The organism is Agromyces aurantiacus (genome assembly GCF_016907355.1).
Taxonomy (GTDB): Bacteria; Actinomycetota; Actinomycetes; order Actinomycetales; family Microbacteriaceae; genus Agromyces; species Agromyces aurantiacus.
On the sequence record NZ_JAFBBW010000001.1, the window covers coordinates 3107221 to 3333744 of the forward strand.

The following is a 226524-nucleotide window of genomic DNA, read 5'->3' on the forward strand; positions in this document are numbered from 1 at the left end:
GGCACTGGGCCGACGAACCGGGCAACGCCGCGACGGGCGCGTGGGCCTGGGTGCCGCACTCGCTGCAGAGCCTCTGGCACTACCACCAGGCGGCCTACGGCTACCACCTCGGCGTGCACGCGACGCATCCGTGGCAGGCGAACCCGCTCACCTGGCCGCTCATGCTGCGGCCGACGAACATGTACTTCTCGTCGGCGACCGACGGCACCGCGGTGTGCGGCGCCGACGAGTGCTGGTCGTCGATCATGGGCATCGCGAATCCCCTGATCTGGTGGGGCGCGACGCTCGCGACGCTGTACGTGGCCTACCGGTTCGCGCGGTACCGCGACTGGCGGCACGGCGCCATCCTGATCGGCGTCGCCGCCGGTTACCTCCCGTGGCTGCTCTACCTCGGGCGCACGGTGTTCCAGTTCTACACGATCGCGTACGAGCCCTATGTCGTGCTCGCGCTCGGCGCCGTGATCGCCCTCGTGCTCGGCCGGCCCGACGACCCCGAGTGGCGGCGCGTGCGCGGGCTCGCCACGGTCGGCGTCTACCTCGCGTTCGCGGTGCTGGTCTCGGCGTTCTTCTGGCCGCTGTGGACGGCGATGCCGATCACGCCCGACTTCCGGCAGCTCCATTTCTGGCTGCCGGGGTGGGGATGACCGCGCCGCGCGACCGGTGGGGCGAGCGGATGCCGGGCCTCGGCGTCGCCGCGGCCGTCGCCGCCGGTGCCTGGCTGGTCCACCTGGCCGTGCCGGCCGTCCCGCTCCTCACGATCGCGGTGGCCGCGGGCATCACGGTCGCGCAGGTCCCGCGTGCCCGCGAGGCGCTCGACGGCGTGCTCCGGCCCGGGCTGGCGTTCGCCGCGCGCACGCTGCTCCGAGCCGGCATCGTGCTGCTCGGCCTGAAGCTGAGCCTCGTCGACATCGCCGGGCTCGGCTGGGCGGGCGTCGCCACGACGGTCGGCGTCGTCGTGTTCGCGTTCCTCGGCACGTGGGCGCTGGGCCGGGCGTTCGGCCTGCCCGGCCGCGAGCCGCTCCTCGTCGCGAGCGGCTTCGCGATCTGCGGGGCGTCCGCGATCGGCGCGATGGCGGCTGCCACGCGGGCGCGCGACGAGGAGCAGGCCCATCCGGTGGCCCTCGTCACGCTGTGCGGCACGCTCGCGATCGCGGTGCTGCCCGCGCTGTGGCATCCGCTCGGCCTCGACGCCGAGCAGTTCGGCCACTGGGTGGGCGCCGGGGTGCACGACGTCGGCCAGGTCGTCGCGACCGCGCAGGTGGCCGGCTCGGCCGCGCTCGCCGTGGCGGTCGTCGTGAAGCTCACGCGCGTGCTGATGCTGGCCCCGATGGTCGCGATCGCGGCCTCGATCGAGCGCCGGCGGGCGACGGATGCCGCCGGCCCGCGTCCGGCGATCGTGCCGCTCTTCGTCGCGGGGTTCCTCGCCATGGTGCTCGTGCGCACGTTCGTCGCCGTGCCCGACGCGGCGCTCGTCGCCGCGGATGGCGCGCAGACGACGCTGCTCGCGATGGCGCTCTTCGCGCTCGGCTCCGGGGTGCGCGTGGCCGCGCTGCTGCGCACCGGCTGGCGCGCCGCAGCGGTCGGCCTCACGTCGTGGGTGCTCGTCGCGGCGCTCGCCTACGGGGCCGTGCTCGTGGCCTGATCGGCGGGCGCGGCCTGCTCGTCCGCCACGGGCGGCGTGGCCGGACGCTCGAGCACCCGGAGGGCGAGCTTGCCGCGCACGGCGCCCGACTCGAGCAGCGCGAGCGCCTCGGCGGCGCGGTCGAGCGGCAGCACCCGGTCGACGACCGGCCGCAGCGTGCCCGCCTCGGCGAGGCGGCGGAGCTCCTCGAGGTCGTCGCCGTTGCGCCGGGCCGCGAGCGGCCGGAGCCGCTGACGCGTGAACAGGTTCTGCGCGGAGGCCGCGATGATGCGGCCGAGCGGGCCGAACACGCGCGAGCCGTTCCCGGCCGCGACGACGAGCGTGCCGCGCGGGGCGAGGATGCGCCGGAGCGCGCGGAGCGACCGGTCGCCCGCGAGGTCGAGGATCGCGTCGTACCGCGTCGGCTGCTCGGTGACGTCGGTCGTGCGGTAGTCCACGACGTGGGTCGCGCCGGCCGCGCGCACGTGGTCGGCCTTCGCGGCGCTCGCGACGCCCGTGACCTCGGCGCCGAGCCCGGCGGCGAGTTGCACCGCGTAGGTGCCCACGCCGCCCGACGCGCCGATCACGAGCACGCGGTCGCCCGGCTTCACGTCGGCGAGGCGCAGCCCCTGCAAGGCCGTCATCGCCGAGACGGGGATGACGGCGGCGTGCTCGTCGTCGAGGTTCGCGGGCGCGGGCCGCACGTACGACGCGCCGACCACGACGACTTCGGCGAACCCGCCCTGGTCGGCCTCGACGAAGACCCGGTCGCCGACCGCGACCCCCTCGGCCCCGGCCCCGGTCGCGATGACCGTGCCGACGACGTCGCGGCCGATCGGCTTGCGCGGGCCGGTGCGTCCGAACACGGCCCGGATCATGAGCGGGTCGCCGCGCATGATCCGCACGTCGCCGGCGTGGACCGCCGCGGCGTGCACCCGGATCGCGACATCGTTCGCGCCGGGGGCCGGCTCCGGCACCTCCGCGACGCGGATCACCTCCGGGCCGCCGTAGCCCTCCTGGACGATCGCCTTCATGGTCCGTGCTCCTTCCGCGGCGCCGCTCACGACGCCGCCTCCTCTCCGGGGTACTGGAACACCTCGTCGAGCGGCACCCCGAAGACCCGCGCGATCTGGAAGGCCATCTCGAGCGACGGCGAGTACCGCCCCTGCTCGATGGCGATGACGGTCTGGCGGGTGACCCCGAGCCGCTGTGCGAGCTCGGCCTGGGTCATCTCGCCGTGGCGGAAGCGCAGTGCGCGGATCTCGTTCGTGACGCTCGTCGGCTTCACCATGCGGGCACCCCCCGGTGGTACATCGCGAGCTTCGCGAGGCTCCCCAGGACGGCCGAGAGCACGAAGGCGAGGTAGAGCGTGTTCGCGATCCAGAACCAGTGCACCTCGAGCAGGGCGAGCACCAGCGCGCCCATCCCGCCGATCACCACCATGGAGTTGCCGACCTGCTCGCCCGCGCGGTTGATCTGCTTGTCGCGCACGTCGGCCTGCGTGCTCTCGCTCGGGCTCACGATCGCCACGAGGATCCGCGCCACGATGCCGCCGACGATCCCGCCGCCGATGGTCCACAGCATGGGGATGGCGTAGTCGACCCGATCGACGGGCGTGCCGCTCAGGAGCTGGGGCAGCACCAGCCAGAGGTAGACCGCGTACCCCACGATCGCCACCACCAGGAACGACCACGTCCCCTTCTCCTCGTACGACACGAGCGCCTCCTGCATGTGAAGAATGTTTGACATGGCCAGTGTCAAGCATTCGCGACACGATGTCAAGCATTCTTTACACACCGGATGTCCCGTCCCGCCACCTCGGCCGCGAGGGTATGCCGAACATCGGTGTCACGGCGGTGCGAGCGTCGTTCGGCATACCCTCGACGGGATCGAGGGCCGAGGGCGGGCGCGATCAGTGGCCCGCGCCGCCGTCGACGAGCTTCAGGCCGACGACGCAGCCCACGAGCCCCGCGATCAGCGCCAGCCGAGCCCACGAGACGTCGGTCTCGCCCGTCACCATCGCCCAGACGACGGTGAGCGCCGCGCCGATGCCGACCCAGACCGCGTACGCGGTGCCGACCGGGATGTCGCGCATGGCCCACGCGAGCCCGCCCATGGACACGACGAGGGCGACGCCGAACACGACCGACGGCCACAGCCGGGTGAAGCCCTCGGACTTCCCGAGGGCGGTGGCCCACACGGCCTCGAGCACTCCGGAGAGGATGAGGACGATCCACGACATGACGGCACTCCTTCGGCCAGTCTTGTCGCGTTCCGGGTACTGGGTTCCCTCGTCCGGGGCCGCCGTCGGCGACCTGCACCGAGGCTAGCAACCGGGCCTGATCAGGCCCTGTGCACCGGATGGCTCGGGGCCCCGCCTGCAGCCGGCGGCATCAGCGGCCGGCGAGCCCCGTGGGCGATCCGCCCGCCGACGTCGGCCGTCCGGCCGCGAACCGCGCGGGCGCCGTCCCGGTCCCGTCGGCGAGGTCGGCGAGGATCCGTCCGACCACCGGCGTGAACTTGAACCCGTGGCCCGAGAACCCGGCGCCCACCACGATCGGCCCGATCCGGTCGAGCACGAAGTGCTCGTCCGGCGTGGTCGTGTACGTGCAGCTGATCGGCGTCACGACGTCGGCGTCGACGCCCGGCAGCCAGTCGCGCGCGTAGCGCTGCAGGTCGGCGAGCTGGTCGGGAACGGGCAGGAAGTCGCGCTCGTCGGGGTCGACGACCGGTCCGACGCCGTGCCATCCGGCCTTCACGCCCTCACCCGGCGTCAGCATGCCGTACACGGGTGAGCGCCAGTAGCCGTAGCCGTCGGCCGCGGCGCCGGGGAAGTGGTTGTAGCTCGGCCAGGCGATCGACTCGTCGCGCACCGCGAAGTGCGCGGGCTGCTCCTGCGTCACGACGAGACGCGGCAGCGCGAGCCCGCCCACGAGCTTCGTGGTCCATGCGCCGAGCGTCACCACCGCGGTGCGGGCCTCGACCACCTCCTCGACACCGGCGTCGGTGACGGAGGCCACGCGCACGCGGTCCTCGGCGAGCGGCTCGATGCGCGTCGCGCGCGTGCGATGGCGCACGTCGGCCCCGGCCGCCGCGGCCGTCGCGTGCAGCGCCGCGACCGTGGCATCCGCGTTCACCCGGCCGGCCTCGGCGTTGAACAGCACGCGCGTGTCGAAGCGGATGCCGGGCCATCGCCGCCCCGCTTCGTCGACGTGGAGGAACTCGGCGGGGATGCCCGCCGCGCCGAGCGCGGCGTGCACGGCGTCGAACTGCGGCGCCGGACCGTGGTTCGCGACGCCGACGAGATCGAGCAGCGAGGTGGCCGACTCGGCCTCGAGCTCGCGCCAGAGCGGGAGCGCCTCGACGAGCATCCGCACATAGACCGGGTCGGCGTAGGCGACGTTGAAGTTGCGCGACGCGCCGTGCGACGCGCCGTTGCGATGGCCGGGCTCGTACCGCTCGAGCAGTGCGACCTCGCGCCCGCGGCGGGCGAGCTGCCACGCCGTCGCGGCGCCCATGGCACCCCCGCCCACGACGACGGTCTCGACCTGCACCGGGCTCATCGTGCGCCTCCGGCGATCACGACGACCTCGCGGAAGTGCTCGACCACGGGGAACGGCTCGTAGAACCCGTGCAGCAACTCGCGCCAGCGCGCGTACCCGGCCGAGCCGCGGAAGCCCGGGTCGTGATCCTCGAGCCGCTCCCAGTGCACGAGCAGCAGGTACTCGTTCGGGGCCTCGATCGAGCGCGAGAGCGTCAGGTCGACGAAGCCGGGCATCCCGGCGATGATGGGTCGCGCCTCGGCGAAGGCAGCCTCGAACGCGGCCTCGCGGCCGGGGAGGACGGGCAGGACGGCGTGCTCCAGGATCACCCGTTCCACGCTACCGGGGCCGGTTGGCAGCCCGCGGCCGAGGATTGGCAGCCCTCGCCCGGGCCACGCCGTGCCTCGCGCCGCACGATGGACGCATGGACTTCGACGACACCGCCGCCCTCATCGTGATCGACGTGCAGCGGGGCTTCGACGACCCGTACTGGGGGCAGCGCGACAACCCCGACGCCGAAGCCAACATCGGGCGGCTGGTGGGGGCCTGGGCGGATGCGGGACGACCGATCGTGCTCGTCCGCCACGACTCGCGCACGCCCGGCTCCCCGCTCGCGCCGGACTCCCCCGGCAACGCGCTGAAGCCGGTCGTGGCCGACGCGCCGCACGAGCTCCTCGTGACCAAGCATGTCAACTCGGCGTTCTACGGCGAGCCCGGCCTGCAGGCGTGGCTCGACGGCCGCGGCATCCGGCAGCTCGTGGTCTGCGGCATCCAGACCAACATGTGCGTCGAGACCACCGCCCGGATGGCCGGCAACCTGGGGTACGAGGTGACCGTCCCGATCGACGCGACGCACACCTTCGACCTCGCCGGGCCCGGCGGCATCCGGCTCGCCGCGGCCGAGCTCGCACGGGCCACGGCCGTGAACCTCGACGGCGGCGGGTTCGCTCGCGTGGTCTCGACGAGCGACGTGGTCGGCGGGTAGCCCGGCGCCCATGGACGTCCGGCCGGCACGGGTCTAGCATCGGCCTCGTCGACCGGCACCGTCCGGTGGCGGCGACGACCCCGGGGGGAGGGCGTCGATCATGGACGCTGACGAGCGCACTGCAGCGGAAGCCTACGTCGAGGAGTCGGAGGCCGCACGACTCGTCGTCGGGACGGATCCCGTGACGGCGAAGGCGAGAGCCGACGCCGACCGCGAGGATGCCGAGCTCGCCCGGCGGGAGCTGGCCGGCGGCCTCGATCCCGAGCGCCTCGACGCGCTCGCCGAGGAGCGTTCGAAGGCCAGGCGAGCCCTGGCCGACGCGGCGCATCGCCGGGCGGTCGACGCCTCGGAGGCGATCGGGCGGCGGCTCGTCGACCTGACCCCGGTGCTGCCGGTGCGGCCGGACGACCCGATGAACGTCATCATCGACCGCGTGACGTTCATCCGCACCTACGCCGACGCGGGCGTCGTGGTGGACTCGAACGTCGGCTCGCTCGACAGCTGGGCGCGCTACCGGTTCGACAGCACGGCCGATGCGATCACGGGCAGCGGCACGGGTCGGCTGAGCTTCTACACGCTCTGGCGCAACCCGCGCACCTCGCCGGTCGTCGTGACCGGCGGCGCGCGCCTCGTCGTCAACGCCCACCTCTCGACCGATGCCGACTGGAACGGCGTCGCGGCGTGGTTCATCGGCGGCTCGGAGGCCCGCGCGACGGTGCGCGCCCGCGTGACGTTCCACGCCCTGTGGGACTCGGCGATCAACGCGATCGTCCACGACCGCATCCTGGCGGACGCCGGCGCGACCGGGGGGTTCTTCGGCGGAGACGACAGTGCGTCGATCGCGTTCAACGAGTTCCTGACGGTCTCGGGGTTCGCCGTGCCGGCGCAGGCCTCGGTCCTCATCGAGGTCGAACTGCTCACCGAGTGGGTCGCGACGAGCGGGGCGGTCCGCCTCGACGCCGAGAGCGGCGCGTTCCGCGTGTCGGTTCCGCACCTGATCCTGACGCTGACGTGACCACGCGCGGTCGCCACGCGCGCGGCTCGCGCCATCCGTTGCCTCGCGTTACGGCATCGAGCGGATGCCGCGGACGCGGCGGGTAGCGTGAGCCCATGGCAGACCGCGAATACGGCTTCAAGACCCGCGCCATCCACGCGGGAAACATCCCCGACGCCGAGACGGGCGCCCGGGCGCTGCCGATCTACCAGTCGAGCGCGTTCGTCTTCGACGACACCGCCGACGCGGCGGCGCGCTTCGCGCTGCAGAAGTACGGCAACATCTACTCGCGCCTGGCCAACCCCACGGTCGCGGCATTCGAGGAGCGCGTCGCGAGCCTCGAGGGCGGCCTCGGCGCGGTCGCGACCGCGAGCGGCCTCGCGGCGCAGTACATCACCTTCGCGAGCCTCGTCGGCACGGGCGACCACATCGTCGCATCGGCGAACCTCTACGGCGGCTCGATCACCCAGCTGGATGTCACCCTCCGCCGCTTCGGCGTCGAGACGACGTTCGTGCGCTCGTCCGACCCGGCCGCCTACGCGCCCGCGATCACCGATCGCACCAAGGCGATCTTCGTCGAGACGATCGCGAACCCGTCGGGCGAGATCGCCGACCTCGAGGGCCTCGCCGACGTCGCGCACGCGCACGGCATCCCGCTCATCGTCGACTCGACGATCGCGACCCCGTACCTCAACCGCCCGATCGAGTGGGGCGCCGACATCGTCACGCACTCGGCGACGAAGTTCCTCGGCGGCCACGGCACCACCCTGGGCGGTGTCGTCGTCGAGTCGGGCCGGTTCCACTGGCACTCCGAGAAGTTCCCGCTCTTCGGCCAGCCCGTGCCGAGCTACGGCGGCCTCGAATGGTCGGGCAACTTCGGCGAGTACGCGTTCCTCACGCGCCTGCGCGCCGAGCAGCTGCGCGACATCGGGCCCGCGCTCGCGCCGCACTCCGCGTTCCTGCTCGCGCAGGGCGTCGAGACGCTGCCGTACCGCATCCAGGCGCACGTCGACAACGCGCGCGTCGTGGCCGAGTGGCTCGCCGACGACCCGCGCGTCGAGCGCGTGCTGTGGGCGGGCCTGCCCGACCACCCGCACTTCGAGCGCGCCGCGAAGTACCTGCCCAAGGGCCCCGGCTCGGTGTTCAGCTTCGAGGTGAAGGGCGGCCGCGAGGTCGGCCGGAAGCTCATCGAGTCGGTGAACCTGGCCAGCCACCTCGCCAACATCGGCGACGCCAAGACCCTCATCATCCACCCCGCGTCGACCACGCACGCGCAGCTCACCGACCAGCAGCTCGTCGACGCGGGCGTGCTGCCGGGGGTTGTGCGCCTCTCGGTCGGCATCGAGGACGTGGAGGACATCATCGCCGACCTCGACCAGGCGCTCGCCGGGGCGACGCAGGGTCTCGCACTGGCCGGCGCGACGATCGGAGGAGATCGATGAGCACCGCGATCGACACGACCGCGATCGAACCGACCGGCGAGTCCGGGGCGACGGATGTCGCGGCGGGCGACGTCGAGACCGTCCGCCTCGTCAATGGCCTCTCGTGCGAGCTGCCGGCCGACTCGCCGCTCGCGAAGCTGCTGAAGTCGCAGCGCACCTGGATCGGGCCCGACGCGAAGCAGCGGCTGCGCATCCTGAACGCCGCGAAGTCGGTCGCGATCGTGGGCGCGTCGCCGAAGCCGCAGCGTTCGAGCTTCTTCGTCGGCACGTACCTGCAGCAATCGAGCGACTACCGCGTGTACTTCGTGAACCCCAACGAGACCGAGATCCTCGGCCAGCCGGCGTACGCGAGCCTGGCCGACCTGCCCGAGGTGCCCGACATCGTCGTGGTGTTCCGCCGCGGCAGCGACATCCCGTCGGTCGTCGACGACGTCGTGGCCGCGGGCGCGACGACCATCTGGGTGCAGCTCGGCATCTGGAACGAGCAGGCTGCCTACTACGGCGAGGAGCAGGGCCTGACCGTGGTCATGGACCGCTGCATCAAGGTCGAGCACGCCCGCTTCCACGGCGGGCTGCACCTGCTCGGCTTCGACACCGGCCAGATCACGAGCCGTCGCGGCGGTCGCTGACCCACCCGCCCGCCTGACGCGAACGGCCCCCACGACGCACGTCGCGGGGGCCGTTCGGTCACGCGTCAGGAGACGAGCGCCTGCTGCCACTCGATGAGGTCGTCGATCTTGGCGACGAGCGCGTCGTCCTGCAGGCCGTGCGCCTTGCCCTTGGCCTGGACGAGCACGTCGACGGCCCCGGCGTGGTCGCCCGCGTCTGCCGCGCTCTCGGCCGCGTCGAGGTAGCCCGTGACGTCGTCGCCGAGCCTGGTGACCCGCTGCGAGCCGTCCTCGAGACCGCTGACGAGGTCGTCGACCTCGCTGAACGTCACGCAGTCGCCGCCGCCCGATACGACGCCCGCGGTCCACTGGATACCGCCGAGGATGTGCGCGAGGAACGTCGGGTCGGTCCACGAGGAGTCGACGTGGCCGGCGCCCTCGTACCACGATCGGCCGCCCTCGAAGTTGTGGCACCACGCGATCGGGTGGTCCTCACCCATCCGGCCGTTGCCCGGGTTGTACGTGCTCTCGTCGAGCGTGATGAGCACGTGCACGTCATCGCGGGGGTTGGCGGTGAAGTTGTACCACTCGTCGAAGCGCACCCACTCGGTGGGCAGCATCTCGGTCGAGGGGTGGCCGGGGCTCTCGACGCGCATGGTCGCGGTCTGCTGCGCCGGGTGGTTGCGGAAGCGCGCGCCGCCCCCCGTGAGCTCGCTGTACCACGGGACGGTGTGCATCGAGTCGGTCGCCGCGTGGAGGCCGACGTACCCGCCGCCGCCACGGATGTAGCCCTGGAAGGCGGCCAGCTCGGTGTCGTTCAGCAGGCGGGGCCGGTTCGGGTCGAGGTTGTTGGTCGCGTCGACCGGTGAGGCGAAGATGATCGTCGCGTACTTCGACAGGTCGTCCGCGCTCGTGAACGGGGTGCTCGGCAGGGTGAGCGCGGGCTGGCCGGGCGAGTTGCCCTGCGGCGGATCCCACACGTCGACGCTGAAGCCGTGCTCCTCGCCGAGCGCGATGATCGCGTTCGTGGTGTCGTCGATGTGCGAGTGCCGGAAGCCGAGCGTCTCGCCCACCACGAGCACCTCGTACTCGTCGGCGTCGGCATTCGCCGGCGTCGCGACGAGCCCCAGGCCGGCCATGGCACCGAACGCGCAGGCGGCGGTGATCGCGTGTCGGACATGTCGTCTCATCAGTCGTTCTCCTCTTCGAGCGTGGACCGTATCGCCGATCGGATCTCGGCGCGGATATGTTGCGCGAGCCGACATATCGACGTCGAGTACGACACTATTGCGACGGTTCATCGCATGTCAATGCATGCGCGGTGTTAGCTGCGCGTGGCACTGGCTACTTTTGCGCGGTACACGGCAGAAGTACCTGAGGTCTCCCGGGGATATCGGCGACGACGCCTAGGACCGCGCGCCCGCCGGACGCGCGGTCACCTCGCGCCCGTACGCCAGCATGAGGAAGCTCGTGCCGTCGGGCCGCTCGAAGACGTGCTCCCGATCGGGCAGGCGCGTGAAGCCGAGCCGGTCGTAGAGGCGCTGGGCCGCGAGCATCTCGGGTCCGGTGTTCAGGACGACGCGACGGATGCCACGCTCCGCGGCGAGCGCCATGACATGTCGGACGAGCGCCTCGCCGACGCCGCGCCCGCGCGCGTCGGCGGCCACGCCGAGGAAGCGGAAGTCGAGTTCGTCGCCCTCGCGCGCGACCGGCGAGAGCCGGGCGCCCGGCCGCGGCGTCGTGACCGTGCCGAGCAACGCACCGGTGGCGGCGTCGACCGCGACCCAGACCTCGTGCTCGCGGGCGCGCTCGTCGACCGCCTCGATCTGGGCGAGGTACTCGGCGCTGAGCTCGAAGTCGCCGGCGTACGCGCGCGTCACGAGTCGACGCACGGCGGCGACCTCGTGGTCGTGCATGAGGCGGACGACCAGGGATCCCGGATCGATGCTCGTCGTGGCGGCGGAGGGAGTGCAGGGCATCGGACCAGCCTAGGACGGCCCGGCTGGGCGGACGCCGGTCGCCGGCCCTGCGGATGTCGCGACTCCCCATCGCGTTCGCGCACGATTCTTCGACACAGCGGCGAATCCGTGCGCGTGCTGCGACGTACCCTTGGTGCGTGACAGCGTTCGTCTCAGCCCTCGATCTGTTCTCGATCGGGATCGGGCCCTCCAGCTCCCATACGGTGGGGCCGATGCGGGCGGCCCGTGCCTTCGTCGAGGCGCTCGCCGACGACGGACGGCTCGATGCGGTGCGGCGCGTGACGTGCTCGCTCTACGGCTCGCTCGGTGCGACCGGCCTCGGCCACGGCACGCCCGACGCCGTGATCGCGGGGCTCGCCGGGCTCACGCCGCACGACTGCGACCCCGACGACGTGCGCGGCGCGTGGACGCGGCTCGGCACCGGCGGCGCCGAGGTCCGCCTGGCCGGTCGCCACGCCGTCGCGATGACGCAGTCCGACGTGAGCCTCGAGCCGCGCACGCGCCTTCCCGGCCATCCGAACGCCATGACCCTGCAGGCGTGGGGCGACGACGACGCGCTCCCGATCGCCGAGGAGACGTACTACTCGGTGGGCGGCGGGTTCATCCGCCGCGAGGGCGACGCGCCCGAGCAGGCCGAGGCGCTGCGCCATCCGCTGCCCTACTCGAACGCCGCCGAGCTGCTCGACCTGTGCGACCGGCACGACGTGAACCTCTGCGACATCGCGTGGCGCAACGAGGTCGCGGTGCACGGCGAGGCGGGCATCGTCGCAGGACTCGACGCGATCTGGGCCGCGATGGCCGAGTGCGTCGAGCACGGCCTCGCGACCGAGGGCACGCTGCCCGGCATCCTCAAGGTCAAGCGTCGCGCGCCCGAGGTGCGGCGCCGGCTCGAGGAGTACGACCGCGACGAGCACGTGCGGGACACCTCGACCGAATGGCTGCACGCGTTCGCGCTCGCGGTCAACGAGGAGAACGCCTCGGGCGGGCGCGTGGTGACCGCCCCGACGAACGGCGCGGCGGGCATCATCCCGGCGGTCGGTCACTACTACCTGCGGTTCGTGCCCGGCGCCGACAAGGAGGGCATCCGCCGCTATCTGCTCACCGCGGCCGCGATCGCGAGCCTCGTGAAGAAGAACGCGTCGATCTCGGGCGCCGAGGGCGGCTGCCAGGCCGAGGTCGGCTCCGCGTGCGCGATGGCCGCGGGCGCCCTGTGCGCCGTGCTCGGCGGCACGCCCGCGCAGATCGAGAACGCCGCCGAGATCGCGATGGAGCATCACCTCGGCCTCACCTGCGACCCGGTCGCCGGGCTCGTGCAGGTGCCGTGCATCGAGCGCAACGCGATCGCGGCGTCGACCGCCGTGTCGGCCGCGCGGCTCGCGCTGCACGGCGACGGCACGCACGTGGTCTCGCTCGACACGGTCATCGAGACGATGCGCCAGACGGGCCTCGACATGATGACGAAGTACAAGGAGACGAGCGAGGGCGGGCTCGCCGTCAACGTCATCGAGTGCTGAGCGGGCCGCGCCGACGTCGGCGCGGGGCCGGCGTGTCCCCCGATCTGGTCGCTACTGCCGGATGGCGCGCCTCTGGCAAGGTAGCCGGGTGGACCCGAATATCGACCCCAACGTCCTGGCCGGCGCCGGCCCGGCGGTGCTCATCATCGGCTCGCTGATCTACCTCGCGGTCATCGCGCTGAGCCTGTGGATCGGCTACCTGATCATCAAGGCCGCGGTGCGCAACGGCCTGCGCGACCACACGCTGTGGCTCGAGTCGCGACGAAGTCCACTGCGCTGAACGGATGCCGCGGCGCGCCCATCGCGACGTGCGACGCGTGCGGCGTGTCCCCCGACCCGCGTCGTCAGCAGGCGCACTCGATCGGCGGCGCATCGGTCGCCACGTTGGTCAGCGTGTCGACCGGGTGCCGCTCGCGGCCGCCGTCGCGCTCGACCTCGAACCCCTCGCGCGCCCAGTACTCGAACCCGCCGAGCATCTCCTTGACCGGATACCCGAGCGTCGCGAACGCGAGGGCCGCGCGCGTGGCGCCGTTGCACCCGGGGCCCCAGCAGTAGACGACCACCGGAGTGCCCGCGGGGATGCGGTCGCTCGCCTCGTCCGAGATGCGCCGCCCGGGCAGGTGCACGGCCCCCGGGATGCGCCCGGCCGCCCACGCGGCCTCGCTGCGGGTGTCCACCAGCACGAAGCCGGGCTCGGGCTCGGCGAGGCCCGCGGCGACGTCGGACACGTCGGTCTCGAACCCGAGCCGCGCGCGGAAGTGCCGCACGGCCTCCTCGGCGGTCGCGGCGTGGTCGAACAGGGCGGGGCGGGCGCTCGTCGTAGTCATGCCCTGATGCTGCCATTGGCGGCGCGCGCCGGACGGCCGGGAATCCGACGATCGTGCGCGAGATCCTGCCGTTCCGCGCCCGGAGCGCGACGCGCCGTCGGACGCGTCGGTCCGACCAGCCGCCGTCAGGCGCCGGCGAAGAACGCGGTCACGGCCGAGCCGAGCGCGTGCAGGTCCTCGACGTGGGCGAGCTCGCGCGCCGAGTGCATCGAGAGCAGCGGCGGACCGACGTCGACGGTGCGGATGCCGAGGCGAGTCGCCGTGAGCGGGCCGATCGTCGAGCCGCACGGGATCGCGTTGTTCGAGACGAACGGCTGCGTCGCCACGCCCGCCGCGCGGCACGCCGCGGCCCAGAGCGCCGACCCCGCGGCATCCGTCGCGTAGCGCTGGTTCGCGTTGAGCTTCAGCAGGGGTCCGCCGCCGAGCACCGGCCGGTTCACGGGGTCGTGCCGCTCGGGGTAGTTCGGGTGCACCGCGTGCCCCGCGTCGCTCGAGACGTGCCAGGAGGCTGCGAACGCGCGCCGGCGCTCCTCGACGCCGGCGCCGAGGCCGGCCCCGACGCGCGTCAGCACGTCGTCGAGGAAGGGCCCGCTGGCGCCCGAGCGCGACTCCGAGCCGAGCTCCTCGTGGTCGAACGCGGCGAGCACGCTGATGTGGCCGGCCGCGGCCGGCGCGGCGAGCAGCGCCGTGAGCCCGGCGTGGACCGACGTGAGGTTGTCCATGCGTCCCGACGCGAGGAAGACGTCGCCCCGGCCGAACCGCGCGGGCGGGTTCGCGTCGGCGACGTGCACGTCGTAGCCGGCGACCTCGTCGGCGTCGACGCTCGCGAGGCCGGCGAGGTGGGCCACGACGTCGGCCGGCTCGGGACCGCCCTCGACGCCCCAGATCGGCTGCACGTGCCGCTGCTTGTCGAGCGTGAGCCCGTCGGCGTTCACGCCCCGGTCGAGGTGCACCGCGAGCTGCGGGATCCGCAGCATCGGCCCGGTCGCGACGAGGTGCGTCGCTCCGTCGCGCGTGACGAGCCGGCCGGCCAGCCGCAGCTCGCGGTCGAGCCACGAGTTCAGCAGCGGGCCGCCGTACACCTCGACGTTGGCCTGCGAGAGCCCGGCGGCGGCGCTCGACGGGTTGGGCTTGAGCTTGAACGACGGCGAGTCGGTGTGGGCTCCGAGGATCCGGAAGGGCGTCACCGGCCCGGCGCCCTCGGGCTGCACCCAGGCGATCACGGCGCCGTCGCGGACCACCACGCGGCGCCCCGGTCCGACGGGCCACGCGTCGGCCTCGTCGAGCCGGTCGAACCCCGCCTCCTCGAGGCGGCGCGCGACCTCCGCGGCGGCGTGGTACGACGACGGCGATGCCGTCACGAACGCGGTGAAGTCCTCGATGTACGCGTCGACGTCAGGGATGCCCATCCCCCCATCTTCGCGCACGCGCGCCGGGCGGCCCGCACCGTCACGCGAAGCGCACGGTCGCCTGCAGGCGCGCGCGCACCTCCATGACGTCGGCGCCGCCGAGCTGCGGCGAGCCCGGGATGCCCTCCCGGATCGCGCTCGCCAGCCTCGACCGCCGCACGAGCGCGACCATCGCGCCGCGCACCGTCCCGCCGGTCTCGAGCGGCACCGCCGCGTCGTCGTCGGGCACGACGACCACGAGCGCCGTGGGCTTCACGCGCGCGGCGCGGCCGATCGCCTTCGCGCGCGCGGCGAGCGCGCGGATCGGCCGTTCGCCGTCGAGCGCCTCGCCCACGAGCTCGCCGCGCTTCATCGCGACAGGGCCGCCCCAGTCCTCCGACTGGATGGCGATGAGTCCGGTCGGGCCGAGCACGAGGTGGTCGAGCTTGGGCGGCAGGCCGGGCCCCGCGGCATCCGTGGCCAGGTCGTGCCAGACGGTGTAGGCGATACCGAGCGTGGCGAGTGCTCGGGCGGTCGCCTCCTCGGCGAGCGCGTCGGCGAGCACGTGCCGGATGTCGCGCGGCGCCCCCCGGACGAGCGCCGGGTCGTACGGGTCCTCGAGCGTGACCCCGCGCCCCGCCCACTCGCGGATCATCGCGAGGTAGCGCTCACGGGTCCATCCGCCGGGATGGCCGTAGGCGCGCGCCTGCGGACGCGAGTCGCGACGCGGCCCCGGCGCGGCCGGCGCCCACGGCGCGTGCGGCGCATCCGAGGGCGCCACCGTGCGCACGCCGCGGTCGAACGCCGCTCTCGCCTCGGGCGTGCCGACGAGCTCCCACGCGGCCTGCACGGCGTGGAACCGGACGGCGTCGCCGCCGGTGTCGGGGTGGGCGTGGCGCAGCGCGCGTCGGTACGCGAGGCGCAGCGCCGCCGCATCCGCGTCGGGCGCGACGCCGAGCACCTCGTACGGCGACTCGGAGAGGGGGCTGTCGGGCATGGGCTCGCTTTCGGTGGCGACCACGAGGATACCGCCGCGGACCGCGAGGACGCCCCGAGCGACGCACGCGCGGGGTCGTGGCCGACCCGCCCCGACTCAGTCGAGCGGGCGCAGCATCCCGCCGGCCACGAGCTCGCGGACCGCCGCGGCGAGCTCGTCCCACAGCTCGGCCGGGTCGGCCTCGAGCAGCTGCGCGATCGCGTCGGAGAGCACGCCGAGTGGAAGCTCGCCGTCGGCGGCGCCCACGAGCGCCGTGAGGCCGGTGCCCGCGTCGACGACGCGGCCGAAGCCGCCGCCCTGCCGCAGCAGGATGACGGTGGGCTGCTCGGCGCCGGGCCAGTGGTGCCGCTCCTCGGTGACGTCGTCGGCGACCGCGACGCGCACGCGGCGGAGCCCGTCGTCGTCGAGGGCCGCGATGCGGTCGTCGGCCGCGAGGCATTCGGCGAGGTGGCCGCCGAGCCCGCCCGGCGCGTCGCCGAGCGGCCCGTGCAGCCGCTCCGCTCGTGCGAGGCGGGGCGCGGCGCCGTCGGCCGGCCGGCGCAGCAGCAGGTACCCGAACCCCACCGACTCCACGCCGCGCGCGGCGAAGTCGTCGAGCCACGCGTCGTGCAGCGCCTCGAACTCCGGCGTGCCGGGCCTCGTGCCGCCGTCGCGGATCCAGGTCTCGGCGTACTCGCTCGGGTCCTGCCGCTCGCGCTCGACGATCCAGTACTCGAGCCCGGATGCCGCGGCCCACCCCGCCACGCGCTCGAGGCCGTCCTCGAGGGCGTCCTCGGCGGCCTCGGCCCCGTCGCCGGCCGGCGTGCGGCGATACTCCCAGTTGCCGAGCAGCTGCGCCAGGCCCCCGGGCGCGAGGTGGGCTGCGGCGCCGCGCACGACCGCCTCGACCACGCCGTCGCCGACCATGCCGCCGTCCCGGTACTCGTACTCGGGCACGCCCTGGCGGCGCGGCGTGATCACGAACGGCGGATTCGACACGACCCGGTCGACGCGCTCGCCCGCGAGCGGCTCGTACAGGCTGCCGAGCCGGAACTCGATGCCGTCGAGCGCGTTGAGCCGGGCGTTCAGCCGCGCGTACCGCAGCGCCCGCTCGGAGATGTCGGTCGCGATGACGCGGTCGCTGAACCGCGACGCGTGCATGGCCTGGATCCCGCAGCCGGTGCCGAGGTCGAGGGTCGTGGCCGCGGGCTGCTGCAGCAGGAGTCCGCTCAGCGTCGTCGACGCACCGCCCACGCCGAGCACGTGGTCCCGCGGGAGCGCCCCGCCGGTCGCGAGCTCGCCGAGGTCGGAGGCGATCCACCACTCCCCCGTCCCCGCCGCGTCGGCGAACGCGTAGGGCCTGAGGTCGGCGATCGGCCGCACCTGGCCGCCCTCGCGGGCGACGAGTCCCAGCTCGACCGCGCCTGCGACGCCCAGCGTCGGCAGCGCGTTCGCCAGGTCGTCGGATGGCACGGGAGCGCCCAGCACGAAGCAGCGCACGAGCGTCGCGAGCGGCCGATCCGTCGCGTCCACGCGCGCGAGCGCCCGCAGGGCGGGCACGCGGTGACCGCGGCGGAGCGCGGCGCCGGGATGCGCATCATGCGACGCGTCGTCGCGTTCCCAGAGTTCCTCGATCGCCGCGACCGTGAATCGCGCCGACGCGAGGTCGGCCGCGAGGGCCTCGACGAGCTCGCGGTCGGCGTCATCCGGATGTTCGCTCACCGGACCATTCAACCAGCCGGCTCACGCGCCGCCCCGCCTTGGGATCGTCACCCGCACGACATCCGGCGTCCATCCTCGGACGCCCGGCGTAACCCGGCCGACACACGCGACGCGTAGCGTCGGTTAGCATCGGACGGAGCGAGGGGAGGTCGCACATGGCGGAGCCGTCCACCCTGGAACGCCTGCGGCAGGATGCGCGCGACGAGCTCGCCGCGCTCATCGAACTGCGCTGCCGGCTCGGCGAGGACCCGTGGGCGTTCCTGCCAGAGCTGCCCTCGGTCGACGAGCAGGTCGTGGCGACGCTCCGGGAGGAGCGGCTGCACTCCGATCGCTGGAGCCCGGCGCGGGCCCGCGCCTACCACCCGACCGCTCGCCGCGGCGATGCCGCGCGCTTCGAGTACGAGGTGCTCCGCGAGATCGCGCTCGACCATCCCGAGCTCAGCACCGCGGTGTGGAGCATGCTGGAGCGCGTGCCGTCGACTTGGTGACGCGCCTCAGTGGGCGACGGCACGTGCGCGACGGCGCGTGCGGAGCGCCGACCCGAGCGCGGCGAGCGCGCGCCATCCGATGAGGAACAGCGCGAGCGTGAGCGTCGCCACGATGACGAACGCGAGGGCGACGCCCTGACCCGTGAGCGCCCGAAGCGCCATGCCGACGACGAGTGCGCCCGCCCAGACGCCCACGCCGGTCGGCCAGGTCGCGAGGGGCCGACGCCACGCCCGCACCGCGAGCCACCCGATGGCCGCGCCGGCGAGGAACGGCCATGCCGTGCCGAGCACGCCGACGAGGTCGAGCGCCTCGGCGTGGCTGCCGCGCCCCGCGAGGGCGAAGAGCACGATGAGGATCGCGTCGAGCGCGGCCGCGATCACGGCCGTGGCGACGCCGGGGGTGCGAGGCGCGGTCATGCGTCCATCGTAGGAGCGCCGGGCCGGGAGTCGGCGCCGAGCGCGGCGAGCTCGGCGGCGCTGCCGACCGGGAGCGCGCACACGAATGCGCGGCAGCGGAAGGCCGCGGGCCGCCCCTCGCGCGAGGACCGTCCGGCGAAGAGCTCGAAGCCCGCATCGGCGAAGGCCCGCGCCTGCGCGTCGGTCACCGCGGTCGAGACGGATGCCGCGTGGCGGCCGGTCGCGCGCACCAGCTCGTCGACGCGGGCGCGGGCCGCCGCATCGGGGGCGTCGCCGTCGGGAACCACCGTGACGAGCTGCACGAGCGGCGACGCGAGCGCGGCCATGCACGCGAGTGCACCGCCGAACGCGATGGGGCGCTCGAGTGCGATGCCCGCGACCGCCCGCATCGCGCGCTCGGCGAGATCGCGGTACTGCACGCCGGCTCCGAGGGCGTACAGGCGCCAGGCGGCGTCGGCGCACGCGGTCGCGCCCGACGGGGTCGCTCCCTCGGCGGGATCGTCGGGCAGGGCCAGGCCATGCGCCGCGAGCACCGGGTCGGGACCGCCGGGTGCGCGGAACGCGGGTGCGGCGTCGGAGTCCCCGGATGCCGAACCGGCGGCCGCGGCCGCGTCGACGAGGTCGCGGGCGGCGACGGCGAACCCGACGTCGCCCGTGGCGGCGGCGAGCTGCACGAGGCCGCCCGCGAGCATGCCCGTGTCCTCGAGCGTCGCGCGGGCTGCGGACGCCACGCCGTCGAGGGACGCGCGCACGAGCGAGCCGTCGTCGCGGACGTGGTGGTCGAGCAGGAAGCGCGCTGCGCGGCGCGCGGCGTCGACCGCATCGGGCCGGTCGAACGCCTGGCCCGCGCGGGCGAGCGCCCCGATCGCGAGGCCGTTCCATCCGGTGAGCACCTTCGCGTCGAGCGCCGGCGGCTCGAGGGCGGCCCGACCGGCCGCATCGCGCCGGTAGTAGCCGCCCTCGCTGCGCACGCCGTCGATCGTGCTCTCCGAATCCTGCGCGCTCGCGAAGCCGCCGGGCGGGAGCTGCATGCGATCGGTGAGGAAGGCGATGAGCCCGTCCGCGACGGGCGTGACACTCGCGCGGGTCTCGTCACGACCGGCGAGGCCGGCGGCCACACCGAGCAGGAGCGCGTTGTCGGTCAGCATGCGCTCGTAGTGCGGTTCGCTCCAGTCGCTCCTGGTGGCGTACCGGAAGAACCCGCCCTCGACGGGGTCTCTGAGCGGCGAGGCCGACATGGCGCCGAAGGCCCGCGCCGCGAGCTCCCGCCCGGGCGCCCCGGACCGCACGAGGAAGCCGAGCACCGGCCCCACCGGGAACTTGGGGGCGCCGCCGAAGCCGCCGTGCACGCGGTCCTCCTCCGCGGCGAGCCGCACGACCGCGCCCTCGAGCGCCGCGGTGTCCGGCAGGTCGCCATGCGTACGGGCGACGGATGCGGCCGCGAGCGCCTCGCCGACGGCGTCGGCCGTGCGGTCCAGGTCGTCGCGTCGCTCCCGCCACGCCTCGTCGACCGCGGCCAGTACCTGGCCGAAGGCGGGCACGCCCTGGACGGGCCGCGGCGGGAAGTAGGTGCCGGCATAGAAGGCGCGCCCGTCGGGGCGGGTGAAGACCGTCAGCGGCCAGCCGAGCTCGCGCGTGAACGCGGAGGCGGCGGCCAGGTAGCTCGCGTCCACCTCGGGATGCTCCTCCCGATCGACCTTGATCGCGACGAACCCGTCGGCGAGGACCCGAGCGATGTCGGGATCGCTGAAGCTCTCGCGCGCCATGACGTGGCACCAGTGGCAGGTCGCGTACCCGATCGAGATGAGCACGGGGACGTCACGGCGGCGCGCCTCGGCGAACGCCTCCTCGCCCCACGGGTACCAGTCCACGGGGTTGTCGGCGTGGGCGCGCAGGTACGGGCTCAGTGCGTCGGCGAGGCGTCGGGCCATCGCCTCAGCTTAAATGCAGAAGAGCCGCCCAGCTCTGGGCGGCTCTTCTGGAACGAATGTCCGGCGGTGTCCTACTCTCCCACAGGGTCGCCCCTGCAGTACCATCGGCGCTGCGAGTCTTAGCTTCCGGGTTCGGAATGTGTCCGGGCGTTTCCCTCGCGCTATGGCCGCCGAAACTCTAGGACCAACCTGGTTCCCGTGTGGGGGGGGTTGGTGGTTTCGGGGCACCCCTGGCCCCCTCTGGTGTGGGGGGTGGGGTGCGGGTATCACTGTGTGATTGTGTTGGGTTTCCGTCTGAAGGGAACCACAGAGTGGACGCGAGTACATCAGGCCACACATCTCGCCTTTTGCAAACATGATGTGTGTGGTGATTGTCAAGTTGTCGGCGTATTAGTACCAGTCAGCTGCACACCTTGCGGTGCTTCCACATCTGGCCTATCAACCCAGTCGTCTGGCTGGGAGCCTCTCCCCCGAAGGGATGGAAATCTCATCTTGAGGCCGGCTTCCCGCTTAGATGCTTTCAGCGGTTATCCATCCCGAACGTAGCTAACCAGCGGTGCTCCTGGCGGAACAACTGGCACACCAGAGGTTCGTCCAACCCGGTCCTCTCGTACTAGGGTCAGATCCTCTCAAATTTCCTGCGCGCGCAGAGGATAGGGACCGAACTGTCTCACGACGTTCTAAACCCAGCTCGCGTACCGCTTTAATGGGCGAACAGCCCAACCCTTGGGACCTACTCCAGCCCCAGGATGCGACGAGCCGACATCGAGGTGCCAAACCATGCCGTCGATATGGACTCTTGGGCAAGATCAGCCTGTTATCCCCGAGGTACCTTTTATCCGTTGAGCGACAGCGCTTCCACAAGCCACTGCCGGATCACTAGTCCCGACTTTCGTCCCTGCTCGACCTGTCAGTCTCACAGTCAAGCTCCCTTGTGCACTTACACTCGCCACCTGATTGCCAACCAGGTTGAGGGAACCTTTGGGCGCCTCCGTTACTCTTTGGGAGGCAACCGCCCCAGTTAAACTACCCACCAGGCACTGTCCCTGAACCGGATCACGGTTCGAAGTTAGATATCCAGAGTGACCAGAGTGGTATTTCAACAATGACTCCACGAACACTGGCGTGCCCGCTTCACAGTCTCCCACCTATCCTACACAAGCCACACCGAACACCAATACCAAGCTGTAGTAAAGGTCACGGGGTCTTTCCGTCCTTCTGCGCGTAACGAGCATCTTTACTCGTAATGCAATTTCGCCGAGTTCGCGGTTGAGACAGCTGGGAAGTCGTTACGCCATTCGTGCAGGTCGGAACTTACCCGACAAGGAATTTCGCTACCTTAGGATGGTTATAGTTACCACCGCCGTTTACTGGGGCTTAAATTCTCAGCTTCGCCGTGAGGCTAACCGGTCCTCTTAACCTTCCAGCACCGGGCAGGCGTCAGTCCGTATACATCGTCTTGCGACTTGGCACGGACCTGTGTTTTTAGTAAACAGTCGCTTCCCACTGGTCTCTGCGGCCTTCAACGCTCCGGGAGCAAGTCCCTTCACGAATCCGGCCCCCCTTCTCCCGAAGTTACGGGGGCATTTTGCCGAGTTCCTTAACCACGATTCTCTCGATCTCCTCGGTATTCTCTACCTGACCACCTGAGTCGGTTTGGGGTACGGGCGGCTGGAACCTCGCGTCGATGCTTTTCTCGGCAGCATAGGATCACCCACTTTTCATCCGCGTCACGTCTCAGCCTGGATGAGCGACGGATTTGCCTATCGCTCGGCCTACACGCTTGCCCCGGGACAACCATCGCCCGGGCTGGGCTACCTTCCTGCGTCACACCTGTTAATACGCTCACTCCACCAGACGGGGTCGCATGCCGCCCCGCACGTCACCCCGAAGGGATCGGCACGGCTTGGGATGCTTAGCACTCCTGGTCTCGTGTGGGCGGTTCTTCGCCGGTACGGGAATATCAACCCGTTGTCCATCGACTACGCCTGTCGGCCTCGCCTTAGGTCCCGACTTACCCAGGGCAGATTAGCTTGACCCTGGAACCCTTGGTCTTCCGGAGGACGGGTTTCTCACCCGTCTTTCGCTACTCATGCCTGCATTCTCACTCGTGTGCCGTCCACGGCTGGTTTCCACCGCCGCTTCACCCGGCACACGACGCTCTCCTACCCATCACCACGACTGGACCACGAAGGCCTATCGATATGCGGTAATGCCACGACTTCGGTGGCGTGCTTGAGCCCCGTTACATTGTCGGCGCGGAATCACTTGACCAGTGAGCTATTACGCACTCTTTCAAGGGTGGCTGCTTCTAAGCCAACCTCCTGGTTGTCTGTGCAACTCCACATCCTTTCCCACTTAGCACGCGCTTAGGGACCTTAGTCGGTGGTCTGGGTTGTTTCCCTCTCGACGATGAAGCTTATCCCCCACCGTCTCACTGCTGCGCTCTCACTTACCGGCATTCGGAGTTTGGCTGACGTCAGTAACCTGTTGGGGCCCATCGGCCATCCAGTAGCTCTACCTCCGGCAAGAAACACGCAACGCTGCACCTAAATGCATTTCGGAGAGAACCAGCTATCACGAAGTTTGATTGGCCTTTCACCCCTATCCACAGCTCATCCCCTCAGTTTTCAACCTAAGTGGGTTCGGTCCTCCACGACGTCTTACCGTCGCTTCAACCTGGCCATGGATAGATCACTTCGCTTCGGGTCTAGGACCTGCGACTGAATCGCCCTATTCAGACTCGCTTTCGCTACGGCTGCCCCACACGGGTTAACCTCGCCACAGATCACTAACTCGCAGGCTCATTCTTCAAAAGGCACGCCGTCACCAGAACAAGCTGGCTCCGACGGTTTGTAAGCAAACGGTTTCAGGTACTATTTCACTCCCCTCCCGGGGTACTTTTCACCTTTCCCTCACGGTACTTGTCCGCTATCGGTCATCTGGGAGTATTTAGGCTTATCAGGTGGTCCTGACAGATTCACACGGGATTTCTCGGGCCCCGTGCTACTTGGGATCCCCTTCCGGCCGGCCGGGCATTTCGACTACGGGACTCACACCCACTCTGGTCCGGCTTTCAATCCGGTTCGTCTATACCCGACGCGTCACCGTCGCTGTCCGGCAGAACAGCACGAAAGGTCCCACAACCCCGACCATGCAACCCCTGCCGGGTATCACACATGACCGGTTTAGCCTCTTCCGCTTTCGCTCGCCACTACTCACGGAATCACGGTTGTTTTCTCTTCCTGTGGGTACTGAGATGTTTCACTTCCCCACGTTCCCTCTACCCGCCCTATATATTCAGGCGGGAGTCACCAGGTCACCACAAGGGGCCTGGCGGGGTTTCCCCATTCGGAAATCCTCGGATCACAGCTCGTTTATCAGCTCCCCGAGGCTTATCGCAGATTACGACGTCCTTCTTCGGCTCCAGATGCCAAGGCATCCACCGTTTGCTCTTAGAAACTTGAAATCACATGAGTTGAATCGATCGCGCACCCGAAAGTGCGAGATTGACCAATGATCAGTCCGACACGACCCCGAAGGACCGCATCGTGCATGATCTCGTGATCGACACCCCAACGCTCCGAAGAACACCAGGGCATCAATCTAAGATGCTCGCGTCCACTATGTAGTTCTCAACAGACGGCCAGAACCCCCACCCCACCAAGCAACCGCTCGGCTTCATGAAGGCCTGAAGAGTCCAAACCGCCCCCCAACGCCCCGCACACCAAGTGCGAACCGCAGGAAGACTGCGCCCGGTCCCTCAGGACCCAACAGCGTGCACGCACCAGCCCCGCCAACCCCCACCGTTCCAACCCACCGAGGCGGGCGTACTAGATCGAAGCTCTTGCGACCGATGCCTATGTCAATGTTCCACCCATGAGCAGCCGACCAAGGACATTCGCCTTGATGCCGGCATGCCTGGAAGATCCGAAGACCTCCAGATGCTCCTTAGAAAGGAGGTGATCCAGCCGCACCTTCCGGTACGGCTACCTTGTTACGACTTAGTCCTAATCACCGATCCCACCTTCGACGGCTCCCTCCACAAGGGTTAGGCCACCGGCTTCGGGTGTTACCGACTTTCATGACTTGACGGGCGGTGTGTACAAGGCCCGGGAACGTATTCACCGCAGCGTTGCTGATCTGCGATTACTAGCGACTCCGACTTCATGAGGTCGAGTTGCAGACCTCAATCCGAACTGAGACCGGCTTTTTGGGATTCGCTCCGCCTTACGACATCGCAGCCCTTTGTACCGGCCATTGTAGCATGCGTGAAGCCCAAGACATAAGGGGCATGATGATTTGACGTCATCCCCACCTTCCTCCGAGTTGACCCCGGCAGTCTCACATGAGTCCCCACCATAACGTGCTGGCAACATGCGACGAGGGTTGCGCTCGTTGCGGGACTTAACCCAACATCTCACGACACGAGCTGACGACAACCATGCACCACCTGTATACGAGTGTCCAAAGAGTTGACCATTTCTGGCCCGTTCTCGTATATGTCAAGCCTTGGTAAGGTTCTTCGCGTTGCATCGAATTAATCCGCATGCTCCGCCGCTTGTGCGGGCCCCCGTCAATTCCTTTGAGTTTTAGCCTTGCGGCCGTACTCCCCAGGCGGGGCGCTTAATGCGTTAGCTACGACACGGAAACCGTGGAAAGGTCCCCACATCTAGCGCCCAACGTTTACGGCGTGGACTACCAGGGTATCTAATCCTGTTCGCTCCCCACGCTTTCGCTCCTCAGCGTCAGTAAGTGCCCAGAGACCTGCCTTCGCCATCGGTGTTCCTCCTGATATCTGCGCATTCCACCGCTACACCAGGAATTCCAGTCTCCCCTACACCACTCAAGTCTGCCCGTACCCACCGCAGACCTCAGGTTGAGCCTGAGGATTTCACGGCAGACGCGACAAACCGCCTACGAGCTCTTTACGCCCAATAATTCCGGACAACGCTCGGACCCTACGTATTACCGCGGCTGCTGGCACGTAGTTAGCCGGTCCTTTTTCTGCAGGTACCGTCAAGCCGAAGCCCTTCTTCCCTACTAAAAGCGGTTTACAACCCGAAGGCCGTCATCCCGCACGCGGCGTTGCTGCATCAGGCTTGCGCCCATTGTGCAATATTCCCCACTGCTGCCTCCCGTAGGAGTCTGGGCCGTGTCTCAGTCCCAGTGTGGCCGGTCACCCTCTCAGGCCGGCTACCCGTCGACGCCTTGGTGAGCCGTTACCTCACCAACAAGCTGATAGGCCGCGAGTCCATCCCAAACCGAAAAACTTTCCACCAACCCCCATGCGGGAGAAGGTCCTATCCGGTATTAGCTCCGATTTCTCGGGGTTATCCCAGAGTCCAGGGCAGGTTACTCACGTGTTACTCACCCGTTCGCCACTAATCCACCCAGCAAGCTGGGCTTCATCGTTCGACTTGCATGTGTTAAGCACGCCGCCAGCGTTCGTCCTGAGCCAGGATCAAACTCTCCAAAAAAACTTGTTCAACCAACCCCCGAAGAGGCCAGTCAAGAGATGATCTCTGACAGAGAAACAACTGACTCGAAAATCAAATTGTCCATCAATCAAAGGAAACCCATCCCCCACCCCAAAAGGCAGGAAACACGGGGTTCAAAAAATTGGCATTGAACATAGTGCACGCTGTTGAGTTCTCAAGAAACGGACGCACCCGGGTCAGGGTCTCGCGACCGGCCCCCAGGGCAACCTCTCCACTGTAGCACTTCCATGCGCCTGCATCCGAACCGGAGAGGCGACTCCTGCGGGAACCGCGGGAGGAACCGGACCTCTGACGAGGAGCCGTTCACAAGGGAGTGCGAGTAGATATCTTAGACTTGAAGCAACCGAGTCGCAAATGCGCCTTCGAGGCTGTTTGGCTAAGACCTCCGCCCGGCCTGCCAGGGCTTCTCGCTCCCGGCCGCCGTGGCGACAAGAAAGAATCTACGGGGATCCGGGCCGGGCGACAAATCGGGCGTGCATCCCGGGCGTGTCGCGCCGCCGGCCGGGCGCGACCGAGGGCGAGCGGATGCCGCCGAACCCCCGGTCGCGCGACGAATCGTCAGCCGAACGCGTGGGGATCGGGCCCGACGCGACCGTCGAACGCCCCCTCGAGCGCGTCGATCGCCGCGACCTCGGCCTCGGTCAGCTCGAAGCCGAACACGTCGAAGTTCTCGGCCATGCGCTCGCGCCGGTTCGACTTCGGGAACACGATGAACCCGCGCTGAAGATGCCACCTGATGACCGCCTGCGCCGGGGTCACGCCGTGCGCGGCCGCCGCCCCGGCCACGGCGGGCGACTCGAGCAGCGGGTACTTGCCCTGTCCGAGCGGGCCCCACGACTCGATCGCGATGCCGTTGCGCGCGGCGAAGTCCACGACGGCCGGCTGCTGGTGCGCCGGGTGCAGCTCGATCTGGTCGACCGCGGGCGTCACGCCGGTCTCCGCGATCAGGCGCTCGAGGTGCGGCACCATGAAGTTCGAGACGCCGATCGAGCGCGCGCGTCCGGACTCGCGGATCCGCGCGAGCGCCTCCCACGACTCGACGTACCGGTCCTGCGCCGGCACGGGCCAGTGGATCAGGTAGAGGTCGACGTACTCGAGGCCGAGCCGCTCGAGGCTGGCGTCGAACGCGTCGATTGCCGACTGCGAACCCTGGTCGTCGTTCCAGAGCTTCGTCGTGAGGTACAGCTCCTCGCGCGGGATGCCCGACGCGGCGATGGCCCGGCCCACGCCCTCCTCGTTGCCGTACACGGCCGCGGTGTCGATGTGCCGGTAGCCGGCCTCGAGCGCGTCGGTGACGATGCGCTCCGTCTCGGGCGGGTCCACGAGGAACACGCCGAAGCCGAGCTGGGGGATGGAGCGGCCGTCGTTGAGCTGGATGCGCGGTACTGGTGTCTGCGTCATGAGGTCATGCAACACCGGACTGCTCCGAAAACCATCCGGCGTTCGCCCGGAGCGAATCGGGTGCCGCCGCGCGCGGTCGGCGCAGCGGCATCCCACGCGCCGGGCTCCGCGCACCCATACGATGGAAGGCTGATGTCCGAGCGCGCCCCCCTGCCGATCCCCGCGATCACCTATCCGGCCGAGCTGCCGGTCAGTGGCCGTCGCGACGACATCGCGCGCGCCATCCGGGATCACCAGGTCGTGATCGTCGCCGGCGCGACGGGGTCGGGCAAGACCACGCAGCTGCCGAAGATCTGCCTCGAGCTCGGCCGCGAGTCGATCGCGCACACGCAGCCACGCCGGATCGCGGCCCGCACCATCGCGGAGCGCGTCGCCGAGGAGCTCGGCGCCGAGCTCGGCGGGCTCGTCGGCTACCAGGTGCGCTTCACCGACCAGGCGAGCGAGTCGACGCGCATCAAGGTGATGACCGATGGGATCCTCCTCAACGAGATCCACCGCGACCGCGAGCTGCGCCGGTACGACACGATCATCATCGACGAGGCGCACGAGCGCAGCCTCAACATCGACTTCCTGCTCGGGTACCTCAAGCGCCTCCTCCCCCGCCGGCCCGACCTGCGTGTGATCATCACGAGCGCGACGATCGACCCGGAGAGCTTCGCGCGCCACTTCGCGGACGGCTCGGGAGAGCCCGCCCCGATCATCGAGGTGTCGGGGCGGACCTATCCCGTCGAGATCCGGTACCGCCCGCTCGTGGCCGACGGCTCGGGCGGCGAGGGCGAGGAGGCCGACGACGAGGGCGCCGCGGCCGAGGATCGCGACGTGCAGCGCGGGATCCTCGAGGCCCTCGACGAACTGGGGCGGGAGGCGCCCGGCGACGTCCTCGTGTTCCTCTCCGGCGAGAGCGAGATCCGCGACGCCGAGGCGGCGGTGCGCGCGCACGCCGCGCGGCGCGGCGCGGCCGACGTGACCGAGGTGCTCCCGCTCTACGGCCGGCTGTCGTCGGCCGACCAGCACCGCGTGTTCGAGCCGTCGAAGGTCGCCGGGCTCCGACGCCGCGTCGTGCTCGCGACGAACGTCGCCGAGACGAGCCTCACGGTGCCCGGAATCCGGTACGTGATCGACGCGGGCACCGCCCGGATCAGCCGCTACTCGGCGCGCTCGAAGGTGCAGCGGCTGCCCATCGAGCCGATCTCGCAGGCTTCGGCGAACCAGCGTTCGGGACGATCCGGCCGCACGAGCGACGGCATCGCCATCCGCCTGTACTCGGAGGACGACTACGGGAGGCGACCCGAGTTCACCGATCCCGAGATCCTGCGCACGAACCTCGCCGCGGTCATCCTGCAGATGGCGTCGCTCGGGCTCGGCGCCGTCGAGGCGTTCCCGTTCCTCACGCCCCCGGATGCCAGGGGCATCCGCGACGGCGTCGAACTGCTCCGGGAGCTCGGCGCGATCGACGACGTGGATGCCGCGACCGGGCCGCAGCTCACGCGCGTCGGGAGGCAGCTGGCCCGCCTGCCGATCGAGCCGCGGTTCGCGCGCATGGTGCTCGAATCGAAGGCGCAGGGCGTGAGCCGCGAGGTGCTCGCGATCGTCGCCGGCCTCACGATCCAGGACCCGCGCGAGCGCCCGCTCGAGCGGCGCGAGCAGGCCGACGCGATGCACGCGCGGTTCGTCGATCCGACGAGCGACTTCCTCACCCTCCTGAACCTCTGGAACCACCTCGAGGCGCAGCAGCGCGAGCTCTCGGGCAACGCGTTCCGCCGCATGTGCCGCACCGAGTTCCTCAACTACCTGCGCGTGCGGGAGTGGCAGGACCTCTACCGCCAGCTCGTGCGGCTCGCCAAGCCCCTCGGACTGCATGTCGCGAAGGAGGCCGGCCCGCCGAACCCGGATGGCATCCACCGGTCGCTGCTCGCCGGGCTGCTCTCGCAGATCGGCATCCGCGACGACAGCCGCACCTCGACCGGGCGCGGCGGCGCGGGAGGCCAGCGCGAGGCCGAGCGGCGCGGGCGCCGGCCGCAGGCCGAGTTCGCGGGCGCGCGGAGCGCGCGGTTCGTGGTGTTCCCCGGCTCGGCCCTCGCCAAGAAGCCGCCGGCCGCGATCATGGCCGCCGAGCTCGTCGAGACGAGCCGGCTCTTCGCCCGCACGGCCGCCGCGATCGACCCGGCGTGGGCCGAGCAGGTCGCGGGTCCGCTGGCCAAGCGCAGCTACTCCGCGCCCCGATGGGAACGGCGTCAGGGCTCGGCGGTCGCCGACGAGAAGGTGCTGCTCTTCGGCGTGCCGATCGTGCCGAAGCGGCGCATCCAGCTCGCCCGTGTCGACTCGGCGCTCGCGCGCGAGCTCTTCATCCGGCACGCGCTCGTCGAGGAGGACTGGGACTGGAACCGCCTGGACAAGCGCACGTACGCGTTCATCCGGAGGAACCGGGAGCTTCGGCGCGAGCTCGGCGAGCTCGAGGAGCGCACCCGCCGACGCGACGTGCTCGCCGGCGACGAGGCCGTCGTCGCGTTCTACGAGCAGCGCGTGCCGGCCGAGGCGACGGACGCGCGCGCCTTCGAGCGATGGTGGCGGGCCGAGCAGCGCAGGCGCCCGGACCTGCTCACGATGACCACCGCCGACCTCGTCGGCGAGGACGAGGTGTCGACCGACGGCGGGTTCCCCGACCGCTGGCGGCAGGGCGACCAGACGCTGCGGCTGCGCTACCGCTTCGAGCCCGGCGCCGACGACGACGGCGTGAGCGTGCTCGTGCCGCTCGTGCTGCTCCCCCGCCTCGAGCCGAACGGCTTCGACTGGCAGGTGCCGGGCCTGCGGGACGAGCTCATCACGGCGATGCTGCGCACGCTGCCGAAGGTGCTGCGCCGGCAGGTCGTTCCCGCCGCCGAGTGGGCGGCGAAGATCTCGGCCGAGCTGCCCGACGGGCCCGAGGGCGGCCAGGCTCGCCCGCCGTTCGCCGAGACCGTCGCCGGCGTCATCAAGCGCCTCACCTACGCGCCAGTCGGCGCCGATGACTTCGACCTCGACCGGCTGCCGCCGCACCTGCGCGTCACGTTCCGCGCGGTCGACGAGCGCGGCCGCACCGTCGGCGACGACAAGGACCTCGGCGCCCTCCAGGAACGGCTCGCCGAACGCGCCGGCCGCGCGGTCGCGTCGACGTTCGTGGGCGGCTCGACGGCCGACGGGTCGGCGAAGGGGACGTCGCGGACCCCGCGCGCCGCGGAGCACGACGGTCGCGAGACGCGCCGTGCCGCGACCGCGGCGCCGGCGGCGTTCGCCGAGCAGTCGGGCGTCACGACGTGGCAGTGGGACGCGCTGCCCGAACACGTCGACACGCGCCAGGGCGGCAACGTGGTGCGCGCCTATCCGGCGCTCGTCGACGAGGGCGCGTCCGTGGCCGTGCGCCTGGTCGCGACCGCCGAGGAGCGCGATCGCGCGTCGCGTCGCGGCATCCGCCGGCTGCTCGTGCTCGCGACGCCCTCGCCGGTGGCCTACGTGCAGGAGCACCTGTCCAACCAGGAGAAGCTCGCCCTCGCCTCGAGCGCCTACGCCGGGCCCCGCGCGCTGCTCGACGACTGCCTCGCGGCCGTCGTCGACGCGGAGCTCCGGGCGCGCCACGCCGACGCGCTCGTCCGCACGCGCGCCGAGTTCGAGGCGGTGCGCGACGCCGTGTCGGCGGTCGTCATGGATCGCATGTTCGAGACCGTCGCGCTCGTCGCGCGCATCCTCGTCGCGGCGCGCGACGCCGACCGCGCCATCTCGAAGGCCTCGAGCCTGCAGCTGATGGCGGCGCTCGCCGACGCGCGCAGCCAGCTCGAGGCGCTCGTGCCGTCCGGGTTCGTCTCGGCGACGGGCCTCGAGCGGCTGCGCCACCTGCCCCGCTATGTCGAGGCGATCACGGTGCGCGTGCGCCGCATGCAGGACAACCCCGGCCGCGACCGCCAGCTCGTGACGGAGTTCGACCAGGCGCGCGCCGCCTACGAGAAGGCGGGCGGCACCATCCCGATCGATCCGGAGGCCGACCCCGCGCTCGTGCGCGTGCGGTGGATGCTCGAGGAGCTGCGGGTCGGGCTGTTCGCACAGGAGCTGCGCACCGCCGAGACCGTCTCGGTCAAGCGCGTCGTCAAGGCGCTGGCCGAGTGAGCGCGGCGAAGCGCGCCGCGTAGCCGGGCTCGAGTTCCGTGAACCGCCGCCGGTACGCCGCGCGGTCGCGCTCGGCGGCGGGGTGGGCGAGGTGGCCGGCCAGCTGCTCGAGGTGGGCGTGCCATCCGGGCCCCGTCTCGAGCCGGGTCACGCGCTCGTGCCGGAGCCGCAGGCGCGTGCGCGACCCGTCGGGCTCGAGCTGCACCGTCACGAGCGTCGGCTGCTCGCCGGCCACCGTCCACGTCGTCGTGAAGCCCCGCGGTCGCTCGCACGAGGTGACCTCGCCCTCGCAGTACACGCCGCCGTCGGGCTGCATCGCCTGCCAGTGCCCGCCGAGCCGGAACTCGCCTCGGTAGTCCGCCATCCAGCGGGCGAGTCGCTCGGGAGTCGTGATCGCGTCCCAGAGGTCGTCGGGATCGGTGTCGTAGACCTCGTCGAACTCGAGCAGGAACCCGGGCTCGTCGGGGAGGATCTCGCCGGTGACGGTCATCATGCCTCCTCACGTCGTGCGCGCGTGCCGCGCGCGACCTCGGTGTGCAGCGCGTCGAGTCGCTGCCCCCAGACTCGCCGATACCGGTCGAGCTCGGCCGAGGCGGCTTCGACGCCGGCCCGGTCGAGCGCGTAGATGCGGCGGGCGCCGTCAGCACGGACCGTCGCGAACCCCTGTTCGCGGAGGATCCGCAACTGCCGTGAGACCGCGGGCTGGGTGATCCCGAACTCCCCCGCGACCACGTCGACCACCGCACCCGCCGGCCGCTCGCCGTCGGCGAGCAGGTCGAGGATGCGGCGGCGCACCGGGTCGCCGAGGACGTCGAACGCGTGCACGGCGACATCCTATCAGTTTGGGCTTATATATGGGAGCCCTGATGCGCCGACCCATCCGTGCAGGAACGGTGCCTCTCGCCGGCGGCGGAGGCACCGTTCCTGCACGAACGCACGCGCCGTCAGAGCACCTTCGACAGGAAGGCCTGCGTGCGCTCGTGCGTCGGGTTCGCGAGCACCTCGCGTGGGTCGCCCGATTCGACGACGACGCCGCCGTCCATGAACACGAGCGTGTCGGCGACCTCCCTCGCGAAGCCCATCTCGTGCGTCACGACGATCATGGTCATCCCGCTCTTGGCGAGCCCCTTCATGACGTCGAGCACCTCGCCGACCAGCTCGGGGTCGAGGGCCGAGGTCGGCTCGTCGAAGAGCATGAGCTTCGGGTCCATCGCGAGCGCCCGCGCGATGGCGACGCGCTGCTGCTGCCCGCCGGAGAGGTGCGCGGGATAGTAGTCGGCGCGATCGGCGAGGCCGACGCGAGCCAGCAGCTCGAGGGCGCGCGCCTTCGCCTGGGCCCTCGGCACGCCCTTGACGACGACCGGCGCCTCCATGACGTTCTCGAGCGCGGTCATGTGCGGGAACAGGTTGAATCGCTGGAACACCATGCCGATGTCGCGGCGCTGCTTCGCGGCTTCCTTCGGGTGCAGCTCGTAGAGCTTCCCGCCGGACTCGCGGTAGCCCACGAGCTGCCCGTCGACCGAGAGCCGGCCGGCCGAGACGTTCTCGAGGTGGTTGATGCACCGCAGGAAGGTCGACTTGCCGGAGCCGCTCGGCCCGACCAGGCAGAGCACCTCGCCCCGCCTGACCTGGAGGGTGATGTCCTTCAGCACCTCGTGCGAGCCGAAGCTCTTCGACACGCCCTCGGCGAGCACCATGGGCGTCGCGTCGGCGCCGCCGGCGGCCGCAGGCGCGGCGGTCTCGTTCACATCGCTCATCGCGCGTCACCTCCCTGGCGGTCGGCCGCGGGCCGCCCGTCGGTCGTCGTCTCGTCGCCGGCCGCGACCGCGGGCACGGCGCCCGTCGGGACCGTACCCGCGACGGCGTCGGGGCGCGCCCCGATGCCTCGCGCGAAGCGCTTCTCGAGGAAGTGCTGGCCGACCATGAGCACCGAGGTGAAGAACAGGTACCAGATCGACGCCACGATCAGCAGTGGGATGGGGTTGAAGGTCTCGGCCGAGATGTCGCGAGTGCGCGTGTACAGCTCGAGCGTGAAGGGCACCGCGGTCACCAGCGAGGTCGTCTTCAGCATCGAGATCACCTCGTTGCCCGTCGGCGGGATGATCACGCGCATCGCCTGCGGCAGGATGACGCGGCGCATCGTCTGCGACCAGCTCATGCCGAGCGCCGTCGCGGCCTCGTCCTGGCCCTTGTCGACCGAGAGCAGGCCGGCGCGCACGATCTCGGCCATGTAGGCGGCCTCGTTGAGCGCGAGCCCGATGACCGCGAGCCAGAACGGGCCGAGCACGTCCTTCGTCTCGAACGAGATCCAGGGCTCGGTGAACGGGATGCCGATGTCGATCGTCTGGTAGATGATCGCGATGAGGCCCCAGAACACGAGCTGCACGTACACGGGCGTGCCGCGGAAGATCCAGAGGTAGAACCAGGCGATCGACTTCACGACCGGGTTCGGCGAAAGCCGCATGACGGCGAGCGCGACGCCGAGGACGATGGCGATGATCATCGACAGCACCGTGAGCTCGAGGGTCACGAGCGCGGCCTGCGAGACGCGCCGATCGAAGAGGTACTGCCCGACGACGGGCCAGTCGTAGGCCGGGCGCTGGGCCGCGTCGATGACGAAGAGCGCGAAGAGCAGCACGAGCACCACGGCGAAGAGGTTGCGCCACGGGTGCCGGAGCTTGACCGCCTTGATCGACTCGCGCCCGCCGGCGCCGGCCGGCGCCGGGGTGCCCCCCGCCGCCGGCCGGTCCGAGCCGAGTGCGGACATGATCAGCCCTGCCCGGCCGCGTTGATGGTGATCTCGTCGATGCCGCCGTCGGCGACGCCCCACGCGTCGAGGATCTCCCCGTAGGTGCCGTCGTCGACGAGCGACTGCATGGCCGCTTGGATCGCCTCGGTGAGGCCGCGGTCCTTGCCCACCGCGATGCCGTACGGCGCCACGTCGAAGGACTCGCCGGCCGCCTGCAGCTTGTCCCCGGTCTGCTGGATCGCGTAGAGGGTCACGGGCGAGTCGGCGCTGAGCGCGTCGGCCTGGCCGAGCGCCACGGCGTTGGTCGCGGCGTCCTGCGTGTCGAAGGGCACCTTCTCGATCGGGTCCTTGCCGGCCGCGACGCACGCGTCGGACTTGGCCGGGACCTCGTCGGTGTCCTCGTAGGTCGTGGCCTGCACGGCGACCTTCAGGCCGCACGCATTGTCGGGGTCGACGTCGTTGCCCTTGGCGGAGGCCCACATGATGCCGGCCTCGTAGTAGTTGACGAAGTCGACCTGCTCCTCGCGCTCGACCGTGTCGGTGAACGACGAGACGCCGATGTCGGCCTTGCCGCCCTTCACGCTCGGGATGATGTTGTCGAACTTCGCGACCTGGAACTTGACGTCGAGACCGAGCTTGGCGGCGACGGCCTCGGCGAGCTCGGCGCCCCAGCCGATGGGGTTGCCGTCGGCGTCCTTGAACTCGTTCGGCGGGTACGTCGGGTCGATGCCGACGACCAGCGTGCCGGACTCCTTGACGTCGTCGGGCAGCAGGGCGACGGCCGCATCGTCGACCGCGATCGACGCCTGCGGCGAGGTGGTGGCTCCGGTGCCGGTCGACGAGTTGTCGACGCAGCCGGTCAGCAGCAGCGCCGCGGCCGCGAGTGCGGCGGGAACGGCGACGAGTCGGGTGCGCATGGTGATGCCTCCGGGTCGGGTGAGGGTGCGCGACGGCCGGGCGGTCGTCGTCGACACCGAGAGACACTAATACAGCTGCCCGGGCTCGGCGTTCGCCGCGGTGTCGATCCGGGCCCGCGGTTTCCCCCGGGCGGCACCCGGCACCGCGGCATCCGCGTCGATAGGATCGAGCCACCGTGGGAAGCTACACCGAACTGCTCAGGACCTCGGGCGTCGCTCGCATCATCGCCGCCCAGCTCATGGCACGGTTCCCCTCGGGCATGCTCTCGCTCGCGTTCCTGCTGCACGTCGAGCAGCAGACGGGCTCGTACGGCGCAGCGGGCCTGGTGCTCGCGGCCACCTCGATCGGCCAGGCCGTCGCCGGCCCGCTCACGAGTCGGCTCATGGGCCGGTTCGGCATGCGACCGGTGCTCATCACGACCCTCGTGGTGTGCACGGCATCGGTCGTCGCGATCGGCGTGCTGCCGCTCACGGTGCCGCTCTACATGGCGGTCGGCCTGGTCTGCGGCCTCGCGACCCCGCCGGTGCAGCCCGCGGTGCGCACGATCTACCCGAAGATGGTGAACTCGCGCCAACTCACGCCGCTGTTCTCGCTCGACGCGTCGGCGCAGGAGATCATCTGGGTCGTCGGCCCGGTCGTCACGACGTTCGTGTCGACGCAGATCGGGACCGTGTGGGGCATCCTGCTCGCAGCGACGCTCATGGTCGGCGGGGGCAGCTGGTTCATCTCGTCGCCTGAGCTCGGCCGCGTGCGCATCCCGCGCTCCAAGCGGCGGTTCGGCACGGTGCTCGCGCGCCCGCCGGTGCTGCTCGCGACGGTCGTCGGGTTCCTGCTCATCGGCGCGTGCGCCGCGATCGAGGCGGGCGTGGTGGCGGCGTTCGGCCACGACGGCGCCGAGGCGGGCATCGTGCTCGCGATCTTCTCGGTCGGCAGCCTCGTGGGCGGCCTCACGCTCGGACACGTGCCGATCGGCCCGTGGTCGACCGCTCGCCGCATGTTCATCGTCTTCGCCGGCACCGCGCTCGCGGCGTTCGCGATGGACTTCTGGTGGCTCGCCCTCACCCTCTTCATCGCCGGCATCGGCATCGCCCCGGCACTCGCGGTGCTGTTCGCGATCGTGTCGGCGAGCGTGAAGTTCTCCGACACGGCCGAGGCCTACGGATGGGTGGGCACCGGCCAGCTCATCGGCGCGGCGCTCGGCTCCGCGCTCGCGGGCTTCCTCATCGACGGCTACGACGCGGTCGGCGCGTTCTGGGCCGCCGGCGTGCTCGCGTTCCTCGGCTTCGTCGTGCCCGCGCTCGCCCGACGCTGGCATCCCGACCTCCGCGGCCGCGACGCGAGCCCCATCCCCGACACCGAGCCCGTGCCCGTCACGCCCAGCTGACGGCGTCGAGGGCCCTGAGAGAAAGGCGCACGGATGTCGCATCCGCCCCTCGCCCCCATGGTCCCGCTCGCCGACGGCCGCGCCATCCCGCAGGTCGGCTACGGCATGTACAAGGTGCCGGCGGCCGACGCGACCCGGCTCGCGCTGACCGCGCTCTCGCTCGGCTACCGCCACCTCGACACCGCGGCGCTCTACGGCAACGAGGCCGAGGCCGGCGCGGCCGTGCGCGAGTGCGGCCTGCCGCGCGAGGAGGTCTTCGTCACGAGCAAGGTGTGGAACGACGACCACGGCTACGACGAGACCCTGCGAGCGTTCGACACCGCGATGGACCGGTTCGGCCTGGACCGGCTCGACCTGTACCTCATCCACTGGCCGGTGCCCTCGCGCGACCGCTACGTCGACACCTGGCGCGCGCTCGTCCGGCTCCGGGACGAGGGCCGGGTCTCGTCGATCGGCGTCTCGAACTTCCACGTGCACCATCTCGAGCGGATCATCGACGCGACCGGCGTGACCCCCGTCGTCAACCAGGTGGAACTGCATCCGTGGCTGCCGCAGCGCGAGCTGCGCGCGGCGCACGAGCGGCTCGGCATCCGCACCGAGGCGTGGTCGCCGCTCGCGCGAGGCCGCCTGCTCGGCGACCCGGTGCTCGAGCCGATCGCCGCGAAGCACGGCAGGTCGGTCGCGCAGGTCGTGCTGGCCTGGCACGTGCGCCAGGGCACGATCGTGATCCCGAAGGCCTCGAGCCCCGAGCGGATCGCCGAGAACCTCGACGTGTTCTCGTTCGAGCTCGACGAGGCGGATGTCGCGGCCATCGCCACGCTCGAGACCGGGGAGCGCACGGGCCGCGACCCCGACACCGACTGACTCGGCGCGGGGCGGGTCCGTCAGGTCGCCACGTTATGCGGATATACGATCCGGCGCGCCGCGCTCGCACCGCGACCGGCGGCGCGCCGGATCGTATATCCGCGAAACGGGACGGAGGGGACGGGCCGCACGGCCGGCGTCCCGGCCGACCGCAACCGGATCGTGACCGGACTCGCGGCGGGCGCCCAGACATCCGCTCCCGCCGCCGCAGTACCGTGACCGCATGACCCGCCGACGCGCCCACCTCGCCGCGGCCGCCGCCGCGACCCTCGCCCTGCTCCTCTCCGGCTGCAGCATGGGCTCCGGCTCGTCCTCCGGGGGCGACAGCGTCGCCCCGCAACCCGACGTCGGCGTCGAGGCGCCCGACCAGGGGGTCGCGGGCGGCGAGGGCCTGGTGCCCGAGGAATCCGTCGACGAGGGCCGCAGCGTCATCACGACGGGCTGGCTGACGCTGACCGTCGACGACCCGATCGCCTCGGCCTCGGAGGCGGTCTCGATCGTGGACCGCGCGGGCGGCCGGATCGACAGCCGGAGCGAGACGCCCGGCACCGACACCCAGCAGGCGCGGGCCACGCTCGTGGTGCGCATCCCGTCCGAGGACTTCGACGCCGTGCTCGGCGACCTGCGCGAGCTGGGCGACGTCGACTCGGTACAGCTCGACGCGTCCGACGTGACGCAGCAGCGCGAGGACCTCGACGCGCGCATCGGCGCGCTGCAGGCCTCGGTCGACCGACTGCTCGCCCTGCTCCAGCAGGCGAGCACGACCGAGGACCTCATCGCGATCGAGTCGGCGCTCTCGTCGCGCCAGGCCGAGCTCGACAGCCTGACCGCGCAGCGCGACCTCCTCGTCGACCAGGTCGAGTACTCGACGCTCACGGTGGAGCTCCTCTCCGAGGGCATCGCGCCCGAGGCCGGTCCCGACGACTTCTGGAGCGGCGTGGCGGCCGGATGGGACGCACTCGTCGCCTTCGCCTCGGGCCTGCTCGTCGTGGTCGGCGTGCTGCTGCCCTGGCTCGCGGTGCTGCTCGTGATCGCCGCGATCGTCGCGGTCATCGTGATCCTCGCCACGCGCCGTCGGCACCACGTGGGCCCGGATCGGCCCGAGGACGATCCCGGCCGCCCCACCCACCCCGGCGGCCACGGCCCGGCGTAGGCTGGGCCGCGTGAGCACGCCCAGCACGGATACCCTGCTCGACGACGACCTCCTCGCGCGCGTGCGCGGCCGCGCGGCCGACTACGACGCCCGCAACGCCTTCTTCGCCGAGGACCTCGAGGAACTCGGCGAGCGCGGGTACCTGCGCGCACTGGTGCCCATCGAACTCGGCGGGCTCGGCTGGGACCTCGTCGACATGGTGCGCGCCCAGATGCGCCTCGCAAGCGCCGCTCCCGCGACCGCGCTCGGCGTGAACATGCACCTCGTCTGGACGGGCGTCGCGCGGCTCCTGCACGACCGCGGCGACGACTCCCTCGACTTCCTGCTGCGCGAGGCGGCCGCTGGCGAGGTCTTCGCGTTCGGGATCAGCGAGGCGGGCAACGACCTCATGCTGTTCGGCTCCGGCACGGTCGCCGACCCGCAGCCCGACGGCAGCGTGCGCTACACCGGGCGCAAGATCTTCACCTCGCTCTCACCGGCGTGGACGCGGCTCGGCGTGCACGGCCTCGACACGCGCTCCGCCGACGGGCCGAAGCTCGTGTACGGCTTCATCGACCGCGAGGACCCCGACGTGCGCACGCTCGACGACTGGGACACGATCGGCATGCGGGCTACGCAGAGCCGCACGACCGTCCTGGACGGCGCGGCCGCGTCGGCCGACCGCATCGTGCGGCGCCTCGAGCCCGGGCCGAACCCCGACCCGTTCGTGTTCGCGATCTTCGCGTGCTTCGAGCTGTTCCTGAGTTCGGTGTACGCCGGCCTCGCGCAGCGCGCGATCGAGCTCGCCGTCGATGCGGCGCGCTCGCGCACGTCGAAGAAGACCGGCCGGCCCCGTTCGGAGGATCCCGACGTGCGGCGGCGCATCGCCGAGGCCGCGCTCGCGCTCGACGGCGTCGCGCCGCAGCTCACCTCGCTCGCGCGCGACGTCGTCGAGGGCGTCGACCACGGCGCGTTCTGGTTCGCGAAGCTCTCGGGCGTGAAGGTGCGCACCGTCGAGACCGCGCGCGAGGTCGTCGACCGCGCGGTGCGCGTCGCCGGCGGTGCGAGCTACTTCGCGGGTCATGAACTGGGCCGCCTGCAGCGCGACGTGCTCGCGGGCGTGTTCCATCCGTCGAGCGAGGATGCCGCCCTGTCGACGATCGCGAACGCGTGGCTCGGACCGGTCGCCGACTGACGCCGGCCGATCGATAGACTGGCGCCGCGGCGCGTGCCGCACGTCCGAAGGAGTTCGCCGTGAGCCTGTTCCCGTTCCTGATCGCCATGGGCCTCTTCCTGTTCGGCCTCTGGCTGATGAGCGTCGCCGACGTGGTGGCCGGATTCGAGGCGCTCGTGTTCTTCGGCGGCATCCTGTGCGCCGCGCTGGCCCTCGCGATCCCGATCAACGTGCTCGGGCGGCGCGAGTCCGGTATCTGATGGCGCTGCCCGCCATCGACACCGTCGTCACCTTCCCGGTCGGCGAGCTCATCGCGAGCGCGACGGTCGTGCATGTCGCGCCGTTCGGCGAGGGCCTCGCGGTCATCGCCGACCGTACGAGCATCCACCCTGTGGACCGCGCGTGGCCCGACCAGCCGGCCGATCCGGGCGTGCTGCGCGTCGACGGCCGCGAGGTCGCGATCCGCGACGCGCTCGTCGCGGCGACCGACGGCACCGAGCTGCACATCGGCGACATCCCCGTCCGCCCGGGCACCGACGGGTGGACCTTCGTCGTCGCGCACGTCGTCGACGGCGATGCCGAGGTCGCCGAGGGCGACGAGATCGAGCTCGAGGCCGACGGCGAGGCGCGCCGCGCCCTCTCGATCGGCCACACGGCCTGCCACGCGGCCGCCCTCGCCCTGAACCGCGCCCTCGCCGGCCGCTGGTCGAAGGCCGCCCGCGAGGATGCGCTGGGTTCGCCCGACTTCGACGGCATCGCGATCGCGACCTCGCGCATCCACGCCATGGGCTCGGTCGACCGCTACCGGCTCAACAAGTCGCTCCGTCGCGCCGGCTTCGACGCGACCGGGCTCGGCGACGAGCTCGACGCGCTCGCGGCCTCCGTCGACGCGACGCTCGCCGAGTGGGTCGCCGCCGACGCGCGCGTCCGCGTCGAGCGCGTGGGCGAGCACCTGAGCGACCGGCGCACCTGGGTGTGCGAGCTGCCCGAGGGCTCGGCACGCATCCCGTGCGGCGGCACGCACGCCGGTTCGCTCGGCGAGCTCGGCGCCGTGCACGTGGCGTTCGAGCTCGGCGACGACGCCGGCACGCCGGTGCTCACGATGACCACCACCGCGCAGCCCGGCGCCGCCTGAGCGTTCCTCGGCGGCGAGGTCGGCGTGCGGGGTTAGCATGTCGGGCGTGGGTATTCGCATCGAGAAGGTCGATCTGCCCGGGATCGGCTTCCGCCACGACCTCGTGACCGAGGGCGGGCGGCGCATCAGCGTGGTGTCGCACCGGGACGGCGAGCGCGACCTCGGGGTCTTCGACGAGGACGACCCCGACGCGTGCCGCGACTCCATCCCCCTGAACGACGACGAGGCCGCGGCGCTCGCCGACGTGCTCGGCGCCTCCGTGATGATGTCGCGCCTCACGAGCCTCTCCGATGAGACCGCGGGCCTGTACACCGAGCAGATCGCCCTGCCGACCGATTCGCCCTACCTCAACCGCCCGCTCGGCGACACCAAGGCCCGCACCCGCACGCACGCGTCGGTCGTCGCCATCGTCCGCGACGGCCAGGTGATCCCGTCGCCCACGCCCGCCGACGTGCTGCGGGCCGGCGACGTGATCGTCGCGGTCGGCACGCGCGAGGGCCTCGACGGCGTCGCCAACCTGCTCGCGCACGGACCCGACTGAGTCCGGGCCCGGGATGCACGAGACGACGCTGCTCCTCATCGAGGTCGGCGCGCTGCTCTTCGCCATGAGCCTGCTCGGGCGCCTCGCGATCCGCTTCGGAATCTCCCCCATCCCGTTCTACCTGGTCCTCGGGCTCGCCTTCGGCGACGGCGGCCTGCTGCCCCTCCAGGCGAGCGAGGAGTTCCTCGCGACCGCATCCGAGATCGGGATCATCCTGCTGCTCGCGCTGCTCGGGCTCGAGTACACCGCGCCCGAGCTGTTCTCGAGCCTGCTCACCTCGCGACGGGCGGGCATCGTCGACGCCGTGCTCAACGCCATTCCCGGCGCCGCGCTGGCGCTCCTGCTCGGCTGGGGCCCGGTCGCCGCCGTGGCGCTCGCCGGCGTCACCTGGGTCTCCTCCTCGGGCGTCATCGCGAAGCTGCTGCGCGACCTCGGCCGGCTCTCGAACCGCGAGACGCCGTCGGTGCTCGCGGTGCTGGTGATCGAGGACCTCGCCATGGCGTTCTACCTGCCGGTGCTCTCGGCGATCGTCGTCGGCGTGAGCCTCCTGCAGGGCGCGCTCGCGGTCGCCGTCGCGGTGGGAGTCGTCGCGCTCATCCTGTTCGTCGCGCTCCGGCACGGGCACGTCATCTCACGGCTGTTCCCCGCCGAGCACGCCGAGCCGCTGCTGCTCGGGGTGCTCGGCCTCGTGATGCTCGTGGCGGGTCTCGCCCAGGAGGTCAGCGTCTCGGCCGCGGTCGGGGCGTTCCTCGTCGGCATCGCCCTGTCGGGCCGCGTCGCCGCGAACGCCAGCGCCGTGCTCACTCCGCTGCGCGACCTGTTCGCGGCGACCTTCTTCGTGTTCTTCGGCCTCACGACCGACTCGGCCGCCCTGCTCTCGATGCTGCTGCCGGCGTCGCTGCTCGCACTCGTCACGATCCTGACCAAGCTCGTCTCCGGCGGGTACGCGGCGCGCATGGCCGGCGTCGGCACCCTCGGGCAGTGGCGCGCCGGCCTCGTGCTGGCCCCGCGCGGCGAGTTCTCGATCGTCATCGCGGGGCTCGCGGTCGGCGCCGGCGTCGAGCCGGCGCTCGCACCGCTCGCCACGGCCTACGTGCTCATCACGATCCTCGCGGGCACGTTCCTCTCGCGCCTCCCGGATGCCGCGTGGTTCCGCTCGGCGGTGCGCCGCCGTCGCCCGGCGCCCGGCACGGCCGGGGGCGCCGGCCTCACCGGCGCGCGCCCGTGAGCCGGGTTCAGCCGGCGGATGCCGCGTCGGCGGGCTCGGATGCGGGCTCGGGCTCCGGCTCCGACTCGGCGAGCAGCTCGCGCACCCGCGGCACCACGCGCGTGGCGTAGAGCTCGATCGAGCGCATCATGGCCTCGTGCGGCAGCGTGCCGTTCGAGTACTTGAGGTCGAACCGGCCGGCGCCGAGCGCGCGGAGCGCGGCGGCGATCTTCTGCGCCACGGTCTCGGGCGATCCGGCGTAGAGCGCGCCGTGCGGGCTCGCCTCGCCCTCGAAGTGCTCGCGCGTGACCGCGCCCCAGCCGCGCTCGCGGCCGATGCGGTTCATGATGATCTCGTAGTGCGGCCACAGCGTGTCGAGGGCCTCGTCGTCGGTGTCGGCGATGATGCCGGGCGAGTGCACGGCGATGGGCTGCGGCTCGTGCCCGAACTGCGCGAGCGCCTTGCGGTAGAGCTCGGCCAGAGGTGCGAAGCGCGCGGGACTGCCCCCGATGATCGCCAGCACGAGCGGCAGGCCGTAGTGCGCGGCCCGGACGACCGACTCGGGGCTGCCGCCGACGCCGACCCAGGTCTTCAGCCGGCCGTGCTCGACGCGCGGGTAGACCAGCTGGTCGGTCAGGGGGGCACGGAGCTTCCCCTCCCACGTCACGGGCTCCTGCGGCAGCAGCGCCGCGAACAGGTTGAGCTTCTCCTCGAAGAGGTCCTGGTACTGGCTCAACTCGTAGCCGAACAGCGGGAACGACTCGATGAAGGATCCACGCCCGAGGATCACCTCGGCGCGTCCGCCCGAGAGCCCGTCGAGGGTCGCGAAGCGCTGGTAGACGCGCACGGGGTCGTCCGAGCTCAGCACGGTCACCGCCGACCCGAGGTGGATGCGCTCGGTGCGGCCCGCGATCGCCGCGAGCACGACCTCGGGAGCCGAGATGGCGAACTCGTGCCGGTGGTGCTCGCCGACGCCGAAGAAGTCCAGGCCGAGGCGGTCGGCGAGCTCGGCCTCGGCGACGACGTTCCGAAGCACCTGCGCCTGCGCGAGCGGCTCGCCGTCGGCTCCGAGCGTGACGTCGCCGAAGGTGTCGAGTCCGAATTCGTAGTGGCGCGCCATCCGCTGCCCCTTCCATGGTCGATGCACGTGCATGCACCTGACGGAACCCCGTCGACCCCGAGACTATTCCGGGTCGCACCCCGCCGGGAATGCCGTCGGGCCACGTGACGTTGGCACGGATGACGGCGTCGCAAGGCGACGACGACGGGTCGCGCCATCCGCCGGCCCGGGAAGGGGCACGACGTGACGGATCGACCGGTGATCGGCATCTTCGGGGCCGGCAAGGTGGGCACCGCGCTCGCACGCCTGCTCGTCGACGCCGGCTACGAGGTCGTGCTCACCGGATCGCCCCGCCAGACGGCACTCGAGCTGCTCGTGGGCGTCGTCGCGCCGGGCGCGCGCGTGGCCTCGCCCGACGAGCTGGTCGCCGCCGCCGACCTCATCATCGTCGCCGTGCCGTTCGGCAAGGTCGGCACCGTGCCCTGGGCGTCCTTCGAGGGCAAGGTCGTCGTCGACGCCACCAACTACTGGCCGCCCGTCGACGGCCACATCGCCGAGATCGACGCCGACGAGCGCTCGACGAGCGAGATCCACGCCGCCCTCAACACCGGCGCCCGCGTCGTGAAGTCGCTGAACCACCTCGGCTACCACGACATGGAGGACGACGCGATGCCGGCCGGTTCGCCCCTGCGCCGCGCGCTCGCCGTGGTCGGCGACGACCCCGAGGCGCGCCGTGCCGTGGCCCGGGTCATCGACGACCTCGGATTCGACGCCGTCGACGGCGGCGCGCTCGCGAACGGCCGGGCCCTCGAGCCGGGTCACCCCGCCTTCGGGCGCGAGCTCTCCGCCGCCGAGCTCTCGGCGCTGCTCGCCGCCGAGCGCGTGCTCGCGGCCTGAACCCGCTGGCGCAGGTCGACGAGGCCGATGAACAGCGCCACCAGGAGCAGCGCGCCGACCGCGGCCATGCCGACCGCGTAGGCCGTGTGGAACACGTCGATGCGCGCCTCCTCGCCCTGCACGCGGAAGATCGTGGAGTAGAAGAGCGAGAGCGCGATCGCCGTGCCGATCGCCGTGCCGATGCGCTGGCCGAGCTGGCCGACCGAGCCGGCGAGCCCGCCCTCGTCGACCGGCACCTCGGCGAGCGCGAGCACCTGGTTCGGCGCGATCACGAAGCCGCCTCCGGCGCCCGCGATGAGCATGACGCCCGCCATCAGCCACGGGGTGAGCCCGGGCGGGGTCGCGATCGCCACGAGCACGAGCAGGCCGAAGCCGAGCAGGAGCAGGATGAGCCCGCCAACGACGAGCACCCGGCCCATCCGCCCCACGAGCCGCCCGCCCAGCCACGACGTGACGGCGCTGGCCAGCGCGAACCCGATCGTCACCATGCCGGCGAACACGGGGGCCAGCCCCAGGCCCTGCTGCAGGAACAGGTTCGTGAGCAGGAACGTCGAGGGCATGGCCGCGAAGTAGGCGGTCGCGAGCATCGTGCCGTTGCGGTACGAGCGGCGGGAGAACAGGTCGAGCGGCACGAGCGGCGCGCGACCCGACGCCGCGTAGCGCCGCTCCCACAGCACGAACGCGCCGGCCGCCGCGGCGAACGCGACGAGCGTCCACCACCGAGCGGGATCGTCGTCGGGCGAGCCGGTCGTGAACAGGAACGGCCACATGAGGCACACCACCGCGATGCCGAAGAGCACGACGCCGACGGGGTCGAGGGAGATCCGGGCGCGCTCACCCGCCGGGCGTCCCGGGAGGAGCCAGGCCGCGAACACGATCGCGAGGAGGGCGAGCGGCACGTTCATCCAGAAGATGCCGCGCCATCCGTCCTCCGGCCCCCCGATCGCGATCGCGAGACCCCCGAGCGTCGGGCCGAACGCGGTCGCGATGCCGATCGTCGCGCCGAACAGGCCGAACGCGGCGCCCCGCTCGGCGCCCTGGAACAGCTGCTGCACGAGCCCCAGCACCTGCGGCATCTGGATGCCCGCGGCCACGCCCTGGAGCAGGCGGCCCACGAGCAGCACGCCGGAGGTCGGCGCGACCGCACAGAGCAGGCTCGTCGCCGTGAAGAGGCTGAGGCCCACGATGAACATGACCTTGCGCGAGCCCTGGTCGCCCAGCCGGCCGGCCGGCACGAGCGTGAGGCCGAACGTCAGCACGAACCCCGAGACGAGCAGCTGCAGCTCCGTTGAGCCGGCGCCGAGCGCCTCCTCGATGGAGGGCAGCGCGACGTTGACCTTCGTCAGGTCCATGATCGTGATCGCGGCCACGGCCACGCACACCCAGTACGCGCGCCAGCGCGTGTCCTTCACGACGGGGGCCTCGGTACTCGGCATCCGCTCCAGACTACGCCCGCGCCGCGGACGCCCCGAGGGTGGGCGGATCAGGGCTGCAGTCGTTCGAGCCGCCACCCGCCCGCGTCCGCACCGCGCTCGCGGGAGAACACGAGCCGGTCGTGCAGTCGCGACGTGCGGCCCTGCCAGAACTCCACGCGCCACGGCCGGAGGCGGAACCCGCCCCACCGCTCGGGCCGCCGGATCTCGCCGGCGCCCGCGACCTCCTCCTCGAGTGCCGCGACGCGCTCCTCGAGTTCGGCGCGCGAGGCGATGGGCTGCGACTGCCGGCTCGCGGTCGCCGAGATGCGCGACCCCAGCGGCCGGGTCGCCCAGTACGCGTCGGACTCCCCGTCGCCGACGCGACGGACCTCGCCCGTGACGATCACCTGCCGGTGCAGCGTGTACCACGGGAAGAGCACGGTGGCGACGGGGTTCGACTCGAGCGCCCGGCCCTTGCGCGACTCGCGGTCGGTGTAGAAGGCGAAGCCCCGGTCGTCGACGCCTCGCAGCAGCACGGTGCGGCTCGACGGCGTGCCGTCGGCGTCGATCGTGCCGAGCACCATCGCGTTGGGCTCGTAGACGCCGCGGGCGTCGGCCTCGGCGAGCCATCGGTCGAACTGCACGAAGGGGTCGGATGCCACGTGGGCCTCGTCGAGCTCCTCGGCGCCGTAGTCGGTGTGCCGGTGCAGGGCGTGCTCCAGGCGGGGCTCCGGGCGCTCGGGGTCGATCGCGTCGCTCATGGCTCCATTCTGCGGTCCGGGCGCCGCCGCACCCGGATGGCCGCGCTCAGCGGCCGCGATCCGGGGCCCCGGGCTCGGCGCGCAGGGCCGCGAGGAGCTCCGCGGCCGGGTCGGGCGCCCGTCGCTCGAGCAGGGCGTGGAGCAGGTGCGTCGGCTCGATGCGGCGCGCGTGGTCGGCCGAAGCGAGGGCGAGCGTGCGCCTGAGGACGGCCTTGGCACCGGGAGTGAACGGGAGCCGCGGCGCGCCGGCGGCCCGCCCGAGGGGCCCGAACGCGTCGGCCTCGACGCCGACGGCGGCGAGTGCATCCCGATCCAGCTGGGACGCCGCTCGCCGGGCATCGTCGGCGCCGGCGCCCACCTCGCGCGCGATCCCGGGATCGTGGAGGACGCCGATGAGCAGCAGGTCGGTGGAGACCCGGCGGTCGCCGCGGCGACCGGCCTCCTCGACCGCGCTGGTGACGGCGGCGCGCGCCGCTCGCGCGAAACGCTCAAACATGTCGGTCCTGCTTCCCGTGCTTCGCGTGGACGGATTGGCGCGTGACTCCGAGCGCCTCGCCGATCTGCTCCCATGACCAGCCGGCGCGGCGTGCCGCGGCGACGTGGGTCGCCTCGACGCGCTCGGCCAGCCGGTGCAGGGCGGCGACGGCGCGCAGGCCGGTCGCGGGATCGGTCTCGCGCACCTCGTCGGTCCGTCCGTCGATGTCCATGCCTGTCAGTCTGTGTTGACAGCGCGCTCGTGTCAAGTCAGACTGACGAGCATGTCAATCCAAACTGACACCCAGCCGTACGACGTCGTCATCGCGGGGGCCGGTCCCACGGGGCTCCTGCTCGCGGCCGAGCTCGCCGCCGCGGGGGCAGGCACCCTCGTGCTCGAGCGCGCGGCCCACCCCGACCCGACGCCGAAGGCCAACGGCGTCGTCGGTCGTGCCGCGATCGAGCTCCGACGGCGCGGCCATCTCCAAGGCACCGGCCTGCGCCCGGTCCGGCCGCCGAGATACGGCTACGGGCCATTCACACTCCGGCTCGGTGTCGTCGGCAACCCGCTGCACGTCCTCCCGGTCCCGCAGCGCCGGCTCGAGGAGATGCTCGAGCAGGGCGCCGTCCGGCACGGGGCGACCGTCCTCCGCGCCCACCGCCTCGACGGATTCGAGCAGGACGCCGAGGGAGTCACCGCCCACGTCACGACGGCCGACGGACGGACCGAGTTCCGCTCCGGCTACCTGGTCGGCTGCGACGGCGCGCACAGCACCGTGCGACGAGCGCTCGGGATCGAGTTCGAGGGCACCACGAGCCCGACCATCTCCCGGCTCGCGCGGATCACGATCCCCGACGAGCGCATCGTCCGGCACCGGCACGAGCTCGCCCTGCCCGACGGGGCCCGCCTTGCCCTGTTCCGACCGAACGTCACCGAGCACGGGACGATCACCATCGCCCCCGCCCGCGCGCTCGACCCGGCCGCGCCACCGGACCGCTACCTCGTCGCAACACAGGAACCGCGAGGCGAGACCACCCCGACCGAGGATCTCGACGTCTCCGAGCTCCGCGCGAGCCTGCGCCGGGTGCTCGGCACGGAGCTGCCGTTCACGGCGGCGCACGCGGCGCGCAGCGTGGTGCCGAACAGCCGTAGGGCCGAACGGTACCGGTCGGGACGCGTGTTCCTCGCCGGCGATGCCGCGCACGTGTTCAGCGCGGGCGGATCGGCTCTGAACGTCGGACTCCTGGACGCCATCGCGCTCGGCGAGACGCTCGCCGAGGCGCTCGATCGGGATGGCGACGAGGCTGTGCTCGACGGCTACGAGTCGCGGCGGCGTCCGGCCGTCGACCTCGCGCTCGCGTGCACACGCGTGCAGCACGCGTTGGAGACCGCCGGCGAGGAGGGCGATGGGCTCCGCCGCGTGGCCGGCGAGCTGCTGACCGCCCGGCGGTCCGCCCGCGGCATCGCCACCCTGCTCGAGGGGTGAGACGAGAAACGGCTGAACCCGCGTTTCCGCGGGTTCAGCCGTTCACGATGTCGTGAGACATCACAATGGTGGACCCAGGGGGATTCGAACCCCCGACCTTCTCATTGCGAACGAGACGCGCTACCAACTGCGCCATGGGCCCGAGCCGTGAACGACTCTACCATCCCCGGCGGGGTGGTCTTGACCACCCCGGCGGATGCCTCACACCGCGGTGCGACGACGGCGCAGCACCAGGTCGAGATCGCTCATGCCCGGCTCGGCGGCGTCGACGATGCCCATGCGCGCATACGGGCTCGCGGCCTCGGCGCTCGCACCGGCCCGCTGCGGTTCCTCGCTCGGCGACGTCGGCGCCGGCGATGCTGCCGGCGCGGACGCCGCGGGCGGCCGCAGCACGGGCACCTGCGGCTCCATGCGCTCGGCGCGCTCGGCCAGCTCGGCGCCCGCCGCGGCGCGCTTGAGCTGCTCGGCCTCGGTGATCGACGCCATCACGCTCGCCGCGATCGTGCCGCGCGAGAGGTGGAGCGGCTTCGGCAGGGGCTGCGGGGTCCAGCCGGCCGACGGCGCGGGCTCGGACTCGACCTCGATCGGCTCGAACGGCTCGGCCGCGGGAACGGCGACCGGCACGGGCGACGCCGTGGCGACCGGACGCCGGCGCGCGAGCACGACGAGGCCCGACAGCGCCACGACCACACCTGCCACGCCGCCGAGTGCGACGAACGGCGTCCCGCCGAGGGCGAGGACGACGAGCCCGGTCGCGCCCGTCAGCAGGGACGCCAGCAGAAGCAGCGAGCACAGCGCGCGACGGCGGCGCAGGCCGCGACGCGTGAGTCCGCGTGCGGTCGCCGGCGACGCGCCATCCGGCCCCGCCGACAGGACGGGCACAGGGGCGGTCGCGGCGGCGCGCGCCGCCCGCTCGGCCCGCTCGGCCCGCTCGGCCAGCTCGCGCGCGGCGGCCGCGGCGGCCTCCTCCGCGGCGATGCGCTCGGCGATCGCGAGGTTCTCGGCAGCCTGGGCCTCGAGGCGCGCGGCGAGCTCGTGCTCGTGCAGGATGCGTTCCTGCGCCGCGACCTCGCGGGTCGTCATCTCGACCCGCACCTCCTCGGGCGTCTCCGCGGTCTCGGCGAGGATGCGCAGCGTCTGCTGCAGCCGGACGGCGTTGCGCTCGGTTGCGAGGTACTGCCGCCGGCGAAGCCAGCTCGGCAGGAGGTAGGCGATCCAGAGCGTCGCGGCCACCGCCACGAGCACTCCACCACCGATCGCATCCATGCGACCACGCTAGGTCACGGCGGGTCGGCGCCGCCGATCAGGACGGGGCGTGTCAGCGATCCCCCACCCGAAGGGGGGTGAGCGCGGCCTCGCGATCGGCCGCCGGGATGGCCGCGGCATCCGCCGGCGCCCGGCCCTCGCGCCAGCGGCGCAGCACGCCCCCGGGCACCTCCTCGGCCACGAGCGCGAACGCGTAGTGGTCGCGCCAGTCGCCGTCGATGTGGATGAACCGCCGGCGCAGGCCCTCGTAGCGGAAGCCGAGCTTCTCGACCACGCGCAGCGACGGGCCGTTGTCGGGGCGGATGCAGATCTCCATGCGGTGCAGGCGCAGCGTGAGGAAGCAGTGGTCGGTCGCGAGCGCGACGGCCGTCGGCGTGATGCCGCGGCCCGCGGCGTGCTTGGCGACCCAGTACCCGATCGTCGCCGACGACAGCGAGCCGTGCGTGATCGACGACACGTTGAGCTGCCCGACGAGCTCGCCGTCCCACTCCATGATGAACGGCAGCGCGGTGCCGGCGCGCGCGTGCGCGGTGAGGTTGCGGATGCTGCCGCGTGTGTCGATGATCGACCCGCCGCCGGGATAGGTCGCCTCCCACCGGCGCAGCCAGCCGCGATTGTCGAGCAGCACCCGCTCCAGCGGCCGTGCGTCGCGCGCTCGGACGGGCCGGAGGGTCAGCGACCCGTCGACGAGGGTCGGAACGGATGCCGCGGGCACCTCAGCCTCGCTCGAGTCCGGCCGCGTAGTCCGCGAGCCAGGGCCGCAGCTCCGGGCCGAGGTCGTCACGCTCGGCGGCGAGCTGGACCACGGCCTTGATGTAGTCGAGCTTGTCGCCGGTGTCGTAGCGGCGACCGCGGAAGACGACGCCGAACACTCCCCCGGTCGCCTCGACGTCGCCGGCCATCTCCATGAGCGCGTCGGTCAGCTGGATCTCGCCGCCCTTGCCCGGCGCGGTGCGGTGGAGCACCTCGAACACCTGGGGCTTCAGCACGTACCGGCCGATCACGGCGTAGTTCGAGGGTGCGACCTCCTTGGCCGGCTTCTCGACGAGCCCCGTGATGCGGACGACGTCCTCGTCGTCGGTGGGCTCGACCTCGGCCGCGCCGTACAGGTGGATGCTGTCGGGGTCGACCTCGAGCAGGGCCACGATCGTGGCGTCGCGCTTGACCTGCTCATCGAGCATGCGCGTGAGGAGCACGTCGCGCGCATCGATGATGTCGTCGCCGAGGAGGACGGCGAACGGCTCGTCGTTGACGTGCATCTCGGCACGCAGCACCGCGTGACCGAGCCCCTTCGGGTCGCCCTGGCGGACGTAGTGGATCTGCCCCAGCTCGGTGGACTCGTTCACCTTCTCGAGCTTGTCGGTGTCGCCCTTCGCCTCGAGTGTGTACTCGAGCTCGGCGACCCGGTCGAAGTGGTTCTCGAGCGCGTTCTTGTTGCGCCCCGTGATCATCAGCACATCGGTCAGGCCCGCCTCGACCGCCTCCTCGACGACGTACTGGATGGCGGGCTTGTCGACGACCGGCAGCATCTCCTTGGGCATGGCCTTCGTCGCCGGGAGGAAGCGGGTCCCCAGTCCGGCAGCAGGGATGACGGCCTTCGTGATCCGATCTGTCATGGCCATCAGCGTAGCCGTACCCCGTGCCGGAACCGGCTGCGCCGCGGCCTAGGATGGCTGCCATGCCCGACGATCCCACGGTGGTCAAGCGCATCCTCCGCGCCGAGCTCCGCGAGCGCCGGCAGGTCATGCCGGCGCACGAGCGCGAGCTCGCGAGGGAGGGCTTCACGGCGCGCCTCCAGGAGCTCGTCGGCTCGACCGGTGCCCGCTCGCTCTCGTGCTACCTCTCGATGCCCACCGAGCCCGACACGCGCCCGTTCGTGCGCTGGGCCGAGGCGAACGGCATCCGCGTGCTGTTCCCCGTGACCCGCGAGGACGGCCTGCTCGACTGGACCGTCGGCGAGGAGGAGGACGAGGTCACGGGCCTGCACGGTATGCCCGAACCGGTCGGCGAACTGCTCGGCCCCATGGCCATCAACGACGTCGACCTCATCCTGGTGCCCGCCGCGGCGGTGGATGCCACGGGCATGCGCCTGGGCTGGGGCCGGGGCTACTTCGACAAGACCCTGGGTTCGATGGGAAAATGTCCTCCGGTGTATGCCATCGTCTTCGACGGCGAGTTCGTCGAGGAGGTGCCGCGCGAGGTGCACGACCAGCCGGTGAACGGCGTCGTGACGCCCACGCGCATCGTGGCGTTCTGAGCCCGGCGTACACCTCCAGTTCCACCGACGGATCGCCCGGAGTCCCCATGCCCACCTATTCCTACCGCTGCACCGAGTGCGGCGACGCCTTCGACATCCAGCAGGCCTTCACCGACGACAGCCTGACGGTCTGCCCCGCGTGCGGCGGCAGGCTCCGCAAGCTGTTCAGCGCGGTCGGCGTGACCTTCAACGGGTCGGGCTTCTACCGGACCGACTCGCGGGCGGGCTCGAAGCCGGGCTCGTCGGGCGGGGGTTCGGCGGATGCGTCGGGGTCGTCGTCGTCCGCGTCCGGCTCGTCGTCCTCCGGCTCCTCGTCCTCCGGCTCCTCGTCCTCCGGCTCGTCGTCCTCCGGCTCGGGCTCGTCGTCGTCCGGCGGCTCGTCGAGCGCCGCATAGCTGCAGCCGTCCCCGCCGCAGACCCCGACCACCCGAACGGAAAGGGAGCCAGCCGAGTGCTCAAGGGATTCCGGGAGTTCATCCTCCGAGGCAACGTCATCGACCTGGCCGTCGCCGTCGTCATCGGCGCCGCGTTCACGGCCGTCGTCAACTCGATCGTCGCCAATGTCTTCAATCCGCTCATCGGGGCGCTCTTCCGTGCCGACAGCCTCGACACGGCGCTCGTGCTGGAGATCCCCACGACGACCGGCGGCGTCGCCGAGGTCAGGTTCGGGGCGGTCCTCGGCGCGATCCTCACCTTCCTCATCGTGGCCGCCGTCGTCTACTTCGTGTTCGTCATGCCGATGAACCTCTTGAAGCAGCACGCCGAGGAGCGCCGGAAGGCGGGCGAGCCCAAGCCCGAGGATCCGGAGACCGAGCTCACGCTGCTCGCCGAGATCCGCGACCTCCTCGCGGCCGACCGCGCCGCAGGGCCCGGGACGCACCGCGCCGAGTGACCCGGCGCCCGCCGTTCACCAGTGCGGCGGGCGTTCGCGCGTGATGCGCTCGTCGTCGGCGCTGGCGGGCGCTCGCGCCACCTGCTCGTCGTCGTGCGCCCCCGGCACCGCCGACTCCGGCGCCGCATCCGTACCGGGCGCCGGCGTGAGCTTCGCCCGGCGTGCCCCACGGGTGCGCTCGACGCGCTGCCGCGGTTCCGCGTCGTCCCCGGTCATCCCGCCGCCGGCTCCTCCGACGGTTCCTCGGCGCCGCCGCCCTTGCCCAGCACCGCCGCGACGCGCTCGGCCACCGACTCGGGGTCGCCGAACAGCTCGAAGCTGTGCACGCGCAGGTAGTGCCATCCGAGCCGACGCAGGACATCGGGCCGCAGGCGCAGCGACTCGCGCAGGCTCTGGCCCGCGAGCGCCGGATCGGTTTCCACCACCACGGCCCGGCCGGCGGAGGCGGCCGCGAGCGACAGCGTGCCCCGGTGGCCCACACTGGTGCGGATGCCACGACGCTCGAGGCGGCGGGCGAGGTCGACCAGCATCGGGTCGCCGACGCCCGGCGCACGCGGCGCCGACTGCTGCTCCTCCGTCTGCGCGAGCACGTTCGCGAGCGCGATCACGCCGTGCCGCTGGCGGTCCGGCTCGATGTCGTCGGGTCGGAACGCCGACACGATGTCCATCGACCGGCGCGCCCGCGTCATCGCGACCGCGAGGAGCCGCTCGCCGCCGGGCTCGCCGAGCGAGCCGAAGTTGGAGAGCAGGCGGCCGTGCGGCGTGCGGCCGAAGCCGATCGAGAAGATCACCCGGTCGCGGCTCTGCGCGACGGCCTGCTCGAGCGTCAGCACCGTGAACGGCTCGGCGCGGTCGCGCAGGATGAAGTCCGACAGGTCGGTGCGCTTGGCGAACGCGGCGAGCACGGCCTGGTGCACGCGCGCCGCGTGCCGGGCGCTCGCGGTGATCACCATGAGCGACTCGCGCGGGCGCTTGACGGCGTGCTCCATGACGAGCTCGACGACCTTCGCGACCTCGGCGTCGAGGCTCTCGACCGTGCCGGTCACCGGGTCGGGCAGTCCGTTCCCGCGAACGTAGTGCAGGCCGAGGCTGCCGTGCCCGAGGAAGCTCCCCGCCCACGGCATCGAGACGATCCGCCCGCCGTAGAAGCGGCGGTTGACGAGCTCCGCGAGATCCTCGCCGCCCGCGCGATAGCTGCGCGTGAGCGTCATGGTGGGCAGCAGGTCGGCCAGTCGTGCGAGGGCGGAGTCGGCGTGCAGCGCGTCGACCCCGTGCTCGGGCTCGGGGCGATCCTCGGCGTCGGGCCGGATCGCCGTCTCGAAGCGCGTCGGCGTCTGCGTCACCGGGTCGCCGAACGCGACCACCTGCTTCGCCCGGCGGATGGCGCCGAGGTTCTCGGCGATCGTCGTCGCGCCGGCGTCGACCAGGACGACGGTGTCGAACGGGATCGCATCGTCGATGGCGGGCACCTCGTAGGGCGAGGCGAGCCAGACGGGCGCGAGCGCACGGAACAGGTGCGGCGCCTCCCGGTGCAGCCGGTCGGGCCGGACGCGGTCGCCGCGCAGCATGCGCCGCAGCCGCTCGGCCTCGTCGGGGTGGTCGACGATCGCGACGCGCCACGCCTCGGCCAACCGCCACGCGAGCAGCGGCCCGGCCGCGGTGGCGTGCGCGTCGTCGACGAGCCGGAAGTCGGCCTCGAGCCGGTCGAGCACGGTCGTGTTCGCGCCGAGCAGCGCGGGATCGCGTGCGAGCATCGTCTCGAGCACGGACTGCCACCAGGCCAGCTCGAGCTCGGAGGAGACCTGCTGCTCGGGGACGTGGCGCTTGGCGAGGTCGATGAGCAGCGGGTCGAGGCCGAGGCCGCGCAGCTTCTGCAGCAGCGCCGTGCGCTCCTGGAGGTTATGCAGCACCTCGGACTCGGCGGCGAGCCCGGCCAGCGTGGCCTCGAGGTCGCGGAGCGGGCGCGCGCCGAGCCGGCGCGGCGTCCCCTCGAGGCCGAGCGGGAGGTCGAGCGCCTGCAGGTCGGCGGAGACGGTGTGGTAGGCGACGTGCACGTCGTCGAGCCCGACCGGCACGCTCGGCACGGCTCCGGCCTCGGAGTACCGATGCCAGAGGGTGCGCTGCTGCTGGATGCCGCGGAGCGCGGCATTGAGGTCGCCGACGTGCACGCCCGGGCGCACGTACTCGAGCGCGAGGCGCTTGAGCCGGCGACGGTTCGCACCCGACATCCCGGTCTCGCGCCGCGGGGCGGTCGCGGCGATGAGCTCGCCGAGCGGGCGATCGTAGACGGAGGGCTGGAACTTGTCGAGCGAGTCGCGCACGTCGTGCAGCAGCCGGAGGAACACGCCCAGCTCGGCGACCGACTCGAACTGGCGCAGCCGGGTCTGGCCGATGAGCGCCCGCGCGCGCTCGAGCAGGCGCGGCAGGTCGACGCCGCTCAGGCGCTTGGCGAGGTCGTGCGCCGCCGTCGCCTCCTCGGACGTCGCGAACGCGGCGCCGTACCACGGCGAGTCGCCGGGGCCGTAGCGGAACTCGCCGAGCGCGGCGGCTCGCACGAGGTCGGCGGCGACCCCGTCGCGTCCGCTCGCGAGCGCGACGAGCGAGTCGCGGTCCAGCCGGGCCGTCGTGTCCGGGGGCGTGGACATCGCGGCGAGGCCGGCGAGCGCGGTCAACGCGTCGAGCACGGACGCCCGCAGCTCCGGGTCGCGGCGCGTGAGGGCCTGCCGGTAGTCCAGCAGCACCTTGCGCAGCCGCACGAGCGCGTCGTCGACATCCGCGATGCGCGGTTGCTCGGCCTTCTCGTTGCGGTTGATCGACTGGATGAGGTCGCGTCGGAGCCGCTCGGTCGTGACCGCGAGTCCCCCGAGGCCCACCTGGCCGAGACGGTGGGCGATGCCGTCGAGGCTCGAGCGACGGGCGCCGACGACGAGGACTCGCCGTTCGTTCGCGACGAGCGCGCCGATGGCGTTGACGATGGTCTGGGTGCCCCCCGTGCCGGGCAGCGTCTTCACGACGAGCGAGTCGCCCTGCTCGATCCGCGCGATCACCTGCTCCTGCTCGGAGTCCGCGTCGAGCAGCAGCCGGTCGGTCGACGGCGGACGTTCGTCCTGCGGCACGATCCGCGGCGGGTCGGCGGTCGTGGCGACCGCCGCGCGCGCGGTGGGGTTGCCGGCGATCGCGTCGATCACGGGGTGCTCGAGCCGCGCGGCATCCGCCCCCATCGCCGGGCCGACTTCGGCGAACGAGGAGACGACGAGCCGCGGCGCGACGTGGAAGGACGGCAGGTGCGAGGTGAGCCCGCGCAGCCGGTCGATCACCGGCTGGGGCTTGAACACGCCGTTCGTGATCGCGAGCGCGACGAACGCGTCGGCGTCGAGCGTGATCTGGAACTGCTCGTGCAGCTCGCGCGCGAGCGCGGGGTTGAGGAACGGCTGGCCCTTGAGCTTGAGCTCGAAGTCGCGGCCGTAGCGGCGGATGGCGAGGGGCCGCAGCAGCACCGGCGCGAGGTAGCCCTCCCCGCCGTGCTGCCACGACGCGAGGCCGATCGCGAGATGGACCGACTCGATGCCGCGCACGGAGCGCAGCTCGATGCCCTTCTGCGTGATCTCGGCCGCGGCGAGCCGGGCGTTGCGCAGTGCGAGCTCGTCGCGGATGAGGCTGGACAGCAGCGTGGAGTGGCCGGTGATGAACTGGGGCAGGCCGCCGGGATGCGTCGTCGAGAGTTCGAGTCGCGTGCGCGGCGTGTCCTCGAAGTGCACCAGCGGCGAGCGCCCGCCGAGCTCGCGGAGTTCGGCGTGCCATCGCCGCCAGCTGGGCTCGGCGACGTTGGATGCGACGACGCGCGGGTCGCCGACCGTGACGGCCTGGGGCGCGGCCGGGTCGCTTCGGACGCCCGATGACCCGCCCTGCACGGCGGCACGGGTCTCGGGCTCGTCCTCGAGGAGGTCGTCCTCGTCGTCGTTGCGATCGAGCCGTTGCACACCGACACCATACGGTGCACGCGGCCGATCTCCCGGAGCATCGCCGATGCCGCGAGGATTTCGATACCCACTGGGTATTGATACCATGGGGGTATCCGTATCCCCGAGGAGCACGCATGAAGTCCACCACCCCCGCCGAAGCCCATGCCGCGACCGACGCCTTCATCCTCGACGTCCGCGAGCACGAGGAGGTCGCGCAGGCCCGCGTCGACGGCGCCCACCACATCCCCCTGGCCGCGCTCCCGGAACGGCTCGGGGAGGTGCCGCGCGACCGCACGGTCTACGTCATGTGCGCGCTCGGCGGCCGGAGCGCACGCGCGACCCAGTACCTGGAGCAGCAGGGCGTCGACGCCGTGAACATCGACGGCGGCATCACCGAGTGGCACCGCGTCGGGCTGCCCGTCACGATCGGAGGCATCGCATGAGCACCATGACCGAGACCAAGTCCGACGCGCAGCGCCGCATCGCGAACCGGCTGAAGCGTGCGCGCGGCCAGCTGAACGCCGTGATCGACGCGGTGGAGTCGGGCGCCGACTGCCGCGCCGTCGTCACCCAGCTCGCCGCCGTCTCGAGCGCGCTCGACCGGGCGGGCTTCGCGGTCATCTCCACCGCGATGCGCGACTGCGCGACCGACCCCGAGGGCGCCGCCGGAGGCGACAAGCTCGACTTCGACGAGCTCGAGAAGCTGTTCCTCTCGCTCTCCTGAGCCGCAGCGCCCTCGCCTCCCCCCAGCGGGGGCGATGCGTCACGACGACGACGCCGGCCGGTGGATCACCGGCCGGCGTCGTCGCGATCTCCGGGCGCGCCGGATCGGCGCGGGAGCCTCAGGCCAGGCTCGCGAGCTCCAGGCCGTGCGCCTTGGCCACGCCCTCGTTGGTGAGCTTCCCGCCCGTGGCGTTCAGGCCCTTCGCGAGCGCCGCGTCGCCGGCGAGCGCGGCCTGCCATCCGAGGTCGGCGAGCTTCAGCGCGTAGGGCAGCGTGGCGTTCGTGAGCGCCGGCGTCGACGTCGCGGGGACCGCGCCGGGCATGTTGGCGACGCAGTAGTAGATCGCGTCGTGCACGCGGAACGTCGGCTCGGCGTGGGTCGTGGGTCGCGAGCCCTCGAAGCAGCCGCCCTGGTCGATCGCGATGTCGACGAGCACGGCGCCGCGCTTCATCGTCGCGACCATCTCGTCGGTGACGACCTTGGGCGCCGCCGCGCCGGGCACGAGCACCGCGCCGATCACGAGGTCGGCGTCGCGCACCTGGCGCGCGGTCTCGTAGGGCGACGAGGCGAGCGTCTTGATGCGGTGGTCGTACCGGGCGTCGAGCTCGCGGAGCTTCGCCAGCGAGATGTCCATGACCGTCACGTCGGCGCCGAGGCCGAGCGCGGTGGCCGCGGCCTGCTCGCCGGCGACACCGCCGCCGATCACGAGGACCTTCGCGGGCGCCGTGCCGGGCACGCCGCCGAGCAGCACGCCGCGGCCGCCCTTCGACGCGTGCAGCTCGGCCGCGCCGACCTGCGGGGCGAGCCGGCCGGCGACCTCGCTCATGGGCGTGAGCAGCGGGAGCGAGCGGTCGGCGAGCTGCACGGTCTCGTAGGCGATCGCCGTGACGCCCGAGTCGAGGATGGCGCGGGTGAGCGGCAGGTCGGCGGCGAGGTGCAGGTAGGTGAAGAGCGTGAGGTCCTCGCGCAGGAAGCGGTACTCCTGCTCGATGGGCTCCTTGACCTTGAGGACGAGCTCGGCCGCCCACGCCTCGTCGGCGGTCGCGACGATGTTCGCGCCGGCGGCGCGGTACTCGTCGTCGTGGTACCCGGCGCCGTCGCCGGCACCGGCCTGGATGTCGACGCGGTGGCCGCGCAGCGAGAGCGCGTTCGCTCCGGCGGGCGTCATCGCGACGCGGAATTCGTTGTTCTTGACCTCAGCGGGCACGCCGATGTGCATGGTTGGCTCCGAATGCTGTGTGGGTATGTACCTCTATCGTCGCCGCTTGTTCGCTGTTTCGAAAGCCGATCCGCACGACGTTCGGTAGACTCGATGCATCCGTCCCGAATGTTCGAAGGGAACCCCCGCCGTGAGCGATCTGCCGCAGTTCAGCGAACCCGCCCGCGTCGCGCTCGACGCGATCGACCGCCAGATCATCGCCCGGCTGCACGAGAACGCCCGCATCCCCAACGTCGAGCTCGCGCGCGAGGTCGGCATCTCGCCGTCGACGTGCCTTGCCCGCGTGCGATCGCTGCGCGAGCGAGGCGTGATCACCCGCTACACCGCGGAGATCAACCCGGCGGCGCTCGGCTACACGCTGCAGGCGCTCGTCTCGGTGCGGATCCGCCCGGGAGCGCGGCACCTCATGGAGCAGATCTCCGACGAGCTGCGCAGCGAGCCCGAGGTCGCGCAGCTGTTCTTCCTGGGCGGCAGCGAGGACTTCCTCATCCACGTGCGCGTGCGCGACAGCGAGCACGTGCGCCAGTTCGTGCTGAAGAACCTCTCGGCCAACCCCGCGGTCGCCCTCACCGAGACCAACCTCGTGTTCGAGCACCACACCGCGAACTCAGCGGGCCTGCGCACCGTGCTCTGACGCCGGCCGGGGCGGTGCGGATGCCACGAGGCGCCGTCAGCGGCCGACCGGCAGGATCTCGCCGAGGTCGAGTCCGGCGGGCGCCTCGAGCTGCTCGTACGTGCAGCTCTCGGGCGTGCGATCGTGCCGCCACCGACGGAATTGCGCGGTGTGGCGGAAGCGGTCGCCCTCCATGTGGTCGTACGCGACCTCGACGACCAGTTCGGGCCGCAGCGGCACGAAGGAGAGATCCTTTCCGGCGCTCCACCGGCTCACCGCGCCCGGCATGCGTCCCGTGCGATGAGCCTCCTGGTCGGCCCACTCCCCCCACGGATGGCTCGACAGGTCGGCCTCGACGTACGGCGCGAGCTCCTCGACGAGCGCCTTCCGGCGCGCCATGGAGAAGGACGCGGCGACACCGACGTGCCGCAGTCGCCCGTCGTCGTCGTAGAGCCCCAGCAGGAGCGACCCGACCACGTCGCCCGTCTTGTGCCAGCGGTACCCGGCGACGACGCAGTCGGCCGTGCGCTCGTGCTTGATCTTGAACATCGTGCGCTTGTCGGGCTGGTAGGTGCCGTCGAGGGGCTTGGCGACCACGCCGTCGAGTCCCGCACCCTCGAACCGTTCGAACCACTCGCGCGCCTCGGCGAGGTCGGACGTCGCCGGCGTGACGAAGACCGGGTCGGATGCGGCGGCGAGCGCCCGCTCGAGCCGGGCCCGCCGCTCGGAGAAGGGCCGCCCCGTCAGGTCGTCCTCGCCGAGGGCGAGGAGGTCGAACGCGACGAAGGAGGCGGGTGTCTGCTCGGCGAGCAGGCGCACCCGGCTCGCCGCCGGGTGGATGCGCTGCTGGAGCGCGTCGAAGTCGAGCCGACCGCCCCGCGCGAGCACGATCTCGCCGTCGACGACGCACCGGTCGGGCAGGTTCGCCTTGAGCGCCTCGACGAGCTCGGGGAAGTACCGGGTCATCGGCCGCTCGTTGCGGCTGCCGAGCTCGACCTCGTCGCCGTCGCGGAAGACGATCGTGCGGAAGCCGTCCCACTTCGGCTCGACGTGCCCGACATCGGGGATCTCCTTGACGGACTTCGCGAGCATCGGCGAGACGGGCGGCATCACGGGCAGGTCCATCCGACCATCATGCTCCCCACCCCCGGCATGCCGGCAGCCCCGCCGCGGGTCGGGTGGGCGCCCGCAGGACGCCGCATACCCCGGGGTAGCATCCGGCCCCGAGGCGGTCAAGGCCCTGCCCCGCCCTCGCGCGCGCGCGTACGGTGGGAGACGGCCGTGATGGACGAGGGGGTCCCGCGCGGCCCGGATGATTGGGGGATCACGATGTCCGACCCGCAGAGCGACGATCCGACCGCGGATCGCGAGATGGATGCCGCCCTCGAGGAGGCCGAGCGCAAGGCGCGCGCCGAGGAGGACGCCGACCCGGACGAGCGCATCGCCGTGCGCGACGAGGAGTCCGGGCGGATCACCGAGGAGCGTGCGCAATGACCTCCCTGCTCGAGGAACCCGAGCACGACGCGCGCGTCGGCGAGGGCCCACTGCCCTCGATCGGCATCTGGTGGCCGATGCTCGAGCGCTCGTTCCAGCTCGAGATCCTGGAACACCCCACCGCCCCGCTGCGCGTGCTCGTCGTGCGACGCATCTTCGAGTTGTGCGACCTCGACGACCGCCCGGTGCCGCGCTCGGGCGTGCGGCTCGGCGCGAACGAGCGCGCCTACATCGCGGGCTGGGTCCACGCCGTCGACTGGGCCTGAGCGGCGGTCGCATGGATCGGATCCTGTACGCGGGCGGCGAACTGCTCACCGGCAGCGAGATCGCCCAGGCGATCGTGGACTACGCCGCAGCCCTGGCGGGCCGGCGTTCCGCGGCATCCATCGACATCCCCATCCGGACCACGTCGGGCGGCGTCGCGCGCGCGCACCTGCTGATCGGCCCGGCGAGCCAGCTGGTCACGGAGCCCGTCGAGTCGGAGTTCGACGAGCTCGTGGACGAGGACCTGGTGACGCGGCTGCGCACGTCGGCGGCCGCGCTCGCCTCCACGCGGCCCGTCGTCGGCGCGACGGACGGCGACGACGAGATCGACGACGCCGACACCGACGAACTGGAGTGGCCGCCCATCCGGTGAGCCCTTCGCGGCTCAGGTCGGCCGACGCGTCAGGCGAGGTCGGCGTCGGCGTTCCGGCCGACCCCGTTCGCCTCGACGGCCGCCTCGGCCTCGTCGTCGTCGGCCGGGATCGGGATGATGCTGATGGGGATCCCCGGCCCGACCAGGAGCTCCGCCGGCTGCGGACGGCCTTCGCCGTGGTTGACCGTGATCCAGAGCGCGGTGCCGGTCGTGAACGCCTGCTCGACCGTCGCCTTGATCGCCTCGACGTCGGCCTGCCCGACCGAGTACTGCGAGCCGCCGTAGAGGATGTTCACGCGCTTGGTCACTCGTGCTCCCGATTGTGGTCGTTCTCGGTGCGCTCGGGTTCGGGCACGAGCACGAGTCCGCCGGGCGAGTTCGCGGTGGACATGAGCGCGTCCACCCAGATCCGGTTGATCGACGGCTGGCGCCCGCCCGCGTACTTGAAGACGAGCGAGACCCGGGGGTGCATCCAGATCGTGCTGCGCCCGTCGCCGATCGCCGGATCGTCGCGCCAGCTGAAGTAGAAGGACTCGCCGCGACGCAGCTTCGCACCGATGACGAGCTGGAGGTGGGCCAGCACGCGATCGTCGAAGTCGACGCCGAGCGTCGAATCGTAGGTGAGCTTTCCCACAGGCACCTCCGGCTGCGACCCGACTACCACCCCAGCGTATCCCGGGCGGAGATCCGGCCGACAGGGGGTTGCGGCACGCCGGTTCGACGCTGACGAGCACCGGCGCGCGTGTCAAGCCTCTGGGCGCCCTCGAGCCGCGTGGGTAGACAGGGAGGGAACCGGTCGAGAGGCCGTTCCCCACGTGCGCAGGAGGTTGACGATGACGACGAACCGCGAGAAGACCGGCGACACGCTCATCGACGTGGTGCCCCTGAGCGAGACGACGTGGCGCGTGTGCGACACGAGGTGCGACGAGGGCGACAGCCGGCACATCGTCGGCTACATCCACTCCATCGCGGGCGGCTACGAGGTGATGTGGATGCGTCCACGACCCGGGGTGACCTATCGCTACGCGACGTTCGAGGATGCCGTGCGCGAGACGTCGCGCCGGATGCGCCTCGTGCGCAGGCCCGGCTGAGCGGTGCCCCTGGAGGGACTCGAACCCCCAACCCTCTCCTTAGGACGGAGCTGCTCTTCCATTGAGCTACAGAGGCTGACCGGTCGAGTCTACCGGGCCGTCAGTTGTACCCGAGGACCACGATCGCCGAGGTGGAGGGGGCGAGTTCGTCGACGAACACCGGTTCGTCGTGTCGTCCGTCATCGGATGGCTGCGTCATCGCGGTCTCCTGCTTCGTGCGTGATCGTCTGGCAACGCTAGCCGGAGCTGCGTGGTTCGTCCACTCGCCGTCGTGTCGATCCTCATCGGTACCGCTCGCCGTCGCGTCGACGCCGATCAGGCCGGTGGGTAGAGGTAGAGGGCGTCGCCCACCGGGATGGTGCGGACGTGGTACGAGTGGTCGGAGTTCTGGTTGTACTCCTCGATCGTGACGGTGCCGTCGCCGTTGACCGACTGCACGTAGGCGACGTGGTTGTACGGGAACCAGGCGACCGCGCCGACCACGGGCTCGCTGCTGGTCGGCCAGCCCTTCGACTGCCACTCGTCGGCCCACATCCAGGCACTGCCCGAGGCGAGGTTGCTCCAGTCCCACTTCCACGGGGCGCTCGTGACGCCCGCATCGCGGTTCAGCCGCCACGCGACGAAGTCGACGCACTCGCGGTAGTAGTAACGCAGGGGCGAGAGACCGCCGCCGTAGTCGTCGGGAGTCTCGTACCACCACGGGTAGTCGTCGCCCTCGGCCTGCTGCGTGACCTTCGCGTACTCGCCGCTGCCGCGCGAGGCGAGCTCGGCCTCCCACGCGGCCTGCTCGGCGGCGGCGGCCTCGGCCGCCGCCGCGTCGATCTCGGCTTTCGTCGTGACCGCGAAGCCGTCGGCGGAGATCGAGGCGCCGGTCGCCGAGCCGGACACCGTGACATCCTGCGCCTCGGCGACGGAGAGGCTGAACGTGGTCTGGACGCCCGGCACGTGCCCGCCGGGAAGGAAGGCGTAGGCCGGCAGCGCGAGCGTGCCCACGAGGGCGGGGACGATCATGATCGTGGCCGCGACGCGCAGCGGACCGTTGCGCCGCCGCGTCGCGCTCGCGCGAGGGGCGGCGGCCGGACGGGCCGCCGAGCGCCGCGCCGCCGCGAGGGCGCCGCCGGCGCGGACGAGCGCCGTCGTGCCGGGCAGAGCTCGCGGCCCACGCCGTGAGCGACCGGCCGCCTTCACCGCAGGTGCCCCACCGGCTGCGGGCGCCTCGGGGGCGACGGCGGGCCCGACCGGTTCGGCCCGCGGGCTCCGGAGCTCGACGCGCGCGTCGGGCGATCCGGTGCGCTCGGCGCCCGGCCGCTCAGGAGCCCGGGGAGCCGGCCGCTCGAGTGCTCGGTCGGACGCGTGCTGCGGAGTCGCGGACGCGGGACGGGCGGTCGACCGGTCCATGTGACGCTCGGGCGTCCGATCGTCGGGACGCGCGGCGTCGCGGTACGGGGGCCGTTCGGGCGTCCGATCGGCCGGACGCGCGGCGTCTCGGTACGGGGGCCGTTCGGGCGTCCGATCGGCCGGACGCGCGGCGTCGCGGTATGGGGGCCGTTCGGGCGTCCGTGGGACCGGACGCTCGGCGGGGTGGTACGCCGCCCGCTGGGATCGCTCGGCCGGGCGTTCCGGCGACGGGTACGGCGCGCGCGCCGGAGCGGACGGGTGGGCCGAAGCGGACGGGTGGGCCGGAGCAGAGGCGGACGGTCGCTCCGGCGCGGGGGCGGACGCGGCGCGCTCCGGCGGCCGGGAGACGGAGCGCTCGGGCATGCGGTACGTCGCGCGCTCGCCCTCGTTCGCCGGGCGGCTCAGCGGGGCCTCCGCGGCACGACGCCCGACGGGCGGCTCCGCGGGGAGCGCCCGGCGCCCACTGGCCGGCGCGGATGCGGACGACTCGGGAGCGCGGCTCGGCGCGCCCCACGCGTCATCCGTCGATCGCGGGCGGTACCGACCCGCGTCTTCGCGCGTACGCGTGGCGTCGTCAGGCGGCTCGGCATGCCGGCGCGGGCGCAGGCTCGGGGGGTTGCCGGGCGTGTCGTCACCGTACAAGAGTCGTGAACCTCCGGGACCTGCGCGCGGTCTGGGGAACCGGGACGCAGGCTTGCTGCGGTCGTGGAGCTACAGGGGGCGCTCCGGACTCGTACCACCATAGGGCACGCGTCGGAGCCTTGTCACCGGTTCGCGTCGGGCGAGTCGGGCTCCGGAGCGCGGCGTCAGGCCGCCGAGCGGAGGAAGTCGCTCCACTGCGGCAACGGCCGCTCGACCCCGCGGACGACCCATCCGCGGCCGCTGGGCATGCGCGGCGTGACGCGGAGCGTCCAGCCCATCTCGGCCGGCGTGTGGTCGCCCTTGGCGTTGTTGCACCGGAGGCAGCACGCCACGAGGTTCTCCCAGGTGTCGCGTCCGCCACGCGACCGCGGCAGCACGTGATCGATCGTCGCCGCGGACTTGCCGCAGTACGCGCACCGGTGATCGTCACGGCGCAGCACGCCCCGACGGCTCACGGGCACCTGGTGCACGCGCGGGGTCCGCACGTAGCGCGTCAGCAGGATGACGCTCGGCCGGACCCATTCCCCGCTCGTGCCGTGCACCGGATTGCCCTCGTCGTGCAGGATCACGGTCGCCTTCTCGTTCATGACGAGCAGCAGCGCCCGCTTGAAGGAGACGACGGCGAGCGGTTCATATCCGGCGTTCAGCACGAGGGTGCGCATGGGGTGCCTCTCGATCGGTGCTGGATGGCTTCCAGCCGCGTGAAGGGATCGACGACCCGGATGCCGCGGGGCGGGCGGAATGCCCCCGGAGACGCGAAACGGGCACCGTCGTGATGACAGTGCCCGTCGGCATCCCAGCGCAGTCGCGACTCGGCTGACTGCTGCGCCGCTGGTCGTAGAGCGCGCGCGCACCCGCGGAATGGGTGCTGCTGCGCGGACCGACCATCGAACTTCCCCTACCCGGTAACCGGATCGTCAGGAGACAAGGCTACGACACGAATGGCGCGCCGGGTCACCCCGGCGCGCCATTCGCAGACACGCTTCACACGCCGTTCACATCTCAGATGCGCACGATCCAGTAGTCGCTCGTCCAGATCGGCTGCGTGCGCACGACCGTGCCCTCGTAGGGGGCGTGGAGGATCTGGCCATTGCCGGCGTAGAACCCGATGTGGCCGTCCATCACGACGAGGTCGCCCGGGACCGCCTGGTCGATCGGGATCTGGGTGCCCGCGGCACCCTGGGCCGACGACGAGTGCGGCAGGCTGATGCCGAACTGCGCGTAGACGTACATCACGAGGCCCGAGCAGTCGAAGCCGGCGGGCGTCGCGCCGCCGTAGACGTAGGGCACGCCGAGGTACTGCTGCGCGACGGCGAACACGCTCGCCGGGTCGGCCGAGCCGTACACGGCCGCGGGAGCCGAGTACTGGGCGGCCGAGGCGGCGTACGAGGCCATCTCGGCGGCCGCGGCCTGGCGGGCGGCCTCGGCGGCAGCGGCCTCCTCGGCGGCGCGCTTCGCCTCCTCGGCGGCCTGGATCTCCGCAGCCGTGGTGGCGGCGTACTCGTCCTCCGAGACGGGCGCCGCGATGACGTCGTCGCCGACCGTGACGTCCTGGGCCTGGGCCTGGGTCAGCCGGGTCTGCGCCGTCGCGCCGAACTGGATCCCGTCCGTGCCGGGCGCGAAGGCGTACGCGGGAATGGCGAGGGTGCCGACGAGGCCGGCCGAGACGGCCATGACGACGACGTTCTTCGCGCCGCCGCGGCGAAGCCGCCGTCCGAGCGAATCCCGCGGTGGGCGGGTGGGCGCCGCCGCGGATGGAGCCGGGGCGGGCGCGGCAGGCGACTCGCGCCTGACGAGGGTGTTGCGGGAAGTGGGCTTGGGGGCGTTGAGCGCGCCTGAGCGGCGCCGGGGGAATCGAGCCAAAACGTGTCCTCCGCCCCACGGTGCCGGAGCGCCGTCCCACCGGTTGCACCCTCAGGTGCGTCACGGGTATCGGGGCCGAGCGGTGGGCGCCGGAGGCGTCTCGACCCTGGTCCGTCGGCTGGCTGGTCGCCGTCGGACTCGATCGAGAATACGTGACACTCCGCCGAATGTCACATTTTCATCACGGTGCGGCGGAATCAGTCGCCGATGAACAGATGCCCGGCGGTCTCCACGGGCAGATCGAGCTCGTCGTCACGGCCCTCCACCCGGATGCGGACCAGGGGACCCTCGCGACGGGCCGAGACGGCCGATCCGGGCAGGAGGCCCGCGGCCTTGAAGCGGGCCAGCAGCTCGGGGTCGAACTGCGCGGGCTCGGCCAGGCGGCGGACGACGCCGCTCGCCTCGCCCCCGCCCTCGTCGAGCGCGGTGAGCAGGTTGCGCACCCCCTGCATGAACGGCGCAGCCGGCTCGACCCCGAGTTCCTCGAGGCCCGGGATCGGGTTGCCGTAGGGCGAGTACGTGGGCTGCCCGAGGATCTCGACGAGCCGCCGCTCGACCTGCTCGCTCATGACGTGCTCCCAGCGGCAGGCCTCGTCGTGCACGTACTCCCAGTCGAGGCCGATCACGTCGGCGAGGAGGCGCTCGGCGAGCCGGTGCTTGCGCATGACGTGCACGGCCTTGCTGCGCCCGCTCGGCGTGAGTTCGAGGTGCCGGTCGCCCGAGACGACGACGAGGCCGTCGCGCTCCATGCGGGCGACGGTCTGCGACACCGTGGGACCGGAGTGCCCGATCCGCTCCGAGATGCGCGCCCGGAGCGGCACGATGCCCTCCTCCTCGAGGTCGAGGATGGTGCGCAGGTACATCTCGGTCGTGTCGATGAGATCGGTCAACTCGCTCCTCCTCGGCCATGCGGCGCGTCCGACCCACAAGCCTACTTGGCCGCGCCGACGGCGCGCCCGGCCCCGGGTCGCCGCCTGCCGCACGTCCGGCCGAGGCCGTCCGCTCGACGCCGCGGCAGGCCGCGCGGGACGTCATGCGCCGCCACGGCGAAGGGGGTCCGCCGTAGGATCGGATCATGCCTGAGCTCGTGATCCCCTCGTCGATCCTGCCCGCAGACGGCCGTTTCGGTTGCGGCCCGTCGAAGGTGCGGCCCGAGCAGCTCGCGCACCTCGCCGAGGTGGGCCCGCGCCTGCTCGGCACCTCCCACCGGCAGGCGCCCGTGAAGCAGCTCGTGGCGCGCGTGCGGCGCGGCATCGCCGACCTCTACGCCCTGCCCGACGGGTACGAGGTCGTGCTCGGCAACGGCGGCTCGACCGCGTTCTGGGATGCCGCGGCCTTCGGCCTCATCGAGCGGCGCGCGCAGCTCGCCTCGTTCGGCGAGTTCGGCGCGAAGTTCGCCAAGGCCGCGGCGGCGCCGTGGCTCGAGGCGCCCGACGTGCGGACGGCCGAGCCCGGCTCGCGCGCCGACGCCGAGCCGCTCGAGGGCGTCGACGTGTACGGCTGGCCGCAGAACGAGACCTCCACGGGCGTGCAGGCGCCCGTCCGCCGCGTCGACGGCGACGCGGGCGCGCTCACCGTCATCGACGCGACGAGCGCGGCGGGCGGCATCCTGGTCGACCCCGCCCAGTTCGACGTGCTCTACTTCGCGCCGCAGAAGAACTTCGCCTCCGACGGCGGCATCTGGTTCGCGATCATGTCGCCCGCGGCGATCGAGCGGGTCGAGCGCATCGCCGCGTCCGGCCGCTACATCCCCGAGTTCCTCTCGCTGAAGAACGCGGTCGACAACTCGCGCCTCGAGCAGACCCTGAACACCCCCGCCCTGGCGACGCTGATCCTCCTCGAGAGCCAGCTCGAGTGGATGAACGCCTCGGGGGGCCTCGCCTGGGCCGACGCCCGCACGCGCGAGTCGTCGGGCGTGCTCTACAAGTGGGCCGCCTCGCGCGACGGCGCGACCCCCTTCGTGGCCGACCCCGCGCACCGGTCGCAGGTCGTCGTCACGATCGACTTCGACGAGTCGACGGATGCCGCGGCGCTCGCCAGGACGCTGCGGGCCAACGGCATCGTCGACACCGAGCCGTACCGCAAGCTCGGCCGCAACCAGCTGCGGGTCGCGACCTTCACCGCGATCGAGCCCGACGACGTCCGCGCGCTCACCGCGTCGCTCGACTGGGTGCTCGACCAGGCCCGGTAGGGTGACCGCCATGCGGCTGTGGCTGTCCGAGTCCGAGCGGCGCCCCGATCCGGCGCCGGCGCGGACCGACGCGCGCAAGGCGCTGCTCGCGGGCACCGCAGCCTGGATCGTCGCACTCGTCGCGTCGATCGCGCTGCGCGAGCCCCTCGCCGACGCCGGCTTCGCGTGGTTCACGACCGCGGCCGCGATCGGCGTCGCGCTCGGCGTCGTCGGCCTCGTGGTGGTGCAGCTGCGCCGTCGGCGCGGACGCGACGCCGACGAGGAGTAGGCGCGGCCTACTCCTCCTCGTCGAGCGAGTCGATGTCGATGCCGTCGAACGCGTCGTCGCCGTCGGCGCCGGCGTCGCCGAACTCCTCGCCGAGCTCGTCGGCGTCGAAGTCGTCGGCGTCGTCGTCGAACTCATCGCCCTCGAGCTCGCCCTCGGCGTCTTCGCCCTCCTCGGCCGGGCCTTCGACCTCGTCCTCGTCGCCGGGCTCCCCGGCCTCGCGCGCCTCGGCGGCCGCGGCGGCCTGGGCGGCCCGGTACTCGGCGAGCCGATCCGACCACGGAACCCACTCGGGAGCGAGCAGCGCGCGTGCACCGGGCATCAACTCGGTCTCGAGGACCGTGGGCTCGCCGCCCTCGACGCGCGCGAGCGTCACGCTCCAGTGCCATCCCGGATACCCGGAGAGGTCGGCCGCGAAGTGCAGCGACAGCACGTGCTCGCCCTCGACCACGTGCCCGATCACCGAACCGACGGTCTCGGGCGCGGTGACCTCGAGGAGGGCCCGCTGCGCGAGGTCGACAGAGGCGAGGAGCACCTCGTCGGCGACCGCCGGCTCGGCAGGCGCCTCGTCGGCGACCGCCGGCTCGGCAGGCGAATCCTCGCCGGGCGACTCGTCGACGGCAGCAGGTCCGGCGCTCGCCTCGTCGGCGACCGCCGGCTCGGCGAGCGCCTCCACGGGCTCGGGGACGTCAGGCATCCAGCTCGTCCGCGACCTTGCGCAGCAGCGCCGCGATCTTCCGGCTGTGCGCGTTGTCGGGGTACCGGCCGCGCTTGAGGTTCGCCCCGATGCCGTCGAGCACCTTGACGAGGTCCTCCACGATGATCGCCATGTCGTCGGCGGGCTTCCGGTGCAGGCGCTGCAGGCTCGGCTTCGCGTCGAGCACGCGCACCGAGAGCGCCTGCGCGCCGCGCTTGCCCTCGGCGATGCCGAACTCGAGCCGGCTGCCCGCGCGCACGGTCGCGCCGGCGGGAAGCGCGGAGGCGTGGAGGAAGACCTCCTGGCCGTCATCACTGCTGATGAAGCCGAACCCCTTCTCCTCGTCGTAGAACTTGACCTTGCCGGTGGGCATCGATGGAACTCCAGATCTGTCGTCGGCGTCGCCGGATCCCGTGGGCGACGTCGTCACCAAGTCTAGGGTCCGGCACCCGCGGGGACCTCCCGCTGGCTATTCTGGACGAGTGAGCACCCAGGGCCCCGTCACCGACCATCGCGCCGAGCGCATCCTCGCCTACATGGTCGCCGCCACCGTCGCGCTCTCGATCCTCGCGTTCCTCGCGGTCATGATCGGCACGCTCGCGGGTGCCGGCGCGAACGACGGCTTCAGCCAGGGCGCCTGGCCGGTGATCCTCGTGCTGCCCCTCATCGGGCTCCCCATCGGCTTCGTGCTGCTCATCGTCCTGCTCATCGTCAACGGCGTGCGACGCACGCGGGAGTCCCGGCAGGGCTCCGCCTGACGGCCATGCTGGTGCTCGCCGCGAGGCTCCGCGCACTGCCGCGTGAGGGGCTCGCCGCCGCACTGGCGACCCGCGAGTTCGACCACGCGGGGGTGCGCGACCTGTTCGACCTCGCCGAGGCGCTGACGGCGCCCGATGCCGTCGACCACGCCCTCGACCGGCTCGAGCGTCCTGCGCTGGCCACGCTCGCGGCCGCCGACGCGACCGCGGACGAGACCGGCTGGACCGACATCGCCGACGTCGCCGCCGAGCTGGTGCGACTCGGCGCCGCCGACCCCCTCGCGGCGGGAGTGCCCGGTGCGCTGGAGCTGCTCGCCGACCGGTTCCTCGTCGTGCAGGAGGGCGCTCGCGTGCACCTGCCGCCCGAGGTGCACGCGCGCCTGGCGGCCCGGCTCGGCGAGGACCTGCCCGAGGCGGCGTCACTGGCCGCCCCCGCGCCGCCCGTCGCCGTGCCGGCCGAACGCGCCGACCACGGCCTGCTCGAGCGCCGGGCGGCCGAGCAGGCCTACGCCACGATCAGCGCGACCGCCGAGCTGCTCGCGGGGTTCGCCGCGCAGCCCGCGCGCGAGCTGGCCAAGGGCGGCCTCGCGCTGCCCGACGCGAAGCGGCTCGCCGAGGCCACCGGCGTCGACCTCGCCGAGCTGCCGCGGCTCGTGCGTCGCGCGGTCGAGGCCGGCCTCGTCGTCCGCGAGGGTCCCGTCTGGCTCGAGTCCGACACGGGCGCGGCCTGGGTGCTGCTCGCCGCGGAGGAGCGGTGGATCCGGCTCGCGGCGGCGTGGCGCGAACGGATCCCGCCGGCGCTGCGCGACCTGGTGGTCCGCCGCAGCGACGCCATGAGCGCCAGTTCCATCCGCGACGACGTCGCCTGGTACTACCCCGGCGGCGGCAGCTGGCTGCGCGACGGGCTCGACCGGCTGCTCGAGGACGCCGAGGCGCTCGGCCTGGCGGTCGGCGGCGAGCCCATCGACACCGCCGCGCTCGTGCTCGCCGGCGACGTGCCCGGCGCGGCCGAGCGCCTCGCCGGCCACTTCCCCTCCCAGGTCGACCGCGTCTACGTGCAGCACGACCTCACGATCGTCTCCCCCGGGCCGCTCGAGCCCGGCCTCGACGCCCGGCTGCGCGGGTTCGCCGAGGTCGAGGGCCGTGACCTCGCCTCGAGCTATCGGGTCACCGCGGCATCCGTCAATCGCGCCCTCGCGGCGGGCGAGTCCGCGGAGTCCGTCCGCGCGTTCCTCGCGTCGATCTCGCTCACCGGCATCCCGCAGCCGCTCGAGTACCTGCTCGCCGAGTCCGCCGCGCGCTTCGGCGCGGTGCGCGTGAGCGCGGCCGAGCCCGGCGACGCGCCCGCGCGCTCGTCGATCCGAAGCGACGACCCGCAGCTCATCGGCACGCTCGCGGTCGACCAGAGCCTGTCGTCGCTGGCGCTGCGGCAGGCCGGGCCGCATCGGCTGCTGTCGCGGTTCCCGCCCGACGTCGTGTTCTGGGGGCTCAGCGACGCGCGCTACCCGGTCGCCGCCGAGGACGGCGAAGGCCGCATCATCCGGCTGCGCCGCCATCACGTCGCACCCCTGCCCGCCGCGGCCCCGCGTGCCGACCCGCTCGAGGCGATGCTCGACCGCCTCGCCGAGGCCGACGCCGACGGGGGCACCGAGCTGGCCTGGCTCGCTCGCCAGCTCGAGGCCGCGGCGCGCGCGAAGGAGACGCTGACCGTCACGGTCCGGATGCCGGGCGGCGACACCGCCGACTACCTGCTGGCGCCCGCGAGCGTCGCGAACGGCCGCCTCCGAGCGCGCGACCGGAAGGCCGACATCGAGCGCACGCTGCCGATCTCGGCGATCGCCGCCGTCGCCCCCGCGCCCGCCGGAAGCTGAGCCCGGATGGCGCGAGCCCGCCCCTCGGGGCGATCTCGGAGCAACCGGGGGTAGGCTGGACGGTCATGTCAGACGGCCCCCTGATCGTCCAGAGCGACCGCACCGTGCTCCTCGAGGTCGCGCACCCGCTCGCCGAGGATGCGCGGCACGATCTCGCGATCTTCGCCGAGCTCGAACGCGCGCCCGAGCACATCCACACGTACCGCATCACGCGGCTCGGACTCTGGAACGCCCGCGCGGCGGGGCACACCGCCGAGGACATGCTCGGCACGCTCGAGCGGTACGCGAAGTTCCCGGTGCCGCAGACGGTCGCCGTCGACATGCGCGAGACGGTCGCCCGCTACGGGCGCCTCGTGGTCGACCGCACCGACGACGGCGCGCTGCGCCTGCGCAGCGACGACATGCCCGTGCTCACGGAGGTCGCGGGGGCGAAGCGGATCGCGCCGCTCCTGACCGAGCGACTGGACGAGGCGAGCTTCCTCGTCGAGCCGTGGGCGCGCGGCCAGCTCAAGCAGGAGCTCGTCAAGCTCGGCTGGCCCGCCGAGGACCTGGCGGGCTACACGCCCGGCACGCCGCACGAGATCGCGCTGCAGGAGGACGGCTGGCACCTGCGCGACTACCAGCAGAAGGCGGTCGACAACTTCTTCGACGGCGGGTCGGGCGTCGTCGTGCTCCCGTGCGGCGCCGGCAAGACCCTCGTCGGCGCGGGCGCGATGGCGACCGCCAAGACCACCACCCTGATCCTCGTGACCAACACCGTCTCGGCGCGACAGTGGCGCGACGAGCTGCTCAAGCGCACGAGCCTCACGGCCGAGGAGATCGGCGAGTACTCCGGCCAGACGAAGGAGATCAAGCCGGTCACGATCGCGACGTACCAGATCCTCACCGCCAAGCGGAAGGGCGAGTACGCGCACCTGGCACTGCTCGACGCACTCGACTGGGGACTCGTCGTCTACGACGAGGTGCACCTGCTGCCCGCGCCCGTGTTCAAGCTCACGGCCGAGCTCCAGGCGCGACGTCGTCTCGGCCTGACGGCCACGCTCGTGCGCGAGGACGGCCGCGAGGGCGACGTGTTCAGCCTCATCGGCCCCAAGCGGTTCGACGCGCCGTGGAAGGAGATCGAGGCGCAGGGCTTCATCTCCCCCGCGGCGTGCTACGAGGTGCGCATCGACCTGCCGCAGTCCGAGCGGCTCGCGTACGCGGCCTCCGCCGACGACGAGCGCTACCGGCTCGCGGCCACCGCCCCGGCCAAGCTCGACGTGGTCCGGCAGCTCGTCGCGCGGCACGCGGGCGAGCGCATCCTCGTGATCGGCCAGTACCTCGACCAGATCGACGAGCTCGCCGACGCGCTCGGCGCGCCGCAGCTGACCGGCGCCACGCCGGTCGACGAGCGCGAGCGGCTCTTCCAGGAGTTCCGCGACGGGCGCACGCCCGTGCTCGTGGTCTCCAAGGTCGCGAACTTCTCGGTCGACCTGCCCGAGGCGACCGTGGCGATCCAGGTCTCCGGGTCCTTCGGATCGCGCCAGGAGGAGGCGCAGCGCCTCGGCCGCCTGCTGCGACCGAAGGAGTCCGGCCTGTCGGCGAACTTCTACACGCTCGTCGCACGCGACACGGTCGACCAGGACTTCGCGCAGAACCGCCAGCGCTTCCTCGCCGAGCAGGGCTACTCGTACACGATCCTCGACGCGCACGCGCTCGCCGCCTGAGGCCGACGGCGGCCCGGCACGGGCCGCCGTCGGCGGGTCGCGGTAGCGTGCCGCCTGCGGGCGCGGATGGCGCGTCCGAGGAGGGAGCCCGCCATGCCGCTCGTCACCTGCGACATCTCCATCTCGATCGACGGCTTCGCCGCCGGCCCCGACCAGACGAGAGCGCATCCGCTCGGCCGGATCGACGAGAACATCCTCCACGCCTGGATGTTCGAGCGTCGCGACGAGAACCGAGACGAGGTCGAGGCCATCGTCGATGCCGGCGCCTTCATCATGGGCCGCCACATGTTCGGTCCCGACCGCGGCGATTGGGACCTCGACTGGCACGGCTGGTGGGGCGACGACCCGCCGTACCACGCGCCGGTGTTCGTGCTCGGGCACCGCGAACGCGACGAGCTCGCGATGGCGGGCGGCACGACGTTCCACTTCGTGACGGGCGGCATCCACGAGGCGCTCGACCGGGCACGCGCCGCGGCCGGCGATCGCAACGTCGCCGTCGCCGGCGGCGCCGCGACCGTGAACCAGTACCTGGCCGCCGGACTCATCGACGAGCTGCGCCTGCACGTCGTGCCCGCGGTCATCGGAGCGGGCGAGCGGCTGTTCGACGGGGTCCCGCGCACGATGTTCGAACAGGTTTCATCGCGCGGCACGTCGCTCGTGACGCACCTCACGTACCGCCCCCGCCGCAGCACGGAAGGCCGGGCGCGCGCGTAGCGTCCGAGCCGCGCTGCGAGCGCCCGCCCGACTCAGGCGGGCCGGCGAGCGCGCCCGCGGTCGCGGACGAGTCCGACGACGGCGGCCGCGAGCCGATCGAGCAGGATCACGATCACCGAGAGCACCGCGATGTAGGCGAGCACCTCGAGCATCGCCACGAAGGAGCCGAGCGCGCCGAGCGCGTCGGTGTCGAGGAAGGGGTACGGGAACCGGTCGGGCACCTCGGGCAGCGCCAGCGCGCGCCAGAGGAAGATCATGCCGTAGGCGAACGGGTACAGCACCCACCATCCGATGTCGCGCCACCGGACCACGCGGTGCGGGCCGAACGCGATCCAGTCGAGCAGCACCATCACGGGCACGACGTAGTGCACCGCGAACAGCGCCCGGTTGGCGAGCTGGTCGGCGGGGTCGGCGACGACGAGCCCGGGCAGCGGGTTCTCGAGGTGGTTGAGCAGCACGTGCGAGACGATCATGGTGGTGAGGATCCACACCGTGACCCCGCCGCGCAGGCGCGGCGCCGGGGGCGCCGTCGTGGCGCGCCGCACCATCCAGTACAGCGCACCCGCGTAGTAGCCGAACACGATCACGTTGCTCTGGGTGGTGAAGTACGCGAGTCGGCGCTCCGCCGCGACGAGCCCCCAGAGCACGACCACGACGATGAGCACCCGCCACCAGAACTGCGGCGTCATCCACACGTTCACGCGCCGCTCGGCGACGTCTCGGTCGACGGACTGCTCTGCTGCAACGACCGCCACCGGCCACCTCCTCGTCATCGAGCGTGACGCGCTCAGGCGCGAGCGTAACGCACGAACAGCATGCGCTCGCCGGCGATCGCGTGCACGAGGCGCAGCGAGCGGGCCACCTCGTGCGCCGACGACGCGATGCGCGGCGCGTCGCCCGCGACGAGGGTGGGGCTCACGGTCACGCACGCCTCGTCGACGAGGTCGGCCTCGGCGAGCGCGCCGAACAGGCCCGGGCCACCCTCGGAGAGCACCGACCGCAGGCCGCGCGCCGCGAGCGCGTCGAGTGCGGCCCGCAGGTCGACGCGCTCGTCGCCCGCGATCACGACGTCGGCGACCCCGGAGAGCGCGTCGCGACGCTCGCGCGGCGCGCGGGCGTTCGTGACGACGATCGGTCGCGTGAGCGCCTCGGCGAAGAACGGATCGCTCGGCTCGAACGCGAGGCGCGAGGAGACGACCGCGAACCGGGGCTGCGGGTCGCGCCCCCGCGCCGTTCGCCAGGCCGCGTCGGGCTCGGCCACCGCGGCGCCGCCGTAACCCTCGGCGGCGACCGTGCCCGAGCCGACCAGCACGACGTCGGCGTGCGACCGGAGGACCGACATGAGCCGCTGGTCCTGGGCGTCGCCGAGCGTGCCGCTGCGGCCGCCGAGCGTCGCCGCGCCGTCGAGGCTGGAGATCATGTTCACGCGGCAGAACGCGGCCTCCGCTCGTGCGCCCGCGTCGACCACGTCGACCGCGTACGCGGCGTGCATGCGATCGGCGTCGAACGCGGCGCCGGAGCCGGCGATCACGACGCGCCCCCGGTGGGCATGTTGTGCTCGAGGAACACCGGCTCGCGCCATCCCTCGATCGCCTCGACCATGCGCACCGCGTCGACCGTCTCGCGCACGTTGTGGACGCGCAGGATCCGCGCGCCCTTGCCGATGCAGTACACCGCGGCGGCGAGCGACCCGGCGACGCGGTCGCGCCGGTCGCGGCGGCCCAGGCTCTCGCCGATGAAGTCCTTGTTCGAGAGGGCCACGAGCAGCGGCAGGCCGATCGCCGCGATCTCGTCGAGGCGGCGCGTCAGCTCGAGCGAGTGCAGCGTGGTCTTGTTGAGGTCGTGCCCGGGGTCGATCACGAGCCGCTCGTCGGGCACGCCGTGCGCTCGGGCGAGGGCGACCCGGTCCCGCAGGAACGCGGCGACCTCGGCCACCACGTCGCGATACGTCGGACTCGGGTGCGGCGTGCGCGGTGCGGCGAGGCTGTGCGTCACGACGAGCGTCGCGTCGGAGGCCGCGACGACCTCGGCCATGGCGGGGTCGTGGATGCCGGTGGTGTCGTTGATCACGTGCGCGCCTGCGTCGATCGCCCGGCGCGCCACCTCGGGATGGAACGTGTCGACCGAGATCACCGCACCCGACCCGGCCAGCGCGGCGACGACGGGCACGACCCGCTCGGCCTCCTCGTCGATCGGGATGGGCGGCCCTGGCGCGAACTTCGCGCCGCCGATGTCGACCCAGTCGGCGCCGGCCTCGACGGCGGCGTGCGCGGCCCGCACCGCGGCGTCGAGCGCGAACGTCTCGCCCCGGTCGTAGAACGAGTCGGGCGTGCGGTTGACGATGGCCATGACGGCGACCTGCCGGGTGAAGTCGAACTCGCGCGGGCCGATGCGGCGGCGCAGGGCGGGGCGACCGGCGCTCATCCGTCCGCCACGGCGAGCGCCGCGAGCGGCATCGCGGGGTCGATGAGGCGCGCGGGGTCCACGGCCGCCCGCGAGCGGATCAGGCGCTGCACGGTGTCGTTGACCTTCCACACGTCGACGTTCATGCCGGCGACGACCCGGTCGTCGCGGAGCCAGAACGCGACGAACTCGCGACCCGCGCGGTCGCCCCGGAACACCGGCGCGATCCCCGCGGCCAACGGCGCGTAGCCGGAGTACTCCATGCCGAGATCGTACTGGTCGGTGTAGAAGTACGGGATCTCGTCGTACTCGACGGCCTCGCCGGCGAGCGAGCGGCCGGCGGCCCGCCCGGCGTGCTCGGCGTTGGCCCAGTGCTCGGTCCGCAGGTGCGCGCCGAGGAACGGCAGGAGCACGCTCGCGACGTCGCCCACCGCGAGCACGTCCGCGTCGCTCGTGCGGAACGCGGCATCCGTCACGATCCCGCGGTCGACCTCCAATCCGGCGGACTCGGCGAGCGCGGTCTGCGGGATCGCCCCGATGCCGACCACGACGACGTCGGCGGGGACGATCTCGCCGCCCTCCAGTTCGACCCCGGTCGCCCGTCCGGCGTCGCCGACGATCCGGGCCACGCTCGTGGACATCCGCAGGTCGACGCCGTGCTCGCGGTGCAGCTCGCCGAAGACCGCGCCGGCCTCGTCGCCGATCGCCGCGTTGAGCGGCACGGTCTCGAGGCCGAGCACGGTGACCTCGTTCCCGTAGCCGCGGGCGGCCGCGGCGACCTCGAGCCCGATCCATCCGGCGCCGATGATCGCGATGCGCCGGCCGCCGGGCGCGAGCGCGTCGCGCAGAGCCGCCGAGTCCGCGACGGTGCGCAGGAGGTGGACGCCGGCGAGGTCGCCGCCCGGGCCGCCGAACGTCCGTGGCGACGCACCCGTCGCGATCAGGGCGCGCTCGTAGCGCAGCACCGATCCGTCGTCGAGCGCGAGTTCGTGCGCCCGGGTGTCGAGTCGCTCGGCGCGGCGCCCGAGGCGCAGCTGCACGCGGTGCTCGCCGTACCAGGCGCGCGGGTGCACGTCGATCGCGTCGCGATCCTCCGTGCCGGCGAGGAAGCCCTTCGACAGGGGCGGCCGGATGTACGGCACCGCCGTCTCGGCGCCGACGATCACGAGCGGTCCCTCGTATCCCGCTGCACGCGCGCCCTCCGCCGCGCGTGCACCGGCGAGTCCGCCGCCCACGATGACGAGCGCCCGTTCCGCGCCGGCCATGGTCACCACCCCGTTCCGCTCGCGATGTCGCCCCTGCCGCCGACGCTAGGCGCGTCGCGCTCTTCTGTCAAGACTCATCGCTTTTAGAATCGGCCCGAGTCGACCGATCCATGCAATTCCCAGCCAAGCCCCAGCCGGCATGCAGCAGAATCGTGGACATGAGCGACGGACCTCGCATCCTGATCGTCGACGACGAGCCCAACATCCGCGACCTGCTGACCACGAGCCTCCGGTTCGCGGGCTTCGCGGTGCGCGCGGTGGCCAACGGTGCGCAGACCATCTCGGCGGTGCTCGAGGAGGAGCCCGACCTCATCATCCTCGACGTCATGCTGCCCGACATGAACGGGTTCGGCGTGACCAAGCGGCTCCGCTCGGCGGGCTACACCGCGCCGATCCTCTTCCTCACCGCGAAGGACGACACCGAGGACAAGATCACCGGGCTCACGGTCGGCGGCGACGACTACGTCACCAAGCCGTTCAGACTCGACGAGATCGTCGCGCGCATCCGCGCCATCCTGCGCCGGACCATGCACGCCGAGGAGGACGCCGTCATCCGCACCGGCGAGCTCACGATGGACCAGGACACGCACGAGGTGCTCGTCGGCGACGTGCCGGTGGAGCTGTCCCCCACAGAATTCAAGCTGCTTCGCTACCTCATGCTGAACCCCAACCGCGTGCTGTCGAAGGCCCAGATCCTCGACCACGTGTGGGAGTACGACTTCAACGGCGACGCGGGCATCGTCGAGAGCTACATCTCGTACCTGCGTCGCAAGCTCGACCAGCACTCCACCGAGCCGCTCATCCAGACCAAGCGCGGCTTCGGGTACATGCTCAAGTCGTCGAAGTCGTAGCTCAGGCCCGGTACAGGGTGCCTGCGTAGACTCGGCCCGCCATGCACCAGACCCTCGCCGACCGGTGGAGCCGGATCTCGCTCCGGACCAAGATCACCGGCGTCACCGTGCTCATGCTGACGCTCGGCCTGCTGGTCTCCGGCATCGGCACGGCGGCGATGCTGCGCAGCTACGTCGAGAGCCAGCTCGAGTCCAAGCTCAGCGCGATCGCGTCGGGCGACTACTACAAGTACTTCACCCAGAACGGCGCCGAGCCCGACGACGACGCCAACCTCAGCGGACTCGACTTCAGCTCGTCCGACGACGTGTTCGTCGCCGTCTACGACCCCCGCACCGGCGAGTTCCTCGACCACAACTGGCGCGACCGCGACCCGTCGACCTACCCGACGATCCCCGAGCGCCTCACCCAGGTCGACGTGGTCGAGCAGAACCAGGGCGGCGGGTACCGGGTGTTCTCGCTGCGCGACTCCGCGGGCGAGCCGACGTTCCGTGGCGTGTACGCCCTCATGGACGCCGACGACCGGGGCGGGCTCGCGCCGATCATCCTCGCGATCTCCTCGCAGGACACCGAGCGCCTGCTCGCGGCATACCTCACGATCTTCCTCGGCTTCGGACTGGGCGTCGTGCTCGTCGGAGCGCTCCTGACCCGCATGCTCGTCACCTCGACCTTCGCCCCGCTGCGCGAGGTCGAGCGCACGGCGGCCGAGATCGCCGACGGCGACTTCAGCCAGCGGCTCGGCGGCGCCACCCCGAACACCGAGGTCGGGCGACTCAACCGGTCGCTGAACACGATGCTCAACCGCATCGACCGGGCGTTCCGCGACCGGGCCCGCACGATCGACCAGATGCGACGGTTCGTCGGCGACGCCTCGCACGAGCTGCGCACGCCCCTCGTCTCGGTGCGGGGGTACGCCGAGCTCTACCGCATGGGCGCGCTGCAGTCCCCCGGCGACGTGGCCCAGGCGATGGACCGCATCGAGAAGGAGGCCATCCGGATGGGGGGCCTCGTCGAGGATCTCCTCGCGCTCGCCCGGCTCGACGAGGCCAAGCCGCTCGACCTCGCCGAGGTCGACCTCGTGCCCCTCGCCCGCGACGCGGCGCTCGATGCCATGGCCGCGAACCCCGGCCGGACCGTGACCGTCATCGCGCCCGAGGACCTCAGGACCGATTCGACGGAGGTCGTCCAGGTCGACGTCGAGGTCGATCTCGACGCCGCGCCCTCGCGCGCGGCGGCGGGCCCCATCGCGCTCGCGGGCGCGACGCTCGCGCGCCTGCGCGGTCGCCGCGCGCCGACGGCCGCCGACGCCGGCGTCACCGCGGGACGCGCGCGACGGGGCGGGGCCCGCGGCACCGGGAGCACGCGCGCCTCGCGCGCCGAGGCGCGTGCCGCGGCCGCCGCCGGTCGGGCGGCCGCCGAGGCGACGGGCGCCGAGACCGCCATCGCCGCCTCCGCCGCGACAGCCGGCCCGCCGCCCGCCGAACTGCCGACCGTGCCCGTACGCCGTGCGATCGTGCTCGCCGAGGAGAACAAGATCCGGCAGGTCATCACCAACCTCATGGGCAACGCCATGCGGTTCACGCCCGACGACAGCCCGATCGAGATCCGCGTGTCGATCGACGACGCCGCGGAGCGGGCGATGCTCGAGATCGTGGACCACGGCGAGGGCGTGCCGCCGCAGATCCGCGAGAAGATCTTCCAGCGCTTCTGGCGCGCCGACACCTCGCGCACGCGCGAGACCGGCGGCTCCGGGCTGGGCCTCGCGATCGTCTCCTCGATCGTCGCCGCGCACAACGGGCACGTCGACGTCGTCGAGACGCCGGGCGGCGGGGCGACCTTCCGGGTGGCGCTGCCGCTGGCCGGCTCGGCGGCCGCGCCGCAGCCCGTGGCCACGGCCTGACGCGACGCGCGCCCGAGCGACCCGTCCTCCCCAGCCGCGGCCTGCGCGCGGCCCGTCGACTGCCTCGGCGCCGCCCTCCGTCTCGACGGCGACGCGCCTACGGTGGGCCGCGTACCCGAACGAGAGGAAACGGCACCATGACGCGTTACCAGGTCGACAGCGAGCAGGTCAGGATGGCCACCCAGAGCGTGCAGGGCACGATCGGGCGCGTGCAGTCCGAGATCGCCTCGCTGCTCGCGCAGCTCACGGGCCTGCAGGGTTCGTGGTCGGGCCAGGCGGCCTCGGCCTTCCAGGGCGCCGTCGCCGACTGGCGCGGCACGCAGCAGCACGTCGAGGAGAGCCTCGCTGCGCTGAACCGGGCGCTCGCCGTCGCGGCCGCGCAGTACGCCGATGCCGAGCAGGCGAACGCGCGGCTGTTCGTGCGTTGACGCGCCCACGTGCGCACACGACGAAGGGCGTCTCCCGGAGGAGACGCCCTTCGCGTGGTGCAGCCTGAGCCGCGGTCGGGACCTAGAAGTCCATGCCGCCGCCCATGTCGCCGGCCGGAGCGGCCGCGGCCTTCTCGGGCTTGTCGGCGACGACGGCCTCGGTCGTGAGGAAGAGGCCGGCGATCGACGCGGCGTTCTGCAGCGCCGAGCGCGTGACCTTCGCCGGGTCGATGATGCCCTGGGCGAGCAGGTCGCCGTACTCGCCGGTCGCGGCGTTGAGGCCGTGGCCCGCGGGCAGCTCGGAGACCTTGTTCGCGACGACGCCCGGCTCGAGGCCCGCGTTGAGGGCGATCTGCTTGAGCGGCGCCTCGATGGCGACCTTGACGATGTTCGCGCCGGTCGCCTCGTCGCCCACGAGCTCGAGCTTGCCGAACGCGGCCTTGCCGGCCTGGATGAGCGCGACGCCACCACCGGCGACGATGCCCTCCTCGACGGCGGCCTTCGCGTTGCGGACGGCGTCCTCGATGCGGTGCTTGCGCTCCTTGAGCTCGACCTCGGTGGCCGCGCCCGCCTTGATGACGGCCACGCCGCCGGCGAGCTTGGCGAGGCGCTCCTGGAGCTTCTCGCGGTCGTAGTCGGAGTCGGTGTTCTCGATCTCCGAGCGGATCTGGGCGACGCGGCCCGCGATCTGGTCGGGGTCGCCTGCGCCCTCGACGATGGTCGTCTCGTCCTTGGTGATGACGACCTTGCGCGCCTGGCCGAGCAGGTCGAGCGTGGCGTTCTCGAGCTTGAGGCCGACCTCCTCGGAGATGACCTGGCCGCCCGTGAGGATCGCGATGTCCTGGAGCTGGGCCTTGCGGCGGTCGCCGAAGCCCGGCGCCTTGACGGCGACCGACTTGAAGATGCCGCGGATCTTGTTCACGACGAGCGTGGCCAGGGCCTCGCCGTCGACGTCCTCGGCGATGATCAGGAGCTGCTTGCCCGACTGGATCACCTTGTCGACGATCGGCAGCAGGTCCTTGATGTTCGAGATCTTCTGGTTGGCGATGAGGATGTACGGGTCCTCGAAGACCGCCTCCTGGCGCTCGGGGTCGGTGACGAAGTACGCCGACAGGTAGCCCTTGTCGAAGCGCATGCCCTCGGTCAGCTCGAGCTCGGTGCCGAAGGTGTTCGACTCCTCGACGGTGACGACGCCCTCCTTGCCGACCTTGTCGATCGCCTCGGCGATGATCTCGCCGATCTGCGCGTCGGCGGCCGAGATCGACGCGGTGGCGGCGATCTCCTCCTTGGTCTCGACCTCCTTGGCGGCGGCGAGGAGCTCCTCGGAGACGGCCGTGACGGCCTTCTCGATGCCGCGCTTGAGCGAGATGGGGTCGGCGCCCGCGGCGACGTTGCGGAGGCCCTCGCGGACCAGCGCCTGGGCGAGCACGACCGACGTGGTGGTGCCGTCGCCGGCGACGTCGTCGGTCTTCTTCGCGACCTCCTTGACCAGCTCGGCGCCGATCTTCTCGTACGGGTCGTCGAGCTCGATCTCCTTGGCGATCGACACGCCGTCGTTCGTGATGGTGGGGGCGCCCCACTTCTTCTCGAGGACGACGTTGCGGCCGCGCGGGCCGAGGGTCACCTTGACCGCGTCGGCGAGCGTGTTGAGGCCACGCTCGAGGCCGCGACGGGCCTCCTCATCGAAAGCAATGATCTTTGCCATGTGTGTCTCTCGTCCCTTCCGGACGTTCGAAGATTCGAAGGGTTAGCACTCGAATCGAGCGAGTGCTAAACCGATTCTGGCACTCACCCGCCACGAGTGCAAGCGAGCGTCGACGGCCCCGACGTGCGCGGACATGCGGAAGCGCCGCCGTCCGGGACGGCGGCGCTTCCGGGGAGGGACTCAGGCCGGGCGAACGGCCTCGGCCTGCGGGCCCTTGGCACCCGAGCCGACGTCGAAGGTCACCTGCTGGCCCTCTTCGAGCACCTTGTACCCCGCCATGTCGATCGCGGAGTAGTGGACGAACACGTCCTGGCCTCCGCCGTCGACGGTGATGAATCCGTATCCCTTTTCAGCGTTGAACCACTTGACGGTTCCGTTCGCCATGCGTTGCTCCCATGTTGCCGATTTCCGAGTCGGCACGTGCCTTCCGCCTGTACCGGGCCGTCCGCCGTGCTGGCAGGCGCCGGCACGGCACTGCTGCATCACACGGGTACGAGCGACCGTTTCCAGATAGTCACAGCGCACGCGCGCCGCACAAGGGGGCCGGCGCCGCGAATGGTCGCAGAATGGCAACGATTCGGTCACCGGCGTCAGCCGGCGACCTGCTCGGCGTAGTCGGCGCCGAGGACGGCGACCAGCTGCAGGCCCTCGGCCGCGAAGTCCTCACTCAGTCGCACCTCGGCGCCCGGCAGGAGCTGGGCGACGCCGCGGGCCGCCCCCTCGAGGTCGGCGGAGGCGTAGTACACCACGGTCTGCTCGATGTCGGACGAGTCCGCGTTCGAGGCGACGCCGACGGGCACCCCGCCCGCGGCGAGCGCCTCGCTCGCCTTGGCCGCGAGTCCCGTGGTGGTGGTGCCGTTGAGCACCGTGACGGGGATGTCGGGGGCGACCGTCGGCGGGACCGTCGCGACCGGCGTCGGCGAGCCCGTCGGCGCGGCCACGTCGTCGAAGTTCAGTCGGTTGTTGAATACCGACACGGCCGCGATGCCCGCGACCGCGAGCACGACCGTCGCGAGCGCGGCCCAGCCGAAGGTGATCCACCGCGCCCGGCGACGCGCGGGCGCGCGGTGCGCGCCCACCCGCTCGATGCCGTGCGGGATCGAGTCGAATCGGTCGCGGGGGAACTTCTGCGCCATGGGTCCTGTCGAGGGTCGGGGCCGGGTCAGCCGAGCGGATGGCCGTGGGGAATCGTACGACGTGCGCGGGCGTCCGCGCGCGCGTCGCGCTGCCGTTGCAGCCGCTTGACGAGCATCGGGTCGTGCCGCAGCGCCGCCGGCGAATCGACCAGCGCGCCCAGCAGCCGGTAGTACCGCGCGGCCGACATGCCGAGCTCGTCGCGGATCGCATCGGCCTTCCGCGCGGCGTCGCGCCACGCGCGTGCCTCGAAGGCGAGGATGTCGCGCTGCCGGTCGTCGAGTCCGGCCGCGGGCTCCACGGCGTCGGCGGAGGATGTCCCGGGAGGGCCCGGGCGGTCCGGTCGGCGTGCCGCGTCCATCGCACCTCCATCCCGTGCTCGGCGTGTGACGCCATCCTAGGGAGCGGCGGCCGGGAACGACCCGTGCGCCACGCTCGGCGAGCGTGAACGGCCGCCCTCGCCGGCGCGGGAACACGCTCCGGAGGTCGCACGTTGCACCACGCGTCGCCGCATGCGCGACGATGGAGTGGTCCCCCCACGTGCACGAGGAGCAGAACCATGGCCTACCAGGTGAGCAAGTCCGACGACGAGTGGCGCGAGCAGCTCGGCGACGAGCGGTACGCCGTGCTGCGCGAGGCCGCGACCGAGCGCCCGTGGACGGGCGAGCTGCTCGACGAGGAGCGCGCGGGCGTCTACACCTGTGCGGCGTGCGGCGCCGAGCTGTTCAAGAGCGGCACCAAGTTCGACTCGGGGTGCGGCTGGCCGAGCTTCTACGAGTCGGTGCGGCCCGAAGCGGTCGAACTGATCGAGGACACCTCGCTCGGCATGGTCCGCACCGAGGTGCGCTGCGCGAACTGCGGCTCGCACCTCGGCCACGTGTTCCCCGACGGGTTCGGCACGCCGACCGGCGACCGCTACTGCATGAACTCGATCGCGCTCGACTTCGCGCCCGAGTCCTGAGCGTGGGGTCCGTGCGAGCGGCGGCGCTGGCGCGACGCTCCTGGCCGAAGGTGACGGATGACGCACCCGACGACGCCGAGCTGGCCGACCTCCTCGAGGCGGCGGGGCGGGTCGCCGACCACGGCGCGCTCGTGCCCTGGCGGGTGATCGCCCTTCGCGGTGAGGCGCGGCGGCGCCTCGGCGACGCGCTCGTCGAGGCCGCCGCCGTCGAGGGGGAGGCCGCGGCGAAGCTCGCCGCGAAGCCGGTGCGCGCGCCGCTGCTGCTCGCGCTCGTGGCGGTCGTGCAGCCGCACCCGAAGGTGGCCGAGTGGGAGCAGGAGGCCTGCGCGGCCGGCGTCGGCCACATGCTGACCCTCCTGCTCGACGAGGCCGGATGGGGCGTCATGTGGCGCACCGGCCCGCACACGCGCCATCCGGTGGTCGCCGGGATGCACGGCCTCGCCGAGGGCGAGCGGCTCATGGGGTGGCTCTACGTGGGCGGCAAGCCGGCCACCGGGCGGCCCGAGCGTCGTCGGGCGCCGGTCGCCGAGGGTCGCCTCAGCTCGCTGGACTGACGGGCGCCGGCGGCGCCGTGTGGCGAGCCGGCCGACGCGCGCTCGAGAGCGCGACCGCCACGAGCGCGAGCACCGTTCCGCCGATGGTCGCGAGACCCACGCCGTGCCCGGAGGTCGGCAGCAGCAGGTCGAGGGCGAGGGCCGCGGCGAGCTGCCCGGCCACGATGCCGAGCGCGAGCACGAGCACCCCCACGCGGCGCACGAGCGCGGCCTGCATGGCGATGAACACGCACCCGACGGCGCCGCCCGCATACAGCCACGGTTCGGCCGGCATGGCGGTGGGCCAGCCGACGGATGCCGCGTGCACGAGCAGCACGACGACGAGCACCGTCGTGCCCACGGCGAAGTTCACGAGCGTGGCCGCGAGCGCGCTCGACGCGGCGGTGCGGACGCGCCCGTTCATCGCCTGCTGCCACGAGACCGCGAAGCCCGCCGAGAACGGCAGCACCATGAGCAGCACGGGCACGGCGGCGGCCACCTGGGCCGACACCGCCCACCCGATCGCGGCGAGGGCCAGGACGGCGCCGGCCACGCGCGGGACCGTCAGCGGCCGTCGACCGCCGGGTCCGATGCCGATCGCATCGAAGACGACGCCGCCGAGCGTCTGCCCCGCGACGATCGCGACCGTGAACAGCGCGACGCCGAGCACGCCCGCCGCGATGCCCTGGGTGGCGACGAACCAGGCGCCGGCGACGCCGCCGAGCAGCATCCACCTCGCGAGCCGCCGCTCGCGCAGCGCCGCACGCAGGCGGCCGACCCCGCGGCGTCCCGCAGGCCACGCCGCGAGCACCGCGAGCAGGATCAGCAGTCCCGAGCCGAACGAGATCAGCGCGGCGACCGCGAAGTCGTCGAGCCGGGTCGCGAGCTGGCCGTTGATGCGCGACTGCACGGCCACGAGTGCGCCCGAGACCACGGTGAGCGCGACCGCGGCCCACATCGGCACGCGCGATCGCTCGGCGTGATGGTGCGGGTGGTGGTCGCCGAGCGAGGTCGGCGTCGACGGGATGGAGGGTGCCGCGACATCCGCGGGGCCGGGTGCGGGGGTGCTGGTCATGGAGCCGGCTACGGGACTCGAACCCGTAACCACCGCTTTACAAGAGCGGTGCGCTACCAATTGCGCCAAGCCGGCAGGTGTCCCCACATCCTACCGACCGGGTGCGGGGCCGCGCACGACGACGGCCCGGCCGCTGGGCCGGGCCGTCGAACGGGTCGCCGGGGCCTACTGCGCCGCGGGCGTCGGGGTCGGCGTGGGCGTCGCCGTGGACTCCGAGTAGCTCTCGCCGGCCGCCTGGAGCACGAACGCCTGGAACTCGGCGGAGTCCTCGAGCGAGCCGACGTACTGCTTGCCGTTCACGAGCACGGTCGGGGTGCCCGTGACCGAGTCGAGCTCGGAGTTCGGGATCGGGCCGGTCAGCGCTCGCTCCGTGGCATCCTGCACCCAGCCCTTGAACCGGGTCTGGTCGATGCACGAGTCGACCGACGAGGCGGCCCCGGCCTGCGACGCGAGCTTCTTGATCTCGTCGTTCGTGAGCCCCGTCGAGAGCTCCTCGGGCTGGTTCTCGAACATCAGCGCGTTGAAGTCGAAGAACGCCTCGGGCGAGTACTCGGCCACGCACGCGGCCGCGTTCGCCGCACGCAGGGAGTACTGCGTGCCCGCGGACTTGTTGGTGAGGATCGCGATCGGGTGCACCTCGAGCGTGGCGGCGCCCGACTCGACCATCGTGCGCATGGTCTCGTTGTTCGTCGTCTCGAACTGGCCGCAGTACGGGCACAGGTAGTCGATGTAGGTGACGATGTTGGCGACGGTGCCGCTCTCGTCGGGCTCGGTGGGCGTGGGCTCGCCGCCATCGGGGATGGCCGGCGTCTCGACGGCCTGGATGCCGCCCTCGCCGCCGACCAGCACGATGCCGTCGCTGGCCATGTTCTTCGGCCCCGGACCGCCCGCCGGCGCATTGCCGAGGACGAGCGCGACGATCAGGCCGGCCACCGCGAGGATCGCCACGATGACGCCGCCCTGGATCAGGAGCTTGTTGCGGCGGTCGCGCTTCTTCTGCTCCTCCCGGAGCAGCCTGGCCTTCTCGCGGGCCGCCTCGCGACGCTCGTTACGGGTGGGACGTGGCTGGTTCGGTCCGCCAGTGCTCATCGATGGTCAACTCCGGGTCGCTGTGTGAGCGCTCGCACGCGGGCACACGGGCACACGACAGGCGCAACGAACGAGTGTAGGAGCGATCGCTGTGAATCGCCCAAACGGCGCCCCGACACGCGCTGGACGCGGCCGCCGTGCGCCGCCGCCGTGGGCCCGCGCTGGGCCCGGGCCCCCCGGTCGTCACGATTGCCGGGTCGGTCGCGTCGCATGACATACTGAGGGAGCGTCGACATGGATGTCGGCGTTTCCATTCACTACGGATCGTCCGGCACGTACCTGCCGGTGAAGGAGAACAGAACCATGGCGTCAGTCACGTTCGACAAGGCCACCCGCCTCTACCCCGGTGGCACCCGTCCCGCCGTCGACAAGCTCGACCTCGAGATCGCCGACGGCGAGTTCCTCGTCCTGGTCGGCCCCTCGGGCTGCGGCAAGTCCACCTCGCTCCGCATGCTGGCGGGCCTCGAAGAGGTCAACGAGGGCAACATCTTCATCGGCGACCGCAACGTCACCGACGTGCCGCCGAAGGACCGCGACATCGCGATGGTCTTCCAGAACTACGCGCTCTACCCGCACATGACCGTCGCCGAGAACATGGGCTTCGCGCTCAAGATCGCCGGCGTCGGCAAGGAGGAGCGCGCCGCGCGGGTGCTCGAGGCCGCGAAGCTGCTCGACCTCGAGCCCTACCTCAACCGCAAGCCGAAGGCGCTCTCGGGCGGCCAGCGCCAGCGCGTCGCCATGGGCCGCGCCATCGTGCGCCAGCCGCAGGTGTTCCTCATGGACGAGCCGCTGTCGAACCTCGACGCCAAGCTCCGCGTCCAGACCCGCACCCAGATCGCCTCGCTGCAGCGCCGCCTCGGCGTCACCACGGTCTACGTCACGCACGACCAGACCGAGGCGCTCACCATGGGCGACCGCATCGCGGTGCTCAAGGACGGCGTGCTCCAGCAGGTCGGCACCCCGCGCGAGCTCTACGAGCGGCCGAACAACGTCTTCGTCGCGGGCTTCATCGGCTCGCCGGCGATGAACCTGTTCCACGCCGACGTGGTCGACGGCGGCATCAAGTTCGGCTCCGCGACGGTGGCGGTCGAGCGCGAGGCGCTCGCCTCCGCGACGAGCGGCGTCGTCACGGTCGGCGTGCGCCCCGAGGACATCCAGGTCTCGAGCACGCAGGGCGAGGGCCTCGAGGTCGTCGTCGACCTCGTCGAGGAGCTCGGCGCCGACGGCTACCTCTACGGCCACTCGACCATCGAGGGCAGGCGCACCGACATCGTCGCGCGCGTCGACGGCCGCGTGCACCCCTTCGCGGGCGACACGGTCTACCTGCTCCCGACGCCGAAGCACGTGCACGTGTTCGACGCCGAGTCGGGTGCCCGCCTCCTCGAGGCGCCGGTCGCCAGCTGACCCTCGCATTCCGCGATCGCGATGCCGGTCGGGCTTCGGCCCGGCCGGCTTCGTCGTTCCCCGGTACGCTGGGCGTGATGAGCGGCACACTCTCGATCACGTCGGCGATGACCGATCCGGCCCTGCTCGACCTCCCATGGGACCTCCCGCTCGAGGCCTGGCCGAGCGAGCACATCGCGGCGCTGCCGAAGGGCATCTCGCGGCACCTCGTGCGCTTCGCGCACCTGAGCGGCCATGTGGTGGCGATCAAGGAGACCACGGCCGAGATGGCGCGCGGCGAGTACGACATGCTGCGCATGCTCCAGCGACTCGAGATCCCCTGCGTCGAACCCGTCGCGGTCATCACGAACCGCACGGATGCCGACGGCGCCGAGCTCGCGCCCGTGCTCGTCACTCGGCACCTGCGCTTCTCGCTCCCCTACCGCGCGCTGTTCTCGCAGACCCTCCGCCCCGACACCGCGACCCGGCTCGTCGACGCGCTCGCGGTGCTGCTCGTGCGCCTGCACATCGTGGGCTTCTTCTGGGGCGACGTGTCGCTCTCGAACACGCTCTTCCGCCGCGACGCGGGCGCGTTCGCCGCGTACCTCGTCGACGCCGAGACCGGCAAGCTCTACGAGGGCGGCCTCTCGAACGGCCAGCGCGAGAACGACCTCGAGATCGCGCGCGTGAACATCGCCGGCGAGCTGCTCGACCTCGAGGCCGGCGGCCGCGTCGCCGACGAGCTCGACCCGGTGCGCATCTCGAACGGCATCGTCGACGCGTACCGCAACCTCTGGAGCGAGCTGACGGGCAGCGAGTCGTTCGGCGTGGCCGAGCGGTGGCGCATCAACGAGCGCGTGAACCGCCTCAACGAGCTCGGCTTCGACATCGAGGAGCTCGCGATCCGCACCGACGAGAGCGGTACGACGCTGCGCATCCAGCCCAAGGTCGTCGACGCGGGCCACCACCAGCGCCGGCTGCTGCGGCTGACCGGCCTCGACGCGGGCGAGAACCAAGCGCGGCGCCTGCTGAACGACCTCGACTCGTACCGTGCGGCGTACAACAAGCAGAGCCAGGACGAGGAGATGGTCGCGCACGAGTGGCTCATGCGCGTGTTCGAGCCCGTCGTGCGCGCCGTGCCGCAGGAGCTGCGGGGCAAGCTCGAGCCCGCCGAGGTGTTCCACGAGCTGCTCGAGCACCGCTGGTACATGGCGCAGCAGCAGGGCCGCGACATCCCGCTCGCCGAGGCCCTGACCGCCTACATCAACGACGTGCTGCGGCACCGGCGCGACGAGGCGACCGTGATCGGGCCGCCCACCGAGGCGATCACGACCGCGCTGCCCTCGATCGCCCCCGACACGACCGCGATCCCGGTGCACGACCCCGACGACGAGGGCGACTGGCGCCTCAAGGTCTGACCCGCCGCCGCGACCGCACCGCGCCTCCGAGGTGCACGAGCGTTCGCCGAGCGCGTGTAGATCCGGCGAGAGCGCGCGGGCAGGCACCCGCGTTCGCCGGATGTACACGCGCTCGGCGCACGGACCATCCGACGACGGCCGGCGGGTCAGCGTGCGGCGCGGAGCTTCGCGATCTCGTAGAGCGTGACCGACGCCGCGATGCCGGCGTTGAGCGACTCGGTCGCCGCGGAGATCGGGATGGAGACGATCGCGTCGCACGTCTCGGTCACCAGGCGCGAGAGTCCCTTGCCCTCCGAGCCGACCACGATGACGATCGGGCGGTCGGCGAAGTCGAGCCCGGGCAACGACACGTCGCCGCCGCCGTCGAGGCCGAGCACGAACACGCCGCGCTCCTTCAGCGACTTGAGCGTCTGCGTGAGGTTCGGCGCCATCGCGACCGGCACGCGCGCGGCCGCGCCGGCCGAGGTCTTCCAGGCGGCCGCGGTGACGCCGACCGAGCGGCGCTGCGGCACGATGACGCCCTGGCCGCCGAACGCCGCGGTCGAGCGGATGATGGCCCCGAGGTTGCGCGGGTCGGTGACGCCGTCGAGCGCGACGAACAGCGGCGTGAGCCCGTCGGCGAGCACCTCGTCGAGCAGGTCGACGGGGTGCGCGTACTCGTAGGGCGGCACCTTGAGGGCGAGGCCCTGGTGCACGCCGCCCTCGCCGGCGAGCCGGTCGAGCTCGGGCCGCATGACCTCGAGGATCGGGATGCCGCGATTGGTGGCGATCTTGACGGCCTCCTTCACGCGGTCGTCCATCTCGATGCGCGCGGCGAGGTAGAGGGTCGTCGCAGGGATGCGCGTGCGCAGCGCCTCGACGACGGCGTTGCGGCCGGTCACGATCTCGGACTCGTCGCCCGACTTCGATCGCCGCGCGGCCCCCGATGCGCCGCGCGGCGCACCGGCGCGCGCAGGGGCGCGCCCGCCCGCCTTCGCCGCGGCGCGCTCGGCGGCCGCCTTCTTCTTGTAGGCCTGGTGGTACGGCCGGTCCTCGGCCTTCGGCGTGGGGCCCTTGCCCTCGAGCGCCTTGCGGCTGTGGCCGCCCGTGCCGACCTGCTGGCCCTTGCCCTTCTTGCGCACCGCTCCGGCGCGAGGCTTTCCGCTGCTGCCCTTCATGAGGTGAGGCTCCAATGCGTTCCGGTCTGGCTGTCTTCGATGGTGATGCCCGCGTCCGCGAGTTCGGCGCGGATGCGATCGGCGGCGGGCCAGTCCTTGGCCTCGCGCGCGGCGCGGCGGTCGGCGATGAGCCGCGAGACGAGGGCGTCGAGCGCGGATGCCGCGGGGCCCGCGTCGGTCGACCAGTGGGGGTCGGTCGGGTCGATGCCGAGCACGCGCACCATCGCGAGGACCTGCGCGCGCAACTCGACGGCGGCGCCGAGGTCCTCGCCGTCGAGCGCCTGGTTGCCCGCGCCGACGGTCTCGTGCAGGACGGCGAGGGCCTGCGGCACGCCGAGGTCGTCGTCCATGGCCTCCGCGAACGCGTCGGGCCACGTGCCATCCGCGGCCTCGGCCGCATAGCGGGTACCGGCGAGACGTCGGTCGACGCGGACCAGGAAGGTGCGGATGCGCTCGACCGCGGCCTCGGCCTCCTCGAGCGAGTCGGGCGAGTAGTCGAGCGTCGAGCGGTAGTGCGCCTTGCCGAGCAGGTACCGCACGGCGAGGGGGGAGGCGAGAGCGGTGAGCTCGTGCGCGTACACGGAGTTGCCGAGCGACTTCGACATCTTCTGCCCGCCGACGTTCACGAGGCCGTTGTGCACCCAGTACCGCGCGAACGCCTGACCCGCCGCGGTCGACTGGGCGAGCTCGTTCTCGTGGTGAGGGAAGCGCAGGTCGAGCCCGCCGCCGTGCAGGTCGAACTCGGTGCCGAGGTAACGCGCGGCCATCGCCGAGCACTCGATGTGCCATCCGGGACGCCCGGCGCCCCACGGCGACTCCCACCCGGCCGAGGCGGGCTCCGTCGGCTTGTGCCCCTTCCACAGGGCGAAGTCGCGGGGGTCGCGCTTGCCGCGCGGATCGGAGTCGGCGGCGGCCTCCATGTGCTCGCGCGACTGGCGGGTGAGCTCGCCGTAGGCCGGCCAGCTCCCGGTGTCGAAGTAGACGTCGCCCGAGCCGTCCGGGGCCGGGTAGGCGTGGCCGAGGTCGATGAGCCGCCCGATGATCTGCTGCATCTGCGTGACGCTCGCGGTCGCGCGCGGCTCGTACGTGGGCGGGAGGATGCCGAGCGAGTTGTACGCGGCCGTGAACTCGAGCTCGTAGCGGTACGCGAGCGACCACCACTGCTCGCCGATGCCCTCCTCGGCGGCGGCGTTCAGGATCTTGTCGTCGATGTCGGTGACGTTGCGCACGAACGTGACGCGGTACCCGCGCGCGGCGAACCAGCGGCGCATGAGGTCGTAGACGAGCGCACTGCGCAGGTGCCCGATGTGCGGACTCGACTGCACGGTCGGGCCGCAGACGTACATGCCGACGTGCCCCTCCTCGAGGGGCACGAAGTCACGCAGGGCCTGGGCCTTCGAGTCGTAGAGTCGCACGGTCACCCCGCAAGCCTACCGGCGGGGCGGCGGCGCGGCCGGGCGATGACGGATGCGGCGCCGCGGCCTGGCACCGGCCCGCGGCGCCGCACCCGGTCAGGCCGGCAGGATCGTCGCCGTCGCGATCGCGGCGACGCCCTCGCCGCGGCCGGTGAAGCCGAGGCCGTCGGTCGTGGTCGCGGCCACGCTCACGGGCGCGCCCAGGATCCGCGAGAGCAGCGCCTCGGCCTCGGCCCGACGCGGCGCGAGCTTCGGGCGCGTGCCGACGACCTGCACCGACACGTTCCCCACGCGGAATCCCGCCTCGGCGAGGCGGCGCACGGTCTCGGCGAGGAACACCTCGCCGTGCGCGCCCGAGAAGCGCGGGTCGTCGGTGCCGAACATGCCGCCGATGTCGCCGAGGCCGGCTGCGGCGAGCAGGGCGTCGCAGATCGCGTGGGCGGCGGCATCGCCGTCGCTGTGGCCCGAGAGGCCGCGCTCGCCCGGCCAGTGGAGTCCGGCGAGCCAGAGCGGCGTCGCGGGGTCGTCGGCGAACGCGTGCACGTCGAGGCCGGTGCCGACGCGCGGCGCGACGGACATCGCGTGCGGGGCGGACTCGATCGCGCGGCGCGACGCGGCATCCGTCCCGGCCCGCTCGGCGACGAGCTGCTCGGCGCGGTGCAGGTCGGCGGGCACGGTCACCTTGAACGCCCGGGCGTCGCCGGGCACCACGTCGATCGGCACGCCGGTGGCGGCCACGAGCGCCGCGTCGTCGGTGGCCTCGCCCTCGGCGCGCGTGTAGGCGACATCGAGGACCTCGCGGGGGAAGCCCTGCGGCGTCTGCATGGCGGCGAGCTCGGACCGGTCGACGGTCTCGAGCACGCGTCCGTGCGCGTCGACGCGCTTGATGGTGTCGACGACGCCGAGCCCGGGCACGATGCCGTGGCCGCGGCCGCGCACGGCCGCCGCCACCTCGTCGAACACCGCGGACGGCGTGAGGGGTCGGGCCGCGTCGTGCACGAGCACGGTCTCGATGAGGTGCGGGAGCACGGCGAGGCCGTTCGCGACGGACTGCTGGCGCGTGAGGCCGCCGGCGACGACGTCGAAGGGGGCGGATGCCGCGGCGACCCGCCGGGCGAACCGCGCGCGCACCTCGTCGACGCGGTCCTCGGGCGCGACGACGACCACGTGCGGGACCTCGCGCATGCCGAGCACGGCATCCAACGCGACGCCGAGGATGGTGTCGCCGCCGAGCGGCACGAACGCCTTCGGCTCGGAATGGCCGAGGCGCGTGCCGCTGCCGGCGGCGACGACGATGACGGCGACGGTCGGGTCGTTCGCGTTCACGCTCCGAGCGTAACGCGCGGACTAGGAGGCGAGGACCTCGTCGAGCACGCTCGAGGCCTGCTCCTCGTCGGTCTTCTCGGCGAGCGCGAGCTCGGAGATGAGGATCTGGCGCGCCTTGGCGAGCATGCGCTTCTCACCGGCCGAGAGGCCGCGGTCCTGGTCGCGGCGCCAGAGGTCGCGCACGACCTCGGACACCTTGATGACGTCGCCCGATGCGAGCTTCTCCAGGTTCGCCTTGTAGCGGCGCGACCAGTTGGTCGGCTCCTCGGTGAAGGGGGCGCGCAGCACCTCGAAGACCTTGTCGAGGCCCTCCTTGCCGATGACGTCGCGGACGCCGACGAGGTCGACGTTCTCGGCGGGCACCTCGATGACGAGGTCGCCCTGCGTGACGTTCAGCTTGAGGTAGAGCTTCTCTTCGCCCCTGATGATGCGTTTCTTGACTTCAACGATCGTTGCGGCTCCGTGGTGCGGATAAACGACGGTCTCGCCAACCTCAAAAAGCATGAATCGGTGTCCTTTCGGCAACTTTCAGGATATCACACCGAGTTCCTGCTAGGGTTCCGCCTCCGCGCCCGGGAGCGGCCTCCGCCGTAGGCTACACTCGACCCGAACCCATGCGCGCGGGCTCCATGCGCCTGCGCGCACGCACGTCATTGGAGGTCCTGTGAAGGCGCGTCTCGCGGCATCCGCTGCTCTGGCTCTCGGCATCGCGATCGGCGGAAGCGGCTGCGCCATGATCACCTACCAGGCCACGACCGAGAAGTACGACGCGAGCGACGGCATCTCGCTCGACCTCGGCGACGTGCAGGTGCGCAACGCGCTCGTCGTCAGCGAGGACGGCCAGGAGGGCAACCTCGTGGCGTCGTTCACCAACACGGGCGAGAAGCGCGCCACGGTCGAGATCGAGGTCGTCGAGTCCGGCGAGACCGCGACGGTCGACGTCGGCGCGGGCGAGACGGTCTCGCTCGGTGCCGGCGACGAGGAGCCGCTGCTCATCGAGGACCTGGGCGCCGAGGTCGGCGGCCTCGCCGCGATGTACTTCCAGCAGGGCTCCGCCGAGGGGCGCGAGGTCCAGGTGCCCGTGCTCGACGGGCGCCTGCCCGAATACGAGGACCTCGTCCCGTAGACGTCTTCGGCGGGCGAGCGTCCGCCGACCCACGCACGAGAGCGGATGCCGCGGCGCGAGCCGTGCGGCATCCGCTTCGTCGTTCCCGGCCGCCTCGGCGGCCGCGGCCGTCACGCCTCGAAGCGGTAGCCCAGACCACGGACCGTGACGAGCTGCACGGGTTCCGAGGGGGTCAGTTCGATCTTCGAGCGGATCCGCTTGATGTGCACGTCGAGCGTCTTCGTGTCGCCGAAGTAGTCGCTGCCCCACACCCGGTCGATGAGCTGCCCGCGCGTCAGCACCCGTCCGGCGTTGCGCATGAGCAGCTCGAGCAGCTCGAATTCCTTCAGCGGCATGGCCACGGGCTCACCGTCGACCTCGACCGTGTGCCGGTCGACGTCCATGCGCACCCGGCCGCCCGTGATGATGCCCTCGTCGATCTCGTCGGGCTCGATGCGGCGGCGGAGCACCGCACGGATCCGCGCGAGCAGTTCGCGCGTCGAGTACGGCTTGGTGACGTAGTCGTCGGCGCCGAGCTCGAGCCCCACGACGATGTCGACCTCGGAGTCCTTGGCCGTGAGCATGATGATCGGCACCGACGAGCGCTGCCGGATCTCACGGCACACCTCGGTGCCGGGCAGGCCGGGGAGCATGAGATCGAGGAGCACGAGGTCGGCGCCGTCGCGATCGAACGCCGCGACCGCCGACGGCCCGTCGGCCGCGACCTCGACCTCGTAGCCCTCGCGTTCGAGCAGGAAGCTCAGCGGGTCGCTGAGGGCGATCTCGTCCTCGACGAGCAGGATGCGGGTCACTCGGTGTCTCCTCGGGCGGGTGCCGACGGCAGCGCGGCGGCGATGCGGGCGGGGGGTTCGGGGCGCACGGGCGCCGGCGTGGAGGCGACGGACGACGCCCCGGCCGGCCCGGCGGCGCGCTCGGCGTCGGCGACGCGCGCGGCGTCATTCGCGGGGGCGGACTCCGACCCCACGACGGGCCGCTCGGCCAGCGGCAGGCGGATCGTGAAGGTCGACCCGCGCCCGGGGCGCGACCACACGCGCACGTCGCCGCCGTGGTTCTGGACGGTGTGCTTGACGATGCTGAGGCCGAGCCCCGAGCCGCCGGTGTTGCGCGACCTCGCCTGGTCGACCCGGTAGAACCGCTCGAACACGCGGTCGAGGTCCTCGGGCGCGATCCCGATGCCCTGGTCGGCGACCGAGATCTCGACGGCGTCGCCGTCGACGATGACGCCCACGCCGACGCGGCCGCCCTCGCTCGAGTAGGCGATGGCGTTCGAGACCAGGTTGTGCACGGCCACGACGAGCAGCGCCTGGTCGCCGTAGACCTCGGCGCCCGACTTGGCGCGGACGGCGACCTCGACGCCCTTGGCTGCGGCGACGACGCGATTCTGGTCGACCGCGGCCGCGACGATGCGGTCGACATCGAGCAGCTCGTCGCGCCGCAGCGCGTCGCGCGCCTGCAGCCGGGACAGCTCGATGACCTCGCCCGTGATGTGCGCGAGGCGGGTCGACTCGACCGAGAGCCGGTCGGCGAAGCGGCGCACCTGCTCGGGCTCGTCGGCGGCGTGGTCGAGGGCCTCGGCGAGCAGGCTCACCGAGGCGATGGGGGTCTTCAGCTCGTGGCTGATGTTGGCGATGAAGTCGCGGCGCACCTCGTCGAGGCGATGCGCCTCGGTGCGGTCGTCGGCCAGGAGCAGCACGAACCGCGTGCCGAGGCGCGCGACCCGCACCGCGAGTCGCATGGTCGCGTCGCTGTACGGTCCGCGCGGCAGTTCGAGATCGGTCGCGATGGGCTCGCCGGTGCGGCGCACGGCCGCGACGAGCTCGACGAGCTCGTGGTGCGCGAGCATCTGGTTGCGCACGAGCCCCATCGCCAGCGCGCCAGGTGACGCGCGGAGCACGTTGTTCGACGGGTCGAGGACCACGCCCGCCGACTCGAGCACGTCGAGCACCTGGTCGACCCCGTCGGGGATCGTGGGAGCGACGACGCGCGCGGCGCTCTGGCCGCGGCGCTCGGCCATGTGCAGCACGACCGTGAACCCGGCTCCGAGCAGGAGCCCGAAGGTCAGCGCGGCCAGCACCGACCAGGTGGTGTCCATGGCACCACCCTAACCATGGGGCGCCCCGCCCCGACGCCGGGAGGTGCATCGCAGAGGGGTAGGTTGGGGAGTGTTCAACAGCACGGCACCTGCCGTTCACCTTCGAGGGCGAGGATGTCGCGAGCCGGTTGACGCCGGTGGTTCCCGCGTGCCCGACGCGGGGCGGAAGACCGAAGGGGTCGGAAACAGATGCGTGAGGTGTTCCAGCAGGAACTGCGCGAGGTCCAGGACGGGCTCGTCGAGATCGCGACGCTCGTCGCCGAGGCCATCGAGAAGGCGACCCGCGCCTTCAACGAGTCGAACGTGAGCCTCGCCGAGGAGGTCATCGCCGACGACCACCTCATCGACCAGCGCACGCAGGCGCTCGACGAGCTCGCGATCACGATCCTCGCGCGCCAGCAGCCGGTCGCGCGCGACCTGCGCATCGTCGTGAGCGCGCTGCGCATCTCGGCGTCGCTCGAGCGCATGGGCGACATGGCCACGCACATCTCGCAGCTCGCGCGCTACCGCTTCCCCGACAAGGTCGTGCCGAAGAGCCTGCGCCCGACGTTCGCCGAGATGGGCGCGCTCGACGTCGACATCGCGAAGCAGCTCGTCGAGCTGCTGCGCAACGAGGACGTCCAGCTCGCGGAGGAGATCCGCAATGAGGACGACAAGGTCGACGCGCTGCACCTCTCGGTGTTCGACAAGGTGCTCGGCGAGACCTGGAAGGGCGGGGCCGTCGACACGGTCGACGCGACCCTCGCGAGCCGCTACCACGAGCGCTTCGCCGACCACGCGGTCTCGATCGCGAAGAAGGTCCAGTACCTCGCCACGGGCGACTGGGTGCCCGAGACCGTCTGAGCGCTGATCACCGAGCGGGTCGAGGAGGGCGCCCGGCGCCCGTCCCGGAACCCGAGCCACGGCATGACGAAGGGCCGAGCGGATGCGACATCCGCCCGGCCCTTCGCTCGCGTCGGGGGTTCGACCTACTTCTTGCCCTGCGCCGCGACCGCGGCCGCGCCGGCCGCCGCCGCCTCGGGGTCGAGGTACTCGCCGGGCTTGGTCGGCATGAAGTCGTCGCCGAGCTCGTAGACGAGCGGGATGCCCGTGGGGATGTTCAGGCCCGCGATGTCGTCGTCGGAGATGCCGTCGAGGTGCTTCACGAGCGCGCGCAGCGAGTTTCCGTGCGCGGTCACCAGCACGGTCCTGCCCGCCTGCAGGTCGGGGATGATGTCGGACTGCCAGTACGGCAGCATGCGCGCGATGACGTCCTTCAGGCACTCGGTGCGCGGCATCTCGTCGCCGGAGAGCCCGGCATAGCGCGGGTCGCCGACCTGCGACCACTCGGCGTCGTCGTCGATGGGCGGTGGCGGCGTGTCGAACGATCGGCGCCAGAGCATGAACTGCTCCTCGCCGTACTTCTCGAGGGTCTCGGCCTTGTCGAGGCCCTGCAGGGCGCCGTAGTGGCGCTCGTTCAGGCGCCACGAGCGCTTCACGTCGATCCAGAGGCGGTCGGCCTCCTCGAGCGCGATGTTCGCGGTCTGGATCGCACGGGTCAGCACGGACGTGTGGAGCACGTCGGGCAGGACGCCCTGCTCGACGAGCAGCTCACCGGCACGCTTCGCCTCGGAGCGCCCGAGGTCGCTGAGCCGGACGTCGACCCAGCCGGTGAACAGGTTCTTCTCATTCCAGTCGCTCTGGCCGTGGCGCAGCAGCACGAGGGTGTAGACCATGCGCTCCAGCCTACCGGCGCGACCTCGGCCGCCTCGCGGCGCGGTCCTCGCGTGACGCGACGCGATGCGCGGGCGGGCGGATGGCGCGAGCCGGCCGCCGGCCGCCGGCCGCCTGCGAGACTTGGGGGCATGCCGGTCGGATCCATCACGCGGGGCACGACGAACACGAACCGCCTGCGTCGCGTCGACCGGTGGATCGCCGCCCAGCCGCAGTTCCGTCGGGCGGCCGATCCGCTCGTGGTCGACCTCGGCTACGGCGCGAGCGGGGTGACCGCCTTCGAGCTCGCCGACCGGCTGCGCCGTGCCCGCCACGACGTGCGCGTGCTCGGCCTCGAGATCGACCCGGCGCGCGTGCGCACGGCGACGGCGCAGCTCGCCGAGGTGCGCGCGGGCGACACGCCCTTCCCCGCCGACCTGCCGGTGTCGTTCGCCCTGGGCGGGTTCGAGGTCCCGATGCCCGGCGGCGCGCGGCCGGCCGTCATCCGCGCGTTCAACGTGCTGCGCCAGTACGACGAGGCGGAGGTCGCGGCCGCGTGGTCGCGCATGGCCGCCCGGCTCGCACCGGAGGGCCTCCTCGTCGAGGGCACGTGCGACGAGCTCGGCCGCATCGCGTCGTGGGTGGGCCTGTCGGATGGCGCGCCGCGCACGTTCACGATCAGCCTGCGCCTGCGCGACCTCGACGCGCCATCGGTCGTCGCGGAACGGCTGCCGAAGGCGCTGATCCATCGCAACGTCCCCGGCGAGCGCGTGCACGAGCTGCTCGGGGCGCTCGACCGGGCCTGGCGGATGCACGCGCCGCTGTCGGTGTACGGCCCGTCGCAGCGATGGATCTCGGCGACGCGCACGCTGCGCGACGAGGGCTGGCCGGTTCGCGGCGGCATGCAGCGCTGGCGGCTCGGCGAGCTCACGCTGGACTGGGCCGCGGTCGCGCCGCGCTGACGCGCCCGACGCGCGGTCAGTCGCCCGGCAGGAGCGCGCGGGCGTCGTCGAGCCGCAGCCCGGTCGCGGTGAGCAGGTCGACGAGGTACGGCCGGAGCGAGCCGAGCGTGCGCCGATCGCCGGGCGGGCCGTCGGGCAGGATCGCGGCCGGCTCGAGGTGCCGGGCGATCTCGGAGAGCCCCTGCCGGGCGACGGGCTGCTGCGCGACGTCGCGCATCGAGTCGTCGAGCACCTGCACGAACGGGACGATGCGGGCGACGACGTCGGCGATCTCGGGACGCGGCCGGCCGTCGCGGAGGATCCACTCGATGCGGCGCGCGACGATCCGCAGGTTGCGCGTGGCGAGGTCGAGCCCCGACAGCATGGTGCGCTGTCGCTCGAGGTCGAAGCGCGACCGGCGCACGATCGGCGAGACCCGTGCGATCGCGAGGCCCGAGTCGACGCTCGCCGTCCACGCCTCGACGAGCGGCTGCGTCGACCTGGCCCGCGAGAGCGCGCGCGCGGCGGCATCCGCCTCGCCGTCCCGCAGCGCGGAGGACAGTTCCCGCAGCACCGCGATGTGCTCGGCGAGGAGCCGGCGGCCGTCGCGGAGCGCCGTGCGCCGCGGGTCGCGCGGGATCACCGCGGTCGCGAGCAGCGCGAACGCGCCGCCCACGAGCCCGTCGACCGTGCGGACGAACGGACCGCCGTCGGGCGCGGGGACGAGCATGACGAGCGAGCACTGCACCGCCGCAGCGATGGCGAACGCGGCGTTGGGCGAGAGGAACCGCGCGACCGCGAGGGTCAGCGCGAGCGCGACCGCGAACTGGACGAGTCCGCTGCCGGCCAGAAGCAGCAGCACCTCGGCGAGCGCGATGCCGAGCGTCATCGCGACGGCGGTCTCGAGCACGCGCACGGGGCGCGCGTCGCGCACGAAGCCCAGCGCGGTGATCGCGACGAGCGCCGAGATGAGCGGCTGCTGGTGGCCGAGGACGAAGACCGAGAACGCGTACGCCGCGACGGCCGTCGCGGTGATCTGGAGGATGGCGGGCAGCGAGTCGCGCACCCGGACGAGGCCCGCGGCGACCCGCGTGGGCGGCCCGGGCGCCGTCGTCACGGACGGACGCCGAGCCGTGGCAGGCGGGGCACCTCGACGGCCGCGCCCGCGTCGGCGGGGACGATCTCGACCTGCGCGGCCGCGACGTCGATGCCGTGGCTCTCGACGATCAGCTCGAGCGCTGGCGGCACGGCGCGCTTGACCACCGCGAGGGCGATCGGCCCGAGCTCGTGGTGCATCGCCGACGACGTGACGTGGCCGACGACGCGCCGCTCGGGCTCCTCGCCCGGCGCGGGTTCGGGCCGCGCCTTGACGCCGACGACCTCGTCGCCGGGCTTCGGCAGCACGGTGTCGCTGCCGTCGAGGTGCAGCAGCACCAGTCGGCGCGGCGGACGGCCGAGGTTCACGACCTTGGCCACGGTCTCCTGCCCGCGGTAGCAGCCCTTGTGCAGGTCGACGGCGCTGCGCAGCCAGTCGAGCTCGTGCGGGAGCGTCTTCTCGTCGACCTCGGTCGCGAAGCGCGGCCGCCAGGCGGCGATGCGCAGTGCCTCCAGCGCGAGCACGCCCGCGGGCTCGGCACGCCCCGCGCGCACGGCCGCGGCGAGCCCGGCGAGCGCCTCGCGCGGCACGATCGCCTCGACGTAGCGCCAGGACGCGCCGGGGTGGTTCGGGTCGTGCGAGTAGCGATGCCCGTTCGGCAGCTCGAGCCGCCAGGGATCACTCCAGCGGATGGCCCCCGCCGGGAGCTGGAGCGGGAACCCGTCACCCTCGGGCATGGCCCCGACCACCGCGTACCGGTCGCTCACGTCGGCGACCTCGACGCGCAGCATGAAGCGCATGCGGTCGAGCCATGACGCGAGCGCGGGCGCCTCGGCGCCCTCGACGACGAGCCAGGTGCGCTCGCCGTCGTCGACGGCGTGGACCGCGTGCTCGACGTGCCCCGCGGCGTCGAGGAACAGCGACTCCGCGCTCTCGCCGGGGGCGAGCCGGTCGAGCCGCTGGCTCGCCATCGAGTTCAGCCAGGTGAGCCGGTCGGGTCCCGTGACCGTGACGACGCCGCGGTGCGAGAGGTCGACGACGGCGCGGCCCAGCTCGAGCCGGCGCTGCTCGACCATCGGGTTGCCGTAGTGCGCGGCGACCCCGTCGTCGGCACCCTCGCCGGGCACGGCACCGGGCAGCGACAGGAAGGGCGAGCCGGTCATCAGTCGACCTTCGCCAGTCGCGCCGACGCGTGGGTGCGCAGGTCCTGGCCGAGGGCGGCGATGTCCCAGGCCCAGAGCAGGTGGTTCTCGACGAGCCCGTAGAGCCGGGTCGCGGCGGCGTACTCCTTGGCGCCCGCCGCACGCATGACCGCGTCGGTCACGAGGTCGATGCGCGGGCCCTTGACCTGTCCGAGGTACAGCTCGCTCACCCCGCCCGGATGCACGATGCCGACCTCGAGGTCGAACCCGCCGGCGGCGTTGCGCAGGGTCTCGACTGCCTCGGCGTCGGGGTAGCGGGTCATGCCCTCGGCGGGAAGCAGGCCCGGACCCGGATCGCCCTGCCCGAGCGGGCGCGCGAGCCGCCAGTAGCCGGTCTCGGCGGCGAGCGGCGTGGGCTCCGCGTCATCCGACTCGGGGAAGAGCCACGTGGAGGACGTGTAGTTCAGGTACGGCAGGCCGTCGTGGCTGAAGCTCACGCGCTGGCCGAACTCGTGCGTGACCGAGCCGTCGCCGACCTTGTAGTCGATCACGCCGGACCCCTCCCAGACCCCGATGAGCCAGGAGAGCGGAACGAGCTCGGCAGGGAGATCGACCGGCAGTTCGATCACGGGCTAGCGCTGCCCCTTGAAGAGCTTGAAGACGACGACCCCGCTGATCCAGGCGATCGCGAGGCTCGCAAGACCGAGCAGGCCGATGAAGAAGAGTTCGAGCGCGAGCAGCGAGGACATGCCCCGAGTCTACCCGCTGCTCAGCCGACGACCGGCAGCAGCGCGAGCGCCCCGGCCGCCGTCACGATGGCCGCGCCCGTCACGGAGGCACTGACCCGGCCGAGGAATCCGTGCGGGCGGCGCGACGCGAGCTGCAGGGCGAGCGCGCCCACGACCGCCGCCGCGAACACCATGCCCAGGGCCGACAGCGCGGCGTACGGCCCGGCGTCGCCGAACCAGTCCCGCCGGCCGGCGTACGCGGACCCCACGACCAGCCCGGAACCGACGAGCGCGATGAGCCAGACGACCGGGATGGCCCAGCGCCCGAACCCCGTCGCGCGCGCCTCCGCCTCCGCCTGCATCCGCTGCTCCCCTTCGCCGCCGACCGCCCGCCGTAGCACGCCGTTCATCGTCCCGTAGTATTGACCGCACCTTACTACTGGAGGGTGCTCGTGGCGCAGCTGCTGATCCTCACTCCGGCAGCCAACGACGACGTTCTCCCGGCCCTGTCGCTCCTGACGCATCGAGTGCGCGTGATCCCCGCGTCACCCGACCAGCTCGTGCGCGCGCCCGACGCCGACCTCGTGTTCCTCGACGCGCGCACCAACCTCGCCGGCGCCAAGGCGCTCGCGCAGATCCTCCGCACCACCGGTCTCTCCGTGCCGCTCCTGCTCGTGGTCACCGAGGGCGGCCTGACCGCGGTCACGCCCGACTGGGGCATCGACGACGTCGTGCTCGAGGCCGCCGGGCCGGCCGAGATCGACGCGCGCATCCGGCTCGCGATCGGCCGCGCGCAGGCGACCCAGCCGGCCGAGCGGATCCAGACCTCCGGCGTCGTCATCGACGAGGCCAGCTACTCCGCGAAGGTGCACGGCCGCCCGCTCGACCTCACCTACAAGGAGTTCGAGCTGCTGCGCTTCCTCGCGGCCCACCCGTCGCGCGTGTTCACCCGTGAGCAGCTGCTCAGCGAGGTGTGGGGCTACGACTACTTCGGCGGCACCCGCACGGTCGACGTGCACGTCCGGCGCCTGCGCGCCAAGCTCGGCGACCTCGACAGCCTGATCGGCACGGTCCGCAACGTGGGGTACCGCTTCAACGTCCACGAGGAGGACGACCGCGACGTCGACGTCACGGCCCGGTGACCTGCGCGTCACCCCCGCGTCGCAGCCCGGTGGCATGATGTGGGGATGACCGCGGAGAGCACCCTCGACGACGACCGCACCGCGAGCGACTTCGACGACGACTTCGAGCCGCTCGACATCGACGGTGCGCCCGAACTGCTCGCCGAGCGCTACCTCGACCGCGAGCTCAGCTGGCTCGCGTTCAACCAGCGCGTGCTCGAGCTCGCGGAGGATCCGCGGCTGCCCGTGCTCGAGCGCGCGAACTTCCTCGCGATCTTCGCGTCCAACCTCGACGAGTTCTTCATGGTGCGCGTCGCGGGGCTGAAGCGCCGGATCAACACCGGCCTCGCGATGCCGACCAACGTCGGCCGCACCCCCCACGAGGTGCTCGCCGACATCTCCCGCAAGGCGCACGAACTGCAGCTGCGCCACGCCGCCGCCTACCAGGAGCTCGTGAAGCCCGCACTCGCGGAGTCGGGCATCCACGTCATCTCGTGGGACGACCTCGACGACGCCGAACGCGAGCACCTGCACGAGTTCTTCAGCGCGCAGATCTTCCCGGTGCTCATGCCGCTCGCGGTCGACCCGGCGCACCCGTTCCCCTACATCTCGGGCCTCTCGCTCAACCTCTCGGTGCGGGTGCGCAACAGCCGCACCGGCCGGCAGGAGTTCGCGCGCGTCAAGGTGCCGCAGATGCTGCACCGCTTCGTGCGCGTCGACCCGTCGGAGTCGGTCGAGGACGCCCGGTACATCGCGCTCGAGGAGCTCATCGCCAACCACCTCGGCGACCTCTTCCCCGGCATGGAGATCCTCGACCACCATGTGTTCCGCGTCACGCGCAACGAGGATGTCGAGATCGAGGAGGACGAGACCGAGAACCTCATCAAGGCCCTCGAGAAGGAGCTGCTGCGTCGGCGGTTCGGGCCGCCCATCCGGCTCGAGATCTCCGACGACATGGACGACGTCACCCTCGGGCTGCTCGTGCGCGAGCTCGACGTCACCGAGCAGGAGGTGTACCGCCTGCCCGCGCCGCTCGACCTCGGCGGCCTCTTCGACCTCGCCCGGATCGACCGGCCCGACCTGCACTACCCCACGCACGTGCCGGCGACGAACGCCCAGCTGATGCCCTCCGAGCCCAACCGGCAGGCCGACGTGTTCGCCGCGATCTCGCGCAAGGACGTGCTGCTGCACCACCCCTACGAGTCCTTCGCGACGAGCGTGCAGGCCTTCCTCGAGCAGGCCGCTGCCGACCCCGACGTGCTCGCCATCAAGCAGACCCTGTACCGCACCTCGGGCGACAGCCCCATCGTCGAGGCCCTGATCGACGCGGCCGAGTCGGGCAAGCAGGTGCTCGCTCTCGTCGAGATCAAGGCCCGGTTCGACGAGGCCGCGAACATCACCTGGGCGCGCAAGCTCGAGAAGGCCGGCGTGCACGTGGTCTACGGGCTCGTCGGCCTGAAGACGCACTGCAAGCTCGCCCTCGTGATCCGCCAGGAGAAGGGCGGGCTGCGCCACTACAGCCACATCGGCACGGGCAACTACAACCCCAAGACGAGCCGCATCTACGAGGACCTGGGGCTCCTCACCGCCGACGACCAGGTCGGCAAGGACCTCACCCGGCTGTTCAACGAGCTGTCCGGCTACGCGATCGAGAAGAAGTTCAAGCGCCTGCTCGTCGCGCCGCTGCACCTGCGCAAGGGCCTGCTCAAGCTCATCGCGCAGGAGACCCGCAACGCCGAGGCCGGCCGGCCCAGCGGCATCCGGATCAAGGTCAACTCGATGGTCGACGAGGCCATCATCGACGGGCTCTACCGGGCGTCGAACGCCGGGGTGCCGGTCGAGGTCTGGGTTCGCGGCATCTGCAGCCTGCGCCCGGGCATCCCCGGGCTCAGCGAGAACATCCGCGTCCGCTCGATCCTCGGCCGCTACCTCGAGCACTCGCGGATCTTCACCTTCCACAACCAGGGCGACCCCGTGGTGTACATCGGCTCGGCCGACATGATGCACCGCAACCTCGACCGCCGCGTCGAGGCCCTGGTCCGGCTCGCCGACCCCGATCACATCGCCGAGATCGGCATCCTGTTCGACGAGGCGATGAACGACCGCACCAGCTCGTGGCACCTCGACGCCGATGGCGAGTGGACCAGGAACTCGACGGATGACGCGGGGCGCCCGCTCGACGACCTGCAGCAGCTGCGGATCCATCGCACGGCCCACCGCAGCACGCGAACGGCCAAGCGCCGATGAGCCAGGTCGTCACCGCCGTCTACGCGGCCGGCGCGGTGTGCTGGCGCGTCATCGACGGGCGCGTGCACGTGCTGCTCGTCCACCGCACGGTGTACGGCGACGTCACGATCCCCAAGGGCAAGGTCGATCCCGGCGAGACCCTGCCCGAGACGGCCGTGCGCGAGATCGGCGAGGAGACCGGCCTGCGCGTCGCGCTCGGCGTGCCGCTCGGCGTCTCCCGGTACGCGATGCCGAGCGGGCGCGAGAAGATCGTGCACTACTGGGCCGCGCATGTCAGCGACAAGGCGGTCCAGCGCTCGACGTTCCGGCCCAACGCGGAGATCGCCGCGCTCGAATGGGTCACGATCAAGCGCGCCCGCGGGTACCTCAGCTACGAGCCCGACCGCGAGATCCTCGACAACTTCGCCGCGCTCGTCGAGCAGGAGATCACCGGCACGTTCGGGATCATCGTGCTCCGGCACGGCAAGGCGCAGGCCCGCGGCGCCTGGAAGGGCACCGACGCCTCGCGACCGCTCGTCGAGCGCGGCGTGAAGCAGGCCGCGGCGCTCGTCGGCATGCTCGGCGCGTGGGCGCCGAAGAAGCTCGTGTCCAGCCCGGCCGTGCGATGCGTCACGACCGTCGCACCGTTCGCCGCGGCATCCGGGCTGCCCGTCAAGCGCGACGACGGCATCAGCCAGGATGCCTGGGAGGCCGGCAACGACGAGGTGCGCCGCGTCATCGGCAAGCGCGTGCGGGTGGGCAAGACCGCGGTCGTGTGCAGCCACGGGCCGGTGCTGCCCGAGATCATGCGCGAGATCGCGCTCGCGACGGGCACCCCGCTCGGCTCGTACGTGTCGGATGCCGCGGGGCTCGAGGTCGGCGAGTTCAGCGTCGTGCACCTCTCGGCCTCCAACCCGTCGTCGGGCATCATCGCGATCGAGACGCACGCGCCGCGCGCGTAGCCGGCGCCGCACCCAGCGGACGCGCAGCGCGGCGCCGTCGGGGTGTCGACGCCCGTTCACCTTCCGTTCACCGTCGCGGGGGATGCTCGTCACGCACGCTGGTTAGCGTCGCAGGCGGGTCGGCACCGGCCCCCTGCACACAGAACCCGGAAGGGAAACACGTGAACCTCAAGCGTTTCGGCGCCCCCGCCGTCATCGCCATGACCGCGGCCCTCGCGCTCAGCTCCTGCGCCGCGAACGAGGGCGGCTCGGGCGAGCCCGCCGCCTCGGAGTCGACGCTCTCGGGCAACCTCGTGGGCGCGGGCTCGTCCGCGCAGGACGCCGCACAGCAGGCGTGGATCGCCGCGTTCCAGACCGCGAACCCCGACGTGACGATCGACTACGACCCCTCGGGCTCGGGCGCCGGTCGCGACACCTTCCTCGAGGGTGCGAGCGACTTCGCCGGCTCCGACCGTCCGTTCAACGACGAGGAGCTCGCCGCGGGCGGCTTCGCCAAGTGCGCCCCCGACACGAGCATCGTCGAGCTCCCGGTCTACATCTCGCCGATCGCCGTCGTCTTCAACCTCGAGGGCATCGACTCGCTGAACCTCGACCCCGCCACGATCGCGGGCATCTTCGCGGGCACGATCACCACGTGGAACGACCCGGCGATCGCCGCGACGAACGAGGGCGTCGAGCTGCCCGACCTGGCGATCACGCCGGTGCACCGCTCCGACGACTCGGGCACGACCGAGAACTTCACCGACTACCTCGCGGCGGCCGCGCCCGACGTGTGGACCTACGAGCCCGACGGCGTGTGGCCGATCGAGGGCGGCGAGGCGGCCCAGGGCACCTCGGGCGTCATCGACGCGGTGACCAACGGCACCGGCACCATCGGCTACGCCGACGCCTCGCGCGCCGGTGACCTCGGCACCGCGGCGGTCAAGGTCGGCGACGAGTTCGTCGAGTACTCGCCCGAGGCCGCGGCCGCGGTCGTCGACGCCTCCCCCGCGGCCGAGGGCCGCGAGGACGGCGACCTCGCGATCGAGGTCGACCACGCCACCACCGAGGCGGGCGTCTACCCCGTCGTGCTCGTCAGCTACCTCATCGGCTGCAAGGAGTACGCCGAGTCCGACAACGTCGAGCTCGTGAAGTCGTACTTCTCGTACGTCGCCAGCGCCGAGGGCCAGGAGGCCGCGGCCGAGGCCGCCGGCTCCGCCCCGATCTCCGACTCGCTCCGCGAGCAGATCACCGCTGCGATCGACTCGATCCAGTAGTAGGTTCGTGCCCGACCCCGAGCGTTCCGTCACGGAACCCCGGGGTCGGGCACGGGCATGTCCCCAGCACCGCACATCGGAGGATCACCCCAGATGACCACCGCACCCGCGCCGATCAGGGCGAAGCAGCGCCCCGGCGACCGCGTCTTCTCGAGGTCGGCGGTCTTCGCCGGCTCGATGATCCTCATCACGCTCGCGGCCGTCGCGACGTTCCTGATCGTCCAGAGCATCCCTGCGCTGTTCGCGACGAACGAGGACGCCTCGCTGCTCGAGGCGGACTTCTGGTCGTACGTCGGCCCGCTGGTCTTCGGCACCGTCTGGGCCGCCGCCCTGGCGCTGCTCATCGCCCTGCCGATCTCGATCGGCATCGCGCTGTTCATCTCGCACTACGCTCCGCGCCGGCTCGCCTCGGTGCTCGGCTACATCGTCGACCTGCTCGCCGCGGTGCCCTCCGTCGTGTTCGGCCTCTGGGGCATCGGCGTGCTCGCGCCGGCCGTGCAGCCGCTGTACTCGTGGCTCGTCGAGAACATGGGCTGGTTCCCGCTCTTCTCCGGCCCGGTGTCCGGCACCGGCCGCACCATCCTCACCGCCGCGATGGTGCTCGCGGTCATGGTGATCCCGATCATCACCGCCATCTGCCGCGAGATCTTCCTGCAGACCCCGGTGCTGCACGAGGAGGCCGCGCTCGCGCTGGGCGCGACCCGCTGGGAGATGATCCGGATGGCGGTCCTGCCGTTCGGCCGTCCCGGCATCATCTCCGCGGCGGTGCTCGGCCTCGGCCGGGCGCTCGGCGAGACCATGGCGGTCGCCATGGTGCTCTCGGCCACCGGCGCCGTCACGTTCCAGCTGCTCACCTCGGTCAACCCCTCGACGATCGCCGCGAACATCGCGCTCAGCTTCCCCGAGGCGTACGGCCTGAACGTCAATGTGCTGATCGCGACCGGGCTCATCCTCTTCATCGTCACCTTCGCGGTGAACGCGATCGCCCGATGGGTCGTCGCCCGCCGTGCCGACTTCTCGGGAGCGAACTGATGACCACGACCGTCACTCCGCCCGAGATGCGGTCCCCCGCATCGCCGGTGACGAACTCGCTCACCGCGGGCAAGCTGCCCAACGGCGCGCCGTGGATGGTGCTCGGCGCGAGCCTGCTCGTCTCCGCCGGCCTCTTCGGCGTGCTCGCGTTCGCCGGCGCCGAGTTCAACTGGGTCGGCATGCTCGTCGTGGCCGCCCTCGTCTACGTGATCACCATCACGCTGCTCTCGCGCATCGTCGAGGGACCGCGCAAGGCCACGGACCGCTTCGTCACCGCGCTCGTCACCGGGGCGTTCCTGCTGGCGATGATCCCGCTGGTGTCGCTCTCGATCACCGTCGTCTCGTTCGGCCTCGCGAGGTTCGACGCCGAGTTCTTCAGCTACTCGATGCGCAACGTGACCGGCGAGGGCGGCGGCGCACTGCACGCCATCGTCGGGACCCTGCTGATGACCGGCACCGCCGCGCTCATCTCGATCCCCATCGGCCTGATGACCTCGATCTACCTCGTCGAGTACGGCCGCGGACGCCTGGCCCGGGGCATCACCTTCCTCGTCGACGTGATGACCGGCATCCCCTCGATCGTGGCCGGTCTCTTCGCCTACGCGCTCTTCGCGATCTTCTGGGGGCCCGGTACGCGCACCGGCATCGCTGGCGCGGTCGCACTCGCCGTGCTCATGATCCCGGTCGTCGTGCGGTCCAGCGAGGAGATGCTCCGGCTCGTGCCGAACGAGCTCCGCGAGGCGGCCTACGCGCTGGGCGTGCCGAAGTGGCTCACGATCGTCAAGGTCGTGCTGCCCACCTCCATCGCCGGCATCACGACCGGCATCATGCTCTCGATCGCGCGCGTGATCGGCGAGACCGCACCGCTGCTGATCGCGGCGGGCTTCACGCAGAGCATGAACTACAACCTGTTCGACGGGCGCATGCAGTCGCTGCCCGTGTTCGTCTACACGCAGTACGCCAACCAGGGCAACCCGCCCGAGGCCTACCTCGACCGCGCCTGGGCGGCCGCGCTCACCCTCATCCTCATCGTCATGGCGCTGAACCTCATCGCCCGCCTCGTCGCGCGGTTCTTCGCCCCCAAGTACGGTCGCTGACCCCGCGTTCACGCAGTAAGGAAAACCGTGTCCAAGCGCATCGAGGTCCGAGACCTCAACGTCTACTACTCCAAGTTCCTCGCGGTCGAGGGCGTGTCGCTCGAGATCGAGCCGCGCAGCGTGACCGCGTTCATCGGCCCGTCCGGCTGCGGCAAGTCCACGTTCCTCCGGACGCTCAACCGCATGCACGAGGTGATCCCCGGCGCCCGCGTCGAGGGCGAGGTGCTGATCGACGGCAACAACCTGTACGACCCGCAGGTCGACCCGGTGCTCGTGCGTCGTCAGGTCGGGATGGTGTTCCAGCGCCCGAACCCGTTCCCGACGATGTCGATCCGGGAGAACGTGCTCGCCGGCGTCAGGCTCAACAACCGCCGCATGTCGAAGTCCGACGCCGACGAGCTGGTCGAGAAGTCGCTGCAGGGCGCGAACCTGTGGAACGAGGTCAAGGACCGCCTCGACCGGCCCGGCTCGGGCCTGTCGGGCGGCCAGCAGCAGCGCCTCTGCATCGCGCGCGCCATCGCGGTCTCGCCCGAGGTCATCCTCATGGACGAGCCGTGCTCGGCGCTCGACCCGATCTCGACCCTCGCGATCGAGGACCTCATCGAGGAGCTCAAGCAGGAGTACACGATCGTGATCGTGACCCACAACATGCAGCAGGCCTCGCGGGTCTCCGACAAGACCGCGTTCTTCAACATCGCGGGCACCGGCAAGCCCGGCAAGCTCATCGAGTACGACGACACCACGACGATCTTCTCGAACCCGTCGGTCAAGGCCACCGAGGACTACGTCTCGGGCCGCTTCGGCTGATCGGCGCGCACGCCGCGCACGGCCCGGTCCCCCTGCGGGGCCGGGCCGTCGGCGTCTCAGTCGCGCGGGCCCAGCAGGTAGGCGTTCAGCTGCGCCGTCGCGGCGTGATCGACGGGCATCGGCGCGCCGTCGAGCTCGACGATCGGCGCCGCCATCCGCACGCTCGAGACGAGCCACGCGGCATCCGCCCGCCGAAGGTCGTCGACCGTCAGGTCGCGATACTCGACCGTGCGTCCCTGCGCGTGCAGGTGCGCGAAGATGCTGCGCTGGGTCGTGCCGTGCAGGATGCCGGCCGCGGGCGGCGGCGTCACCCAGTCGTCGCCGAAGCGTGCGATCACGCTCGAGGTCGGCCCCTCGAGCACGTACCCGTCGGACGAGGTGAACACGGCGTCGTCGGCGCCGCGGCGCTTCGCCTCGCGGATCGCCGCCATGTTGGCGGCGTAGCTCAGGGTCTTCGCGCCGAGCAGCAGCCACGGCGCCCGCTCCCCCGCGCCGCGAGCGACACCGCGATCGAGCGTGACGACGCGGATGCCCTCCTCGCGGGCGGCGCGGAAATCGGCACCCGGCGTGACGTGCACCCAGCCCGTGGGCGTGGTGCCCGGGTCGATGCCGCGGCTGAGCGCGAGCTTGAGCGCGAACTCGCCCTGGCCGGGCACGCGCTCGGCCGCTCGCGTGATGACGAGCCGCCACTGGTCGAGGTTCGGCTCGGGCAGCTCGCACAGCTGCGCCGAGTTCGCGAGGCGCGCGAGGTGCGGCTCGACCTCCTGCACGTGCCCGTCGACGATCGCGAGCGTCTCGAACACGCCGTCGCCGCGGTGCGGCGCGAGGTCGTTGACCGCGAGGGCCCCGGACCCCGGCTCGATCTCTCGGAACGACGCCTCGAGGAACTCGGGCGTCGCACCCACGGGAAGCGGATCGACGAGGAACGAGACGGTGTCCGGCACCCTCTGATGCTACGACTCCGAGCCGTTCGGCGGCATGCCGGAATCGATGCCGGCGGGTCGCGGGCAGGGAAATGGCCGGCCGCAGAACGCCTCTCGGCGCGAGGCCGCTCGAAGCGGCGAATATTGGAGCCCGGGGTTACTGCGACCGGCCACGACCAGTGTAAACGAGGCGCCGGGGTCGCCTATTCCACGGGCCGCCATTCGGACGGGATGCCCAGACGCCCGGGGCCTCCGGGCGTGTCGGGGAGCGGATGTCGCAGGGCGGCGTGCGGCGACGCGCCCCGGTCAGGTGGCCTCAGTCGAGGCTCTCGTGCCGCCACAGCCGCGCGCACGCGGCGAGCTCCTCGGCGAGCGACGAGAGGCGCAGGGCACGACGGGTGAGCAGGCCCGGGCGATCGGGGTGCGCGGCGTCCGCGGCATCCGCGTCGTCGGCCAGGCTCGCGAACCCGGTCGAGGCGACCCGGCAGAATGCGGCCGCGCGCTCGAGCGCGGCCGCGAAGTCGCCCGAGAACACGCCGCGGAGGATCACGTCGGCGAGCTCGCGCACCTCGGCGGGGCCGGCGGGCGTGGGCGCTCCGGCGACGACCTGGTCGATGGTCCGCGACACCTCGGTGCCGCGCTGGAATGCCAGGCTCACACCCGCGGCATCCTGGCGGATCATCGTGCGCAACAGGTAGATGCGCCACAGCGCACCCGGCAGGCTCTTCGCCGACGCCTGCGACCACAGCTCGGCGATCGCGTCGATGCCGTGCTCGTCGGTGTACGACACCAGCCGCGCGACGACCTCGGGATCGGGGTCGGCGCGCACGCGCGAGAGCACCGCCGCGGCGGTGTCGTGCGCGACGCGGCTCACGTGCGCCGGGTCCTCGGCGCCGAGGTATCCCTCGAACATCGTGGGCGGGAAGCGCGTCGGCCGGTGGAAGTCTGCGGTCATCGCGGGCCACGATACCTCGGCGCGCCCGCATCGGCCCCATGTTCCGCCTTCGGCGGAATCGGCTCGCCAAGCCCGCTCGGCGACGGGTGGTCACCCGACGCCAGCTCTGAGGAAGGCGGCGGCCTCCGCCATCGCGCGGAGCCGCATCGCCGACCGCCAGTCGGATTCCATTCGTTGGTACGTGACGATCGCATGGCAGTTGCGACAACGGACATCGCATTTGGCGACCTCAGCGGCGATTCGTTGCAGCGCATGGCCGTCCTGTGCGAGCTTCATCACCTCTGCGCCCTTCTCGGCGCTGTCTCGATGATCGAAGTCGAGCACCCGGATGTCGTCCTCGCCGCAATCGACGCATGGATGGGTGATCAGGTGACGACCGACGAGTTCCAACGCGCGAGCTCGCCGCTCACCCTTCGACGCAACGATGCGCCGGACATGCGCCTCGCGATTGCGGGCGTAGTACGCACGGGCGTTCTCGCGATTGCACTCGCGGCAGAACGGCTGGAGGCCATCTCGCGATCGGGATCGACGGTTGTATTCCGACGTGGGCTTAGACTGCTGGCAGCGGCCGCAACGTTTCGTTCGCGTCACATCGCCCCCGTAGCTCAGAGGCAGAGCAGCTGACTTTTAATCAGCGGGTCGGGATGTCGGAATTCCCCGGGGGCACCACCGCTCGCCGAGGAGCCATGTCCGATGGCGCAGCGACGCACCGTGAGATCATCCATGGGACGACGCTAGCTGGAGCCGACGACATCCCGACGGCGTCGATGCGCGCCGAGCGTGCGCGACTCACGGGGCCAGGTTCGGCTCGACCGTCACGCCGAAGGTGTGGCGGAGCGCGCTGCGCGCGGCGTGCCATCCGGCCAGGCCGTGCACGCCGGGGCCCGGCGGGGTCGAGGCCGATGCGAGGTACAGGCCGCGCAGCGGGGTGCGCCACGGGTCCGGCGAGACGACGGGCCGGCGCACGAGTTGCAGCATGGTGGGTGCGCCCGAGGCGATGTCGCCGCCGATGTAGTTGGCGTTGTCAGCCTGCATCTCAGCTGCCGAGCGCGCCGACGCGGCGAGGACGAGGTCGCGGAACCCTGGTGCGAAGCGCTCGATCTGTCGGGTGACGGCCTCGGTCGGGTCGAGCGTCGACCCGGCGGGCACGTGCGTGTAGGTCCAGAGCGTGTGCTGCCCCTCCGGAGCTCGGGTGGGGTCGAGGATCGACGGCTGCGACACCAGAACGTAGGGTGACGCCGGATGACGCCCGCGCGCCACCTCGCGCTCGCCCGCCGCGATCTCGTCCCGCGTGCCGCCGAGGTGCAGCGTGCCCGCCTCGGCGAGCGCCGCGCTCGCCCAGGGCACGGGCCCCGAGAGCGCGAAGTCGACCTTCGCCGCGGCGTTGCCGTAGCGGAACCGCCCGAGCGCCCTCCGGTAGCGGTCGGGGAGGCGGCGGCCGGCGATGCGCGCGAGCGCGCGCGGGGTGACGTCGAGCAGGACGGCGCGGGCGCGCGGCAGCGCCCCGAGGTCGTCGATCGCGGCATCCGTCACGACCTCGCCCCCGTGGGCGACCAGGTCGTCGACGAGCGCGCCGACGATGGCGCCGCTGCCGCCGACCGGGATCGGCCAGCCGCGCGCATGCGCGTGCATCGTGAGCACGAGTCCGGCCCCAGCCGTCGCGAGACCCGGCATCGGGCGGATGGCGTGCGCCGCGACGCCGGTGAGCATCGCCGGCGCGACCTCGTCGCGGAACCGCGCATTCCACGCGGGCGAGCCCTGCTCGAGGGCGGCGAGGCCGAATCGCGCGGCCACGAGCGGATGGCGCGGCGCGCGCACCAGGGTCGACCCCGTGAACTCGGTCACCTCGTCGTCGTACGCGACGAGCGGAGCGAGCAAGCGCGCGTAGGCGCGTCCGTCACGGCCGAGCTCGTCGGCGGTGCGGTGCAGGTCGCGCCATCCGAGGCCGGCCCGGCCGCCGTCGAGCGGGTGCGCGTAGGACAGCTCGGGCACGCGCAACTCGATGCGACGCTCGAGCCCGAACGCGCGGAAGAACGGCGACGCGAGCGCCATCGGGTGCACCGCGGAGCAGACGTCGTGGCGGAAACCCGGGAGGGTGAGCTCCGCCGTGCGCGCCCCACCGCCCGGCTCCGAGGCGGCCTCGTAGACGCGCACCGACAGGCCGGCGCGGGCGAGCGTGACCGCGGCCGCGAGCCCGTTCGGTCCCGACCCGACGACGACCGCGTCGGGCGTCATGCGCCCGTGCCTCGGCCCCGTGCCCGGTCTGCGATCCGAACGGCCGCCCACACGATGCCCGCCGCGGCGAGCGCGCCGGCCGCTCGACGATGGCCGGTCACGCGGAGCCGCGGCGACCGGCGGACTGCGTCGCGCCCGGAGACGCTGCGCGCTCGGCCGGGCGTCGGCGGCCACGGGCTGGCGGGAGGCATGCCACCATCATGCCGCGCGCCCCGGGGCATCCGGCGGCCGAATCGCGTGGAGCCGGCGTCGAGGTCGTCCGCGACGCCGCCGAGCCGACCAGCCGTCGGTCCCTCGCGCGGCGTCACGTCGCCCCGCCCGCCCTGCCGGATGCCGCCTCCGGCGGCCGAGCACGCCATCGCCCCTCGGCGAGATGCGCCAGACGGCCCAGCGTCTCACGGTTGCGGACCCGGAGCATGGGCTCCCGGATGAACGGCGGCACGAACCGGCCGGGTCCCTCCGCGGGCTCCTCGGTGATGCGGACGAGGCACCCAGCACCTGCGGGACGCACCTCGACCTCGACGTCGGCCTCGCCGATGGGCCAGCCGCGCGCGCGGAACGACGCCCGTCGTGGCGGCGCCCAGGAGCGGCTCGAGGTCGTGTCGTCGATGACGAACGGCCACACGCCGAACGAGTGGTGCAGTTGCGCGCCCGGAGCCGGCCAGTCGGCGCCGACCCCTCGGATGCGGCTCGCGCCGACGACCCACGCGGGGTAGAGCCACCCGTCGGCCAGCACGTCGAACACCGCCTCCGGCGGGCATGCGAACCGTCGGACGTTCCGCGACATCCGGACCTCCCCGGCGGGAACGGCTCGGTCGTCCGATCCCGTGCGGCCGATGGTACGGTCGCCCGCCGGGACTGCCGAGGGGGTTGACCCCGGTCACCGCCCGGGCACCGCCCGGCGGGGTCGCGGGCGTTCGAGGCCACGTCGCCCCGCCACGGCGGCTCCTCCCCAGGTTCCCCTTCCGCGCCGCTGCCGTGCGGTGGACTGAGCGTACGCGCTCATCGCACGCGCACCTACACCCTCGAACAGGGGATGGACGCGGTGGCGATCGTGGAACGAACTCAGGACCCGCCTGCCGCGACGGACCGCGGATTCCTGCGGCGTGCCGGTCAGCCCACGAGCCGCCGGAGGCCGCCCATGAGGGCGACCCGCTCCGCCGAGCTCCGTGCGAGCGGCGTGACCGTCAGCGTCGTCACGCCCGCCGCCGCGAACGCCGCGATGCGCTCGCCCACCTCGGACGCCGAGCCGATCAGCGACACGGCGCGCACGAGCTCGTCCGGCACCGCCGCGATCGCCTCGTCGCGCCGGCCCGCCAGGTACAGGTCCTGGATCGTCGCGGCATCCTCGGCGTAGCCGTAGCTGGCGACGAGGTCGTTGTAGAAGTTCTTGCCGCGTGCGCCCATGCCGCCGATGTAGAGCGCCAGGTTGGGCTTCACGGCCGCGATCGCGGCGGCCGCGGCATCCGCTCGATCGGTGATGGCCAACGCCGGGCTCGCGAAGACGTCGAGGTCGCCGAGCTCGGGAGCGCGCCGGGCGAGGCCCGCGTCGAGCGACGCCCCCCAGACGTCGCGCGCCCGCTCGGGGTGGAAGAACATCGGCAGCCAGCCGTCGGCGATCTCGGCGGTCTGCTCGACCGACTTCGCGCCGAGCGACGCGACCGTGATCGGGATGCGCTCGCGCACGGGGTGGTTGATGAGCTTCAGCGGCTTGCCGAGGCCCGTGCCCTCGCCCTCGGGCAGCGGGATGCGGTAGTGGCGGCCCTGGTGGACGACGGGCTCGCGGCGCCACGTCATGCGGCACACGTCGATGATCTCGCGCGTGCGGCCGAGCGGCGCGTCGTACTTCACGCCGTGGAACCCCTCGATCACCTGGGGGCCCGACGCCCCGATGCCGAGCTCGAAGCGCCCGTCGGAGACGTAGTCGAGGCCCGCGGCGGTCATCGCCGTGAGCGTGGGCGTGCGCGTATAGAGCTGCAGGATGCCGCTCATGAGCGTCATCCGCGACGTGCGGGCCGCGAGGAACCCGAGCTGGCTGACCGCGTCGAACGAGTACGCCTCGGGGACCGCGACGAGGTCGACGCCGGCGGCCTCGAGCTCGGCGACCTCGTCGGCGACCTCGCGGAAGCCTCCGGCGTAGTTCAGGAACATGCCGACGCGCATGCAGCACTCCTCGTCGTCGTGGGGTGGTCGGGTCGGCCGGCGCGCGGCGCGGCCATCACGACCCTAGCCGACGATGAGCGGACCGCACGGCGCGTACGGACTCGCATCCGCCGGGGCGCTGGCCGGGGACGGATGCCGCGACGCGCCCGATCCCCCGGGAGGCGCCGCGGCATCCGGGTCTCAGGTCTCGAACGCGACGATCGGGACGGTCGTGGGTTCCTCGGATCCGCCGGCGGGCTCCACCGTCACCCCGACGAGCAGGCCCGGCTCGAACTCGCCGTCGAGCACGACGTACGCGGCGCCGCGCGACGGATCGAAGGTGCCGGCGGGCATCGCGCCGTCGGCGTCGATGTACCAGAGCTCGTACGTCTGGTCGTCGCCGACGTCGGGCAGGTCCTGTGCGCGCACGGCCGAGCGGCCGAGCTCCTCGGACCAGACGAGCGTGATCTCGCCGCCGCCCTCGGCGGGCGACGTCGCCGTCTGCGCATCGGGCGCGCTCGCGATCGCCTGCACCTCGCGCTGGGCGCCCCAGCCGGCCGGGCCGACCCAGTTGAGGCCCACGACGGCGCCCGTGACGAGCACCGCCACCGCGGCCACGGAGGCGGCGATGGCCAGCGGGCGCTGGAACCAGCGGCGACGGGCCGCGTGTTCGACCGGGCCGACACGCTCGCCGGGCCGGGCCGCGTCGCCGGGGACGACCGGCGCCGCCGGGCCGATCCGGTCGGCCGGTTCCCCACCGGCGAGGCCGAGCGCATCGAAGGGATCCTCGGCCGGCGCGGTCGGGACGGCCGGCCCTCCCGCCTCGGCCGGCTGCGCCGGCGCCTCGGGCTCCGCCGCCTCCGCCATCCCGGCCGCCCCGGCCTGCGGCGCGTCGTCGAGCCGCGCGAACACCGCGGCCTTCAGCGACGGCGGCGGGGCGACGGGAGGCGCCGCATCGGCGAGCAGGCCCGCGGCCGCGCGGTACGCCTCGACCTCGGCGCGCGCGTCGGCCGACTCGGCGAGCCGGCGTTCGACGAGCGCGCGCTCCTCGTCGGTCACCGCATCGAGCGCGTAGGCGGCGAGCAGGTCGTCGGGGTCGACGGGGCCCGGGCGACCGGGGAGGTCGGGTCCGGTCATGCGGTCACCCCCAGGAGTCGGCGCAGGCGGATCATGCCGTCGCGCAATCGGGTCTTCACGGTGCCGAGCGGCACGCCGAGCCGCTCCGCGATCTCGGCCTGCGTCAGCCCGCCGTAGTACGCGAGCGCGACGCACTCGCGCTGCTGCTCGCTGAGGCCGGCCAGCGCCTCGTGCGCGCGCTCGTGCTCGATGCGCACCTCGGCGGATTCGGCGACCGTGTCGACCGGCACCTCCACGTCGCGCGCGCCGATGCGCAGGTCGCGATCGTGCGCGGACTGCGCCGAACGCACTCGGTCGACCGCCCGCCGGTGCGCCATCGTGAACATCCACGAGAGCGCGGCGCCGCGATCGGCCATGAACCGCGGTGCGGTCTGCCAGATCTCGAGGTAGACGTCCTGCGTCACCTCCTCGGCCTGGGCCGGGTCGACGACGAGTCGGCGCACGAGCCCGAAGACGCGCGCGGCGGTGCGGTCGTACAGCTCCGCGAACGCGGCGCGGTCGCCGCGACCGGTGGCCTCGAGCAGGTGCTCGAGGGTCGCCTCGGATGCCGCGGGCTCGGAGATCGCGTCATCCACGCGTCCCAGCATGGCAGACGACGACGCGCGGCGCTGTCGGATGCGCGGTGCGGGCCGGATCGGTGCCGGGGCGGTCAGCGTGACGGACATGGGTGCGGGGCTCCTCGGAGGGGTCGCCGGTGATTCGGCGCCGCCGGCGTCCGGGATTGCCGCCGCGATCGGATCAGATGCCGCCCTCGGTGGCCTCGCCGCGGGCGACGCGCCGGCGATGCTCGCGGATCCGGGCGATGCGCCGCACGACGAACACGACCACGGCCAGCACGACGGCGACGACCACGGCGAGCTGGAATCCGTCGGCCCAGGGCTCGACGAGGTGCCAGTTCTCGCCGAGCGCGTAGCCCGCAAGCACGAACACGGTGTTCCAGAGCGCGCTGCCGAGCGTCGTCAGGGCGAGGAACAGCCCCACGTGCATGCGCGTGACGCCCGCGGGCACCGAGATGAGCGAGCGGAACAGCGGCACCATCCGCCCGAAGAAGACCGCCCGTCGGCCGTGCCGGAGGAACCACGCCTCGGTGCGGTCGACGTCGGCCACGTCGACGAGCGGCACGGCCTTCACGATCGCGCGCGTGCGCTCACGACCGAGGAGGGCGCCGACGGCGTAGAGCACGAGCGCCCCGACGACCGAGCCGAGCGTGGTCCAGGCGAGCACCTCGGCGAGCGTGAAGGAGCCCTGGCTCGCGGTGAAGCCGGCGAGCGGGAGGATGACCTCGCTGGGCAGCGGCGGGAACAGGTTCTCCAGCGCGATGGCCAGGCCGGCGCCGGGGGCGCCCAGCGTCTCCATGACGTCCACGGCCCACCCGGCGAGACCGGTGGGCTCGGATTCGGCGGCGGCGGTTCGGATCGCGATCGTCGTCGTCATGCGTCCGACGCTACGCGGGCGCGCCTGAACGGCCGGTGGACGCCTGGCGCGGCCGCGATGGACGAGGGTCTGACGCACCCGTCGCGCGCGCACCCAATCCGGCTGCACGAGGGCGCCGAACACCCCGATGACGGCCCCGAGAGGCGGGCCGCACACCGAAGGAGAAGACCGATGCGAACCACGTTCCGCTCGCACCGCACCGCCCTGGCCGCATTCTCGATCGTGGCCGTCGCCGCGCTCGGCCTCGCCGGCTGCAGCGCCGGGAGCTCGGCCGAGACCGAGACCGACGACGAGAGCTCCATGAGCGAGGAGCCGATGGCGTCGGAGGACATGCAGGCCGACCCCGCCGCGAACCTCGTCGGCCCGGGCTGCGCCGCGTACGCCGAGGAGGTGCCCGACGGCGCCGGCTCCGTGGCGGGCATGGCCGAGGACCCGGTGGCGGTCGCGGCATCGAACAACCCGCTGCTCACCACGCTCGTCTCGGCCGTCTCAGGACAGCTGAACCCCGACGTCGACCTCGTCGACACGCTCAACGGCGACGAGTTCACGGTGTTCGCACCGATCGACGACGCGTTCGCGAAGATCGACCCCGCGACGATCGAGTCGCTGAAGACCGACAGCGCGACGCTCACGTCGATCCTGACCTATCACGTCGTGCCCGGACAGCTCTCGCCCGACGAGGTCGTGGGCACGCACACGACCGTCCAGGGCGGCACCGTCGAGGTCACCGGCTCGGGCGACGAGCTCATGGTCGACGACGCGAACGTGATCTGCGGCGGCGTCATGACCGCCAACGCGACCGTCTACCTCATCGACACGGTGCTGATGCCCCAGTGACCGGATGACGCGGCGCACTGCCGGCAGAGGACGCTGAAGGCGCCCGGGGGCGAGCCCACGCCCCGGGCGCCTTCAGCCTGTTCGGAGCCGGATGCGGGAGGCTGGTCCTCCGAGAGAACGGAGCGACGCGCATGCCCTGGAGCCTGGTCCTCGACATCGCGCTCGTCCTCGTCCTCGTCGCCGCGCTCGTGCACGGATGGCGCGCCGGCCTGCTGCGGAGCCTCGGCGGGCTGCTCGGGCTCATCGCGGGCGGCGTCGCCGCCTACATCGCGATGCCCTGGGTGGTCTCCTTCATCGCCGCGCCGGAATGGCGCGCGCCGGTCGCGATCGCGGTCGCGCTGCTGCTGCTCATCGCCGGCGTGACCCTGGGCGCCTCGCTCGGGCGCGCGCTCCGCCGCGGTGCCGATGCGGTGAAGCTCGGCGTCGTCGACCGCGTGCTCGGCGCGATCGTGAACACCATGGTGACGGCGTTCGTCATCGCCTTGGTCGGCGCGGGCGTCGCCACGATGGGCGTGCCCGTGGTCTCCCCCGCGGTCGCCGGATCCTGGGTGGTGCGCGGCATCGAGCAGGTCACGCCGCAGCCCGCGCGCGCGCTCATGGCCGAGCTGCGGACCGCGACGGTCGGCCAGGCGATCCCCTGGCTCGTCGGCGTGCTCGACGGGCCGACGGTCGCCCCGGAACTGCCGAGGGGCGGCGTCGACGACCCGGAGCTGTCGGCGGCGGCCGCCTCCGTCGTGCGCATCACCGGCCTGGCCTACGAGTGCGGGGGCAACCTCACGGGCTCGGGCTTCGTCGTCGGCGATGACCGCGTGGTCACGAACGCGCACGTCGTCGCGGGCGTCGACGACCCGATCGTCGAGGCGCCCGGGCACGAGCCGGTGGCCGGACGGGTCGTCGCGTTCGACGCCGAGCAGGATCTCGCGGTGATCGCGACCGACGGCCTCGACGTTCCGGCACTCGAACTGGCCGAGCCGCCCGCGGCCGACGCCGATGTCGCGGTCGTGGGCTACCCGTTCGGCGGTCCGCTCGAGCTCCGGCCGGCGCGCGTCATGGCGACCGGCCCGATCACCATCGCGATCGACGGCGAGACGTCCTCGCGCGACGTGGTCACGCTCGCGGCCGACGTCGACCACGGCAACTCGGGCGGCCCGGTGCTCACGGGCGACGGGCAGGTCGGCGGCGTCGTGTTCGCGAAGTCGCAGACCGTCGACAACGTGGGCTTCGCGATCCCCGTGGGCACGCTCGAGCCGTTCGCCGAGGAGGCGCCGTCGCTCAACGAGCGGGTCGACTCCGGCAGCTGCGTGGGCTGAGCCGCTACTCCGCGGTGAACCCCGCGAAGCGGATGCCCCAGCTCAGCTCCCACTGCTCGCCCGGGTCGAGCCAGCGCAGGCCCTTGCCCGAGTTGAACGCGTCGGCGGGCGCGGTCATGGGCTCGACGGCGATGGCCTTGGTCTCGCCGGGGTAGCTCTCGGTCGTGTACACCTGCACGTACGCGAACTCGTCGTCGGCCCAGATCGACACCGAGCGGCCGTCGGGCGCGAGCAGCGTGTGCTCGACGGTGCCGTCGACGGCCGCCAGGCCGCCGAACGCGTCGTCGAGCTGCACGTCGCCCACGCGACGACCCTCGCGGAAGTCCCACTCGGTGTCGTCGACGGGGACCTCGCCGGTCGGCAGCAGGCGGTCGTCGACCTCGATGTGGGTCGAGGCGTCGAGGCGCAGCACCAGGTCTTCGGTCGGGACGCCGCCGATCTTGAGGAACGGGTGCGTGCCCACGGCCACGGGCGCGGCCTCGGCGCCGAGGTTCTCGAGGAAGTGCGTGACCTTCAGGCCGTCGGAGACCAGCTCGTACCGGACCGCCGTGCGCACCGTGAACGGGTAGCCCATCTGCGGGTGGATCGTCGCGGCGAGCGTGACGGAGTCGCGCTCCTGCTCGACGGGCGTGTACTCGGCGTAGCGGAGCAGGCCATGGATCGCGTTGTCGCGAGCCGGCTCGGTGATCGCGAGCTGGTACTCGTGGCCGTCATGGCGCCACACGCCGTCGCGGATGCGGTTGGGCCACGGCACGAGCACGATGCCCGAGCCCGAGGGCGGGGTCTCGTCCTCGCCGTAGGGCGGGACGAGGTCGATGTCGTTGATCGAGAGCGTGCGGAGTCCGGCGGCGACGGCGGTGATGGTGGCTCGCACGTCTCCGGTGGAGGTGGACGTCTCGAGCACGAACTGGTCGCCCGTGGGGTGCGTCATGCAGACCACCTTAGGGCCGCTCGGACCCCTCTGCGACGAGCACCTCGACCCCGACGTCGCGGAACTCGCCGACGAGCACCGCCGGCGCCGCGGCATCCGTCACGAGCGTGTCGAACGCGTCGAGCGGGGCGATGCGGCCGAGGTGGACCTCGCCGAGCTTGGAGGCGTCGGCCACGACGACGGCGCGGGCCGCACGCCGGAGCATGAGCGCCTTGACGGCGGCCTCCGGCAGGTTGGCGTTGGTCACGCCCATGCGGGCGTCGACGCCGTTGCACCCGATGAACGCGAGGTCGACGTGCACCTCGTCGAGCACCGAACCGGCGAGCGGGTGCACGAGCGAGTGCTGGCGGGGGCGGAGCGTTCCGCCCGTGACGACGACCGTGAACCGCGGGATCTCGGCCTCGAGCTCGAGCGCGATCGAGAGCCCGTTGGTGAGGATGGTGAGGTCGTCGAGGTCGCTGCGGGCGCGGAGCGCGCGCGCGACCTGGAGCGTCGTCGTGCCGACGTCGAGGATGATGCTCTGTCCGCTGCGTACGAGGGAGGCGGCGAGTTCGCCGATCCGCTGCTTGGGCACGACGGAGGCCGCGAGCGCCTCCTCGAAGCTGGGCTCGCGCTCGGGCCGGGCCTCGGCCGCCGGCCCGCCGCCGACGGGCACGGCGCCGCCGTGGACCCGGCGGACGAGGCCGCCGCGCTCGAGCACGTCGAGGTCGGCGCGCGCGGTGACGGGCGTCACGCCGAACGACTCGCTGAGCTCGACGACGCGCACGAACCCGCGCTCGGCGACGAGGTCGGCGGCGAGCGCGCGCCGCCGCGCCGCGGTCAGTTCGGGGTCCATACGGCCATTGTCGGCTTCGTCATTCGACTTTGCAATACGAAACACCCTTGTTTCTCAAACGAAAACGACGTACCGTAGCGCCGTGCACCACACCGAACCCGGCATCCTCGACCCGCGCATCGCCGTGCGCCGCTCGACGCTCGCCGACGGACGCGAGCTCATCTACTTCGACGACGCCGACACCGCGCTCCCCGCCGAGCGCGCGATCGACGCGCGCGCCCTCGACCCGCGACCGGCGACCGCCGAGATGCGCCAGGACCCGCTGACGGGCGACTGGATCTCGGTCGCCGCGGCCCGCCAGAACCGCGTGTTCCTCCCCCCGGCCGACGCCGACCCGCTCGCGCCGCAGACCGAGACGAACCCGTCCGAGATCCCGAGCCTGTACGACGTCGCGGTGTTCGAGAACCGCTCGCCGTCGTTCGGGCCCGACCTGCCCGGATGGGCCGGCCCCGCGGATGCCGCGGCCGCCTCCGCCGCCCTCGCCGACGTGCGCGCGGTCGGTCTCGAGCGCCGGCTGCCCTCGCACGGTCGCTGCGAGGTCGTGTGCTTCAGCCCCGAGCACGAGGGCTCGTTCGGCACCCAGACCGTCTCGCGCGCCCGAACCGTCATCGAGGCCTGGGCGCACCGCACCGCGGCGCTCTCGGCCCTGCCGGGCGTGCAGCAGGTCTTCCCGTTCGAGAACCGCGGCCGCGACATCGGCGTGACGCTGCCGCATCCGCACGGCCAGATCTACGCCTACCCGTACGTGACGCCCCGCACCGAGCGACTGCTCGCGGCGATCGACGCGTACGGGCCCGGCCTGCAGGCCGACCTGCTCGCCCGCGAGCGGAACGGCGAGCGCGTGCTCCTCGCGGGCGAGCACTGGACCGCCTACGTGCCGTTCGCGGCGCGCTGGCCGATCGAGGTCCACCTCGTGCCGCACCGGCACGTGCCCGACCTCGCAGCGACCGACGAGGCCGAGCGCGCCGAGCTCGCGCGCGTCTACCTGCGGCTGCTGCGCGGACTCGACCGGCTCTACGACACGCCGACGCCGTACATCGCCGCGTGGCACCAGGCGCCCGTGCACGAGCGGCGCGACGAGGTGCGCCTGACCATGCAGATCACGAGCCCGCGCCGCGGCGCCGACCGGCTGAAGTACCTCGCCGGGTCCGAGGCCGCCATGGGCGCCTGGATCGGCGACGTCCCACCCGAGGCGCAGGCCGCGGCGCTGCGCGATGCGATCGAAGGAGTCGAGCTGTGACCGACCACGTGGCATCCGCCCAGCACGGATTCGCCGAGCAGTACGGGCGGCGCCCCGCCGGCGTCTGGTCGGCGCCCGGGCGCGTCAACCTCATCGGCGAGCACACCGACTACAACGACGGGTTCGTCTTCCCGTTCGCGATCGACCGCCGCACGACCGTCGCGCTCGGCGACCGCGACGACCGGCTCGTGCGCGTGGCCTCCACCTTCTCGCCCGACGTGGTCGAGGTGCACCTCGACGAGCTCACGCCCGACGCGGTGAGCGGATGGGCCGCCTACCCGCTCGGCGTCGTGTGGGCGCTCGGCGAGTTCGGCGCCGACCTCGAGCACGTGCGCGGGGTCGACCTGCACATCGACTCCGACGTGCCCGTCGGCGCCGGGCTCTCGTCGTCGGCCGCGATCGAGTGCGCTGTCGCGCTCGCGCTCGACGAGCACTGGGGACTCGGCTTCGATCGTCCGACGCTCGCGAAGGTCGGCCGCCTCGCCGAGAACCGCGTGGTCGGCGCCCCGACCGGCATCATGGACCAGTCGGCGTCGCTGCTCGGCGAGGCCGACGCGGGCGTGTTCCTCGACTGCCGCAGCCTCGACGCCGACGTGATCCCGCTCGGCTTCGCCGAGGCCGGGCTCTCGCTGCTCGTGATCGACACGCGCGTCAGCCACACGCACGCGACCGGCGGCTACGCCGCACGCCGCGCGTCGTGCGAGACCGGCGCACGCCTCCTCGGCGTCGAGTCGCTTCGCGACCTGCGCCCCGACGACCTCGGCCGCGCCGAGGAGCTGCTCGACGACGAGACCTTCCGCCGCGTGCGCCACGTCGTCACCGAGGACCAGCGCGTGCTCGACACCGTGCGCACGCTGCGCGAGCAGGGGCCCGGCGCGATCGGCCCGCTGCTCGACGCGTCGCACGTCTCGATGCGCGACGACTTCGAGATCTCGGTGCCCGAGCTCGACCTCGCCGTCGAGACCGCGCAGGCGGGCGGCGCGATCGGCGCGCGCATGACCGGCGGCGGATTCGGCGGCGCCGCGATCGCGCTCGTGCGCGACGACCTCGTTCCGGCCGTCACCCGGCAGGTGCAGGAGGCCTTCGCCGCACGCGGCTTCCGCGAACCGGCCGTCTTCACCGTGCACGCCGCGCAGGGCGCCCGCCGCGACGCGTAGCCGGCCGGCGGGCGCGCGTTCGAGAGCGCTCGGCTACCGGGGCTCGACCGCCGTCGGCGTACCGCGCGTGATGCGCACGAGCTCGTCGTAGGTCGTCGGGAACACCGTCTTCGCGTGCCCGGCCGCGGCCCACACCTCGTCGTACGCCGCGAGGTCGGTGTCGACGAACGTGCGCACCGGCGCGGGATGGCCCAGGGGTGCGACGCCGCCGATCACCTGCCCGGTCGCGGACTTCACGACCTCCTTCGACGCGCGCCCGATGCGGCCGCCGAGCTGCTCGCCGAGCCACTCGGTGTCGACGCGGTGGCCGCCCGAGGTGAGCACGAGGATCGGCTCGTCGTCGAGCGTGAACACGAGCGAGTTGGCGATCTGGCCGACCTCGACGCCGAGCGCGTCGGCGGCGAGTTGGGCGGTCGTGACGGCGTCGTCGAACCACACGACGCGCGCTTCGACGCCCTCGGCGGCGAGCGCGGCGATCACGCGGTCGACGGCGGCGTGCGACGGGAGGGAGGTCTGCTCGGCGGGCATGCGTCGATCCTACGAGCGGATGCCGCATCCGCTCGCGCCGCCTCGCCTCGCGGTTCACCCGGCTGCCGTAGGGTGCCGGTGTGAGCGCTTCCCCGTCGCCCTCCCCCTCGCACGACCGGCTGGCGCGCCGCCTGGGGCTGCGCGACGCGGTCGCGATCGGTCTCGCGGCGATGGTCGGGGCGGGCGTGTTCGCCGTGTGGGCGCCGGCCGCGCAGGCGGCCGGCGCGTGGTTGCTCGCGGGCCTCGCGATCGCCGCGGTCGTCGCGTTCGCGAACGCGGGATCGACGGCGCAGCTCGCGGTGCGGTACCCCGAGGCCGGGGGCGCGTACCGATACGGCCGCGAGCGGCTGGGCGCGTGGCCGGGGTTCCTCGCGGGCTGGGGGTTCGTGATCGGCAAGACGGCGAGCTGCGCGGCGATGGCGCTGACCGCGGCCGCGTACCTCGTGCCGCCGGAGTGGCAGAAGCCCGTGGCGGTCGCCGCGGTGGCCGTGCTCGTGGGCGTGAACGTGCTCGGCGTCACCCGCACGGCGCGCGTGGCGTCGGTGATCGTCTCGGCCGTCGTCGCGGTGCTCGTGGTGGTCGTCGCCGCGGGCGTCGCCGCGATCGCCGGCGCGGGCTGGGGCGCGGGTGCGGCCGGCCCGCAGGCGACGCTGACGACGGATGCCGCGGCCGGCCCGGTCGCGGGCGCGTACGGCGTGCTGCAGGCCGCCGCCCTGATCTTCTTCGCGTTCGCCGGATACGCCCGTATCGCGACGCTCGGCGAGGAGGTGCGCGACCCCGCGCGCACGATCCCGCGGGCCATCGGGGTCGCGTTCGGCATCGTGCTCGTGGTGTACGCGGCGGTGGGCACGGCCGCGCTCGGCGCGCTCGGGCCCGCGTCGCTGGCGGCGTCATCCGCCCCGCTCGTCGACGTCGTGGGCGCGGCCGGATGGCTCTGGGCCGAGCCCGTGGTCCGGGTCGCGGCCGGCGTGGCCGCGCTCGGGTCGCTCCTCGCGCTCATCGCCGGCATCGGCCGCACGAGCCTCGCGATGGCGCGCGACGGCGAGCTGCCGCGACCGCTCACCGCGGTGCATCCGCGATTCGGGGTGCCGCACGTCGCCGAGCTCACCGTCGGCGTCGCGGTGATCGTGCTCGTGCTCGTCGCCGACCTCCGCGGTGCCATCGGCTTCTCGTCGTTCGGCGTGCTGCTGTACTACCTCGTCGCGAACGCGTCGGCGCTCACGCAGCCCGCCGGCGAGCGCCTCGTGCCGCGCTGGCTCTCGTGGGTCGGCGCCATCGGATGCGTCGTGCTCGTCGTCACGCTGCCGCTCGCCTCGATCGCGGCGGGCGTCGCCGTGTTCGTCGTCGGAGCGGCGGTGCGCGCCATCCGACTCGCGATCGTACGGCGCCGTGGCGGCGGGCCGGAATAGGCTGGGGCGCATGAGCGCCGACCCGTCCGCCCGCATCCTCACCATCTCCGGCACCCCGGCGCCCGAGCTCGACCCGACCGCGTTCGTCGCGCTCGGTGCCGTGGTCGTCGGCCAGGTGCGCCTCGCCGCGCAGTCGAGCGTCTGGTACAACGCGGTGCTGCGCGCCGAGGCCGAGACCATCACGCTCGGCGAGCGCTCGAACCTGCAGGACGGCGTCGTCTGCCACGTCGACGCGGGCTACCCCGTGACGATCGGCAGCGGGGTCTCGGTCGGGCACCGCGCGGTGCTGCACGGCTGCACCGTCGAGGACGACTGCCTCATCGGCATGGGCGCGACGATCCTCAACGGCGCCGTGATCGGCCGCGGCTCACTCGTCGCGGCCGGCGCCGTGGTGCTCGAGGGCACCGTCGTGCCGCCCGGCTCGCTCGTCGCCGGGGTGCCCGGCAAGGTGCGGCGCGAGCTCACCGCCGACGAGCAGGTCGGCATCCGACGCAACGCCGAGGCGTACCTCGCGCACGTCGCCCGGCACACCGCGCCCGTCGACTGACGACGTCGGCGCCGGCGCCGGCGACGGCAGCGATGACGACGGGGCGGATGCCGCGGGCGCCGCGACCGCGCCCAGCCCGCGCCGCAGCATCCGCTCGAGCCGGCGCACCCGGCGCACGACCGCGCGCACCGGCACCCCGACGCCCCACGCGATCGCGCCGCTCACGGTGCGGTCGAACCCGCCGAGCATGCGACGTCGCTCGAACGCCGCCCGCAGCGCCCCGCCCGAGAGGTCGTACCGGCGCTCGATCGGCGGCAGCGGCACGATCTCGCGGGCCTCGACGAGCGCGCCGAGCCGGCCGACCCAGTCGTCGGCGTCGGTGCCGTGGAAGTAGTTGTCGGCGAGCCAGCGCGGGTCGGCGTGCCGGAAGCGGCCGGCGACGAGGTCGGACGTCGATCCGAACAGGCCCGCGCCCTCGAAGACCGTGTTGATCATCGCCGGCGAGACGCCGAAGTCGTCCACGAGCAGGGTCGGCACATCGCGCGCGACCGCCTCGAGCGCCGCCGTCGAGCTCACGGTCACGAGCGCGGCAGCGCGCGCGAGCTTCGCGGCCATCGGGCCGTCCTCGACGACGAGGTTCGCGGGCACGTGGTCGAGCTCGGCGAGCAGGCCGGCGTAGTCGTGCTGCTCGGCGTGGGTCTGGGCCTCGCCGGCGCGCGCCCGCACCTTGACGACGACACGGTGCGACGGGCTGCGTCGCGCGAGCTCGGCGAGCGCGCGGAGCAGCCGAAGGCGGTCGTCGCGTTCACCGGGCACCTTGGCCTGGGCCGCGAAGACGACGTCGTTCCCGGCGGTGCGTGAGGTCGCCGCCCGGCCCGCGGCGGGCCGGAGGAAGGGCAGCGTCGCGAGGCCGAACGACGTGTCGATGCCGAGCTCGGCCGCGTTCGCGCGGAACTCGCGCACCTCGCGCCGGCTGTGCAGCACGACGAGGTCGGCCTGCTCGCGATAGATCACGGCCTTCGGCACCGCGGGGATCGTGAGCCCGGGGAACCCGCTCACGATCGCGGGGCGGTTCGCTCGGCGCACGAGCCGCGGCGCGACGACGCGCACGAAGGGTCCGCGCAGCGCGAGCAGCACCGCGTGCGGGTCGAACGCGTCGAGCTCGTCGTCGAGGCCGCGTTGCACGCCGCGGCGGTCGAGCGGCACGATCCGCACGTCCTCCGGCGCGAAGCGCGTGCCCGAGAGCGCGTGCGCGAGCTGCCGCTCGCTCGGCATCACGGGCGACGCGATCACGACGAGGCGCGACGTCCAGTCCGCGGGCAGCGTCGAGGCGAGCGCCGCGCCCCACTTCACGTACGAGTCGGCGTCGGCGACGACGAGCAGGCGGCGCGGCGCGCCATCCGTACGGCCCCTCACGCGAGCACCCGGCGGAGCTTGGCCTTCGGCGCCTCCTCGCCGGGGTAGACGCGCTTGACGCCGTCGCCGAGCGCGTCGCCGATGATGCGGATGTCGCGCACGAGGTGCTCGAGGCCCTGCGGCTCGAGCGACGCCGAATGGTCGGAGCCCCACATGGTGCGGTCGAGCGTGATGTGCCGTTCGACGCAGGTCGCGCCGAGCGCGACGGCCGCGAGCGAGATCTGCAGTCCCCGCTCGTGGCCCGAGTAGCCGACGGGCACGCCGGGGAACCGCCGCGTGAGCGCGGGGATCATGAGCAGGTTCGCCTCCTCGGGCGGCATCGGGTAGCTCGAGGTCGCGTGCAGGATCACGAGGCGCTCGGTGCCGAGCACCGTGACGGCGCGGTCGATCTCGTCCATGGTCGACATGCCGGTCGAGAGGATGACGGGCTTGCCCGTGTCGCGGACCGCCTCGAGCAGCTCGAGGTCGGTGACCGAGGCCGACGCGATCTTGTGCGCGACGACGCCGTACGACTCGAGGTCGGCGACCGCGGGCACGTCCCACGGCGAGGCGAACCAGTCGAGGCCGTGCAGCACGGCATGAGCGGCGATCTGCGCGTACTCGTCGCGGCCGAACTCGACCCGGTGCCGGTACTCGAGGTAGGTCATGGTGCCCCACGGCGTCTCGCGCGGCATGAGCTTCATGTGCTCGGGCGTCGAGACGTCGGGCGTGCGCTTCTGGAACTTCACCGCCTGCGCGCCCGCCTGCGCGGCCACCTCGATGAGGCGCTTCGCGAGCTCGACGTCGCCGTTGTGGTTCAGGCCGATCTCGGCGATGACGTAGACGGGCTCGTACTCGCCGATGGCGGCGTGGCCGATGCGCACGGACATGGTGGCTCGCTCTCGTGTGGTTCGGGTCGGATCGGTTCGGGTCAGGTCGAGGTGACGGATGCCGCGGCCATCGCCTCGCGCTGCCCGCGCGTCGGATGGGCGGGGTCGAGCTCTCGCGGCTCGCGGGCCGGGTCGCGGTCGGCGATCGCGTCGGCGTCGACGTCGGTGTCGATGGGTGCTTCGGCGCGGCGCCGCGCGTCGCGCGCGGCGAGCACGAGTTCGGCGAGCTCGCGCACTGCGCCGTGCCCGCCGTGCCGTTCGAGCACGTGCCGAGCCCGCTCGAGCGCGTCCGGCGCGGCATCCGGCACCGCCAGCGGCCAGCCCACGAGGTCGAGTGCGGGGATGTCGCCGCGATCGTTGCCGAGGTAGGCGATGCGGTCGAGGCGGATGCCGCGGGCGGCCGCCCACTCGCGGAGCGCCGCGCCCTTGTCGGCGAGCCCCTGGATGCAGTCGACGCCGAGTTTCTCGGCGCGCCGGCTGACCACGGGGTTCGCTTCGGCGCTGAGAATGAGCATGGGGATGCCCGCCTCGCGCAGCCGGGCGACGCCCGCGCCGTCGGCACGGCTGACCCGCACCGATTCGCGGCCGAGCTCGTCGAGACCGGCGGTGTCGTCGGTGTGGACGCCGTCGAAGTCGGTCACGACCGCGTCGACGTCGATGAACGGATGCCGCGGGTCGGCCACCCACGCCGTGCCGGCGCCGGCTCGACGCGCGAGCGCCGCGGCCACGCCGCCCGCGAGGCGCCGGTCGACGCGCGGCGCGAGCGCCCGCGCCCGCGCGAGATCGGCGGCGTCGTCGATCTCGATCGCGGTGTCGGGGTGCACGGCCTGGATGCCGATCCGGCCGAAGAAGCGGTGGCCCGCCGCCAGGAATCCGTCGGTGCGGAAGACGTAGAACGCGCCGGTCTCGAGGAACTCCGGTTCGCGGTCCTGGCGGCGTGCGCGGTGCGAGGCGTCGTGGTTGACGCCGATCGCGGTCGCGTTCGCCTCGTCCTCGCGCCAGAGGAACGCGTGCGTCGGCGTGGCCGCGAACACGACGTCCCGTTCGCCCGACGCGACTCGCTCGATCGCCGCAGCGAGGTCGGCGGGGTCGATGAACGGCGAGGTCGCCTGCACGAACACCGTGATGTCGTCGGCTCCCGACCCGGCATCCGCCGACCCCGGGCCCGGGCCCGAGGATCCCAGCACGCCCAGCGCGTGCCGCAGGGCGGACTCGCTCGAGGCCTCGGCCCCGGCCAGCTCGGCCGGCCGCTCGACGACCTCGGCGCCGGCCGCGATGGCGATGTCCGCGATCTCGTCGTCGTCGGTCGTCACCACGACCCGCCCGACCCGGTCGGCGGCGAGCGCGGCGTGCACCGCACGCGCGACCAGCGGCACGCCGCCGACGCGCGCGACGTTCTTGCCCGGAAGGCCCTGCGACCCGCCGCGCGCGGGGATGATCGCGATCGCCCGCGCGGCATCACCGCGCTCGCGGGCGCGGCCACCTGCCGCCGCCGTGCCGCGTGCCGCACCCGCCCCGGCGGCGCGTTCCCCCGCGACACCGCCTCCCGCGGATGCCGCACGCGCCACGGCGGCGGAGTTCCCGGCGTCCTGGTTGCGACTCATGCCGCGAAGCTATGCGCGCGACCCGTCCACTCCGTGCACGCCGGGTGAACGTCCGGCGACCACGCGGCTGACAACGCGTGGCACCCGACCCGCGGCGGGAATGCGGCCGCGCGCCCGGCCCCTCCCCATGCCCCGCAGTCCGCACTCCGCACGCCGCACGCCGCACGGACCCCGACGCACGCCGCACGCCGCACGCGGAGCGCCTCACGGACCCACGCCGCACGCCGGATTCCGCACGGCCCCACGCCGCACGCCTCGCGCCGCACGCGGAGCGCCGCACGGACCCGCGCCGCGAATGCTTGCGAACGGCTCATGTCAGCGCAGCCTCATTTGAGGCTGCGCTGACCTGCCACGTGGCGACGCAGCGCCAAGCCGCGACTCGTGTCAGTCCGGCCTCATGTGAGGCCCGATCGACAAACCCGCATCGCTCGCGCGGCCCGGCCGCGAACCCATGTCAGCGCGGCCTCAAGTGAGGCTCCATTGACACGAGCCAGGCACGCGGCATCCCTCGACCCGAAATCAGGTGAGCGCGGCCTCAGATGAGGCTCCGTTGACACGAGCCGGGCACGCGTCATCCCCTGAACCGAAATCAGGTCAGCGCGGCCTCAAATGAGGCTCCGTTGACACGAGCCACGCGCGCGGCAACCCCTGACCCGAGATCGTCTCAGCCGGGCCTCATTTGAGGCGGCGTTGAATCGAGCCACGCGCGCGGCATCCCGCCGCACCATGCGCCAGCGCCGCGCGCGACCACCGGACGCGGCGGACGCCGCCTCGCCGGCCGGTCAGCGCCCGCGGAGCTTGACCTCCGCCGCCTTCACGACGTTCGCGAGGAGCATGGCGCGCGTCATCGGGCCGACCCCGCCGGGGTTCGGCGAGAGGTGCCCGGCGACCTCGGCGACGGCCGGGTCGACGTCGCCCGTGAGCCGGCCCTTGCCGGTCTCCTCGTCGGCGACGCGCGTGATGCCCACGTCGAGCACCGCGGCGCCCGGCTTGATCCAGTCGGGCTTGACCATGTGGGGCACGCCCACGGCCGCGACGACGATGTCGGCTCGCCGCACCTCGGCGGCGAGGTCGCGCGTGCGCGAGTGCGTCAGCGTCACCGTGGCATCCAGGCCCTTGCGCGTGAAGAGCAGGCCGAGCGGGCGGCCGACGGTGAGACCGCGACCGATGACGGTCACGTGCTGGCCGCGGATCGGCACGTCGTAGCGCTGGAGCATCTCGACGATGCCCGCGGGCGTGCACGGCAGCGGCGAGTGCAGCTCGCCCTCGATGCCGAGCACGAGCCGCCCGAGGTTCGTGGGGTGCAAGCCGTCGGCGTCCTTGAGGGGGTCGATGAGCTCCAGCATCGCGTTCTCGTCGTGCCCCGTGGGCAGCGGCAGCTGCACGATGTAGCCCGTCACCTCGCGCGCCGAGTTGAGGTCGCGGATCGCCGCGCGCACGTCGGCCGTCGTCGCCGACGCCGGCAGGTCGACGCGGATCGACTCGATGCCGACCTCGGCGCAGTCGCGGTGCTTTCCGGCGACGTACGAGCGCGAGGCGGGGTCGTCGCCGACGAGCAGCGTGCCGAGGCCCGGCACGACGCCGTGCGCCCGGAGTTCGGTGATGCGCGTCGACAGCTCCGACTTCACGGCCGATGCGGTGGCGACGCCGTCGAGGGTGATCGCGGTCATGCTGGGTACCTCTTCCGAGCTGGTCGGCGGGAACGGGACGAAGGAGATTCCGGCCGACGCGCCGGCGGGCGGACGGCGCGTCGTCGCAGGTCTCCTTCAGCGTGCCGGTCGCGGCTCGGGAGCGGGCGAATGCTCGCCCCCGAGCCGCCGGCGACTACTGCTGCAGGCCCGGGTAGAGCGGGAACGCGTCGGTCAGCGCGGTCACGCGCGAACGGAGCGCCGCGACATCCGGGTTCGCCTGCAGCGCGAGCGCGATGACGTCGGCGACCTCGGTGAACTCGGCGTCGCCGAACCCGCGGGTCGCGAGCGCGGGCGTGCCGATGCGCAGGCCAGACGTGACCATCGGCGGGCGCGGGTCGAACGGCACCGCGTTGCGGTTCACGGTGATGCCGACCTCGTGCAGACGGTCCTCGGCCTGCTGGCCGTCGAGCTCGGAGGTGCGCAGGTCGGCGAGCACGAGGTGCACGTCGGTGCCGCCCGTGAGCACGTCGACGCCGGCCGCGCGCGAGTCGTCGGCGACGAGGCGCGACGCGAGGATGCCCGCGCCCCGGATCGTGCGGGCCTGGCGGTCCTTGAACTCCTCGGACGCCGCGATCTTGAACGCCGTCGCCTTCGCGGCGATGACGTGCATGAGCGGGCCGCCCTGCTGGCCCGGGAAGACGTTCGAGTTCAGCTTCTTCGCGAGTTCCATGTCGCGCGAGAGGATGAAGCCCGAGCGCGGGCCGCCGATGGTCTTGTGCACGGTCGAGCTCACGACGTCGGCGTGGGGCACGGGGTTCGGGTGCAGGCCCGCGGCGACGAGGCCGGCGAAGTGCGCCATGTCGACCCAGAGCTTCGCGCCGACCTCGTCGGCGATCTCGCGGAACGCGGCGAAGTCGAGCTGGCGCGGGTAGGCCGACCAGCCGGCGATGATGACCTGCGGCTTGTGCTCGCGGGCCTTGTCGCGCACCACGTCCATGTCGACGAGGAACGTCTCGGGGTCGACGCCGTACGACACGGCGTTGTAGAGCTTGCCCGAGAAGTTCAGCTTCATGCCGTGCGTGAGGTGGCCGCCGTGGGCCAGCTCGAGGCCGAGGATGGTGTCGCCGGGCGTCGCGATCGCGGACAGCACCGCGGCGTTCGCGGTCGCGCCCGAGTGCGGCTGCACGTTGGCGTACTCGGCGCCGAACAGCGACTTGGCGCGCGCGATCGCGAGGTTCTCGGCGACATCGACGAACTCGCAGCCGCCGTAGTAGCGGCGGCCCGGGTAGCCCTCGGCGTACTTGTTCGTGAGCACCGAGCCCTGCGACTGCAGCACCGAGACGGGCACGAAGTTCTCGCTCGCGATCATCTCGAGCGTGGTGCGCTGGCGGTTCAGCTCCTGCTCGAGCACCTCGGCGATCTCGGGATCGACCTCGGCGAGGGGCTGGTTGAAGACGGATGCGGCGCCCGCGACGGCGTCGGCGGGGGCGTCGGTGGTGAGGGACTCGGCCAAGACTGGCTCCTTCGAAGATGACATGCGGACCTGCGGTTCAGCGCCTCGTGCGACTCGCGCCACGAGGCCTCGCGTACCGGCCCAGGCGTGCGGTCGGTCCGTTGCCAGTCGCTCCCCGATGGTCACCCATCTCAACGCCAGTCGCGACGTGGGCAAGCATACCAACGGATGCCGCGTGCGGCTGCCGCGTGACGGCGAGCGAGCGCGGGATAACGTGGGCGGGTGAGCAGCGCGACCGTGATCCACTCCGCCCGCCTCGTCTCGGGCGGCGACACCGTTCCCGACGCGTGGGTGCGCTTCGAGGGCGACCGGGTCGTCGGGCGCGGCATCGGCGACGGATGGCGCGACGCCGACGGACGCGCGGCGGGCGAGGTGACGGATGCCGCGGGCCGCGTCCTCGCACCCGGCTTCATCGACCTGCACTGCCACGGCGGCGGCGGCGCGTCGGCCGAGGAGGGCGAGGACGCACTCGGCACGGTGCTCGCGACGCACCGCGCACACGGCACGACGCGCTCGGTGCTCTCGCTCGTGACGGCGGCGGTCGACGAGCTCGAGACCCGTCTCGCCGCGATCGCTCGCGTCGCGGCATCCGACCCGCTGCTGCTCGGTTCGCACCTGGAGGGCCCCTTCCTCGACCACGAGTTCCGCGGCGCGCACGATCCCGCCCGGCTGCGGCGCGCCGACGCCGAGGCGATCGATCGGCTGCTCGCCGCGGCCGACGGTTCGCTGCGGCAGATCACGATCGCGCCCGAGCACGACGGCGCAGCGGAGGCGATCGCGCGCTTCACCGACGCGGGCGCCGCGGTCGCGGTCGGGCACACTGGCGCCGACTTCGACACCGCGCTCCGCGCGTTCGACGCGGGGGCGGCGATCCTGACGCACGCGTTCAACGGCATGCGCGGCATCCACCATCGGGCGCCCGGGCCCGTGGTCGCCGCGATGCACGCCGACCACGTGACCCTCGAGGTGATCAACGACGGCGTGCACGTGCACCCCGACGTGGTCCGGCTGGCGTTCGCGGGCGCGCCGGGGCGCGTCGCGCTCGTGACCGATGCGATGGCGGCGACCGGGTCGGCCGACGGCCGGTACGTGCTGGGATCGCTCGAGGTCGACGTGGTCGACGGCGTCGCGCGGCTCGCCGAGGGTGGATCGATCGCCGGCTCGACCCTCACGCAGGACGTCGCGCTGCGCCGCGCGGTGCTCGAGGCGCGGCTCTCGCTCGAGGACGCCGTCACAGCGGTGACGATGACCCCTGCGGCCGCGATCGGCCGCGCCCACGACCTCGGCCGGCTCGAGCCCGGGTACGCGGCCGATGCAGTGCTGCTCGGCGACGACCTCGAGGTCGAGGCGGTGTGGGCGGCGGGCGTGCGCCGCTCCTGACGAGCCGAGTGCCGCGTCGGGCGGGGCCGCGGCGTGCTCCCCATCGCCTGCAGCCCCGACCCGGATGCGGATCCGAATCCCCCGATCGGATCTCCCGCGTCCACCCCCGGACGTCGGTTGCAGGACCATCGTGCCGCGCCGTAGCCGTGGATTGGCTGTGACTGCGCCGAGGGTCCGCCCAGTGCGGATGAGGCCGCATGCGAGAGGGCCCGGCGACCTGTTCCCCTCGGCCGCCGGACCCGGCTCGTGCCCCCGGATCCCCCGAGGAGCCGCATCCGCCCTTCCGGTTCGCGAACCCCTCGCGTGAGAGACGGCACTCGGCCTGTTCGATGACGCGGAATCCCCCGGAAACCGGGAATCGCGCCACGTCGGCGCGATCTGCTGGAATGATCGGGCGACCGGCGTCATGATCGGGCCGGTCGCGCGTCTCTTCGGTCGGGCGCCCCCCCACGCCCATCCCCCGTTCCGAGAGGAAGCTCCCGTGGCCCCTGCGCGCACCGCCGACGCCGACCTCGTCGAAGCCGCCCGCCGCGGCGACCGCGACGCCTACGCCGAGCTCTGGCGGCGCCATGCGGCGTCCGCCCGCACCGTGGCCGTCTCCCACTCGAGCTTCGACGCCGACGACCTCGTCGCCGAGGCGTTCACGAGGGTGTACGACGCGATCCGCGCGGGCGGCGGCCCGAACGGCGCGTTCCGCCCGTACCTGTTCACCACGATCCGCAACACCGCCGCGAGCTGGGGGCGTGCGCGACGCGAGACGTCGATGGAGGCGCTCGACCAGCTCGAGGATCCGACCACGAGCGAGACGGCCGCGCTCGAGTCGCTCGACCGGTCGACGACCGCGCAGGCGTTCCGCGCGCTCCCGACGCGGTGGCAGGAGGTGCTCTGGTACTGCGAGGTCGAGCGGATGTCGCCGGCGCAGGTCGCACCGCTCGTCGGCATGTCCGCCAATGCGACGGCCGCACTCGCCTACCGTGCGCGTGAGGGGCTCCGCCAGGAGTGGATCCGCGCGCACCTGCGCGGCGCCGCCGCAGAACCCGAGTGCGCGTGGACGATCGACCGCCTCGGCGCCTACACGCGCGGCAGGCTGCGCTCGCGCGATACCGCGAAGCTCGAGGCGCACCTCGACGGGTGCGCGCGCTGCACCATCGTGGCCGCCGAGGCGAGGGAGGTCGGCTCGCGGCTCGCGCTCGTGCTGCTGCCGCTCGCAGCGGGGGCGGGTGCGGCGACCGCGTACTCCGCCTGGCTGCAGCAGGGCGCGCCGGTCGCGCAGTTCGCGGCAGGCGCCGCCGGCGCTGCGGGCGCGGTGCACGCCGCGGGCGACGTCGTGGTCGCCGGCGCGGCCGGCTCGGGCGGGGCCGCGTCCGGTGGCGCATCGGTCGGCACGGGTGCCGCGGCGGCCGGGTCGACCTCGGGCGGCGGGCTCGCCGCGGTCGGGGCCGGCGCAGGCACCCTCGCGCTCGCAGCGGCCGCGGTCGCGGCGATCGCCGTGATGCCGATGCTCGTGCCCGCACCGGCCGAACCGCCGTCCGCCGAGGCGGCCTCGCCCGCGGTCGATGCGGAGGCTCCCGCCGCGATCGCACTCCCGGCGCCGGCTCCGTCGCCGGCGCCGCCGGCTCCGGTCCCCGCCGACGAGGTCCTCCCGGCCGAACCGGCCCTCGCGGTTCCGATCGAGGCGCCGCCCGCCGCGCCCGCCGAGTCGGCGACGCCGCCCGCACCGCCCGTCGACGCGATCGCGCTCCCCCCGGTCGTGACCCTCGTCGACACGGCCGGCGGACTCGTCGACCCGATCGTCTCGGGCACCGCGGAGGCCGGCGCGACCGTGACGGTCACCGCCTCGAGCGGAGGTGCGGCCCAGGCGGTCGCCGACGCGGGCGGCGCCTGGTCGGCCGTGCTGGTCGGGCTGCCCGCCGGTTCCGTCGAGATCACGGCGGTGCAGACGGATGTCGCGGGCAACCGGTCGGCGCCGTCGGCGCCGGTCGCGATCGCGCTCTCCGCCCCGTCGCTGGCCTTCACCGCGCTCGGCGCGTGGCTCGACACGGTCTTCACGGGCGTGCCGGGCGCGACGGTGCAGATCCTCGCCGACGGCGTGCCCATCGACGAGGTGGTGCTCGACGACCGGGGCACGGCGGTCTTCGAGGTGCTCGCACCCGCCAACCACACGTGGTCGGCGAGCGTGCGCTACGTCGTCGACGACCGCACGGGCCCGGCCGCGACCGCCGTGCGCGGCTGAGCCGCCCGGGCCGAGACGGCGACGATTCCGGCCGCGAGCACCGCGAGCACGACGAGCGCGAGCGGGATCGAGGCGACGCCGAACCCGCTGAACAGCAGGCCGCCGATGAGCGCCCCGCCGCCGATGCCGACGTTGAACGCGGTCGTGTAGAGCGCGCTCGCGGCGTCGCGCTTCTCGGGCGCGGCGGCGTGCAGCAGCCGCGTCTGGAGCAGCGGCGGCACCGCGCCGAACGCGAAGCCCCACACGAGGTATGCCCCGATCGCCGGCCAGAGCGCGGGCACCGTCGCCATGACGACGAGGGCCGCCGCGATCACGGCGAGTGCGACCACCAGGGCGCGAGCGCCGTTGCGCGCGACGGGCGTGCCGGCGACCGCGAGGCCGGCCGCGCCGGCGAGCCCGGACGCGAAGAGCAGCGGCGCGACGGCCGACGACGGCGCGCCGACCACCTCGGTCAGGATCGGTGCGATGTAGGTCAACGTCGCGTACTGCCCGACCATGACCACGGCGGTCACGAGGCACACCGCGAGCACGGCCGCAGCACCGGGGTTCGCGCGCGTTCTCGCGATGCCGGGCGAGGCGGATGCCGCGTCCGCGCGATCGGCGGGCGCGGCGGGCGCGGTCGCGCCCTCGGCGACGGCGCGCGCGGCGGCGGTCTCGCCATCCGGCGGCAGCACCGCACGCAGCACGAGCGCGCCGACGAGCGTCAGGGCGGCCACGAGCGCGAAGGCCGCGCGCCAGCCGACCGCCTGGCCGAGCGCGGTGGCGAGCGGCACGCCCGCGATGAGCGCGATGGTGCCGCCGCCGAGCACGACCGACACCGCCCGGCCGAGCTGCGCGTCGGCGACGATCCGCGCGGGGTAGGCGCCGACGAGCGCCCAGAACAGCCCGTGCGCCACGCCGCCGACGACGCGGACGCCGACGAGCATCCAGTACTCGGGCACGACCGCGCTGAGCAGGGTGGACGCGGCGAGCACGACCAGCACGGCCGTGAGCAGCGAGCGACGCGACATCCGCCGGGTGAGCGCGGTCAGCGGGGTCGACGTGACGACGACCGTGAAGGCGAAGACGGAGACGAGCAGCCCCACGAGGGGCTCGCCCACGCCGAGATCGGCGCTCATCTCGGGCAGGAGGCCGGTCGGCAGCATCTCGATGGTGATGGACAGGAACACGGCCGAGGCGAGGGCGATGAGCACGCGCCAGGGCAGGGCGGAGGTGGTGGCCGCGCGGGCGCGCGACGATTCGGTGATCGACATGGTTGAGTCATCCCGACGGCGTTCCCCGCTCGCGGCCGTGCCTGCGGCGGGTCGACTACGCGCTCACGTGCGCGCCCGGGGCCGGCGGTGACCGCTCGACCGCCACCAGTCTACCCGGTGTCGGCTGGGCGGCGCCCGTGCGCCGCCCGGATGGCGGGCCGGTACGCTGTGCGGATGACCGATGCCGAGCCGCACAGCCCCCACCTGCACCACTGGGTCGTCACGCTGAGCTGCACCGACGGCCCGGGCATCGTGCACGCGGTGAGCGGCGCGATCGTCGCCGCGCGCGGCAACATCACCGAGAGCCAGCAGTTCGCGAGCCACGACACCGGGCGCTTCTTCATGCGCGTGCAGGTCGAGTCGTCGGCGGGCCGCGACGAGTTCGAGGCGGCGCTCGCGCCGGTCGTCGAGCGCTGGGGCATGGACCTCCACCTCGACGAGGTCGGCCGGCCCCTGCGCACGCTCGTGCTCGCGTCGACCGCGGGGCACTGCGTGAACGACCTGCTCTTCCGTCAGCGGGCCGGGCAGCTGCCGATCGAGATCCCGCTCGTGCTGTCGAACCACGGCACGCTGCGCGACCTCGTCGACTTCTACGGCGTGCCGTTCGAGTCCGAGCCCGTGACCTCGCCCGAGACGAAGGCGGCGTTCGAGCGCCGCATCCTCGAGGCCGTCGAGGAGCACGACATCGAGCTCGTCGTGCTCGCGCGGTACATGCAGATCCTCTCGCCCGAGCTCTGCGACATCCTCGCCGGGCGGTGCATCAACATCCACCACTCGTTCCTGCCCGGGTTCAAGGGCGCGAACCCCTACCGGCAGGCGCACGCACGGGGCGTGAAGCTCATCGGCGCGACCGCGCACTTCGTGACCAGCGACCTCGACGAGGGCCCGATCATCGAGCAGAACGTCGTGCGCGTCGACCACTCGCGCTCGGTCGCCGAGCTCGTCGCGATCGGCCAGGACGAGGAGAGCCGCACGCTCTCGCAGGCCGTCAAGTGGTTCGCGGAGCGACGCGTGCTGCTCGACGGCCAGCGCACCGTCATCTTCCGCTGATCCTCGCCGCCGACGGCGAGGCGGCCCGCTCGCTCGGCCCGGTCAGCCGCCGAATTCGCGACGGCCGTTGATCACGCCGCTGACCGCGGCGACCACGGCGAAGACGACGGCGACCACCGGCTGGCCCATGATCCACCACGCGATCGCGGCGGTCGAGAACACCGCGATCTCGACGAGCGCCTTCACGAACGGGTCGACCGCGAACACCGCCTTGGGCGATCGGAACAGCCCCCAGAGCAGGATCGCGAGGAGCGGCAGGCCGATGCCGAGGAGCACGCCCGGCCAGGGCAGCTCGAACGCGACGAACCCGAAGATGCCGAGCGACACGATCGCGAAGATCTCGAGCAGGAAGCGCAGCAGGTCGTTGAACCCGAGCTTGGGTGCGGGTTCGGGGGTGGCGTCGTTCACGGACGTCCAGCCTACCCGCGCCCGCACCCGACCGGCTCGGAGGGTCGCGCTCAGATGACCGGCGTGAGCTCGCGATCCGTCGTCTCCGCCGGCGCGGCCTCTGCCTCGTCGGCGTGCGCGGCCTCGGCGTCGGGCTCCGCCCCGCCGGCCGTGCGGAAGTGGCCGACGAGCGAGAGCACGATGCCGCCCGTCGCCCAGGCCGCGAGGACCAGCCACGGGAAGGTGGCGTCGGCCGAGGGGAAGTACGAGAGGTCGCGCAGCAGCGTCGCCGCCGCACCCGGCGGGAACCACTGGCCCACCGCGCCCCACGGCGCGGGCAGGAACTCGACGGGGATCGCCGCGGCGGAGATCGGGTTGGCCCCGAGCAGGAACGTGACCGCCCCGAGTGCGATGCCCGCGCGGCCGATCAGCGCGACCAAGCCGGTGATCGGCGCCGCGATGGCGGCGAGCGCGAGCGCGATCGCGGCGCTGTTGACCCAGTAGTCGCCCTGCAGCGCGCCGAACCACCCCTGCAGGATCCCGGTGAGCAGCAGGCCGCCGACCGCGGAGTACACGACGACCGCCGCGACCCGGCGCATCGCCCCGATCACCGCGAGCGAGATCGCGATGCCGCCGAGCATGCCGCCGATCACGATCGGGAACATCGCCGCGGTCAGCCCCGTGCCTCGCGGATCGGTGTCGGCGAGCGGCACGACGTCGGTGACCGCGACGGTGACGGTGGGGATCTCGGGAACGCTCGGCGCCGCGGGCGGCGCCGCGGGTGCCTGACCCGAGGCCTGCGCGAGCGCGGCCTGCACGGCGGCGCGCACGGCATCCTGCAGCACGCCCGACAGTTGCGCGGGCAGCTGCTCGCGCACCTGGGCGTCGATGCCCTGCTGCAGCTCGGCCGCCATGGCGCGCAGCGTCTGCGCGACGACCGGGCTCGCGGCCGACGCGACGAGCACCTCGGGAGCGTCGGTGGGGGCCTCGCCGAGGATGATCGCCCCGTAGACCTCGCGGGATTCGATCGAGGCGACGGCGGCGTCGCGGTCGTCGACGCGCTCGAGCGCGACCGCGCCGTCGGCCTGCTCGGCCACGCGGGACTCGACCTGCGCGACGCTCGCATCGGGCCCGGCGACGGCCACCGGAAGATCCTTGGGTTCGGCCGTGACCGACGGCCACGCGAAGGCGAGCACGATGATGCCGACGACGAGCGCCAGCGCGGCCCCGACGGCGATCGCCCGGCGGAACGGCGTGCCGCCGGCGGGGTGTGGGCGGGATTCCATGATGACTCCTATCAAAAACGAATGTTCGTTCTTTATAATGGAGCCTCGACCTAAGATCGTCAAGAGCCGGTCTCAGAAGCCGGGAAGGAGGCGCGGATGCCGAAGGTCACCGAGGCGCACCGTCAGGCGCGCCGCTCCGAGATCGCGGCCGCCGCGCTGCGATGCTTCGCCGCCAAGGGCTTCCGCGGCACGTCGATGTCCGACATCATCGCCGCGTCGGGTCTGTCCGCGGGGGCGATCTACGGGCACTACGCGAGCAAGGAGGAACTGTTCTTCGCGGCCGCGCAGCAGGTGCTCTCCGCGCGGTCCGAGGAGCTCGAGGGCCTGCGCGCCGACCACGGTCCGCTCGCGCCGGGCGAGGTGATCGTCGCCCTCATCGACGGCATGCGCGGCGACGACCTCACTCCCGACCTGTTCCTGCAGGTCTGGGCCGAAGCCGCCATCGACCCCGCGGTGCGCGCGATGGTGCGCGAGTACCTCGCCCCGATCCGCGGGATGCTGCACCGGCTGGTCGCCGAATGGGCTGCGGTGAATCCCGGGCTCGCCGGCGGCGACCCCGAGGCCTACGCCACCCGCACGGTGCCCGTGCTCATGGGTCTCGCACCGGGGTTCATGGTCCAGCGCGCGGTGCTCGCGGAGTTCGACGAGGAGGCCTACCTGGCCACGGTGCGCACGCTCGTGCCCCGCTGAGCCGAGCGCGGGCCGAGGCTCAGATGCCCTGCCAGTCGGGCTTGTTCGCCCACGCGTGCCGATAGTAGGCGGCGTGCTCGAGGCGGGATGCCGCGGCCTCGTCGACCACGACCGTGGCGTGCGGGTGCAGCTGGATCGCCGATCCCGGCCGGCTCGCCGAGACCGGGCCCTCCACGGCGTCGGCGACGGCCTGCGCCTTCGCGTCGCCGAACGCGAGCAGCACGAGGTGCCGGGCGCGGAGGATCGTGCCGATGCCCTGCGTGATGCAGTGCATGGGCACCTCGTCGGGCGAGTCGAAGAAGCGCGCGTTGTCGGCGCGGGTCTCCTCGGTGAGCGTCTTCACGCGGGTGAGCGAGGCGAGCGAGGAACCGGGCTCGTTGAACCCGATGTGGCCCGTTCGGCCGATGCCGAGGATCTGCAGGTCGACGCCGCCCGCGGCGTCGATCGCGCGTTCGTACTCGGCCGCGGCGATGCGGATGGTCTCGGGCGCGCCGTTCGGCACGTGCACGAGCTCGGGGCGCAGGCCGAGCGGCTCCACGACCTCGCGCGTGATCACCGCGCGATAGCCCTCCGGGTGCCCTGCGGGCAGGCCCACGTACTCGTCGAGCGCGAAGCCGCGCACGCGGGAGACGTCGAGCCGGTCGACCTCGATCCGCCGCGCGAGCGCGCGGTACGTCGACAGCGGGGTGGAGCCGGTGGCGAGCCCCAGCACCGAGTCGGGCCGGTCGACGATGAGCTCCGCCACCGCGCCGGCGACCAGCTCGCCCGCGGCGGCCTCGTCGGGGACGATCACGACCTCTGCCATGCCGGCACCTCCAGTTCTTCGCCGATGAGGGCCGCGCCGACGGCCGCGGCCGGGAACCCGCGCGGGATGACCTGCACCCGACGCGGCAGGTCGAGCGAGGCCAGGAACGCCGATCCCGCCGCCCAGGACTCGAGCGTCGCGCGCGTGCCCGCCAGCAGGCGGTCGCCGAGCGCGGCGAGCCCGCCGCCGATCACGATGTCGTCGACGTCGGTCGTCAGGGCGAGCAGCCGCACGGCCGAGGCGACGCCGGTGAGGAACCGCTCGCGCACGCGCACGGCGTCGGCATCGCCCGCGTCCGCCCGGTCGAACAGGTCGACCGCGGGATAGCGGTGGGAGCCGGGCCAGAGCGTCGCGAGCGCCGACCCGGACGCGGTGGTCTCGAGGCAGCCCCGCTGCCCGCACGGGCACCGCTCCCCCGCGGGATCGACCGGGATGTGCCCGATCTCGCCGGCGACGCCGCGCCGGCCGCGCAGCAGGTGCCCGTCGAGCACGATGCCGGCCGCGAGGCCCGTGCCGAGGTTCAGGTAGGCCATCGAATGGGCGCGGATGCCGTCGGCGACGCCGAGCAGGTGGTGCGCGCCGAGCGCGGCCGCGTTCACGTCGTTCTCGACGCGCACGTCGACGCCCAGTCGACCCGTCAGGCGCGGCCCGAGGTCGAGCCCCTCGAGGCCGAGGTTCACGGCGTGCGTGACCCGCCCGGTGGCCGAATCGACCGAGCCGGGGATCCCGATGCCGATCGAGCGGAACTCGCGTGCCTCGATGCCGGCGACCTGCGCCATCCGCTCGACCGTGCGCACCGCGGTCTCGACGACCGCCTCGGCACCGAACCCGGTGGGCATGCGGACCTGGTCGCTGAGCTCGCCGCCGTCGCCGATGGCCACGGCCGCGGTCTTCGTGCCGCCGATGTCGATGCCGAGCCTCACGGCGCCTCCGCCGGAGCCGGTGCGGAGACCGCGCGCCCGAGCAGCTCGACGAGCGCCTCGGCGACCGCGCGCGATGCGCCGAAGGTCGCGACGTCGGCGAGCGCACGGTCGTCGCTCGGCCAGCCCATGTCGACGGTGACGACATCCTCGCGCGCAGCGCGCAGTCGCGCGACCGCCTCGACGGCGAACGGATGGCGGTGCAGGTCCTTGCCGACGACGAGCACCGGGCCGGGCAGGCCGGCCGGGTCGCCGACGGGGGTCGCCGCATCGAGCGCGAGCAGCGCGGCATCCGTGAGCCACGCCGGCGCGGGACGCGACGGGTCGGGCTCGGCGAGGATCGCGAACGGTCCCCACGGCACGGCCCCGACCGCGATGTTCGCGGCCGTGTCGATGCGCACGAGCGTGCCCACGCGGCCGGCGCCCGCGAGCCGCGCGACGGCGCGACCATCGACGTGGAACGACGCCGCGATGCGCTCCGCGAGATCCGCCGGCAGGAACGCGGCGGCTGGCGAGGGGCGGCCGCCGGCGGCCGCCAGCGAGCGCACGCGCGCCGCGGCATCCGCCACCCGCTCGGCCGGGAGCCGGCCCGAGTCGACCGCCTCGGCGACGGCCGCGACGATCTCCTCCATCTGGGGCCCGGTGTTGCCCGTGCCGATGCACAGCAGGTCGCAGCCGGCGGCGAGTGCGCGCACGGCCGCCTCGGGGATGCCGTGCACGCCGCTCGCCCCGGCCATGTCGAGGGCGTCCGAGACGATGACGCCCTCGTACCCCAGCTCCCCGCGGAGCAGGCGTTGCAGGATGCGGGGAGACAGGGTGGCGGGCTGCTCCGCGTCGAGCTGCGGCAGCAGGATGTGCGAGGTCATGATCGAGCGCGTGCCGGCCGCGATGGCGGCGCGGAACGGCGCGAGCTCGCGCTCGCGGAGCCGCTCGAGCGGGAGGTCGACGACCGGCAGCGCGAGGTGGGAATCGGTCGCGGTGTCGCCGTGCCCCGGGAAGTGCTTGGCGGCCGCGTCGACGCCGGCCGACTGCACGCCCTCGACCCACGCGGCCGTGTGCCGTGACACGAGCGCGGCGTCGGCGCCGAAGCTGCGCACGCCGATCACCGGGTTGAGCGGGTTCGAGTTGATGTCGGCGTCGGGCGCGAACGTCATGGTGCACCCCACCGCGGCGATCGCGTCGCCGACCGCTCGGCCCACGGCGCGCGTGAGCTCGACGTCGTCGATGCGCCCCAGTACGGCGTTGCCCGGGTAGGGCGCGCCCCGGCGGGCGAAGAGGCGCGTGACGTCGCCGCCCTCCTCGTCGATCGCGACGACCGCGTGGGGGTTCGCGCCACGCAGCTCGGCCGTCAGGCCGGCCAGCTGCGCAGGCGAATCGACGTTCGAGCCGAACAGGCACACCCCGCCGAGGCCCTCGCGCAGCAGCGCGAGCAGCCAGCCGGGCGCGGCCGGGCCCTCGAAGCCGGGCAGCAGCGTCGTGAGGATGTCGCGGCGCAGGCCCTCGCCCGCACCGCCTCGGATCGCGGCGCTCATCCCTTGACGGCTCCGCTCACGAGGCCGCTCGTCATGCGGCCCTGCACGAACAGGAAGAACACGATCACGGGAACGGCCATCAGTGTCGAGCCTGCCATGATCGCGGCCCAGTTCGTCGTGCCGTTCGCCACGAGGAACGTGCGCAGCCACACCGGCAGCGTCATCATGTCGGGCCGCGCGTTCAGCACGAGCGCCATCACGAACTCGTTCCAGGCCTGGATGAAGCCGAACACGCCGGTCGCGACGAGGCCCGGGGCGAGCAGCGGGAACGTCACGCGCCAGAACGCGCCCGCCCGGGAGCATCCGTCGATCATGGCGGCCTCCTCGAGGTCGGCCGGCACCCCGTTCACGAAGCCGCGGAGCGTCCAGATCGTGAAGGGCAGGACGGTCGCGACGTACACGATCGTCAGGCCGATGAGCGTGTTCAGCAGGTGCCATCCGTCGATCACCCGGAAGATCGAGACCATCATCGCCTCGCCCGGGATCATCTGGATCACGAGGATCGCGATGATGAAGGTGCGCCGGCTGCGGAAGCGGAACCGCGTGACGGCGAGCGCCGCGAGGAACGCGAAGACCAGGGCGACCGCGACCGTCGTGATCGTCACGATGAGCGAGTTCGCCGCGGCCGGGAGGAACGGCGTGCGGCCCGGATCGAAGAGCACGGTCTCGTAGTTGCGCAGCGTGAAGTTGTCAGGCCAGAAGTGGATCTCGGAGCCGCGGATCTCGTTGTTCGGCTGGAACGACGTGTTCACCATCCAGTAGACGGGGAACGCGAAGAGGGCGAACAGCACGACCGAGAGCGCGCTCCAGCCGACCGTGGCCAGGCGCGTCCGGCGACGGCCGGTGCGCGGGGCGCGCGCACGTGCGGCGGGCCCGGCGACCTGGACGCCGGGGGTGATCGTGGCGGTCACAGCTCCTCCTCCTTGACGACGCGACGGATGTAGAACAGCGAGACGGACATCAGGATCAGCGCCGTGATCACGGCGATCGCGCCGCCGGTGCCGAAGTCGCCGCCCGCGATCGAGACCTGGTAGATGTACACGCCGAGCGTGTTCGTCTTCTCCCGGATGCCGCCGATGTCCTGGAGCGCGAAGATCTGCGTGAAGACCTTGAGGTCCCAGATGATCTGCAGGATCGTCGTGATGAGGAAGATCGGCTTGAGGTAGGGGAACACGATGAGGCGGAACCGCGAGAACCCGCCCGCCCCGTCGAGCTGCGATGCCTCGAGCACCTCGTCGGGCACCTGGGTGAGGCCCGCGTAGAGCGCGAACGCGACGAACGGCACCGCCCCCCAGACGATGATCACGCCGGCGACGAGGAAGAAGCTGAGCGGCTCGATGAGCCAGGAGTGCTGCGTGAACTGCTCGAGCCCGAACGTGTTCACCAGCACGTGGTTCACGACGCCGTAGTCGGTGTCGAACATCCAGCCCCACACGATGGTCGCCGAGAGGGGCGGCATCGCCCAGGCGAGCAGGAGGCCGAGCGAGAGCAGCAGGCGGAAGCCCTTGGGCAGGCGCTGCAGCAGCAGCGCGACGGCGGTGCCGAGCGCCATCGTGACGATGACGCAGCCCGCGGCGAAGACGAGGCTCCGCGCGAGCACCTCGTAGAAGGTCGCGTCGGTGAGCACGGCGACGTAGTTCTCGAACCACACGAAGGCGGGCGGGGCGCCGAAGACCTGTGCGCGGCCGAACTCCTGCATCGAGGTCACGAGCAGCTGGATGAGGGGCCAGCCGACGATCGCGGCGAGCACGATCGAGGCGGGCACGAGCAGGGCGTAGGGGGTGAAGCCGCCAGTGGGGGCTCGGCGGCTGCGGCGGCCGGAGCGCGGCGAGCCGGGCTCCGGGGCGGTGAGGCGCTCGCCCTCGACCGCGCTCACGGCCGGAGTGAGGCCGGCGTCGGTGGTGGTCATGTGCGTTCTCCTGCGTCGGACATGCGGAGGGTGCGGCCGCACCGCCATTCTGCGCGCGGCCGCACCCCATCGGAACCGATCAGCCGTTGAGGATGTCCTCGATCTGCTGGTCGGCCTCTTCGGCGAGCGCCTTCACGTCGCCGCCCTGCGCGATGTTGACGAAGAGGTCCTGCAGGATGCCCGCGGCCTCGACGTCGGCCCACTTCGGCGAGGCCGGGGTGAGCTTGGCGTTGCCGGCGGCCGCCGCGATCGCCTGCGCGACCTCGTCGGTGCCGAGCGTGTCGGCGAGCGAGAGCTTGGCGGGAACGAGGCCGTTCTCGCCGTAGATCGTCTGGAACTCGTCGGAGAGGATGATCTTCAGCGCGTCGATCGCGAGCTCGGGGTGCTGCGACTTGGCCGAGATGCCGATGTTCGAGCCGCCCGCGAAGACCTGTGCGGCCCCGCCGTCCTTGCCCGGCAGGGCGTAGACGCCGAGGTTCTCCTCCTGCTCGGGGCAGCCGGGGGTCTCGGCGTCGGCCGGCGCGAGGATCGACCACTTGACCCAGCTCGGGGCCGACAGCTGCAGCGTGGTGCCGTCGCAGAAGCCGACCTGCGGGTTCGTCTCCTGGCCGTCCTTCGGCGCCCGCGACGCCTCGGTCATGACCTTCTGCACCTGCTCGAGGCCCGCGACCGACTCGTCGCTGGAGAGCTGCGCATCCCACGTGTCTCCGTCGGGCACGGCGACCTCGCCGCCGTTCTCCCAGATGTACGGGAGGGCGTTGTACCAGTCCTGGCCGGGCCACCAGATGCCCGACTTGCCGGGGTTCGCCTCGGCGAGGGCGATGCCCTGGTCGACGTACTGGTCGAGCGTGGTCGGCGCCTCGAGGCCCGCCGCGGCGAGCGCGTCCTTCTTGTAGAACACCAGGCGCGCGCCCGAGTACAGCGGAGCGGCGTAGAACTTGCCGTCGTACGAGCCCGCCTCGACGAAGCCGGGCAGCAGGTCGTCACCGCCGAGCTCGTCGTACTGGTCGCTCAGGTCGAGGAAGGCGCCGGCCGAGGTGAAGGCCGCGGCCTGGGTGTTGCCGACCTCGACGACGTCGGGGCTGTCCGAGCCCGAGAGGCTCGTGGTGAGGCGGTCCACCAGGCCGTCCCACGACTGCTCCTCGATGACCAGCGTGGAGCCGGGGTGCTCCTCCTCGAACGTGCTCTTCAGGTACTCGCGCGCCTCGTCGGGCGTGTCGGTGCCGACGAGCCAGACGCGGATCTCGGCGCCCTCCTCGGAGGCGGCGTCGCCTCCGGAGGTGGCGCACCCGGCGAGGGTCAGCGCAGCTGCGGCGCCGAGCGCCACGATGCCGAGTTTCCTCATTGCGTGGATTCCTTTCGTAGGGCGAGGGGTGGGAGCGGGGCCGCCGCCACCCTTGGTGCGGGGTGGGGCTCTACGAGACCCCGAGTTGTCCGGACAGGACCATGACGGCCGCGCCGCGCAGGACGATGTCCTGCCCGTACGCGGTCATCCGGAGCCTCAGATCACGGTGGTGTTCCGCCATGGTCCGATTCCGGAGCGTCTCGACGGTCGCCTCGAGCAGCGGTCCGTCAAGCAGTTCCGCCGGTCCGCTGAGCACGACCTCCGAGAGGTTCAGCGCACCGACGACGGGGGCGAGCACGATGCCGAGGCGCCGGCCCGCTTCCCGCAGGGTCTCTTCGCGGGCGGATGCCGCGGCATCCGCCTCGCCGAGCCGTTCGAGCTCGGCGGTCAGGCGCGGCACGGCCAGCCACGCCTCGAGGCAGCCGTCCTTGCCGCACGCGCAGCGCGGGCCGCCGTCGGTGCCGACCACGACGTGGCCGATCTCACCCGCGGCCGAGCCGGCGCCGAGCACCGGGCGGCCGCCGACGATGAGGCCGGCGCCGACGCCGTGGCCGACCTTCACGAGGATCAGGTCGCCGGGCGCGCTCGCGTGCTCGGCGAGCACGGCGACGTTCGCGTCGTTCGCGACGTGCACGGGCAGGTGGAACGCGGCCGCGAGCCGCTCCTGGAGCGGCAGGTCGGTCCAGCCGAGGTTCGGTGCCGAGCGCACCACGCCGTTGGGCTCGACCACACCGGGCGAGCCGACGCCGATGCCCAGCACGCGCGCGTTCGTGAGCGCGAGCAGCCCGTCGAGCAGCTCGTGCACGAGCGTGACGGCACGCTCGCCCGTGGCGCCGTCGAGCGCGACCTCGGCCTGCGCGACGATGGTGCCGTCGAGGTCGAGGATGGCGCCGCGGAACCGGGTGTGCTCGGAGAGGTCGAGCGCGACGATGTGGAAGCCCGTGCGGTCGACGTCGATCAGCGTGGCGGGCTTGCCGGGTCGCGCGTCCTCGCGCTGTCCGAGCTCGACGACGAGGCCCTCGCCGATGAGCTCGGCGACGAGGTCGGAGATCGTGACGCGCGTGAGGCCGGTCTCGCGCGCGACATCCGCCCGGCTCTGCGCGCCGTTCGTGTAGAGCGTCTGCAGCACGAGCGAGCGGTTGTGGCTGCGCGCGTGCTCGGGCAGCACCTTGCCCGAGGCACGGAGGACGCGATCGGCGAAGAGCGGCACGCTCGCGCTCGAGGCGGGGGCGGCGGGTCGCGAGGCATCCGTTGCGGTCACGTTTGTTAGTAAACCTTACGAACAAACTCTTCGCAAGCGTTCGTTACCGCTCCGTGACCCTCGAGTGTGCGGGGGCTCTCGACTCGAACGGTCGCAGATGGTCGCTTCCACCCGCCATCCGCGACGTCTCGAACCGGCCGGGCGCGACTCCCGGGACCAGTCAGCGAGCGGATGTCGCGGCACGCGGCCGCACGGGCTCGGCCGCCGCGTCGCGACGTCCCCCGATCGCCCGCAGCGCCGCGAGGATCGCCGCGAGGTCGACGAGCTCCTGCAACAGTGCGCCGGCGGTCGCGGGGATGAAGCCGAACGCGGCGACCAGCATCAGGCCCACGCTCACGATGATGCCCAGCCAGATGCTCTGCAGCGCGATCCGCACGGTGTCGCGGCCGATCTCGACGGCCTTCGCCGTGCGCGAGATGTCGTCGACCAGGATCACCGCGTCGGCGGACTCGCTCGCCGCCGTCGCGCCGCGCGCGCCCATCGCGATGCCGACGTCGGCCGCGGCGAGCACGGGCGCGTCGTTCACGCCGTCGCCCACCATGACCACGGGGCGCTCGGCGATCGCCGCGACCTCGTGCACCTTGTCGGCCGGGAGGCACTCGGCGCGCACGCGCTCGATGCCGATCTCGGCGGCGATGTGCTCGGCTGTCGCCTGCGCGTCGCCCGTGAGCATCATCGTGTGGTGCACGCCGAGCCGGTCGAGCCGCTCGAGCGTGGCATGGGCGTTGTCGCGCAGGCGGTCGCGCGCGAGCAGCGCGCCGGCATACCGGCCGTCGACGGCGACGTAGACCGCGAGCTCGCCCGGCGCGATGGCGGTGCGGCGCGCGTCGGGCGCGTGCTCGAGCACGTAGCCGAACTTGCCGACCACGACCTCGCGCCCGCCGAGGCGGGCCACGACGCCGTTCGTCGCGTCCTCGCGTGCGGCGTCGGCCTCCACGAGCCGGAGCCCCTGCTCGCGTGCGGCGTGCGTGATCGACGCGGCGAGCACGTGCGAGGAGTACTGCTCGGCCGACGCGACGAGCGCCAGCAGCTCGTCGGCGCCGAAGCCGGCCTCGGGGCGCACCGCGACCAGCTCGGGCTCGCCGTGCGTGAGCGTGCCGGTCTTGTCGAACACCGCGGTCTTCGCGCGCGCGAGCTGCTCGAGCACTCCCCCGCCCTTGACGATGACGCCGTTGCGGGCGGCACGGCTCATGCCGCCGATGAACGCGACGGGCGCGGCGATGAGCAGCGGGCACGGCGTGGCGAGCACGAGCACCTCGGCGAAGCGCACCGGGTCGCCCGACACCCACCACGCGAGTCCGGCGAGCAGGAGCGAGAACACCGTGAACGGCACGGCGTAGCGGTCGGCGAGCCGCACGACCGGGGCCTTGCTGGCCGCGGCCTCCGCCACGAGCGCGACGATCTGCTGGTACTGGCTGTCGGCGGCGCGCGCGGTGGCGACGACCTCGACGGCGATCGGCCCGTTCACCGAGCCGCTGAGGAGCGCGTCGCCGGCGCGCTTCTCGACGGGCACGCTCTCACCCGTGATGGAGGACTCGTCGACCGAGGTCTCGGCCGAGCGGAGCGTGCCGTCGACGGGCACGATCTCGCTCGGCCGCACGAGGAGCACGTCGCCCGGCACGACCTCGTCGACGGGCACGTCGACGTAGTGGTCGTCGAGCACGCGGTGCGCGCGCTGCGGCGCGCGCGTCAGGAGCGCGTCGAGTTCGCGCTTGGCGCGCCGCCCGGCGTAGTCCTCGAGCGCCTCGCCGCCCGTGAGCATGAGCACGACGATGAGGGCGGCGACGTACTCCCCGACCCAGACCGTCGCGATGATCGCGGTCACGGCGAGGATGTCCAGGCCCCAGTGGCCGCGCAGGATGTCGCGCACCATCCCGACGGCCTGCCACGCCGCGACGCCGAGCGCGTAGATGCTGAAGATCCACGCGACCAGCCACCCCTGCCCGACGAGCGCGAGCACGATGCCGAGCACGCCGATCGCGAGGGTGAGGGCGACGACGGGGTAGCGACGGATCAGGCGGATGGCGCGGGTCACCCGTCCATCCTCCCCGATTCCCGGGCGGGAACGCCGGAGGGGCCGGATGCGACGCATCCGGCCCCTCCGAACGGGAGCGAGGGCTCAGGCGGCCAGGCGCGCCTTGAGGTTCGCGTCGATCGAGTCGAGGAACTCCTCGGTCGTCTGGTAGGCCTGCTCGGGGCCGACCAGCAGCGCGAGGTCCTTGGTCATCGCGCCGGACTCGACGGTCTGGATCACGACCTCCTCGAGCACCTTGGTGAAGTCGATGAGCTCCTGGTTGCCGTCGAGCTTGCCGCGGTGCGCGAGGCCGCGCGTCCACGCGAAGATCGAGGCGATCGGGTTGGTCGAGGTGGGCTTGCCCTGCTGCCACTGGCGGTAGTGGCGCGTGACGGTGCCGTGCGCCGCCTCGGCCTCGACGATGCGGCCGTCGGGCGTGGTGAGCACCGAGGTCATCAGGCCGAGCGAGCCGAAGCCCTGCGCGACGGTGTCGGACTGGACGTCGCCGTCGTAGTTCTTGCACGCCCAGACGTAGCCGCCCTCCCACTTGAGGCTGGCCGCGACCATGTCGTCGATGAGGCGGTGCTCGTAGGTGAGGCCGGCCTCGTCGAACTGCGCCTTGAACTCGGTGTCGAAGACCTCCTGGAAGATGTCCTTGAAGCGGCCGTCGTAGGCCTTCAGGATCGTGTTCTTCGTCGAGAGGTAGACCGGGTAGTTGCGGGCGAGGCCGTAGTTCAGCGACGCGCGCGCGAAGTCGCGGATCGAGTCGTCGAGGTTGTACATGCCCATGGCGACGCCCGAGCCGGGCGCCTGGAAGACCTCGAACTTCATCGGCTCGGAGCCGTCGGCGGGCTCGAACGTCATCGTGAGCGTGCCGGCGCCCTCGAACTTGAAGTCGGTCGCGCGGTACTGGTCGCCGAACGCGTGGCGGCCGACGATGATCGGCTTGTTCCAGCCGGGGACGAGCCGCGGGATGTTGGAGATGATGATCGGCTCGCGGAAGATCACGCCGCCGAGGATGTTGCGGATGGTGCCGTTCGGCGAGCGCCACATCTTCTTCAGGCCGAACTCCTCGACGCGCGCCTCGTCGGGCGTGATCGTCGCGCACTTGACGCCGACGCCGTGCTTCTTGATCGCGTTGGCCGCGTCGACCGTGATCTGGTCGTCGGTCTCGTCGCGCTTCTGGATGGAGAGGTCGTAGTACTCGAGGTTCACGTCGAGGTACGGGTGGATGAGCTGGTCCTTGATGGCCTGCCAGATGATGCGGGTCATCTCGTCGCCGTCGAGTTCGACGACGGTGCCTTCGACCTTGATCTTCGACAAGGGGCGGTCTCCTTGGGATCTCGTGGGGATTGCGTGGGAAGCGAGGAAGTCTCGGGGTGTCCGACACACCGCCTGCCAGCTTACCGCGTCGGCGGGATATCTCGACATCGAGAGAATTCGCGGGCTACCGTGCGCGCCGACGTGGCGGTTAGGCTGCGATGCATGGCTGAACTGCGACTCGAAGAACTGAACGCGACGAACATCGTGGCCGCGAACAACCTGTCGCTGAAGCCCGGCCAGGAGCAGTTCATCGCTCCCGTCACCTACGCTGCCGAACAGGCGGTCGTGAACCCCACCACGGCGTGGCAGCGGGTCGCGCTCAACGGCGACAAGGTCGTCGGCTTCATCCACGGCAACTTCGACCCCGACAACGAGCACGAGGAGTTCCGGGCCTGCATCTGGCGCATCAACGTCGACGCCGAGGCGCAGGGCAAGGGCGTCGGCCGGTTCCTCGCGCACGCCCTCGCCGAGGAGGCGAAGCGCCGTGGGTTCGACCACATCACCGTGCTCTGGGAGCCCGACGCGAGCGGTCCCGGCGAGTTCTTCCACCGCATCGGCTTCCGCGACGTCGGCGAGACGCAGTACGGCGACGTCATCGGCTCGCTCCAGCTGAAGAGCTGAGCGCCCGCGCAGCGGGCCCTGCAGAGGGGCGGCGGATGGCGCGGAACGGCGACGCGTTCGTCGAGGCCGTGCTCGCCGTCGTCGCCGACATCCCGCCGGGTCGCGTCATGACGTACGGCGACGTCGCGGCGGTGCTCGGTTCGCGCGCCGCGCGCGCCGTGGGGCAGGTCATGGCCCGGTACGGGCATGCGGTGCCGTGGTGGCGCGTCGTCCGCGCCGGGGGGCGCCCGCCCGCCGGCCACGCCGAGCGCGCGCGCGAGCACTACGACGCGGAGGGCGTGCCGTTGCGACCGGTCGACGACGTCGACGGCTACCGCATCGACCTCGCGGCCTGCCGCTGGCGCGGCTGAGCGCGACGGGTCGGGCTCACACGTCGGCCGGCGTGCCGATGCCGCCGGGAGCGAGTCCCGCGGACGCACCGGATGGGGACGCGTCGGGCGCGTGGTCGCCCGCGTCGGCCGCCACGAGCAGCCCGGCGCCCGCGAGCGAACGGCGGGGCGCGTCGGGATCCGGTCCGGCGCCGGACGCCGGGGCGACCGCGACGGCCGGAGGTTCGGCGGGCGGGAGGTCGACGGGCATCCGCACGGTCACCGTGGTGCCCGCGCCGCGGGGGCTGTCGAGCTCGATCGTGCCGCCCACCGCGTCGACGCGGTCGGCGATGCCGAGCATGCCGGTCCCCGAGTCGAGCGACGCGCCGCCGACCCCGTTGTCGCGGACCACGAGCACGAGCTCCTCGCCCACGACCTGGGCGCGCACCCACGCCCGGGTCGCGGCCGAGTGCTTGGCGATGTTCGCGAGCGACTCCGCCACGGCGAAGTACGCGGTCGACTCGATCAGCTCGGGCAGGCGCCCCTCGGCCTGCACGTCGATCTCGACGGGCACCGGGCAGCGTCCGGCGAGCTCGGGCACCGCGAGCGCCAGTCCGCCCTGCGAGAGCAGGCTCGGATGGATGCCGTGGGCGAGCTCGCGCAGCTCCTTCAGCCCCTGGTTGAGCGTGGCGATGCAGTCCTCGAGCTCCTCGGCGAGCGCGTCCTGTCCAGCGCCGCGCGCGTCGTTCGCCGCGAGCCGCAGCCGCATGCCGAGCGACACGAGCTGCTGCTGGGCGCCGTCGTGCAGGTCGCGTTCGATGCGCCGCCGGGCCTCGACGCCGGCCTCGACGATGCGCTGGCGCGACTGGCGCACGTGCTCGAGCGTGCGCTCGACCTCGGAGCGGAGGCGCCCGTTGTCGACCGAGAGGCGCAGTGCGCTCGAGACGCCGTCGAGCAGGCGCGAGTTGTCGGTGAGCACCCGGTCGTGGCGGATCAGCGCGATCGGCAGTCCGCTCGGCGACGCGACGGGGAGGATGCTGTGGCCCCGACCGGCCTCCTGCGAGTCGATGGGCTGCCCCGCGGCATCGACGTACCGGCCGCGCTCCTCGTCCCACCAGTAGACGCGCACGCTGTCGTCGCGGAGCGTGCGCGCGAGCGACTCGGCCCAGAGGCCGCGGTCGGCGCCCTCGCGCGTGATGCGCATGAGGTCGGCCACGCGCGCCCGCATGTTGCGCGCGTGCGCGATGCCCGCGACGAAGCAGACGGGCACCGAGGCCATCGCGATGAGCGACACCGTGTCGATGACCATGTCGGCGGGGCGCCGGCCGCGTAGCCGACCGCCTGCACCGCGAGCGTCGTCGCCCACGCCATGAGCGCGACGGGCATGAGGAACGCGACCGTGCGGGCCGGCACGCTGCCGCGCACCCAGCGCACGAGCAGGCGCACCGCGATCGCGAGCGCGAGCGCGCCGCCCACGATGCGGTAGCCGGTGTCGATCAGCGCGAACAGGCCCGGCGCCTCCGCGATGCGGTAGGGGTTGGGCACGCAGTCGCAGGGCACCGCATCGGTGCCGGCGAGCGCGAGCACCGCCAGGAAGTTCACGAGCGAGGCGACGAGGGCGGTGGTCGCGATGAACCGGTCGAAGCGGTCGCCGAGCCATCCGCGCGGGTAGACCAGCACGAGGATGCCCGCGATGACGGCCCACGTGAGGTCGATGCCGCGCAGGATCGGCCAGAGCCATCCGACCTGCTCGATGACCTGGTAGAACGACTGCGGGATCCACATCACGACGAAGGCGATCATGAGCCGCGCCGGCACGTCGTTGGGCCCGATCGCCCAGGCGATGCCGGCGCACGCGGCGAACACGATCGGCACCGCCGCGTGCAGCGTGGTGTACGACACCTCCGGACGCAGGTCGGCGGGGGTCGCGAGGAACCCCGAGATCTCCATGGCGAGGCTCAGCACCACGACCGTGGCGATGATCGCGGTGCGGCGTGCGATGCGTCGACGGCGTCCGGCGGCCATCACCTGGGCATCACCTCTGGCCGAGGAGCGTCAGCACCGCGAGCACGCGGCGGTGGTGCTCCGGCGACTCCTCGAGATCGAGTTTCTGCAGGATGCTGCGGACATGGGTCTCCACGGTCTTCAGGCCCAGGAACAGGGTCTGCGCGATGCCGCCGTTCGAGTACCCCTGCGCCATGAGCTCGAGCACCGAGCGCTCGCGCTCGGTGAGGCGCGCGAGCGGGTCGTCGGCGCGCGTGCGCTGCACGAGCTGCTCGACGACCTCGGGGTCGACGACCGAACCGCCCGACGCGACGGTCTGCACGGCGCGGACGAGGGTCTGCGGCTCGGAGACGCGCTCCTTCAGCAGGTAGCCGGTGCCGCTGCCCGCGCCCATGACGCGCAGCGCGTACTCGGGCGTCGCGTACATCGACAGCAGCAGCACGCCCATCTCGTCGCCGCGCTGCCGGATGCGCTCGAGCGCGACGATGCCCTCGTCGCGGTGCGTGGGAGGCATGCGGATGTCGAGGACCGCCGCATCGAGGTCGAGCTCGTCGATCGCGTCGAGGAGCTCGTCGGCGGTGCCCACCGAGGCCACGACCTCGATACCGCCGCCCTCGAGCACCTTCGCGATGCCCTCGCGCAGCAGCAGGGCATCGTCGGCGATCGCGACCCGCAACGGGCGCTCGCCCTCGACCTGTTCCATGGCACCTCCGTTCGAAGGCGTGCGTGAGCCCCCGACGTCCAAGCGCCGCCCATCGCGAGGCTACCGCGCCACGGGCGCACCCGGCCGGTCCCCGTTCTGGGGACAACCCGGATGCGACGAGCCGCTCGGTCTGCCACGCTGGAGGCATCCGCGCGCCCTGCCCACCCGCGCGGCCCCGCCGAGGCGCCTCGTGCGCCACCCACCCGAGGAGCGCCATGATCCGCAGCGCTGCGCCCGCCGCATCCGCCGCATCCGCACATCCGCCGAGCGCGGATGCCGTGACCGCGTCGACCCGTCCGGTGCGACTCATCGTCGTGCGCCCCGGCGAGCGCATCGAGCAGGTCGTGGCGCGCCATCCCGGCGCCGCCCCATCGTTCAACCGCACGCTGCGGATCGCGCTGGCCATGCGCGGGGGCGTGAGCCTGGCGGTCTGGATCGGCGGCGCCGTCGCCGAGCTCGACCTGCTGCGACGGATCAGGCTCTACGACGCGGGTGCGGAGACCCTCGCGCTCGTCCCCGAGACCGCGAGACGCCCGCTGACCGGGCCGGTGCTCGCGCGGTTGCAGGCCTACGCCGAACTGCTCGACGCCGCCGGGTTCGACCGCGTCGAGTTCGACCTGCTCGCCGGCGCGAGCGCCGGCGGCCTCAACGCGGTCGTGTACTCGGTCGCGCAGCGCGCGGGCACGGGACTCGACACGCTGCTCGACACCTGGGGTCGCGTCGGCGGGTTCTGGGGCCTGCTGCACCCGCCCGGTTCGCGCCGCATCCTCGCGCTCATGCAGGGCGAGGACTACTTCCGCGCGCACACCTACGACGCGCTCACCGAGATCTACGGCACGGAGGACCGCCACCCCGACCTGGTGTCCTCGTACACCGCCGTCGACCTCTCGGCGACCGTCATCGACGCGGCCGACGAGTTCGAGGAGGACGCGAACGAGGGCCGGGGCCACTTCCGCTTCGTCGGCAGCGACGACCACGACCTCGACAACCGCATCCCCACGCCGAGCGACGACGAGGACCGGCGCCGCGACGACCTCGTGAACCTCTCGCGGCTCGCGCTCGCGGCGCGCTCGACGTCGTCGCTGCCCGGCGGATTCGAGCCGGCCCACGTCGACTCGTTCGGCGGCGTCGCCGGCGACGCCGAGCAGGAGACCGGCCCGGGGATGCGCTTCGCGTTCGCCGCGCACCGCGAGGGACCCGACACCCCGTATCGCATCGTCGACGGCGCGGTGTTCGACAACGTGCCCATCGAGCGCGCGCTCCGCGCCGCGCGGTTCCGGGTCTCGGACCGCCGGGCCGACCGGGCCATGCTCTTCCTCGACCCCGAGCCCGACCCGCCCGTGGGCGGCGAGGTCGCCTGGGATGCGAACGCGTCCCGGTTCTTCCGCGCGATCGGCGCGATGATCTCGCGCCAGTTCCGGCGCGAGTCGGTCGCGCGCGAGGTCGCCGAGCTCGAGCGCTTCAACGCCGAGCGCGTGGTGGCCGCCGCCCGGTTCGACAGCGCGGCCCCGCTCGTCGCGGGCGCGGGCTGGGATCACGACGCGATCCACCAGCGCCGCGTCGCGTACGTGCGCGCGCTCGGCATCGACCTGGCCGACCACCTCGCCGAGACGATCGCGACGCCGAGCCTCTGGCAGCTGCACTCGAGCCTGACCAGCCGCCGCCGGTACCGGCCGATCCCGCTCATCCGCCTCGACGGGCTCGCGCGCGCCGCCGCCCGGCGCTTCGCCGCGCTCAGCAGCACCGAGCGCGCGGCGATCGCGAAGTCGCCCCTCGCGCTGGCCGACGCCGCGAACTGCACGCTCGGCTGGACGCGCGCGCTCGAGGCGCTCCCCCAGGAGGCCGGGTCGCGGCGCGGCCTGTCGCTGCCCGAGGTGCGCCGCGCGGCGTACGACGCGCTCACCGCCGCGAACGCCTGGCTCGACGAGCTGACGGCGCGCGTGCTCGTGCGCACCGACGAGCTCGCCGCGAGCGGGCGCACCCCGACCGCCGCCGACTTCGACGAGTGGATCGACGCGTGGCTCGCGGCATCCGCACGCATCCGCACCAACGAGCACTGGCACGAGCTCGACAAGGCCGTCGCGCGACTGCGCATCACCACGCTCCGCGTGGAGCAGGACGCCGCCGCGGGCAAGCGCGACCTCACGCCCGAGTGGGCGGGATCCGGATGGCGGCCGCTCGGGTCGGCGCCGTCGCCGGCCGCGGGCGACCTCGCCCCGCTCTACCACGCGAGCGGCATCCCCGCCGCGCTCTCGCACGTGCGCTACTGGGCCATCGGCGTCGACGAGGCGCCCGACGACCCCGCGAGCTTCCGCGCGCTCGCGACCGACCGCTGGTACTCGTTGCTCGGCGCGGCCCTGCGCACCCCGGGCACGACCCCCGAGCAGGCGGCGTCGGCGCTGCGCCGCGCGTCCGAGAAGGTCGTGCTCGACCGGCAGTCCAAGCTCGCCGGGTACGGCATCGGCAACTTCCTCGGGTTCCTGGCCCGCGACTGGCGCGTGAACGACTGGTGGTGGGGGCGCCTCGACGGCGCAGCCGGCATCGCCCGCTTCTTCTCGTCGCTGCAGCCCGAGCTGGTCCGAACGGATGCCGCGATCCGGCTGCTGCAGGACGCCGTGCTCGAGGAGGCCGACGCCCCGGACCTCGCCGCGCGCGGACTCTCGCCCCTGGAGCCGCGGCGCGCTGCCGCGAGCGCGCCGGTGCCACCGTCCGCCGCGACCACGGCGGTGCTGCCCTCGGCTCCGGGCGAGCCGGGCGACGCGCGCGCCGCGCGGCGTTCACGCCTGCGGGCCGGCACCGACACCATCCTCAACCTCGACCCGTCGTACCGCTTCGCGATCGCCTCGCGAACGGTGCGGCTGCTCGACCGCGTCGTCGTCCAGCCCGTGAACCGGGCCGTCGCGGTCGGCGCCCAGGCCGTGCTCGCCCTCGCCCGCCCGATCCTCGCGGCGGCGCCGACGGTGTTCGACCCGCCCCGCCTCGCGCTCGTGTCGGGCTTCGTCGCCGCGGTCGCCTGGCTGCTGACGTGGGACGACGTCGAGCTGGGCGCCCCGTGGTGGCTGATCGCGTCGGGCGTGATCGGCGTGGCCGGCATGGCCGCGATCGCCTGGGGCGTGTGGTCGGCCCAGCGCCGGTGGGCGGCCGTGGCCGCCGCCCTGGACCCGCCGCTCTCGGATGCCGCCGAGGCGGCGCGGCGGCGCGCCGCGCGTCCCGCGTGGATCATCGCCGGCGTCGGCATGGCGAGCCTCGTGCCGTTCGTGATCGCGCTCATCGGCAGCAACTTCCTGCTCATCCTGCTCTCGGGCGCCGTCACGACGATCCTCGCGCTGATCGCCATCCGGCTCGCGACGGCCGCCACGCGCGCCTCGATCCCGGGGCGCGACGCCCGGACGATCTCGATGGTCGTGGTCTTCGCCGTCCTCGGCGGCGTGCTGCCCGCGGTCCAGCTCGTGGTCGAGCTCGTCGTCGGCGACCCGATGCCGGTGTTCCTGCAGGTGCCCCGCCAGTGGAACTGGCTCGTGCTCGCCGTGGGCGCGGCCGCCGTGACGATCGCGCTGACCGTCGACTGGCTCCGCGTCGGCCGGACCCCGCGGGCGATCGCCGACACCCGCGGCGTCAACTGGATCACGGTCACGATCCTCGCCGTCGCCGTCGCGCTCGGCGCCGACTGGGTCGCCCAGCAGCTCACGCTGGGCATCGCGCCGCTGCTGGCCGACACCGTGGCCGCGACGGTCTTCATCGTCGCCTGGGCCAACGTGCTCTGGTGGATGCCCGAGCTGGTCCGCCGCATCCCCGAGGTCGACGACCGCGTGGTGCGCGCACCGCTGGACTAGGCCGGGCCGACGAGGGGTGGGCGGATGGCGCGGGCGCTCCCCCGCGCCATCCGCCCCGCCCTACACGAGCGAGTCGCGCCAGGCCGCGTGCAGCGCCGCGAACCGGCCCGAGCCCGCGATGAGCTCGGCGGGCGCGCCGTCCTCGACGATGCGCCCGTGCTCCATCACGAGCACCCGGTCGGCGATCGCGACCGTCGAGAGGCGGTGCGCGATGATCACCGCGGTGCGGTCGGCGAGCAGCGTCTGCAGCCCCTCCTGCACCATCCGCTCGCTCGGGATGTCGAGCGAGGAGGTCGCCTCGTCGAGGATCAGCACCGCGGGGTCGGCGAGGAAGGCGCGCGCGAAGGAGATCAGCTGGCGCTGGCCCGCCGAGACCCGGCCGCCCCGCTTGTTCACGTCGGTGTCGTAGCCGTTCGGCAGGCCCTCGATGAACTCGTGCGCGCCGACCGCCGTGGCGGCCGCGACGATCTCGTCGTGCGTCGCGTCGGGCTTGCCGAGCGCGATGTTCTCGGCCACCGAACCCGAGAACAGGTAGGCCTCCTGCGTGACCATGACGATCGCACGGCGCAGGTCCTTCGGGTGCAGGCGGCGCAGGTCGACGCCGTCCAGGTCGACGACGCCGTCGCTCGGGTCGTAGAACCGCGCGATGAGCTTCGCCAGCGTCGACTTGCCCGCGCCGGTGGAGCCCACGAGCGCGACGGTCTGCCCTGCCGGGATGTCGAGGTCGAACCTCGGCAGCACCACGCGGTCGCGCGTGTACGCGAACTCGACGCCCTCGAACCGCACGCGACCGTCGGCCGCCCAGAGGTCGACGGGGTCCGCCGGGTCGGGCACGCTCGGCTCCTCCTCGAGGACGCCCGAGATCTTCTCGAGCGCCGACGCGGCCGACTGGTAGGAGTTGTAGAACATCGCGAGCTCCTCCATCGGATCGAAGAAGCGCTTCGTGTACAGGACGGCCGCGAGCAGCACGCCGACCTCGAGCGCCCCGTCGACGACCCGGAAGCCGCCGATGAGCAGCACCACCGCGACCGCGACGTTGCCGATGAGCGCGAGCGACGGGTTGTAGATCGCGAACAGGCCGAGCACGCGCGCGTTGACCTCGCGGTTGTCCTCGACGAGCTCGCCGAAGACGCGCTCGTTGCGGCGCTCCGTCCGGAACGCCTGCACCGCGCGGATGCCCGTCATCGTCTCGACGAACTGCACGATGAGCGACGCGCTGGCCACCCGGGAGCGCCGGAACAGCTTCTGCGAGCGCACCTGGAACCACCGGCTGAGCAGCGCGAGCGGCAGGAGCGTCGCCACGAGCACGAGTCCGGAGACCCAGTCGAGCCACACGAGCGCGATCGCGGTGAACACCATGTAGAGCACGCCGCGCACGAGCTGGTTGATGCCCTCGTCGAGCAGCTCCCGGATCGCGTCGAGGTCGCTGGTCTGGCGCGAGATGATCCGGCCCGACGTGTACGACTCGTGGAACTCGAGCGAGAGCTTCTGCGTGTGCAGGAAGACGCGCGTGCGCAGGTCGATCAGGACGGCCTGGCTGACCCGGGCGGCCAGCCGGATGTACCACGCGATCAGGAACGCGCCGGCGGCACCGGTCGCGAGATACGCGAGCCCGGCGAGCGTCACCGGCATCCACTCCTGCCGCATGAGCGCGGGCAGGCCCTGGTCGATGCCGTAGGCGATGAGCGCCGGGCCGGCGACCTGGGCCGCGGTCGACACGACGATGATCGCCATCGTGGCCCACAGCTGCGCGCGCAGTGGGCGCAGCAGCGATCCGAGCAGCCGCAGGCTCCGCGCCCGCAGCGAGCGGGACTCGGCCTTGCTGAACTCGTGCCGCTCCTCGCCCTGCACTCCGGTCAGGGTGCTCATCGGACCGCCTCCTCTCGTGCGTCGTTCCCGGGTGATCGCGTCGCGGCCGACGCGGTCGCGGGCGCCTCGAGCTCCTCGTCGTCGATGAGGTCGGATTCCTCCGCGTGCACGCGGCGCTCCTCGTCCTCCAGGCTCGAGATGACGAACCGGTAGTGCTCCGACTCGGCGAGCAGCTCGGAGTGGGTGCCGACCGCGGTGATGCGGCCGTCCTCGAGCAGGGCCACCCGGTCGGCGAGCATGACCGTCGAGGGGCGGTGGGCGACGATGAGCGCCGTGGTCGAGGCCAGGACGTTCCGCAGCTCGGCCTCGACCTTCGCCTCGGTCGCGACGTCGAGCGCCGAGAGCGGGTCGTCGAGGACGAGCACGGCGGGCTTCGCAGCGACCGCGCGGGCGAGCGCGAGCCGCTGGCGCTGGCCGCCCGAGAGGCTCATGCCCTCCTCGCCGACCTTCGTGTCGACCCCGTCGGGCAGGCCGTACGCGAAGCCGGCCTGGGCGATGCGCAGCGCCTCGGCGAGCACGCGATCGGCCTCGGCCGAGACATCCGGGTCGGATGCCGCGTCGCCGGTCAGGTCGGGACGCCCGAGCAGCACGTTGTCGCGCACCGACGCGGAGAACAGCGTCGCATCCTCGAACGCCATCGCGACGTGGCGGCGCAGCTCCTCCCGCGAGAGCGCGCGCACGTCGACGCCGTCGAGGGTCACCGACCCCGACGTGACGTCGTAGAGGCGCGTGGTGAGCGCGGTCATCGTCGTCTTGCCCGAGCCGGTGAGGCCGACGAGCGCCATGGTCTCGCCGGGGCGCAGCACGAGGTCGACGCCGTCGAGCAGGTCGCCGAAGCGGTCGGGCGAGTCCTGGTAGCGGAAGTGCACGTCGTGGAACGCGAGCTCGCCCCGGGGCCGCTCGATCGCGACGGGCCGCTCGGGGTCGGTGATGGCGTTCTCGGTGTCCATGATGTCGAAGTAGCGGTCGGTCGCCGTGCGCGCGTCCAGGGAGAACGCGAGCAGGAACCCGATGGACTCGATCGGCCAGGCGAGCACGGCCGCGGTCGCGAAGAACGCGACGAGCTGGCCGACCGACATCTCGCCCTGCGCCGCGAGCCAGACGCCGAGCACGAGGCAGATCGCGAGCGCCACCGTGGGCACGATGAGGATCCAGATCCAGATGTCGGCGTCGAGGCGCGCCTTCTCGATCTCGGTCGAGCGCAGCCGTTCGGCCTGCGCCCGGAACGAGGTCAGCGCGTGCTTGCCGCGACCGAACGCCTTGAGCACGCGGATGCCGTGCACCGATTCCTCGACCGCGGTGGCGAGGTCGCCCGACTGGTCCTGGCTGCGCCGCGACACCTCGGAGTAGCGGCCCTCGAAGCGGTAGCCGACGATCCAGAGCGGCACGGCGCACGCGAGGAACACCAGGCCCAGCACCCAGTTCATCGCGATGAGGATCACGGCGCCCACGACGATGACCACGAAATTGCCGACGAGCAGCACGAAGCCGAACGCGAGCCACCGGCGGATCAGGCTGAGGTCGCTCACCGCGCGCGAGAGCAGCTGGCCGCTCGGCCAGCGGTCGTGGAAGCTCACGGGCAGCTCCTGCAGCTTCGCGTAGAGCGCGTCGCGCATGCGGGCCTCGACCCGCGTCGTCGGCGTGAGCACGAGCCAGCGCCGCAGCGCGAACATCGCCGCCTCGCCGGCGCCGAGCGCGAGCACCAGCAGCGAGAGCGGAACGACGGCGTCGCGATCGCCGTCGGCGAGGGGTCCGTCGACGATCGACTCGAGCACCTGCGGGATCGCGAGCGCGATGAGCTGCGCGACCAGGTACGCCGCCATGCTCGCGACGATCGCCGGCATGGCGGGGCCGACGTAGTCGCGGAGGCGTGCGAGCGCGCGGACGGTGCCCAGGCGCGGAGCATGCGGAGGGTGGGACTGGTGGGTGGCGGTCACGCCGGTTCCTTCCGGGAAGCGCGACGGGTCGCGTCGATGCGGACCTCGTCGAAGAGACGCGAAGCGGCGCACGTGTTCGTGCGCGCGAAGCGGTGCGGAGGCCATGGGCCCCGCGGGGAACGGCCGGCATCCCGCCGGCTGGACGATCGGCGGGTTAGCCGGCGGCGATCGTGGCGGGGGCGGCGAGGGACGCCGGGACGAGCGGACCGAACGCCGCGACCGTGCGGGCGGGAATCTCGATGGTCTGCATGTCGTCCTCCTGCGTCGTCGTACGAACCCCTCGGTCGGCCGGATGGTTCCCCGGACGGCCAGCCCTTCAGAGTACGGGGTGGGTGCGGTGGCGCGCAAGACCGGAGGGTCGTATACGCTTTGTCGATCCCGACACGCGCCGGATCCCGGCGAGCCCCCTGCATCCCCGCGCGTGCGACCCGTCGATGAGGAGGTCGCGTGGCCGACGCGCGCATGCAGTCGACGCCGCCGCGCGCGCGCCCGGGCCTGCTCCTGGCGCGCTCGCGGGCCCGCGCCGGCGTGCTCGCGGGCGTCGCGACGGTGGCGCTGCTGCTCGCGGCGTTCCTCACGGCGACGGTCGGCGTGCTCGTCGTCGCCCCGACGGCCGGCGCGCGCGACGGGCTCGCCGCGGCATCCGGAGCCGACCGGGCCGTGCGATGGCAGACCCGCCTCGCCGACGATGCCGGCGCCCAGGCGGATGCCGCGGCCGGCGTGCTCGACCGGCTCGTCGCGGTGCACGGCGCCCCGTGGTCCCGCTCGGTGCAGAGCTCCCCGGTCCCCGCTGCCGCGGGTGGCGGACTCCCGGTCGCCGAGGGGGCCGACGCCGCCGCGCCCGGGGCGGTGCTCCTCGCCGATCCCGAGGCGGCCGGCCGGTCCTCGCTCGTCTCCGGGGCCTGGCCCGACGACCCGGCGGCGGTCGCCGCAGCCGACGCGGCGAGCGCCGAGCCCGCGGCGCTCCACGCCGGCGCGGCGGGTGCCACGGGCCTCGGGGAGGGCTCGATCGTCGAGCTCGACGGCCTGCGGCTGCTCGTGGTCGGCACGTTCCTGCCCGACGACCCGCAGGCGCCGGAGTGGGCGGGCGACCCGCTCGTGGCGACCGGGCTCGACGCCGAGGGCGTCGGCCCCTTCCTCGTCGACGAGTCCGCGCTCGCCGACGTGGCCGCCGCGGTCGCCGTGCGCTGGACCGCGGTCGCCGATCCGTCCGAAGCGACCGCCGAGTCGCTCGCGGCGCTGCGCGCGGCGCTCCCGGCGGTGACGCCGGCACTCGGGAACGAGCCCGACCTCGGCGGCGACGGCCTCATCGACACCGGTCGGCTGCCGGCCACGCTCGACCGTCTGCTCGCCGGCCTCGGCGCGGCCCGCGCACTCGCACCCCTCCCCCTCCTGCTCGTCGGCGTGGCCGGGATCGTCGCACTGCTGCGGCTCGCCGTGCTCCTCGTCTCGGCCAGGCGTCGCGAGACCACCCTGCTGCTCGCGCGGGGTGCCGCGCCGATCGGCCTCGCCCGCGACGCGGCGCTCGAGGCGGTCGTGGTCGGTGGGCCGTCCGCGGCCGTCGGCGCCGTGGCCGGCGCGACCGTGCTCGCCGCGGTCTCGCCGCTCGCCGCCGCGCAGCAGGGGTCCGCGTGGCTCGTCGGCGCCGGCGTCACGGCGACCGTGACCCTGGTGCTCGCGGTCTCCGCGTGGCGCGATGCGGGACGGCCCGTCGTGCGCGGTGCCGGCGACGAGACCGGACGCGCACGGCGTGCGCTCGCGGCCGGCGCCGTCGTGATGCTCGCCGCGACGGCCGCGATCTCGCTCTGGCAGTTCCGGCTCTACGGCTCGCCCCTCGTGCGCTCGGCGTCGGGCGGCATCCGGGTCGACCCGCTCGCGGCCCTCGCCCCGGTGCTCGTCCTGCTCGCGCTCGCGGTCGGTGCGCTCGCCGTGACCGGCGGCGCCGCGCGGCTGCTCGAGCGGTGGGCCGCGGGGCGGCCCGGGCTCGTGCCGTCGCTGCCCGCACGGCAGCTCGCTCGTCGCACGCCGCTCTACGCGTCCGCGATCCTCGTGCTCGCGTTCGCGGCCGGCGGCCTCACGCTCGCCGCCGTGGTCGACGGATCGTGGCGCGCAGCCGACCGCGCCGCCGCGGCGGCCGAGCTCGGCGGCGACCTGCGCGTCGACCTGCCGGCGCGCGACGTGGTGCGCGGACCCGATCCGCTCGCCGCGGCCGAGGCCGACGCGATCGCCGCGCTCGACGGCGTGGTGGCCGGGCCGGTGTTCCGCGGCGAGGCCCGCGTCGGCTCCGACCCCGTCGACCTCGTGGCCGTGCCGATCCCCCGCCTCGCCGAGATCGCGCCGGGTGCCGGGACGCCGCTCGGCGCCGGCACGCGCGAGGTGCTGGCCGGCGCAGACCGCGGCCCAGCCATCCCGCCCGCCGCGACGCTCGCCCTCGACGTCGACGTCCGGCCGGCCGCCGGGGCCGGCCCCGCCGCCGCCGGGGCGCGTGCCGACCTCGCGGTGTGGCTGCAGGATCGCGACGGCGTCGCGCTGCGGCTCGACGCGGGCTCGGTCGAGCCCGGTCGGCGCGCGACCCTCTCGACGCCGGCGCCCGACCTGCCCGGGCTCACCATCCTGGGCGTCGAGGCGCGCCTCGCGGGCGGCGGCGGCGACCTCGATGTCGCGATCGGCGGCGTCGACGTCGGCTCCGATCCGCTCGACCTCGCGGGCGAGCTCTCGGTGTCCTCGACCGCGCCGTCCGCGCGCCTCTCCGCACTGCCCGATGGGGGAACCCCGGTTCCGGTCGTCGTCGACCGCGAGCTCGCCCACCTCGTCGACGCGGGGATCGGGGACCCGCTGGAGTTCCGCGTGCAGACGGGTGGCGCGACCGTGCTCGCCGAGGTGGCCGGGATCGTCCCCGTCGTGCCCGCGGGCGACCGGGCCGTGCTCGCCGACCTCGGCGCCGTCACCGCGGCCGCCTTCTCGTCCGACGCCGGCGTGCCGCAGCACGACGAGCTGTGGCTCGCCGCCGACGAGCCCGCGGCCGTCGCCGACGCGCTGCTCCAGGACCGCACGACGCCGATCACGGTGACCACGCGCGCCGACGTCTCGAGCGACCGGCTCGTCGCGCCCGCGCTGACCGCGCTGTGGATCGGCGCCGCGGGCGCCGCGATGTTCGCGCTCGTCGCGCTCGCCGCGCTCGTCGCCGCGCTCGCGGCCGCACGAGCCGGCGAGACCGCCGTGCTCCGGGCACTCGGCACGACCGCGCGCGGCCAGGCCGCCGCGCGGCGCGACGAGCTCCTCGTCCTCGCGGCCGTCGCCATCGCCGTCGGACTGGCGATCGGCGCCGTCGTCGCCCTGCTCACCGCGCCGGAGCTCGGGCGTGCAGCCGTCCCGTCCGCCGCCGCCGGCATCCCGCCGATCGCCGCCGCGACGTGGATCCCGCTCATCGTGGCGACGGCCGTGCTCGGCGCCGGCGCGACCGCCATCGCGATCACCGCGGGAGGCGCGGTCCGCCGCCTCGCCGCGTCCGCGCTGCCGGGGACGGAGGACCGATGAGCCGCCGCTCCCGCAGCTCCGCCGCCGGGCTCGTGCTCCGCTGGGCGAGCACCGGCCCGCTCCCGTCCGTCGCCGTCGCCATGCTGGTCCTGGCCGCGGCGCTCGTCGCCGTGGTCGCGCCGCGCGCGGTCGCCGACATCCACACCGCGTCGCTCGCGCGACAGCTGGCCGAGCGGCCGGCATCGGAGCTCGACCTCACCGCGACCTCGCCGTTCGGGCCCGACAGCGGACCGTCGACCTCCGGCACCACGCTGCCCGACGACGTCGACGCCGTCTGGGGCGGGCAGGAGGAACGGCTCGCCGGCATCCGCGACGCGCTCCCCGAGCCGTTGCGGAGCACGACCGACGCGCCCATGTCGGTCGCGGTCTCCGGTCCCGTCCAGGCGCGCGTCCCGGGCGCCGGGCCCGGCAGCCCCGTCTACCGCATCGAGCCCGGCTTCGATCCGCGCATGCGCGAGCACGTGCGCCTGGTCGAGGGCGACTGGCCCGCGCCCCTGCCCGGCCCGCTCGCCGAGTCGCAGGCCGAGGCGGCCGAGATCGTGCTCGCCGCGCCCGTGGCCGAGGCGATGCGCTGGCAGGTCGGCGACGAGCGCACCGTCGACGAGGCGGGCCTGCGCGCCGTGGTGCGGCTCGCGGGGATCGTCGAGGCGGTCGACCCCGACGCGGGCTTCTGGACCCACCTGCCCACGGCGCTGCGCGCGTCGGTCGTCGACAACGGGGTGTCGCCGCCCCAGTACACCGCCGTGGCGTGGTTCGACCCGGCATCCTGGCCCGACTTCGCCGAGGTCGCCCTCGCGCTGCGGATGGACGCCTGGATCCCCGTCGACGCGTCCGCGATCGACGCCGCCGACGCGGATCGCATCGCCGGCCAGCTCGGCGAGTTCTCGAGCACGTCGCAGGTGCTCGGCTCGGGCCGCTCGGTCGAGGTCACGATCGCGGGCGCCGCGCCGGGGACCGTCATCCCCTACATCTCCTACTCCACGGTCGGCGTGGTGGGCTTCACGACCGGACTGCGCGACGCCCTCGTCGAGATGACGACGGCGGCGGCCTCGGTCGACGCCGTGCTCGCGACCGTCGCGTCCGGACCGCTCGGCGTCGCGGTCGCCGTGCTCGTACTCGGCGCGCGCGTCGTGTTCGAGCGGCGTCGCACCGGGCTCGAACTCGCCGCGGCGCGTGGCGCGTCCCCCGCGCAGCTCCGGACCGTCCTGCTCGCCGAGGGGCTCGTGCTCGGCATCCCCGCGGGCGCCGCCGGCGCGGCCCTCGCGATCGCGCTGACGCCCGGATCGACGGGCCTCGCGGGGTGGTGGATCGCGGCGGTGCTCGCCGTGACGCCGGCCGTGCTGCTCGTCGCCCGCGCGGGCGAACTGAGCCCGCTGCGACGGGCCCGAGCCGACCTCGGCGGCACGGCCGGAGGGCGATGGCGCGTCGTGGTCGAGGCGCTCGTGGTCATCGTCGGCGCGGCGTCGGTCGCACTGCTGCTCCAGCGCGGCACCTCCGGCGCCGCCGAGGTCGGCGTCGACCCGCTCCTCGCCGCAGCGCCGCTCCTGCTCGCCCTGGCCGCGTGCGTGCTCGTGCTGCGGCTCTATCCCCTGCCGCTCGCCGCGCTGGTGCGACGGATGTCGCGGCGCCGCGACCTCGTGCCCTTCCTCGGGTCGGCGCGCGCCCTGCGCGATCCCAGCGCGGGACTCGTACCGGTGCTCGCCGTGGTCGTGGGCGTGTCGGTCGCCGTGACGTCGGCGGTCGTGCTCGCCACGCTCGACACCGGCATCGACGTCGCGAGCGACCGCCGTGTCGGCGCCGACCTCGCCGTCTCGGGCGTCCCGATCACGCGCGCGCAGCTCGCCGAGATGCGGGAGGCCGACGGCGTCGAGGCGATCGCCCCCGTGTACTCCACGCGACCGGCGCTGCTCGAGGTCGACGGCCGGTCGCGCGCGACCACGCTCATCGTGGTCGACCGGGCCGAGCTCGCCGCCGTCCAGCAGGGCCGCGAGGACGCCCTCGTGCTGCCGGCGGAACTCGCCGAGACGGGCGCCGACCCGGCGCCCGTGGTCGTGTCGCGCTCGGTCGGCGAGGCCATCGCCGACGCGCCCGACGTCTCGCTCGAGGGCCGGGGCATCCGCATCGCCGCCACGGTCGACGCGCAGAGCCCGTTCACCCCGCGCTCCGCCTGGGTGCTCGTCGACCGGGCGAACGCCGAGCCGTTCACCGACACCCTCGTGCCGCGCAACGTGCTCGTGCGACTGGACCCCGGCGCCGATCCCGACGAGGTCGGCGCCGCGCTGACCGCGATCGCCGGGGACGGCGCGACCGCCGCCACGCCGGCAGGGCTGGCCGCCGGGATCCGCGCGCTGCCCGACTCGCAGGGCCTGCGGATCGGCCTGCTCGCGGGGATCGCGGCGGCGACCGTGCTCACGGCGCTCGCCCTCGCGCTCACGCTGCTCGTCGGCCAGTCCGCGCGGGCGCGACTGCTGCCGCTCCTCGCCACGCTCGGCCTCGGGCGGCGGGGCGAGCAGGCGCTCGTCGCGTGGGAGATCGCCCCCGTCACGGCGGTCGCGGTGCTCGCCGGGGTCGCGCTCGGCGCGATCGTGCCCGTCGTCGTGCTCCAGGGCGTCGACCTCCGTGCGTTCACCGGCGGGTCGACGCCGCCCGCCGTCACCTACGACTGGGCGCTCATCGGCGCCGTCGTGATCGCATCCGTCGCGGTGTCGGCGGTCGCCGCCGGCATCGCCTCGCACGTCGGCGGACGCGTCAGCGCCGCACGCGCGATGCGCAAGGAGGAGGAAGGCTGACCATGCCGAACGAGACCGAGCCCGACATGCTCTGCGCCGACCTGGTGCGCATCTTCAGCGCCGACGGCATCGAGGTCCAGGCGCTGCAGGGCCTCAACCTGCGCATCGACCCCGGCGAGCTGGTCGCGCTCGTGGGTGCCTCCGGCTCGGGCAAGTCGACCCTGCTCACCATCCTCTCGGGGCTCGACACCGCCACCGCCGGCGTCGCCCGCGTCGCCGGGCACGACCTGCTCGCGATGCGCTCGAAGGAGCGCGTCGCGTACCGTCGGCACACGGTCGGCTTCGTCTGGCAGCAGACCTCGCGGAACCTCCTGCCCTACCTCACGGCCGCCGAGAACGTGTCGCTCGCGATGGCCGTCGCCCGGAACGGCCGCGGCGCCGCGCGCGCGGCGCGCGCCGCCGAGCTGCTCGACCTGCTCGAGGTCGGCGACGTGGCGGACCGCCGACCGGCGGAGCTCTCGGGCGGGCAGCAGCAACGCGTGGCGATCGCGGTCGCCCTCGCCAACTCGCCGCGGGTGCTGCTCGCCGACGAGCCCACCGGCGAGCTCGACGAGGCGACCTCGGTATCGGTGCTCGAGGCGATGCGCAGCGTCAACGAGCAGCTCGGCGTGACCATGCTCATCGTCACGCACGACCCCTCGGTCTCCGAGCACGTGCGCCGAACCGTGCAGATCCGCGACGGCCGTACCTCCACCGAGGTGCTCCGGTCGACCCGGCTCGACGAGCACGGCGCCGAGCTCGCCGTCGCCGAGGAGTTCGCGGTGCTCGACCGGGTCGGGCGACTCCAGCTGCCGCACGAGTTCGTCGCGAAGCTCGACCTGCGCGATCGCGTGCGACTCGCGCTCGAGCCCGACCACGTCGCGGTGCGGCCGGGTCACGACGGGGCGCCGCCGCCCGGCGAGGCGACCGAGACCGGCGAGACCGGCGAGCCCGCCGCGCCCGCGACATCCGGCGAACCCGCGGCACCCGATCGGCCCGCATCGACCGGCGATCACGAGGAGGATGCCCGATGACCGTGCTGCGCGCCGAATCCGTCACGCGCGTCTACGAGGGCCGCGGCGGTGCCGTCCGTGCCGTCGACGACGTGTCGATCGAGGTCGCCCCGGGTGAGCTCGTCGTCGTCACGGGCCGCTCGGGCGCCGGCAAGACCACGCTGCTGAACCTGCTCGGCGGCCTCGACCGCCCGAGCTCGGGTCGGGTGCGACTCGGCGACGACGACCTCTCGGCGCTCGACGACGACGCGCTCGCCGCCTTCCGGCGCGACCACGTCGGCTACGTGTTCCAGTCGTTCGGTCTCATCCCGGTGCTCTCCGCGGCCGAGAACGTCGAGGTGCCGCTGCGGCTGCAGGGCATCGACCCGCGCGAGCGCGAGCAGCGGGTCGCCGAGGCCCTGCAGCTGGTCGGGCTCGCGGCGCACGCCGCGCAGCGCCCGTACGAGCTCTCGGGCGGCCAGCAGCAGCGCGTGGGCATCGCGCGCGCGCTGGCCGCGCGCCCCACCGTGCTGCTCGCCGACGAGCCGACGGGTCAGCTCGACAGCGGCACGGCCGCGACCGTGATGGGGCTCATCACCGATCTCGTGCACTCGCGGCGGGTCGCCGCGGTCGTGACCACGCACGACCCCGCGCTCGTGCAGCGCGCCGACCGCGTCGTGGAACTGCACGACGGCGCGGTGACGCGCGTCAGCGCACCCGCACCGACAGGCACGTGACGCAGCCCTCGAGCTTCTCGAACTCGCCGATGTCGACCGTGACGACGCGGTAGCCGAGGCCCGACAGCAGCTCGGCCGTGCGCGGAGCGGACGCCGACATCAGCAGCGTGTCGTCGGAGAGCACGACCACGGCGACGCCCTCGCGCTCGGGAACCGGGAGGAACCGCGGGAACAGCGACGGCGCGTCGACCAGGTCGGCGTGGCCGATCACGGTGCCGTCGGGCAGCGCCGTGACGGTGCTCTTCAGGTGCAGGGCCCGGGTCACGGGCACCGCGACGACCGTGTAGCCGCGGGGCGCGAGGATGGCGCGCAGCTGCCGGATGCCCTCGGCGTTGGTGCGCGAGGAGGCGCCGACGTACACGACCCCGCCCACCTTGAGCACGTCGCCGCCGTCGAGCGTGCCGGGCGCGGCGATGCGGGCCACGGCGATCCCGGGCATGGCGCGGACGGCGCGTTCGACGGCCTCGACCTCGGCCCGCCGCGACTCGGCGCCCGGATTCGCGAGGACGGCCACGTCGCCGAAGAACACCACGGTGTCCTCGATGAAGACCGAGTCGGGAAGGTCGGGCGCAGCGTCGACCTCGACGGTCTCCCAGCCCTCCGCGACGAGCGCGGCGCAGTAGTCGTCCCACTGCTCGTCGGCCTTGGCCTGGTCGACGGGGCGGCGCTCGAGGTGCGTGAGCTCGCCCTCGTCGAGGTTCGAGGCGGGGATGCGCACGAGCGCCACGCGGCGCGCGATCGCGCGCGGGCGGTGGCGGAGCACGCCGCGCGCGACCCGCGGGGCGAGCAGGGTCTCGGCGAGGACCGCGGCGACGATGAAGACGAGGTTGACGCCGACGAGCGTGCCGAGCAGGAGGGAGAACACCTCGGCGCTCACGGCCACGCCCTGGCCGAGCACGTTCGCGCTCGCGGCGAGGAGGGTCGCGAGGACCGCGGAGGTGAGGCCCACGGGCAGGGCGAGGAACCACGCGCGCAGGGCGCCCGCCGCGTTGCCGACGCAGAGCAGCCCCCAGAGCACCACGGCGGCGAGCGAGAAGTACGGCAGGGCCTGGGCCAGGATGGCGGGGTTCTGGCCCTGTCCGATGAAGGTCGCGAGGACCCCGGCGGCGAACGCGATCGCCGCGACGACGGCCGCGGACGCGATCGCGGCGATGGAGCGACGTGCCACCGACGCCTGCGCGTGGGTTCGGGCGGGGATGACCGGCGGACGGGTCGCAGGGGGCGTCATGGGCACGAGCCTATCGGCCGGGACGAACCCGGCCCGACCACGCGCGACCACGGCGAGGTCGTCGCAGCGGGGTCGATGCGGAAGGGGGCCGCGCACGCGTGCGCCGCCCCCTCCGGACGTTCAGCGTGCGGCGTCGAGGCGGGCCTGCGCGAGCCGCTCGGCGGCCTCGAGCGTCGTGATGCCCGCGTCGTCGGCATCGCGGAGCACGGCGCCGACGACGTCGCCGATGCCGGCGATCCGCCGGTCCAGCTCCGCCTGGCCGATCCCGGGCGCCGAGGCGAGGTCGAGGTAGACCACGCCGCCGGCGTTCACGACGAAGTCGGGCGCCCACGCGATGCCGCGCTGCCGCAGCAGGCGGGCGACGTCGCGATCGGCGAGCTGGTTGTTCGCGGCGCCGACGACCGCGCGCACCCGGAGCTCGTCGACGACCTCGTGCGTGAGCACGCCGCCGAGCCCGCACGGCACGAAGACGTCGGCCTCGACGCGGTGCGCGTCGGCGGGGTCGACCCAGGCGGCGCCGAGCTCGTCGGCGAGCGCGCGCTTCGCGGTCGCGACATCCGTCACGGTCAGGCGCGCGCCGCCGGCGGCGAGCGCGCGCGCGAGGCGACCGCCCACCTGGCCGAGTCCCGAGATCACGAAGTGGCGCGCGGCCACCTCGCGCGAGCCGAACACGTGGTCGAGCGTGGCGAGGATCCCGGCGTGCACGCCGGCCGCCGTGGCATCCGCCGGCTCGCCCACCCCGCCCTGGTCGGCGGGCAGGCCGCAGACGTGCTCGGTGCGCTCGTGCACGACCGCCATGAGCTCGGCGCTCGTGCCCACGTCCTCGGCCGTCATGTAGGCGCCGCCGAGCGACTCGACGGCGTCGCCGAGGTCGAGCATGGCGTCGTGGCGACGCGCCTCGTCGAGGGTCTCGCCGGCGGGGATGCACACGACGGACTTGCCGCCGCCGCGCGCGAGGCCGGCCGCGGCGTTCTTCAGGGTCATGGCCTGCGAGAGACGCAGCGCGTCGCCGAGCGCGTCGGTCCAGTGCTCGTACTGCCAGACGCGGGCACCGCCGAGCGCCTGGCCGAGCGCGGTGCTGTGCACCGCGACGATGATGGTGAGTCCGGAGCGCGGACCGCGCGTGATGAGCACGCGCTCGTGGTCGGGCGCGTCGACGGGCAGTGCGACGTGGACCTCGGGGGCAGGGGCGGGGACGGGGGCGTCCATGATCGTCATCGATCGTTCTCCTTGTTCATCGCCTTGTGGGCGCGGCGGTGCGGACGCCTTGTGGGCGCCCTCACCTCAAGGGTACTGCCGCGCGGATGCCTCGGCTCACGCGCTCGCGGCCGTGCCCGGATCGAGGCGCGGCTCAGTGGAAGAAGTGGCGCTCCCCCGTGAAGTACATGGTCACGCCGGCGGCCTTCGCGGCCGCGACGACCTCCTCGTCGCGCACCGATCCGCCTGGCTGGACGACGGCCTTCACGCCGGCGTCGAGCAGGATCTGCAGGCCGTCGGCGAACGGGAAGAACGCGTCGGATGCCGCGACCGAGCCGGTCGCGCGGTCGCCGGCCCGCTCGACCGCGAGGCGGCACGAGTCGACGCGGTTGACCTGGCCCATGCCGACGCCGACCGACGCGCCATCCGACGCCAGCAGGATCGCGTTCGACTTCACGGCACGACAGGCGCGCCAGGCGAACTCGAGGTCGGCGAGCGTCGCCTCGTCGGCGGGCTCCCCCGCGGCGAGCGTCCACTCCGACGCGGGCGCGAACGACCGGTCGGCCTGCTGCAGCAGCAGGCCGCCGGAGACCTGGCGGATCTCCACCGCGGGCGGCTCGAAGCCCTCGGGCAGGCGCAGCAGGCGCAGGTTCTTCTTCTGCGTGAGCACCTCGACCGCCTCGGGCTCGAAGCCGGGCGCGACGAGCACCTCGGTGAAGATGCCGGCGACGGTCTCGGCCATCTCGCGCGTCACGGCGCGGTTCGCGGCGATCACGCCACCGAAGGCCGACACGGGGTCGCACTCGTGCGCGCGGCGGTGCGCGTCGGCGATCGGGTCGGCGGCGCCGGATGCCGCGACGGCGATGCCGCACGGGTTGGCGTGCTTGATGATCGCGACGGCCGGCGCGTCGAAGTCGTACGCGGCCCGCACCGCGGCATCCGCGTCGACGTAGTTGTTGTACGACATCTCCTTGCCGTGCAGCTGCTCGGCCTGCGCGATGCCGGGGCGCCCGCCGACGGCGGAGTACCGCGCGGCCCTCTGGTGCGCGTTCTCGCCGTAGCGCAGGTCGGCGTCCTTGGTCCAGGCGGCGCCGACCCACGCGGGGAACGGGGACTCCTCGGCCGGCTGGTCGGGCGCGAGGACGTTGCCGATCCACGAGGCGACCGCGATGTCGTAGGTCGCGGTGTGCCGGAAGGCCTCGCGGGCGAGGTCGCGGCGCTGCGCGAGCGTGGTGCCGCCGGCGCGGACGGCCGAGACGATCTCGTCGTAGCGGTCGGGCGAGACGACGACGGCGACGTTGGCGTGGTTCTTCGCCGACGCGCGCACCATCGCGGGGCCGCCGATGTCGATCTGCTCGACGACCGCGTCGCGTTCGGCACCCGAGGCGACGGTCTGGACGAAGGGGTAGAGGTTCACCACGACGAGCTCGAACGGCTTGATCGCGAGCCCGGCGAGCTCGCGCTCGTGGTGCTCGAGCCGGAGGTCGGCGAGGAGGCCGGAGTGCACGCCCGGGTGCAGCGTGCGGACGCGACCGTCGAGGTGCTCGGGGTAGCCGGTGACGTCGGCGACCTGCGTGACGGGGAGCCCGGCGTCGGCGATGGCCTTGGACGTGCCGCCGGTTGAGACGATCTCGACACCGGCCTCGACGAGGGCGCTCGCGAGCTCGACGAGGCCGGTCTTGTCGCTCACCGCGATGAGCGCGCGGCGCACGGGCACCACGTCGCGTTCGCGATACAGGCTGGGGTCGATCGCGGCTCCGCTCATCGGGCGAGCTCCTTCAGGTCGAGGTGCGAGTTGGCGATGTCGAGCACGGCCTGGATGAGCAGGCGCCGCTCGACGGGCTTGATGCGGTCGTGGAGGGTCGTCTCGGTGTCGTCGGGCAGCACCGGCACGCGCTCCTGCGCGATGATCGGTCCGCCGTCGACGGAGTTGTCGACCACGATGAGGCTGGCCCCGGTCTCGGTGACGCCGGCGCCGAGCGCGTCTCGCACGCCGTGCGCGCCCGGGAACTCGGGCAGGTAGGCGGGATGCGTGTTGATCAGGTGGGGGCTGAACGCGTCCACGACCGCCGGCGGGACGAGCCGCATGAGCCCCGAGAGGATGACCAGGTCGGGCTCCCAGCGTCGCACCTGCTCGATGAGCGCCTCGCCCCACTCGTCGCGGGAGCCGTAGGCGGTGAAGGGGACGGTGAAGGCCGGGATCCCGAACTCCTCGCCGAGCGCGAGACCCTCGCAGTCGCGATCGGCGCCGATGGCGACGACGCGGGCGGGGAACTCGGCGTCCTCCGACGCCTCGAGCAGGGCGCGGAGGTTCGATCCCGTGCCCGAGATCAGCACGACGAGCTTCAGCACCTTACGAGGGTACCGGGCGCGCGGGCGAGCGGATGACACGGGGCGCGCCGCTCATCCGAGCGAACCGCCACGCGTCAGGGCATGCGGCTGCCGCGCACGAGTCCGTCGAGCGGCACGGTCTCGGCCGACGCGGGGTCGTCACCCGGATCGCCGTCGGGTGCGTCGACGGGGCGGGACGCACGGCTCGGCGTGGGCGCCGCGCGGGCGGGCGATGGCGCCGCAGGGCGCTCGGCCACCGGGTCGAGGGCGTGCCGGGCGCGCGACCGTGCCGCGAACGCGCCCGCCACGGCGCCGACCGTCACGCTCGCGGCGGCCGCCGCCGCGACCAGGAGCGCGTCGGGTCCGACGTCGGAGAGTCGACCCGGGCCGACCGACCCTGCGGAGCACGCCGCGAGACCACCGAGCACCGCGCCCGCGATGCCGCCGGCCGCGAGCCCGACCGAGAGCGTGACCCACCAGGGCTCGTCGCGCCGGTCGGGCGCCGAGCGGGCGACGAGGACGGCGCCGCCGAACCCCAGCAGCACGGGCAGCGCGAGCCAGAGCACGCCGAGCGGCGCACCCTCGGCGGGCAGCGCACCGAGCAGGGGCAGCCCGGGCACGGGGCCGATGAGGGTCACGCTCGGCGACACGGTCGTACCGGCGCCGAGCGCGAATCCCGGTCCGAGCACCCACGCCGCAGCCCACACGATCGCATTCGGGAGCAGGGCGAGCTCGGCGAGCGTGATCACGACGCCGCCGTCGACCCCGGCGGCGAGGGCCTGGGAGAGTCCGACGATGGTCGGATGCTCGATCGCGATGCGCACCGCCAGGAGCACGGCCGCGACCGCGATCACGCCCATCGCCGATCCGAGGCCGATGCGGATGGCGGAGCGCAGGCCCGCGCGGGCCGCGAACGGCACGGCGTCGACGCCCCGGCGCACGGCGCTCGTCGTGACATCCGTCGCCCAGCCGCCGCGCGTGAAGGCGATCGCGATGCCCGCGACGACGCCGACGCCGATGACGAGCGCGGGCAGCACCGCCGCCTGCCAGAGCACGGGCCGTGCGACCGCCGAAGTGCCGACCACGGCGATCGCCCAACCGAGCAGCCCGGCCACGAGCATCGCCGACACGGCGCCGACGACGGGAGTGCCGCTCGCCGACGCGCGGCGGCCGATCCGCAGGCCGAACGCGAAGGTGAGCAAGGAGAACCCGAGGAGCGCGATCGTGACGGTGAACGGGGCGCCCGCCCCGTCGACGCCGAGCCCGGCTGCGGTCAGCTCGTCGAGCTGGATCTCGAGGTCGACGCCGTGGCCGAGGAGCCACGCGTCGGCGGCCGCGCGGAAGAAGGCGTCGAGCGGCGCCGCGAGACCGAAGCGCGTGGCCCACAGGAGCATGAGCGGCACGAGCGCGATGCCGTAGCCCACGAGCACGCACACGGCGGTCTCGAGCGCGGCGAGCAGGGCGATCGTCGTGCGTCTCATCGCACTCGACCTTACGCCCCGGACGGGGGTCAGCCGGCAGGACGTGCGGTGTCGGTGCGATGCAGGGCCTCGTCGATCTCAGCCGGGGTCGCACCGCCCGCCGCGGCCGTCGCCGGCGCCGCGGACGCGGCCGCAACGTCGGGTCCGAGGTCGGGTTCGACGTCCGGGCCGACCGCCTCGGCAGCCTCGGGCGGCACCGCCGCGCCCGGGCGGCGGAGCAGCTCGACGACGAGCACCGCGAGCAGCGCGAGGACGACGGTCCAGGCCACGGTCGACACCTGCAGCGGCCGCGATGCGAGCAGGACGAGCGCGGCGATCACGGCGATCGCGGCGTAGACGGCCACCCGGTACCGGTGCAGGCCCTCGCCGAACCGACCGGTCGTGATGCCGTGCCCCTCGGCCGCACGGCGCACCGCGCCGAACCCGGAGTCGGCCAGCCCGCGCACCGTGCGGGCCGGGCGCCAGGGGCCGGAGAGCCAGGCGATGAGCGCCACCGAGATCGAGAGCACGATGAACGCGGCGATCGTCGAGACCATGAGCTCGGTCAGCCCACCGTAGATCGACTCGGCCGTCGCCGCCGGCATGATCGACGGACTCACGCTGCCGACGAAGAACAGCTTCCCTGTGCCGAACCCGGCGAGCGTGAGGATCATCGTGAGCGCGAGGCCGCCCGCCGTCCAGACGAGCGCCGCGCTGCGGCGCTTCGCGACGAGCACGCCCGCGGCCAACAGCAGGAGCACGATGAAGGGCAGCCACGTGCCCACCGCCACCGCGAGGGTGTAGACGGTCTGGACGAGCGTCAGCGAGTCGGCCTTGGCGATCACGACGCTGCGCTCGATCACCGGGATGGCGGAGGCGAAGCCGATGCCCTGGTCCTCGAGCCGCTGCTTGACCTCCTCGATGATCGGCCCGAGCTGGAGGCTGAGCGTGCCGTTCGAGCCGATTGCGAGCATCGCGTCGGGGTCGCCCTGCAAGGCGGCGGTGAACTGCTTGTGGCTCGCGCGGAGCGCGGCCGTCCAGATGTCGGCGAACGCGTCGGAGGTCACGATCCGGTCCACGACCCCCGCGACGAGCGTCTGCAGGCCCTGGGCCGCCGGCGCCTCGAGGAGGCCGAGCGCGTCCTCGGCCCGCGGCGGGAGGTCGAGGCTGCGGATGCCGTCGAACACGTCCTTCGTGAGCCCGGGGATGTCGACCTTCTCCTCGATCGCGGCGGTGACCTGGTCGGAGATGAACGCCTGCACGTCGGAGTCCTCGGCGAGCGGCGCGAACGTCGCGACGAACCGGTCGGTGTCGACGAGCTGCAGCCGCGCCCACGCGCTGATGAGCGCGACCGGAGCGAGCAGCAGGCCGACCAGCACGAGGGCGACGGCCGCGACCGTGCGCCCGCGGTGGCGCTTGGGCCGTACGGCCACGGAGGTCGCGGTGCCGGCGGCCGCGGCATCCGTCGTCTTGGCCTCGCGCAGGATCGCGTTCTCGGCCTCGAGCGCGGCGATGCGGGCGCGCAGGTCGAGCTCGGAATCGGTCTGGTCGGTCATGCCGCTCTCCCCCGTCGTGGACGCCGTTGCTGCCGACGTTAGCGAAGCGGGGCCGTGCGGCGGGGACGATGGTCCCACGGGGATCAGTGCACGAAGGCCTTGAGCAGGATCATCGCCACGCCGAAGCCGGCCGTGGCGAGGGAGCCGAGCACCTGCATGACGACACTCGCGCCGCGCCGGCGGAAGGCGATGAACCCGAGGACGGCGAGCACGGCCACGCAGACCCACAGCGCGCTCCAGAGGGCGACGGAGTCGGGAACGGCGCGGGTGGCGCCGAGCAGGAGGATGAACGACGGGATCAGCGCGGCGATGAGCATCCCGAGCGAACGGCGCATGGCCCGACGGAACGCCTCGCCGAGGCCGACCATTCGATGGTCGTCCATGCCGTGGGCGGCCACGGTGCCGGCGTAGAGGTGCGCAGCCCAGAACACCAGCACCGTCGTCGTCACCGTCCAGAACGTGGACCACGAGCTGTCGCCGTGGGCACCGGCGACGACGATCATGCCCGAGACGAGGATGACGCCGTAGACCGATTCCTCGGTGACGAAGCTCGACCGGATGACGTGCCCGGGCCCGCGCCGCGTGTCGGGCTCCGCCTCCGATGGGCCGGACCGTCGCTCCTCCCACGCAGCATGCTCGGTCATGGTCCCATGCTGCCACGCGCGTCGGCGACGTGCCCCGTTCGGGGACGTGAGGGTCGCTCATGTCTCGGAGTAACGTGCCGATCGGCGTGAGAACCACTACGGCGCGATGCACGCCCGGAGACGACCTACCCACCGTCACCGGACGCGCCGACGACGGGAACCCGATCCCGCCACGTCGCCCGCAGCGGAACGTCCGGCCCACCCGGACCGGACGAAACCTGCAACCCGGGAGGCGAAGATGCCCCTGACGACAACCCGAACGCCTGAACTCTCCACACGGAGGCGACGGCGTGGGCTCGCTGCAGTGGCAGCGAGCTGTCTGGCACTGGCAACGGTGATGGTCACGAGCCCGGCGGTCGCGGCCGACGGCCCGTTCAACATCAACGGCGTCGTCCCCGACACCAACGCCGGCATCGCCGAGATCACGGATCCGTACGGGAACGTGAAGGAGCTCGGACCGCTCAACTCGAACACCACGAAGATCGGCGTCATCCACAACGACGCCCTGCCGACCTTGGATCTGACCAATCCGAACGCCCAGGTCGACCTGCGCCGAGCCTGGCTGGGCGTCGAGCAGGACACGTCCACCCAGCACTTCTGGCTGTACTTCGCCTGGGAACGTGACAAGAACACCGGCAGCGGCTTCATCGCCTACGAGTTCATGCAGAACCCGGCGCCCGACGGATGCGACTACGACAACGCCACCGATGCGGAGCTGATCGCCGACTGCAACCCGTGGGCCAACCGCACGGACGGCGACTTCATGATCCTCTGGGACCAGCAGGGCGGCAGTAAGGACCTGTACCTCCGAACCTGGAGCGGCACCGCGCCGAACCTGACCCTCAGCGCCCCGACGCTGCTCAACGCGACCGTGTCGCAGGCCGCGTACAGCAGCGACGGGTTCCGTGGTGAAGCCGCGGTCGACCTCACGGCGACCATCTTCGGCGGCACCAACGGATGCCTCTCGTTCGCCAACACCATCCCGAGCACGGTCACCGGCAACTCCGACACCGCGGACTACAAGGACACGATCCTGGCGCAGACGCCGCCGATCAGCAACTGCGGCAGCGTGACCATCCGCAAGGAGACGGTCCCGGATGAGGATCCGAACACGACGCTCTTCGGCTTCGACCGGACCTTCACGGACGAGGACGACGCCAACCCGCCGGACCTCACGTTCGACCTGACCGATGACGACTCCGCGACCTGGTCCGGCGTACCGTTCGGCACCGGCTACGTCGTCGACGAGAGCACCGTCCCGGCAGGCTGGGCACTCGACAGCATCGACTGCTCCGACAGCACCGGCTACGACCCCGGCGACATCGTCACCGACGTCAGCGCCGGCACCGTGACGTTCGACCTCGCAGCAGGCCAATCGGTCGACTGCACGTACACCAACGAGACCGGTGGCACCGTCATCATCCGCAAGGCGACCGATCCGAGCCCCGACCCGAGCGAATCCTCGTTCGGCTTCTCGACCGTGCTCGACCGGCTCAACGGTCCCGATGACCCTGCACCTTCGCTGAAGGACGGCGAGAACGCGACGTACGACGACGTGCTGCTCGGTACGGGTTACACCATCACCGAGGACACGCTGCCGACAGGCTGGGCTCTCGAGGACATCAACTGCGATGCGAGCACGAACGTCGACCCTGACATCGACCTTGCGACGGGAACGGTGACGTTCGACATCGATGATGCGGACGACATCCTCGACTGCACGTACGGCAACCAGACCGGTGGCCAGGTGATCGTCCGCAAGGTGACGCAGCCGAGCCCGGACGGCACCGATACGTCGTTCGACTACTCGACCTCGCTGTCGACCCTCGGCGGTGACGTCGATCCGACCTTCTCGCTGAAGGACGGCGAGAGCCAGTCGTACGACAACGTGCTGTTCGGCTCCGGCCTCACAGTCACCGAGGGCACGCTGCCCACGGGCTGGGAGCTGGTCGACGTCGACTGCTCGGCGAGCTCCGGCGTGACGCCGTCGGTCAACGGCGCCGTCGTGACCTTCACGATCGACGACGCTGACGACCTGGTGGACTGCACGTACACCAACCGGGCGTCGGGCGGCATCGTGATCGAGAAGATCACCGACAGTGGCACGGGCTCGTTCGACTTCACGTCGAACACGCTTTCGCCGTCGCCGTTCACGCTGACGACGACCGCGGCCGGTGCTGCAGGCAAGGACTCGACGACCTTCTCGGACCTCGACCCGGGCACGTACGACGTGACCGAGACGGTCCCGGACTACTGGAACCTGGTCAGCGCGACGTGCGACGACGGTTCGACGGTGGACGCGATCGGGCTCAGCCCGGGCGAGATCGTGACGTGCACGTTCCATGACGACCGCGAGGTCGGCGCGATCGAGATCACGAAGCTGCGCAAGCACGCCGCCGACGGCCTGGGTGAGAGCCACCCGCACGCCGGGGTCGACTTCGTGATCACGGGCGGCGAGCTGCCCGCCGAGGGCGTCACCGTCACGACCGACGAGACCGGCGTGGCCTGCGCCACCGGCCTGCTCGTGAGCGGCCTGGCAGGGCTGTACACGATCACGGAGGTCGTTCCCGACGGCTACGCCGAAATCGGCACGCAGACCGCGAACGTCACCGAGGCAGCCGACTGCGCCAGCGCCAATGCCGGTGCGGTCAAGGAGTTCGTGAACACACCACTCACGAAGATCGTGGTGAGCGTGGACTCGCTGGTTCCGGGCGGGACGTTCTCGAGCATCGAGTGCTACCCGACGGCTGACGGACCGGATGCCGAAGAGGACGTGTCGCTGGCCGACGCGCTCGACGACTCGACCGTGACACTCAACGACCTCGAGCCCGGGGCATTCACGTGCGACTTCGTGGTCGATCCGTGATCGAAGGGAGCTAGATCCTTCTTCACCCACACGATGGTCCCGCCGGCTCCGGTCGGCGGGACCATCGTCACCCGGCGGCGATCGCCGGTGTCCTCATGTCCCCACCTCTGGGGACATGAGGATTCCTCATGCTGGTTCCGGCGGGCGCTGCACGGGAGTAACCTCTGGACCGGCGTGAGTAGCCACTACGGCGCGATGCACGCTCGGAGACGTCCTTACCTACCGTCACCGGACGCGCCGACGACGAGGAACCCGATCCCGCCACGTCGCCCCGCAGCGGAACGTCCGGCCCGCCCGGACCGGACGAAACCTGCAACCCGGGAGGCGAAGATGCCCCTGACAACCCGAACCCGAACGCCGGAGAGGCCCAGACGGACGCCGCGGCGTGCGGTCGCTGCTGTGGCGGCGAGCTGTTTCGCTATCGCAATGGTCATGGTGGCGGGCCCAGCGGTCGCCGCCGACGGCCCGTGGGAGATCGACGGCACCGTACCCGACACGGGCACCACCGAAATCACCGATCTGTACGGGAACGTGAAGGAGCTCGGACCGCTCAACTCGAACACCACGAAGATCGGCGTCATCCACAACGACGCCCTCCCCACGCTTGGGGAGACGAACCCGAACGCCCAAGTGGATCTCCGTCGGGCGTGGCTGGATGTCGCGCAGGATACGTCTACCCAGCACTTCTGGCTGTACTTCGCCTGGGAACGTGACAAGAACACCGGCAGCGGCTTCATCGCCTACGAGTTCATGCAGAACCCGGCGCCCGACGGATGCGACTACGACAACGCGACCAACGCCGAACTGATCGCCGACTGCAACCCGTGGGCCAACCGCACGGACGGCGACTTCATGATCCTCTGGGACCAGCAGGGCGGCAGTCTGGACCTGTACCTGCGGGTCTGGGACGACAGCTCGGGCAACTTGGTGCTCGGAGCGCCGGAGCAACTCGTCGCCGCCGAGTCGGCCGCCGCGTACAGCAGCGACGGGTTCCGTGGTGAAGCCGCGGTCGACCTCACGGCGACCATCTTCGGCGGCACCAACGCATGCCTCTCGTTCGCCAACACCATCCCGAGCACGGTCACCGGCAACTCCGACACCGCGGACTACAAGGACACGATCCTGGCGCAGACGCCGCCGATCAGCAACTGCGGCAGCGTGACCATCCGCAAGGAGACGGTCCCGGATGAGGATCCGAACACGACGCTCTTCGGCTTCGACCGGACCTTCACGGACGAGGACGACGCCAACCCGCCGGACCTCACGTTCGACCTGACCGATGACGACTCCGCGACCTGGTCCGGCGTGCCGTTCGGCACCGGCTACGTCGTCGACGAGAGCACCGTCCCGGCAGGCTGGGCACTCGACAGCATCGACTGCTCCGACAGCACCGGCTACGACCCCGGCGACATCGTCACCGACGTCAGCGCCGGCACCGTGACGTTCGACCTCGCAGCAGGCCAATCGGTCGACTGCACGTACACCAACGTGCCGCAGACCGGTTCCCTGCTCATCGTGAAGGAACGCAAGCACGCGGCTGACGGAACCGGCGACCACCCGCAGGAGGGTGTCGACTTCACGGTGACGGGCGGGAACATCCCCGCAGACACCCCGTTGACGGGGACGACGGATGCCAACGGCGAGCTCTGCCTCGACGGGCTGGTCATCTCCTCCCTCGTGGGTGACTACACCGTGACGGAGACGGTGCCTGAGGGTTACGTGAGCACAGACAGCGAACAGGACGTCAGTATCGTGGTCGGCCCCGCCTGTGCCGACGAGGAGGACCCGGTTACGGTGAACTTCTTCAACACGCCACTGACCGACGTCACGGTTTCCGTGAATTCGCAGGTCGATGGGGGCACCTTCTCGAGCATCTCGTGTGACGTGGACGGCTCCGACGAGGTGTCGCTCGCCGACGAGCTGGACGACCCGAGTGTGACGATCACCGACCTGCAGCCGCGGACCGTGATCTGCACCATCGTGATCGACCCGTGATCCCAGGAGGAGGACGCACATCCTGAAACCGAAGGGCCCCGCCCGGCATCGCCGGACGGGGCCCTTCCCTGCGGTCCCGCCGCTTACGCGCCGAGCGACTCGTACACCTCGCGCAGCAGGCGCGCCGTCTCGGAGGGAGTCTTGCCGACCTTGACGCCCGCGGCCTCGAGGGCCTCCTTCTTCGCCTGCGCGGTGCCGGCCGAGCCCGACACGATGGCGCCGGCGTGGCCCATGGTCTTGCCCTCGGGCGCGGTGAAGCCCGCGACGTAGCCGACGACCGGCTTGGTCACGTTGGCCTTGATGAAGTCGGCCGCGCGCTCCTCGGCGTCGCCGCCGATCTCGCCGATCATGACGATCGCCTTGGTCTCGGGGTCGGCCTCGAACGCGGCGAGCGCGTCGATGTGCGTGGTGCCGATGATCGGGTCGCCGCCGATGCCGATGGCCGTCGAGAAGCCGAGGTCGCGCAGCTCGTACATCATCTGGTACGTCAGCGTGCCCGACTTCGAGACGAGGCCGATCGGGCCCTTGCCGGTGATGTTCGCCGGGGTGATGCCGACGAGCGACTCGCCGGGGCTGATGATGCCGGGGCAGTTCGGCCCGATGATGCGGGTCTTGCCGCCCTGCTCCTTGGCGTAGGCCCAGAACTCGGCCGAGTCCTGCACGGGCACGCCCTCGGTGATGATGACGAGGAGCGGGATCTCGGCGTCGATGGCCTCGATCACGGCGTCCTTGGTGAAGGCCGGCGGCACGAACGCGATCGACACGTCGGCGCCGGTCTGCTCGATGGCCTCCTGCACCGTCGCGAAGACCGGCAGCTCGACGTCGGAGCCGTCCTGGGCCTTGTGCAGCACGGTGGTGCCGGCCTTGCGCGCGTTCACGCCGCCGACGACCTGGGTGCCCGCCGCGAGCATGCGCGCGGTGTGCTTGGAGCCCTCGCCGCCGGTGATGCCCTGGACGATGACCTTGGAGTCCTTGTTCAGAAAGATGGTCACGGTTCGCTGTCCTTTGCTTACGCGGCGTTCGCCAGCTCGGCGGCCTTGTCGGCGCCCTGGTCCATGTTCTCGGCGAGGGTGACGAGCGGGTGCGCCGCCTCCTCGAGGATGCGGCGGCCCTCCGCCACGTTGTTGCCGTCGAGACGAACGACGAGCGGCTTGTTCGCGGACGAGCCGAGCTCGGCGAGCGCGCCGACGATGCCCTTCGCGACCTGGTCGCACGCGGTGATGCCGCCGAAGACGTTCACGAACACGGCCTTCACCTGCGGGTCGCCGAGGATGATCGAGAGGCCGTTGGCCATGACCTCGGCCGACGCGCCGCCGCCGATGTCGAGGAAGTTGGCGGGCTTCACGCCGCCGTGGTTCTCGCCCGCGTAGGCGACCACGTCGAGCGTCGACATGACCAGGCCCGCGCCGTTGCCGATGATGCCGACCTCGCCGTCGAGCTTGACGTAGTTGAGGTCGAGCTCCTTGGCCTTGGCCTCGAGCGGGTCGGTCGCGGCCTTGTCCTCGAGCAGCGCGTGGCCGGCGTGGCGGAACTCGGCGTTCTCGTCGAGCGTGACCTTGCCGTCGAGCGCGATGATCTCGCCGTCCTCCGACATGATGAGCGGGTTGACCTCGACGAGCGTCGCGTCCTCGCTCGTGTAGACGTCGTAGAGCTTGACGAAGACGTCGGCGACCTTGTCGACGAGCTCGGCCGGGAAGTTGGCGGCCTGGGCGATCTCGCGGGCCTTCGCGGGCGTGATGCCGGTGCCCGGGTCGACCTCGACGCGGGCGAGCGCCTCGGGCTTCTCGACGGCGAGCTGCTCGATCTCCATGCCGCCCTCGACGCTGGTCAGCGACAGGTACGAGCGGTTGGCACGGTCGAGGAGCACCGAGAAGTAGAACTCCTGCGCGATCTTCGCGCCCGCGGCGACCATGACGCGCTTGACGACGTGGCCCTTGATGTCCAGGCCCAGGATGTCGCGAGCCGCGGCCTCGGCCTCGTCGGGGGTCTTCGCGACCTTGACGCCGCCGGCCTTGCCGCGGCCGCCCGTCTTGACCTGGGCCTTCACCACGACGACGCCGCCGAGCTGCTCGGCCGCGGCGCGCACGGCCTCGGGGGTGTCGGCGACGATGCCCGGGAGCACCGGCACTCCGTACTTCTCGAAGAGGTCTCTGGCCTGGTACTCGTAAAGATCCACGCTCTGCTTCCAATCGTTCCGCGCGGGTCGCGCGCAGGGATGGGTGGGGAGAGGCCCGGCTTCGAGAGTCTCGACGTCAAGATACCTCGATATCGAGATAAGTCGAGCCGCGACCATGGTACCCCTCCGGCGAGGCGCGCCCGAACCGAGCGGGCGCGCCCGGAGGCCGCGGAGGCAAGCCTCACCATGCTGGCGAGGTCGCACCGCGAGTGCGAGACTGCCCGCATGACGGACGCCACGGCCGAACCGGTCCACCGCACCGACCCGCACGACGGCAAGGTGCACGAGAAGCTCAACTGGCTGCGCGCGGGCGTGCTCGGCGCGAACGACGGCATCGTGTCGGTCGCGGCCCTCGTGGTCGGCGTCGCCGCCGCGACGACGGATGTCGGCGCCATCCTGGTGGCCGGCGTCGCCTCGGTCGCGGCCGGCGCGATCTCGATGGGCCTCGGCGAGTACGTGTCGGTGTCGAGCCAGCGCGACACCGAGCATGCGCTGATCGCCAAGGAGACCCGCGAGCTCGAGACGATGCCCCAGCAGGAGCTCGCCGAGCTCGCGGCGATCTACCGCGGCAAGGGCCTCTCGGAGGAGACGGCCGAGCGCGTCGCCGAGGAGCTGACCGCGCACGATGCGCTCGCCGCGCACCTCGAGGCCGAGCTGCACATCTCGCAGGCCGACGTCGTGAACCCGTGGCACGCCGCGTGGGCCTCGGCGGCGTCGTTCCTGGTCGGCGCGATCCTGCCGATGCTCGCGATCCTGCTGCCGCCGCCGGAGTGGCGCATCGTCACGACCTTCGTCGCGGTGATCGTGGCGCTCGCGATCACCGGCTGGCTGTCGGCGTGGATCGGCGGCGCCCCACGGCTTCGCGCGATCGTCCGAGTCGTCGTCGGCGGCGCACTGGCCCTCGCGGTCACCTGGGTCATCGGCGCGCTGCTCGGCGGGGCGATCTAGCGGCGGCGCGTGGCCGAGGCGCGCGTCGGCATCTCGGGCTGGCTCTACCGGGGCTGGCGCGGCGCGTTCTACCCGAACGGCCTCCGGCAGGCCGACGAGCTCGCGTACGCCTCCGCGCGCATGACCTCGATCGAGGTCAACGGCTCGTTCTACTCGCTGCAGCGACCGGCCAACTGGCACCGCTGGCGCGACGGCACACCCGACGGGTTCGTCTTCGCGGTCAAGGGGCCGCGCTTCGTCACGCACATCAAGCGCCTCCGCGACGTCGAGGCGCCGCTCGCGAACTTCTTCGCGTCGGGCGTGCTCGACCTCGACGCGAAGCTCGGGCCCGTGCTGTGGCAGCTGCCGCCCACGCTCGCGTTCGACGTCGGGCTGCTCGACGCGTTCCTGGCGCGGCTGCCGCGATCCAGGGCGGATGCCGCGGCGCTCGCGGCACGGCACGACGAGCGGATGGAGGGACGCGCGTCCTACTCCGCCGGCGCCGATCCGGACGCGCCGATCCGGCACGCGTTCGAGGTGCGGCATCCGTCGTTCGAGGAGGTCGCCGACGACTGGGCGGCCCTGCTCGCGCGCCATGGCGCGGCCTCCGTCACGGCCGACACCGCGGGGCGCTACCCTCGCATCGACCGCACGACGGCCGACTTCGCCTACGCGAGGCTGCACGGCGAGGAGGAGCTCTACGCCTCGGGCTACGACGACGCGTCGCTCGACCGCTGGGCGGCGTGGACGCGTGCGCATCTCGAGGCGGGCCGCGACGCGTACCTCTACTTCGACAACGACATCAAGGTCCGGGCGCCCTACGACGCCATGGGACTGATCGGGCGGTTGCCGCTGCCGCCCGGGCTGCCGGCCCCGGCGGCCGAGGCGGGTTGAGCGCGCGGCCAGCCCGGCGTCGCGAGCAGCTGCCCGTCGCGGAGGACGGCGAGCACGTCGACGTCGTGGCGCTCGGCGAGGTCGTCGAGCGCGGCCGGTCCGCCCGCGACGACGGCGGTCGCGAGCACGTCCGCGGTCACCAGGTCGGCGGCCGCGACGCTGACCTGCAGGAACGGGCTCGGCCCGAGCCCCGGCATCGTCCAGATGTGATCGCCGCGCTCGGCGCTGCCCGAGGTGGCGACCGCGCGCCGACGCGCGCCGTCGAGGTCGATGCGGGCGAGCAGCCGCCCGCGATCCACGGGGTCGACGATACCGACCGGCCAGGCGGGCTGCGTCGAACCCGGAGCGAGTGCGGCGGCCACGAGCACGTCGCCCCCGGCGTCGATCGCCCAGCGCACGAAGCCGGCGCGGTCGAGCGCCGTGCCCGCCTCCTCGACCGCGAGCGCCTTGACCACGCCGTTCAGGTCGATCATGCCGTCGCCGCGGTGCGGCGTGAACGCGCCGTCGGTCGCGTCGCGCCAGTGCAGCGCGAGGGCGTACGCCTCGCGCACGTCCTCGCTCGCGTCCGGCAGGGCGAGCTCGCGGCGTCCGACGCGGCTGAGCTCGGACTCGGGGTCGAACAGGCTGCAGCGCGCTTCCCACCGCGCGAACACCGTCGCGACCGCTGCCACCGCGGCGTCCGCCTGCGGCCCCGTCACACCGGGCCGGACGCTGACGACCGTGCCCATGGCCCGGAACACGCCGGGCGGGAGGGGCGCCGCGCCCGCCTCCACAGCGCCGGCCTCCACGGCGCCGGCCCGCGCCATCCGCTGCATCAGAATCCCGCCTGGTCGAGCGCCGCCTGGAGCGACTGCAGGTACGCCGCGCTCGTGTAGGTCGCGCCGCTGATCATCGAGATCGAGGCCGACTGCGCCTGCAGCACCTCCTCGCGCAGCATCGGGGCGGCGCGGTTGCTGATCGAGACCGAGCGGCCGTCGTGGTCGGTCAGCTGCAACGGGGTGACGTCGGTGATCGCCCCGCCCGAGATCGTGACCTGCACCTGCACGTCGCCGAAGCGCGTCGAGACCGTCGAGCCGGTGTAGGTGCCGTCCGTCGCGCCGCTCGATGAGGTCGACCCGGTGGACGACGCGGCCCCCGACGTCGCGGAGGACTGCGTCGAGCCGGTGCCCGACGTTCCGTTGGAGGACGCGCCCGTCATGCCGGTCGTCGCACCGCTCGAGCTCGTGGCGCCCGCCGCGGTCGTGGCGGGCACCGTCGTGGTCGTCTCGGCGTTGCCGAGTTGCCACCCGCCGAGGATGGCGGCGGCCGAGGCCGCCGAGGCCAGGATCATCGCACGTCGTCTCACCAGTCGAACCTCTCGTGATGGATCTGCTCGGAAGCCAGTCCCGCGGCGCGGGCCTGCTCGATCACGCCCTCGGACCAGCCGCGCGGGCCGCACACGTACAGGTCGCTGTCGGCCACGGCCGGCACGAGAGTCGCGAGGTCGAGGCCCTGCCGTTCCGCGGCATCCGTCAGCCAGCCCCGGCCTCGCCCGCCGGGCACCGTGATGAGCGTCGCCCCGCGCGTGCGGCACAGGGCCTGCACCTCGTCGAGGAGCCAGCCGTCGGCCGGGGCCGGGGTGCGCAGCACCACCGTCGCCTCGCCGGGCCGGAACGTGGCCGACTCGAGCAGCGAGCGGATCGGCGTGACGCCGATGCCCGCGGCCACGAGCGTCAGGCGCCGTCGCGTGCGCGACGCCTCGCTGAAGATGCCGTACGGGCCCTCCATGGCGACGCGGGTCCCCGGCAGCACGCCGGCCAGGTCGGTCGACCCGTCGCCGAGCGCGCGCACCGTGATGCGGAGCCGGTCGCCGCGCGGGGCGGCCGAGAGCGAGTACGGGTGCGCCTGCCACCACTGCCCCGGGGCGAGGAAGCGCCAGATGAAGAACTGCCCGCCCGTCGCGCGGAGCCGCTCGAGGCCACGCCCCCGCATCGTGACCGAGACGACGCCGTCGGCGGGGTCGCCGACCTGCGTGACCGACTCGACCACGAGTCCGTGGCGGAGGGTCGCCGCGATCGGCGCGACGAGCCGGAACGCGACCACCGCGGCGAGCGTCGCGACGGTCGCCGTCATCCAGTAGACGCGCTGCCAGGTGCCCTCGGCGAACAGGCCGCCGACGCTGAACTGGTGCGGCAGGGCCGCGAGCACGGCGGCGTAGGACAGCAGGTGGACCAGGTGCCACGCCTCGTAGCGGAGCTTGCGCCGCACCGCGACGAGCGAGGTCACCACGACCGCGAGGAACAGCGCGAACCCGAGGATCGCGAGCGGCAGGTCGGGCAGCGACCAGATCGCGACGGCCTCGGCGACGAGGTCGACGCCGTCGGCGATCGCGTAGCCCGCGAGCAGCAGCACGCCGTGCGCGATGAGCAGGTAGAGCACGGGCTTGCCGATCCGCCCGTGCAGGGCCATGGCGGCGTCGTGGCCGACCGCGCGCTCGATGAGCGGCACTCGGGCCGCGAGCAGCAGCATCACGAGCACGAGGTCGGTCGCGGCGAGCCCGGCGATGATGCCGAGCGAGGTCAGGGCCGAGCCGGGGTCGCCGAACCGCGTCGCCCCGCCCTCGGCGAGGAACAGTCCGACGGCGACCGCGACGGACGCCACGGCGAGCGCCTGCAGCAGGTCGACGCGCCACAGGCGGCGGCCCGCGCTCGGGCGCTGCGATCCGCCGAAGGGCCGCATCGGCCGTTCGAGGTGCCGGGCGTCGTGAACCAGGAATGCCATGACGCCATGGTGCGCGCCGGGTCTATCGCCTCCCGATGGGGTGGCTGTGCGCGGGCTGGGAACCGCGGGCGGCGTGCTGTGGAGGGCGGGTCAGTCCACGCGGCCGAGCGCCAGCGCCGCGTACATGAGCGCCGCCACCGTCTCGCCGTCGCGGATGCGGCCGTCGCGCACCATCCGCATCGTCTCGCCCCACGGCACCGTTCCCACGCGACGGATGCCCTCCTCGGCCTGGTGGTGTTCGGGGCGCGCCGCCGGGGCGGACTCGCGGAGCCCGGTCGCGAGGAAGACGACCTCGCCCGCCCGGCAGACCCCGTTCAGCGCCTGCATGCGACCGATCTCGCGCCAGTGCGCGGCCTCGAGGCCGGTCTCCTCGAGCAGCTCGCGCTGCGCGGCCACGAGCGGGTCGTCGCCGTCGGCGCCGCCGGCCGGCACCTCGACCGATGCGCCGACCGTGTGGCGGTCGAGCGTGACCAGCACGACCTCGTCGTCGTCGGTGAGCGCGACCACGAAGACCGCGGTGTTGCGCAGCTCGACCACGCCGTAGACGCCGTCGCCGCCGTCGGGGCGGACGACCCGGTCTTCGACGACGCGGATCCACGGGTTCTCGTAGACGAGTCGTTGCTCGCGGATGGGCCAGGTCACAGCTTCTCGATCGGCGCGATCTTGATGAGGAGCTTCTTCTGTCCGGCCGAGTCGAACGCGACGTGGGCGATGCGCTTGGTGCCCTCGCCCGTGACCTGGCGCACGGTGCCCTCGCCGAAGTCGGTGTGCCGGATGCGATCGCCCGCCTCGAGCGTGAGGTCGCCGTTGTCGCGCACGGTGCCCGTGACGCGGTTGGCCCACTCGGTCTTCGGAGCGGCCGACCTCGTGACGCTGAACCGCTCGAGGTCGCGGTCGCGCGTGCCCCAGGCTCCGGCGCCTCCGCCGCCCGCGCCGCCGTAGCCGCCGCGCCGCGCGTTGAGCGCGCGCGGCTGCGTGCCGCCGCGGCTCGTGGCCATGCCCGGCGACTGCTTCCAGTCGATGAGCTCGTCGGGGATCTCCTGCAGGTACCGGCTCGGCATCGCGACCGACACCTCGCCGAACTGCGCCCGGCTCATCGCGAGCGAGAGGTACAGCCGCTTGCGCGCACGCGTGATGCCGACGTAGAACAGGCGGCGCTCCTCAGCCGGGCCGCCCGGCTCGGACGCCGACATCTGGTGCGGCAGCAGCCCCTCCTCGATGCCGGTGAGGAACACCGCGTGGTACTCGAGGCCCTTCGCGGTGTGCAGCGTCATGAGCGAGACGGTGCCGGATGCGTCGTCGAGCTCGTCAGCCGCGGCGACGAGCGAGACCTGGGTGAGGAAGTCGACCAGCCCGGCGCCGGGGTTCTCGCGGTCGAAGTCCTTGGTCTGCGCGAGGAGCTCCTCGACGTTCTCGGCGCGCGTCTCGTCCTGCGGGTCGCGGCTGTTGCGCAGCGTCTCGACGAGGCCCGACTTGTCGAGCAGGAACGCGAGGACGTCGGACACCTTCGCGGCGCCCTCGTTCGTCCCCTCATCGAGCCCCTTCTGCGACGGCACGAGCATCGAGGCCGCGGCGTCGAGCAGGTTCGCGAGGCCCTGGATCGCCGTCGTGACCTTCGGGCCGAGGCCGAGCCCGTCGGCCGCGCGCATGCCCTGCCGGAACGAGAGGTCGTTCTGCTCGGCGAAGCTCGCGATGGCCGTCTCGGTGGCCGGGCCGATGCCGCGCTTGGGGGTGTTCAGGATGCGGCGCAGCGCGAGCTCGTCGAGCGGGTTCGCGACGGCGATGAGGTACGCCATCGCATCCTTGATCTCGGCGCGCTCGTAGAACTTGGTGCCGCCGACGACCCGGTACGGCAGGGCGGACCGGACGAAGATCTCCTCCAGCGCGCGCGTCTGCGCATTGGTGCGGTAGAACACGGCGATGTCGCGGTACGCGACGCCCGCGCGGTGCAGCGCCTCGATCTCGTCGGCGACGAACTGGGCCTCATCGTGCGCCGAGTACCCGGTGTAGCCGGTGATCTTCTCGCCGTCGCCGTCGGCCGTCCAGAGCTTCTTCTCCTTGCGGTCGAAGTTGTTCGAGATGACGGCGTTGGCCGCGGACAGGATGTTCTGCGTCGACCGGTAGTTCTGCTCGAGCAGCACGACCTCGGCGCCCGGGAAGTCGCGCTCGAACTCGACGATGTTGCGGATGTCGGCGCCGCGGAACGCGTAGATCGACTGGTCGGAGTCGCCGACGACCGTGAGGCTCGCGCCCGGGATGCGGCCCGTCGCATCCGTCATGCCGCGGACGAGCACGCCGTGCGCGTCGAGCTCGGCGACGACATCGGGCTCGACCGGGCGGGTGAGCTCGCGGATCAGCGCGTACTGCGCGTGGTTCGTGTCCTGGTACTCGTCGACGAGGATGTGCCGGAACCGCCGCTGGTACAGCGCCGCGACCTTGGGGAACGCGCGGAACAGGTAGACCGTCTCGCTGATCAGGTCGTCGAAGTCGAGCGCACTCGCGTCGCGCAGGCGGCGCGTGTACTGGCGGAAGATCTCGAGGAACATGACCTCGTTGGGGTCGTTCGTGTTGACGTTGCGCGCGTAGGTCTCGACGTCGGAGAGCTCGTTCTTCAGCTTGGAGATCTTCGCCTGCGCACTCGCGGGCGTGAAGCCCAGCGTGTCGGCGTCGAGCTCCTTGATGATGCGCTTGAGGATGGTGCGCTGGTCGGCCGAGTCGTAGATCGTGAACGTGCTCGAGAGCCCGATCGCCTCGGCTTCGCGGCGCAGGATGCGCACGCACGCCGAGTGGAATGTGGAGATCCACATGCCGCCTGCCGCCTCGCCGAGCAGCGCCTCGACGCGCTCGCGCATCTCGGCCGCGGCCTTGTTCGTGAACGTGATCGCGAGGATCTGGCTCGGCCACGCCTCGCGACCGTCGATGAGGCTCGCGATGCGGTGCGTGAGCACGCGGGTCTTGCCCGACCCCGCACCCGCGACGATGAGCAGCGCGGGCCCGCGGTACTCGACCGCCTCGCGCTGCTGCGGGTTCAGCCCTGCCGTCAGGCGATCGGATGCCGCGGGGCCGGCGCCGTGCTCGCTGCTCGCGCGGGCATCGGCGGTGGCGACGGGCGCCTCGCGCCAGCCGGTGGGGTCGTCGGGGTCGAGGATCAGCGTCATGTCCTCTCAAGTCTAGGCGCGCCATCCGACAGCGCCCCTCCCCTCCTCGCGCGCTCTCGCGCTCCCCCAGCGGCACCGGATGCCGAGTCCCGCCTTCGTGCGGGTGGACCCGCAGAAACACGGGATTCGGGATGGGGTGGCGAGGGCGTCGCCCGGGCGGACGTCCCGAGTCCCGCCTTCGTGCGGGTGCACCCTCAGAAACACGGGATTCGGGATGGGGTGGCGAGGGCGTCGCCCGGGCGGAACTCCCGAGTCCCGCCTTCGTGCCGGTGCACCGTCAGGAACACGGGATTCGGGATGGAGGTGGCGTGGCGAGGGCGTCGCCCGGGGTGCTGGTGCCGAGTCCCGCCTTGCTGCGGGTGGACCCGCACGAAGGCGGGACTCGGGAGCGAACCGCCGCGCGAAGCGCCCCGCTACCGACCCGGGACGCGGGAGACGGGCCCGAGGCCGACGCTCGCGTACCCCGGGATGAGCACGCCGCGCGCGACGCGACGCGATCGCACCGCGAGCGGGCGCACCGACGCCGCATCGAGCACGGCGTCGACGAGTCCGCGCACCTGCGCCATCGCGAGCGGCGCACCGAGGCAGAAGTGCGCGCCCGCCCCGAACCAGAGCCGGCGCAGGCTCGCGGCGGGGTGGCCGACCGGGTCGAACCCCGGCGCGACGCGGTTCGCGAGGAACGTCGCGAGGATGATCCGGTCGCCGTGCCGCACGGCGACCTCGCCGATCGTCGTCTCGCGCAGCGTGCTGCGCAACATCACGGGCGACGGCGTCGTGACCCGGAGACCCTCCGAGATCGCCGCGTCGATGGGCGTGCGGTCGGCGGCGAGCCGCTCGAGCCATCCGGTGTCGTGCAGCAGGCAGACGAGCCGCGGCAGGTACGCCACGAGGGTCTCGGTGCCCGTGAGCACGAACGCGCCCACGGCGCCGAGCGACTCCTCCTCGTCGAGCCCGAGCGTGCGCATGCGGCCCGGCACGGTCGCGGGGTCGCCCTCGTGCCACGCCCGCGCGGCGTGGACGGTGAGCTCGGACATGACCCCGCGGGCGTGCCGCACCTGCGCGGGCGTCATCCGCGGTCGCGAGAGCCGGACCGCGCCGGTGACCGTGGCGATGCGCCGGAACAGCCGGTCGTCGACGACGTCGGGCGGCAGGCCGACCAGCGTGCTGATCACCGCACTGGCGTACCGCCGCGCGGCGTCGACGAGTTCGACCGTTCCACCCGCGGCGAGCCGCTCCGTCAGCGCAGCGTAGGGCGCGGCGAGCGTGCGGTCGACGAGGTCGTCGACCGCGGCGGGTGTGAAGAGCGGCGCGAGGCGGCGCCGCAGCTCGGCGTGCTCGGCGCCCTCCATGTTGAGCAGCACGCGCGGACCGAGCACGGGCGTCCAGAGGTCGCTCGGCGCACCGGGCCCGTTCTTGGCGAACGCGCTCGGGTCCACGAGCACGCCCCGCAGCAGCGCGGCATCCGTCACCACGACGCCCAGGCGCGGCACGCGCACGACCGGGCGACGGATGGCGCAGAGCAGCGGATACGCGACCGGGTGCGCCGCGCGCATCACGCGCTCCTCCCAGCGCGTGGCGCGCGCGGCGGTGGCGGTGGGCTCGGCCGCGGTGGGCTCGGCGGCTGCGGTGGCGGGCGCGGGCGCCGCGGTGGGCGCGGCTGCCGGACCTGCGCCTGCGGGCGCGGCACCCGAACGCACGGCGATCACCACCGAAGCACCGTGACGCCGAGGCTGATGCCGCCCGCGAGGCCGACGAGCGCGACGAGGCTGCCCGGCCCGACCCGGCCCTGCTCGACCGCGCGGTGCAGCTGGAGCGGCAGCGACACGCTCGCGAGGTTGCCGTGCGACGAGACGGTCTCCTCGGTGATCGCGGGGTCGACGCCGAGCAGGTCGACGATGCGCCGGTGCATGGGCAGCGCCACCTGGTGCACGGCGACGAAGTCGAGCTCGTCGCGGTGCACGCCGAGCGCCGCGAGCGTGTCGCCGAAGATGCCGAGCCCGACGCGCGCGAACGCGCGCTCGAGCGCGCGCCCGTCCATGTCGAAGTAGCTGCCGCCCTGGGCGTGCGGGTTCAGCGACCCGCCGGTGGGCAGCGTGCCGATGCGCCAGTGCTCGGAGTGCGCGGCGAACCGGCTGCCGATGATGCCGACGCCCGGGTCGTCGCTCGCCTCGAGCAGCACGGCCGCGCCGCCGTCGCTCATCGTGTAGCCGGGGAACGAGCGCAGGAACTGCGCGCTCGACTCGAGCCGCCAGCGCACGGCGTGCGAGGGCTGCTCGCCGCTGACGACGAGGGCGCGGCGGGCCTGGCCCGTGGCGATGAGCGCTTCGGCGACCTGCATGCCGGCGAGCAGGCTGTTGCAGGCGTTCTTGACGTCCATGACGGGCGCGGCGACGCCGAGCTTGGCCGCGACGATGTGCGCGGTCGCGGGTTCGATGAGGTCCTGGCTCGCGGAGGCGAACACGAGCAGGTCGACCGGGCCGGGCGACTGGGCGAGCGCGCGGCGCGCGGCGGCGACCGCGAGGTCGGAGGTCTGCCAGCCGTCGTGCCGCACGTGGACGCCGCGCACGCCGGTGAGCCGGGCGATGAGCCCCGACGGCAGCCGCAGCCCGGGGTTCTCCGCGGCGAGGCGCGCCTCGGTCTCCTCGGTGGTGCGCCGGTCGTCGGGCAGGTGGATGCCGAGGCCCGCGATGCGCGCGACGGTGATCCAGCGCGGGGCGGCGTGCCGGTGCGGTGCGGGGGTCGTGAGCGTCATGTGCGGGCTCCAGTCGTCCGGCCGCGGTCGGGCCGGGGGGTGATCAGGGCGCGTTCGATGAGGTCGGCCGCGCCGACGGCGCCGTCGCTGCGGGCGCAGGCGTCGCGGAAGCGCGCGAGCGCGGCGAGGCGGTCGTCGGATGGCGCGAGCGCGCGCCGCACGGCGGCGGCGAGCCGCTCGGCGCCGGCCGGTCCGGTGCGCAGGACGCGCGCGTCGAGCTGTTCGGCGAGGTCGTGGTGCACGAGGCGCGCCGCGACATCCGGCTGGTCGTAGTCGATCGGCACGACGACCGCGGGCCGGCCGGCGGCGAGCGCGGCCTGCGCGATGCCCGTGCCGCCGTGATGCACGATCGCGTCGTAGCGGTCGAGCCGGTCGTAGTCGACGTAGTCGACGATGCGCACGCGATCCACGCGATCGGATGCCCCGGCCGCGCGGGGATTCGCGATGTCGCTGCCGCCGAGCGAGAGGTCGAAGCGCACGGCGGGGACGAGCGCGGCGACCTCGTCGAGCATCGCGACGAGCCGGGCCTTCTCGGTCGCGAGGTGCGTGCCGAACGCGACCAGCACGCGCGGGATGCGCGCAGCGGCCCGGGGGATCGCGGACGTCGCGCCGCCCGCGTCCTCGTCCTGGGCGTCCTCGGCGTCGTCGCCGTCGGCGGCGCCCGCGCCCCACGCGCCCGGCCGGCCGGGCGGTGAGTACCGCACGGGGCCGACGAAGCGCACGGCCTCGGGCCAGCTGCGCGGCAGCTCGAGCTCGCGCAGCCCGAGCGCGAGGATCGTGTCGGGCGAGTAGGCCTGCTCGGTGCCGTCGGCGCGGAACACGCCCGTGACGCCGAGCGCCCGCAGCGGGCGGGCGTTGAGCGCGAAGACGCTCCGCTTGAAGGCGCGCACGGCCGCCCGCGCGGCGGCGTCGCGCACGCGGCCGGCGGGGCCGCCAGGCGGGAGCAGCCCGCCGCAGTACGCGGGCGTGCCGTCCATCGAGCCGATCGCGGCGGGCGAGGGCATGGCCGTGAACCAGCGCGCGCCGTGCTGCCGCGCGACGGGGCCGGCGACGGGCAGCGTGAAGTCGGCGACGACGACCGCGGGCGGGTCGTCGCGCCATCCGCGGTCGAGGTCGTCGCGGATCGCGCCGAGCACCGCGAGCGTCGCGCGGAACTGGCGGTGCAGCCGCACGGGGTGGCGGCCGATGCGCTCGGCAGGCTCGGCGATGGCCGCGACCGTCGCGTCGTCGGCGGATTCGAGCGCGTGGGCGGGCAGGCCCGCCGCCTCGATGCGGGATCGCGCCGCCGCCGTGCTCGTGACCCGCACCGGGATGCCGCGGCGCGCGAGCTCCACGCCGACGCCGAGGATCGGGTGCAGGTGGCCCGCGAACGGCGGCGCGACGAGCGCGACGTGCTGGCTCATGCGATGCCTCCTCCGCGACGAACCGGACGGCCCGCCGCGCCGGGTGCGCCCGCACGGAGTCGCTCGACCGCGGCGGACGCGATCGCCGCGAACTCGGGCGAGGCGAGGTAGTCGAGGTGGCCCGCATCGACCTCGTGGTCGACGAGCCCGGTGCGCCGCACCCACGCTCGCGCGAGCGCGTCGCGTCGCCCGACCACGACCTCGAGGCTCGCCGCGGGCCGTGACCGCGCGACCGGCCCGTAGGCGAGCACGTGCACGCCCGCGAGCGCTGCCGCGTCGAGCCCGAGGTTGGCGAGCAGCTCGAGCCCGCAGCTGCCCGCGAGCACGAGCGTGCGGTCGGCGCGGGCGAGCGCCTCGCCGACCGCGGCCGCGTGCCGTCGCGCGAACGAGGGCCTCCGCGAACCGGCGTAGTCGCGCGCGTTCCGCACGCTCGCGAGGGGCAGGGGCGTGGGCCGCCACGGCCCGCTCGCGGGCGCATACGGGAAGTTCACGTCGAGCCGCTCGTGGGCCGCGACCGGCAGCGCGTCGAGGAACGCCGACTGCGCGGGCGAGAGCGCCGTCGTCGACGGATCACTGCGGCCCGTGAGGAAGCCGACGAGGAGGGTCATGGCCGCACCGCCTCGAACCGGTCGTTGGCGTGCACGAGGTAGCGCCGCCCGCGCCACGTGATGCGCCGGTCGGCGAGCGCCCCCGCGAACTGCAGCGGCAGGGCCAGATCGGCCGCGAGCGAGCGCACCGGGTCGTGGCGGACGCGCCCCGTGAGGGCGCGCTGCACGCCCGCGATCACGGCCGAGCGCACGAGCACCGCGGCGAGCGCTGCGCCCACGTTCGGCCGGGTCGGCCGGGCGACCGCGACCCCGGCAGCGGTCGCGAGCAGCGCCGGGGGCAGCGCGTACGCCGCGACCAGCGCGGCGCGCCATCCGACCGGCTCGGCCCGAAGGGCGAGGGTTGCGAAGACCATCCAGCGATGCATGAGCGCGCGATACGCGAGCGCGTCGGGCACGGTGGTCGAGACGAACTGCGGCGCCTCGGTCTGGTCGATCGCGCCGCCCGCCGCGCGGACCCGCTCGGCCACGGCGAGGTCGTCCGCGAGGAGCGGCACGAGGGGCGCGAATCCGCCGAGGCGGTCGAGCGTGGCGCGGCGCATCGCCCACGCCATGCCGTTGAGCGCCCGCGCCGGGCCCGCCGCCGAGGTGGCCAGGTAGGTCAGGATCGCCTGGTCGTTCACGAACTGCGCGACGAGCCGCGACCAGCCGCCCGGACCCGGCGCGTAGCACGGCAGACCGGTGCTGACCTCCGCGATGCGGAGGCCGTCGAGGAGCGCTGCGACCCCATCGGGCGTGAGGCGCGTGTCGTCGTCGACGACGGCGAACACCTCGGTGCGCAGCAGCGGCTCGGCGTGCGCGAGCTTCGCCATCTTCGGCCCCGCGTCGGGCGGGCAGGGCGGGCAGTCGACGACCGCGACGTCGGCGAGCGGATGTCGCGCACGCGCCGCGTCGGCGGCTCGCCGGCCCTCGGGGTCGTCCTCGTCCACCAGCCACAGCACGCGTGCGTCGGGGCACGCCTCGAGCGTCGCGGCGAGCGTGCGCTCGAGCTGCGGGTCGCCCGACCGGATCGGCTGCACGATCGTGAGCTCGGCGGTCGCGATCGGCGCACCGGTCGCCGCGCGCAGCCGCGCGCGCCGCCGTGCCACGGCGAGCGCCGCGAGACCCGCCTTCGCGCCGAGGAGCACGGCATACGTCGCGGCGGCCGCGATCGCGACGCGGTCGGCGCGGTTCATCGCGCTGCCTCGCGGGCGGCGCGGGCGCCGGGGATGGCCCGGGCAGCGCGGGCGGCGGGGGCGGCGCGCGCCTCCGCCTCGGCGCGGGCGGCGGCGACCGTGCGGTCGAGCGCCTCGTCCATGCCCACCGCCGGCGGCCCGAAGAGCCCGCGTGCACGCGTGTCGTCGAACGTCTTCGACGACGCGAGCAGCCACACGGCGTACCGCGTGAGCGGCGGCTCGCCGGGCAGCCGGCCGACGCGCCACGCGGTCTCGGCGGCGGTCGCGATCGCGAGCGCGGGCGCGCGCCGGATCGTGCGGCGCGGCACGGGCAGCCCGAGCTCATGGAGCAGGCGCGCGATCGTCGGCATGATCGGCACGGGCTCGCCGTTGGTGAGGTTGACGGTGAGCCCCGCGAGGCCGGGGCGCAGCGCGGCCTCGACGAGCTGCGCGACGAGCGTGTCGATGTACACGAGGTCGCCCATCGCCGGATGCCGAGGGTCGCCGAGGAACGGCAGCCGGCCGCCGCGCACCGCCTCGAGGATGCGCGGCAGCAGCGTCGTGTCGCCGGGCCCGAACACCGCGCGTGGTCGCGCGACGACCCACTCCCCCGGATGCCGTCGCACGAGCTCCTCGCCCGCGTGCTTGGTGCGCGCGTACTCGTTCAGGAACCGCGGACCGGCCGGGCTCGACTCGGTCAGCCCGAACTGGTCGGCGGGCCGGTAGAGCACCGACGTCGACGACACGTAGACGACCCGCCGCGTGCCGCACCTCCGCGCGAGATCGAGCACGTTCGCGGTCGCGTCGACATTCTGCGCGCGGAACTGCGCGCGCGTGCCCCACTGGCTCGTGCGGGCCGCGGCGTGCACGATCACGTCGGGACGGAACGCGTCGCCGAACGGCAGCGCGACGGGCCGGGCCAGGTCGAGGCTCGCGACATCCGGATCCTCGACGCGGCGCCGCCCGACGCCCCGGACGTCGACGCCGGGATGCACGCGGAACGCGCGCAGGAGCGCGCCGCCCACGAACCCGGTCGCGCCCGTGACGAGCACGCGCGTCCGCTCATCCGGCATGCACGGCCCCCTCCGCCACGGCCGCCGCCTCGGGTGTCGCCTCGGCGGGGCTCGTGGACGCGCCCGCCGCCCGCCGGATCCGCACGAGCTTGTCGCCCGGCGGGGGCGGTGCCCACGCGGTGATGCGAACGTCCGGAGGCCTCGCGCCGACGGTCGCGAACAGCCCGGCGAGGGCCCGCCGCACCGCCGTGTCGAGCGCGGCGTCCGCGCGCGCGTCGCCCGTGCGCTCGAGCGCGACCTCGAGCCGGCCCGGCGTCCAGCGGATCGCCCACTCGGCGCCATCCTCCCGGCCGCCGGAATCGCCGTCGGCGACCGCGAGCGCCATCGCGCGCCGGATCGTGTCGGGGAACACGCGGACCGTGCCGCCGTCGGGGCCGAGCGCCTCGACGACCTCGTCGGCGCGGCCCTCGACCGCCTCGATCACGCGCGACGGGTCGCCGCACGGGCAGGTGGCGGGGGCGTCCCAGTCGGCCCCCGCCGGCAGACGCAGCACGTCGTCGAGCCGGTAGCGCACCACGAGCTGCGTGCGCCGCTCGAGGTCGGTGACGATCGGCGTGAACCGGCGGTGCTCGGTATCGAGCCACTCGGGCTCGACCACCACTCCGCGCTCGTTGAGGTGCAGCCGCCCGTGCGCGCAGTCGAGGGCGAGCAGGCCTTCGGTCGCCTGGTAGACCCGGCGCGGGCGCACGCCCCACGCCCGCTCGGCCGCCTCGGCGTCGGCGGGGTCGAACACCTCGGCGACCGCGACCACGGTGCGCGGCGCGATCGCGAGCCCGCCGCGGCGCTGCGCCCGGGCGAGGTCGCCGAGCACGCTCGCGGGTGCGACGAGCACGTCGGGCCGGGCCGCGGCGACGGCGGCGAGCACGTCGGCGAACGCCGCCACCAGGTCGACGAACCGGAAGTCGAGGCGGCGGCTGGCCACCGACTCGTACAAGGTGCTGTTCGCGCGCAGGCAGAACGCGATGCGCACGGGCGCGCGCCATGGCACGAGCAGCTGCCGGAGGCTTCGGCGGTCGAGCAGACGGCCGAGCACCGTGCCCGCCCACCGCATCCGCTCGGACGCATCGACGAGGAACACCCCCGGGCGCCCCGACGTGCCGCTCGAGAGACCGACCGTGATGCCGCCGGGCAGCAGCCCGGAGAAGTCGCGCGTGCGCTCGGCCGTGCGCGCTGCCGCGAGGGCCGCCTCGAGGTCGATGCCGAGGGCGTTCCATCCGGCGAAGTCGGCCAGCACCGCGGCTTTGTCGACGACCGGGACGTCGGCCAGTGCGGCGTACCCGTGCGCGGACGCGGTCGCGCGCGGCATCCGCTCGCGCAGCAGTCGACGGATGGCGCGCCGCCGGTGCCGCTCGAGCCCGCGGCGGGTCGTGAACCGCACGCCCCAGCGCGAGCGCGCGAACGAGCCCACCGCGTCCATCCGTCCCCCGTCCGCACGCCGGCGCGGGTGAACCCCCGCGTGCTGCTGAATCGTAGCGGAGCGCTTGGCCGCCACCCCGGCGGCCACGCGAGCCGCCGCTGGGCTGTCGGCCGGCGCCGCCGCGCGCCGCCCGACGGCCCCCGGCTCTCCCGAGTCCCGGGTTCCAGCGGGTCCACCCGCACCAAGGCGGGACTCGGCGACATCACCACCACGCGAGACGCCACCCCGCACCATCCCCCCTCCCGAGTCCCGGGTTCCAGCGGGTCCACCCGCACCAAGGCAGGACTCGGCGACATCACCACCACGCGAGACGCCACCCCGCACCATCCCCCTCCCGAGTCCCGGGTTCCGGCGGGTGCACCCGCACCAAGGCGGGACTCGACGACCATCACCACCACGCGAGACCCCACCCCACACCCCATCCCCCTCCCGAGTCCCGGGTTTCAGCGAGTGCACCCGCAGAAAGGCGGGACTCGCGACGCTGGAAGCCGCGAGCGGCGCGCGAGCGCGCGGCGCGCGAGCGCGCGGAGCCGCCCCGTCAGGCGCGCGCGAGCGCCCGGCGCGCCTCGACGCCGAGGTCGGGGTGGTCGAGGAACACTCCGTCGACACCGGTGCGCATGATCCGCGTGAACGCGCCGAGCCAGTCGCCCCACGCGCTGCGGGCCGCACCCCGCCGGAACGCCGGCGCGAGGAAGCGGTTCTCGGGTCGCAGCGTCCACGTGTACACCGCGAGCCCGGCCGCGTGCGCCGCATCGACGAGCTCCGAGCCGCGCAACGGCGCGCCCGGCCCGGCGAGCCCCGCGCCGCCGGCGACGTCGGTCGACGACCGGGGCCCGCCGAGCAGCCGCGCCGTGCCGACGCTCACGCCGTCGACGACACCCGAGAGCCCGAGCAGCCCCTCCTCGGTCACGAACGAGTCGTACGTACGGGCCCGCCCGCCGGTGCCCGCCGCGGCCGACACGAGGTCCCACGGCGCGCCGCGGTCCTCGATCAGCAGCACCTTCGGGCCGTCGAGGCCGCGGTCGCGCAGGCGTGCGAGCAGCGTTGGCTCGAACGACTCCGAGATGAGGCGCCCGCCGCCGCGCCCCCACCCGGCCGCCGAGAGCTCGGCCGCGAACAGCTCGTCGAGCGGCAGGCCGAGCCCTTCGAAGTAGGTCGCGTGCTTGAACTCGGCGACGAGGCGGATGGCGCGGCCCGTCTCGTCGGCCGCGTCGTCCAGCAGCGCAAGCAGGTCGCGCAGCCGGATCACCGGCTCGCGCCCGTCGAAGGTCGCACTGTGCTGCCGGATCGCGCCGAGCCGCTCGGTCGCGCGGAGCGTGGAGAGCTCGGCCCACGTGAAGTCCTCGGTGAACCAGCCCGTGAGCGGCCGTCCGTCGATCTCGCGCGTCGTGCGGCGCGACGCGAACTCGGCGCGGGACGCGACATCCGTCGTGCCGGAGATCTCGTTCTCGTGCCGCAGCACGAGCACGCCGTCGCGCGTGGCGACGAGGTCGGGCTCGACCGCGTCGGCGCCGAGCGCGAACGCGAGCCGGTACGACGCCTCCGTGTGCTCGGGACGGTACCCGGGCGCACCGCGGTGCCCGATGACGAGGGGACGCTCGACGGGGCCAGGCACCATGCGCCCAGCGTATCGAGGGGCGGTGCGCCGGGGCCCGCGGCGGCCGGGCTCACAGGAATGCGCGGCGGATTCTCGGCGTTGAAACGGAGGAACCCGGTAGGTTTGGAGGACGCGCCCGACCCCGGGCGCTCGATTCCCCTCCACCCGACGGAAAGCCGAAAGCAGAGGAACCACAGCAATGGCTCTCAACAACCCCGCCTTCTCACGTAATGAGGCGTTCTCCAACCAGGGGGCGGTGGCTGTCGCGCAGGACATGTCCGCCCAGCAGTTGCAGGACATGTACAACCAGCCCGCCACGCTCCCCGACCGCGAGGTCATGACGATCGAGGACTCGATCGCGAAGTCCGCCGCGACGTTCGGCGTGCTCCTCGTCGGCGCCGCGATCGGCTGGCTGACGGTCCAGTCCGTCCCGTTCCTCTGGATCGGCGCCGGCCTGGTCGGCTTCGTGCTCGCGCTCGTCAACATCTTCAAGCGCGAGCCGTCGCCCGCGCTCATCCTCGCCTACGCCGGCGCCCAGGGCATCTTCCTCGGCGGGATCTCGGCGTGGTACGAGCTGTCGTACGGCGGCGGCATCGTCGCGCAGGCCGTGATCGCGACGCTCGTGGTCGTGGGCGTGACGCTCGCGCTGTTCGCGTCGGGCAAGATCCGCGCATCGAAGCGCGCCACCAAGGTCTTCCTCGTCGCGATGATCGGGTACCTCGTGTTCTCGCTCGTGAACATGGGTCTCGTGTTCTTCGGCGCGATCGACAACCCGTGGGGCGTCCGCGGGTTCGAGATCATGGGCATCCCGCTCGGCGTGATCATCGGCGTCCTCGTGGTCATCATGGGCGCGTACTCGCTCGTGCTCGACTTCGACTTCATCCAGCAGGGCGTGCGCAACCGCGCGCCGCGCAAGTACGGCTGGACCGGCGCCTTCGGCGTGATGGTCACCGTCATCTGGCTGTACCTCGAGATCCTGCGCATCCTCGCGATCGCACGCGACTAGCCTCGCGACGCTCGACGCGGCGAACGGGCCGTCCCCTCGGGGGCGGCCCGTTCCGCGTCTGCCGGCAGTCGGGTCTCAGCGGCCGCCGGGGCGCGACGCGCGGGCGAGCAGCACCGCGCGCTCGCGCTCGTTGGCCGTGAGACGCGCCGCCTCCGCGAACGCCGCGCGCGCGTCATCCGCTCGCCCGACCCGCTCGAGCAGCTCGGCGCGCACGCCGTGCAGCGGGTGGTAGCGCGCGAGCCGCCCGTCGGCGGCGAGCTCGTCGACCAGCGCGAGGCCCGCCTCGGGGCCGTCGGCCATCGACACGGCGACGGCCCGGTTCAGCTCGACCACGGGCGAGGGCGCCGCGCGGCCGAGCGCCTCGTAGAGCGCGACGATGCTCGCCCAGTCGGTGTCGTCGACGGATGCCGCGACGTCGTGCTGCTCGGCGATCGCCGCCTGCAGCGCATACGCGCCTCGGCCGCGGCCGAGCGCGTCGGCGCGCGCGAGCGCCGCGCGGCCCCGTGTGATCGCCGATCGGTCCCATCGGCGCCGGTCCTGGTCGGCCAGCAGCACCGGGTCGCCCGCGGCGTCGACCCGCGCGGGGAATCGCGCCGCGGTGAGCTCCATGAGCGCGACGAGCCCGTGCACCTCGGGCTCGCGCGGCACGAGCGCCGCGAGCACGCGCGCGAGCCGGAGCGCCTCGCGGCTGAGCTCGGGGCGCATGAGGTCGGGTCCGGCGGAGGCGGAATGCCCCTCGTTGAAGATCAGGTAGAGCACCCCGAGCACGGTGCCGAGCCGCTCGGGGAACTCCGAGCGCGGCGGCACCTCGAAGGGCACGCCGGCCGCGCCGAGGGTCTTCTTCGCGCGCACGATGCGCTGCTGGACGGTCGCGACCGGGGTGAGGAACGCGCGCGCGATCTCCTCGGTCGTGAGGCCCCCGACAACGCGCAGCGTCAGCGCCACGCGCGCCTCGCGCGAGAGCACCGGGTGGCACGACACGAACACGAGCCGGAGCACGTCGTCGTCGATCGCGTCGGGGTCGTACGGCAGCCCGCCCGCGGCATCCGTCGCCTCGGCCTGCTCGCGTTCGAGGTCGTGCGCGATCGCGGCGAGCCGGTCGTCGTAGCGCTCGCGGCGGCGCCATCCGTCGATCGCCCGGCGCTTGGCGACCGCGGTCAGCCAGGCGCCGGGGTTCGACGGGATGCCGGAGGCCGGCCATTGCGCGAGGGCCTCGGCGAGCGCGTCCTGCGCGAGGTCCTCGGCGAGCGCGAAGTCGCCGACCGTGCGCGTGAGCGTCGCGACGATGCGGGCGGACTCGATGCGCCACACGGCGGCGACGGCGCGCCGGGCGGACTCGGGATCGGCCGGGCGCGCCGCTGCGCCATCCGTCACGTCGTCGCTCACGCGCGGGTGCGGCCCATCATGCCGCAGCGCCCGTCATGCCTTGGCGGCCCGCTGCGCCTGCTCCTCGCGCCATCCGGCCTCCTTCTGGATCCACTCGTTGTCCTGCGGGAAGTCCTCGATCTCGGTGACGCGGCGCACCTCGAGCTTGGAGCCCGGGCCGAGGGGGCAGCGCTTGGCCCACTCGGCGGCCTCCTCCTTCGACGCGACCTCGAGGATCCAGAAGCCGTTGAAGAGCTCCTTGGTCTCGCCGTAGGGCCCGTCGGTGACGAGCGGCGGCTCGGCCGAGAAGTCGACGACGAATCCGTCGCTCGCGTCGGTGAGGCCCTCGCCGGCAAGCAGCACGCCGGCCTTCATCATCTCCTCGTTGTAGCGGCCCATCGCCTCGATGACCTGCTCGAACGGCATGTCCTGGTAGGCCGCGACGGCCTCGTCGCTGGCCCGCATGATCAGCATGTACTTCGCCATGGTGGTTCGCTCCTCGCGTTCGGGGTCGCCCTTCGACCCTCTCACTGATCACGTCGAACGGGAAGCGGCCCGATCGACACGCCGGTCCGTTTCTGCGGATATCCGATCCGGCGCGCCGGGATCCGGCCCAGCTTCGCCGCGTGCCGGATCGTATATCCGCAGGTCTGAACGAGCGTATGGCGCGACGAGCGTATGGCGCGACGAGCGGATGGCGCGGCGAGCGGATGGCGCGGCGAGCGGATGGCGCGGCGCCGGCGCCGCCGCTCAGATCCCGAGCGTCGCGCCCGCGGCGCGGATCGCGTCGGCCGAGGCGGCGAGCAGCGCCTCCTCGTCGGCGGACATCGGCGTCTCGACGACCGCGGCCGCGCCGTCACCGCCGACGACGCTCGGCAGCGAGAGCGCGACCCCCTCGATGCCGCGCACGCCCGAGAGCACGGTGCTGACCGGCAGTACGGCGCGCTCGTCGCGCAGCACGGCTTCGACGATGCGCGCGCCCGTGAGCCCGATCGCGTAGTTCGTCGCGCCCTTGCCGCGGATCACGGTGTAGGCCGCGTTGCGCACCTCGTGCGCGATCGCGTCGAGCTCGCCGCGCGCGAAGGGCTCGCCGCCGCGCCAGTCGAGGATCGGCACCGGCCCGATGCGCGCGTTGGACCAGAGCGGGAACTCGGTGTCGCCGTGCTCACCCACGATGTCGGCGTGCACGCTCGCGGTCGTGACGCCGGCGCGCTCGGCGAGCAGCCACCGAAGACGCGACGTGTCGAGCACGGTGCCCGAGCCGAACACCCGCTCGGGCGGCAGCCCGCTGATGCGCTGCGCCGCGAGCGTGAGCACGTCGACGGGGTTGGTCACGAGCACGTAGATCGCGTCGGGCGCGCGCTCGAGGAGGCCCGGCAACAGCCGCTCGAGGATGCCGACGTTCGTTCCGGCGAGCTCCATGCGGCTCTGACCGGGCTGCTGCTTCGCCCCGGCGGTGATCACGACGACGTGCGAGCCCGTGACCACATCGAGGTCGGCGCCGCCGCTCACACTCGAGCGCGTGAACTGCGTGCCGTGCGCGAGGTCGAGCACCTCGGCGTCGACCTTCTCGCGCGCGATGTCGTAGAGCGCGACCTGCGACGCCGACTCCCGGATGAGCGCGGCGTACGCGAGGCTCGTGCCGACGCTCCCCGCTCCGATGATCGACAGCTTCGAGTTCTCGACGACGCCCATGCGGCCATCCTGCCAGCCCTCGTCCGTCGCCGCCCGTCAGCGGACGGGTTCGGCGGGCCGAGCGGGGGTCGGCGCGCGCCGCGCCCGCAGTGCCCCGACCGCCCGCAGCAGCCCGTCGCGGACCGGCTGGGCGCGATCGGCGAGCGCGATCCGCATCACCAGGCCGGATGTCCCGGCGAGCCGCTTCGTCGGGCGCACGCGTTCCGCGTCGTACCGGGCCAGCGCCTCGTCGACCGGCAGCGCGTCGAGGAGTCCGGCGAGGGTGACGGCGTCGACGATCGCCTCGCAGCCGCCCCGGCCGAGGTTGGGCGTCATGGCGTGCGCGGCGTCGCCGACGAGCACGGTGCGGCCGCGCACGTAGCTGCGCAACCGGGGGCCCGTGATGATGCGCTGTGCGAGCGTGCGGTCGGGGTCGGCCTCGTCCAGGACGCGGGCGATCGATGGCAGGATGTCGCGCGATCCGGTTCGCGCCTCGTCGAGCGCAGCCCGGACGTCGACCTCCCGCGGGCCCAGGTTGGAGCGGAACGAGGTGTACCAGTTCGTGCCGTCGCGGTGGGGTCCGATCCCGTACAGCCGACCTCGGCCCCAGTACTCCCCCCACTCCTCGCTCGGCGTCTCGTGCGGCAGCACGCCGCGGACGGCGAGGTAGGGCGTGGTGACGGCCGCGGCCGCGTCGCCCCACGCGGCACGTCGCACCGCGCTGTGCACGCCGTCGGCACCCACGACGACGTCGGCGGAGAACGCCGGGTCGTCGGGGTCGAATCGCTCGACGTGGCGGACGACGCGTTCGACGGAGTCGGGGACGGCCGCGTCGAGCGCGCCGAGCAGGTCGCGCCGGCCGGCGAGCACCGACGTCGGCACCTCGGAGACCACGCGGTCGCGCCCGTCAGCGCGCGCGATCGGGAAGCGGTCGATCGAGGGGCTGACGGCCGCGAGCCCCTCGAAGGCGCCCAGTCGCCGGAGCGCCGCCTCGGCGGTGGGCCAGATGGCGAGGCTCGTGCCCGTGACGGGCAGTCCGGGCCGGCGCTCGATGAGCGTGACGTGCCGACCGGCGGGCTCGAGGGCCGCGGCGAGCGCGAGCCCGGCGATGCCGCCGCCCACGATGGTGATCCGTTGCATGGTGCCGATGCTATTACATTTGTAGTGATCGGACAACTACTTCTGTAGTTAGATTGCTAGGCTCGACGCATGCCCGACCGACGCACCACCCTCGCTGACACCGCGCTCGCGCTCGTCGCCGAGCACGGCGTGAAGGCGCTCACGCACCGCGCCGTGGATGCCGCCGCGGCGGTGCCGCCCGGCACGACCTCCAATCACTTCCGCACCCGCCGCGCGCTCCTCGATGCCGTCGCCGACCGCCTCGAGGCGCGCGATCTCGCCCTCTGGGAGGCCGACGCCGACGCGGCGCCCCCGGGGACGCCCGACGAACTCGCGGAGCGGCTCGCCCGCTATCTCGAGATCTTCGCGACCTCCCAGGCCGAGCTCACTCGCGCGCGGTTCGCGTTCTCGATCGCCGAACCCGAGGCGGTCGTCGCTGGGCACGGGCGGTTCATGGTCGTCGCCGAGCGGATGGTGGAGGCCGCCGGCGTCGACGATGCGCCCGCCCGCGCCCGCTGGCTCGCCGACTACTGCGACGGCATGCTCCTCCACCAGGTCACCGCGCGACGAGGCGAGCCCGTGGACGAGGCATCGCACCGCGCCGCCCTCCGCCGCCTGCTCGACTGAGCAGGACTGGAACTCGCCGGCCCCCGCCCGGCGTGCGTCACCGGCGAGCCGGCGCCTTGACCATCGCGGCTACTGCCATTAGCCTTTCAGCTATGCACAACACCCTCCTCTGGCTCGGAGTCCGAGATGCCTAGGGCCGGCCTGTCCCGCGACGAGGTCGTGCGGCTCGCCCTCCGACTGGTCGACGAGGGCGGGCCGCAGGGCTTCGACGAGCTCACCCTCGCCCGCGTCGCCTCGGCGGCGGGCGTCGCGACCCCCAGCCTCTACAAGCACGTGCCCTCCATCGCCGCCCTGCGGCGGGACGTCGCGATCGTGTGCACGCGCGGGTTCGCCGACGCGCTCACGTCCGCGAGCATCGGTCGGTCCGAGGCCGACGCGCTGCGTTCCATCGCGGTCGCCATGCGCGAGTTCGCCCTCGCGAACCCCGGCCGGTACGCCGCCGTGCAGGGCGCTCCCGATCCCGACGATCCTGACGACCTCGAGCTGCGTGCCGAGGCCGAGCGCGCGGTCGCGATCATCGCGGCCGTACTGCGCGGATTCGGCCTCTCGGAGCCGCGCGCCATCGATGCGGTGCGCGCCGCACGGTCGGCGCTGCACGGCTTCGTCTCGATCGAGCTCGCGGGCGGCTTCCGGCTCCCCGACGACCTCGATCGCAGCTACGACACGCTCATCGAACTGCTCATCCAGGGCTTCCGCGGCCTCTCCGCCACGCCCGCGCCTCCCGCATCGTCCACCCCCGCGCACTGAGAGGACCTCCCGCCATGACGACCACCGGACCCACCACGGCACCCCGCGCCGACGCCGACCACGGCATCCGCACCGACGACGAGGCCCCCGCCGCGCGCATCCCGTCCACGACCATGGCACGCTGGACCGCGACGGCCTTCGCCGCGGCCGGGGTGCTCTGGATGCTCTTCCCGCTGCTGCGCCCGTGGGCCGACAAGGCCCTGCCGGTTCCGCCCGACCTCGCCGCGGCCTGGGCCTCCGACGCGTGGGTGGTCGCGCACCTCTGCGGCATCGCCGCCCTCGGCCTGCTCGCGCCCGCGTTGCTCGGCCTGCGCAGCGTCCTCGCCGCCCGGCCGGGAGGCCGCGGATCGGCCCCGGCCGGCTGGGCCACCGGGTTCGCGTGGGTCGGCGCGGCAGGTGCCTCGCTGTACTACGGGGCCGAGATCTTCGGCATCCGCACCGTCGCCGAGGCGGCCCTGCGCCGTGGCGACGCGAGCCTGCTCGACGAGGTGCTGGTGCTGCGCGAGCAGCCCGTCGCCGTCGTGCTGTTCGGCGTCGGGCTGCTGCTGGTCGGCGCGGCCGGCGTGCTCGCTGCCGTCGCGCTGCTCCGTGCCCGCGTCCCGTGGGCGTGGGCGGGTCTCGTCTTCGCCGCGGGACTCGCCCTGGTGCTGCCGCAGTTCTTCGGTGGCCCCGAGCTGCGCATCGCGCACGGCATCCTGTTCGGGCTCGGATGCCTCGTCGTCGCCGTCGCGGTCGGCCGCCTGGGAACCCGGGCCCGCTGACCGAACGCCCGCGAGGGCGGCGACGCGACGAGGAAGGGCGCGGATCCCACGATCCGCGCCCGTCCTCACGTCACCGCGGCGACGTCACTCCCACTCGATGGTGCCCGGCGGCTTCGACGTGACGTCGAGCACCACGCGGTTGACCTCGCGCACCTCGTTCGTGATGCGGTTCGAGATCTTGGCGAGCACGTCGTAGGGCAGGCGGGTCCAGTCGGCGGTCATCGCATCCTCCGACGAGACCGGGCGCAGCACGATCGGGTGCCCGTAGGTGCGGCCGTCGCCCTGCACGCCCACCGAGCGCACGTCGGCGAGCAGCACGACCGGGCACTGCCAGATCTCGTGGTCGAGCCCGGCGGCGGTCAGCTCGGCGCGCGCGATGGCGTCGGCCTCGCGCAGCACCTCGAGCCGGTCGCGCGTGACCTCTCCGACGATGCGGATGCCCAGGCCCGGGCCGGGGAACGGCTGGCGCCCCACAATCGCCTCGGGCAGGCCGAGCTCGCGGCCGATCGCGCGCACCTCGTCCTTGAACAGGGTGCGCAGCGGCTCGACGAGCTCGAACTGGAGGTCTTCGGGCAGGCCGCCGACGTTGTGGTGGCTCTTGATGTTCGCGGTGCCGGCGCCGCCGCCCGACTCGACCACGTCGGGGTAGAGCGTGCCCTGCACGAGGAACCGGATCGGCTGGCCGTCGGCCTCGGCCTCGGCGACGAGGTCGCGCTCGGCGCGCTCGAACGCGCGGATGAACTCGCGCCCGATGATCTTGCGCTTCTCCTCGGGGTCGGTGACCCCCGCGAGCGCGTCGAGGAACGTGTCGACCGCGTCGACGGTGACCAGGCGGATGCCGGTGGCCGCGACGTAGTCCTCCTCGACCTGGCGGCGCTCGTCCTTGCGGAGCAGGCCGTGGTCGACGAAGACGCAGACGAGCTGGTCGCCGACGGCCTCGTGCACGATCGCGGCCGCGACCGCCGAGTCGACGCCGCCCGAGAGGCCCGCGATGACCCGGCCGGAGCCGACCTGCTCGCGGATGCGCGCGACCTGCTCGGCGATGACGTTGCCCGAGTTCCAGTCGGCGGGGATCCCCGCCGCGCGGTGCAGGAAGTTCTCGATGACGTCCTGGCCGAACGGCGAGTGCTTGACCTCGGGGTGCCATTGCACGCCGTAGAAGCCCTGCTCGTCGTTCGCGAACGCCGCGACCGGAGTGGTCGCCGTGGAGGCGAGCACCTCGAACCCGTCGGGCGCGACCGCGACCGAGTCGCCGTGGCTCATCCACACCGTCTGGTGCTCGGGCTGGCCGCCGAGCAGCGAGTTGCCGTCGTCGCTGCGCACGGTCACGGAGGTCGAGCCGTACTCGCGGTGGCCGGTGTGGGCGACCTCGCCGCCGAGCTGCTGCGCCATGACCTGGAAGCCGTAGCAGATCCCGAGCGTCGGCACGCCGAGCTCGAGGATGCCGGGATCGAGGGCGGGCGCGCCGTCCTCGTACACCGACGAGGGACCGCCCGAGAGAACGATGCCCACCGGGTCCTTCGCGCGCACCTCCTCGGCGGTGATCGTGTGCGGCACGATCTCGGAGTAGACGGATGCCTCGCGCACGCGTCGTGCGATCAGCTGCGCGTACTGCGCGCCGAAGTCGACGACGAGCACCGGGCGCTGCTGGGTCTCGCTCACTGGGCGGCCTCCACGGACTCGGACTCGGACTCGGGGGGTGCGGACGCGGCATCCGCTTCACGCTTCGCCAGGTACGCGCGCACCTCGCGCCCGATGCGGGCCTCGAGGATGAAGGAGAGGAACGGCACGATGCCGCCCGACGCCAGCAGGAGCAGGCGCCAGAACGGCCAGCGCATGAGGCTCCAGAGGCGGAAGTTGCTGAACAGGTACACGACGTAGAACCAGCCGTGCGCGATCAGGATGCCCGTCGAGAGGTTCACGCCGGTGCCGGTCGACTCGACCCCCTCGGGCGTCTCGACGACGGGCTCGAACGCGAGCAGGCCGTTGGCGCCGAAGGCGAACAGCTCGAGGTGCCACACGTACTTCAGCAGCATCTCGGTGCACAGCAGCAGCAGCATGACGCCCGTGATGACCGAGCAGACCATGTAGAACTTCAGGGCCCCGCGGATGCGCGGGAAATCAGCCGGTTTGGGCTCGAGGGGCATGGCGTCCAGTCTACGTGGCGGGCGGCTGGGCGATGTCCGAGACGGATGGCGCGAGCCGCCGCGTCACGCCCCGACGAGTTCGCGCGGCACGACGAAGACGTCGACGAGCGCGCCGCCACGCCAGAGCGTCATCTCGACCTCGCGGTCGATCGCGTCCTCGACCATCAGCCGCTGGATCGAGGTCGCCGTGACGATGCCCGTGCCGTCGAGGCTGACCGCGATGTCGCCCGGCCGGATGTTCGCCGCCTCGGCGGGGCTTCCGGGTACGACCGCCGTCACCTGGAGGCCGGTGGTCGATCCGATGCGCGCCGCGAGCTCGGGGGCGAGCCGCACCTGCGCGCCGGCGATGCCGAGCCACGCGCGCCGGACCCGTCCGTGGACCACGAGCGCGTCGATGATCGCCCGGGTGGCGGGGTTGATGGGCACCGCGAGCCCGAGTCCGACCCCCGCGACCGCGGTGTTCACGCCGACCATGCGACCGCGGCCGTCGGCGAGCGCGCCGCCGCTGTTGCCGGGGTTCAGCGCGGCATCCGTCTGGATCACCTCGTCGACGACGCGCCCGGCCGACGTCGGCAGCGACCGCCCGAGGTTCGAGACGATGCCGGCCGTCACGCTGCCCGCCAGGCCGAGCGGAGTGCCGAGCGCGACCACGAGCTGGCCGACCCGCAACTCGCGGGCGTCGCCGAGCGGCACGGGCGCCGGGACCGGACCGCGGGCGCTCAGCACCGCGAGGTCGGAGAGCGGATCGCGGCCCACGACCTCGGCCTCGACCGACGTGCCGTCGCCGAACGCGGCCTCTGCGCGATCGGCGCCCGCGACCACGTGCGCGCTCGTGAGCAGCACCCCGTCGGCCGAGATCACGCTCGCGCTGCCCGTGCCCTGCCCGCGGCGGGATCGCACGGCCAGGCTCGCCATGCTCGGGAGCAGGTCGTGCGCGACGCGCGTGACCACCCGGGAGTACGCGTCCAGCGGGTCGTCGACGAGGTCGTCGGCGCTCACGTCGTCGGTGCGGTCGTCGTCGTTCACACCGGCATCCTCACCCCGCGGACGAGGGCCGGGGGCGGAGTTCGCCGCGGGCGGAACGAGGCGGGCGGTACGGCGCCTCAGCCGCGCGACGGTTCGCCGCCGCCGGCCGGGGCCGCCCCGGCCGTCGCGCGCTCGGCCGCGAGCTCGGCCTCCTCGCGCTCGCGCTGCACCGCGTCCTTGACGAGCCTGTACCAGACGTACACGGCGAACCCGGCGAAGACGACCCACTCGATCGCGTAGAACACGTTCAGCCAGTTCAGCTGCGCCTCCTGCTCGGGCGGCGGAGAGGCGATCGCCTCGAGCCCCGCGACGGGATCGGCCGCCGTGACGTAGCCGAAGTACACGGGACGATCGTCGTAGTCGGCCCAGACGTTGACGAGGTGGGCCACCGCGACCGTCGTCATCGCGTTCGGGTCGCCGTCCTCGTCGGGCACCACGGGCGCCTCGCTCGGCAGGAATCGGCCGACGACCTCGACCTCTCCACCGCTGCGGGCGCCGGCATCGACCTCGGCGAGCGCGTCGCGGGCCGTGCGCTCGTCGGGCGTCCAGCCGAGCGCGACGGGCAGGCCGCCGCGCGCGGCATCCGTCACCTCGAGGTGGGCGACCACCCACCATCCGGTGACGCCGTCGTTCAGTCGGCCCTGCACGAGCACGGTGTCGCCGGGCACGAACGTGCCGCGCACCGCGACGCGCTGCCCGGTCGCGGCCTGCTCGGTCGGTCCGTCGGGCTGCGCGACGTCGGCCAGGGGACGGACCTGCTCGGTGGGCCGCTCGACGACGGTGGCCTCCTCGACGGCGCGGCCGACCTGCCACTGCGCGAGGACGGCGAACCCCGCCGCGACCCCGAGGGCGGCGAGCAGGGCGAGCACCCACCGCGGGCGCAGCATCATCCGGAGCATGTCGCCCAGATTCTATCCGCGCGGGATGCGGGCTCCCTGCGAGCGACCGACGCTCAGTCGACCTGCACGATGTCGGGCGCCTCCAGCCGCACGCGGTCGGCGGACTCGTCGTCGGGCTGCTCCTGCGACGCGCGCTCGGCCGCGACCCGCTGCAGGTACCGCTCGACCTCGAGCGCCTCGCGATCGGCATCCCAGCCGAGCACGCCGGCCATGAGCCTCGCCGCGACCGGGGCCGCCGAGACGCCGCGGTCCCACGCCTCGATCGAGATGCGGGTGCGCCTCGCGAGCACGTCGTCGAGGTGCAGCGCGCCCTCGTGCGACGCCGCGTAGACGACCTCGGCGCCGAGGTAGTCGTCGGCGCCGGGCAGCGGCTCGCCGAGCTCGGGGTTCTCGCGGATCAGGTCGAGCAGTTCGTCGGTCATCGTGCCGTAGCGGTTCAGGAGGTGCTCGATGCGCACCTTGTGCACGCCGAACGCGCGCGCGATCTTGCCGCGCTTGTTCCACGCCGCCTGGTAGCCCTCCGCACCGAGCAGGGGGATGTCCTGCGTGGTCGAGGGCGGCACCCGACCGTCGAGCGCGTCGGCCGCGGCGTCGATCGCATCCTTCGCCATGACGCGGTAGGTCGTCCACTTCCCACCCGCGACCACGACGAGGCCGGGCACGGTGTGCGCGACGACGTGCTCGCGCGAGAGCTTCGAGGTCGACTCGCTCTCGCCCGCGAGCAGCGGCCGGAGCCCGGCGAAGACGCCCTCGACGTCCTCCCGGGTGAGCGGGATCGCCATCACGGCGTTGACGTGCTCGAGCAGGTAGTCGATGTCGGCCGCGGTCGCGGCGGGGTGCGCCTTGTCCAGGTTCCAGTCGGTGTCGGTCGTGCCGATGAGCCAGTGCCGGCCCCACGGGATCACGAACAGCACGCTCTTCTCGGTGCGGAAGATCATGCCCATGGCCGACTGGATGCGGTCGCGCGGCACGACGAGGTGGATGCCCTTCGACGCGCGCACCTTGAACGTGCCGCGCTCGCCGACCATGCGCTGCGTGTCGTCCGTCCACACGCCTGTCGCGTTCACGACCTGCTTCGCGCGCACCTCGAAGTGCTCGTCGGTCTGCAGGTCGTGCGCCTTCACGCCGACGACGCGCTCGCCGACCTTGACGAACCCCTCGACCTTGACCCGGCTCGCGACGTGCGCGCCGTAGAACGACGCCGTGCGGGCGAGGGATGCCACGTACCGGGCGTCGTCGACCTGCGCGTCGTAGTAGGTGAGGCCACCGACGAGCGCATCCTGCGACAGCGACGGGATCGCCCGGTGGACCTGCCGCTTCGACAGGTGGCGGTGGTGCGGCACGCCCGGAGGGCGCCCGCCCGTGTAGCTGAAGATGTCGTAGAGCAGCATGCCCGCGCCGATGTAGACCCGCTCGAACACGCGCTTCTTCAGCGGGTAGAGGAACCGCACGGGCTTCACGAGGTGCGGCGCGATGCGCTGCAGCAGCAGGCCGCGTTCGATGAGGGCCTCACGGACGAGCCGGAAGTCGAGCTGCTCGAGGTATCGGATGCCGCCGTGCACGAGCTTCGACGACCGGCTCGACGTGCCCGACGCCCAGTCGCGCGCCTCGAGCAGTCCGGTCGAGAGCCCCCGGGTCACGGCGTCGAGCGCCGCACCCGTGCCGACGATCCCGCCGCCGACGACCAGGATGTCGAGCTCCTTCTCCTTGAGCCGGGCGATCGCCGCCGTCCGCTCCTCGGGTCCGAGCTTGGTCGAACGCGTCACCGACTTCAGTCTCGCCATCGTCGCTCCCCATCCCCGGGCGGACCGCAGCGGAACCGCCCGTCGGGTCAACGCTACCCGAGCGGCACGCACCGGCACCATGGAACCCGCTGGGGGTCGACCGAGGATCAGGTGGACTGGTACGGCGCGACGACGACCTCGACGCGCTGGAACTCCTTGAGGTCGGAGTAGCCCGTGGTCGCCATCGACTTGCGCAGTGCCCCCACGAGGTTGGCGGTTCCGTCGGCGGCGGGTGCCGGGCCGTAGAAGATCTCCTCGAGCGGCGCGACCTGGCCGACCTGCACGCGCTCGCCGCGCGGCAGCTTGGCGTGATGCGACTCGGCGCCCCAGTGCCATCCGCCGCCCGGCGCGTCGGTCGCGCGCGCGAGCGCCGCGCCGAGCATGACCGCGTCGGCGCCGCACGCGATCGCCTTGACGATGTCGCCCGACTTGCCGACGCCGCCGTCGGCGATGACGTGCACGTACCGGCCGCCCGACTCGTCGAGGTAGTCGCGGCGCGCGCCCGCGACATCCGCCACGGCCGTCGCCATGGGCGCGTGGATGCCGAGCGTGGCGCGCGTGGTCGACGCGGCGCCCCCGCCGAAGCCGACGAGCACGCCCGCCGCGCCCGTGCGCATGAGGTGGAGGGCGGCCGTGTAGGTGGCCGCGCCGCCGACGATCACGGGCACGTCGAGCTCGTAGATGAACTTCTTGAGGTTCAGCGGCTCCTGGTTCTTCGAGACGTGCTCGGCCGACACGGTGGTGCCGCGGATCACGAACAGGTCGACGCCGGCCGCGACGACGGTCTCATAGAGCTCCTGCGTGCGCTGCGGCGAGAGCGCGCCCGCGACCGTGACGCCCGCCGCGCGGATCTCGGCGAGGCGCGCCGTCACGAGGTCGGGCTTGATCGGCTCGGCGTAGAGCTCCTGCATGCGCGCGGTCGCGCGGTCGTCGGCGAGGTTGCGGATCTCGGCGAGCACGGGCTCGGGATCCTCGTACCGGGTCCAGAGGCCCTCGAGGTCGAGCACGCCGAGGCCCCCGAGCTGGCCCATCATGATCGCCGTGCGCGGCGAGACCACCGAGTCCATCGGGGCGGCGAGGAACGGGATGTCGAACTGGTACGCGTCGATGCCCCACGACACCGAGACATCCTCGGGGTCGCGCGTGCGCCGGCTCGGCACGATCGCGATGTCGTCGAACGCGTAGACGCGGCGGCCCCGCTTGGAACGGCCGATCTCGATCTCCTGGGTCACCCGTCAACCCTACCGAGCGCGTGCGACGCGCGCCTCGTCGAACACCGGGGCGTCCGACTCGACGACCTCGCCGTCGGACCGGAACACGAGGAACCGGTCGAACGAGCGCGTGAACCAGCGGTCGTGCGTGACCGCGAGCACCGTGCCGTCGAACCGCGTGAGCGCGTCCTCGAGCGCCTCGGCCGAGACGAGGTCGAGGTTGTCCGTCGGCTCGTCGAGCAGCAGCAGCGTCGCGCCCGAGAGCTCGAGCAGCAGGATCTGCAGGCGCGCCTGCTGCCCGCCCGAGAGGTCGTCGAAACGCTGCAGTGCCGACCCCGCGAGGCCGTACCGGTCGAGCGCCGAGCTCGCGGCCTCGCGCGCCATGCCCTCGCGGTTCGCGTCGCCGTGGTGCAGGATCTCGAGCAGCGTGCGGCCGCGCAGGCCGGGCACCTCGTGGCCCTGGGCGAACCAGCCGGGCACGATGCGAGCGCCGAGCACCGCCGAGCCCTCGTGCGGGATGCGCGCGAGCGTCGCGCCGACCTCGGTCACGTGGCCTTTGGCCCGGTCGGGGTCGGTGCCGCCGCCCGCGAGCAGCCGCAGGAAGTGCGACTTGCCCGAGCCGTTCGAGCCGAGCACCGCGACCCGGTCGCCGTACCACACCTCGAGGTCGAACGGCTTCATCAGGCCCGTGAGCTCGAGCCGCTCGCACACGACTGCTCGCTTGCCCGTGCGCGATCCGCGCAGCCGCATCGACACCGCCTGGGCCGGCGGACGCTCCTCGGGCGGGCCGGCCTCCTCGAACTTCCGCAGGCGCGTGAGCGCCGCCTGGTATCGCGAGGCCATGGCGTCGTTGTACGTCGCCTTGACCTTGAGGTTCTGCGCGAGCTGCTTCAGCTGCGCGTGCTGCTCGTCCCAGCGGCGGCGCAGCTCGTCGAGCCGCGCGAACCGCTCCTCGCGCGCCGCGTGGTACCCGCGGAAGCTCCCGCCGTGCACCCACGCCGTGCTGCCGGCGCCGCCCGCCTCGAGCGTCACGATGCGGTCGGCCGCGCGCGCGAGCAGCTCGCGATCGTGCGAGACCAGCAGCACCGTCTTCGGCGTCGTGCGCAGCTGCTGCTCGAGCCATCGCTTGCCGGGCACGTCGAGCGAGTTGTCGGGCTCGTCGAGCAGCAGCACCTGCTCGGGCCCGCGCAGCAGCGCCTCGAGCGCGAGCCGCTTCTGCTCGCCGCCCGAGAGCGTGGAGAGCTCGCGCCACTTGGCGCGCTCGAACGGCACGCCGAGCGCCGCAATGGTGCAGTGGTCCCAGACCACCTCCTGGTCGTAGCCGCCGGCCTCGGCGTACTCGGCGAGCGCCGACGCGTACCGCATCTGCGCGGCCGTGTCATCCGTCTCGATCAGGGCGTTCTCGGCCTGCTCGAGCTCGATCGCCGCGGCACGCACGCGGGCCGGGGCGACCGAGACGAGCAGGCCGTGCACCGTGCGGTCGACGCCCTCGACGACCTCGCCGCGGCCGACGAACTGGTCCATGACGCCGAGCCCGCCGTCGACCTGCACGCTGCCCTCGTCGGGGCGCAGGTCGCCGCGGATGATGCGCAGCAGCGTGGTCTTGCCGGCGCCGTTCTGGCCGATGAGGGCGGTCGTGCGTCCCTCCGTGACGCGGAAGGCGAGGTCGGCGAGCAGCGGCCGGCCGTCGGGCAGCGAGAAGCAGACGCCGTTGACGTCGATGAAACCCATGGGTGTGCGATCCGTTCCGTTCGCGGCGTCGGCCGCGGCGCCCGATGGGCAGCCGACCAGACTACACAGCCGGATGCCGCGCCGCGAGGCCCCGCGACATCCGACCCCCGGACGGGTGTCGCCGCGGCCGCTCGTGGGGCAGGCTGGAGGCATGCACCGCGTCGCCGCCGACCCGATCGACCTGCTCCGCACCCGAACGAGCGCCAAGTGGCGCCGCTACGAGCCCGACGTGCTGCCGCTGCCCGTCGCCGAGATGGACTACCCACTCGCCGAGCCGATCGCCGAGGCGCTGCACGCGGCGATCCGGCGCTCCGACACGGGCTACAACTCGGGCAGCCTCCCGGTCGCCGAGGCGTTCGCCGGGTTCGCCGCCGCGCGCCTGGGGTGGGAGCCCGATCCGGCCCGGGTCACCTGCACCGCCGACGTGAGCATGGGCATCGTCGAGGTGCTCCGCCGGGTCGTCCGGCCGGGCGAGGGCGTCGTCATCGACCCGCCGATCTACCCGCCGTTCTTCGATCTCGTCACCGAGGCCGGCGGCGTCGTCGTCGAGGTGCCGCTCGCGGGCGGCATCGACGAGGGCTGGTCGCTCGACCTGCCCGGCATCGAGGCCGCGTTCGCCGGCGGGGCGCGCGCCATGGTGCTCTGCAACCCGCACAACCCGGTCGGGCTGGTGCACGCGCGCGAGCATCTCGCGGCGCTGGCCGAGCTCGCCGAGCGGTACGGCGTCACGATCGTGTCCGACGAGGTGCACGGCCCGCTCTCGCAGCCCGAGTCGCCGTACGTGCCGTTCCTGACCGTGTCCGACGCCGCGCGCGAGCACGGCGTGACCGTCACGGCGGCCACCAAGGCGTTCAACCTCGCGGGGCTCAAGGCCGCCATGATCCTCACCGCGAGCGAGCGCGGCGACGCCGTTCGGGCGTCGTTCCCGTACGAGGTCGAGTGGCGGATGGGACAGTTCGGCTCGATCGCGTCCGTCGCCGCGTTCCGCCACGGCGCCTACTGGCTCGACGGCGTGCTCGCCTCGATCGACGACAACCGCAGGCTGCTCGTCGACCTGCTGGCCGACCTGCTGCCGGGCGTGCGGTACCGGATGCCGCAGGCGAGCTACCTGGCCTGGCTCGACCTCTCCGCGCTCGGCTGGGGCGACGACCCCGCCGAGCGCGCCCTCCGCGAGGCTCGCGTCGCGCTCGCGCCGGGTCCCGGCTTCGGCCGCGAGGCCGGACGCGGGCACGCGCGGCTGAACCTCGCCTGCTCGCCCGAGGTGCTCTCGGAGGCGATCACGCGCATCGCGGACGCCCGCGAGCGCCCGACGGTGGTCGAGTAGCACCGGCCGCAGGCCGGCGCGCATCGAGACCGGCTACCGCGTGTAATTCGGCGCCTCGACGACGAACTGCACGTCGTGCGGGTGCGACTCCTTCAGTCCGGCGGGCGTGATCCGCACGAACCGGCCCTTGCGCTTGAGCTCCTCGATCGTGCGCGCGCCGACGTAGAACATCGACTGCCGCAGCCCGCCGACCAGCTGGTACGCGACGGCGGACACCGGGCCGCGATACGGCACCTGGCCCTCGATGCCCTCGGGGATCAGCTTGTCGTCGCTCGGCACATCGGCCTGGAAGTAGCGGTCCTTCGAGTACGACGTCTTCTTGCCGCGCGT

The 226524-nt window shown here is 73.0% G+C and carries 207 protein-coding genes, 4 tRNA genes, 3 rRNA genes, 1 pseudogene and 2 riboswitches (2 of these 217 cut by a window edge); of the genes and pseudogenes, 80 read left to right on the forward strand and 135 right to left on the reverse strand.

All coding sequences use genetic code 11. The features are described from left to right. Positions 1-644: the 3' portion of a dolichyl-phosphate-mannose--protein mannosyltransferase gene (locus JOD46_RS14645; protein ID WP_204395242.1), read on the forward strand. 1012 nt of this gene lie to the left of the window's left edge; only the last 644 of its 1656 coding nucleotides appear in the window; its start codon lies beyond the left edge, outside the window; its stop codon occupies positions 642-644. Beyond that, complete coding sequence (locus JOD46_RS14650) at positions 641-1642, forward strand: YeiH family protein (protein ID WP_204395243.1); 1002 nt, start codon at positions 641-643, stop codon at positions 1640-1642. Before JOD46_RS14645 ends, JOD46_RS14650 begins: the two co-directional genes overlap by 4 nt. Here JOD46_RS14650 and JOD46_RS14655 read toward each other — a convergent pair. The 6 genes from JOD46_RS14655 to JOD46_RS14680 form a co-directional block, all read right to left on the reverse strand. Then, positions 1618-2655: an NAD(P)-dependent alcohol dehydrogenase gene (locus tag JOD46_RS14655; protein ID WP_204395244.1), complete on the reverse strand. Its 1038-nt coding sequence runs from the start codon at positions 2653-2655 to the stop codon at positions 1618-1620. The two genes, JOD46_RS14650 and JOD46_RS14655, sit on opposite strands and share 25 nt — an antisense overlap. 26 nt (positions 2656-2681) lie before the next feature. Next, positions 2682-2912, reverse strand: a complete 231-nt coding sequence (locus tag JOD46_RS14660; protein WP_204395245.1) for a helix-turn-helix transcriptional regulator — start codon at positions 2910-2912, stop codon at positions 2682-2684. Further along, entirely contained in the window at positions 2906-3370 is a 465-nt protein-coding gene (locus JOD46_RS14665; RefSeq protein ID WP_239562795.1) for a hypothetical protein, read from the reverse strand. Before JOD46_RS14665 ends, JOD46_RS14660 begins: the two co-directional genes overlap by 7 nt. A gap of 163 nt (positions 3371-3533) precedes the next feature. Continuing rightward, the gene (locus JOD46_RS14670) at positions 3534-3863 is read right to left on the reverse strand and encodes a DMT family transporter (protein ID WP_204395246.1); all 330 of its coding nucleotides are present in this window, start codon (positions 3861-3863) and stop codon (positions 3534-3536) included. A gap of 11 nt (positions 3864-3874) precedes the next feature. After that, positions 3875-3940, reverse strand: a riboswitch (guanidine-III (ykkC-III) riboswitch). Positions 3941-4014: 74 nt separating this feature from the next. After that, positions 4015-5184, reverse strand: a complete 1170-nt coding sequence (locus tag JOD46_RS14675) for an FAD-dependent oxidoreductase (protein WP_204395247.1) — start codon at positions 5182-5184, stop codon at positions 4015-4017. Further along, positions 5181-5492, reverse strand: coding sequence for an antibiotic biosynthesis monooxygenase family protein (locus tag JOD46_RS14680; protein ID WP_204395248.1), 312 nt, complete (start codon positions 5490-5492; stop codon positions 5181-5183). Before JOD46_RS14680 ends, JOD46_RS14675 begins: the two co-directional genes overlap by 4 nt. Positions 5493-5587: 95 nt before the next feature. Here JOD46_RS14680 and JOD46_RS14685 point away from each other — a divergent pair, with 95 nt between their 5' ends. From JOD46_RS14685 to JOD46_RS14700, 4 genes are all read left to right on the forward strand, one after another. After that, a complete protein-coding gene (locus JOD46_RS14685; protein ID WP_204395249.1) occupies positions 5588-6148 on the forward strand; it encodes a cysteine hydrolase family protein in 561 nt (186 codons plus the stop codon). A gap of 100 nt (positions 6149-6248) precedes the next feature. Then, the gene (locus tag JOD46_RS14690) at positions 6249-7163 is read left to right on the forward strand and encodes a hypothetical protein (RefSeq protein ID WP_204395250.1); all 915 of its coding nucleotides are present in this window, start codon (positions 6249-6251) and stop codon (positions 7161-7163) included. A gap of 95 nt (positions 7164-7258) precedes the next feature. Next, the gene (locus JOD46_RS14695) at positions 7259-8584 is read left to right on the forward strand and encodes an O-acetylhomoserine aminocarboxypropyltransferase/cysteine synthase family protein (protein WP_204395251.1); all 1326 of its coding nucleotides are present in this window, start codon (positions 7259-7261) and stop codon (positions 8582-8584) included. A 137-nt stretch (positions 8585-8721) separates the two neighbouring features. Continuing rightward, a complete protein-coding gene (locus JOD46_RS14700; protein WP_239564113.1) occupies positions 8722-9213 on the forward strand; it encodes a CoA-binding protein in 492 nt (163 codons plus the stop codon). Positions 9214-9278: 65 nt separating this feature from the next. On the opposite strand, the gene JOD46_RS14705 is transcribed toward JOD46_RS14700, so the two are convergent. Both JOD46_RS14705 and JOD46_RS14710 read right to left on the reverse strand, forming a co-directional pair. Then, positions 9279-10382, reverse strand: coding sequence for a ThuA domain-containing protein (locus JOD46_RS14705; RefSeq protein ID WP_204395253.1), 1104 nt, complete (start codon positions 10380-10382; stop codon positions 9279-9281). A gap of 216 nt (positions 10383-10598) precedes the next feature. Next, complete coding sequence (locus tag JOD46_RS14710; RefSeq protein WP_204395254.1) at positions 10599-11171, reverse strand: GNAT family N-acetyltransferase; 573 nt, start codon at positions 11169-11171, stop codon at positions 10599-10601. Positions 11172-11308: 137 nt separating this feature from the next. Here JOD46_RS14710 and JOD46_RS14715 point away from each other — a divergent pair, with 137 nt between their 5' ends. Beyond that, positions 11309-12685 (forward strand): L-serine ammonia-lyase, encoded by a 1377-nt coding sequence (locus JOD46_RS14715; protein WP_204395255.1) that lies wholly within the window; start codon positions 11309-11311, stop codon positions 12683-12685. Positions 12686-12773: 88 nt separating this feature from the next. After that, entirely contained in the window at positions 12774-12965 is a 192-nt protein-coding gene (locus JOD46_RS14720; protein ID WP_204395256.1) for a hypothetical protein, read from the forward strand. 64 nt (positions 12966-13029) lie between these two features. Here the strand turns inward: JOD46_RS14720 and JOD46_RS14725 are convergent, their stop codons facing one another. The 4 genes from JOD46_RS14725 to JOD46_RS14740 all read right to left on the reverse strand — a co-directional run bounded on the left by JOD46_RS14725 (position 13030) and on the right by JOD46_RS14740 (position 17598). Further along, positions 13030-13512, reverse strand: a complete 483-nt coding sequence (locus JOD46_RS14725; protein WP_204395257.1) for a rhodanese-like domain-containing protein — start codon at positions 13510-13512, stop codon at positions 13030-13032. A gap of 125 nt (positions 13513-13637) precedes the next feature. Continuing rightward, complete coding sequence (locus tag JOD46_RS14730) at positions 13638-14921, reverse strand: M18 family aminopeptidase (protein WP_204395258.1); 1284 nt, start codon at positions 14919-14921, stop codon at positions 13638-13640. A gap of 40 nt (positions 14922-14961) precedes the next feature. Next, positions 14962-15897 (reverse strand): DnaJ domain-containing protein, encoded by a 936-nt coding sequence (locus JOD46_RS14735; RefSeq protein ID WP_204395259.1) that lies wholly within the window; start codon positions 15895-15897, stop codon positions 14962-14964. Between the two features lie 96 nt (positions 15898-15993). Then, positions 15994-17598: a DUF7059 domain-containing protein gene (locus JOD46_RS14740; protein WP_204395260.1), complete on the reverse strand. Its 1605-nt coding sequence runs from the start codon at positions 17596-17598 to the stop codon at positions 15994-15996. Positions 17599-17753: 155 nt separating this feature from the next. On the opposite strand from JOD46_RS14740, the gene JOD46_RS14745 reads away from it, so the two are divergent. Further along, a complete protein-coding gene (locus tag JOD46_RS14745) occupies positions 17754-18086 on the forward strand; it encodes a hypothetical protein (RefSeq protein ID WP_204395261.1) in 333 nt (110 codons plus the stop codon). Positions 18087-18092: 6 nt separating this feature from the next. Here the strand turns inward: JOD46_RS14745 and JOD46_RS14750 are convergent, their stop codons facing one another. From JOD46_RS14750 to JOD46_RS14775, 6 genes are all read right to left on the reverse strand, one after another. Beyond that, on the reverse strand, positions 18093-18503 hold the full coding sequence (locus tag JOD46_RS14750) for a DUF3054 domain-containing protein (protein WP_204395262.1): 411 nt from the start codon (positions 18501-18503) through the stop codon (positions 18093-18095). Further along, complete coding sequence (locus tag JOD46_RS14755; protein WP_204395263.1) at positions 18500-20434, reverse strand: thioredoxin domain-containing protein; 1935 nt, start codon at positions 20432-20434, stop codon at positions 18500-18502. The genes JOD46_RS14750 and JOD46_RS14755 overlap by 4 nt, the downstream gene beginning before the upstream one ends. Positions 20435-20492: 58 nt before the next feature. After that, a 5S ribosomal RNA gene (rrf, locus tag JOD46_RS14760) occupies positions 20493-20609 on the reverse strand. A 195-nt stretch (positions 20610-20804) separates the two neighbouring features. Next, positions 20805-23903 (reverse strand): 23S ribosomal RNA (locus JOD46_RS14765). Between the two features lie 486 nt (positions 23904-24389). After that, positions 24390-25914 (reverse strand): 16S ribosomal RNA (locus tag JOD46_RS14770). The 16S, 23S and 5S rRNA genes sit together here, the layout of an rRNA operon. Before the next feature lie 579 nt (positions 25915-26493). Next, complete coding sequence (locus JOD46_RS14775) at positions 26494-27336, reverse strand: aldo/keto reductase (RefSeq protein WP_204395264.1); 843 nt, start codon at positions 27334-27336, stop codon at positions 26494-26496. A gap of 132 nt (positions 27337-27468) precedes the next feature. Here JOD46_RS14775 and hrpA point away from each other — a divergent pair, with 132 nt between their 5' ends. Beyond that, positions 27469-31473 (forward strand): ATP-dependent RNA helicase HrpA, encoded by a 4005-nt coding sequence (hrpA, locus tag JOD46_RS14780; protein WP_204395265.1) that lies wholly within the window; start codon positions 27469-27471, stop codon positions 31471-31473. Here hrpA and JOD46_RS14785 read toward each other — a convergent pair. The 5 genes from JOD46_RS14785 to JOD46_RS14805 form a co-directional block, all read right to left on the reverse strand. Next, positions 31454-31963 (reverse strand): SRPBCC domain-containing protein, encoded by a 510-nt coding sequence (locus JOD46_RS14785; RefSeq protein WP_204395266.1) that lies wholly within the window; start codon positions 31961-31963, stop codon positions 31454-31456. The two genes, hrpA and JOD46_RS14785, sit on opposite strands and share 20 nt — an antisense overlap. Then, complete coding sequence (locus JOD46_RS14790) at positions 31963-32298, reverse strand: ArsR/SmtB family transcription factor (protein WP_204395267.1); 336 nt, start codon at positions 32296-32298, stop codon at positions 31963-31965. Before JOD46_RS14790 ends, JOD46_RS14785 begins: the two co-directional genes overlap by 1 nt. Positions 32299-32417: 119 nt before the next feature. Then, positions 32418-33170, reverse strand: a complete 753-nt coding sequence (locus JOD46_RS14795) for an amino acid ABC transporter ATP-binding protein (protein ID WP_204396715.1) — start codon at positions 33168-33170, stop codon at positions 32418-32420. 56 nt (positions 33171-33226) lie between these two features. Next, positions 33227-34240: an amino acid ABC transporter permease gene (locus JOD46_RS14800; protein WP_204395268.1), complete on the reverse strand. Its 1014-nt coding sequence runs from the start codon at positions 34238-34240 to the stop codon at positions 33227-33229. Between the two features lie 2 nt (positions 34241-34242). Continuing rightward, on the reverse strand, positions 34243-35196 hold the full coding sequence (locus JOD46_RS14805; RefSeq protein ID WP_307835058.1) for an ABC transporter substrate-binding protein: 954 nt from the start codon (positions 35194-35196) through the stop codon (positions 34243-34245). 119 nt (positions 35197-35315) lie between these two features. On the opposite strand from JOD46_RS14805, the gene JOD46_RS14810 reads away from it, so the two are divergent. The 8 genes from JOD46_RS14810 (at position 35316) to JOD46_RS14845 (ending at position 42598) form a co-directional block, all read left to right on the forward strand. After that, a complete protein-coding gene (locus JOD46_RS14810) occupies positions 35316-36524 on the forward strand; it encodes an MFS transporter (RefSeq protein ID WP_204395269.1) in 1209 nt (402 codons plus the stop codon). 33 nt (positions 36525-36557) lie between these two features. Further along, positions 36558-37388, forward strand: coding sequence for an aldo/keto reductase (locus tag JOD46_RS14815; protein ID WP_204395270.1), 831 nt, complete (start codon positions 36558-36560; stop codon positions 37386-37388). Between the two features lie 223 nt (positions 37389-37611). Next, positions 37612-38541 carry a DUF4349 domain-containing protein gene (locus JOD46_RS14820; RefSeq protein ID WP_204395271.1) on the forward strand — a complete coding sequence of 310 codons (930 nt, stop codon included), beginning with the start codon at positions 37612-37614 and terminating at the stop codon, positions 38539-38541. 10 nt (positions 38542-38551) lie between these two features. Further along, positions 38552-39715: an acyl-CoA dehydrogenase family protein gene (locus tag JOD46_RS14825; protein ID WP_204395272.1), complete on the forward strand. Its 1164-nt coding sequence runs from the start codon at positions 38552-38554 to the stop codon at positions 39713-39715. Between the two features lie 59 nt (positions 39716-39774). After that, positions 39775-39954 (forward strand): hypothetical protein, encoded by a 180-nt coding sequence (locus tag JOD46_RS14830; protein WP_204395273.1) that lies wholly within the window; start codon positions 39775-39777, stop codon positions 39952-39954. Beyond that, entirely contained in the window at positions 39954-40829 is an 876-nt protein-coding gene (locus tag JOD46_RS14835) for an alanyl-tRNA editing protein (RefSeq protein WP_204395274.1), read from the forward strand. Before JOD46_RS14830 ends, JOD46_RS14835 begins: the two co-directional genes overlap by 1 nt. A 46-nt stretch (positions 40830-40875) precedes the next feature. Beyond that, positions 40876-41370, forward strand: coding sequence for a cation:proton antiporter regulatory subunit (locus JOD46_RS14840; RefSeq protein ID WP_307835059.1), 495 nt, complete (start codon positions 40876-40878; stop codon positions 41368-41370). 13 nt (positions 41371-41383) lie between these two features. Next, the gene (locus JOD46_RS14845) at positions 41384-42598 is read left to right on the forward strand and encodes a cation:proton antiporter (protein ID WP_204395276.1); all 1215 of its coding nucleotides are present in this window, start codon (positions 41384-41386) and stop codon (positions 42596-42598) included. A gap of 7 nt (positions 42599-42605) precedes the next feature. Here the strand turns inward: JOD46_RS14845 and JOD46_RS14850 are convergent, their stop codons facing one another. After that, the gene (locus tag JOD46_RS14850) at positions 42606-43697 is read right to left on the reverse strand and encodes an LLM class flavin-dependent oxidoreductase (RefSeq protein ID WP_204395277.1); all 1092 of its coding nucleotides are present in this window, start codon (positions 43695-43697) and stop codon (positions 42606-42608) included. Between the two features lie 183 nt (positions 43698-43880). On the opposite strand from JOD46_RS14850, the gene JOD46_RS14855 reads away from it, so the two are divergent. Then, positions 43881-44534, forward strand: coding sequence for an NADPH-dependent F420 reductase (locus tag JOD46_RS14855; RefSeq protein ID WP_204395278.1), 654 nt, complete (start codon positions 43881-43883; stop codon positions 44532-44534). Here the strand turns inward: JOD46_RS14855 and JOD46_RS14860 are convergent. The 4 genes from JOD46_RS14860 to JOD46_RS14875 are packed head-to-tail and all read right to left on the reverse strand — an operon-like array spanning position 44456 to position 47417. Then, complete coding sequence (locus JOD46_RS14860; protein WP_204395279.1) at positions 44456-45970, reverse strand: MFS transporter; 1515 nt, start codon at positions 45968-45970, stop codon at positions 44456-44458. The two genes, JOD46_RS14855 and JOD46_RS14860, sit on opposite strands and share 79 nt — an antisense overlap. Before the next feature lie 47 nt (positions 45971-46017). Continuing rightward, complete coding sequence (gene pdxH / locus JOD46_RS14865; RefSeq protein WP_239562797.1) at positions 46018-46710, reverse strand: pyridoxamine 5'-phosphate oxidase; 693 nt, start codon at positions 46708-46710, stop codon at positions 46018-46020. A 46-nt stretch (positions 46711-46756) separates the two neighbouring features. Next, positions 46757-47206, reverse strand: a complete 450-nt coding sequence (locus tag JOD46_RS14870; protein WP_204395280.1) for a Clp protease N-terminal domain-containing protein — start codon at positions 47204-47206, stop codon at positions 46757-46759. Beyond that, positions 47199-47417, reverse strand: coding sequence for a helix-turn-helix domain-containing protein (locus tag JOD46_RS14875; RefSeq protein WP_204395281.1), 219 nt, complete (start codon positions 47415-47417; stop codon positions 47199-47201). The genes JOD46_RS14870 and JOD46_RS14875 overlap by 8 nt, the downstream gene beginning before the upstream one ends. 51 nt (positions 47418-47468) lie before the next feature. On the opposite strand from JOD46_RS14875, the gene JOD46_RS14880 reads away from it, so the two are divergent. Next, positions 47469-48671: an FAD-dependent monooxygenase gene (locus tag JOD46_RS14880; RefSeq protein WP_204395282.1), complete on the forward strand. Its 1203-nt coding sequence runs from the start codon at positions 47469-47471 to the stop codon at positions 48669-48671. A 66-nt stretch (positions 48672-48737) separates the two neighbouring features. Here JOD46_RS14880 and JOD46_RS14885 read toward each other — a convergent pair. The 4 genes from JOD46_RS14885 to galU all read right to left on the reverse strand — a co-directional run bounded on the left by JOD46_RS14885 (position 48738) and on the right by galU (position 51553). Next, a tRNA-Ala gene (locus JOD46_RS14885) sits at positions 48738-48813 on the reverse strand. A 59-nt stretch (positions 48814-48872) separates the two neighbouring features. Further along, on the reverse strand, positions 48873-49937 hold the full coding sequence (locus JOD46_RS14890) for a hypothetical protein (RefSeq protein ID WP_204395283.1): 1065 nt from the start codon (positions 49935-49937) through the stop codon (positions 48873-48875). Positions 49938-49989: 52 nt separating this feature from the next. Continuing rightward, entirely contained in the window at positions 49990-50652 is a 663-nt protein-coding gene (locus JOD46_RS14895; protein ID WP_204395284.1) for a GNAT family N-acetyltransferase, read from the reverse strand. Between the two features lies 1 nt (position 50653). Continuing rightward, a complete protein-coding gene (galU, locus tag JOD46_RS14900; RefSeq protein ID WP_204395285.1) occupies positions 50654-51553 on the reverse strand; it encodes a UTP--glucose-1-phosphate uridylyltransferase GalU in 900 nt (299 codons plus the stop codon). 62 nt (positions 51554-51615) lie between these two features. Between galU and JOD46_RS14905 the strand changes: the two genes are divergently transcribed. The 3 genes from JOD46_RS14905 to mscL are packed head-to-tail and all read left to right on the forward strand — an operon-like array spanning position 51616 to position 53086. Then, positions 51616-52194 carry a 5-formyltetrahydrofolate cyclo-ligase gene (locus JOD46_RS14905; protein WP_204395286.1) on the forward strand — a complete coding sequence of 193 codons (579 nt, stop codon included), beginning with the start codon at positions 51616-51618 and terminating at the stop codon, positions 52192-52194. Positions 52195-52241: 47 nt separating this feature from the next. Continuing rightward, a complete protein-coding gene (locus tag JOD46_RS14910; protein ID WP_204395287.1) occupies positions 52242-52589 on the forward strand; it encodes an FmdB family zinc ribbon protein in 348 nt (115 codons plus the stop codon). A 56-nt stretch (positions 52590-52645) separates the two neighbouring features. Next, positions 52646-53086 carry a large conductance mechanosensitive channel protein MscL gene (gene mscL, locus JOD46_RS14915; RefSeq protein WP_204395288.1) on the forward strand — a complete coding sequence of 147 codons (441 nt, stop codon included), beginning with the start codon at positions 52646-52648 and terminating at the stop codon, positions 53084-53086. A 15-nt stretch (positions 53087-53101) separates the two neighbouring features. Here mscL and JOD46_RS14920 read toward each other — a convergent pair whose 3' ends face one another. Beyond that, positions 53102-53302, reverse strand: coding sequence for a hypothetical protein (locus JOD46_RS14920; protein WP_204395289.1), 201 nt, complete (start codon positions 53300-53302; stop codon positions 53102-53104). Next, on the reverse strand, positions 53299-57066 hold the full coding sequence (locus tag JOD46_RS14925) for an AAA family ATPase (RefSeq protein WP_372432712.1): 3768 nt from the start codon (positions 57064-57066) through the stop codon (positions 53299-53301). Before JOD46_RS14925 ends, JOD46_RS14920 begins: the two co-directional genes overlap by 4 nt. Before the next feature lie 116 nt (positions 57067-57182). Between JOD46_RS14925 and JOD46_RS14930 the strand changes: the two genes are divergently transcribed. After that, positions 57183-57491 carry a rhodanese-like domain-containing protein gene (locus tag JOD46_RS14930; protein ID WP_204395290.1) on the forward strand — a complete coding sequence of 103 codons (309 nt, stop codon included), beginning with the start codon at positions 57183-57185 and terminating at the stop codon, positions 57489-57491. Between the two features lie 5 nt (positions 57492-57496). Continuing rightward, complete coding sequence (locus JOD46_RS14935; protein ID WP_204396724.1) at positions 57497-57772, forward strand: metal-sensitive transcriptional regulator; 276 nt, start codon at positions 57497-57499, stop codon at positions 57770-57772. A gap of 118 nt (positions 57773-57890) precedes the next feature. On the opposite strand, the gene ald is transcribed toward JOD46_RS14935, so the two are convergent. Beyond that, the gene (ald, locus tag JOD46_RS14940; RefSeq protein ID WP_204395291.1) at positions 57891-58991 is read right to left on the reverse strand and encodes an alanine dehydrogenase; all 1101 of its coding nucleotides are present in this window, start codon (positions 58989-58991) and stop codon (positions 57891-57893) included. Positions 58992-59121: 130 nt separating this feature from the next. On the opposite strand from ald, the gene JOD46_RS14945 reads away from it, so the two are divergent. Next, entirely contained in the window at positions 59122-59625 is a 504-nt protein-coding gene (locus tag JOD46_RS14945) for an Lrp/AsnC family transcriptional regulator (RefSeq protein ID WP_307835060.1), read from the forward strand. 36 nt (positions 59626-59661) lie between these two features. Here the strand turns inward: JOD46_RS14945 and JOD46_RS14950 are convergent, their stop codons facing one another. Then, positions 59662-60729 carry an ATP-dependent DNA ligase gene (locus JOD46_RS14950; RefSeq protein WP_204395292.1) on the reverse strand — a complete coding sequence of 356 codons (1068 nt, stop codon included), beginning with the start codon at positions 60727-60729 and terminating at the stop codon, positions 59662-59664. Positions 60730-60933: 204 nt separating this feature from the next. Here JOD46_RS14950 and JOD46_RS14955 point away from each other — a divergent pair, with 204 nt between their 5' ends. From JOD46_RS14955 to JOD46_RS14965, 3 genes are read left to right on the forward strand one after another with little or no spacing between them, the layout of a single operon-like run. Next, complete coding sequence (locus tag JOD46_RS14955; protein WP_204395293.1) at positions 60934-61098, forward strand: hypothetical protein; 165 nt, start codon at positions 60934-60936, stop codon at positions 61096-61098. Beyond that, entirely contained in the window at positions 61095-61364 is a 270-nt protein-coding gene (locus tag JOD46_RS14960; protein WP_204395294.1) for a hypothetical protein, read from the forward strand. The genes JOD46_RS14955 and JOD46_RS14960 overlap by 4 nt, the downstream gene beginning before the upstream one ends. An 11-nt stretch (positions 61365-61375) precedes the next feature. Further along, positions 61376-61735: a hypothetical protein gene (locus JOD46_RS14965; RefSeq protein WP_204395295.1), complete on the forward strand. Its 360-nt coding sequence runs from the start codon at positions 61376-61378 to the stop codon at positions 61733-61735. 29 nt (positions 61736-61764) lie between these two features. Here JOD46_RS14965 and JOD46_RS14970 read toward each other — a convergent pair whose 3' ends face one another. Both JOD46_RS14970 and JOD46_RS14975 read right to left on the reverse strand, forming a co-directional pair. After that, on the reverse strand, positions 61765-62043 hold the full coding sequence (locus tag JOD46_RS14970) for a hypothetical protein (protein WP_204395296.1): 279 nt from the start codon (positions 62041-62043) through the stop codon (positions 61765-61767). Next, on the reverse strand, positions 62040-62369 hold the full coding sequence (locus JOD46_RS14975; protein WP_204395297.1) for a DUF7882 family protein: 330 nt from the start codon (positions 62367-62369) through the stop codon (positions 62040-62042). The genes JOD46_RS14970 and JOD46_RS14975 overlap by 4 nt, the downstream gene beginning before the upstream one ends. Positions 62370-62568: 199 nt before the next feature. Here JOD46_RS14975 and JOD46_RS14980 point away from each other — a divergent pair, with 199 nt between their 5' ends. After that, the gene (locus JOD46_RS14980; RefSeq protein ID WP_204395298.1) at positions 62569-62826 is read left to right on the forward strand and encodes a hypothetical protein; all 258 of its coding nucleotides are present in this window, start codon (positions 62569-62571) and stop codon (positions 62824-62826) included. Positions 62827-62830: 4 nt separating this feature from the next. Here JOD46_RS14980 and JOD46_RS14985 read toward each other — a convergent pair. From JOD46_RS14985 to JOD46_RS15005, 5 genes are all read right to left on the reverse strand, one after another. Next, positions 62831-62902, reverse strand: a tRNA-Arg gene (locus tag JOD46_RS14985). A gap of 239 nt (positions 62903-63141) precedes the next feature. Beyond that, the gene (locus JOD46_RS14990; protein WP_204395299.1) at positions 63142-63837 is read right to left on the reverse strand and encodes a CHAP domain-containing protein; all 696 of its coding nucleotides are present in this window, start codon (positions 63835-63837) and stop codon (positions 63142-63144) included. A 1193-nt stretch (positions 63838-65030) separates the two neighbouring features. Continuing rightward, positions 65031-65528, reverse strand: coding sequence for an HNH endonuclease (locus JOD46_RS14995; protein ID WP_204395300.1), 498 nt, complete (start codon positions 65526-65528; stop codon positions 65031-65033). Positions 65529-65868: 340 nt separating this feature from the next. Then, positions 65869-66540: a C40 family peptidase gene (locus JOD46_RS15000; protein WP_204395301.1), complete on the reverse strand. Its 672-nt coding sequence runs from the start codon at positions 66538-66540 to the stop codon at positions 65869-65871. A 386-nt stretch (positions 66541-66926) separates the two neighbouring features. Next, a complete protein-coding gene (locus JOD46_RS15005; RefSeq protein WP_204395302.1) occupies positions 66927-67619 on the reverse strand; it encodes an iron-dependent transcriptional repressor DtxR in 693 nt (230 codons plus the stop codon). A gap of 185 nt (positions 67620-67804) precedes the next feature. Between JOD46_RS15005 and serC the strand changes: the two genes are divergently transcribed. Further along, a complete protein-coding gene (gene serC, locus JOD46_RS15010; RefSeq protein ID WP_204395303.1) occupies positions 67805-68920 on the forward strand; it encodes a phosphoserine transaminase in 1116 nt (371 codons plus the stop codon). Between the two features lie 10 nt (positions 68921-68930). Continuing rightward, positions 68931-69188 (forward strand): DUF2530 domain-containing protein, encoded by a 258-nt coding sequence (locus JOD46_RS15015; RefSeq protein WP_204395304.1) that lies wholly within the window; start codon positions 68931-68933, stop codon positions 69186-69188. Between the two features lie 7 nt (positions 69189-69195). Here the strand turns inward: JOD46_RS15015 and JOD46_RS15020 are convergent, their stop codons facing one another. Continuing rightward, the gene (locus JOD46_RS15020) at positions 69196-69882 is read right to left on the reverse strand and encodes a DUF3027 domain-containing protein (RefSeq protein WP_204395305.1); all 687 of its coding nucleotides are present in this window, start codon (positions 69880-69882) and stop codon (positions 69196-69198) included. Further along, on the reverse strand, positions 69875-70255 hold the full coding sequence (locus tag JOD46_RS15025; RefSeq protein ID WP_204395306.1) for a cold-shock protein: 381 nt from the start codon (positions 70253-70255) through the stop codon (positions 69875-69877). Before JOD46_RS15025 ends, JOD46_RS15020 begins: the two co-directional genes overlap by 8 nt. A 109-nt stretch (positions 70256-70364) precedes the next feature. Here JOD46_RS15025 and JOD46_RS15030 point away from each other — a divergent pair, with 109 nt between their 5' ends. The 4 genes from JOD46_RS15030 (at position 70365) to JOD46_RS15045 (ending at position 74931) form a co-directional block, all read left to right on the forward strand. Next, on the forward strand, positions 70365-70640 hold the full coding sequence (locus tag JOD46_RS15030) for a hypothetical protein (protein ID WP_204395307.1): 276 nt from the start codon (positions 70365-70367) through the stop codon (positions 70638-70640). Positions 70641-70645: 5 nt separating this feature from the next. Then, the gene (locus tag JOD46_RS15035) at positions 70646-72511 is read left to right on the forward strand and encodes a helicase-associated domain-containing protein (protein WP_204395308.1); all 1866 of its coding nucleotides are present in this window, start codon (positions 70646-70648) and stop codon (positions 72509-72511) included. 65 nt (positions 72512-72576) lie between these two features. Continuing rightward, on the forward strand, positions 72577-74217 hold the full coding sequence (locus JOD46_RS15040) for a DNA repair helicase XPB (RefSeq protein ID WP_204395309.1): 1641 nt from the start codon (positions 72577-72579) through the stop codon (positions 74215-74217). 93 nt (positions 74218-74310) lie between these two features. Further along, the gene (locus tag JOD46_RS15045) at positions 74311-74931 is read left to right on the forward strand and encodes a dihydrofolate reductase family protein (RefSeq protein ID WP_204395310.1); all 621 of its coding nucleotides are present in this window, start codon (positions 74311-74313) and stop codon (positions 74929-74931) included. Between the two features lie 32 nt (positions 74932-74963). Here JOD46_RS15045 and JOD46_RS15050 read toward each other — a convergent pair whose 3' ends face one another. The 4 genes from JOD46_RS15050 to JOD46_RS15065 are packed head-to-tail and all read right to left on the reverse strand — an operon-like array spanning position 74964 to position 78599. Beyond that, complete coding sequence (locus JOD46_RS15050) at positions 74964-75686, reverse strand: Pr6Pr family membrane protein (RefSeq protein ID WP_204395311.1); 723 nt, start codon at positions 75684-75686, stop codon at positions 74964-74966. A gap of 32 nt (positions 75687-75718) precedes the next feature. Next, a complete protein-coding gene (locus JOD46_RS15055) occupies positions 75719-76462 on the reverse strand; it encodes a pyrimidine reductase family protein (RefSeq protein WP_204395312.1) in 744 nt (247 codons plus the stop codon). Beyond that, complete coding sequence (gene folP / locus JOD46_RS15060; RefSeq protein WP_204395313.1) at positions 76459-77355, reverse strand: dihydropteroate synthase; 897 nt, start codon at positions 77353-77355, stop codon at positions 76459-76461. Before folP ends, JOD46_RS15055 begins: the two co-directional genes overlap by 4 nt. Further along, positions 77352-78599 carry an NAD(P)/FAD-dependent oxidoreductase gene (locus tag JOD46_RS15065; protein ID WP_204395314.1) on the reverse strand — a complete coding sequence of 416 codons (1248 nt, stop codon included), beginning with the start codon at positions 78597-78599 and terminating at the stop codon, positions 77352-77354. Before JOD46_RS15065 ends, folP begins: the two co-directional genes overlap by 4 nt. A gap of 158 nt (positions 78600-78757) precedes the next feature. Here JOD46_RS15065 and JOD46_RS15070 point away from each other — a divergent pair, with 158 nt between their 5' ends. The 3 genes from JOD46_RS15070 (at position 78758) to JOD46_RS15080 (ending at position 81776) form a co-directional block, all read left to right on the forward strand. Further along, positions 78758-79450: a response regulator transcription factor gene (locus JOD46_RS15070; RefSeq protein ID WP_204395315.1), complete on the forward strand. Its 693-nt coding sequence runs from the start codon at positions 78758-78760 to the stop codon at positions 79448-79450. A gap of 41 nt (positions 79451-79491) precedes the next feature. Next, on the forward strand, positions 79492-81348 hold the full coding sequence (locus JOD46_RS15075; protein WP_204395316.1) for a sensor histidine kinase: 1857 nt from the start codon (positions 79492-79494) through the stop codon (positions 81346-81348). Between the two features lie 137 nt (positions 81349-81485). Further along, positions 81486-81776, forward strand: a complete 291-nt coding sequence (locus JOD46_RS15080; protein WP_204395317.1) for a WXG100 family type VII secretion target — start codon at positions 81486-81488, stop codon at positions 81774-81776. An 82-nt stretch (positions 81777-81858) separates the two neighbouring features. On the opposite strand, the gene groL is transcribed toward JOD46_RS15080, so the two are convergent. From groL to JOD46_RS15100, 4 genes are all read right to left on the reverse strand, one after another. Continuing rightward, a complete protein-coding gene (groL, locus tag JOD46_RS15085; RefSeq protein WP_204395318.1) occupies positions 81859-83481 on the reverse strand; it encodes a chaperonin GroEL in 1623 nt (540 codons plus the stop codon). A gap of 180 nt (positions 83482-83661) precedes the next feature. Continuing rightward, a complete protein-coding gene (locus tag JOD46_RS15090; RefSeq protein WP_204395319.1) occupies positions 83662-83865 on the reverse strand; it encodes a cold-shock protein in 204 nt (67 codons plus the stop codon). Between the two features lie 206 nt (positions 83866-84071). After that, the gene (locus JOD46_RS15095) at positions 84072-84617 is read right to left on the reverse strand and encodes a LytR C-terminal domain-containing protein (RefSeq protein ID WP_204395320.1); all 546 of its coding nucleotides are present in this window, start codon (positions 84615-84617) and stop codon (positions 84072-84074) included. Positions 84618-84643: 26 nt separating this feature from the next. After that, positions 84644-84916, reverse strand: coding sequence for a DUF3263 domain-containing protein (locus tag JOD46_RS15100; RefSeq protein WP_307835061.1), 273 nt, complete (start codon positions 84914-84916; stop codon positions 84644-84646). A 258-nt stretch (positions 84917-85174) separates the two neighbouring features. Here JOD46_RS15100 and msrB point away from each other — a divergent pair, with 258 nt between their 5' ends. Together msrB and JOD46_RS15110 are read left to right on the forward strand one after the other, a co-directional pair. Further along, the gene (gene msrB / locus JOD46_RS15105; RefSeq protein ID WP_204395322.1) at positions 85175-85576 is read left to right on the forward strand and encodes a peptide-methionine (R)-S-oxide reductase MsrB; all 402 of its coding nucleotides are present in this window, start codon (positions 85175-85177) and stop codon (positions 85574-85576) included. An 11-nt stretch (positions 85577-85587) separates the two neighbouring features. After that, positions 85588-86130 (forward strand): nitroreductase family protein, encoded by a 543-nt coding sequence (locus tag JOD46_RS15110; protein WP_307835062.1) that lies wholly within the window; start codon positions 85588-85590, stop codon positions 86128-86130. On the opposite strand, the gene JOD46_RS15115 is transcribed toward JOD46_RS15110, so the two are convergent. The 3 genes from JOD46_RS15115 to JOD46_RS15125 form a co-directional block, all read right to left on the reverse strand. After that, a complete protein-coding gene (locus JOD46_RS15115; protein ID WP_204395324.1) occupies positions 86114-87184 on the reverse strand; it encodes a DMT family transporter in 1071 nt (356 codons plus the stop codon). The genes JOD46_RS15110 and JOD46_RS15115 overlap by 17 nt on opposite strands. Next, positions 87184-87259, reverse strand: a tRNA-Thr gene (locus JOD46_RS15120). Before JOD46_RS15120 ends, JOD46_RS15115 begins: the two co-directional genes overlap by 1 nt. A gap of 90 nt (positions 87260-87349) precedes the next feature. Next, the gene (locus tag JOD46_RS15125) at positions 87350-88273 is read right to left on the reverse strand and encodes a DsbA family protein (protein WP_204395325.1); all 924 of its coding nucleotides are present in this window, start codon (positions 88271-88273) and stop codon (positions 87350-87352) included. Between the two features lie 303 nt (positions 88274-88576). Between JOD46_RS15125 and JOD46_RS15130 the strand changes: the two genes are divergently transcribed. Together JOD46_RS15130 and JOD46_RS15135 are read left to right on the forward strand one after the other, a co-directional pair. After that, positions 88577-89677: an ABC transporter ATP-binding protein gene (locus tag JOD46_RS15130; protein ID WP_204395326.1), complete on the forward strand. Its 1101-nt coding sequence runs from the start codon at positions 88577-88579 to the stop codon at positions 89675-89677. Positions 89678-89754: 77 nt separating this feature from the next. Beyond that, entirely contained in the window at positions 89755-91074 is a 1320-nt protein-coding gene (locus JOD46_RS15135; RefSeq protein WP_204395327.1) for a DUF4032 domain-containing protein, read from the forward strand. 146 nt (positions 91075-91220) lie between these two features. Here the strand turns inward: JOD46_RS15135 and rlmB are convergent, their stop codons facing one another. The 4 genes from rlmB to JOD46_RS15155 all read right to left on the reverse strand — a co-directional run bounded on the left by rlmB (position 91221) and on the right by JOD46_RS15155 (position 95476). Beyond that, positions 91221-92231, reverse strand: a complete 1011-nt coding sequence (rlmB, locus tag JOD46_RS15140; protein WP_204395328.1) for a 23S rRNA (guanosine(2251)-2'-O)-methyltransferase RlmB — start codon at positions 92229-92231, stop codon at positions 91221-91223. After that, complete coding sequence (gene cysS, locus JOD46_RS15145; RefSeq protein ID WP_204395329.1) at positions 92228-93652, reverse strand: cysteine--tRNA ligase; 1425 nt, start codon at positions 93650-93652, stop codon at positions 92228-92230. Before cysS ends, rlmB begins: the two co-directional genes overlap by 4 nt. Before the next feature lie 90 nt (positions 93653-93742). After that, on the reverse strand, positions 93743-94972 hold the full coding sequence (ispD, locus tag JOD46_RS15150) for a 2-C-methyl-D-erythritol 4-phosphate cytidylyltransferase (protein ID WP_204395330.1): 1230 nt from the start codon (positions 94970-94972) through the stop codon (positions 93743-93745). Between the two features lie 21 nt (positions 94973-94993). Next, the gene (locus JOD46_RS15155; RefSeq protein WP_204395331.1) at positions 94994-95476 is read right to left on the reverse strand and encodes a CarD family transcriptional regulator; all 483 of its coding nucleotides are present in this window, start codon (positions 95474-95476) and stop codon (positions 94994-94996) included. 160 nt (positions 95477-95636) lie between these two features. Here JOD46_RS15155 and JOD46_RS15160 point away from each other — a divergent pair, with 160 nt between their 5' ends. Continuing rightward, complete coding sequence (locus JOD46_RS15160) at positions 95637-96098, forward strand: DNA modification methylase (RefSeq protein ID WP_204395332.1); 462 nt, start codon at positions 95637-95639, stop codon at positions 96096-96098. 110 nt (positions 96099-96208) lie between these two features. Here the strand turns inward: JOD46_RS15160 and JOD46_RS15165 are convergent, their stop codons facing one another. Both JOD46_RS15165 and JOD46_RS15170 read right to left on the reverse strand, forming a co-directional pair. Beyond that, positions 96209-96889, reverse strand: coding sequence for a response regulator (locus JOD46_RS15165; RefSeq protein WP_204395333.1), 681 nt, complete (start codon positions 96887-96889; stop codon positions 96209-96211). Continuing rightward, positions 96886-98190: a sensor histidine kinase gene (locus tag JOD46_RS15170; protein ID WP_204395334.1), complete on the reverse strand. Its 1305-nt coding sequence runs from the start codon at positions 98188-98190 to the stop codon at positions 96886-96888. The genes JOD46_RS15165 and JOD46_RS15170 overlap by 4 nt, the downstream gene beginning before the upstream one ends. Positions 98191-98379: 189 nt before the next feature. Here JOD46_RS15170 and phoU point away from each other — a divergent pair, with 189 nt between their 5' ends. After that, positions 98380-99033, forward strand: a complete 654-nt coding sequence (gene phoU, locus JOD46_RS15175) for a phosphate signaling complex protein PhoU (RefSeq protein WP_204395335.1) — start codon at positions 98380-98382, stop codon at positions 99031-99033. A 125-nt stretch (positions 99034-99158) separates the two neighbouring features. On the opposite strand, the gene JOD46_RS15180 is transcribed toward phoU, so the two are convergent. Then, on the reverse strand, positions 99159-99905 hold the full coding sequence (locus JOD46_RS15180) for a phosphoglyceromutase (RefSeq protein ID WP_204395336.1): 747 nt from the start codon (positions 99903-99905) through the stop codon (positions 99159-99161). Between the two features lie 129 nt (positions 99906-100034). Here JOD46_RS15180 and JOD46_RS15185 point away from each other — a divergent pair, with 129 nt between their 5' ends. Continuing rightward, the gene (locus tag JOD46_RS15185; RefSeq protein WP_204395337.1) at positions 100035-100844 is read left to right on the forward strand and encodes a class I SAM-dependent methyltransferase; all 810 of its coding nucleotides are present in this window, start codon (positions 100035-100037) and stop codon (positions 100842-100844) included. Between the two features lie 16 nt (positions 100845-100860). On the opposite strand, the gene JOD46_RS15190 is transcribed toward JOD46_RS15185, so the two are convergent. The 4 genes from JOD46_RS15190 to JOD46_RS15205 all read right to left on the reverse strand — a co-directional run bounded on the left by JOD46_RS15190 (position 100861) and on the right by JOD46_RS15205 (position 104199). After that, positions 100861-101940, reverse strand: a complete 1080-nt coding sequence (locus tag JOD46_RS15190; RefSeq protein WP_204395338.1) for an FUSC family protein — start codon at positions 101938-101940, stop codon at positions 100861-100863. Continuing rightward, complete coding sequence (gene ygfZ / locus JOD46_RS15195) at positions 101937-103082, reverse strand: CAF17-like 4Fe-4S cluster assembly/insertion protein YgfZ (protein ID WP_204395339.1); 1146 nt, start codon at positions 103080-103082, stop codon at positions 101937-101939. Before ygfZ ends, JOD46_RS15190 begins: the two co-directional genes overlap by 4 nt. Further along, entirely contained in the window at positions 103082-103690 is a 609-nt protein-coding gene (locus JOD46_RS15200) for a nitrobindin family protein (protein ID WP_204395340.1), read from the reverse strand. The genes ygfZ and JOD46_RS15200 overlap by 1 nt, the downstream gene beginning before the upstream one ends. A 140-nt stretch (positions 103691-103830) precedes the next feature. Next, positions 103831-104199 carry a hypothetical protein gene (locus JOD46_RS15205; protein WP_204395341.1) on the reverse strand — a complete coding sequence of 123 codons (369 nt, stop codon included), beginning with the start codon at positions 104197-104199 and terminating at the stop codon, positions 103831-103833. Between the two features lie 42 nt (positions 104200-104241). On the opposite strand from JOD46_RS15205, the gene JOD46_RS15210 reads away from it, so the two are divergent. From JOD46_RS15210 to pstB, 7 genes are all read left to right on the forward strand, one after another. Continuing rightward, the gene (locus tag JOD46_RS15210) at positions 104242-104931 is read left to right on the forward strand and encodes a response regulator transcription factor (RefSeq protein ID WP_204396729.1); all 690 of its coding nucleotides are present in this window, start codon (positions 104242-104244) and stop codon (positions 104929-104931) included. Between the two features lie 45 nt (positions 104932-104976). Continuing rightward, positions 104977-107157: an RNA degradosome polyphosphate kinase gene (locus JOD46_RS15215; protein ID WP_204395342.1), complete on the forward strand. Its 2181-nt coding sequence runs from the start codon at positions 104977-104979 to the stop codon at positions 107155-107157. Then, positions 107154-108098, forward strand: a complete 945-nt coding sequence (locus tag JOD46_RS15220; RefSeq protein WP_204395343.1) for an NUDIX hydrolase — start codon at positions 107154-107156, stop codon at positions 108096-108098. Before JOD46_RS15215 ends, JOD46_RS15220 begins: the two co-directional genes overlap by 4 nt. Positions 108099-108259: 161 nt before the next feature. Next, entirely contained in the window at positions 108260-109354 is a 1095-nt protein-coding gene (pstS, locus tag JOD46_RS15225) for a phosphate ABC transporter substrate-binding protein PstS (RefSeq protein ID WP_372432718.1), read from the forward strand. A 93-nt stretch (positions 109355-109447) separates the two neighbouring features. Next, positions 109448-110386, forward strand: a complete 939-nt coding sequence (pstC, locus tag JOD46_RS15230) for a phosphate ABC transporter permease subunit PstC (protein ID WP_204395344.1) — start codon at positions 109448-109450, stop codon at positions 110384-110386. Further along, positions 110386-111483 carry a phosphate ABC transporter permease PstA gene (pstA, locus tag JOD46_RS15235; protein ID WP_204395345.1) on the forward strand — a complete coding sequence of 366 codons (1098 nt, stop codon included), beginning with the start codon at positions 110386-110388 and terminating at the stop codon, positions 111481-111483. Before pstC ends, pstA begins: the two co-directional genes overlap by 1 nt. 27 nt (positions 111484-111510) lie before the next feature. After that, positions 111511-112290, forward strand: a complete 780-nt coding sequence (gene pstB / locus JOD46_RS15240; RefSeq protein ID WP_204395346.1) for a phosphate ABC transporter ATP-binding protein PstB — start codon at positions 111511-111513, stop codon at positions 112288-112290. 56 nt (positions 112291-112346) lie between these two features. Here the strand turns inward: pstB and JOD46_RS15245 are convergent, their stop codons facing one another. The 3 genes from JOD46_RS15245 to JOD46_RS15255 form a co-directional block, all read right to left on the reverse strand. Beyond that, a complete protein-coding gene (locus tag JOD46_RS15245; protein ID WP_204395347.1) occupies positions 112347-113234 on the reverse strand; it encodes an aminodeoxychorismate lyase in 888 nt (295 codons plus the stop codon). A gap of 295 nt (positions 113235-113529) precedes the next feature. Then, positions 113530-114168, reverse strand: a complete 639-nt coding sequence (locus tag JOD46_RS15250; RefSeq protein ID WP_204395348.1) for a DNA-directed RNA polymerase subunit beta — start codon at positions 114166-114168, stop codon at positions 113530-113532. A gap of 90 nt (positions 114169-114258) precedes the next feature. Then, positions 114259-114759 carry a hypothetical protein gene (locus tag JOD46_RS15255; protein WP_204395349.1) on the reverse strand — a complete coding sequence of 167 codons (501 nt, stop codon included), beginning with the start codon at positions 114757-114759 and terminating at the stop codon, positions 114259-114261. 3 nt (positions 114760-114762) lie between these two features. Here JOD46_RS15255 and JOD46_RS15260 point away from each other — a divergent pair. Next, positions 114763-114837 (forward strand) — tRNA-Lys (locus JOD46_RS15260). A 120-nt stretch (positions 114838-114957) separates the two neighbouring features. Here JOD46_RS15260 and JOD46_RS15265 read toward each other — a convergent pair. From JOD46_RS15265 to JOD46_RS15290, 6 genes are all read right to left on the reverse strand, one after another. Then, entirely contained in the window at positions 114958-116403 is a 1446-nt protein-coding gene (locus JOD46_RS15265) for a phytoene desaturase family protein (protein ID WP_204395350.1), read from the reverse strand. Positions 116404-116707: 304 nt separating this feature from the next. Next, a complete protein-coding gene (locus JOD46_RS15270; RefSeq protein ID WP_204395351.1) occupies positions 116708-117190 on the reverse strand; it encodes an SRPBCC family protein in 483 nt (160 codons plus the stop codon). 326 nt (positions 117191-117516) lie between these two features. Beyond that, complete coding sequence (locus JOD46_RS15275) at positions 117517-118566, reverse strand: LLM class F420-dependent oxidoreductase (RefSeq protein ID WP_204395352.1); 1050 nt, start codon at positions 118564-118566, stop codon at positions 117517-117519. Positions 118567-118746: 180 nt separating this feature from the next. Continuing rightward, positions 118747-119682: an anti-sigma factor gene (locus JOD46_RS15280; RefSeq protein WP_204395353.1), complete on the reverse strand. Its 936-nt coding sequence runs from the start codon at positions 119680-119682 to the stop codon at positions 118747-118749. Next, positions 119679-120269 carry an ECF RNA polymerase sigma factor SigK gene (gene sigK, locus JOD46_RS15285; RefSeq protein WP_204395354.1) on the reverse strand — a complete coding sequence of 197 codons (591 nt, stop codon included), beginning with the start codon at positions 120267-120269 and terminating at the stop codon, positions 119679-119681. The genes JOD46_RS15280 and sigK overlap by 4 nt, the downstream gene beginning before the upstream one ends. 151 nt (positions 120270-120420) lie before the next feature. Beyond that, positions 120421-121116, reverse strand: a complete 696-nt coding sequence (locus JOD46_RS15290; RefSeq protein WP_239562801.1) for a DedA family protein — start codon at positions 121114-121116, stop codon at positions 120421-120423. Between the two features lie 171 nt (positions 121117-121287). Here JOD46_RS15290 and JOD46_RS15295 point away from each other — a divergent pair, with 171 nt between their 5' ends. Both JOD46_RS15295 and JOD46_RS15300 read left to right on the forward strand, forming a co-directional pair. Beyond that, the gene (locus JOD46_RS15295) at positions 121288-121953 is read left to right on the forward strand and encodes a fasciclin domain-containing protein (protein ID WP_204395355.1); all 666 of its coding nucleotides are present in this window, start codon (positions 121288-121290) and stop codon (positions 121951-121953) included. 131 nt (positions 121954-122084) lie between these two features. Beyond that, positions 122085-123263, forward strand: coding sequence for a MarP family serine protease (locus JOD46_RS15300; RefSeq protein WP_204395356.1), 1179 nt, complete (start codon positions 122085-122087; stop codon positions 123261-123263). A 4-nt stretch (positions 123264-123267) separates the two neighbouring features. Here JOD46_RS15300 and JOD46_RS15305 read toward each other — a convergent pair whose 3' ends face one another. Both JOD46_RS15305 and JOD46_RS15310 read right to left on the reverse strand, forming a co-directional pair. Further along, positions 123268-124194, reverse strand: a complete 927-nt coding sequence (locus JOD46_RS15305) for an aldose 1-epimerase family protein (protein WP_204395357.1) — start codon at positions 124192-124194, stop codon at positions 123268-123270. A gap of 10 nt (positions 124195-124204) precedes the next feature. Then, a complete protein-coding gene (locus JOD46_RS15310; RefSeq protein ID WP_204395358.1) occupies positions 124205-125029 on the reverse strand; it encodes a DeoR/GlpR family DNA-binding transcription regulator in 825 nt (274 codons plus the stop codon). An 82-nt stretch (positions 125030-125111) separates the two neighbouring features. Between JOD46_RS15310 and galT the strand changes: the two genes are divergently transcribed. Both galT and galK read left to right on the forward strand, forming a co-directional pair. Further along, complete coding sequence (gene galT, locus JOD46_RS15315; protein ID WP_204395359.1) at positions 125112-126269, forward strand: galactose-1-phosphate uridylyltransferase; 1158 nt, start codon at positions 125112-125114, stop codon at positions 126267-126269. After that, positions 126266-127426: a galactokinase gene (gene galK, locus JOD46_RS15320; protein WP_307835064.1), complete on the forward strand. Its 1161-nt coding sequence runs from the start codon at positions 126266-126268 to the stop codon at positions 127424-127426. The genes galT and galK overlap by 4 nt, the downstream gene beginning before the upstream one ends. 33 nt (positions 127427-127459) lie before the next feature. Here galK and JOD46_RS15325 read toward each other — a convergent pair whose 3' ends face one another. Further along, a complete protein-coding gene (locus JOD46_RS15325; RefSeq protein WP_204395360.1) occupies positions 127460-127954 on the reverse strand; it encodes a YbaK/EbsC family protein in 495 nt (164 codons plus the stop codon). A gap of 80 nt (positions 127955-128034) precedes the next feature. Here JOD46_RS15325 and JOD46_RS15330 point away from each other — a divergent pair, with 80 nt between their 5' ends. Both JOD46_RS15330 and JOD46_RS15335 read left to right on the forward strand, forming a co-directional pair. Next, on the forward strand, positions 128035-129363 hold the full coding sequence (locus tag JOD46_RS15330) for an APC family permease (RefSeq protein WP_204395361.1): 1329 nt from the start codon (positions 128035-128037) through the stop codon (positions 129361-129363). A 10-nt stretch (positions 129364-129373) separates the two neighbouring features. Beyond that, a complete protein-coding gene (locus JOD46_RS15335; protein WP_204395362.1) occupies positions 129374-129910 on the forward strand; it encodes a gamma carbonic anhydrase family protein in 537 nt (178 codons plus the stop codon). Between the two features lie 297 nt (positions 129911-130207). Here the strand turns inward: JOD46_RS15335 and JOD46_RS18970 are convergent. The 5 genes and pseudogenes from JOD46_RS18970 to glyA form a co-directional block, all read right to left on the reverse strand. After that, a pseudogene (locus JOD46_RS18970) lies at positions 130208-131266 on the reverse strand (DUF6716 putative glycosyltransferase); the annotation flags it as partial. After that, positions 131263-132135, reverse strand: coding sequence for an N-acetylneuraminate synthase family protein (locus JOD46_RS15340; RefSeq protein ID WP_204395363.1), 873 nt, complete (start codon positions 132133-132135; stop codon positions 131263-131265). The pseudogene JOD46_RS18970 and the gene JOD46_RS15340, both read right to left, overlap by 4 nt. Positions 132136-132176: 41 nt before the next feature. Then, positions 132177-133739, reverse strand: coding sequence for an acylneuraminate cytidylyltransferase (locus JOD46_RS15345; protein WP_204395364.1), 1563 nt, complete (start codon positions 133737-133739; stop codon positions 132177-132179). Between the two features lie 782 nt (positions 133740-134521). After that, complete coding sequence (locus tag JOD46_RS15350) at positions 134522-135409, reverse strand: bifunctional methylenetetrahydrofolate dehydrogenase/methenyltetrahydrofolate cyclohydrolase (protein ID WP_204395365.1); 888 nt, start codon at positions 135407-135409, stop codon at positions 134522-134524. Positions 135410-135563: 154 nt separating this feature from the next. Continuing rightward, a complete protein-coding gene (glyA, locus tag JOD46_RS15355; RefSeq protein ID WP_275588155.1) occupies positions 135564-136883 on the reverse strand; it encodes a serine hydroxymethyltransferase in 1320 nt (439 codons plus the stop codon). A 72-nt stretch (positions 136884-136955) separates the two neighbouring features. Then, a riboswitch (ZMP/ZTP riboswitch) is annotated at positions 136956-137038 on the reverse strand. A gap of 67 nt (positions 137039-137105) precedes the next feature. On the opposite strand from glyA, the gene JOD46_RS15360 reads away from it, so the two are divergent. Together JOD46_RS15360 and JOD46_RS15365 are read left to right on the forward strand one after the other, a co-directional pair. Continuing rightward, positions 137106-138263 (forward strand): N-acetylglucosamine-6-phosphate deacetylase, encoded by a 1158-nt coding sequence (locus JOD46_RS15360; RefSeq protein WP_204395367.1) that lies wholly within the window; start codon positions 137106-137108, stop codon positions 138261-138263. 481 nt (positions 138264-138744) lie between these two features. Further along, on the forward strand, positions 138745-140496 hold the full coding sequence (locus tag JOD46_RS15365) for a sigma-70 family RNA polymerase sigma factor (RefSeq protein WP_204395368.1): 1752 nt from the start codon (positions 138745-138747) through the stop codon (positions 140494-140496). On the opposite strand, the gene JOD46_RS15370 is transcribed toward JOD46_RS15365, so the two are convergent. Further along, the gene (locus tag JOD46_RS15370) at positions 140445-141749 is read right to left on the reverse strand and encodes an MFS transporter (protein WP_204395369.1); all 1305 of its coding nucleotides are present in this window, start codon (positions 141747-141749) and stop codon (positions 140445-140447) included. The genes JOD46_RS15365 and JOD46_RS15370 overlap by 52 nt on opposite strands. Positions 141750-141923: 174 nt before the next feature. Between JOD46_RS15370 and purU the strand changes: the two genes are divergently transcribed. Then, a complete protein-coding gene (purU, locus tag JOD46_RS15375) occupies positions 141924-142799 on the forward strand; it encodes a formyltetrahydrofolate deformylase (RefSeq protein ID WP_204395370.1) in 876 nt (291 codons plus the stop codon). A gap of 42 nt (positions 142800-142841) precedes the next feature. On the opposite strand, the gene JOD46_RS15380 is transcribed toward purU, so the two are convergent. Together JOD46_RS15380 and JOD46_RS15385 are read right to left on the reverse strand one after the other, a co-directional pair. Then, the gene (locus tag JOD46_RS15380) at positions 142842-143207 is read right to left on the reverse strand and encodes a YrdB family protein (RefSeq protein WP_204395371.1); all 366 of its coding nucleotides are present in this window, start codon (positions 143205-143207) and stop codon (positions 142842-142844) included. A 50-nt stretch (positions 143208-143257) separates the two neighbouring features. Continuing rightward, entirely contained in the window at positions 143258-144472 is a 1215-nt protein-coding gene (locus JOD46_RS15385) for a hypothetical protein (protein WP_204395372.1), read from the reverse strand. A gap of 96 nt (positions 144473-144568) precedes the next feature. Here JOD46_RS15385 and JOD46_RS15390 point away from each other — a divergent pair, with 96 nt between their 5' ends. Then, on the forward strand, positions 144569-145162 hold the full coding sequence (locus JOD46_RS15390; protein WP_204395373.1) for a TetR/AcrR family transcriptional regulator: 594 nt from the start codon (positions 144569-144571) through the stop codon (positions 145160-145162). A 19-nt stretch (positions 145163-145181) separates the two neighbouring features. Here the strand turns inward: JOD46_RS15390 and JOD46_RS15395 are convergent, their stop codons facing one another. From JOD46_RS15395 to JOD46_RS15435, 9 genes are all read right to left on the reverse strand, one after another. Beyond that, positions 145182-145967 (reverse strand): glucosamine-6-phosphate deaminase, encoded by a 786-nt coding sequence (locus JOD46_RS15395; RefSeq protein ID WP_204395374.1) that lies wholly within the window; start codon positions 145965-145967, stop codon positions 145182-145184. Then, positions 145952-146890 (reverse strand): ROK family protein, encoded by a 939-nt coding sequence (locus JOD46_RS15400; protein WP_204395375.1) that lies wholly within the window; start codon positions 146888-146890, stop codon positions 145952-145954. The genes JOD46_RS15395 and JOD46_RS15400 overlap by 16 nt, the downstream gene beginning before the upstream one ends. After that, on the reverse strand, positions 146887-148419 hold the full coding sequence (locus JOD46_RS15405; protein WP_204395376.1) for a glycoside hydrolase family 3 protein: 1533 nt from the start codon (positions 148417-148419) through the stop codon (positions 146887-146889). Before JOD46_RS15405 ends, JOD46_RS15400 begins: the two co-directional genes overlap by 4 nt. Then, entirely contained in the window at positions 148416-149330 is a 915-nt protein-coding gene (locus JOD46_RS15410; protein ID WP_372432720.1) for a carbohydrate ABC transporter permease, read from the reverse strand. Before JOD46_RS15410 ends, JOD46_RS15405 begins: the two co-directional genes overlap by 4 nt. Next, positions 149327-150328, reverse strand: coding sequence for a carbohydrate ABC transporter permease (locus JOD46_RS15415; protein WP_204395377.1), 1002 nt, complete (start codon positions 150326-150328; stop codon positions 149327-149329). Before JOD46_RS15415 ends, JOD46_RS15410 begins: the two co-directional genes overlap by 4 nt. 79 nt (positions 150329-150407) lie before the next feature. Then, on the reverse strand, positions 150408-151673 hold the full coding sequence (locus JOD46_RS15420) for an extracellular solute-binding protein (protein ID WP_204395378.1): 1266 nt from the start codon (positions 151671-151673) through the stop codon (positions 150408-150410). A gap of 70 nt (positions 151674-151743) precedes the next feature. Further along, positions 151744-152934, reverse strand: coding sequence for an ROK family transcriptional regulator (locus JOD46_RS15425; RefSeq protein WP_204395379.1), 1191 nt, complete (start codon positions 152932-152934; stop codon positions 151744-151746). 160 nt (positions 152935-153094) lie between these two features. After that, positions 153095-155026 (reverse strand): heavy metal translocating P-type ATPase, encoded by a 1932-nt coding sequence (locus JOD46_RS15430; protein ID WP_204395380.1) that lies wholly within the window; start codon positions 155024-155026, stop codon positions 153095-153097. A gap of 27 nt (positions 155027-155053) precedes the next feature. Continuing rightward, on the reverse strand, positions 155054-156271 hold the full coding sequence (locus JOD46_RS15435) for an NADP-dependent isocitrate dehydrogenase (protein ID WP_204395381.1): 1218 nt from the start codon (positions 156269-156271) through the stop codon (positions 155054-155056). 162 nt (positions 156272-156433) lie between these two features. Between JOD46_RS15435 and JOD46_RS15440 the strand changes: the two genes are divergently transcribed. Together JOD46_RS15440 and JOD46_RS15445 are read left to right on the forward strand one after the other, a co-directional pair. After that, positions 156434-156892 carry a GNAT family N-acetyltransferase gene (locus JOD46_RS15440; RefSeq protein WP_204395382.1) on the forward strand — a complete coding sequence of 153 codons (459 nt, stop codon included), beginning with the start codon at positions 156434-156436 and terminating at the stop codon, positions 156890-156892. 35 nt (positions 156893-156927) lie between these two features. After that, entirely contained in the window at positions 156928-157242 is a 315-nt protein-coding gene (locus JOD46_RS15445) for an MGMT family protein (protein ID WP_204395383.1), read from the forward strand. 16 nt (positions 157243-157258) lie between these two features. Here JOD46_RS15445 and JOD46_RS18675 read toward each other — a convergent pair whose 3' ends face one another. From JOD46_RS18675 to JOD46_RS15455, 3 genes are read right to left on the reverse strand one after another with little or no spacing between them, the layout of a single operon-like run. Further along, positions 157259-158179, reverse strand: coding sequence for a sensor histidine kinase (locus tag JOD46_RS18675; RefSeq protein ID WP_307835109.1), 921 nt, complete (start codon positions 158177-158179; stop codon positions 157259-157261). Positions 158180-158193: 14 nt separating this feature from the next. Continuing rightward, entirely contained in the window at positions 158194-159225 is a 1032-nt protein-coding gene (locus tag JOD46_RS18680; protein WP_239562810.1) for a hypothetical protein, read from the reverse strand. Between the two features lie 10 nt (positions 159226-159235). Then, positions 159236-159907, reverse strand: a complete 672-nt coding sequence (locus tag JOD46_RS15455) for a response regulator (protein WP_204395385.1) — start codon at positions 159905-159907, stop codon at positions 159236-159238. Positions 159908-160122: 215 nt separating this feature from the next. Here JOD46_RS15455 and JOD46_RS15460 point away from each other — a divergent pair, with 215 nt between their 5' ends. Beyond that, positions 160123-163740: a DUF3376 domain-containing protein gene (locus JOD46_RS15460; protein ID WP_204395386.1), complete on the forward strand. Its 3618-nt coding sequence runs from the start codon at positions 160123-160125 to the stop codon at positions 163738-163740. A gap of 60 nt (positions 163741-163800) precedes the next feature. On the opposite strand, the gene JOD46_RS15465 is transcribed toward JOD46_RS15460, so the two are convergent. Both JOD46_RS15465 and JOD46_RS15470 read right to left on the reverse strand, forming a co-directional pair. Next, on the reverse strand, positions 163801-165609 hold the full coding sequence (locus JOD46_RS15465; RefSeq protein ID WP_204395387.1) for an ABC transporter ATP-binding protein: 1809 nt from the start codon (positions 165607-165609) through the stop codon (positions 163801-163803). Further along, a complete protein-coding gene (locus JOD46_RS15470; RefSeq protein ID WP_239564158.1) occupies positions 165606-167453 on the reverse strand; it encodes an ABC transporter ATP-binding protein in 1848 nt (615 codons plus the stop codon). Before JOD46_RS15470 ends, JOD46_RS15465 begins: the two co-directional genes overlap by 4 nt. Before the next feature lie 540 nt (positions 167454-167993). Between JOD46_RS15470 and JOD46_RS15475 the strand changes: the two genes are divergently transcribed. Genes JOD46_RS15475 through JOD46_RS15490 form a run of 4 tightly spaced genes read left to right on the forward strand, consistent with a single transcriptional unit; the run spans position 167994 to position 175580 of the window. Beyond that, positions 167994-171083, forward strand: coding sequence for a hypothetical protein (locus JOD46_RS15475; RefSeq protein WP_204395389.1), 3090 nt, complete (start codon positions 167994-167996; stop codon positions 171081-171083). Further along, positions 171080-173872, forward strand: coding sequence for an FtsX-like permease family protein (locus JOD46_RS15480; RefSeq protein WP_204395390.1), 2793 nt, complete (start codon positions 171080-171082; stop codon positions 173870-173872). Before JOD46_RS15475 ends, JOD46_RS15480 begins: the two co-directional genes overlap by 4 nt. A gap of 2 nt (positions 173873-173874) precedes the next feature. After that, positions 173875-174885, forward strand: coding sequence for an ATP-binding cassette domain-containing protein (locus JOD46_RS15485; protein ID WP_204395391.1), 1011 nt, complete (start codon positions 173875-173877; stop codon positions 174883-174885). Further along, a complete protein-coding gene (locus tag JOD46_RS15490) occupies positions 174882-175580 on the forward strand; it encodes an ABC transporter ATP-binding protein (RefSeq protein WP_204395392.1) in 699 nt (232 codons plus the stop codon). The genes JOD46_RS15485 and JOD46_RS15490 overlap by 4 nt, the downstream gene beginning before the upstream one ends. Here JOD46_RS15490 and ddaH read toward each other — a convergent pair. From ddaH to JOD46_RS15525, 7 genes are all read right to left on the reverse strand, one after another. After that, on the reverse strand, positions 175552-176808 hold the full coding sequence (gene ddaH, locus JOD46_RS15495; RefSeq protein WP_275588156.1) for a dimethylargininase: 1257 nt from the start codon (positions 176806-176808) through the stop codon (positions 175552-175554). The genes JOD46_RS15490 and ddaH overlap by 29 nt on opposite strands. Before the next feature lie 120 nt (positions 176809-176928). Beyond that, on the reverse strand, positions 176929-178026 hold the full coding sequence (locus tag JOD46_RS15500; RefSeq protein ID WP_372432721.1) for a Glu/Leu/Phe/Val dehydrogenase dimerization domain-containing protein: 1098 nt from the start codon (positions 178024-178026) through the stop codon (positions 176929-176931). Between the two features lie 133 nt (positions 178027-178159). After that, positions 178160-179770, reverse strand: coding sequence for a bifunctional phosphoribosylaminoimidazolecarboxamide formyltransferase/IMP cyclohydrolase (purH, locus tag JOD46_RS15505; RefSeq protein WP_204395393.1), 1611 nt, complete (start codon positions 179768-179770; stop codon positions 178160-178162). Next, a complete protein-coding gene (gene purN, locus JOD46_RS15510) occupies positions 179767-180357 on the reverse strand; it encodes a phosphoribosylglycinamide formyltransferase (protein WP_204395394.1) in 591 nt (196 codons plus the stop codon). Before purN ends, purH begins: the two co-directional genes overlap by 4 nt. A gap of 74 nt (positions 180358-180431) precedes the next feature. Continuing rightward, on the reverse strand, positions 180432-181817 hold the full coding sequence (locus JOD46_RS15515) for a cell division protein PerM (RefSeq protein ID WP_204395395.1): 1386 nt from the start codon (positions 181815-181817) through the stop codon (positions 180432-180434). Between the two features lie 29 nt (positions 181818-181846). Next, positions 181847-183352, reverse strand: coding sequence for a hypothetical protein (locus JOD46_RS15520; protein ID WP_204395396.1), 1506 nt, complete (start codon positions 183350-183352; stop codon positions 181847-181849). A gap of 83 nt (positions 183353-183435) precedes the next feature. Continuing rightward, the gene (locus JOD46_RS15525) at positions 183436-183996 is read right to left on the reverse strand and encodes a hypothetical protein (RefSeq protein WP_239562812.1); all 561 of its coding nucleotides are present in this window, start codon (positions 183994-183996) and stop codon (positions 183436-183438) included. A 337-nt stretch (positions 183997-184333) separates the two neighbouring features. Between JOD46_RS15525 and JOD46_RS18685 the strand changes: the two genes are divergently transcribed. Next, entirely contained in the window at positions 184334-186862 is a 2529-nt protein-coding gene (locus JOD46_RS18685; RefSeq protein WP_239562814.1) for a prealbumin-like fold domain-containing protein, read from the forward strand. Positions 186863-187288: 426 nt separating this feature from the next. Beyond that, a complete protein-coding gene (locus JOD46_RS15535; RefSeq protein WP_204395397.1) occupies positions 187289-188857 on the forward strand; it encodes a prealbumin-like fold domain-containing protein in 1569 nt (522 codons plus the stop codon). A gap of 83 nt (positions 188858-188940) precedes the next feature. Here the strand turns inward: JOD46_RS15535 and sucD are convergent, their stop codons facing one another. Together sucD and sucC are read right to left on the reverse strand one after the other, a co-directional pair. After that, positions 188941-189849 carry a succinate--CoA ligase subunit alpha gene (sucD, locus tag JOD46_RS15540; RefSeq protein WP_204395398.1) on the reverse strand — a complete coding sequence of 303 codons (909 nt, stop codon included), beginning with the start codon at positions 189847-189849 and terminating at the stop codon, positions 188941-188943. A 17-nt stretch (positions 189850-189866) separates the two neighbouring features. Next, positions 189867-191033 carry an ADP-forming succinate--CoA ligase subunit beta gene (gene sucC, locus JOD46_RS15545; RefSeq protein ID WP_204395399.1) on the reverse strand — a complete coding sequence of 389 codons (1167 nt, stop codon included), beginning with the start codon at positions 191031-191033 and terminating at the stop codon, positions 189867-189869. 225 nt (positions 191034-191258) lie between these two features. Between sucC and JOD46_RS15550 the strand changes: the two genes are divergently transcribed. After that, a complete protein-coding gene (locus JOD46_RS15550) occupies positions 191259-191981 on the forward strand; it encodes a VIT1/CCC1 transporter family protein (RefSeq protein ID WP_204395400.1) in 723 nt (240 codons plus the stop codon). Positions 191982-191990: 9 nt separating this feature from the next. Further along, the gene (locus tag JOD46_RS15555; protein WP_204395401.1) at positions 191991-192854 is read left to right on the forward strand and encodes a DUF72 domain-containing protein; all 864 of its coding nucleotides are present in this window, start codon (positions 191991-191993) and stop codon (positions 192852-192854) included. On the opposite strand, the gene JOD46_RS15560 is transcribed toward JOD46_RS15555, so the two are convergent. From JOD46_RS15560 to JOD46_RS15620, 13 genes are all read right to left on the reverse strand, one after another. Next, positions 192779-193660, reverse strand: coding sequence for an FAD:protein FMN transferase (locus JOD46_RS15560; protein WP_239562816.1), 882 nt, complete (start codon positions 193658-193660; stop codon positions 192779-192781). The two genes, JOD46_RS15555 and JOD46_RS15560, sit on opposite strands and share 76 nt — an antisense overlap. Before the next feature lie 8 nt (positions 193661-193668). Next, complete coding sequence (locus tag JOD46_RS15565; protein ID WP_204395402.1) at positions 193669-194199, reverse strand: FMN-binding protein; 531 nt, start codon at positions 194197-194199, stop codon at positions 193669-193671. Beyond that, entirely contained in the window at positions 194196-195614 is a 1419-nt protein-coding gene (locus JOD46_RS15570) for a ferredoxin reductase family protein (protein WP_239562818.1), read from the reverse strand. The genes JOD46_RS15565 and JOD46_RS15570 overlap by 4 nt, the downstream gene beginning before the upstream one ends. A gap of 90 nt (positions 195615-195704) precedes the next feature. After that, the gene (locus JOD46_RS15575) at positions 195705-196256 is read right to left on the reverse strand and encodes an NUDIX domain-containing protein (RefSeq protein WP_204395403.1); all 552 of its coding nucleotides are present in this window, start codon (positions 196254-196256) and stop codon (positions 195705-195707) included. Next, the gene (locus tag JOD46_RS15580) at positions 196253-198772 is read right to left on the reverse strand and encodes an ATP-dependent helicase (RefSeq protein WP_204395404.1); all 2520 of its coding nucleotides are present in this window, start codon (positions 198770-198772) and stop codon (positions 196253-196255) included. Before JOD46_RS15580 ends, JOD46_RS15575 begins: the two co-directional genes overlap by 4 nt. Before the next feature lie 413 nt (positions 198773-199185). Then, positions 199186-200481, reverse strand: coding sequence for a cytochrome P450 (locus JOD46_RS15585; protein WP_307835066.1), 1296 nt, complete (start codon positions 200479-200481; stop codon positions 199186-199188). After that, complete coding sequence (locus tag JOD46_RS15590) at positions 200475-201524, reverse strand: 3-oxoacyl-ACP synthase III family protein (protein WP_204395405.1); 1050 nt, start codon at positions 201522-201524, stop codon at positions 200475-200477. The genes JOD46_RS15585 and JOD46_RS15590 overlap by 7 nt, the downstream gene beginning before the upstream one ends. After that, complete coding sequence (locus JOD46_RS15595) at positions 201521-202927, reverse strand: glycosyltransferase (protein ID WP_204395406.1); 1407 nt, start codon at positions 202925-202927, stop codon at positions 201521-201523. The genes JOD46_RS15590 and JOD46_RS15595 overlap by 4 nt, the downstream gene beginning before the upstream one ends. Further along, entirely contained in the window at positions 202924-203535 is a 612-nt protein-coding gene (locus JOD46_RS15600; RefSeq protein ID WP_204395407.1) for a hypothetical protein, read from the reverse strand. Before JOD46_RS15600 ends, JOD46_RS15595 begins: the two co-directional genes overlap by 4 nt. After that, the gene (locus JOD46_RS15605; protein WP_204395408.1) at positions 203532-204707 is read right to left on the reverse strand and encodes a glycosyltransferase; all 1176 of its coding nucleotides are present in this window, start codon (positions 204705-204707) and stop codon (positions 203532-203534) included. The genes JOD46_RS15600 and JOD46_RS15605 overlap by 4 nt, the downstream gene beginning before the upstream one ends. Continuing rightward, entirely contained in the window at positions 204704-205759 is a 1056-nt protein-coding gene (locus JOD46_RS15610; RefSeq protein ID WP_204395409.1) for an NAD-dependent epimerase/dehydratase family protein, read from the reverse strand. The genes JOD46_RS15605 and JOD46_RS15610 overlap by 4 nt, the downstream gene beginning before the upstream one ends. Next, on the reverse strand, positions 205749-207176 hold the full coding sequence (locus JOD46_RS15615; protein ID WP_204395410.1) for a F390 synthetase-related protein: 1428 nt from the start codon (positions 207174-207176) through the stop codon (positions 205749-205751). Before JOD46_RS15615 ends, JOD46_RS15610 begins: the two co-directional genes overlap by 11 nt. A gap of 538 nt (positions 207177-207714) precedes the next feature. After that, positions 207715-208794: a glycerophosphodiester phosphodiesterase family protein gene (locus JOD46_RS15620; protein ID WP_204395411.1), complete on the reverse strand. Its 1080-nt coding sequence runs from the start codon at positions 208792-208794 to the stop codon at positions 207715-207717. 178 nt (positions 208795-208972) lie between these two features. Between JOD46_RS15620 and JOD46_RS15625 the strand changes: the two genes are divergently transcribed. Beyond that, the gene (locus tag JOD46_RS15625) at positions 208973-209779 is read left to right on the forward strand and encodes a Bax inhibitor-1/YccA family protein (RefSeq protein WP_204395412.1); all 807 of its coding nucleotides are present in this window, start codon (positions 208973-208975) and stop codon (positions 209777-209779) included. Between the two features lie 75 nt (positions 209780-209854). Here JOD46_RS15625 and JOD46_RS15630 read toward each other — a convergent pair whose 3' ends face one another. The 4 genes from JOD46_RS15630 to JOD46_RS15645 all read right to left on the reverse strand — a co-directional run bounded on the left by JOD46_RS15630 (position 209855) and on the right by JOD46_RS15645 (position 213958). Next, a complete protein-coding gene (locus JOD46_RS15630) occupies positions 209855-211165 on the reverse strand; it encodes an RNA polymerase sigma factor (RefSeq protein WP_307835067.1) in 1311 nt (436 codons plus the stop codon). Positions 211166-211198: 33 nt separating this feature from the next. Continuing rightward, positions 211199-211630, reverse strand: a complete 432-nt coding sequence (locus JOD46_RS15635) for a YciI family protein (protein ID WP_204395413.1) — start codon at positions 211628-211630, stop codon at positions 211199-211201. Between the two features lie 264 nt (positions 211631-211894). After that, positions 211895-212839, reverse strand: a complete 945-nt coding sequence (locus tag JOD46_RS15640; protein ID WP_204395414.1) for an L-lactate dehydrogenase — start codon at positions 212837-212839, stop codon at positions 211895-211897. 36 nt (positions 212840-212875) lie between these two features. After that, a complete protein-coding gene (locus tag JOD46_RS15645; protein WP_204395415.1) occupies positions 212876-213958 on the reverse strand; it encodes an FAD-dependent monooxygenase in 1083 nt (360 codons plus the stop codon). A 69-nt stretch (positions 213959-214027) separates the two neighbouring features. On the opposite strand from JOD46_RS15645, the gene JOD46_RS15650 reads away from it, so the two are divergent. The 3 genes from JOD46_RS15650 to JOD46_RS15660 all read left to right on the forward strand — a co-directional run bounded on the left by JOD46_RS15650 (position 214028) and on the right by JOD46_RS15660 (position 216072). Continuing rightward, the gene (locus tag JOD46_RS15650) at positions 214028-214564 is read left to right on the forward strand and encodes a TetR/AcrR family transcriptional regulator (RefSeq protein WP_204395416.1); all 537 of its coding nucleotides are present in this window, start codon (positions 214028-214030) and stop codon (positions 214562-214564) included. Between the two features lie 126 nt (positions 214565-214690). Continuing rightward, positions 214691-215311: a TetR/AcrR family transcriptional regulator gene (locus JOD46_RS15655; protein WP_204395417.1), complete on the forward strand. Its 621-nt coding sequence runs from the start codon at positions 214691-214693 to the stop codon at positions 215309-215311. A 14-nt stretch (positions 215312-215325) separates the two neighbouring features. Continuing rightward, positions 215326-216072, forward strand: coding sequence for a hypothetical protein (locus JOD46_RS15660; protein WP_204395418.1), 747 nt, complete (start codon positions 215326-215328; stop codon positions 216070-216072). A gap of 84 nt (positions 216073-216156) precedes the next feature. On the opposite strand, the gene guaA is transcribed toward JOD46_RS15660, so the two are convergent. From guaA to JOD46_RS15695, 7 genes are all read right to left on the reverse strand, one after another. Beyond that, a complete protein-coding gene (gene guaA, locus JOD46_RS15665) occupies positions 216157-217734 on the reverse strand; it encodes a glutamine-hydrolyzing GMP synthase (RefSeq protein ID WP_204395419.1) in 1578 nt (525 codons plus the stop codon). Continuing rightward, the gene (locus tag JOD46_RS15670; protein ID WP_204395420.1) at positions 217731-218219 is read right to left on the reverse strand and encodes a DUF3817 domain-containing protein; all 489 of its coding nucleotides are present in this window, start codon (positions 218217-218219) and stop codon (positions 217731-217733) included. The genes guaA and JOD46_RS15670 overlap by 4 nt, the downstream gene beginning before the upstream one ends. A gap of 63 nt (positions 218220-218282) precedes the next feature. Next, positions 218283-219245, reverse strand: coding sequence for a S1C family serine protease (locus JOD46_RS15675; RefSeq protein ID WP_307835068.1), 963 nt, complete (start codon positions 219243-219245; stop codon positions 218283-218285). A 77-nt stretch (positions 219246-219322) separates the two neighbouring features. After that, the gene (locus tag JOD46_RS15680) at positions 219323-220144 is read right to left on the reverse strand and encodes an SURF1 family protein (RefSeq protein WP_204395421.1); all 822 of its coding nucleotides are present in this window, start codon (positions 220142-220144) and stop codon (positions 219323-219325) included. 53 nt (positions 220145-220197) lie between these two features. Continuing rightward, positions 220198-221928, reverse strand: coding sequence for a glycerol-3-phosphate dehydrogenase/oxidase (locus JOD46_RS15685; protein ID WP_204395422.1), 1731 nt, complete (start codon positions 221926-221928; stop codon positions 220198-220200). A 107-nt stretch (positions 221929-222035) separates the two neighbouring features. Next, positions 222036-223160: a GuaB3 family IMP dehydrogenase-related protein gene (locus JOD46_RS15690; protein WP_204395423.1), complete on the reverse strand. Its 1125-nt coding sequence runs from the start codon at positions 223158-223160 to the stop codon at positions 222036-222038. A 9-nt stretch (positions 223161-223169) separates the two neighbouring features. Further along, positions 223170-224870: an ABC-F family ATP-binding cassette domain-containing protein gene (locus tag JOD46_RS15695; RefSeq protein WP_204395424.1), complete on the reverse strand. Its 1701-nt coding sequence runs from the start codon at positions 224868-224870 to the stop codon at positions 223170-223172. Between the two features lie 151 nt (positions 224871-225021). Between JOD46_RS15695 and JOD46_RS15700 the strand changes: the two genes are divergently transcribed. Then, the gene (locus tag JOD46_RS15700; protein WP_204395425.1) at positions 225022-226194 is read left to right on the forward strand and encodes a MalY/PatB family protein; all 1173 of its coding nucleotides are present in this window, start codon (positions 225022-225024) and stop codon (positions 226192-226194) included. A 33-nt stretch (positions 226195-226227) separates the two neighbouring features. Here the strand turns inward: JOD46_RS15700 and guaB are convergent, their stop codons facing one another. Beyond that, positions 226228-226524 carry the final stretch of an IMP dehydrogenase gene (gene guaB, locus JOD46_RS15705; RefSeq protein WP_204395426.1) on the reverse strand. 1206 nt of this gene lie beyond the right edge of the window, so 297 of the gene's 1503 nt are visible here — the last part of the coding sequence; its start codon lies beyond the right edge, outside the window; the stop codon is at positions 226228-226230.

Bases quoted from the DNA above. Each gene is read 5' to 3' on its own strand.
- JOD46_RS15250 (WP_204395348.1), bottom strand. From the start codon at position 114,168: ATGACCGCAGACTTCCACCGGCCGACGCGCTTCCCGCCCACGATGTTC.
- JOD46_RS14685 (WP_204395249.1), top strand. From the start codon at position 5,588: ATGGACTTCGACGACACCGCCGCCCTCATCGTGATCGACGTGCAGCGG.
- JOD46_RS15080 (WP_204395317.1), top strand. From the start codon at position 81,486: ATGACGCGTTACCAGGTCGACAGCGAGCAGGTCAGGATGGCCACCCAG.
- JOD46_RS15490 (WP_204395392.1), top strand. From the start codon at position 174,882: ATGACCGTGCTGCGCGCCGAATCCGTCACGCGCGTCTACGAGGGCCGC.
- JOD46_RS15655 (WP_204395417.1), top strand. From the start codon at position 214,691: ATGCCTAGGGCCGGCCTGTCCCGCGACGAGGTCGTGCGGCTCGCCCTC.
- JOD46_RS14795 (WP_204396715.1), bottom strand. From the start codon at position 33,170: ATGGTGCTCGCCGAGGGCGTGTCGAAGAGCTTCGGCTCGCACGAGGTG.
- JOD46_RS15155 (WP_204395331.1), bottom strand. From the start codon at position 95,476: ATGCTTTTTGAGGTTGGCGAGACCGTCGTTTATCCGCACCACGGAGCC.
- JOD46_RS15635 (WP_204395413.1), bottom strand. From the start codon at position 211,630: ATGGCGAAGTACATGCTGATCATGCGGGCCAGCGACGAGGCCGTCGCG.
- JOD46_RS14730 (WP_204395258.1), bottom strand. From the start codon at position 14,921: ATGGGCATCCCTGACGTCGACGCGTACATCGAGGACTTCACCGCGTTC.
- JOD46_RS14995 (WP_204395300.1), bottom strand. From the start codon at position 65,528: ATGCGCACCCTCGTGCTGAACGCCGGATATGAACCGCTCGCCGTCGTC.
- phoU (WP_204395335.1), top strand. From the start codon at position 98,380: ATGCGTGAGGTGTTCCAGCAGGAACTGCGCGAGGTCCAGGACGGGCTC.
- galU (WP_204395285.1), bottom strand. From the start codon at position 51,553: ATGACAGATCGGATCACGAAGGCCGTCATCCCTGCTGCCGGACTGGGG.
- JOD46_RS14980 (WP_204395298.1), top strand. From the start codon at position 62,569: ATGACGACGAACCGCGAGAAGACCGGCGACACGCTCATCGACGTGGTG.
- ygfZ (WP_204395339.1), bottom strand. From the start codon at position 103,082: ATGACCGGCTCGCCCTTCCTGTCGCTGCCCGGTGCCGTGCCCGGCGAG.
- rlmB (WP_204395328.1), bottom strand. From the start codon at position 92,231: ATGAAGGGCAGCAGCGGAAAGCCTCGCGCCGGAGCGGTGCGCAAGAAG.
- JOD46_RS14695 (WP_204395251.1), top strand. From the start codon at position 7,259: ATGGCAGACCGCGAATACGGCTTCAAGACCCGCGCCATCCACGCGGGA.
- JOD46_RS15295 (WP_204395355.1), top strand. From the start codon at position 121,288: ATGCGAACCACGTTCCGCTCGCACCGCACCGCCCTGGCCGCATTCTCG.
- JOD46_RS15500 (WP_372432721.1), bottom strand. From the start codon at position 178,026: ATGACGATCATGGACGCCCCCGTCCCCGCCCCTGCCCCCGAGGTCCAC.
- JOD46_RS15325 (WP_204395360.1), bottom strand. From the start codon at position 127,954: ATGCCCGCCGAGCAGACCTCCCTCCCGTCGCACGCCGCCGTCGACCGC.
- JOD46_RS14655 (WP_204395244.1), bottom strand. From the start codon at position 2,655: ATGAAGGCGATCGTCCAGGAGGGCTACGGCGGCCCGGAGGTGATCCGC.
- JOD46_RS14660 (WP_204395245.1), bottom strand. From the start codon at position 2,912: ATGGTGAAGCCGACGAGCGTCACGAACGAGATCCGCGCACTGCGCTTC.
- JOD46_RS14965 (WP_204395295.1), top strand. From the start codon at position 61,376: ATGGATCGGATCCTGTACGCGGGCGGCGAACTGCTCACCGGCAGCGAG.
- JOD46_RS15405 (WP_204395376.1), bottom strand. From the start codon at position 148,419: ATGAGCGCCGCGATCCGAGGCGGTGCGGGCGAGGGCCTGCGCCGCGAC.
- JOD46_RS18685 (WP_239562814.1), top strand. From the start codon at position 184,334: ATGGTCACGAGCCCGGCGGTCGCGGCCGACGGCCCGTTCAACATCAAC.
- JOD46_RS15015 (WP_204395304.1), top strand. From the start codon at position 68,931: ATGCGGCTGTGGCTGTCCGAGTCCGAGCGGCGCCCCGATCCGGCGCCG.
- JOD46_RS15465 (WP_204395387.1), bottom strand. From the start codon at position 165,609: ATGAGCACCCTGACCGGAGTGCAGGGCGAGGAGCGGCACGAGTTCAGC.
- JOD46_RS15660 (WP_204395418.1), top strand. From the start codon at position 215,326: ATGACGACCACCGGACCCACCACGGCACCCCGCGCCGACGCCGACCAC.
- JOD46_RS15590 (WP_204395405.1), bottom strand. From the start codon at position 201,524: ATGACGCTCACGACCCCCGCACCGCACCGGCACGCCGCCCCGCGCTGG.
- JOD46_RS15520 (WP_204395396.1), bottom strand. From the start codon at position 183,352: ATGACCGACCAGACCGATTCCGAGCTCGACCTGCGCGCCCGCATCGCC.
- JOD46_RS14950 (WP_204395292.1), bottom strand. From the start codon at position 60,729: ATGGACCTGCCCGTGATGCCGCCCGTCTCGCCGATGCTCGCGAAGTCC.
- JOD46_RS14755 (WP_204395263.1), bottom strand. From the start codon at position 20,434: ATGGCCCGACGCCTCGCCGACGCACTGAGCCCGTACCTGCGCGCCCAC.
- JOD46_RS15290 (WP_239562801.1), bottom strand. From the start codon at position 121,116: ATGACGACGACGATCGCGATCCGAACCGCCGCCGCCGAATCCGAGCCC.
- JOD46_RS15170 (WP_204395334.1), bottom strand. From the start codon at position 98,190: ATGGACACCACCTGGTCGGTGCTGGCCGCGCTGACCTTCGGGCTCCTG.
- folP (WP_204395313.1), bottom strand. From the start codon at position 77,355: ATGAGCGCCGGTCGCCCCGCCCTGCGCCGCCGCATCGGCCCGCGCGAG.
- JOD46_RS15420 (WP_204395378.1), bottom strand. From the start codon at position 151,673: ATGAGGAAACTCGGCATCGTGGCGCTCGGCGCCGCAGCTGCGCTGACC.
- JOD46_RS15700 (WP_204395425.1), top strand. From the start codon at position 225,022: ATGCACCGCGTCGCCGCCGACCCGATCGACCTGCTCCGCACCCGAACG.
- JOD46_RS14725 (WP_204395257.1), bottom strand. From the start codon at position 13,512: ATGACTACGACGAGCGCCCGCCCCGCCCTGTTCGACCACGCCGCGACC.
- JOD46_RS15580 (WP_204395404.1), bottom strand. From the start codon at position 198,772: ATGACGCTGATCCTCGACCCCGACGACCCCACCGGCTGGCGCGAGGCG.
- JOD46_RS14750 (WP_204395262.1), bottom strand. From the start codon at position 18,503: ATGACCGCGCCTCGCACCCCCGGCGTCGCCACGGCCGTGATCGCGGCC.
- JOD46_RS14930 (WP_204395290.1), top strand. From the start codon at position 57,183: ATGAAGTCCACCACCCCCGCCGAAGCCCATGCCGCGACCGACGCCTTC.
- JOD46_RS14845 (WP_204395276.1), top strand. From the start codon at position 41,384: ATGCACGAGACGACGCTGCTCCTCATCGAGGTCGGCGCGCTGCTCTTC.
- JOD46_RS15335 (WP_204395362.1), top strand. From the start codon at position 129,374: ATGAGCGCCGACCCGTCCGCCCGCATCCTCACCATCTCCGGCACCCCG.
- purH (WP_204395393.1), bottom strand. From the start codon at position 179,770: ATGAGCGGAGCCGCGATCGACCCCAGCCTGTATCGCGAACGCGACGTG.
- JOD46_RS14920 (WP_204395289.1), bottom strand. From the start codon at position 53,302: ATGACCGGGGACGACGCGGAACCGCGGCAGCGCGTCGAGCGCACCCGT.
- JOD46_RS14990 (WP_204395299.1), bottom strand. From the start codon at position 63,837: ATGATCGTCCCCGCCCTCGTGGGCACGCTCGCGCTGCCGGCCTACGCC.
- serC (WP_204395303.1), top strand. From the start codon at position 67,805: ATGCCTGAGCTCGTGATCCCCTCGTCGATCCTGCCCGCAGACGGCCGT.
- JOD46_RS14670 (WP_204395246.1), bottom strand. From the start codon at position 3,863: ATGTCGTGGATCGTCCTCATCCTCTCCGGAGTGCTCGAGGCCGTGTGG.
- JOD46_RS15610 (WP_204395409.1), bottom strand. From the start codon at position 205,759: ATGCCGGATGAGCGGACGCGCGTGCTCGTCACGGGCGCGACCGGGTTC.
- JOD46_RS15640 (WP_204395414.1), bottom strand. From the start codon at position 212,839: ATGGGCGTCGTCGAGAACTCGAAGCTGTCGATCATCGGAGCGGGGAGC.
- JOD46_RS15095 (WP_204395320.1), bottom strand. From the start codon at position 84,617: ATGGCGCAGAAGTTCCCCCGCGACCGATTCGACTCGATCCCGCACGGC.
- JOD46_RS15485 (WP_204395391.1), top strand. From the start codon at position 173,875: ATGCCGAACGAGACCGAGCCCGACATGCTCTGCGCCGACCTGGTGCGC.
- JOD46_RS15445 (WP_204395383.1), top strand. From the start codon at position 156,928: ATGGCGCGGAACGGCGACGCGTTCGTCGAGGCCGTGCTCGCCGTCGTC.
- JOD46_RS15205 (WP_204395341.1), bottom strand. From the start codon at position 104,199: ATGAACGGCGTGCTACGGCGGGCGGTCGGCGGCGAAGGGGAGCAGCGG.
- JOD46_RS15515 (WP_204395395.1), bottom strand. From the start codon at position 181,817: ATGAGACGCACGACGATCGCCCTGCTCGCCGCGCTCGAGACCGCCGTG.
- JOD46_RS15115 (WP_204395324.1), bottom strand. From the start codon at position 87,184: ATGACCAGCACCCCCGCACCCGGCCCCGCGGATGTCGCGGCACCCTCC.
- JOD46_RS14705 (WP_204395253.1), bottom strand. From the start codon at position 10,382: ATGAGACGACATGTCCGACACGCGATCACCGCCGCCTGCGCGTTCGGT.
- JOD46_RS15280 (WP_204395353.1), bottom strand. From the start codon at position 119,682: ATGACCGGACCCGACCTCCCCGGTCGCCCGGGCCCCGTCGACCCCGAC.
- JOD46_RS15570 (WP_239562818.1), bottom strand. From the start codon at position 195,614: ATGGCATTCCTGGTTCACGACGCCCGGCACCTCGAACGGCCGATGCGG.
- JOD46_RS15605 (WP_204395408.1), bottom strand. From the start codon at position 204,707: ATGAACCGCGCCGACCGCGTCGCGATCGCGGCCGCCGCGACGTATGCC.
- JOD46_RS15270 (WP_204395351.1), bottom strand. From the start codon at position 117,190: ATGTCGCGGAACGTCCGACGGTTCGCATGCCCGCCGGAGGCGGTGTTC.
- JOD46_RS15415 (WP_204395377.1), bottom strand. From the start codon at position 150,328: ATGACCACCACCGACGCCGGCCTCACTCCGGCCGTGAGCGCGGTCGAG.
- JOD46_RS15480 (WP_204395390.1), top strand. From the start codon at position 171,080: ATGAGCCGCCGCTCCCGCAGCTCCGCCGCCGGGCTCGTGCTCCGCTGG.
- JOD46_RS14785 (WP_204395266.1), bottom strand. From the start codon at position 31,963: ATGACCGTCACCGGCGAGATCCTCCCCGACGAGCCCGGGTTCCTGCTC.
- JOD46_RS18680 (WP_239562810.1), bottom strand. From the start codon at position 159,225: ATGGCCGCCGGACGCCGTCGACGCATCGCACGCCGCACCGCGATCATC.
- JOD46_RS15220 (WP_204395343.1), top strand. From the start codon at position 107,154: ATGAGCCAGGTCGTCACCGCCGTCTACGCGGCCGGCGCGGTGTGCTGG.
- JOD46_RS15090 (WP_204395319.1), bottom strand. From the start codon at position 83,865: ATGGCGAACGGAACCGTCAAGTGGTTCAACGCTGAAAAGGGATACGGA.
- JOD46_RS15385 (WP_204395372.1), bottom strand. From the start codon at position 144,472: ATGGAATCCCGCCCACACCCCGCCGGCGGCACGCCGTTCCGCCGGGCG.
- JOD46_RS15535 (WP_204395397.1), top strand. From the start codon at position 187,289: ATGGTCATGGTGGCGGGCCCAGCGGTCGCCGCCGACGGCCCGTGGGAG.
- JOD46_RS15000 (WP_204395301.1), bottom strand. From the start codon at position 66,540: ATGGCCGTCTCGGCCGGCCTCGTCGGCACCCTCGCCATTCCCGCGTAC.
- JOD46_RS15345 (WP_204395364.1), bottom strand. From the start codon at position 133,739: ATGAGTCGCAACCAGGACGCCGGGAACTCCGCCGCCGTGGCGCGTGCG.
- JOD46_RS15615 (WP_204395410.1), bottom strand. From the start codon at position 207,176: ATGGACGCGGTGGGCTCGTTCGCGCGCTCGCGCTGGGGCGTGCGGTTC.
- JOD46_RS15470 (WP_239564158.1), bottom strand. From the start codon at position 167,453: ATGCCGGCGATCGTCGCGAGCATGGCGGCGTACCTGGTCGCGCAGCTC.
- JOD46_RS15025 (WP_204395306.1), bottom strand. From the start codon at position 70,255: ATGCCCACCGGCAAGGTCAAGTTCTACGACGAGGAGAAGGGGTTCGGC.
- JOD46_RS15460 (WP_204395386.1), top strand. From the start codon at position 160,123: ATGATCCGCAGCGCTGCGCCCGCCGCATCCGCCGCATCCGCACATCCG.
- JOD46_RS14910 (WP_204395287.1), top strand. From the start codon at position 52,242: ATGCCCACCTATTCCTACCGCTGCACCGAGTGCGGCGACGCCTTCGAC.
- JOD46_RS15040 (WP_204395309.1), top strand. From the start codon at position 72,577: ATGTCAGACGGCCCCCTGATCGTCCAGAGCGACCGCACCGTGCTCCTC.
- ddaH (WP_275588156.1), bottom strand. From the start codon at position 176,808: ATGACGCCCCCTGCGACCCGTCCGCCGGTCATCCCCGCCCGAACCCAC.
- JOD46_RS14850 (WP_204395277.1), bottom strand. From the start codon at position 43,697: ATGGCGCGCCACTACGAATTCGGACTCGACACCTTCGGCGACGTCACG.
- JOD46_RS15300 (WP_204395356.1), top strand. From the start codon at position 122,085: ATGCCCTGGAGCCTGGTCCTCGACATCGCGCTCGTCCTCGTCCTCGTC.
- pdxH (WP_239562797.1), bottom strand. From the start codon at position 46,710: ATGAGCGACGCGATCGACCCCGAGCGCCCGGAGCCCCGCCTGGAGCAC.
- JOD46_RS15600 (WP_204395407.1), bottom strand. From the start codon at position 203,535: ATGACCCTCCTCGTCGGCTTCCTCACGGGCCGCAGTGATCCGTCGACG.
- JOD46_RS15265 (WP_204395350.1), bottom strand. From the start codon at position 116,403: ATGACGCCCGACGCGGTCGTCGTCGGGTCGGGACCGAACGGGCTCGCG.
- JOD46_RS15550 (WP_204395400.1), top strand. From the start codon at position 191,259: ATGACGGACGCCACGGCCGAACCGGTCCACCGCACCGACCCGCACGAC.
- groL (WP_204395318.1), bottom strand. From the start codon at position 83,481: ATGGCAAAGATCATTGCTTTCGATGAGGAGGCCCGTCGCGGCCTCGAG.
- JOD46_RS15560 (WP_239562816.1), bottom strand. From the start codon at position 193,660: ATGGCGCGGGCCGGCGCCGTGGAGGCCGGCGCTGTGGAGGCGGGCGCG.
- JOD46_RS15020 (WP_204395305.1), bottom strand. From the start codon at position 69,882: ATGCCTGACGTCCCCGAGCCCGTGGAGGCGCTCGCCGAGCCGGCGGTC.
- JOD46_RS14875 (WP_204395281.1), bottom strand. From the start codon at position 47,417: ATGGACATCGACGGACGGACCGACGAGGTGCGCGAGACCGATCCCGCG.
- JOD46_RS15390 (WP_204395373.1), top strand. From the start codon at position 144,569: ATGCCGAAGGTCACCGAGGCGCACCGTCAGGCGCGCCGCTCCGAGATC.
- JOD46_RS15185 (WP_204395337.1), top strand. From the start codon at position 100,035: ATGCCGGTCGGATCCATCACGCGGGGCACGACGAACACGAACCGCCTG.
- JOD46_RS15395 (WP_204395374.1), bottom strand. From the start codon at position 145,967: ATGGCAGAGGTCGTGATCGTCCCCGACGAGGCCGCCGCGGGCGAGCTG.
- JOD46_RS15215 (WP_204395342.1), top strand. From the start codon at position 104,977: ATGACCGCGGAGAGCACCCTCGACGACGACCGCACCGCGAGCGACTTC.
- JOD46_RS14820 (WP_204395271.1), top strand. From the start codon at position 37,612: ATGACCCGCCGACGCGCCCACCTCGCCGCGGCCGCCGCCGCGACCCTC.
- JOD46_RS14960 (WP_204395294.1), top strand. From the start codon at position 61,095: ATGACCTCCCTGCTCGAGGAACCCGAGCACGACGCGCGCGTCGGCGAG.
- JOD46_RS15305 (WP_204395357.1), bottom strand. From the start codon at position 124,194: ATGACGCACCCCACGGGCGACCAGTTCGTGCTCGAGACGTCCACCTCC.
- JOD46_RS15430 (WP_204395380.1), bottom strand. From the start codon at position 155,026: ATGCGTCGCATCCGGCCCCTCCGGCGTTCCCGCCCGGGAATCGGGGAG.
- JOD46_RS14735 (WP_204395259.1), bottom strand. From the start codon at position 15,897: ATGCCCGACAGCCCCCTCTCCGAGTCGCCGTACGAGGTGCTCGGCGTC.
- msrB (WP_204395322.1), top strand. From the start codon at position 85,175: ATGGCCTACCAGGTGAGCAAGTCCGACGACGAGTGGCGCGAGCAGCTC.
- JOD46_RS14650 (WP_204395243.1), top strand. From the start codon at position 641: ATGACCGCGCCGCGCGACCGGTGGGGCGAGCGGATGCCGGGCCTCGGC.
- JOD46_RS15070 (WP_204395315.1), top strand. From the start codon at position 78,758: ATGAGCGACGGACCTCGCATCCTGATCGTCGACGACGAGCCCAACATC.
- JOD46_RS15135 (WP_204395327.1), top strand. From the start codon at position 89,755: ATGAGCGGCACACTCTCGATCACGTCGGCGATGACCGATCCGGCCCTG.
- JOD46_RS14800 (WP_204395268.1), bottom strand. From the start codon at position 34,240: ATGTCCGCACTCGGCTCGGACCGGCCGGCGGCGGGGGGCACCCCGGCG.
- JOD46_RS14880 (WP_204395282.1), top strand. From the start codon at position 47,469: ATGTCAATCCAAACTGACACCCAGCCGTACGACGTCGTCATCGCGGGG.
- purU (WP_204395370.1), top strand. From the start codon at position 141,924: ATGACCGATGCCGAGCCGCACAGCCCCCACCTGCACCACTGGGTCGTC.
- JOD46_RS14745 (WP_204395261.1), top strand. From the start codon at position 17,754: ATGGCGGAGCCGTCCACCCTGGAACGCCTGCGGCAGGATGCGCGCGAC.
- JOD46_RS15620 (WP_204395411.1), bottom strand. From the start codon at position 208,794: ATGGTGCCTGGCCCCGTCGAGCGTCCCCTCGTCATCGGGCACCGCGGT.
- JOD46_RS15275 (WP_204395352.1), bottom strand. From the start codon at position 118,566: ATGCGCGTCGGCATGTTCCTGAACTACGCCGGAGGCTTCCGCGAGGTC.
- JOD46_RS15045 (WP_204395310.1), top strand. From the start codon at position 74,311: ATGCCGCTCGTCACCTGCGACATCTCCATCTCGATCGACGGCTTCGCC.
- JOD46_RS14675 (WP_204395247.1), bottom strand. From the start codon at position 5,184: ATGAGCCCGGTGCAGGTCGAGACCGTCGTCGTGGGCGGGGGTGCCATG.
- JOD46_RS15680 (WP_204395421.1), bottom strand. From the start codon at position 220,144: ATGCTCCGGATGATGCTGCGCCCGCGGTGGGTGCTCGCCCTGCTCGCC.
- JOD46_RS15340 (WP_204395363.1), bottom strand. From the start codon at position 132,135: ATGTCCGTGCGCATCGGCCACGCCGCCATCGGCGAGTACGAGCCCGTC.
- JOD46_RS14710 (WP_204395254.1), bottom strand. From the start codon at position 11,171: ATGCCCTGCACTCCCTCCGCCGCCACGACGAGCATCGATCCGGGATCC.
- JOD46_RS14905 (WP_204395286.1), top strand. From the start codon at position 51,616: ATGCCCGACGATCCCACGGTGGTCAAGCGCATCCTCCGCGCCGAGCTC.
- JOD46_RS15595 (WP_204395406.1), bottom strand. From the start codon at position 202,927: ATGAGCCAGCACGTCGCGCTCGTCGCGCCGCCGTTCGCGGGCCACCTG.
- hrpA (WP_204395265.1), top strand. From the start codon at position 27,469: ATGTCCGAGCGCGCCCCCCTGCCGATCCCCGCGATCACCTATCCGGCC.
- JOD46_RS15440 (WP_204395382.1), top strand. From the start codon at position 156,434: ATGGCTGAACTGCGACTCGAAGAACTGAACGCGACGAACATCGTGGCC.
- JOD46_RS14935 (WP_204396724.1), top strand. From the start codon at position 57,497: ATGACCGAGACCAAGTCCGACGCGCAGCGCCGCATCGCGAACCGGCTG.
- JOD46_RS14860 (WP_204395279.1), bottom strand. From the start codon at position 45,970: ATGCCGAGTACCGAGGCCCCCGTCGTGAAGGACACGCGCTGGCGCGCG.
- pstA (WP_204395345.1), top strand. From the start codon at position 110,386: ATGACCACGACCGTCACTCCGCCCGAGATGCGGTCCCCCGCATCGCCG.
- JOD46_RS15695 (WP_204395424.1), bottom strand. From the start codon at position 224,870: ATGGGTTTCATCGACGTCAACGGCGTCTGCTTCTCGCTGCCCGACGGC.
- sigK (WP_204395354.1), bottom strand. From the start codon at position 120,269: ATGCTGGGACGCGTGGATGACGCGATCTCCGAGCCCGCGGCATCCGAG.
- JOD46_RS15035 (WP_204395308.1), top strand. From the start codon at position 70,646: ATGCTGGTGCTCGCCGCGAGGCTCCGCGCACTGCCGCGTGAGGGGCTC.
- JOD46_RS14665 (WP_239562795.1), bottom strand. From the start codon at position 3,370: ATGTCAAACATTCTTCACATGCAGGAGGCGCTCGTGTCGTACGAGGAG.
- JOD46_RS14955 (WP_204395293.1), top strand. From the start codon at position 60,934: ATGTCCGACCCGCAGAGCGACGATCCGACCGCGGATCGCGAGATGGAT.
- JOD46_RS14835 (WP_204395274.1), top strand. From the start codon at position 39,954: ATGGCGCTGCCCGCCATCGACACCGTCGTCACCTTCCCGGTCGGCGAG.
- JOD46_RS15670 (WP_204395420.1), bottom strand. From the start codon at position 218,219: ATGCCCCTCGAGCCCAAACCGGCTGATTTCCCGCGCATCCGCGGGGCC.
- JOD46_RS15525 (WP_239562812.1), bottom strand. From the start codon at position 183,996: ATGACCGAGCATGCTGCGTGGGAGGAGCGACGGTCCGGCCCATCGGAG.
- JOD46_RS14870 (WP_204395280.1), bottom strand. From the start codon at position 47,206: ATGTTTGAGCGTTTCGCGCGAGCGGCGCGCGCCGCCGTCACCAGCGCG.
- JOD46_RS15650 (WP_204395416.1), top strand. From the start codon at position 214,028: ATGCCCGACCGACGCACCACCCTCGCTGACACCGCGCTCGCGCTCGTC.
- pstC (WP_204395344.1), top strand. From the start codon at position 109,448: ATGACCACCGCACCCGCGCCGATCAGGGCGAAGCAGCGCCCCGGCGAC.
- JOD46_RS15075 (WP_204395316.1), top strand. From the start codon at position 79,492: ATGCACCAGACCCTCGCCGACCGGTGGAGCCGGATCTCGCTCCGGACC.
- JOD46_RS14890 (WP_204395283.1), bottom strand. From the start codon at position 49,937: ATGGATGCGATCGGTGGTGGAGTGCTCGTGGCGGTGGCCGCGACGCTC.
- JOD46_RS15350 (WP_204395365.1), bottom strand. From the start codon at position 135,409: ATGACCGCGATCACCCTCGACGGCGTCGCCACCGCATCGGCCGTGAAG.
- JOD46_RS14690 (WP_204395250.1), top strand. From the start codon at position 6,249: ATGGACGCTGACGAGCGCACTGCAGCGGAAGCCTACGTCGAGGAGTCG.
- JOD46_RS15645 (WP_204395415.1), bottom strand. From the start codon at position 213,958: ATGCAACGGATCACCATCGTGGGCGGCGGCATCGCCGGGCTCGCGCTC.
- JOD46_RS15310 (WP_204395358.1), bottom strand. From the start codon at position 125,029: ATGGACCCCGAACTGACCGCGGCGCGGCGGCGCGCGCTCGCCGCCGAC.
- JOD46_RS15625 (WP_204395412.1), top strand. From the start codon at position 208,973: ATGGCTCTCAACAACCCCGCCTTCTCACGTAATGAGGCGTTCTCCAAC.
- JOD46_RS15130 (WP_204395326.1), top strand. From the start codon at position 88,577: ATGGCGTCAGTCACGTTCGACAAGGCCACCCGCCTCTACCCCGGTGGC.
- JOD46_RS15370 (WP_204395369.1), bottom strand. From the start codon at position 141,749: ATGTCGATCACCGAATCGTCGCGCGCCCGCGCGGCCACCACCTCCGCC.
- JOD46_RS15455 (WP_204395385.1), bottom strand. From the start codon at position 159,907: ATGGAACAGGTCGAGGGCGAGCGCCCGTTGCGGGTCGCGATCGCCGAC.
- JOD46_RS15125 (WP_204395325.1), bottom strand. From the start codon at position 88,273: ATGAGCACTGGCGGACCGAACCAGCCACGTCCCACCCGTAACGAGCGT.
- JOD46_RS15685 (WP_204395422.1), bottom strand. From the start codon at position 221,928: ATGGCGAGACTGAAGTCGGTGACGCGTTCGACCAAGCTCGGACCCGAG.
- ald (WP_204395291.1), bottom strand. From the start codon at position 58,991: ATGCACATCGGCGTGCCCGCTGAGGTCAAGAACAACGAATTCCGCGTC.
- JOD46_RS14815 (WP_204395270.1), top strand. From the start codon at position 36,558: ATGTCGCATCCGCCCCTCGCCCCCATGGTCCCGCTCGCCGACGGCCGC.
- JOD46_RS14775 (WP_204395264.1), bottom strand. From the start codon at position 27,336: ATGACGCAGACACCAGTACCGCGCATCCAGCTCAACGACGGCCGCTCC.
- JOD46_RS15180 (WP_204395336.1), bottom strand. From the start codon at position 99,905: ATGGTCTACACCCTCGTGCTGCTGCGCCACGGCCAGAGCGACTGGAAT.
- JOD46_RS15065 (WP_204395314.1), bottom strand. From the start codon at position 78,599: ATGGCCGGCGCGGAACGGGCGCTCGTCATCGTGGGCGGCGGACTCGCC.